The organism is Mesorhizobium sp. M0518 (assembly GCF_040321125.1).
Taxonomy (GTDB): Bacteria; Pseudomonadota; Alphaproteobacteria; order Rhizobiales; family Rhizobiaceae; genus Mesorhizobium.
In genome coordinates this window covers 1-223,661 of record NZ_JAMYQY010000008.1, presented here as the reverse complement: position 1 = coordinate 223,661, position 223,661 = coordinate 1, and the positions used below count along the sequence as shown (strand labels likewise).

The window sequence follows — 223,661 nt, the reverse complement described above, 5'->3', positions numbered from 1 at the left end:
GAACCTCAATCAGCAATCCTCGGGCCACACCTGGGAGACGCACAAGCAGTTGATGCAGACGACGTCGCCGATCGTCGACTGCGGCGTGCACTATCTCGACGTCATGCTGCAGATCACCGATGCCAAACCGATCGAGGTGCGTGGCATGGGCGTGCGGCTGACCGAGGAGGTGGCACCCTCGATGTACAATTACGGCCATCTGCAGGTGCTGTTCGATGACGGGTCGGTCGGCTGGTATGAGGCCGGCTGGGGGCCGATGATTTCGGAAACGGCGTTCTTCGTGAAAGACGTGATCTCGCCCAAGGGCTGCGTATCGATCGTGATGAAGGAAGGCGTCAAGTCCGACGACATCGACACCCACACCAAGACCTCGACCATTCGCCTGCACAGCGCCGCGACCGGCGCGGACGGCAAGTTTCTCAAGGCCGACGAAATGCTGTCGATGGCAGGCGAACCCGGCCATCAGGACCTCTGCGACCTCGAACAGGCCTTCGTGCTGAAGGCGATCCGCGAGGATCTGGATCTCACCAAACATATGGACGACGCGGTCAAATCGCTCGCCGTCTGCCTTGCCGCAGACGAGAGCGTGCGCAGTGGAAAGGCGGTGCGATTGTGACCGCAGAATTGTCGTCACGGGTTGCATTCGCGCCCACATTCCAATCCGGAGGATCGCCGTGGGCTCGCTGAACATTGAGAACGTGAAAAAGGCCTTCGGGCCGGTCGAGGTGCTGAAGGGCATCAACCTCGAAGTGAACGACGGCGAATTCGTCGTCTTCGTCGGCCCGTCTGGCTGCGGCAAGTCGACCTTGCTCCGAGTCATTGCCGGACTGGAGGATTCGACCTCGGGCCGCGTCGTCATCGACGGCGCGGACGTCTCGGCCACGCCGCCGGCCAAGCGTGGCATCGCCATGGTGTTCCAGACCTATGCGCTCTACCCGCATCTGACGGTGAAGAACAATATGGGCCTTGGCCTCAAGCAGGCAGGAACGCCGGCGGCCGAAATCGAGCGCCGCATCGGCATCGCGTCATCGATGCTGTCGCTGGAGCCCTATCTCGAAAGACGGCCGGCCGAACTCTCCGGCGGCCAGCGCCAGCGCGTCGCCATCGGCCGCGCCGTGGTGCGCGAGCCAAAGCTTTTTCTCTTCGACGAGCCGCTTTCGAACCTCGATGCGGCACTGCGCGTCAACACGCGGCTGGAGATCGCGCAGCTGCATCGCCGGCTGAAGGCAACGATGATCTACGTCACCCACGACCAGGTCGAGGCGATGACGCTGGCCGACAAGATCGTCGTGCTCAATGCCGGCAGGATTGAGCAGATCGGCGGCCCGATGGAGCTCTACAATTCGCCGGCAAATGAGTTCGTCGCCGGCTTCATCGGCTCACCGAAGATGAATTTCGTCGACGGCGCCCGCCTCGGCGAAACCGCCAAGACCATCGGCGTGCGGCCGGAACATTTGACCGTCGATCCGAAATCCGGCGCCTGGAAGGGAACGGTGGTGCACGCCGAGCATCTCGGCGCCGACACCAACCTGTATCTCGACTGCGAGAAGGCCGGTCTGATCACCGTGCGGATCTTTGGTGTTTATGATGCCGAGCCGGGTGCCACGCTGTATGCGACGCCGGATCCGGCGAAGACGTATCGGTTTGGCGCTGATGGGAAGGTGTTGAAGTAGCTTGACACCCTCTTCCTTTCCTCTCCCTCCGGAGGGGGGAGAGGGTGGCGCCGCGAAGCGGCGACGGAGTGGGGGAAGACCTGGACCCAAGCCAAAACCGCCATAGGATAGGGACTGACGTGTCAGTACAGTCGCTTCGACAGACGAGCGGATCGAGCCCCCACTCCTCGAGCTTCGCTCGCCACCTCTCCCCCGATCGACGGGGTAGAGGAAAGGCGCGAAACCGCCCCTTCCTCTTCTCATTCCAGAGACACAAGGAGAGAACAGAGAAGCCTACACGTCAGCCTTGAACGTCTGCTTCTGCTGCCCCAAGCCTTCAATGCCGAGCTCCACCACATCGCCTGCCTTCAAAAACACCGGCGGCTTCATGCCGAGGCCAACGCCGGGCGGGGTGCCGGTGGAGATAATGTCGCCGGGGTGCAGCGACATGAACTGGCTGAGATAGGACACCAGATACTTTACGCCGTAGACCATGGTCTTGGTCGAGCCGTTCTGCATCGTCTTGCCGTTGACGGTCAGCCACATTTTGAGGTTCTGCGGATCGGCTACCTCGTCCTTGGTCACCAACCACGGGCCGGTCGGGCCGAACGTGTCGCAGGACTTGCCCTTGGTCCACTGGCCCTGGCGCTCGGCCTGGAAGGCGCGTTCGGAGACATCGTGGGCAACGCTATAGCCGGCAACATAGTCGAGCGCATCGGCCTCGCTGACATATTTGGCGGTTTTGCCGATGATCACGGCCAGTTCGACTTCCCAGTCGGTCTTCTCCGAGCCGCGGGGGATCAGCACGTCGTCATCCGGCCCGACAATGGCCGAGCTTGCCTTCATGAAAATGATCGGCTCCGGCGGCACGGTGGCGCCGGTTTCGGCGGCATGGTCGGAATAGTTGAGGCCGATGCAGATGAACTTGCCGGTGCCGGCAACGCAGGCGCCGAGGCGCGGGCTGCCGGAAACCGCTGGCAGCGACTTCGGATCGAGGTTGGCGAGTGCCGCCAGCGATGCCGGATCGAGCGTCTTGCCGCCGATATCGGTAACGTGAGCGGAGAGATCACGGATCGTTCCATCCGCATCGAGCAGGCCGGGACGTTCGCTTCCCACCTCGCCATAGCGCAGCAGTTTCATCTAAATTCTTCTCCTGATTGCGGCCTCGTGGCCTTTTGCAAACTTTCCGCCAAGGCGATTGCGCCTTCGCGGAACCGGCGGACCGTACCCATCGACCTGACTACGGACAAGCGCGATCGCCATGCAAGATAGCGGCGCGCGGGATTTTCAGACTCTTCGATCCCCTGTCAAACGCCGGGAAAGGGCCAGATCGTCTGGCTCGCGCAAGATTTCCGCAGTCAGATCGACCAGCCGCCGTCGATATTGTACGCCTGCCCTGACGTATAGGTGGCGCCGGCCAGATAGACGGCGAGATCCGCGATCTCCTCCGGCGTGCCGAGCCGGCCCATCGGCTGGCGGGCGATGAAGGCGGCGCGGGCGGCATCGTAGTCGCCTTGCGCGTGCATGCGGTCCTGCAGCGACGGGCTCTCGACCGTGCCGGGGCAGATGGCGTTGCAGCGTATGCCCTTGCCGACATAGTCGGCGGCGATCGCCTTGGTCAGGCCGATGACCGCGGCCTTGGTCAGACCATAGACGAAGCGGTTGGGCACGCCCTTGGTGGAACTGGCCAGCGAGGCCATGTTGATGATCGATCCGTCGCCGCGTTCCAGCATGCCGGGCAGCACGGCCCGGCTGGTGCGGATCATGGCGCGAACATTGAGATTCAGCGCGAAATCGAGATCGGCTTCCTTCATCTCGAGGATCGAGCCGGAATGGACGAAACCGGCGCAATTGAACAGCACGTCGACGACGCCGATCTCGGCAAAGGCGGCGTTGACGGCTTCGTCGTTGAGTACGTCCAGCTTGCGGGTCTTGATCCCTGGCGTCCTGGCGAGTTCCGCCAGCAGTGCCTCGTTGATGTCGGTGGCGTGGACGATGGCGCCAGCTTTTGCGAACGCCAGTGCGCTCGCCTTGCCGATGCCTTGCGCCGCTGCCGTGACGACAACGATCTTGCCTGCCAGATCCGCCATGCTGTTCTCCTCGTCCGCTGGGATAGTCCGGGTCTACCTGCGGCTGGCCAAGGCGTCATGTGCCAGTCACGCGCGATCATGCGGCCTGCGCCGTTGGCCGTTCACTGATAAAGATGTTTTTTCTGGTTAAAGAACATCTGCCCGTGCGTCAACCCCGAACACGGTCTCTACAGCGCCGGCGGGAGCTCAAAGCGCGCGACGCGCTTTGGCTCTTTGCCTTTATATATGTCGTTGCCCCAAAACCGCTGCGCACTTTTGGGCGACATACATTAATCGCCGTAAGGCACCCAGACATTCTTGACCTCGACGGCGCGGCGCAGGAAGGCGTCGCCGGCGGCTTCGTCGGATGCCCAGTCGAGGCCGCGGCCATTTCCGCTCCAGATGCGCTTGAGGTTGCCGATGGACTCGGCTTCCGCCTGGGCGCAGGTCTCAGCATCGGCGAACACCCAGAGCCCGTCGACATCGTCATGCTTGGCCAGCACGCCGGCAAGTTCGGCGCTGCGACCGGTGACGATGTTGATGGCGCCTGAGGGAACGTCGGAATATTCGATGACCTGGTAGAGATCGGTGGCCAGCAGCGGATAGCGCTCCGAAGGCACCGCGACCACGGTGTTGCCCATGGCCAGCGCCGGTGCGACCAGCGAGATCAGGCCGAGCAGCGGCGAGCTGTCGGGGGCGACGATGCCGACGACGCCGACCGGTTCATGAAGCGCCAGCGTCACGGCACGCGCCGGCGGCTGGTGCACGCGGCCCTCGAACTTGTCGGCCAGACCGGCATAGAGGAAGAGGCGCTCTATGGACTGTTCTACTTCTTCCCGCGCGGCCTTGGCGCTGGCGCCGGTCAGCTCGGTGAGGCGGGCGGCAAACTCGGCGGCGCGGCCGGAGAGATTTTCGGCCAGATAGTAAAGCACCTGACTGCGGTTATAGGCGGTCGCCTCGGGCCAGCCCCTACAGGCGCGGGCTGCGGAGACAGCATCGCGGATATCCTTGCGGCTGCCGAGACCAACCTCACCGGCCAGCTTGCCCTTGGCGGTGGCGACAGCCAGCGAATAATTGCCGTCCGGCCGTACCTGCTTGCCGCCGATGAATAGCTTTGCCGTGCGGTCGATTGCCGAGCCGTCGGCCTGCTCGACTGGCTGTGCGGAGGTCGTCGCCGGCTTGATGATCTGGCCGAGCGGCAGTTTCGCCGCGAGATATTCGAACATGCCCTCGCGCCCGCCTTCGCGACCGAAACCGCTCTCGCGGTAGCCGCCGAAGCCGCAGGCGGCGTCGAACATGTTGGTGCCGTTGACCCAGACCACGCCGGCCTTCAATTGCGGCGCGACGTGCAGGGCAAGGTTGACGTTCTCGCTCCACACCGAGGCGGCGAGGCCATAGCGCGTGTTGTTGGCGAGCTCGATCGCTTCCTCGGTATTGCGGAAGGTCATGGTCGCCAGAACAGGGCCGAACACCTCTTCTTGCGCCAATATGTTAGCCGGCGAAACACCTGTGGCGAGCGTCGGCAGATGGTAGTAGCCGGAAGACGGCAGCGCCGCATCCGGCTGCCAGCAGACGGCGCCCTGCCTGGCACCTTCGGCGACCAGGCCCTTGACGCGCTCGAGCTGTGTGGCGTCGACCAGCGGGCCGATATCGGTGTTCTTGTCGAGCGGGCTGCCGACGCGCAGCCGGCTCATCCGCGTCTTGACCTTGGCGATCAGGGCGTCGGCGATGCCTTCCTGGACCAGCAGTCGCGAACCGGCGCAGCATACCTGGCCCTGGTTGAACCAGATACCGTCGACCAGGCCTTCGACGGCGCTGTCGAGATCGGCATCCTCGAAGACGATGAAGGCCGACTTGCCGCCAAGTTCCAGCGACAGTTTCTTGCCCGAGCCGGCGGTGGCTTTCCGGATGATCTTGCCGACTTCGGAAGAACCGGTAAAGGCGATCTTCTGGATGCCGGGATGGTTGACGATGGCCCCGCCGGCCTCAGGACCGCCCTGCACGATGTTGACGACACCTTTCGGCACGCCGGCGCGCTCGCAGATCTCAGCAAACAGGATTGATGTCAGCGGCGTGAACTCGGCCGGCTTCAGCACCACGGTGCAGCCGGCGGCGAGGGCCGGCGCGATCTTCCAGGCCAGCATCAGCAGCGGAAAGTTCCACGGGATGATCTGGCCGACCACGCCGACACCCTTGTGGCCGGGGAAATCCTTGTCCAGCGCCTGCGCCCAACCGGCATGGTGTATGAAATGGCGGATCGCCAGCGGCACGTCGATGTCGCGGCTTTCGCGGATCGGCTTGCCGTTGTCGATGGTCTCAAGCACTGCGAACAGGCGCTGGTGGCGCTGCATGGCGCGGCCGATGGCATAAAGCACCTTGGCGCGCTGATAGCCCGAGGCTGCCGACCACTTCGGCAGCGCCTTGGTGGCCGCCGCAACCGCCGCGTCGATGTCGACGGCATTGGCGTCGGATATCTTGGCCAGCAGCTTGCCGGAAGACGGCTCGCTGGTTTCGAAAGTCTTGCCGCCGGACGCGGCTTTCCAGTCGCCGCCGATGAACAGCGCCTTGCCGAAATCGCGCGCGGCAAGCCATGCATCGGCCTCGTTGCGGGCTTCCGGCGCCGGGCCGTATTCCATGGCGTGGTAGCGGTCGAGAATGTTCATTGGGCGCCTCCTTCACCCCTCCCACTTGTGGGAGGGTCGATCGGCTTGCCGATCGGGGTGGGGGTAAATCTCTCAAGCCATCGCGTGGCGATGATTGGCCGAATAGTGTCCGGTCAGATGGTGCTCGAGCTGGCGCTCGATGTCGGTCAAGAGGCTCGACGCACCGAAGCGGAACAGGTCCGGCTCCAGCCATGGGCGGCCGAGTTCTTCCTTCATCAGCACCAGCCAGTCGAGTGAGGCCTTGGCCGTGGAAATGCCGCCGGCCGGCTTGAAGCCGATGAGATAGCCGGTTTCCTCGAAATAGGCCCTGATGGCGCGCACCATGGCGAGGCCGACGGGCAGCGTCGCATTGACGCTTTCCTTGCCGGTCGAGGTCTTGATGAAGTCGGCGCCTGCCATCATCGCTACCATCGAGGCCAGCATGACATTGCGCAGCGTGGCGAGGTCGCCGGTGCCGAGGATGACCTTCAGATGCGCGTCACCGCAAGCGGCGCGCATCGAGACGATCTCATTGTATAGCTCGCGCCATTTGGCGCCGAACACCAGCCCGCGTGGAATGACCACGTCGATCTCGTCGGCGCCGTCGCGGACCGAGGCTTCGATTTCCTGCAGGCGGGTCGACAGGGGTGCCAGACCATGCGGGAAGGCGGTGGAGACGGCGGCGACATGGATGCCGGCGCCGCGCACGGCATCGACGGCGGTGGTGACGAAGGGATGGTAGACGCAGACGGCGGCCGGGCGGATGGTTTCACCTGATATGCCCAGGCCCTCGACGATGTCGCGGCGGAACGGATTGATCGCCTTGGCGCAGAGCCGGCGCACACGCTCCTCGGTGTCGTTGGAATTCAGCGTCGTCAAATCCATGCAGGCGACAGCGCGCAGCAGCCAGGCCGCCTGGTTGTCGGCCTTGATCGAGCGCCGCTTGGTCAGGCTGGCGACGCGCCGTTCCAGCGCCGAGCGGTTGACGCTGCGCACCGATTCCATGAAGCCGAGATCGAGCTTCATGCCGGGATTGCGCGCAATGCGATGGTCCGGTGGAACGGCTGTGTTGGCGGCGGCACGCGCCGGCAGCGGCGTCACCTTGGACGAGCCGATATCGGCTTCTCGGATTGTGCTGCTCATCTCCTGCCCTTTCATTCAGCGACGTGTGCCGAAGATAGCCCGTGAAGCCGTACTTCACGAGTCCTGCGGGCGGTCATAACCGAAAAAGGCGGCGAAAGCAGCAATTTTGACCGTGCGGTCAAAAGCATAGACTTCGAGATGTTGGTGCGGCTCAGCCGACGAAGGCGCGCTCGACGACAAAAGTCGCTGGATGGCTCAGCGAGCCTTCCTCGAAGCCGAGGCTTTCGGCCAGGTCCTTGACGTCCTTCAGCATATGCATCGAGCCGCAGATCATGATGCGGTCGGTTTCCGGGCTGAGCTTGTCGATGCCGAGATCGCTGTAGAACTTGCCGGAGCCGATCAGCGCGGTGATGCGGCCCATGCGTGCCGACTCTTCGCGGGTCGTCGAATTGTAGAGCGTGACGCGCCCAGTGGTCAGTTCACCGATCAGCGGGTCGCTTTCCAACGCCGCGACCAGCTCCTGGCCGTAGGTGAGTTCCGCATTGTCGCGGCAGGTATGGGTCAGGACCAGCTGATCGAATTTGTCGTAGGTGTCAGGGTCGCGCAGCAGGCTGGCGAAAGGCGCGATGCCGGTGCCGGTCGAGATCATGAACAGCCGCTTGGCCGGGGTCAGCGCGTCGACCACCAGCGTGCCGGTCGACTTCTGGCGCATGATGACGGTGTCGCCGACCTGGATCTTCTGCAGCTCCGAGGTCAGCGGGCCGTCCGGCACCTTGATCGAGAAGAATTCCAGCTCTTCGTCCCAGGCCGGACTTGCCACCGAATAGGCGCGGTACACCGGCTTCTCGGCATTGGGCAGGCCGATCATGACGAACTCGCCGGAGCGGAAGCGCAACGACTGCGGACGGGTGATGCGGAACGAGAACAGCCGGTCGGTGTAGTGCTTCACCGAGACGACGGTTTCGGCATAGACGTTGGCCGGAATCGGGAACTGCAGCGGTCGGGCGCCGACGGTGTTGAGAGCGGATGTGGTGTTCATCAAATCCAACCTTCTGGCCCAACCGTGGACGCGGGCGCCAAACTTTCACCTGCACGCCCGGACCATTCAGATCCCGGCGGGCTGTTCGCACACTGCAAAGCGGCAAGCTCTTGTGTCCGGAATTTATTAGTATACAAACGATATTTGCGTCAAGATGCTCCCTTAAAACAGCTTTCCAAACTGGCGCATATCCGTAGTCCGCGCATTTCGGGTTTCGACGATGGAAGAGAATATTTCGGCGCAAGCGCGCAATTCCCGGGGAAATGTCGTCGCCGGTATCGATGTCGGCGGCACCTTCACCGACCTGCTCCTGATCGACGGAAGCGACGGCGGCCGGGTGTATCTGGCCAAGACGCCGACCACGGTGGACAACCAGGCTTTCGGTGTCGTTTCGGCACTCGGCGCCACCGGATTTGCCATCGATAGCATCGACCTCATCGTGCATGGCACGACCACCACCACCAATGCGGTGCTGGAACGCCGGCTGGCGAAAACCGGCATGATCACCACGCGCGGTTTTCGCGACGTGATCGAACTGGGTCGGCGCACGCGGCCGCAGGCCTATGGCATGACCGGCAGCTTCGTGCCGATCATTCCGCGCAATCTCAGGCTCGAAGTCTCGGAGCGCGTCGAAGCATCGGGCGCGGTGCGCACGCCGCTCGACGAGACCGAGATGCGCGACGCCGTGCAGACGCTGATCGCGGCCGGTTGCGAATCCCTCGTCATCCATTTCCTGCATTCCTACGCCAACCCGGCACATGAGCGGCGCGCCGCCGAAATCGCCGCCGAGCTCTGGCCGAACGGCTACATCACGGCAGGCCACGCGCTGCTGTCGGAGGCGCGCGAGTTCGAGCGCGGCGTCACCGCGTCGGTCAACGCCTCCGTGCAGCCGATCCTCGAGCGCTATGTCGAGCGGCTGCGCAAGGAATTGGGCGCAAAAGGCTATGCCCGCGACTTCCTGATCATGAACGGCAATGGCGGCATGATCTCGGCCCGCTTCGTCACACGTGAATCGGCCAAGACGGTCATGTCCGGCCCGGCCTCCGGCGTCATCGCCGCCGCCTATACCGGAAAACGCGCCGGCTTCGAAAACCTCGTCACCTATGACATGGGCGGCACCTCGACCGACGTGGCGCTGATCCGCAATGCCGAGCCGGCAGTCTCGAACGAGATCGAGATCGAATATGCGATGCCGATCCATGTGCCGATGGTGGCGGTGCACACGGTCGGCGCCGGCGGCGGCTCGATCGCCCGCGTCGATGCGGCCGGCCTGATCCAGATCGGTCCGGAAAGTGCCGGCGCCAATCCCGGCCCGATCTGCTACGGACGTGGCGGCCTCGAGCCAACCATTACCGACGCCAATCTGGTGCTCGGCCGGCTGGCGCCGAAGAAGCTGCTGGCGGTCCAAAATCCCGTCACATCAGAGCGCGTCACCAGCATTTTCGAGGACAAGATCGGCAAGGCGACCGGCCTGTCCGGCGTCGAGGCGGCGGGCGCGGTGCTGCGGCTCGGCAACATGAAGATGGCCGGCGCCATCCGCATGGTCTCGGTGTCGCGCGGCCATGACCCTCGTGATTTCGCGCTGTTCGCCTTTGGCGGCGCCGGCCCGCTGCATGCGACCGCCCTGGCGCGCGAACTCGGCCTGCCCAAGGTGCTGGTGCCGGCGCGTCCGGGCATCACCAACGCACTCGGCTGCGTCGTCGCCGACCTGCGCCATGACTTCGTCAACACCATCAACCAGCCGGTGGCGGTGCTCGACGAAAAACAGCTTCATACTGTATTGGAACGCCACCGAAACGAAGGTGAAGAGCTGATCGGCAAGGAAGCGGTGAAGCCGGAGACGATCCGCGTTACCCACTCCGCCGACATGCAGTTCGTCGGCCAGACCCACATCATCAACGTGCCGCTGCCGTCCTCATCGGTGACGCGGGCAACACTGCAGCAGCTTTTCGAAAAGGCGTATTTCGCCCGCTTCAAGGTCGAACTGCCGGAAATCCGCGCCAACCTCGTCAATCTCAACACGTCGGTGACCGGCGTGCGTCCGGCGATCGATCTGTCGCGGCTGATCGATCCGGCGGGGCGCGCAACAACGCTGGATGAGGCAAGGCGCGAAATCCGGCCGGTCTGGTATGGCGGGCGTTGGCACGATACGCCGGTATATGCACGCGAAAAACTGCCGCTTGACGCTGAAATCGAAGGGCCGGCGATCCTCGAACAGATGGACGCCACCACCGTGCTCGAGCCCGGCGACCGCGCACGCTGCGACGCCGACGGCAACATCATCATCGACATCGGCGAGGCCTGAGATGCCTGACATTGATATGGCAAAACTCGACGCCATCACCCTTTCGGTCCTCCAGGCGGCCCTGCAACAGGTCTGCGACGAGATGGACCTTACGTTCTCTCGCGCCGCTTTCTCGCCTGTCATCGCCGAAGCCAACGACCGCTCCGACGGCATCTATTCGGCTGTCGATGGTTCGCTGATCGCGCAGGGAAGCCAAGGCCTGCCGGTGTTCGTCGGCGTCATGCAATATTCGACCAGGACGGTGATCGAGATGATCGCCGACGGCCGCTGCCTAGCCCCGGAGCCGGGTGACATCTACATCGTCAACGACCCCTATCTCGGCGGCACCCATCTGATGGATGTACGCTTCGCCATGCCGGTCTACCGGGCCGGAAAAATCTTCTGCTGGCTGTCCAACACCGGCCACTGGCCAGACATTGGCGGCTCGGTGCCGGGTGGTTTTTCGGCCTCCGCGACCGCGGTCGAGCAGGAAGGCCTGCGACTGCCGCCCGTAAAACTGTTCAAGAAGGGCGTGCTCGATCCGGAAATCTACGCCATCATCTGCTCCAACATCCGTGTCGCCGACCAGCGCATCGGCGACATCAGGGCCCAGGCCGCCGCACTGCTGATCGGCCAGGACCGGCTTAACGGAATCCTGGATCGTTACGGTGACGAAACCGTTGTCGAGGCGATCGCCGAACTGCGCCGCCGCGCGGCCGAGCAGATGCGCGCCAACATCTCAGCCATTCCCGACGGCACTTACCATTCCAAGGCGTTTGTCGATTCCGACGGGGTGGTCAACGAGCCGCTGACCATCGCGCTCGCCGTCGAGAAACAGGGCGACACGCTGACCTTCGACTTCACCGGCTCGTCAAAACCCTGCGCCGGACCGATGAACAGCGTGCTGGCGACCACTTTGTCGTCCGTCTATCTCGCCATGCGCCATATTTTCCCGGATGTGCCGATCAGCGCTGGCGCGTTTGAGCCGCTTGAAGTCAAGCGGCCGGAAGGCACTTTCCTCGACGCGAAATACCCGCGCCCCGTCTCGGGCTGCGCCGCCGAAGTGTCGCAGCGCATCGCCGAGGCGGTGTTCGCCGCGATGGTGCAGGCGTTGCCGGAGAAGGTGACGGCCGCCCCCGCCGGCTCCAGTGGCAATTTCGCGCTTGGCGGCAACGACCCGGCACGAGGCCGCGACTACGTCATGTACCAGATCTCCGGCGGCGGCTATGGCGGCAATTCAGGCCATGACGGGCTGACCAATGGCTGCTCGACCATCGGCATTTCTAAATCGCCGCCGGTCGAGATCATGGAACAGGCATTCCCGGTGCTCTACCGTCATTATGCCCTGCGCGAAGGCTCAGGCGGCGCCGGCAAGCATCGCGGCGGTTTCGGCCTCGCCTATGAGGTTGAAATCCTGCGCGGCGACGCCCGTGCTTCTTTCGTCATGGATCACGGCCGTTTCGGCCCCCAAGGCGCACTCGGCGGCAAGGACGGCGCGGTCAACATGGTGACCGTCTTCCGCAATGGCGAGGAACATGTGCCGCTGCACCTTTCGAAGGAGCAGGACATTGCGCTCAAGGCCGGCGACCGCGTGCGCGTCGGCACGCCGGGCGGCGGCGGCTACGGCGATCCGCTGCAGCGCGATCCGGATCTGGTGCTGCGCGACGTGGCGCTGGGGTACTACACATCAGAGGAAGCCACCGAAAAGTTTGGCGTTGTCCTCTCGGCCGGGGAGTTGGCCATCGACCGGGCGGCGACCAACAAGCAGCGCGCCGGGTAACGCACCACCGATCGCCTGGCCTGGATCGCCCGCCGCGCCGCGATCGCCGCAGCGCATGTCGTTTCCGTCTCCGTCACACGCCTGGAAGGCCGTAGACTTCCCGCTTTCAACGGGGAACTCGAACATGCGTCTTTCCGGTCGTTTCGTGCTTGCCGCTTCCGTCGCTCTCACCCTTGCCACGGGCGCCGCCTCCGCCCAGGACAAAAAACTCAGGATCGGTACCGAGGGCGCCTACCCGCCCTTCAATTACGCCAGTGCCGACGGCACGCTGGGCGGCTTCGACATCGATCTCGGCAAGGCGCTGTGCGCCGAGATGAAGGCCGAGTGTGAGTTCAGCGTGCAGGATTTCGATGGTTCCATACCGGCGCTGCAGGCCGGCAAGTTCAACGCCATCATCAACATCACCATCACGCCCGAGCGGGCCGAGAAGGTCGAGTTCACCCACAAATACTACCAGACGCCGCCGGCCATCGCCGTGCCGAAGGATTCGACCCTATCAGGCACCTCGCCGAACGATTTGAAAGGCAAGGCGCTTGGCGTGCAGACCGCGACCATCCACCAGAAATTCGCCGAGCAGAAATACGCGGGCTCGACGGTCAAGGCCTACCCGACCGGCGACGACGCCCGCACCGACATGGCCAATGGCCGGCTCGATGCGATGATGGACGGCTCGATCATCCTGACCGAATGGCTGAAGAAGCCCGACGGCGCCTGCTGCAAGCTGCTTGGCACGCTGACCGCCGACCCGACCATTCACGGGCCCGGCGTCGGCATCGCGCTGCAGAAGGGCAACAAGGAACTGGCCGACAAGCTCAATGCGGCCATCGACGCGCTGCGCGCCAACGGAAAATACAAGGAAATCAACGACAAATATTTCTCGTTCGACGTCTACGGCGGCTGATCCTGACGCAATCACCTTCGGCAGCGCCGCCTGGCGCTGCCGTTTTTCTTGGATGATGGAGACTTCCTTGGCTGAGCGGCGTTCCCCTTTCTACAGCAGCATCGTCGGGCTGGGCGCGACCATGGGTCGTGTCGGCGGCGATTTCATCTCGGCCAAAACTTATTCCGGCATTGCCGACGAGCACCTGAACACCCGCAAAAACGTCGGCGTGCAGGATCTCAGCACGATGGGCAAGATGGACGTCAAGGGGCCGGGCGCCGAGGCGCTGGTCAACCATGTCATCGTCAATAATGCCGCCGCCATGAAGCCGGGCCAGGTCCGCTATTCCACGGTCTGCCGCGACGATGGCGGCATCATGGACGACCTCACCGTGTTTCGGTTGGGCCCGGAGCACTTCATGCTGGTGACCGGCTCGGTCAACCGCCTGAAGATGCTGCCCTGGCTGCATCATCACGCCCAGGGCCGCAAGGCCTATGTCACCGACATCACGGCGGCCATCGCCTTCCCGACCATCCAGGGTCCGCGCTCGCGCGAACTGCTGAAAGCGTTGATTGCGGATGCCGATCTGGATGGACTGAAGCGCTGGTCGTTCACGTCGGGCCATATCAACGGCACGCGGGTGCTGATCTCGCGCACCGGCGTGACCGGCGAACTCGGCTTCGAATTGTTCGTGCCGGCCGACGAGGCGGCCTCGCTCTGGGACGCGCTGATGCGCACCGGCCGTGGCTTTGGCCTGAAACCCTATGGCGTGCTGGCGATGTTCACGCTGGGCCTGGAAAAGGCCTACCCGGCGCACGGCATCGACATGGACGAGAGCCGCACCCCGTTCCATGTCGGCCTCGACCGCTGGATCAAGTTCGACAAGGGCGATTTCGTCGGCCGCGAGGCGCTTCTCAAGGTCCGCGACACCGGCCTCGACGAGCAATGGGTCGGACTGATCCTCGACGGCGACAAGCCGGCCGCGACCGATGCCAAGGTTCTGGCCGATGGCGAGGACGCCGGCATCGTCACCTACAGCGACCACGGCTATTCCCTCGGCAAGGTGCTGGCCACCGCGCATCTGCGGCTGCCCTTCACGGCTGTCGGCACCGAATTGAACATTGATATCGGTGGTCAGCCGACGCGTGCGGTCGTGGCGCCGATACCGTTCTTCGATCCGGAAGGGATGAGGTTGCGAGGTTAGCTGACCCCCATCGGGCGTTTCGGCCTTTCCAAGGTATGCGGTCCGTCAACCCGAGCGACCGTCGAAACTTCTGCGGTAGCCGGAACGATCAGCTTTCGCCATCGATCAGCGTCTCCAGCAAATCGAGCAACTGCTCGAGCTTTTCGTGGCCGAAGCGCTGTTCGATGTCGTCATAAATGACGCGACGCTCGGGCGACAGGGCGTCGATCAAGGCGGAACCCGCGGGCGCAATGGTTAGAACGACGCGGCGGCCGTCGCCTTCGGCCTTGTTGCGGGTGATGAATTTGCGTCCCTCGAGCGCCTTGATGATGCGCGTCAGGCTGGGCGGCAAAACCGAGGCGCGGTCGGCGAGTTCCGTCGCCTCGACCGGGCCGGCTTCGCTCAGCACGCGCAGCACGCGCCATTGCTGTTCGGTCACGTCATGCGCGGCAAGCATCGGCCGAAACCGCGCCATCACCGCTTCGCGGGCATGAAGCAGCGCCATCGGCAGAGAACGACGGGTATTTTCCGGCAGCAAGAAAAGAGCCTCCCACGCTTGCGATCGAAACAGGCCCTCCCTCGGCCGAATCCGCCTGCCAGGGCCCGTTCCCGCCTTCCCGTATCGTTGCGCCAAGGCCGATGCAAGGCTTGACTTCGCGCATGCTGCATGTAATTAACGCGTTAACTACAACAAGGCAATAACCCAGGGAACGAAACGCCGTGCCTCACTTCTCCATCGAGTATTCGGCCAATCTCGATGCCAAGGTCGATATGGGCGAATTGTGCGCTCTGGTGTTGCGCACAGTGCTGGACACCGGGCTGTTCGAAACCGGCGCCGTGCGGGTGCGGGCGTTTCGCGCCGAGGCCTACGCGATGGCCGACAGGCTGCCGGAAAACGCCTTTCTCGACATGTCGTTTCGCATCGGCACCGGCCGCAGCGCCGACGACAAGAAGCGGACTGGCGAGGCTGTCTTCGCGGCGGTGAGCGAATACCTTGGCACGCTGTTCGAGACCCCGCATTTCGCCCTGTCGCTCGAAATCCGGGAAATCGACCCGGTGCTCAGCTGGAAGAGAAACGCAATCCACCCGCGACTGCGCGGCAAGTGACGGAACCCGACATGTCCGACCTGCAAGGCAATCTGAATAAGGCCGAGGCCTATCTGGCCCGCTTCAAGCACGATGGCGTGTTGAACCAGATCGGCGGCGAGGCGGTGCCGGCGCTCGACGGCACGACGTTCGAAACGCTGTCGCCGGTCAACCTGAAGCCGCTGGCAAGCGTCGCGCGCGGCGGGGCTGCCGACATCGACCGCGCCGCCAGGGCGGCGAAGGCGGCTTTCCCGGCCTGGGCCGCCATGCCTGGCGAGGCACGCAAGAAGCTGCTGCACAGAATCGCCGACGCGATCGAGGCGCGTGCCGAGGAGATCGCCTTCGTCGAATGCATGGATACCGGCCAGGCGCTGAAATTTATGGCCAAGGCGGCGTTGCGGGGTGCCGAGAATTTCCGCTTCTTCGCCGACCGTGCGCCCGAAGCGCGCGACGGCGAGACGCTGCGGACCACGGGCCAGGTCAACCTCACCACGCGGGTGCCAATCGGCCCGGTAGGCATCATCACGCCGTGGAACACGCCGTTCATGCTGTCGACCTGGAAGATCGCGCCAGCGCTGGCGGCCGGTTGCACCGTGGTTCATAAGCCGGCTGAATTTTCGCCGCTGACCGCCCGCCTGCTCGTCGAGATCGCCGAGGAGGCTGGCCTGCCGAAGGGTGTCTGGAACCTGGTCAACGGCCTGGGTGAAGATGCCGGCAAGGCGTTGACCGAGCATCCCGACATCAAGGCGATCGGCTTTGTCGGCGAAAGCCGTACCGGCTCGATGATCATGAAACAAGGCGCCGACACGCTGAAGCGCGTGCATTTCGAGCTTGGCGGCAAGAACCCGGTGATCGTCTTTGCCGACGCCGATCTCGAACGCGCCGCCGACGCCGTCGTATTCATGATCTATTCGCTGAATGGCGAACGCTGCACCTCGTCGTCGCGGCTGCTGGTTGAAGCCTCGGTCTATGAGAGCTTCACCGCCAAAGTCGCGGAGAGGGCGAAGCGCATCGTCGTCGGCCACCCGCTCGATCCGAAAACGGTGGTCGGGCCGCTGATCCATCCGGTGCATGAAAAGAAGGTGCTGTCCTATATCGAGATCGGCAGGTCGGAGGGGGCCACGCTCGCCGTCGGCGGCGGCAAGGTCGATGGGCCGGGCGGCGGCTGTTATGTCGGCCCGACCCTGTTCACCAACGTCTCCAACGGCATGCGCATCGCGCAGGAGGAGATTTTCGGGCCGGTGCTGAGCGCTATTCCCTTCAAGGACGAGGCTGAAGCGCTCGCGCTGGCCAACGACACCCAATACGGTCTGACCGGTTATCTCTGGACGTCCGACGTCACCCGCGCCTTCCGCTTCACCGATGCGTTGGATGCCGGCATGATCTGGGTCAATTCCGAGAATGTGCGCCATTTGCCGACACCGTTCGGCGGCGTCAAGAGTTCCGGCATCGGCCGCGACGGCGGGGACCATTCCTTCGACTTCTACATGGAGACGAAGAACGTAGCCTTCGCGACGACCGCGCACGCGATCCAGAAACTCGGCGGCTGACCGGAGGAAATCAGATGTCCTTGCCCAAGCCCAATCTCTATCCCGCCTTCAACATTCTGCGCCTCAGCCATGTCGAGCTGGCCGTCACCGACCTCGCCAAATCCCGTGCGTTCTATGTCGATACGCTCGGCCTCCAAGTCACCGACGAGACTTCGGACACCATCTATCTCAGGGCGCTGGAGGAGCGCGGGCACCATTGTATCGTGCTGAAGAAGGGGGCCACGGCCGAAGCCCGCGACCTCGGCTTCAAGGTCTTCTCGGACGAGGATCTCGACAAAGCGGTGCATTTCTTCAAGGGAAAAGGCCTGCCGGTGGAATGGGTCGAGCGACCTTACCAGTCGCGAACCTTCCGCACCCGCGATCCGCACGGCATTCCGCTCGAATTCTACGCTGAGATGGAGCGGCTGCCGCCGATCCACCAGAAATACGTGCTCTATCACGGCGTGAAGCCGCTGCGCATCGACCACTTCAACTGCTTCTCGCCCAATGTCGACGAATCCGTCGCCTTCTACAACGAGCTCGGCTTCCGCGTCACCGAATACACCGAGGACGCCAGCAGCGGAAGACTGTGGGCGGCGTGGACGCACCGCAAGGGCGGCGTGCACGACATCGCCTTCACCAACGGCATCGGCCCGCGCCTGCACCACGTCGCATTCTGGGTGCCGACGCCGCTCAACATCATCGACCTGCTCGACCTGATGGCGACGACGGGCTATCTGCCGAACATCGAACGCGGCCCTGGGCGGCACGGCATCTCCAACGCCTTCTTTCTCTATGTCCGCGATCCCGACAACCACCGCATCGAGATCTACTGTTCGGACTACCAGACGGTCGATCCGGACCTCGAGCCGATAAAATGGGACCTCAAGGACCCGCAGCGCCAGACGCTGTGGGGCGCGCCGGCGCCGAAAAGCTGGTTTGAGGAGGGTAGTGTGTTTGCCGGGGCGAAGGCACGCCAGCCGGATCTGACGGCGTCGCCGATCATTGCGCCGTGACGATGGACGAGGAGACCCGGATGACTGGACATGGGCGGCTCGCCACCTTCACCGTCGGCGGCAAGGCGCGCTATGGCGCGATCACGGGCAAGGGCGTCGTCGACCTGTCGGCGCGCCACAGAGAATGGCCGACGCTGCGCGAAGTGATCGAGGCCGGCGCCTTGCGCCGGCTGGCGGAAGGGGCTGAGGCCTTCGCCGCCGATTTCCCGCTCGGCGCCATCGCCTACGAAATCCCGATCCCGTCGCCGGAAAAGATCATCTGCGTCGGCGTCAACTATCCGGACCGCAACGAGGAGTACAAGGACGGCCAGGCGGCGCCCTCCAACCCGTCGCTGTTCATCCGCTTTCCCCGTTCATTCGTCGGCCATGGCGCGCCGCTGGTGCGGCCGCCGGAATCACCCCAGCTCGACTATGAGGGCGAAATCGTCATCGTCATCGGCAAGGCAGGCCGGCGCATCGCGGAAGCCGACGCGCTCGGCCATATTGCGGCGCTGTCGCTGTGCAACGAGGGCACCATCCGCGACTGGGTGCGCCATGCCAAGTTCAACGTGACGCAAGGTAAGAATTTCGACCGCACGGGTTCGATCGGCCCCTGGCTGGTGCCGTTCACCGACGAGGCGCAGATTGCCGACATTGCGCTGACCACCCGCGTCAATGGCGAGCTGCGCCAGCAGGACCGCACCAGCCGGATGATCTTCTCGTTTCGCAAGATCATCAACTACGTCTCGACCTTCACCACGCTGGTGCCGGGCGATATCATCGTCACCGGCACGCCGACGGGCGCCGGCGCCCGCTTCGAGCCGCCGATCTGGCTGAAGCCCGGCGACGTGATCGAGGTGGAGGCCGAAGGCATCGGCGTGCTCAGAAACGGTGTCGTTGACGAGGCAGCGCAATGACCCCGGAGCAAGTGGAAGACGCCGCGGCACGGCTGTTCGAGGCCGAGCGGTCGCGCCGTCAGATCCGTCTGCTCAGCCTCGATTTTCCCGAGGCAACGATGGAGGACGCCTATCGCGTGCAGGCGGCGCTGGTGACGCGCAAGATCGATGCCGGGCTGAAGCCGAAGGGCTGGAAGATCGGGCTGACCTCGAAGGCGATGCAATATGCGCTCGCCATCGACACGCCGGATTCGGGCATGCTGTTCGACGACATGTTCTTCCATGACGGCGCGACGGTGCCGGCCGACCGCTTCATCCAGCCGCGCGTCGAGGCCGAGATCGCCTTCGTCATGAAGGCGCCGCTGAAAGGTCCCGGCGTGACCATCTCCGACGTGCTCAACGCCACCGACTACATCACGCCGGCGCTGGAAATCCTCGACACCCGCATCGAACGCATCAATGCCGAGACGAAGAAGGCACGCACCTTCTTCGACACGATTTCCGACAATGCCGCCAATGCCGGCATCGTCATCGGCGGCCGGCCGCAGCGGCCTGATGAGGCCGACATGCGCTGGATCGGCGCCATCGTTTCGCGCAATGCCGAGGTCGAGGAAACCGGGCTCGGCGCCGGCGTGCTCAACCATCCGGCGATGGGCATTGCCTGGCTGGCCGACAGGCTCGCCCGCTACGGCATGTCGATCGCGGCCGGCGAGGTGGTGCTGTCAGGCTCTTTCGTGCGCCCGGTCGAGGCGCGGCCCGGCGACACAATCGTCGCCGATTTCGGCAGTTCGGGCACGGTCAGCATTCACTTCGCGAAGGGCTGACGGTTCCGCCGCCAACCCGCACGGCAGCCTCTATTCGCCACGCAGATAGGCAACCACCACATCGGCTGCGATGGCCGACATGCGCATGCCGACATCCCTGGTGATGTCGCCTTCGACGCGGCTCTGCACCCAGCCAAGAAAGGCGAAGGCGCGCAGAGCCGAAAACAGCGGCAGCGCGGCGATGTCGCGCGCCGTCAGCTCCCGCTCCTGCCGATAGCCGTCGAGCAGAGCGGCCTCGATCAGCGGATAGATCGCCTCCTCGCGGTTCTGGTACAGCGCGACGGCAAGGTCGTACATGTGCCAGCCATGGCCGCAATCGTCGAAGTCGATGATGCGGATCGCGCCGTCATGGACGAGCACATTCTCGCGCACCAGGTCGGCGTGGATGATGCCGAAATTGCGGGCGCTGCGTTCATGCTCCGACAGCGCCTCCACGGCCTTTTCCCGCGCCTGGAAAATCAGCTCGCGACGAGGGCCGTCGAGGAAGGGCGAGGTCTCGAAACGGCCCCAAATCGGGTTCGCACCGAAGAAGCCGTCGAAATCCCAGGCATGGCGGGCAAAGCCGGCGGGCGGCGTCCAGGCAGACGTGACATTGTGCATGTGGGCGATGGTTCGCCCCATCGCGGTAAAGACCTGTCTTGCCTGCTCGGGTGTAAAATCCAGCGGCACGCCTCGCGCGCCGACGGCGCGGCCTTCCAGCCAGCTCAAGCAATCGACTTGACGGGGTTGCACTGAGGCGTTGGCGCTGACAAGCACGAACAGATCGCCGGCCGGCGTGGCGACCGGCGAGGGTGTGGCGATGCCGGCCGATTGCAGAAAGCCCATCCATTGCAGTTCCGAGCGCAGGGCGGCGTCCGTGTGATAGCCAAGCCGATGAATGCGCATGGCGGCCGGCTGGCCTGTTGGCAAGATGACGCGAAACACCGCGTTCTCGCGGAATTTCAGCAGCTCCGGCTCACCCTCATCAATGCCCCAATGGGTGAGCGCGCGCCTGGCAAGCGCCGTGACATCGGCTGCCGTCTCGGGCTCGGACTGCGTGGAAACAGCGTTCACGCCTTCACTCCGCCGACTTCACCCAGCACCTGGTCGAGGACGCCGATCAGGACGTCGGCATTGTCGCGCGAGAACGGCATTGGCGGGCGGATCTTCAGCACATTGCCGTGGATGCCGGTCTTGCCCATCAGCACGCCGCGGTGGCGCATGCGGTTGGCGACCTGCTCGGCAATGTCGGGCGCCGGCTCGCGCGTCTCGCGGTCGTGAACCAGTTCGGCGCCGAAGAACAGGCCGGCGCCCCTGACCTCGCCGATGCATTCATGGCGCTCGGCCAGCGGGCGCAGCAGACCGAGCGCATAGGCGCCGACATCGCGTGCGTTGGCGACGAGATCTTCCTGCTCGATGACGTCGAGGACGGCATTGGCCACCGCGCAGGAAACCGGATTGCCGCCAAAGGTGTTGAAGTAACGGAAAGCGTTGCGGAAGGTCGCCAGGATCTCCCCAGTGGTGACCACGGCGGCGACCGGATGGCCGTTGCCCATCGGCTTGCCCATGGTGACGATGTCGGGAACGAAGCCGGCGCGCTGGTGGCCCCAGAAATGGCTGCCGGTTCGGCCGAAACCGGGCTGCACCTCGTCGGCGACGACCAGCCCTCCGGCGTCGCGCACCGCGCGCATGGCATCGTCGAAGAAGCCGCTGGGTAGCGTTGGAAAGCCTTCATTGGCGAGCAGCGGGCAGAGGATGATGCCGGACAGGCCGATGCCGTCCTCTTCCAGCGAGGCGATGGCTTCGCGCACCGCGTCGCCAAAGGCTTTGCCGTTGGCCATCGCATCCGGATGGCGATAGCTGTCGGGCGCCGGCACCAGCCTGACGTTGCGGGCGCGGTCGCCGACCGGCGGCATGCGGGTGCTGAGCTGCGAAACCGCCGTGGTGTTGCCATGGTAGGTGGCGTCGGTGGCGATGATGCCCATGCGGCCGGTGGCGGCCTGCGCCATGCGCAGCGCGATGTCGTTGGCCTCACTGCCGGTGCAGGTCAGGATGGCTGTGGACAGGCTGGCATCGAAGGTCGCGGTCAGCCGCTCGACATAATCGAGGATGGCGGTGTGCAGATAGCGTGTGTGGGTGTTGAGCAGGCTTGCCTGCCGGCACAAGGCCTCGACCACATGCGGGTGGCAGTGGCCGACATGCGCGACATTGTTGTAGGCGTCCAGATATTTGCGGCCGTCGGCATCGTAGAGCCAGACGCCTTCGCCGCGCACCAGATGCACGGGCTCGTCATAGAACAATTGCGATTTCGCGCCGAGCAGGCGGGAACGCCGGCTAACCAGTGCTTCTTGCGATTGACTCATTGCGTCTTGAAACTCCGTTGTGGCCAGCTAACCCGTCAGGCCTTCGACAGGCCTGCATCCAGCGCTTCGCCGATCTTCGTCACATCGGCGGCGGTGATGATGAGCGGCGGCGACAGGATGATGGTGTTGCCCGACACACGCAGCATGACGCCGGCCTCATAGGCGGCCTCCGAAACCACGGCCATGGTCTTCTTGTCGGCCGGCTTTTTCGTCGTGCGGTCCGAGACCAACTCCAGCGCCGCCATCAAGCCCTTGTACCTGACATCGCCGACGATCGCATGCCTGGCCTTCAGCCCCTCCAGCGCGGCCGCGAGTTCGACGCCCCGTGCCGCCGCGTTCTCGTTCAGGCGAAGCCGTTTGGTCTCGGCAAGCGCCGCCAGACCCGCCGCGCAGCCGACCGGGTGGCCGGAATAGGTATAGCCGTGGCCGATCGCACCAAAACTGGTCTTGTCGGCCTCGAAGACATCGGCGACTTTTCCGCCGATCAAGGTCGCGCCGAGCGGGAAATAACCTGACGTGATCGCCTTGGCGATGGTCATGAAATCCGGCTTCACGCCGGACAGACGCGAGCCCGACCATGCGCCGGTGCGGCCGAAGCCCGTCACCACCTCGTCGGCGATCAGCAGGATCTCGTGGCGGTCGCAGATCTCACGCACCAGTGGCATGAAGCTCTCATGCGGAACGATGACGCCGCCGGCGCCGAGAACCGGCTCCATGATGAAAGCGGCGATGGTGTCGCCGCCCTGGAAGGCGATCTCGTCCTCCAGCGCCCTGGCGCAGAGTTTTGCCAGCCGCACTGGGTCGGTCTCATCGAACGGGTTGCGGAAGGTCCAAGGCGCGGGAATGTGGAAGACGCCGGGCAGCAGCGGCTCGTAGTTGCGGCGGAAATTGGCGTTGCCGTTAACCGACGCGCCGCCGAAATGGGTGCCGTGGTAGCCCTTCTTCAGCGCCAGGAACTTGGTGCGGTCGGCCTGGCCGCGGATCTTCCAATATTGCCTGGCCAGTCGCAGTGCCGTTTCGACCGAATCCGAGCCGCCCGAGGTGAAGAAGGTCCGCACCATGCCTTCAGGCTCGAACCATTCGCAGAGTTCGTAGGCGAGTTCGATCGACGGTCCAGTCGAGGTGCCGCGAAAACCGGAATAATAGGGCAGCGCGCCAAGCTGGTCGGCGATCGCCTTCTTGATCGGGGCGCAGCTGTAGCCGAGATTGACGTTCCACAGGCCGCCGACGGCATCGAGCACGGTGTTGCCGGCGATGTCGGTGACCATCACGCCCTCGCCCTTCATGATCACCTTTGGCGGGTTGGCCCGCATCTCGGCCGGATGCGCCATTGGGTGCCAGATCGGCTTGGCGTTGGTCTCGGTGAGGAAATTGATGTCGCGCATGAAAGGGCTCCGCAAAATCTCAGGCAGCTGAAACGAGGTCGAAATGGCCGAGTGCTTCGGCATAGGATTGGGCCGGGTGAGCAACGTCGAAATGAACCGTGCGCATGCCGGCAGCACAGCCGCCATCGACATTGCGCTGCTGGTCGTCGACGAAGACGCAAGCACCGGCCGGCAGGCCGAGCGCTTCGGTGACCAAGGCATAGGCGCGCGGATCGGGCTTGAGTATGCCGGTGTAAGTGGCGTCGACGATCGTGTCGAACAGGCCGAGCAGCGGCAGCCGCCGGCGGAAATCGGCGCCGTAGAACAGGTCGAGTTCATTGGACAGGATTGCCAGCCGAAATCCGGCCGCATGCACCGTGCGGATGGCGCTGTCGGCTTCGGGCCGCACCACCTTTTCCGGCTCCGCGCCACGCGCGCGCCGGACGAAGGTTTCCATCGCCTGCCAGTCCTCGCCGACGAGACGGCCAACCTCGCTTGTGCGGGTGCGCCAATAGTCGCGCTCGCTGATCTCGTCGGCTTGCATGGCGCGCCACAGCGGATCGCTGTGCGGATCGAACGGCCCGCGCCATTGCAGCGTCCCCGGCGTGAGGCCGAGCGCCTGTTCGGTCAAGGCGTGGGTCTCGAACAGTGTGCGGGTGACGACGCCGCCGAAATCAAGGACAAGCGCCTGGGCGGGAACAGCACTCACGCTGCCACTCCCTTGGCCGGCTTGCCGCGCGGGACGATGCCTTCCTCGACCCAGCGGTCGAAGATCTCGAGCGCCTTGCCGACGAAGTCGTCGCTGTTGATGTGAGCGTCGATCTCGTGGAACTCGACCCCGGCGGGAATAGCCCGACGCATTTCGTCAGTGAAGGCCGCGAGAGCCTCGGGTTCATAGAGCGGCTCACCCTGCACGTCCCATTCCTGGATGCCTCCGGTTGGCAGGATGAAGGCGGAGCGGCCTTTCGCGGCACCGAGCTTGGCGGCGATGGTCCTGGCGACCTGGCGGCGATCGTCGGCATCGACGGTGACCGAAGCGATCAGCCTGTTGTGGGCATGAAACGGCCGCGTCGAGAATTTAGCCGGCAAATCCTGCCAGGTCGGCAGATCGACCATGTCGACCGCCCCGGGGGCGGCGATCTGCGGAGTGCCGCGAGCGCCGGCATTCTCCAGCCGGTCGGTGCCGGAACTGACGACGGATCCCGCGAGATGATTGGTGATTTCCTGCAGGCTGAAGTCGAAGACCGCGCAGAAATGATCTTGGCCGGCGATCGATTCGAAGGCGCGGCCGCCCATTCCGGTGGTGTGGAAGACGGCAACGTCATAGCCGCGCCGTTCCAGGGCCGGCTTCAGCGTCTTCATGTAGCGCAGGCAGCTGCTGCCGAGCGAGGTCATGCCGATGGTCGGCCCCGGTGCCTGCGCCGACGCGCGAGACGCCAGTACGATTTTAGCCGCGCCGACGACCGCACCGCAGGCCTGCGACAGGACCAGCCTGCAGATCGAGTTGAGGCCGTACAGTCCGCCCGCCCAGAGGATCATCATCAGGTCGGGGGCGACGCGCTCGGGCGGGATGAGATGCGAATAGGCGATGGTCGAGACGACGAATTTCGGCACGCCGAGCGGCAGGCAAAGCGCCACGTCGAGCGCCAGATCGGTTCCCATGGAGCCGCCTATGGCAATGAAGGCGTCGATCTCGCCACTTTGATGGAGCTTGCGCACCAGCTGCACGGCGCCGCCGGCCATCAGCGTCATGGCGGTGTTCTCATCACCACTCGAAACGATCTCGGCGATCGTCACATCTACAGCCCGGGCCACGGCGTGCTTGTCGTGGTCCGGGCTGTAGGGCGGGTCGCCCAGCACGCTGACATCCATCATCACGGCGCTGCCGCCCGACGCCTCGATGCACTGTTTCATGAACAGCAGCTCTTCGGCCTTTGTGTCGCCGGTGCCGATGACCAGGATGCGGGGCGCTGTCTCCGAGGGCATCAGGCCTGCCTCCTCAAGATTTGCAGGTTTTCGCCGTTGAGGCGCATGGAAATCTCCCGTGCCGCCTCCCTCACGGCAAGTCCCCGTTCGGCGATCGCGGCTGCCGTCGTTCTGGCCTTTGGCGCCGCCACCGCGATGGTGCCGAGCGCAAAGCCATCCGGCCCGCGGATTGCCGCCGCGACGCTGATCACACCTTCCTCATAGCCCTGGTCGCAGATCGAATAGCCGCGCTCGCGCGCCTCGCTCATGGATCTTGAGATTGCGGCCGGCTCGATCAGCGTATGGGCCGTGAAAGCGTCGAGCGAACCCGTCAGGCACGCCTTGACGGTCTCGTCGCGTGCAAAGGCCAGATAGGCGATGCCCGACGCGGTCGAATGCAGGGGCAGCAACTGACCGATGTCGATGTTGACCCGGTTCGCCCATGCCGGATGCTCGACATGGACGGTGACCAGCCTGTCGACGCCGAATTCCGACAAATGCACGGTCTCGGCCGTCGATGCCGCCAGATCCCGCACCAGCGGAACAGCCGTCTGCAGGAAGGGAAAGCGCGCCTCGCGGATGCGAGCCAGCCGCGACAGGCCGGCGCCGAGGCGATAGTGCCGCGTGCCCGCATCCTGCTCGACAAAACCATGGCCGGCCAGCGCAACCAGCAGCCGCCTTGTCGTCGCCTTGTCGAAGCCCGAGCGGCGCGCCAGATCGGACAGGCCGAGCTCGGGCTCGTCGACGCTGAACAGCTCCAGAAGCGAGATCGCTTTTCCGACCGTACTCAAATTTGCCTCCCGGTTCGGGACAATCATTTAACGTGTGAATTAACTTGACAGGCATCGGCATTGTTTGCAAGTCTATATTCAAAATAACGGTTCGAATAATGAACCGACCACCAGAGTGCATGGGACAGGCCATTCGGCCGGCGAGCCTGAGGGTTTGCAAACAGGAGGGATCAATGACGGCAGTTGCAGAACAGGCGCCGGCCAACAGGCTGCGCAAGAACAGTCTTGGCGTCGGCGCCATCACCTTCATGGTGATTTCGGCGGCCGCCCCGCTCACGGCCGTCGCCGGCGGCACGCCGCTCGGCATGCTGATGGGCAATGGCGCCGGCTTTGCCGGCACCTATCTGATCGTGACGGTGCTGCTGCTTTTGTTCGCGGTTGGCTATGTCGCCATGTCACGCCATGTCGGCAATGCCGGCGCCTTCTATGCCTATGCCGCGCGCGGCCTCGGCAGCATGGCCGGCGGCGCCACGGCGCTGATCGCCATCCTGTCCTACAATGCCATGCAGATCGGGGTCATGGGCCTGCTCGGTGCCGCGACATCAGGCCTGTTCGCCGGCTGGGGCATCAATTTGCCCTGGTGGGTGTGGAGCTTCATCGCCATCGCGCTGGTGGCCGTGCTCGGCTACCGGCAGGTCGACCTCTCCGCCAAGATCCTGACGGTGCTGGTGCTGTGCGAATATCTTGTGGTGCTGGTCCTCGACATCGCCATCCTCAAGACCGGCGGCGACAGCGGCCTGTCGGCGGCGCCATTCAGCTGGAGCCAGATCGTCAGCGGCTCGCCGGCCATCGCCATCCTGTTCTGCTTTGCCGCCTTCATCGGTTTCGAGGCGACGACGATCTATGCCGAGGAGGCACGCGATCCAAAGATCACCATTCCGCGCGCCACCTACTTTTCGGTCGTGCTGATCGGTGTCTTCTACATGCTCACGGCATGGCTGATGGCGGTCGGCGCCGGTGTCGACAAGCTGCTGCCGACGCTGCAAGGGCTGCAGGATCCGACGACCTTCCTGTTCGGCCTGTCGGATCGTTACGCCGGCACGATGCTGTCGCAGGCGATGAGCATCCTGTTCGTGTCGAGCCTGTTTGCCGGCGTGCTGGCGTTCCACAATGCGGTTGCGCGCTATATCTATGTCTCGGGCCGCGAAAAACTGTTGCCGCAGACGGTCGGCGTGACGCATGCGGTGCACCAGAGCCCGCATGTCGCTTCCATCATCCAGAGCGTGCTCGCCGCGGTCGTCGTCGGCCTCTTCGCCGTGCTCGGCCTCGATCCGGTGCTGGCGCTGTTCTCCTGGCTGACCAACGTCGCGACACTCGGCGTCATCGTCATGATGGCGGTGGCCTCGCTTGCCGTGGTGATGTTCTTCCGCGCCAATCCATCGACGCAGGAGAACGCGATGAAGACCACCATCCTGCCCGGGCTGACCTTCATCGCCTTCGTCATCATCATCTACCTGATCGTCATCAATTTCGGCAGCCTGTCCGGGGCCGGCGGTTTCCTTGGCGTGTTCCTGCCGGGGCTGGTGCTGATCGCCGCGATCGTCGGCCTGCTGCTGGCCAGCGCGCTGAAGAGCCGCGATCCTGTCGCGTTCAAAAACCTCGGCCAGCCGCTGAAAGATTGAGGAAAGCAAAGGGGCGGCGTGCCGCGCCGCCCCTTACACCACAAAGGGGAGTGGCGGATTTGAGCTTTGCCGAAAATATCACCGTCGAGGCATTGGAAGCCGATCCCTACCCGATCTATGCAGAGCTCAGGCGCAGTGCACCTGTCGCTTTCGTGCCGGCGGTCAATCTGTGGTTCGTCACCCGCTGGAAGGATGTCGAGAGCGTCGCCAAGTCGCCCGACATCTTCTCCGCCGTTGTCGGCTCGTCGCCGGTCGAGCGCTCCTTCGGCAAGCCCACCATCCTGACCACCGATGGCGAGACGCACAAGCAACTGCGCCAAGGCGTCGACCCGAAATACCGGCCGCGCACAGTCGCCGCCTATGCCGGCGACCTCGTGCGGTCGATTGCCGAACCTTTTCTCGATCGGATCGCCAACCAGGGTTCCGCCGAGCTGATGGCCGACTATTTCGAGCCGGTGTCGACGCTCAGCCTGGCGCGCTCGCTCGGCCTTGCCGACATCGACATGCCGACGCTGCGCCGCTGGTTCTATGGCCTTGCCCAGGGCGCCATCAATTTCGAGAACGACCCGAAGCGGCAGGAGATCGCCGACGCGATCAGCGCCGAGGTCGGCGACGCCATCTTGCCGACGCTGGAAAGGCTTGTCCACGCACCGGATGATTCCGCGCTGTCGCATATGCTGCATGACGGCATGCCGGAGGGCACGACGCGGCCAATCGACTTCCTGATGCCGAGCATCAAGGTCATCCTGCTTGGCGGCATGCAGGAGCCCGGACATGGCGCCGGCTCGATCGTCGCCGGCCTGCTGGCCCATCCCGAACAATTGCGGCAGGTGCTCGCCGATCCCGAGACCTTTGTGCCGAAGGCTGTCGATGAAGGTTTGCGCTGGGTGGCGCCGATCGGCACGCAGACGCGGCAGACGACGCGGGCGGTCGAGCTTGGCGGCGTGACGATCCCCGCCGGCGCCGCGGTAGCCGCCCTCGTCTCTTCGGCAAGCCGCGACGAGAGCCGCTTTGCCGATCCCGACCGCTTCGACATCAACCGCGACGAAGGCAACCATGCCGCTTTCGGCTTCGGCCATCATTTCTGCTCGGGCCGGTTCTTCGCACGCGAGCAGATGTGCCTTGCGGTAAGGCTGTTGCTCCAACGCTTCCCCGATCTCAGCCTTGTGCAGGGCAGGGAACCGGTGTTTCGCGGCTGGGAATTCCGCGCGCCCACCACATTGCATGTGTCCCTTGGAGTCCGTCATCCATGATCAGTCAGGTTGCCATCGACACGCTGCGCAAGACGGAGATCGGCGCGCGGGGCCTGTTCATCGATGGCGCACAGACCGAGGCTACAAGCGGCGAAACCCTGCCGGTGACGTCGCCGGTTGATGGCCGCCCGTTTGCCAGTATCGCCGATGGCAATGCCGCCGACATCGACCGCGCGGTCAAGTCGGCGCGCAAGGCGTTCGAGAAGGGCTCGTGGTCGCGATCAGCGCCGGCCTTTCGCAAGAAGGTGCTGACGAAATTCGCCGAGCTGGTCGAAAAGCATGCCGACGAGCTCGCCGTGCTCGGCGTGCGCGACAATGGCACCGAGATCGGCATGGCCTACAAGGCCGAACCGCTCTCGGCGGCAGGCACCATCCGCTACTACGCCGAGGCCATCGACAAGGTCTATGGCGAGATCGCGCCGACGGCCGACAATGTTCTGGGACTGATCCACAAGGAGCCGCTCGGCGTCGTCGGCGTCATCGTGCCGTGGAATTTTCCGCTGATGATCGGCGCCTGGAAGATTGCGCCGGCGCTTGCCGCCGGCAATTGCGTGGTGGTCAAGCCGCCGGAAATCGCTTCGCTGACGCTGCTGCGGCTGGCCGAACTGGCAAGCGAGGCCGGCTTGCCCCCCGGTGTGCTCAACGTCGTCACCGGCCGTGGTTCGGTTACCGGCGAGGCGCTCGGCCTGCATATGGATGTCGACGCCATCGCCTTCACCGGTTCCGGCCCGGTCGGCCGACGGCTGCTCGAATATTCCGCTCGCTCCAACCTGAAACGCGCCTTCCTCGAACTAGGCGGCAAGTCGCCCAACATCGTCTTTGCCGATGCTCCCGACCTGAAACAGGCGGCGGTCGTCTCGGCCAACGGCATTTTTCGCAATTCCGGCCAGGTCTGCGTCGCTGGCTCGCGCCTGCTCGTCCAGGCGTCGGTCTATGACCGTTTCATGGACGAGCTTCTCTTGGCAACGACCCGGCTGAAAGTCGGCGACCCGCTCGATCTCTCCAGCGACATCGGCGCGGTATCGAGCGCCGAACAGCTGGACAAGAACCTCGGTTTCGTCACCAGGGCCACGGAAGAAGGTGCCCGTCTCGTCACCGGCGGCGAACGGATCCTGACAGAGACCGGCGGCAGCTACATGGCGCCGACGATCTTCGAGAACGTCACGCAAGACATGCAGCTTGCGCGTGAGGAGGTGTTCGGGCCCGTACTCGGCGTCATGCGCTTCGAAACCGAGGAGGAGGCGGTTCGGCTTGCCAATTCGACCGTCTACGGGCTTGCCTCCGCGGTGTGGACCGCCAACCTCTCCACCGCGCATCGCATGGTGCGCGCCATCAATGCCGGCGTCGTCCACGTCAACACCTATGGCGGCGCCGACATCACCGTGCCGCTCGGCGGCGTCAAGCAGTCGGGCTTCGGCCGCGACAAGTCGCTGCACGCGCTGGAGAAATATTTGGAACTCAAGACCGCCTGGATCGCGCTTTGAGACCAACCGTGGCGCTGGTCTCCTTCCGAATCTGACCTTCCCACGGAGATGCCCGGGATCGCCTTAGATCCGGCGGCGGTCGGCCGAGCGCCGTCTTGTTCTCTCTTCGTTGGAATTTTTGAGAGAATATTCCCGGCTTTGGCGAGAACGGCGAAACGCGTTCTTTGATTAAATCAATAGAATTTCTGACGATGTGATCAAGGCTGGGCAGTCCGCTTGGCCGCATGACTTCACAACCGCAGAGATCAATCATGTCCGACTTCAAAAACACTTTGCCATCTTCCTCAGGGTCAACCATCAGCCGGCGCAGCGGCTTGGCTCTGCTGTTCGCATCGGCCGTCGCGGTCGGCAGCTTGATGGCGCCGCATGCTTCGTTCGCCGAGGACAAGAAGGCGATCAAGGTCGGCATCATCAGCGGCGAGGACGAGGATGTCTGGCGCGTCGTCGTCGCGCAAGCCGCCGAAAAGGGCCTCGCCATCGAGACCGTGGTGTTCAACGACTACACCCAGCCCAACGAGGCGCTGGAGCGCGGCGAAATCGACGCCAACGCCTTCCAGCACCAGCCCTATCTCGACAACCAGATCAAGACACAGGGCTATCACATCGTGCGTGTCGGCTATACCGGCGTCTGGCCGATCGGCCTCTACTCGAAGAAGTACAAAGCAGTCGCCGACCTGCCCGAGGGCGCGGTCGTCGGCGTGCCGAACGACCCATCCAACGAAGGCCGGGCGCTGCGCGTGCTGCAGAACGAGGGCGTGATCAAGCTGAAAGACGGCACCGGCATTCTGGCCACCACCGCCGACATCGCCGAGAATGCGAAGAAGGTGGTGATCAAGGAACTCGACGCCGGCATCGTCGGCCGCTCGGTCGAGGATCTCGACGCGGCCGTGGTCAATACCGACTGGGCGCTGAAAAGCGGCCTGACGCCGGAAAACCGCATCGCGCAGGAGCCCATCGCCGACAATCCCTACCGCAATTTCATCGCGGTGAAGGCCGGCAACGAGAACGAGGCCTGGGTGAAGACGCTGGTCGCCTCCTATCAGAACGAGGCGGTGAAGGCCGAGTTCGATAAGGTCTACAAGGGCACCGGCCTCAGCGCCTATTGACCCGATCGTCGACCGGAAACCCGGTTCGAGAGCAATAGCGGTCCGCGCTCAGGCGCGGGCCGCGATTGCGTTTTCGGAGAACAGGAACATTCATGAACCAGCATATCACGGCATCCGGAGAAACCGCCGATCCGACGCATGCCCGGCCCGACGCGTCTCAGGACGTCGTGCGCCTCGTCGACCTGAAGCGCCGCTTCGGTGTGACAGCGGCGCTCGACGGCATCTCGCTGACCGTGCGCAAGGGCGAGATCCTCGGTATCATCGGTCGCAGCGGCGCCGGCAAATCGACGTTGATCCGCTGCCTGAACGGGTTGGAACGGCCTGACTCCGGCGAGGTGTTCATCGAAGGCCGCGAGATCAGCCGGCTAGGCGAGCGCGACCTGCAGCCGTTGCGGCGACGCATCGGCATGATCTTCCAGCATTTCAACCTGCTGTCGGCCAAGACCGTCGAGGACAATGTGGCGCTACCGCTCAAGATCGAGGGGCGCCCGAAAGCCGAGAGGCTGAAGCGCGCCGCCGAACTGCTCGATCTCGTCGGCCTGTCGGAGAAAGCAAAAGCCTATCCGGCGTCGCTGTCGGGTGGCCAGAAGCAGCGCGTCGGCATCGCCAGGGCGCTGGCAGCACGGCCGGCGCTGCTTTTGTCGGATGAAGCCACTTCGGCGCTCGATCCGGAGACGACGCGCTCCATCCTCGCACTGCTGAAAGACATCAACCGGCAGCTCGGCCTGACCATCCTGCTGATCACCCACGAGATGGAGGTGATCCGCTCGATCGCCGACCGCGTGGCGGTGATCGATGCCGGGCGCATCGTCGAGGAAGGCCCGGTCTGGTCGGTGTTTGCCGACCCGCGCTCGGACATCACCAGAAGCCTGCTCGGCGCCATCCGGCCGCAGCTGCCAGCCGAACTGGCGGCCCGGCTGCTGCCGGGGGCCAGCGCGGAGACGATCCTGCGCGTGGATGTGGCCGGCGAAGCGGCAAGCGGGCCATTGCTGTCCGACCTTGCCACGGCTGTTCCAGGCACCTTCCGCCTCGTCCATGGCGGCATCGACCATATCCAGCAGCAGCCGGTCGGCACGCTGTTCCTTTCGGTTCCCGGCAGCGATGCAAATCATCTCGCTGACATCATCACATTCCTGAAGGCCCGCCAGGCGCGGGTGGAGGTGCTTGGCCATGTCGCCGATCCTGTTTGAACTTCTGCTGCGTTCGATCTGGGAGACGGTGCTGATGACGGCCGCCTCCGGCCTCATCTCGCTGGTCTTCGGCCTGCCGCTCGGCCTGGCCTTGATCGCCACCGAACGCGGCGGGATTGCCGAAAGCCTGTGGGTGAACCGGTCGCTTGGCGCCGTCATCAACGGCTTCCGTTCGGTGCCCTTCATCATTCTTCTGGTCGCGCTCATCCCGGTGACGCGGCTGATCGTCGGCACCTCGATCGGCACATGGGCGGCCATCGTGCCGCTGTCGATCGCCGCCACGCCCTACTATGCGCGCATCGCCGAAGTGTCGCTGCGCGAAGTCGATCGCGGGCTGATCGAGGCGGCGCGCGCCATGGGCGGCAACCGCTGGACGATCATCCGCGAGGTGCTGGTGCCGGAAGCCCTGCCCGGCATTGTCGCCGGCTTCACGGTGACGCTGGTGACGCTGATCGGTGCCTCGGCCATGGCCGGCGCCATCGGTGCCGGCGGCCTCGGCGACCTCGCCATCCGCTACGGCTATCAACGATTTGAGACGTCCATCATGATCGCCGTGGTCATCGTGCTGATCATCCTGGTCTGCGGCATCCAGTGGGCGGGGGACCGGCTGGTGGCGAGGCTGGATCGGCGGGGGTGAAAGACTGGCTGATGGCACGGCCGGGGACGGGATAGGCGGAGGCCTTCCCGCCACCAAACCGTCTGACGCCCGGCTTCACCCGCCAAAGCTGCCCAGCCGCGTCGGCTGCGTATAGCTGCGGTCGACATAGAGCAGGGCCGAGCCGCCGCTGCCGTGCCGGACATCGATGACGCGGCCGATCATGACATTGTGCGTGCCGACGATATGCACAGTCTCGATCTCGCAATCGAAATTGACGATCGCATCCGACAGCGCCGGCGTACCGGAGGTCAGCGTCTGCCAGCGTGCGGCGGAGTAGCGCGCTTCCATGTCCCTGGTCGCGCCGGCGAACTTTCCCGCCAGATGCATGTGGTCATGCGTCAGCACGTTGACGCAGAAGCGCTGGTTGGACAGGAACATGGCGGCCTGCGTCGAGCGCCCGTTCATGCACACCAGCAGCGTCGGCGGCTCGTCGGAGACGCTGCACATGGCGGTGGCGGTGAAGCCGCCGCGCCCTGCCGGGCCATCGGTGGTGACGATGTTGACCGGCGCGCAGACCCTCGCCATGGCGTCGCGGAAATCGGTTTTCGAAATCTGCGTGGCCATCTGGTTTCACTCGGCCGTTGAGACAAGCGGATTGAACCAGGTATCGCCCGTCCAGCCATTCTCGTCATAGTCGGCCATGCAGGTGTCGACGAGCTCTTCCATCGCCTTCAGCCGCCCGCCGCGTTCAGCTCCTTTCAGCACCTGCAGCCGCACCTCTTCCGGCGCGCCGGCATAGTTGAGCTCGTAGAGCGCGTGACGGCCGCCGAACTCGGTGCCGGTCGCGTCCCACAAAAGCTTCATGATCTTGATGCGCTCGATGTGGCCCATGTCGTTGGAGCCGCGCACATATTGCGCCAGATACTTGTCGATCTCGGGGTTGTTGAAGTCGCGCACCGACGACGGCAGGTAGATCAGCCCGGACGCGATCACCCGGCGCACGGTGTCGATGACGCGCGGATAGGCTTCCGACATGAAGGTGCGGTAGGCGAGCGCGGCTTCCAGATTGGGCAGCACCGCACCATTCGCCCACGGGATCGGGTTGTAGGCCATGGCGTTGGAAAAGCTCCAGAACATGTGCCGCAGTGCAATGACCTCGCCCAGTGCCGCCTGGTTGCCGCGGAAAGCATCGCCGCCCGTGGCGCGCAGCGCCTTGGCCAGCAGGCCGGCGAGGAAATCGAGCTTGACGGCGAAACGCGTGCAGCCCTGGAAGCAGTAGCCATGCATGAAGCCGGACGCCGGGTGGAAGGACAGGATCTTCTGCGCATCGCGCAGCACCAGCACGTCCTCCCAGGGGATGAAGACATTGTCGAGCACCAGGATCGCGTCGTTCTCGTCGAAGCGTGACGACAGCGGATAGTCGAACGGCGCCGCCACCGTGTTGGCCGTCTGCTCGTAGGAGACGCGGCAGAACATCTTTATCCCCGGCGCATTCATCGGCACGATGAACATCACCGACAGCGACGGATCCTCGGTGACCGTCGCCGATCCCTGCGCCAGGAAGTTATAGTGCGTCAGCGCCGAGGACGTCGCCACCACCTTGGCGCCGGAGACGTAGATGCCGGCATCCGTCTCCTTGGTGATGTGGACGAAGATGTCCTTCACCTGTTCGGCCGGCTTGTGGCGGTCAATCGGCGGGTTGACGATGGCATGGTTCATGAACAGCACGGCTTCCTGGGCACGCCTGTGCCAGGACAGGGCATTGTCCCTGAACGGCCCGTACCAGTCTGCGTTGGCGCCGAGCGTATTCATCAGCGCCGCCTTGTAGTCGGGCGTGCGCCCCATCCAGCCATAGGACATGCGTGACCACTCGGCGATCGCCGTCTGCTGGGCGGCGAGTTCGCCAGAGGATTTGGCGACGCGGAAATATTTGTGGGTGTAGCCGCCCGAGCCGGTGTCGGTCGGCGAAGTCAGCGTGTCCCGTCGCAGGGGATCATGCAGCGCATCGTAGAGGCGCGCCAGCGACCGCGCCGAATTGCGCATCGACGGGTGCGTGGTGACATCGGCAATGCGTTCGCCATTGATATAGACCTCGCGGCCGTCGCGCAGGCTCTCCAGATACTCGGCCCCGGTGAACGGCCGTGCCTTGTCGGCGCGGAAGTCTTCTGATCGCATGATGGTCCTCCTCTTGAGTCGCAACACTAGCGCCTTGGGCATGCATCGGTTATGGACGGAACGGCAAAACCGATTGGACTTTTTCAGGCGCCATGAGCCAGAATTCCATCCCCGACTTCTTCGTCTATGGCGAGCCTGTGCGGCCGCTCGATGTCGGTTTCCTGCATGTCGAGACGGTGCTTGCGCGCAGCAATATCCATCTTGGTCAGGTTGCGGCGCACAAGCATCCGCAGATGGGCCAGATCACCTACTGGACCAGCGGCTCCGGCACCTACCGTATCGAAGACCGATCCTGGGACTTTTCGGCGCCTGCCGTCAGCTTCGTGCCGAGCGCTGTCGTGCATGGCTTCTCGATCGGACCCGGCACCGATGCCATCGTCGTCTCGGTCGCCGACGGCGCGCTCGCGGCCATCGCCGCTCACAGCCTGCTGCCGCTGGACAGGCCGGTCTTTGCCGACGGTCTGCCACGACACGCAGCGTGGGCGAGACTGGCGGCGGTGCTGGAGATGATCGCCGCCGAATATGCCGAGGCGCAAGCCGGCAATGACAGGGTCCTGCCGGCGCTGATCGCCGTCGCACTCTCCCACATTGCGCGCCTCAGCCCCGGCGTGACCGCCTCCGCCGCCTCTTCCGATGCTTCGCTGGCGCGGGGCCTGCGTCGGCTCGCCGACACGCATTTCCGCGACAACTGGCCGGTCGATCGCTACGTCGAGGCGCTGGCCACCACGCCGCATCTTCTCGACAAGGCTGCCCATGCGGTTCTGGGCGCCGGCGTCAAGCGGGTCGTCAGCGAAAGGCGGCTGCTGGAGGCCAAGCGCCTGCTGCTGTTCACCGTACGCACGGTGGAGGACATCGCCTACGAGATCGGCTTCGACGACCCGGCGTATTTTTCACGGTTCTTTCGCGCGCGAGTCGGCGAAGCGCCCGCCGCCTGGCGCCGGAAGCACTTGCAGGGCCATTGATCCTGCGTGAAATGCAGACCCCGTGACGCGCAATCCTCGATGTTGCAGCCACAGCCACTTTTTCGTGAAGCTGAACGGGTTGATCCCTTCGCCTGCCTGCCTAGGTAGAAAGGAGCGGCGGGTGCCACGCAAATCTGACATCGGACCAATCTGACGGTCGGCATGATATTTTCCTGCATTCAAAAGCTTGCCCTTCCTATTCTCTTCGTTGGCATCCAGTCTTCCTGCGTCGTTCCCGACGATACGTCGCGCGTGGCCAAGGTTGACCCCACCGCGGCGGCGGCTCGCAAGGAGATGGTCGGCCTCAGCGAAGCCGACGTCCGCATGTGCGCGGGGTTTCCGACCGCCACCGCGGACGCCGGCCGATCGGGCCAGATCTGGTCCTATAAGCGCGTCGTTCAGCGCGGCAATCTCAGCATCGTCGTCCCAACCATGGCATTGGGCGCGATCCCGGCGGTCGGTGGCTCCGTCAATGTCGCTCCCGGCGGTTATTGCGATACGCAAATTCGCATGGTCGACGGTCGCGTCGCCGAAGTTGCCTACGCCGGCGACAACAATATGCCGAACAGGCGCGACGCGCTTTGTGTCAGCACGGTGGACGCCTGCGTGACCTATGCGCGTCAACACGGTCAGAGGCCAGTGGCAGCGAAACGGCGATGACGGTCACGCAAATATCGTTGAGGGCTTGACTGACCCGCCGGACAGAATACGCTAGCGCAAAATACCGGCTCTGATCGCCGGGCGGCAAGAATGCCTCGTATGCCTCGCCCTCCCGGCGCTGGCTGCGAGGCATTGTCATTTTGGGGATCTGTTTGAAACGGCGTATCGAGATCGGCATCCTATATTCCCGCTCGGGGAGCTATCAGCTCGTCTCCGATGCGTGCCGCATCGGCGCCATGCGCGCCATCGCCGACATCAACGCCGATCGCAGCTCAGGTATCGAACTGGTGCCGGTCGAGCGCGATCCGCAAAGCAATGCCGACCGCTACGCAACGCTGTGCGAGGATATTTTCAGGACCAGCAGCGCGCGCCATGTCGTCGGGTGCGTCACCTCGTGGAGCCGCAAGGAAACCATTCCGGTGCTCGAGAAGGCGGGCGGCATGCTGTGGTACGCCTGCCCCTATGAGGGCTTCGAGGCCAACGAGCACGTCGTCTACATGCACGCCTGCCCCAACCAGCATCTGGTGCCGTTGATGGCGCATGTCGTGCCGCGTTTCGGCGCCAACGGTTTCCTGCTTGGCTCGAACTATATCTGGGGCTGGGAGATGAACCGCGTCGCCCGCGACCTGATCGCCGATGCCGGCGGCAAGGTTCTGGGCGAACGCTATCTGCGCATCGGCGAGACCGACGTGTCGCGTCTGATCGCGGAAATCCGCGCCACGCGGCCGAACTTCATCCTCAACAACCTGATCGGCACCTCGTCCTACGCCTTCCTCGCGGCCTATCGCGACCTAGGTCACGAGGATGCCGCCTTCAGTCCCGAGACTTGTCCCGTCATCTCCTGCAACCTCACCGAAGGTGAGCTGCCGGCGATCGGTGAATCCGGCAAGGGACATCTATCGGTCGGGCCGTACTTCGCGCCGCGGCCGGCCGCCTTCGCCTCGTCTTTCGAGGCCTCCGCCTATGCCTCCGTGCAGGTGATGGCCGACGTGCTCTCCAGCAATCCCGAAGCCGGTCCGGCGGAATTTTCCAGAGCCTTCGCAGAACGCCGCTTCTCCACCCGGCTCGGGCCGATCGCCATCGACGCGCACTCGCAGCACGCCACATTGCCGGTGATCATCGGGCGGATCGCGGACGGCTTCTTCGAGGTCGTCAGCCGCGAAGACGAAGTCGCGCCGGATCCCTATCTGTCGCGCTACGACCCGGCAAAAACATTCGGCCGCCCACGCCTGAGGGTGGTGTCGTGACGAGAGCCCCACGCATCCCCAATCTCGGCGGCGCCAAGGCGTTTATCCTGCATCGCCCGCATCCGACGGTGCAGGCGATCACCAGGCAATTGTCGGCCATCGGCCTGATCACGCTGGACTGCTGGCCGGAACTGCCGCCCGAGGCGCTGGCGGCCGATTTCGTGTTCTTCGACGCCGATCTCGGTTTCGACGAGCAGTTCCCCTGGAAGCCGGGCGAGGCGCCGATGCCGCTGGTGGCGCTGATCGGCTCCGAGGCGCCGGGCCGCATCGAATGGGCGCTGTCGCACAAGGCCGATGCCCAGCTCCTGAAGCCGGTCGGCAATGCCGGCGTCTACAGCGCGCTGCTGATCGCGCGCCAGAGTTTCGAGGCGCGAAAACACCTGGCCAGTGAGATTGCCTCGCTTCGCCAGCGCGTCGCCGAGCGCCAGACCATCGTGCGCGCGGTCACCGCACTGGCGAAAGGCACCGATGACGGCCGCGCCTATGCGCAGCTTCGCTCGCTGGCTATGAGCTGGCAGATCAGCGTCGAGGATGCCGCGCGGCGGATCGTGGCAATGACAAGTGAAGAAGCAACAGGGGAAGAAGGCGGCGATGACCAGTCCCATCGCGCCTGATCTCACCGCGCCAGGGCGCATGCCGGTCAAACCACGCGCCGGCGTCTGGCGCCGGCTGGTCAGGCGCCGTCTCGCACTGCTTGGGCTGATGATCGTCGCCATTGTCGTTGCCGGCGCCGTGCTGGCGCCATGGCTGACTGGCTATGATCCCAACGAGCAGATGTTCGACGGCCTGACCATCGAGGGCTCGCCCTTGCCGCCGGATGCAAAATTCTGGCTGGGCACCGACCTGCTCGGCCGTGACCTGTTGACCCGCATCCTCTACGGCGCCCGCACCTCGCTGATCATCGGCATCGTCGCCAATGGCGTGGCGCTGTTCATCGGCACGCTGGTCGGTGTTGTCGCCGGCTATTTCCGTGGCTGGATCGGCAGCGCGCTGATGCGCTTCACCGATTTGATGATGGCGTTTCCGGCACTGCTGCTCGCCATTTGCCTGGCGGCGGTGTTCGAGCCCAGCCTGTGGATCGTCGCCATGGTCATCGCGCTGGTCAACTGGGTGCAGACCGCCCGCGTCATCTACACCGAAACCTCTTCGCTGGCCGAGCGCGAATTCATCGACGCCGAACGCACCATTGGGGCGAGTGCACCGCGCATCCTGTTTCGCCATATCCTGCCGCATCTGCTGCCGACCATCATCGTCTGGGGCACGCTCGGCATCTCGACCACGGTGCTGCTCGAGGCGACACTCTCCTTCCTCGGCATCGGCGTGCAGCCGCCGACGGCGTCGTGGGGCAACATCATCTTCGAGAACCAGACCTATTTCCAGGCCGCACCCTGGCTGGTGTTCTTCCCCGGTGCCGCGATCCTGGCGCTGGCGCTGGCCTTCAACCTGATCGGCGACGCACTGCGCGACATCCTCGATCCGACGCAGAGGGGCCGGGCATGATCGCCTATCTCGGCCGCCGCCTGATCCAGTCGCTGCTGATCCTGCTCGGCGTCTCGCTGATCACTTTCGCGCTGCTCTATCTCCTGCCCGCCGATCCGGTGCGCCAGATCGCCGGTCGCAGCGCCACGCCGCAGACGGTCGAGAACATCCGCCAGCAGCTCGGCCTCGACCAGCCCTTCATCGTCCAGTACTGGCGCTATCTCACGAAGCTCATCAGCGGCGATCTCGGCCGCTCCTACATCCAGCGCTCCGAAGTCACCGAGCTGATCGTCTCACGGCTGCCGGCCAGCTTGTTGCTGATGGTCGGCGCCATCCTGTGCGAGCTGCTGCTCGGCCTGAGCATGGGCCTGATCGCTGCCGTCAAGCGCGGTACCGCCACCGACCAGACGCTGATGGTCGCCTCCTTCGTCGGCGTTTCGGCGCCGCAATTCGTCGTCGGCCTGCTGCTGCTCTACGTCTTTGCCGTGCGGCTCAGCTGGTTCCCGATCGGCGGCTATGGCACCTGGCGTCATCTCGTGCTGCCGTCGCTGACCATGGGCATACTCGGCGCCGGCTGGTACGCCCGCATGATGCGCTCGTCGATGATCGATGTTCTGCGCCAGGATTATGTCCGCACCGCCCGCGCCAAGGGCCTGGCGCGGCGAGCCATCCTGTTCCGCCATGCACTGCCCAACGCCATCCTGCCGGTCATCGCCATGATCGGCATCGACATCGGCATCTTCATGGGTGGCATTGTCGTCGTCGAAAGCGTGTTCGGCTGGCCTGGCATTGGCCAGCTGGCGTGGCAGGCCATCCAGCGCGTGGACATCCCGATCGTCATGGGCGTCACCCTGATCTCGGCCTTCGCCATCGTGCTCGGTAATCTGCTGGCCGACGTCATCGCGCCCTTCATCGACCCCCGCATCAAGCTCAGATGAAAATGAAAACCAGACAGAGAAAGGGAACATAAAAATGAAAAAGTTTCTCGCATCCACGGTAGCGGTATCGGCGCTGGCGCTGATGCTCGGCATGACAAGTGTTCGCGCCGAAGACGCCGTCGACCCGAACGCCAAGCAGGGCGGCGCCATCACCATCACCTACAAGGACGATGTCGCCACGCTCGATCCGGCGATCGGTTATGACTGGCAGAACTGGTCGATGATCAAGAGCCTGTTCGACGGGCTGATGGACTACGAGCCGGGCACCACCAATTTGAAACCCGACCTCGCCGAAAGCTACGAGATCTCGCCCGACGGCAAGACCTTCACCTTCAAGCTGCGCCATGGCGTGAAATTTCACAATGGCCGCGAAATGACCGCCGACGACGTGAAATATTCGCTCGACCGCGTCACCAATCCAAAGACCCAGAGCCCCGGCGCCGGCTTTTTCGGCTCGATCAAGGGCTATGACGATGTCGCCGCCGGCAAGGCCGAGAGCCTCTCCGGCGTCACCGTCGTCGACCCCTACACGGTCAAGTTCGAACTGACCCGCCCCGACGCAACCTTCCTGCATGTCATGGCCATCAACTTCTCGCATGTCGTGCCGAAGGAAGAGGTCGAGAAATACGGCGCCGATTTCGGCAAGCATCCGGTCGGCACCGGCGCCTTCAAGCTCGCCGAGTGGACACTCGGCCAGCGCATCGTCTTCGAGCGCAATGCGGACTATTGGCACAAGGGCCTGCCGCATCTGGACAAGATCACCTTCGAGATCGGCCAGGAGCCGATCGTTGCGCTGCTGCGCCTGCAGAAGGGCGAGATCGACGTGCCCGGCGACGGCATTCCGCCGGCAAAATTCCAGGAGGTGATGGCTGATCCCGAGCAGAAGGCGCGCGTCGTCGAAGGCGGCCAGCTGCACACCGGCTATGTCACCATGAACACCACCATGGCGCCGTTCGATAATGTGAAGGTGCGCCAGGCGGTCAACATGGCGATCAACAAGGCGCGCGTGATCCAGATCATCAACGGCCGCGCCGTGCCGGCCAATCAGCCGCTGCCGCCGTCGATGCCGGGCTACGACAAGGAATACAAGGGCTATCCCTATGACGTCGCCAAGGCCAAGGCCCTGCTTGCCGAGGCCGGCCATCCCGATGGTTTCGAGACGCAATTGTTCGCCATGAACACCGATCCCAACCCGCGCATCGCCCAGGCGATCCAGCAGGACCTGGCGGCCATCGGCATCAAGGCCAGCATCCAGTCGCTCGCCCAGGCAAACGTCATTGCCGCCGGCGGCGACAAGGCCGGCGCACCGATGATCTGGTCCGGCGGCATGGCCTGGATCGCCGATTTCCCCGATCCGTCGAACTTCTACGGCCCGATCCTCGGCTGCGCCGGTGCGGTGCCGGGCGGCTGGAACTGGTCGTGGTATTGCAACAAGGATCTCGACGCCAAGGCGGCCGAGGCCGACTCGGTGGTCGATCCCGCCAAGGCTGGCGAACGCGACAAGATGTGGAGCGCCATCTACGACAAGGTGATGGAGGACGCGCCTTGGGCGCCGGTCTTCAACGAGCAGCGCTTCACCATGAAATCGGCGCGCATGGGCGGCGCCGACAACCTCTATGTCGACCCGGTCCATATCCCGATCAACTACGACAATGTGTACGTAAAAGATGTGCAATAACTGCGACTACACCATCCACGGGCGCCAACATCATTTCGGCTGGGACAATTCGTTTGCCCCGGCCGAGCGGGTGGCGCCCGGCTCGACCATCGAGTTCCAGTGCCTCGATTCCTCCGGTGGCCAGTTGCAGGCCGACAGCACGGTCGCCGACGTCGCCAAGCTCGACTTCGCCACCGTCAATCCGGTGACCGGGCCGATCTTCGTCGAGGGCGCCGAGCCGGGTGACGCACTGAAGGTGACGATCGAGATGTTCAAACCGTCCGGCTTCGGCTGGACGGCCAACATTCCGGGCTTCGGGCTGCTCGCCGACGACTTCAAGGAGCCGGCGCTGAACATCTGGAAGTACGACGCTGCCTCGCTCGAGCCGGCGCTGTTCGGCAAAAATGCGAGGGTGCCGCTGAAACCCTTCGCCGGCACCATCGGCAACGCCCTGGCGGAAAAGGGTCACCACTCGGTGGTCCCGCCAAGACGCGTCGGCGGCAATCTCGACATCCGCGATCTCGCCGCCGGCACCACGCTGTACCTGCCGGTGGAAGTGGCGGGCGCGCTGTTTTCGGTCGGCGACACCCATGCCGCGCAAGGCGACGGCGAGGTCTGCGGCACGGCGATCGAAAGTCCGATGGACGTCGTGCTCAAGCTCGACCTGGTCAAGGATGCCAGGCTGAAGACGCCGCGCTTCACCACGCCAGGCCCGGTGACGCGCCATCTCGACGCCAAGGGCTATGAGGTGACGACGGGAGTTGGGCCGGACCTGATGACGGGTGCAAAGGAGGCGGTTGCCCAGATGGTCGATCTGCTTTCCACCCGCTACAGAATAGACCCCGTCGAGGCCTACATGCTGGCCTCGGTCTGCGGCGATCTCCGCATCAGCGAGATCGTCGACATGCCGAACTGGGTGGTGTCGTTCTACTTCCCGCGCTGCGTGTTTGAATGAGGTTGGGCCGGCGCTGCACCCCCCTCTGTCCTGCCGGACATCTCCCCCGCAAGGGGGGAGATCGGATGTCACGACGGGCTTCGCCACTTTTCCACGGTGACGAATGGACGCCGCGGCAAAGCCGCCAATCTCCCCCCTTGCGGGGGAGATGTCCGGCAGGACAGAGGGGGGTGTGCCGGAGTAAATCCCCCTCCGGGTCACACGCGCAATGATCGCCGCCAGCAAACCCATCCTCCACATCGCCAACCTCTGCGTCAGCGTGCGCGGCGAAGATGGCGAGCGCGAGGTCGTCTCCGACCTGTCGCTGACTTTGGCGCGTGGCGAGACGCTCTGCATTGCCGGTGAATCCGGCTCCGGCAAATCGATGACCGCACTGGCCATCATGCAATTGCTGCCGCAGCCCTCGGCACGCATATCGTCTGGGAAAATCCATCTCGGCGATACAGATCTGACAACTCTGGACGAGCGCCGGATGCGGCGCATCCGCGGCGACCGCATCGCCATGATCTTCCAGGAGCCGATGACCTCGCTCAACCCCGTGCTGTCGATCGGCCGGCAGCTCACCGAATCCATTGAGGCACACACCAGCCTGTCGCAGGGCGAAGTCCGCCGGCGCGCCATCGAGGCTCTGAAAGCGGTGCGCATTTCGGAAGCCGAAAGCCGGCTAAAGCAGTTTCCGCACGAACTGTCCGGCGGCATGCGCCAGCGGGTGATGATCGCCATGGCGCTGGCGCTCGAGCCGGACGTGCTGATCGCCGACGAGCCGACGACGGCACTTGACGTCACCGTGCAAGGCGAGGTGCTGGAGCTGCTGCGCGACCTGCAGCGCCAGCACGGCACCAGCGTCATCCTGATCACCCACGACATGGGCGTGGTCGCAGAGATGGCCGACCGCGTCATCATCATGCGGCATGGCCGCATGGTCGAAGAGGGGAAAACCGCCGACATTTTTTCCAGGCCACAAGCCGACTACACGCGCGAACTGCTTGCCGCCGTACCGCGCATCGGCAGCGGCGTCGGCCGACAGACATCCAGGGAGGCCGAGACGACGACGGCATCGGCCAATGTCGCCGAGGTCAAGGACCTGCATGTCCGCTTCGACCTGCATGGCGGTTTCTTCGGTCGGGTCAACCGGCGCGTTCACGCCGTCGAAGGCGTCAGCTTCTCGATCGCGCCCAACGAGACGCTGGCGTTGGTCGGCGAGTCCGGTTGCGGCAAGTCGACCACCGCCAAGGCGCTGGCCGGACTGGTGCCCTACAGCGGAGGCGTCGTCATCGGCGGCCGCAATTTGTCTGGCCTTGGCCGCGACGAGCGTAAGGCGGTGCGTCGCGACGTGCAGATGATTTTTCAGGATCCCTACGCCTCGCTCGACCCGCGCATGCGCGTCGGCGAACTCGTCGCCGAGCCGCTGCTGATCCATGGCATCGCCTCGAAGCAAGAGCGCAGCGACCGTGTGGCCGCGCTGTTCGAGCGCGTCGGCCTGTCGGCCGATCAGATGGAACTCTATCCGCATGAATTCTCCGGCGGCCAGCGCCAGCGCGTCTGTATTGCGCGTGCTCTTGCGCTGCGGCCGAAGCTGATCATCGCCGACGAAAGCGTCTCGGCGCTTGACGTCTCGGTGCAGGCGCGCGTGCTCGATCTGTTGAAGGAATTGCAGCGCGAATTCGGCGTCGCTTATCTCTTCATCTCGCATGACATGGCGGTGGTCGAGAACATCTCCGACCGCGTCGCCGTCATGTATCTCGGCCAGATCGTCGAGATGGGCACGCGCGACCAGGTCTTTTCCAACCCGCGTCATCCCTACACCAGGCGGCTGATCGAAGCCGTGCCCGTGCCCGATCCGGCTAAGCGACGAAGCCGCTTCGCCCGCCTCGACCAAGAGATCCCGAGCGCCACCCGCAGGATCGGCGAGACGCCGTTGAAACTGGCGCTGAGGGATGTCGGCAACGGCCACCTCGTCGCCGCCGAGGGCTGAGGCAAGTACCGCCGCGGGTCGCGGTTCACGTGTTTGTGTTTCTATCTCGGGCTCAAGGTGGCGTTCCGCCGCCAAAGCGCATCGCTTCGATCACGAAATCCGGGACGGCCTCTTGCCCTCTGTCCCTATCTTCCTCATGTTCAATACCATTGCGATGATCGATCGTAGGAGGGTCGGTCGGATTCATCGCTTTGGGAGGAAGTCAACCATGAAGGTAAGCCTTTTCGTTTCCGCGGCACTTCTCGCCGCATCCGCGATCCCCGCCTCGGCCGCCGACATTTCCGACGGCAAGGTCAAGATCGGCATCCTCAACGACCAGTCGGGCGTCTATGCCGATTTCGGCGGCAAGTGGTCGGTCGAGGCGGCCAAGATGGCGGTCGAGGATTTCGGCGGCAAGGTGCAGGGAGCGCCGATAGAAATCATCAGCGCCGACCACCAGAACAAACCGGATATCGCCTCCAACATCGCGCGGCAGTGGTACGACACCGAGCAGGTCGATGCCATCATGGAACTGACGACCTCTTCGGTGGCGCTCGCCGTCCAGGGGATTTCCAAGGAAAAGAAGAAGATCGACATCGTCACCGGCGCGGCGACCACGGAGCTGACCGGCAAACAATGCTCGCCCTATGGCTTCCACTGGGCCTATGACACACATTCGCAAGCGGTGGGCACCGGCGGCTCTCTCGTGCAGCAGGGCGGCGACAGCTGGTTCTTCGTCACCGTCGACTATGCATTCGGCTATTCGCTGAAGGATCAGACCACCAAGTTCGTCGAGAGCCATGGCGGCAAGGTGCTGGGCGAGGTGCGTTATCCCCTGGGATCGACCGATTATTCGTCCTTCCTGCTGCAGGCGCAATCGTCGGGCGCCAAGGTCATCGGCCTGGCCAATGCCGGCCTCGATACCTCCAACTCGATCAAGCAGGCGGCCGAATTCGGCATCGTGCAGGGCGGTCAGCGTCTTGCCGCACTCCTGTTCACGCTGGCCGAGGTGCATGGGCTTGGCCTTCAAGCGGCGCAGGGCGTTGTGCTGACCGAAGGCTATTATTGGGATCGCGACGACAAGAGCCGCGAATTCGGGCAGCGCTTTTTCAAGCGCACCAACCGCATGCCGAACATGATCCAGGCCTCGACCTATTCGGCGGTGACGCAGTACCTGAAAGCGATCGACAAGGCCGGCACGGACGAGACCGAAGCGGTCGCCAAGCAACTGCATTCGATGCCCGTGGACGACGCCGCGATAACCAACGGCAAAGTGCAGGCGGACGGCAACATGGTCCATGACATGTACCTCTATCAGGTCAAGTCGCCAGCCGAGAGCACCAAGGAGTGGGACTACTACAAATATCTCGCCACCATTCCTGGCAACGAGGCCTTCCTTAGCGAAAAGGAAAGCGGCTGTCCGACGGCCGGCCAGTGATCGGCGCGGCCGATGGCGCCGACTGACCTGAGCGCGAACGAGCCGCCTGTGGTGCTTTCCGCCCGCGGGTTGCGGCGCGACTTTGCCGGCTTCATCGCCGTCAAAAACGTCGATCTCGATGTCCGCCATGGCAACATCCATGCCCTGATCGGACCCAACGGCGCCGGCAAGACGACCGTCTTCAACCTGCTCACCAAGTTCCTGGCGCCGACCAGCGGCAGGATCGAGCTGCTTGGCCACGACATCACCCGCACCTCGCCGGCCAGGGTTGCGCGGATGGGTCTGGTGCGCTCGTTCCAGATATCGGCGATTTTTCCGCACCTCAGCGTGCTCGACAATGTCCGCGTCGCCCTGCAGCGGCCGGGCGGGCTCAGCGTTCAGTTCTGGCGCTCGCTGGCGGCGCTCGACCGGCTGACGCCGCGCGCCGAGGAATTGCTGCGCTCGGTCGGTCTCGACGACGCCAGGAACAGGCTCGCCGGCGACCTTTCCTATGGCAGGAAACGCGTGCTCGAGATCGCCACGACCCTGGCGCTCGACCCGAAAGTGCTGCTGCTGGACGAGCCGATGGCCGGCATGGGGCATGAGGACGTGGCCACCGTTTCCAACCTGATCCGTTCGGTGGCCAGGGATCGCGCCGTTCTGATGGTCGAGCACAATCTGACCGTCGTGGCCGACCTTTGCGACTGGATAACGGTCATGCAGCGCGGCGAGGTGCTGGCCGCCGGCGACTACGCCACCGTCAGCCGCGACGAGCGCGTCAAGATCGCCTATATGGGCACCGCCGATGACTAGTGCCGCACCTCTGCTTGCAGTCAGCGGCCTCAACGCCTGGTATGGCGAGGGCCATGCGTTGCACGGCGTCGATCTGGAGGTGTTTGCCGGCGAGACGGTCACGCTGCTCGGCCGCAACGGCGTCGGCAAGACGACGACGCTGCGCGCCATCATGGGGCTGATCCGCAAGCGAACCGGCCGGATCGCTTTCGACGGCCAGGATCTGATGCGGCTGCCGCTGCACCGGACCGCGCATCAAGGCATCGGCTTCGTGCCGGAGGAGCGCGGTATCTTCGCGACGCTGACCGTCGACGAGAACCTGGTTCTGCCGCCGGTCGTCGCGCAGGGCGGCATGAGCGTCGAGGAGATTTTCGACCTGTTCCCCAATCTGAAGGAGCGGCGCAACAGTCCAGGCACGAGGCTGTCGGGCGGCGAACAGCAGATGCTGGCGATCGCGCGCATGTTGAGAACCGGTGTGAAAATGCTGCTTCTCGACGAGCCGACGGAGGGTTTGGCCCCCGTCATCGTGCAGCGCATTGGCGCGTTGCTGGCGACGTTGAAAAAGCGCGGCATGACGATCCTACTGGTGGAGCAGAACTTCCGCTTCGCCAGCCGTGTCGCCGATCGTTTCTATCTGATGGAGCACGGCAAGGTGGTGGCGGGGTTTCCGGTCGGCGAGCTGCCGGACCGCATGACGCAGCTCCACGAAGTCCTGGGTGTATGATGGCGCCATGACGATGATCTTCGGCATCCCCGTTCAGGCTTTCCTCGGCCAGTTGCTGGTCGGCCTGATCAACGGCTCGTTCTACGCCATGCTGAGCCTGGGCCTGGCTGTCATATTCGGCCTGCTGCGGGTCATCAATTTCGCCCATGGCGCCCAATATATGCTCGGCGCCTTCGTCGGTTATCTGCTTCTCACCTATCTCGGCATCGGCTACTGGCCCGCCTTGATCCTTGCGCCGCTGATCGTCGGTGCCTTCGGCATCGTGGTCGAGCGCCTTGCGCTGTCGAGACTGTACGATCTCGATCCGCTCTACGGCCTGCTCTTCACCTTCGGCCTCGCGCTCGTGCTCGAAGGCATCTTCCGCTACTATTACGGCGTCTCGGGAAACCCCTACGCCGTGCCGCCGCTGCTTTCGGGAGGCACCAATCTCGGCTTCATGTTCCTGCCCAACTATCGCGGCTGGGTCGTCGTCGCCTCGCTGATCGTCTGCTTCGGAACCTGGGCGCTGATCGAGAAGACCAGGCTCGGTTCCTACCTGCGCGCCGCGACGGAGAATCCCCGCCTCGTCCAGGCTTTCGGCGTCAACGTGCCCTTGCTGCTGACCCTGACCTACGGCCTCGGCTCCGCGCTGGCCGGGCTTGCCGGGATTCTGGCAGCGCCGATCTATCAGGTGAGCCCGCTTATGGGGTCGGATCTCATCATCGTCGTCTTCGCCGTCGTCGTGGTCGGCGGCATGGGATCGATCCTTGGCGCCATCGTCACCGGCTACATGCTTGGCCTTGCCGAAGGCCTGACCAAGGTCTTCTACCCCGAGGCCTCCAACCTCGTGGTCTTCGTCATCATGGCGATTGTGCTTCTGGTCCGGCCGGCCGGCCTGTTCGGAAGGGACGCCTGACATGTCGGAACTGACGCTTCGCGAGACATCGGCCAAAACCTCGGCACGGCTTGAATGGACGCTGGTCGGGCTCGGCATCCTGGCGCTGCTGGTGGCGCCTTTCCTGGTCTATCCGATCTTCCTGATGAAGATGCTGTGCTTCGCGCTGTTTGCCTGCGGGTTCAATCTTCTGCTTGGTTACACCGGGCTGCTGTCATTCGGCCACGCAACCTTCTTTGGCGGCGCCGCCTACTTCACCGCGCATGCCGTCAAGGTTTGGGGCTGGCCGCCGGAAGCCGGCATTCTGCTCGGCATGGCGGGTGCGGCCTTGCTCGGCCTCGTCATGGGCTTCTTCGCCATTCGCCGGCAAGGCATCTATTTCGCCATGATCACGCTGGCACTGTCGCAGATGTTCTTCTTCTTCTGCGTGCAAGCGCCGTTCACGCAAGGCGAGGACGGCATTCAGGGCATACCGCGCGGCATGCTGCTAGGCGTCCTCGACCTGAACGTCTCGCTGAACATGTATTATTTCGTGCTGGCGGTGTTCCTGATCGGCGTCTTCGCCATCTGGCGCATCGTCAATTCGCCATTCGGCATGATCCTGCGCTCGATCCGGGAAAACGAGAATCGCGCCATTTCGCTGGGCTATTCCGTCGCCAACTACAAGCTCGGCGCCTTCGTCATGTCGGCGGCGCTGGCCGGGCTGGCCGGCTCGCTCAAGGCGATCGTCTTCCAGTTCGCCACGCTCACCGACGTCACCTGGCAGATGTCGGGCGAGGTGATCCTGATGACGCTTCTCGGCGGCATCGGTACGATGGTCGGGCCGATCATCGGCGCCAGCCTTGTCATCGGCCTGGAAAACACGCTTGCCACTTCCGGCTTTCCGGTGACCATCGCCACCGGCCTGATCTTCATGGTGTGCGTGCTGATCTTCCGGCGCGGCATCGTCGGCGAATTTTACGCGCGGATTTTCGGGCGGGCGGGAAAGGACTGATCAGCTGCAGGTTGGTGGGACGCGGTTTGCGCGTGGTGACATGCGTCACCACAATGAGCACCTGTCCGGATTCTTCAGAAAACTATAGACCTCGATCAATCGAGGCGACTGCTTGCGACCTGGGGCAATCGCGACCCCATCGGAACGGGTGAGCACTGCTGTGGACAAATCGTGATGCGCGCATTCTTTCGATTGGTTGCGGTTATGACCGTGGTGTCCGGCGTGACCGGCTGCACCAGCATTTCCTACTACGCGCAATCCATGAAGGGTCATCTGCAGATCATGACCGCACGCCAGGATGTCGGAAAACTGATCGAGGATCCTTCGACGCCGAAGGCGTTGCGCGCCCGAATGGCATCGGCGAGCGCCATACGACAGTTTGCGACAGATGAACTGGCGTTGCCCGACAACAACAGCTACCGCAGCTATGTCGACATTGGTCGGGACTCGGTGACATGGGCTGTCTTCGCCGCGCCGGCATTTTCGCTGACGCCGCGAACATGGTGTTTTCCTGTTTTCGGCTGTGTTCCCTACCGGGGGTATTTCTCCAGGAAGTCCGCGACTGAAACCGCTGTCGAACTTCAAGGACAGGGCATGGACGTCTATGTGACGGGCATCACGGCATATTCCACGCTTGGCTGGTCGAGCGACCCGCTGCTCAGCACGATGTTCGGCCAGGATGAAACCTATCTTGCAGCGCTGGTGTTCCATGAGCTGGCCCACCAGCGCGTCTATGTGCACGACGATTCCGCTTTCAACGAGGCGTTCGCTGTCGCCGTCGAAACAACCGGCGTGAAAAAATGGCTGCGCGCGACTGGCGATACCGCCGCATTGCGCCGTTACGAAGCCGCCCGGGGACGCAAGGCTGAATTTCTTTCGCTGGTGTCGCGGACCCGGGACGAGTTGGCGCAAGTCTATTCCAACTCCGGCACCTCGGAGCAAAAGCTGGCCGCAAAGACGGCCGCGATTGAACGGCTGCGGATGCGCTACCGACACATGCGCGACAGGCGCTGGGACCGATACCGGGGATACGATGCCTGGTTCGCTTCCCCGATCAACAATGCAAAGCTCGCCGCGACTTCCGTCTATAGCGATCGGGTGACCGCGTTTCTCCGCCTGTTCGACTTGTGTTCGGGCGACTATGTCAGGTTCTATGCATCGGTCCGGCGGATTGGCGCACTGGACGAAGCTCACCGCGTCGAAGCACTTGCGGCGGCAGATCGCTGTTATTGAGTCAGCCCGAGAGTCGCGCACGAAACAACGTGCAGCCGTCCGTCAGGCGCGACCTGGAGATATCGCGGAATCCAGCCTCGGTCATCCACGCGCGATACTGACCCTCAGTGTACGATTGGCCGTTGCGATAGAGGTTCAGGAAGGTGAGATTGAGAAAGACACCCTCAGGCGGGCCGAGGCGGTCGTCATCGACGACACCCCACCCCGCAATTGCGATCTCGCCGCCACGTGTAAGGCAACGCGCGGCGTTCAGGATCGAACTGCGCGCCTTGTCCGGCGGAAGCACCTGGACGACGGCCTTCAGGATCGCCAGATCGTGCCGACCTATCGATGGCGCGGCGGTTATATCTCCCTCTTCGACAACCACGTCGTCGGCACCGTATTCCGACAGGATAGCTGGCGCGACCGCTGCGACCGTTGGCAGTTCCATCAGCGTCGCCGCAATGTGCGGCCACCGCTCGCGAAGCCCGACCAGTATGGTCCCGGCGCCTCCGCCGATGTCGATCACCGAACCGACCGCCGAGAGGTCCATCTCCTGCGCCAGATGTCGGCCGAAAATCACCCCGCCCGGCGCGAGCATGCGGCTGAAGGCGGCCGCGGCCTCAGGTCCCGCTTCGGAAAAGTCGTGCAGCGCGGCCGGCCGGTTCTGTCGCAGCGAGTCCGCGGTCAGCAAGTCGGCTCCCCAGAGCTCGCGCAGGAGCGCATGATCGCCGCCGCGATAGCTTGGCTTGGACGCATCGAGGAAGGCCGACGCTTCGGCTCCGTTGCGAAATTCACCATCCTTGACTTCAAGGAGGCCGATGCTGGCGAGCGCGTAGAGGAGCCGCGACAGACGATCGGGTTCGACTTTGAGCGTGGCCCCGAGGCTGTCAGCAGTCAGCGCGCTTTCACCGAGCCGGGTGAAGATGCCAAGGTCCAATCCGGCGCGAAGCGCCAAGGCGGGGGGCACCGCTGCGATCAGCTTGTCGATCCGGTCAGAATCCACCATGTCACATCCCCTCCGCGATCCAGGATCGGCCTTGAAACAACTCCCATGGACTAGAACTTACAGTCCCGACGTCCGGATGGCGACGGACCGGCCGAGAACTCCCAGTGGTGCGGTTGGAGCGCGCGCGGCTCTAGTCTGAGAACTTCACGCTCACGCCGCGCTGCCGAAAATAAGCCTGCATCAACTTGCGGCCCGAGCGGTTGTTCTGCGCCAGTTTGGTAGGATCGAACACCGCCTGTTTTATCCCCTCCCGCGTCAGCGCCGCCTTAAGCGTCGCGATATGTGCGTCGATGTCGGCATTGTCCGCCCGGAGCGAGGCATAGATGCTCTCGGTCGCCTCGGCCACGGTCAGTTCGCTCATTGGTGTCGTCCTTTGGTTGGTTGGGCGGCGCTTAGCACAGATTCGCGGTCCGCCGATACCGAGACCGTCAGTACACAGCGCCCGCCGCGAAAGCGAACCGTTCCTTATGAGGCTTCGTAAAGTTCCAGCGGCAATCCATCCGGATCTCTGAAAAAAGTAAACCGTTGGTCTGTGTATGGGTCGATCCGGATTGGCTCAACGGCAACGCCTGCGGCTTCCAGGCGGATAATTGCGGGCTCAAGATTAGCCACAGCAAATGCCAGATGTCTCAGGCCTGTAGCCTCTGGGTGGGATGGCCGCATCGCCGGTGCAGGGAAGGAGAACAATTCCAGTTGGGCCGACCGATCCGCAGATCCGCCTTCCATGACTGCCGCTCCTCCCGATAAACCTCCCGGATCAGATCGAGGCCGAGGAGTTCGACGTAGAACCGTCGCGACCGGTCGTAGTCGGTGCAGATGAGCGCGACGTGGTGAATAGCGTTCAGCATGCTGCTAACCCTGGTCAAGCTGGGACATGAGGCCGAGGTACTTCAGGGCCTGGATCGTCGCGCGCCACGGCTCTGATTTGCCCTGTCCTTTCACCTCACCCATAACACCCGCGTTCCACCGCCAGCCGGCGCACCAGCGCCAGCACGGCATCGATGGTCGGGGTCGGCTTGTCCGTTAGCCGGCCAAGTTCCTGCACCGCGCTCACCAGCGCGTCGATCTCCATCGGCCGGCCGCGCTCCAGGTCCTGCAGCATCGAGGTCTTGTGTTCGCCGACATCGCCGGCGCCCTTGATGCGCCGGTCGACCGCTATGGGAAAACGCACGCCGAGGCTTTCGCCGATCGCCTGCGCCTCCAGCATCATGGTGCGGGCGAGCGCGCGGGTGCCATCGTCGGCGACAATCGCGGCCAGCGTGCTGCCGGTCAGCGCCGAGATCGGGTTGAAGGAGAGATTGCCCCACAGTTTTACCCAGATTTCGCTGCGGATGTCCTCGCGTACCGGCGCTTGCAAGCCGGCCTTGACCATCTCCTCGGCCAGAAGCGTGACCCGTTCGCGGCGCTCGCCGGAGGGTTCGCCGAGCGAGAAACGTTTGCCCTCGACATGGCGGATGAGGCCCGGCGCATCGACCTCGACGGCGGGATAGACGACCGAGCCGATGACGCGGTCCGGTCCGATCCGCTGCCAGATCGCGCCGCCGGGGTCGACCGCGTTCAGCCTGGTGCCTTCCAGCGGCCCGCCGACGCCGTGGAAATACCACCAGGGCACGCCGTTCTGCATGGTGACGACTGATGTGTGGTCCCCGAGCAGTGGCGCGATCTGGTCAAGGGCTGGGGAGAGCGAATGGGCCTTCAGCGCCAGCACGACGTAATCCTGGGCGCCAAGCTCCTCGGCCTTGGCGGCGGCCCGGACGGGGACCGAAATCTCCTGGCCATCCTCGATCAGGCGAAGGCCATCCGTCTTGATCGCTTCCAGATGGGCGCCGCGCGCGACGATCGAAAGATCGGTCCGCCCAGTGATGGCGAGCTTGGCCGCGAGATAGCCGCCAATCGCACCGGCGCCGAAGATGGTGATCTTCATCGTCAAAGCCCGAGTTTGGCAGCAAGGCCGATGCGCTGCAATTTGCCGGTCGCACCCTTGGGGATCTCGTCCAGGATCAGGATCTTGCGCGGCACCTTGAAATCGGCAAGCCGCGTCGCGGCATAGGTGCGGATGTCACCCTCGGTGGCGCTGATGCCTTCGCGCAGCACAACCGCCGCGGCCACCTCCTCGCCAAGCTTGTCATGCGGCATGGCGAAGGTGACGACCTGCGCCACCGCCGGATGGTCCATCAGCACGTCGTCGACCTCGAGCGGCGAGATCTTTTCGCCACCGCGGTTGATGATCTCCTTGAGCCGACCGGTGACGCGCAAATAGCCGTCCTCGTCGAGCACGCCCTGGTCGCCGGTGTGGAACCAGCCATGCGCGAAAGCCGTGGCGTTGGCATCCGGGTTCTTTTCGTAGCCCGCCGTGACATTGGGTCCGCGAATGACGATCTCGCCGGTCTCGCCGGGTTCGAGCAGCCGCCCGTCGGGCGCCATGACAGCCACGTCCGGACCGGCGGAGGCACCGACGCTGCCGGGCTTGCGCTGGCCCGGCGGCAGCCGGTTCGAGGCCATCTGGTGGGCGGCCTCGGTCATCCCGTAGGATTCGATCACCGGGCAGCCGAAGGTCGCCTCCAGTTCAGCCATCACCTGTGCCGGCAGCGACGCCGAGGACGAGCGGATGAAGCGCAGACGCGCCGCCGCCAGCGCCTCGGTGTTGCGTGCCGCGCGGGGCAGGATCGCCTGATGCATGGTCGGCACCGCCGTGTACCAGGTCGGCCGCGCGTCGCTCAGCCACTGGAAGAAGCGCAGCGCGTTGAAGCCGGGCGTGCAGTAGATGCTGCCGCCCGATGCCAGCGACGACAGCACCGCCGCGATCAGGCCGTGAATGTGGAACAGCGGCATGATGTTGAGGCAGCGGTCATCGGCCGTCAGGCCAAGCGTGCCGCCGATATGGGCAGCCGAGGCTGCGATGTTGGCATGGCTGAGCGGCACCAGTTTTGGCCGCGACGTCGTGCCCGAAGTGTGCAGCAACAGCGCGATGTCACCGTCCTGCGCCATGTCGGGCGCGGCCTGCGGTCCGATCGCTGCGCCCTCGATCGTGAAGCTGCCGGCGGGTGTGCCGGGCTGCACGACAAGCCGCAGCACGCCGATGCCGAGGCGTTCGGCCACCGTCACCGCCGGTCCGGTCTCGCCCTCCGCAACGAGGATCGCCTTGGCGCCGATGTCGGTGAGGTAGAAATCGAGCTCGTCGGCCCGGTAGGCGGGATTGAGCGGCGCCGTCGAAGCGGCGGCCGCCACGGCGATAAAGGCGGTGGCCATCTCGGGCCCGTTCGGCAGCACGATCGCCACCCTGTCGCCCCGGCCGATGCCGCGCGCATGCAGCTGTTTTGCCGTGTCGGCGATCAGGCTGCGCAATCCGCCATGGCTGAGCGTCGCCCTGTCGGGTGCCAGGATGGCGGGTGCATCGTCCGCCCCCGCTGCGAGACGGCGGGAGAGATCTGCGTGGGTTTCAGTTTGGGTCATGATCACCGGCTGGATTTCGAACGACTATTGGCGGCAGCCCCGCTGACGGGCTTGCCTCGATATGGATACGCCATTGGACAACGGATTGCGTCAGTAGCCAAGCGCCAAACCATCCTTGCGCGGATCGGAAGCGCCGGTCAGCGTCCCCTTCTCCCAGTCGATCAGCACTACCTGCCCGCCGCCCAGCGGATGATGCGGCTCGGCTATGCGGTGGCCACGCCGGCGCAGGCCCTCGATCGCATCAGTGGGAATGCCACGCTCGGCCTCCGCGGTGTCGTCATTGTAGAACACCCTCGGCGCATCCAGCGCCTGCTGCGGGTCCATGCCGAAGTCGATCATGTTGGTCAGCAGATGGACATGGCCGAACGGCTGGTAGCCGCCGCCCATGACGCCGAACGGCATCACCACGCGGCCGTTCTTCGTCGCCATGCCGGGCATGATCGTGTGCATCGGCCGCTTGCCGGGCGCGATCGCGTTCGGGTGCGCAGGCTCAAGGCGGAAGCTGGAACCACGGTTCTGCAGCACGACACCGGTCTTGGGGCCGACGACGCCGCTGCCGAACGAGTAATAGGTCGAGTTGATGAAGGAGACCGCGTTGCGGTCGCGGTCGACGATGGAGATGTAGACCGTGTCGCTGCCGGGCAGCTCCACGCGCGGCAGATGCGTCATGGCGCGGTCGCGGTCGATCTCGGCGCGCAGCCGGTCGGCATAGGCGCCGGACAGGAGCTGCTTCACGGGCACTGGGACATGGTCCTGGTCGCCGACATAGCGGTCGCGGTCGCGATAGGCCAGGCGCCCGGCCTCGATCTCCAGATGCAGGCGCTCGGCGCCATTCGGGTCGAGCCCGCCAAGCTCGAAGCCCGAGAGCAAATTGAGCATCAAAAGCGCCGTCAGCCCCTGATTGTTTGGTGGCATCTGGTGGATCTCATGGCCGCCATAGGAGGTGCTGACCGGCGCCACATAATCGCCTCTGGTCGCGGCGAAATCCTCCGCCGAATGAAGTCCGCCCAATTCGTTGAGCCGGCCCACCATATCGTTGGCGACCGCGCCTTCGTAGAAACCGGACCGGCCGTGTTTGGCGATGATGCGCAAGGTCGCCGCCAGTTCCGGCTGCCGGTGGACGTCACCCGCCTTCGGCGCCTTGCCGCCGGGCAGGAAGATGCGCGCGGCATGCTCGTCGGCTGACAGGTCGGTTTCCGGCTCGGCCCAGTCGAAGGCGACGCGGTCGTGCACGACATAGCCGTTTTCGGCATAATGGATGGCCGGCGCCAGCGCCTCGGCAAGGCCCTTGCGGCCATGGTCCTCGAGCAGGCGGCTCCAGGCATCGACGGCGCCCGGCACGGTGACCGCATGCGCACCCTGTTTCGGAAGCTCGCTAAAACCCTTGTCCAGATACCAGTCGACCGTCGCCTTGGCCGGCGCCCGCCCCGAGCCGTTGAAGGCCAGTACATTGCCTTGTCCACCGGGAGAATAGAGCACGAAGCAGTCGCCGCCGATGCCCGTCGATTGCGGCTCGACGACGCCCTGCACGGCGGCGGCGCAGACGGCGGCATCCATGGCATTGCCGCCGGAGCGCAGCATGTCGATGGCCGCAAGGGTTGCAAGCGGATGCGAGGTCGCGGCAACCGCCTCGGTGGCACGAACCGGCGAGCGGCCGGGAAACTGGAAATCACGCATTCTGTCTGGATATCCCCTGGTCACGTCTGCAAGTTGGTCACTTCTGCGAATTGGTCTGGTGAAATCAATGCCGCCGGCCGAAGATCTGCGCAACCGACAACAGCACGACCGAGAGCACGATCAGGCAGGTCGAGATGGCGGCGATCGTCGGGTCGATTTGGTCGCGCAGCGCATTGAACATGCGGCGCGTCAATGTCGTGGTCTCGCCGCCCGATATGAACAGCGAAACCACCACTTCGTCGAAGGAGGTGATGAAGGCAAACAGCGCGCCCGAGACGATCGAGAAGCGGATCTGCGGCATGGTCACCTGCCAGAACGCGGCGACACGTCCGGCGCCGAGGCTGCGCGCCACGCGCTCCTGGTTCATGTCGTAGGAGCGCAAGCCCGACAGCACCGTCAGCACCACCAGCGGCAAGGCCTGCACCGTGTGCGCGATGACCAGCCCGGTCAGCGTGTTGTTGAGCCCGATGCGGGCATAGAGGAAGAAGGTGCCGATGCCGATCAGAATCACCGGGACGATCAGCGATGCGGTCAGCAGCGCGTTGATGGTGCCGTTGAAGCGCAGCGTGCCCCGGTTGATGGCATATGCGGCAGCAGTGCCGAGCGGCGTCGCCACCAGCACGGTCATAACAGCCACCTTGACCGAGACGATCGTGGCGTCGCGCCATTCCAGTGAGCCAAAATAGGTCTGGTACCAGCGCAGCGACCATTGCTGCGGCGGGAATTGCAGCAGCGTCGAATCCGAAAACGACATGATGACGATGATGATCGACGGCGCGATCAGGAACAGCAGCACGAGGCCGCCGAGGCAGTAGAGCCACAGACGTTGCCGGTGCGAGATCGGCAGGCCGACATCCTCGCTCATCGCGAACTCCAGACACCTGTGGCGCGCGCGCCGAGCAGCCATTGGAACAGGCCGAGAAGCGCCAGCGTGACCACCAGCAGCACCACGCCGAGTGCGGCACCCGCGCCCCAGTTGGAATAGAGGCTGGTGGTCTGTTCCATGCGCATCGCCCACATGATGACCTTGCCGCCGCCCATCAGCGCAGGCGTGACGAAGAAGCCCAGGCACAGCACGAAGACGATGACCACGCCCGAGGCGAGGCCGGGCAGCGACAGCGGAAAGAAGATCTGCCGGAAGGTGGCGGCCGGGCCGGCGCCGAGGTTCATGCCGGCGCGCAGGCAGTCGGTGTCGATGGTCTTCATCGAGGCGTAAAGCGGCAGCACCAGGAACGGCAGCAGGATATGCGTCATGCCGATGACGACGCCCGAAAAATTGTTGGCGAGCGACAGCGGCTGGCTGATCACGCCGAGGTCGATCAGCCAGCTGTTGATCAGGCCCTTGCGCTGCAGGATCACCAGCCAGGCATAGGTGCGCACCAGAACCGATGTCCAGAACGGCAGGATGACGAAGATCAGGCAGATCGACGCCGCCCGGCGCGGCAGCTGCGACAGCATATAAGCCAGGGGATAGCCGAGCAGCACACAGGCGCCGGTGACGATGAAGGCGACCTTGAAGGTGGTGATGAAGGTCTTGATGTAGGAGGCCTGTTCGAAGAAGCGCGCATAATTGGCGGGACTGAAGGCGCCGGCTTCGTCGAACAGCGACAGCCAGAACAGCCAGCCGATGGGCACGATGATGATGGCGAAGACCAGCAACAGGCTTGGCGACAGCAGCGCCAGCAGCCGCAACGACTCGCGCCGCGCGTCCGTGCGCAGCGCCTGCGTGTTCAAATCCGGGCCCGCGCGGCCGGCTTTCTCCTGCATGAGGGCGGTCTGCGCGCTCATCAGTCTGCCGCCACCAGGATCGTGTCCTGCGCATCGAGACCGAATGAGACTGGATGGCCGGGTGCGGGCATTTTCGCCAGCACATCGCTGCGGCAATAGTCGCGCAAAGTCAGCTGCCGGCCGTCGCGCAGCACGGCATAGCAGACGAAGCTGTCGCCCTGGTAGATGATGTCGCTGAGCGTCGCGTTGAGCACGTTGACGCCGCTTGCCGGTTCGGCATCGGTGAGCAGCCGCAGCTTTTCCGGCCGCACCACCATCAGGTACTGGCCTGCCGCCGGCGTCGCCGCCGCCGTATGGATTCTTCGCTCCTCGTACCAGACGGAGCCGTTGCGGCACTCGACCGGAATGAAATTCGATTCGCCGATGAAGCCGGCTACAAATTGCGTTTGCGGCCTGGCGTAGAGGCTTTCGGGCTTGTCGAGCTGTTCGATGCGCCCGGCGTTCATCACCGCGATGCGGTCCGACATGGTGATGGCTTCACGCTGGTCGTGCGTGACATAGACCGTGGTCATGCCAAGCCGCCGGTGCAGGCTGCGCAGCTCGATCTGCATGTGCTCGCGCAAGCCCTTGTCGAGCGCCGACAGGGGCTCGTCCATCAAAACGATGCGCGGCTCGAAGACGATGGCGCGCGCCAGCGCCACGCGCTGGCGCTGGCCGCCGGAGAGCTGGTCGACCCGGCGCTCGCCCAGCCCCTGCAATTTCACCAGATCGAGCGCCTTCTCGACACGCTCGGCCGTCTCGGCGGCGGCGACGCCGCGCTGCTTCAGCGGAAAGGCGATGTTGTGAAAGACGTTCATATGCGGAAACAGCGCGTAGTTCTGAAACACCATGCCGATGTTGCGCTTGTGCGGCGGCGTGGTGATGATCTCGTCGCCGCCGACCCTGATCGAGCCGGCATTGGCCCGCACGAAACCGGCCAGGATCATCAGCAGCGTCGTCTTGCCGGAACCGGAAGGCCCCAGCAGCGTCAGGAATTCACCAGCCTCAACGTCGAGGTTGAGGTCGCGCAGCACAGGCACGCTGCCAAATCGTTTCTCGATCCCGCGCATGCCGATCGGCAACGCGGATGGCGCAATGGACAAGATTTTTCTCTCCCAGGGGCTGAGGCGGCGAAAGCAGGGCGAGGCGTCGCCCTGCCGTGGTTTGGATTGCGGCCGCAGCCTATTGCTGGATCAGATTGTTGAACTTTTCCGTCGCCTCGACCAAATTGTCGCGCCAGAATTCTGCATCCTGCAACACCTGCTTCTTGACGTTTTCGGGCGCCGAATTGATATCCTTGATCCTGTCCTGCGGGATCTTGCCGGTCTCGAAAGCCTTCTCATTGACCGGGCCATTGTCGACATAGAGCGGCAGATTGGCCTGCAATTGCGGGCTGACGAACATCGCCAGCGCCTTCATCGCGGCTTCCTTGTTCTTGGAGCCCTTGGGGATGACCATGCAGTCGGCGGTCAGCACGCCCTGGTCGAAGGAGAAGCTGACCGGCGCGCCTTCCTTCTTCAAGGTGCCGGCACGGCCGTTCCAGATGCTCGCCATGTCGACTTCACCGTCCTTCACCAGCTGCATGGCCTGCGCGCCGGAGGTCCACCAGGCGTCGATATGGCCACGGATCTTGTCGACGGATTTCAACGCGCCGTCGATATTGACCGGATAGACCTTGTCGATCGGAATGCCTTCGGCCAGTGCCGCGACGCTCAGCGTTTCGGTCGCCTGGCTGCCGCTCAGCGCGCGCCGTCCCGGAAACTTTTCCGCGTTCCAGAAGTCGGCCCAGGTCTTCGGGCCTTTGTCGCCGAACACGTCGGTCCGGTAGATCAGCACGACGGATGTGTAGGAAATGCCGACCCAGTCGTCGTGGACCAGCTTCGGGTTAATGCCGCTCTTGTCGATGATGCCGTAGTCGAGCTTCTCGAACAGCCCTTCCTTCGAGCCGCGCGCACATTCGTCGGCGCCAAGTTCGGTGATGTCCCACTTCACCGCATTGCCGGTCACCTGCAGCCGGACGTCGTCGAGGCCGTTGGTGGTGTCTTCCTTGATGGTGATGCCGAGCGCGTCGGCGGTAGGCTTGAAAAACGCCTTGGTCTGCGCCTCCTGGTAGGTGCCGCCCCATGAGGCGACGGTGATGGTGTCGCCCGCCATGGCGGGGGCCGCGAGCGAAGCCATGAGGCCCGCCATCGCAACGATACTAACGCTTCTGGTCCTGTTCATTTTTTCGGCTCTCCAACCGGTGTTCCCATTGTTTTTGATTTGGCATGCTATTTTGTATACAATTTTGAGTGTAGCCTAGCGATCGATGTTGTCAACACCGCCGGCTCGATCGAATTCACGGGTTTCGAGCCGGACAAGGTGGCGAGGAACGGCGTCGCCGGGGGCGTGGCAAATTATGCCGACTGCGGCTACAGCTATGCGTGTTCCGGCTGAAAGGCCGGAGAAGTGGGAAGGGAAGCTTGGCCAAGAAAACCAAAAATACGTTGCGTGACTCGGTCTACTCCGCGCTCAAGGCGATGATCGTGACCGGCCAGATTCCGCCGGGCTCGCGCGTCACCGAAAACGACATCGCGGCGAAGCTGACTGTCAGCCGCACCCCGGTGCGCGAGGCCTTCAACCGTCTCGAGCGCGACGGGCTGGTCACCGGCCGGCCGCGCCAGGGCTATGTCGTCACCGAGTTCGACATCAACATGTTCCGCGAGGCCTTCGAGATCCGCGAGCTGCTCGACGGCCACGCGACGGAACTGGCGGCAGCGGCGGCGACGGACCAGGACAAGGCACGGCTGCGCGCCATGCTGGCCGAATGCGAGCGGCTGGCCGCCATTCCGGAGCGCACCAACAGGGAAAAATTCCAGGAGCTTGAGGTCGGCATTGACCTGCACCGCGTCATCGCCGAAATCAGCGGCAATGTGATGCTGCACGGCATGCTGTGCGGCATCCTCGACAAGTGCCAGCACTATGTCTGGACCGAACTTTTGTGGCTGGACGAATGGAAGATCGCCCGCGACGAGCATGCCGAAATCGTCGATGCCATCTGCGCTGGCGACGCCGCCAAAGCCGGCACGCTGGCGCGCGCCCATGTGCGCGGGTCGCGCGACAATGTGCTGCGCCTGCTGCAGGCCAAGTCGGATTATCGGAACTTTCTGGCCAAGGCGTCTTAAGGGGTGAGGAACTTGGGCGAGGCCTGCCCGCCGACCGACCCTGACGACAAGCGCCTTTGAGCTTAGCCCTTGCGCTCCTGAAGGCGGTTGCCGCCGTCGACCACCAGCAGGGCGCCATTGACATAGCTGGCACCTTCCGAGGCCAGGAACACCACCGCTGCGGCCACCTCATCCGGCCGCCCGGCCCGCGCCGGCGGCGTGTGCAGGGCGGCTTGCCGCTCCATCTCGCTCGACGAACCCGTTTCGATCCAGCCGGGCGCCACGGCATTGACTGTTACGCCGCTTTTCGCCACTTCCAGCGCCAGCGTGCGCGTCAGGCCGACCATGCCGGCCTTGGCGGCGGAATAGGCTGATGTGCCTTCGAAGGATACCAGCGGTCCGGTGACGGACGCCACATTGACGATGCGCCCGTAGCCCGCTTCGACCATCGCCGGCAGAAAGGCCTTCGTGACGAGGAATGCGGTCTTCAGGCTGACGTCGATCCCCTGGTCCCAGTCGGCCTCGGTCATGGCGAGAAACGCCTTGTCGACCGAGGGCGATGCCAGCGAGCCCATGCCGGCATTGTTGACCAGGATACCGACCGCCCCGACATCGGCCCGCAGCCGCGCGACATCGGCAGCGATGGTGAGATCGGCGACCACGGCTTTGGCATCGATGCCTTCGCGGCAAAGCTCGGCGGCGCGATCGAGCACGCGCGTACTGGCTCCCGTGAGGAAGACCGCATGGCCGGCACGGCCGAGCTGCCGGGCAATGGCAAAGCCGATCCCGTCGGCCGCACCGGCCCCGGTGATAAGTGCGCGCTTGGTGTTGGTAGAGGAGATGGTCAAATCAGGCTCCGCTGGTTTCCGCGCAGTTGGACAGTATCGATCACAAGGTGCAGCCGAAGCGGGCGCAAAACGTCTTCGAGATTGCTCCGCAGGCGTGATAAATTGCACAGCTCCGAAGGATAAGAGGGCAGTAATGACTTACAGTGCCAAAATCTCAAAGGACATAGTCCGCAAGGAGCGGGTTGTTCTGGCTGACCTGCTGGGGCCGTTCGACTCTCGCGAGGCCGCAGTAGAAGCTGCAAAAGACGAAATGGCGAGACTTCGACTGCCAAGCGATACAATCCATGCTGACATCTTTGAAGATGGGGCGTTGAGCGGGAATTGCGGGCCTCGCCGAGACCACACCGCGCTTTTTTGCGATGAACAAGCCGCTGTAGCGGCAGCTGAAGATGCTTTGCGAAAGGCTTTCCAGGTAACTCGCTGGCGACTACATGAACTCGGAAACAGCAATGACGCTGTCATCCTGGTTCGACGCGAATCGAACATAAAACAAATCGTCAGCGATCCTGTGTGTCAGCAAATTGGCGCGCTGGGGTTTTTGAGCATGCACGGCAAACGAATATTTCGCGCTGGGCCTGCGACATAAGATTGACTTCGTCAATTAGACCATGCCTGCTAGCAGCAAGGAGGCGATGTATCGCCCAGGGGGGATCATGAAATTCGATGTCTTGGGAAGAATCGGCAATATGCGATTGCCCGATGGACGCACAGCGTTGCTATTTTCAATTTACGAAGCGGTGAGCAACGCAATCCAAGCGATCGAGGAGCGATTTGGCCGCGCCGAATTTTCGAAACGCGGTGTAATTGGCATCCTAGTGCAAACAAACGCGGACAAAACACTTAAGTATCTAGCTATCTCAGACAACGGAATTGGGCTGAACGATACCCACCTTAGGTCTTTCGAGACCTGCGACACCCGACAGAAATATGCTATCGGTGGCAAAGGCGTTGGCCGTCTCATCTGGGATAAGGTGTTCCGGATTATCAACGTCAGAAGCACCTACGAAACTGGTCTCCACGGCTATGAGCAGGTTTCGTTTAGATTCGATCCATCGATCGATGATTCCCTCATTGGCCTGGTTAAGGGCAAGGGCGTGGCGGATCAAACCGGCACGCAGATCATGTTGTCAGACTTAAAGGGGGAACAAAACGCGGCCATCGGCCCCTCATCACTATCCAAATACATCTGTCATCACTTCTTCCCGTATTTCATTGCGGGCAGCATGCCTCAGCTAAACGTCGCATTCGGTCGGCGTGATTTGGATATCGGAGCTTACCTTTCTTCGAAGGTAGAGAAGAAGGCCGAGGAAGAGATTGATGTTCAGGTCGCAAGCGTCGGCAAGATCCGCATCTCGCACGTCTACGTCGATAAAGCGATCTCTCAGGAATTGTCGAACTCGATACTCCTCACAGCACAAGGCCGCGTTGTCCAGAGCATTGAGATCGAGAAGAAATTTGCGTTGAGAAGCCTAGAAAACGGAAGGGCTTACGTCTGTGTCGTCAATGGCGGGTTTTTGGACGCCAAAGTTGACCAGGAGCGAACCGGTTTCAAGGCGCTAGAAAGCGAGATCGAAGCTATCAAAGAATGCGCTCTCGACGCAGCAGAGCGTTTTCTCGAGACCCACATAAAAAGCATTAGAAGAACTCAGAAGCGACATGTGATCGAGATATTGGAGGAACATCCCCAGCTGGCAGTTTCCGTCAAAGACGTCGATTCCTACGTCGTCGGATTGTCGCCCAGCATGTCAGAGGAAGACATCGGGAAAACTCTTTTCACGCTGCTGTACAGACATGAGCGCAAATTGAGACATCAGATTGAGGCCATTTCAAATGATGGTGCAGAGTCTGACGAAAAGGCACGCCGTGATAGAATCGAGGATTTGGTTGCCAAAGTAAGTGATGACGCCAAGCGGCGGCTAGCTGAGTACACTATAAAACGCCATCAGATAGTCCAGCTTGCCAGATCGCTTCTCAGATACAGCGATGAGGACAAGAAGACTTATCACTGGGAGCGAACGCTACACGAACTGATTTGCCCCATGGGTAAGATGTTGGGCGCCAAACAGTACGATGAGCACAATCTCTGGCTCATTGATGATTTGCTCTCGTATTACAGCTTCTTCGCATCTGACAAATCAATGGCGGCGTTAGGTGTACAAGGGGAACGCAAGGAGCCCGATCTGCTGTTTTTTAACCCGTACGGGTTCCGTCGCGAAGGGACGAATGATCCCGTCGTAATTATAGAATTCAAGCGCCCCGGGGATGAGATACTCTCTAGCGATCCTGTTGATCAGGTTCTCGAATACATCGAGCGACTGAGGAGCAGAACTATAAGAGACATTGAAGGCGAGATAGTTTCGGAAATTGATAGTCAGACACCTTTCGAATGCATCGTTGTATGCGATCTGAGTGCCGGTGCAAGGAAGAGATTTGAACGTAGCGTCGCCCAAACACCAACTCCCGACGGCATGGGGTATTATGGTTTCTCGCCAAACCATCGCGCTTCGATCAGAGTTTTGAGCTACCAGAAGGTCTTCAGGGACGCTGAGCTAAGAAATCGAAGCTTCTTTTCGAAACTTGGACTGGTTCCGGAAGAGGTTCGGCAAGCGCTTTCTAATGCCGCCCTAGCGGCTGAATGACCTAACGATGAGTCGACCTTCTTGCTAAAGCCCCCAGCTCTGATCTCCTGCGACGAAGCCGGCTTTACCGGACCAAAATTGCTGGATGAAGACCAGACCATTTTCGCATATGCGTCGATCGACCTTACAGCCGACGAAGGCAAGATAATTGTCGAAGAGATGCGGGCAAAATACAAAGTCCAGTCACCTGAGCTAAAGGCTGGGCTTTTGCGCAAACGAAAGAATTGGACTGAAATTGCTCAGGATTTAGCAACGCGACTTCAAGGGCGTGCCATGGTGATGATCTGCGACAAGCGGCTCAATCTTGGCGGAAAGGCTTACGAATATATATTCGAGCCGGTTCTCGCGGAAAACAGCGCCCTTTTTTACCGCTACAATCTTCACCGGTTCGTCATGAACGCACTCCACCGGATAATGTACGCAAACGGGCAGCCGGTGCATCAAATTGCGATCGAGCTCCAAACCTTCATGCGCAGCTTCAAACCGGAAGACGCACCTGCGCTTTTCGACGGTAGTCACCAAGGAAATCATGCGCACATCGTCGTGAACTGTGTGCTGCGGTTTGCGAAGGGTTTTGCTGCGAAAATTGCGGAGGAGTCTACCCACCTTCAGGAGGATGAGAACCCTGTTGGTAAGTGGACTCTCGACCTCACGACCACAGCTTTGTGGAGTTTGTTATTAACAGGCTGGGGACATCGCCACGCTAGGCTGGACGTCCTGTGCGACGAGTCAAAGCCTCTTGGAGCTATGGCTGACGCATTCAATGGCTTTGTCGGCAAAACAGAAGCAATTCCGATCAACGATGGTCAAAGTCCAAGGACACTAAAGGCCAATCTCGCACGGCCGATCCGATTCGGCGCTTCGATCGACAATCCCACGCTTCAGATCGCCGATGTAATTGCTGGTCTCAGCGTTGACGCCATTCGTTATGCAAACAATCCTGATTTCGCCGGCTTAAAACGTTGGTTGGACCGTCACATGCATATCGATTACACGTTGCCAGATGACGATTGGATCGACACCCGAAAGATTCAACCGTGTGTCAACCTCGCCGTTCTCCAGGAGTTGGCGTCACGAGCCGACCGCGGGGCCGACCCGCTTAATGGTATGGGTGCAGTTTATGCTGCGGCATTCAAGAGGTTCAAAAGCCCTGCCTCGCGTGTCCGCCATCCGTTGAAAACGCTTCTTGGAAGGATTTAGTGCAATTGCTGAAATAGGGCTCATTGCAGCGTAGCCATCTTAGCATCGTGCTGTAACGCTTGATCCTTGCGGGGCGGCGTTCACGCGCAACTTGGGTTAAGTGCGACAGGCCTACTTTTCGCCGGAAGCGAGAACTCGAACAGAAGCCTGAGAAACGGTTTCGAGACAGTCGTCCAGAATACGTGGAAATTATTGGCGCGCCCGAAGAGATTCGAACTCCTGACCCCCAGATTCGTAGTCTGGTGCTCTATCCAGCTGAGCTACGGGCGCGCAACAGGCCATGCTTTCCATGACCCCGCAATCCGATCGTGAACGACCGGTCGCGACGAGACGTGTTCCCTAGCGACTGAATTTCCGAAAAGCAAGCCGATCCGGCAAAAGTTTTGTCACAAGTGCCTTGGCTGACGATGACGGCCCGGATCCCGGCGCTTGGAAACGGCCACTAAGCCGGGTTCGAACTCGATCCTTCAAGGATGAGCATCCATCTCGAAGGAACGAGCATCGGCCGGCAGGGAAGAGCGCCGGACCCGGAGGCACGAGCATCGGAGCAAAACGCGCCCGAAACATCATGCCGGGCGGCGCAGGCCGTTGCGGGCCTGGTCGAGCCGGACCGGCTGGTCGGGAATGGTGACCGCGAATGTGGTGCGTCCGCCGATGCTCTCGACCAGCTCCACCGTGCCGCCATGGGCGCGGATCAATTCATGCGCGATCGCCAGGCCAAGGCCGGTGCCGCCGCTGCGGGCCGAGCCGCGGAACGCCGCGAACAGGTTTTCCCGCGCCTTCGGCGGCAGGCCGGGGCCGGTGTCGCTGACGGCAATGCGGCTGACGCTGCCCAGGCGCACGGCCGACACCGCCAGGCGGCGCACCAGGGCGTTTTCGCTGTCGGCCGCCATCGCCTGCACGGAATTCCGGCACAGATTGGTGAGCACCCTGAACAACTGGTCGGAATCGGCATCGACCTCGAAGGTCGGCTCGACCGAATTGACGAACTCGATGCCTTGCTCGATGTCGAGCAAGCCTTGCACGTCCTCGACCAGCTGCCGCAGCCGGAGCCGGCGCCGCGCGGGCGGCGGCTCCTGCGTGCGGCCGTAGTGAAGCACGCCTTCGGAATAAGACACGGCGCGGTCGAGTGCGCGCAGCAGTTTCGGCGCGAAGGCCTGCACGGTCGGATCCTTGACCTGGCGCAGGCGGTCAGACATCAGCTGCGCCGAGGCCAGGATGTTGCGCATGTCATGGTTGATCTTGGAGACCGCGAGGCCGAGGTCGGCAAGATGCTTCTGCTCGGAGAGCATTTTTTGCAGCCGCTCCTGCATCTGCGACAGCTCGCGCTCGGCAACGCCGATCTCGTCGGCGCGGGCAGCCGGATGGATGATCCGTCCGGGATCGTCGGGCGCTTCGGAGAAGGACAGCATCGAGCGCGTCATGGTCCGGATCGGCCCGATCATGATCAGGTCGATGGCGGCGTAGACCAGCATGGCGGTGAACAGCGAGATCAGCAGCGAGACGAAGGCGACGTTGCGCGAATAGCGCAGCATCGCATTGCGCAGGCTGTTGTCCGGCATGATCAGCTCGAACTCCTTGTCGGACTCGCCGACCGGGCCGAAGACGCGCAGCATCCGGTCGCCGCCGAAAAACAGCGTGTCGAGCGCGCCGGTCATGCCCTTGATCATGCCGATCGAAGCGATATCGATGTGTTCGTCGACCTTCGGCGGCATTTCGGCCACCACCAGCAGCCGCGAGACGCCGCCGTCGCGCACCGCGATCGCCTTGGCGCCGATCGCCATCAGCACGTCGTTCTGGGCCGTGCGCGACAGCGAGGTGGATTCGCCTTGCACCAGCACGATCGACACCGCCGCCGCCGTGCTCAGCCGCTCCTTCAGCCAGTTCAGCCGGTAGCTGGCGATCCAGGGCAGGAAGATCAGCACTTCGGCCAACAGCACGAAGACGATGGTCAGCAGCAGCAGCTTGGTCGACAGGCCGCGCGACAGCGGAACCGTGCGCACGGTGGCTGGCGCCTCGGTGGGCCCCGCCGTGCCGATCCCTTCCTGTGCCTGTATGGTTTCGCTCATGCGGCTAATGTCTTCACGATCACTTGATCAACGCAGATTAGGCGATTACGGCTTTCTTGCCAATTTCATCCTTGGTCGCAAACATAAACCGGCCTGAACGGAGCCGGATTGCGCCCGACGACTCCGGATTGACTTCCAAAAGCCTTCTTTCTATAAGCCCGCACACGCTCGGGCCATTCGTCCCGGCGCGGTTTCGATCGCGCCAAAGCCGGCCCGGCAAAGCTCCTGTTACACAGTGACAGAATCAAGAAGGGCCGCACCCCGCGGTATTAAAACAAATGAAGCGTACCTACCAACCGTCTAAACTCGTCCGCAAACGTCGGCACGGCTTCCGTGCCCGCATGGCCACCAAGGGTGGTCGCGGCGTCGTCGCAGCTCGCCGCAACCGCGGTCGCAAGCGGCTCAGCGCCTGAACGGAAGACGAGATCGTTGCCCGCATCCGGCAAGCCAGTGGGACCAAATCCCAAGCGGCTTCTGAAGCGCGCGGAATTCCTGGCCGTCCGTCGTGGTGAAAAGCGACGCGGGCGGCTTTTTCTCGTTGAAGTCCTCGACCGCGGCGACGGCCTGTCGCCGCGCGTCGGCTACACCGTCACCAAGAAGGTCGGCAATGCGGTTGTCCGCAACCGTGTCCGGCGGCGGCTGCGAGAAGCCGTCCGCACGCATGCTGCAAGTGACATGGCGCCTGGCAATGACTATGTCATCGTCGGGCGCGAAGACGTGCTTACCACTCCGTTCGGCCAGTTGAAGGCCGAACTCTCCCGCCGACTGCGCGGAACACGATAGGCCAAGGGCTTTCGATGGAAAACAACCGGAACTTCTTCATCACCATCGCGCTGTCGGTGCTGATCCTGGCGGTATGGCAATATTTTTACGTGTTGCCGCGCAGCGAAGCGCAGCGCGAGGCAGCCCGCGTCGAACAGCAGCGCGTCGAGGAGCAGAAGAAGGCCGCCGGCACAAATCCCGGTACCGACACCGGAACGCCCGTCGCCCCTGGCGCCATTCCCAACGCACCGGGAACAGACGCCGTGACGCCGGCCGGCCGCGAACAGGCACTCGCCACGACCACCCGCGCCAGGATCGACACGCCGAGCCTCGAGGGTTCAATCAACCTGACCGGCGCCCGTCTCGACGACCTCAAGCTCAAGCACTACACTGAGACGGTCGACAAGAACTCGCCCGAGATCAGCCTGCTCAACCCGGCGGCACTGCCCAATGGCTACTATGCCGAGATCGGCTTCGTCGGCAACGACAAGACCGGCGCGGTGCCTGGTCCCGAGACTGTGTGGGCCGTCGACGGCAATGCGACGCTGACGCCGACGACCCCGGTCACGCTGACCTATTCGAACGACAAGGGCCTGACCTTCAAGCGCACCTTTTCCGTCGACACCAACTACATGTTCACGGTGTCCGACACGGTGCAGAATGCGGGCACGGCCGCTGTCTCGCTGTCCAATTACGGCCGCGTCACCCGCTTCGACAAGCCGCTGGTTGCCAGCACCTATGTGCTGCATGAGGGCCTGATCGGCTTCACCGGCACCGAAGGCCTGCAGGAGCACAAATACGCGTCCATCGAGAAGGACAAGCAGTTCACGCCGGGCAAGTCGACCGACGGGTGGCTCGGCATCACCGACAAATACTGGGCGGTGACGCTGGTGCCGACGGAGAAGCAGCCGTTCCAGCCGCGCTACGCCTATTTCGAGGACGGCCGCCATCGCTACCAGTCCGACTTCCTCACCGACCCGATCACCGTCGATGCCGGCCAGTCGGCGACGGTGGAGAGCGAAATCTTCGCCGGCGCCAAGGAAGTCGGCAAGATCAACGCCTATGCGGAAGACCGTCATATCAAGCGGTTCGATCTCCTGATCGACTGGGGCTGGTTCCACTTCATCACCAAGCCGATGTTCTGGCTGATCGACACGCTCTACAAATTCTTCGGCAATTTCGGCCTGGCCATCCTCGCCACCACCGTCATCGTCAAGGCCATCTTCTATCCGCTCGCCAACAAGTCCTACGCGTCGATGGCGAACATGAAGAAGGTGCAGCCGAAAATGCTCGAGATCCGCGAGAAATACGCGGACGACAAGATGAAGCAGCAGCAGGCGATGATGGAGCTGTACAAGACCGAGAAGATCAACCCGCTTGCCGGCTGCTGGCCGGTGGCGCTGCAGATCCCGGTCTTCTTCTCGCTCTACAAGGTGCTCTACATCACCATCGAGATGCGGCACGCGCCGTTCTTCGGCTGGATCCAGGATCTGGCGGCGCCCGATCCGACGTCGCTTTTCAACCTCTTCGGCCTGATCCCGGTCACCCTGCCGCACATGCTGATGATCGGCGTCTGGCCGCTGATCATGGGCGTCACCATGTTCCTGCAGATGCGCATGAACCCGACGCCGCCGGATCCGACGCAGGCGGCGATCTTCACCTGGATGCCTGTCATCTTCACCTTCATGATGGCGGGTTTCCCGGCCGGCCTCGTCATCTACTGGGCCTGGAACAACACGCTGTCGATCCTCCAGCAGGGCATCATCATGAAGCGCCAGGGTGCCAAGATCGAGCTGTGGGACAATCTGGTCGCGCTGTTCCGAAAGAAACCATCGCCGGCCGAATAGAAGCGCAGCGCTTTCTCCAGCCTCAAAGCCCCGCTCGCGCGGGGCTTTTTCCGTTTAAGCAACTCCGGGATCACGTTCCCGTGATCGGCGAAACTTGCGCCTCGCCGGGGGCGTGACTGCCTGTGCGTTTCCAAAGGCTATCAATTCCGATCAGCCCTCACCCGGAGGAAGACCACATGCGCTTGCCGTCATTCAGGACCATCGCCCTTTCCGCGCTCATCGCCGGCGTGGCGATTGCCGCGCCCGCCTATGCCAAAAACCCGAATGTCGGCGGCGCGCCGATGTACACCACCAAGAACATCGTCGAGAACGCCGTCAATTCGAAGGATCACACGACGCTGGTCGCCGCGGTCAAGGCCGCCGGCCTGGTCGACACGCTGCAGGGCGCCGGCCCTTTCACAGTCTTTGCCCCGACCAATGCAGCGTTTGCGAAATTGCCCAAGGGCACCGTCGACACGCTGCTGAAGCCGGAGAACAAGGACAAGCTCACCAAGGCGCTGACCGCGCATGTCGTGGCCGGCAAGATTTCGGGCGCCGAGATGATGAAGAAGGCCAGGGCGATGGGCGGCAAGTACGAGATGAAGACCGTCTCCGGTGACACGCTGACCGCCGAAGTCAAGAAGGGCAAGCTCTACATCATGGATGAGTCGGGCGGCGAGGCGCGGGTGACGATCGCCGACGTCAACCAGTCGAACGGCGTCATCCATGTCGTCAACAAGGTGCTGTTGCCGAAGTAACGGCTTTCGGCAAAGGGGATCAAGGCAGGTTCGTTGGGGCTTTCTCGGCCTGCCGTCCCGCCTCATGACGAGGTGCCATGTTTCCTGGAAGTCGTATCGGCATCGGCCGGGGTCCTGTAGTCCCTCACAGGACCCCGGTTTCTTTTTGACTGTTACTTGTCCAGCCGGATGAGCCTCGACCGTCATCACTCCATCACGGCGCTGTGGTCGATCTTGGCCGGAGTCGCCGGCTTGCGCAGCAACAGAACCAGCGGAATGGCGGCAAGCGACAGGATCATCATCAGCTTGAAGTCGTTCATGTAGCTGATGATGGTCGCCTGCAGCGTCACCACGCCGTCGAGCGCGGCACGGCCGGCGGCGCTGTAAGGGTTCATCGCCTGGAAGATCGCCGGATTGCCGAACGCCTGGTTGTAGGGCGTCACATAGGTGGCGATGTTGGCGTGGTTGATCTGCACGTTCTGCGTCAACAGCGCGGTGACCACCGAGATGCCGACGCTGGAGCCGATGTTGCGCGACAGATTGTAAAGACCTGTGCCTTCCGCGCGCCGCTCCGGCGCCAGTGTGGCGAAGGTGATGGTGGTCAGCGGCACGAACAGGAAGCCGAGCCCAGCTCCCTGGATGAAGCCGGTGCTGATGATCGTCCACTGCGAAACATCAGGCGTCCAGCCGGTCATGTCGTACATCGCCCAGGCGGTGACCAGCAGGCCGGTCAGCAGCAGCCAGCGCGTGTCCACCTTGCCGATCAGCCTGCCGACCAGGAACATGCAAGCCATGGTCCCAAGCCCGCGCGGCCCCATGACGATGCCGGCCGTCACCACCGGATAGCCCATCAGCGTCTGCAGATAGGGCGTCATCAGGGCCAGCGAGGCCAGATAGGTAATGCCGATGATGAAGATGAAGACCATGCCGACGGCGAAATTCCTGTCGAGGAACAGCCGGGGGTTCACGAAGGTGTTTTTCGCGGTGAAGGTGTGGACGAGGAAGATGTAGAAGGCCGACGCGCAGATCAGTGCCTCGACGATGATTTCGGACGACGAGAACCAGTTGAGCTGCTCGCCGCGATCGAGGAACATCTGCAGCGATGCGATGGTGACGCTGAGCATGCCGAAGCCCAGCCAGTCCAGCCTCGCCTTGAGGTCCGTCTTGGTTTCCTGGACGAACATCGACACGCCGGCGAAAGCCAGCGCGCCGATCGGGACGTTGATGTAGAACACCCAGCGCCAGCTGACATTCTCGGTCAGCCAGCCGCCGATGACCGGTCCGAGCACCGGCCCGACCATCACCGAAACGCCGAACAGCGCCATCGCCGAGCCGCGCTCCTCGACGCTGTAGATGTCGAGCAGGATGCTCTGCGCCAGCGGCACCAGGGCCGCGCCGAACAGGCCTTGCAGCAGGCGGAAGCCGACGATCTGGGGCAGCGACTGCGCGAACCCGCACAGCACCGATGCGACGACGAAGCCGGTGATGGATATCAAAAGGATGCGCTTGCGGCCGAAACGATTGGCAAGATAGCCCGAAGGCGGCGTCATGACGGCGGCCGCCACGATGTAGGACGTCAGCACCCAGTTTATCTGGTCGGCGCTCGCCGAAACGCTGCCCTGGATATAGGGCAGCGCCACATTGGCGATGGTCGTGTCCAGCGCCTGCATGATGACGGCGAGGATCACGCAGGCGGTGATGGCGCCGCGATTGGCGACCACGCCACCTGTCGCGGACGCGCCGGTCATGACTTTTGTCCGAACCGGCCGAGGAGGTCCGTCACGAAGTCCGGCAGGCCGCGCGCATGGCCGGTATCGATGCCGACCACGACGCTCATCCCGCCACGCAACGGCGGCTTGCCCTGGAGATCGTCCAACGTCACGCGCATCGGAATGCGTTGTACGACCTTGACCCAGTTGCCGGTGGTGTTCTGCGCCGGAAGCAAGGAGAAGCTCGACGACGACGCCGGGCTGATCGAGGCGACCGTACCGTGCCAGACGGCACCCGGGTAGCTGTCGACGCTGATCGTCGCCGTCTGTCCCGGCCGCACATAGGTCAGTTCGGTTTCCTTCGGCTCCGCCGCGATCCACAGATCGGTCGCCGAAATCAGGCTGAAGGCCGGCTGCGAAGCCGGCAGGTACTTGCCGACCTGAAGCGCGTCGACATTGGTGACGATGCCGTCGAACGGCGCCTTGACGACGGAATCGGCGAGATTGCGCTGGGCGTCGTCGACCGCCGATTGCGCCTGAAGGTAGAACGGATTCTTCTCCACCGGCTGGCTGGCGTCGCCGCCAAGCTGGGCAAGCGTCGCCTGTGCCTGCGCTTGGGCAACGGACACTTTCTGGCGGGCGGCGACGAGGTCGTGTTGGGCGCTGTCGAAGGTCGCCTTGGAGGAGGTGGAGGTCTTGAGCAGATCCTGCTGGCGCTGGAAAGCGGCCTCGTAGTAGGGGATGTCGGCCTGCGCCTGCTCGATCAGCGCCTGCGACTGCAGGTAACTCGCCTGCAGGGTCAGCACCTGGTTGCGCACCGTGCCGAGCTGCGCCTGGGCGGCGGCAAGAGCGGTTTCGAAAGAGGCCGGCCGCAGCCGGAAAAGCACCTGGTCCTTCTTCACCGCCTCGTTCTCGTGCACGTCGATCTCGGACACAGTGCCGGAGACATCGGTGGAAACGCCGAGCGACTGCGCCTGGATGTAGGCATTGTCGGTCGTCATGACCTGGCCGCCGATGACGTAGTAATAGCCGCCGACGACCAGCGCGACCGGAAGCAGGGCAAACAGGATCGGCCGTGCTCGGCCGCGCTTGGGCTTGACCGGCGCCGGAGGCGCCACCGCAACCCCGGCCTGGCGTGGCTCCTTGGACGGAGCCTCGAGCGCCGCCGGCTCCAGGGCGACCGGTGCTTCGAGCTCGTCATTGTCGATGACGGTGCCGGCTCGCCTTTGCTCGCGTTCGCTGTCCAGTCGGATGACCTGGTCGCGCGCCCGGTCGGCGGCGGATCCGTCTTCTTCGACAGGCTTCTTTGGTGAGGTTGATTCAGCCATGTGTTTTCTCCCGGTCGGCGGCAGGCTGGGCGCAAGCCGCGAGCAGATTGGATTTGATGAGGGATAGGGTTTGCAGCAGATGCAGTTGCGCATCCGCGGAAAGGCCGACGAAGGCCTCGTCACGCGTCTTCTGCCCATTGCTGCGCATGATTTCGATAAGCGGATGGGCTTGCGGCTTCAGGTAAAGCAGCCATGCCAGGCGGTCGGCGGGATTGGGCCGGCGCTCGATGAAGCCACGTGCCTCCATCTTGTCGAGCAGCCGGGCGAGCGTGATCGGCGTGATCTCGATAAGATCGGCCAGTTTGTTCTGGTGCATGCCTTCATGCAGGCAGAGATAGGCGAGCACCTGCCACTGGGCGCGGGTCAGCCTCGATGCCCGCGACCTCTGCTCGAACCGCTTTCGAAGCAGGCGCGCGACATCGTGCAGCACGAAGCTGATGTTGGGTGACGATGGCATGGGAGGTACTGGAGTTTTTCGGCGCGACTTTTAGTGAGCATGCTTATTATCATCATGCACATAATCCCGCTGGACGCGGTGCGCAAGACGGACTAAGCCCGCCTGGAAAAAATGACGCATGGGCTGCGACGCCACAAAAAGGCTCCGGTAGCAGGCTGTTGCCGCGCAGGGATGAGACGATGAAGTGGCTGAAGATATTGACCGTATCGGCCATCGCGGGATGGCCGGGCATTGCGTTCGCAAAGGACGCCGTCAGCTGCGGTGGCGCCGCCATGCTGGGTGGCGCGCAATTGAACTGCAGCCACGTCGAACCCCAGGCGCCGCCTCAGTTTTGCACCTATAGCTGGGCTCTCCACATGCCGGCCGGAGACCAGAAAATCGTCGAAGGCAGCTTCATGCTGCCGCCCGGCGCGGCGAACGTCACCGTCTATCAGGGCAGCGGTTTCGACAGCGCGCTGTCCGATCCGATCGTGATCTGCCGCGGCAGCAAATGAGCAAGACCGTCAAGGAAAGCTCGCTCGTCGCCCGATTGGTGCTATAGGGCGGATCACGCTATTTTGAACGGGCGCATTCGAGTTTCGGATGCGCCTGGCGGCCATTTCTCTGACGGATTTCGACATGGACGGACCCAACCCAGACATCAAGCACCCGATCCCGATGCATACCCGCGTCGGCTTCCTCAAGGGGCTGGTGAACGCGCCGAACATCGAGGTCGGCGACTTCACCTATTATGACGACCCCGACGGTCCGGACAAATTCGCCGAAAAATGCGTCCTGCACCATTATCCGTTCATTGGCGACAAGCTGATCATCGGCAGGTTCTGCGCCATCGCCGAGGGCGCGCGCTTCATCATGAACGGCGCCAACCACGCTATGTCCGGCTTTTCGACCTATCCGTTCAATATTTTCGGCCATGGCTGGGAAAAGGGTTTTGACCCGGCGACCTGGTCCAGGGAAGTGCGCGGCGACACCATCGTCGGCAGCGACGTCTGGATCGGCATGGAAGCGGTGATCTTGCCCGGGGTGGAAATCGGCCACGGCGCCATCGTTGCCGCGAAATCGGTGGTGACGCACGACGTGCCGCCCTATGCGATCGTCGCCGGCAACGCGGCCAAGGTGGTAAAGATGCGTTTCGACGACCGGACAATCAGGCGGCTGCTGGCGGTGGCGTGGTGGGACTGGCCGGTGGACAAGGTCAGCCGCAACCTCGATGCTATCCGGGGTGCCAATATTTCTCTTCTGGAGGCAGCAGCTTGAACGCTCTGAACAGCAGCATAATCGGCACCGAACTGTTCACGCGAGGATGGATCTTCATCCGCGGCGTGCCGGCCATGAAATTCTTGCCGCCGGAAGGGCCGCCGGAAATCGCCTTTGCCGGCCGCTCGAATGTCGGCAAGTCGTCGCTGATCAACGCGCTGGTCAACCAGAAGGGGCTGGCGCGCACTTCCAACACGCCGGGGCGCACCCAGGAGCTCAACTATTTCGTGCCAGATGGATTTTCGGGTGAGGGCGCCGACCTGCCGCCCTTGGCGCTGGTCGACATGCCCGGCTACGGCTACGCCACCGCGCCGAAGGAGAAAGTCGACGAGTGGACCAAGCTGGTCTTCGACTATCTCAAGGGCCGCGTCACGCTGAAGCGCGTCTATGTGCTGATCGACGCCCGTCATGGCATCAAGGCCAAGGACGATGAAGTGCTGTCGCTGCTCGACAAGGCGGCGGTGTCCTACCAGATCGTCCTGACCAAGACCGACAAGATCAAGACTGCCGGCGTGCCGAGGCTGATCGAGGAGACGCTGGCAAAGATCAAGAAGCGGCCGGCGGCGTTCCCGTTCGTGCTGGCGACGTCTTCGGAAAAAGGCGAGGGCCTTCAGGAATTGCAGGCGGCCATCGTGCTTGCCGCCAATGGCGGCTAAGCTATGTCGATATTCAGGTGATGCCGGCCTGCAAACGACGGCTTTCTGCGCTTCCGGTGCTCACGGACCCGAATGTCCGCTCCGCTCCGGTTCTCGAAAGCCACCGTTTTCGGCTCGGCCTGACCTGAATCTCAACACACCTTAGAACTGGGTTAAGGCTTGGCCTCGATAGCAATCGTCTGATGGCCTTCTTCCGCCACAAGCCTTTCGGTGCCGTATGCCCTGAGGAACATGCTGACGCCTGACCTGACGATGTGATCGATCTCGTCCGGGGTCGGGGCTTTCGTGCGGTAGGCGAAGATGCACTGGCGGAACAGACCGGCAAGGCACAGTTCGGTGAACTGATAGGCGGCAAGATCGACATCGTCGATGCGCAGCAGGTCGCGCTCGATGGCGGCATTGAGAAAGGCCGCGACCTTGTCGTGGCCACGCTTGGGACCGCGCTCGTAAAAACGCGCGCCCATGTCGGGTATCCGGTCGGATGCCCCGATCACCGTGCGCTGCGCCTGGATGACCTTGGCCGACGTGATCTTGAGGGCCAGCACCTTGCCGAACTTCACCAGCGTCTCGCGCAGGTTGTCGGCGTTGTCCAGCACGTCATACATGTTCTTGAAGATGGTGCCGCGCTCTTCCTCGATCAGCGCCTCGAACAGCTCCTCCTTGTTGGCGAAGTAAACGTAGATCGTACCCTTGGAGACACCGGCCTCGCGGGTGATGTCGTTCATCGAGGCGGCTTCGAAGCCCTTGTCGATGAAGACACGACGGGCGCCATCGATGATCTGGCTGCGCTTGACCGGATCCTGCCCCGCGGCCGGGCGGCCACGGCGCAAGCTTTCCAACAGGTCGTCGCACGACTCGTTTTCGACATTGGGCGGGGTCTCGGCCATGAAAGTCACACCTCGAAAATAATTCGAACCAAGCGGTTCGATTGCCCTTGATATGGTCCTCTTTACGCGCTATGTCAACGGCCGGATCGAACCGAACGGTTCAGTATCATATTATAACTTTAGAGAGATGTCATGTCCTCGAACGCGCCGACCACAGCCGAAGTCCGTCCCTTCCCCAACGCCAAGGTTGCGCCGGCGACGGAAGCACCGGATATGCCTGTCCAGCCCGTCTCGTCGCCGCCGGCAGAGGCCCCGGCCAAGAAGAAGCGCTCGGTGCGTTCCTTTCTGCTGCCGATCATCGGCGTTGCCTTGCTCGGCGCCGGCGCCTGGTACGGTTACGATTACTGGACAACGGGCCGCTTCATGATCTCGACGGACGACGCCTATGTCCAGGCGGACATGGCGTTCATCTCGCCCAAGATTTCCGGCTATGTCGATCAGGTCAAGGTCAGCGAGAACCAGTCGGTCAAGGCCGGCGATCCGCTGCTGGTCGTCGATGACGGCGATTACAAGATTGCCGTCGCCCAGGCCGAGGCGCAGATCGCCACCTTGAGCAAGACGCTCGACCGTATCGACGCCCAGACCGACGCGGCCCGCGCCTCGCTGCAGCAGGCGCAGGCGCAGAAGGTCGCCGACCAGGCCGCGGCCGACAATGCAGCCAAGGTCGCGGCGCGCGCCTTGCAGCTGCTCAAGACGCATGTCGGCACGCAGGCGCAGCTGGACGACGCCCAAACGGCGGTCCAGCAGGCCGATGCCGCCCTTGTCGGCGCCGACGCACAGATCGCCGCCGCGCAGGCCAATATCGGCGTGCTGCAGGCGCAACGCGCGGAATCGGCGAGCACGCTGGCGTCCCTGCAGCTCAGCCATGACAAGGCGCTGCGCGATCTTTCCTTCACCGTGCTCAAGGCGCCTTATGACGGCATCGTCGGCAACCGCTCGGTCGAACAGGGCGACCTTGTCAGCCCCGGCCAGAAGCTCGCCGTCATCGTGCCGATGGACAAGCTCTACATCGTCGCCAACTTCAAGGAGACGCAGCTTGCCCGGCTGGTGCCCGGCGAGAAGGTCAAGATCTCGGTCGATGCGACCGACGGCCAGGACTTCGAGGGAACCGTCTCGTCGCTGGCGCCGGCTTCGGGTGCCGTGTTCTCGCTGCTGCCGCCCGAAAACGCCACCGGCAACTTCACCAAGGTCGTGCAGCGCGTTCCGGTCCGCATCGATGTGCCCGCCGATGCGCTGAAGAGCGGCAAGCTGCGCGCCGGCCTGAGCGTCGTCGTCGCCGTCGACAGCCGTACCGCCCCATCTGGTTCGGCATCAGCGGCAGCGTCGAACTGAGCGGCCGCCGGGGAGCAATGCCATGGCAACCGCAACCCTGACAGCAGGAGCGCCGCCGGCGAGGCCGGCTGTGCCTGACACCATTTCGACGCGGCGCGTCATCGCCTTCCTGGCGATGGTGTTCGGCATGTTCATGGCCATCCTCGACATCCAGATTGTCTCCGCCTCTCTGTCGGAAATCCAGGCCGGCCTGAGCGCCAGCTCCGACGAAATCCCGTGGGTGCAGACCGCCTATCTGATCGCCGAAGTGGTGATGATCCCGCTGTCGGGCTTCCTCAGCCGGATGCTGTCGACGCGCGTGCTGTTCACGATCTCGGCGGCGGGCTTCACCGCGGCCAGTGCGCTGGCGGCGACCGCCACCAACATCGACCAGATGATTGTCTACCGCGCCGTCCAGGGCTTCATCGGCGGCGGCATGATCCCGAGCGTCTTCGCCGCTGCCTTCACCATCTTCCCGCCCTCGCGCCGCGCCTTCGTCTCGCCGATGATCGGCCTGGTGGCGACGTTGGCGCCGACCATCGGCCCGACTGTCGGCGGCTACATCAGCCATGCCATGTCCTGGCACTGGCTGTTCCTGGTCAATGTCGTGCCCGGCATCCTGGTCACAGCGGCGGCCTGGACGCTGATCGACTTCGACAAACCCAACCTCAAGCTGTTCAGCAAGTTCGACTGGTGGGGCCTCGCCGGCATGGCGGCTCTCCTGGGCTGCATGGAATATGTGCTCGAGGAGGGTCCCAACAATGACTGGATGCAGGATCAGGGCGTCTTCATCTGCGCCATTGTCATGACCATCGGCGCGGTGCTGTTCTTCTGGCGGGCGTTCACCGCCGAGGAGCCGATCGTCGACCTGAAGGCCTTCACCAACATCAACTTCGCCTTCGGCTCGCTGTTCTCCTTCGTCATAGGCATCGGCCTTTACGGCCTGACCTATCTCTACCCGGTGTATCTCGGGCGCATCCGTGGCTACGATTCGATGATGATCGGCGAGGCGCTGTTCGTCAGCGGCCTGGCCATGTTCTTCACCGCGCCGATCTCGGGCATCCTGTCGAACAAGATGGACCCGCGGCTGATGATGATGATCGGCTTCTTCGGCTTCGCCACCGGCACCTGGTGGATGACGCATCTGACCGCCGACTGGGATTTCTATGAGCTGCTCATCCCGCAAATCCTGCGCGGCTGTTCGATGATGCTGTGCATGGTGCCGATCAACAACATCGCGCTCGGCACCTTGCCGCCCGAGCGGCTGAAGAACGCTTCAGGCCTGTTCAACCTCACCCGCAACCTTGGCGGTGCGGTTGGCCTCGCCCTGATCAATACCGTGCTGATCGACCGCAATGCCTTCCACTACGCAAGGCTCTCCGAACATGTGCAATGGGGCAGTGAAGCCGCGCAGACCAAGCTGCAGAACATGACGCTCAATTTCGAGCAAACCCCCGGCCTCGACGCGACAAGTGCCGCGATCTCCAAGCTGTCTGGCATGGTCCAGCAGCAGGCGGCGCTGCTGTCCTTCATGGATGTGTTCTTCATGCTGACGGTGCTGTTTGCGACGCTTGGCATGTTCACCATGCTGATCCGCAAGCCGGCCGCGGCGGGCGGAGGTGGCGGCGGCGGCCACTGACGTGGGCAGCTGTTTCGGGAAGCTCCTCCAGTCCACGCCTGAAAAAGCTCTGACCGCGCAAAAAACTCCGGGCCCGCAAGCCCGGAGTTTTTCATATCCAGTTGGAATTTGTCAGGCTGTGGCGGGCTTGAAGGTCAGCGCGACGCCGTTGATGCAGTGGCGCAGCCCGGTCGGCGCCGGACCGTCGTCGAAGACATGGCCGAGATGGCCGCCGCAACGGCGGCAATGCGCCTCGGTGCGCGTCATGCCGAGCGAGCGGTCCACGGTCGTGCCGATAGCCTTGGGGATCTCTTGCCAGAAGCTCGGCCAGCCGGTGCCGGAATCGAATTTCGTCTCCGACGAATAGAGCGGCAGGTCGCAGCCGGCACAGGCGAAGATGCCCTTGCGGTGTTCGTTGAGCAGCGGGCTGGTGCCGGGATACTCCGTGCCTTCCTTGCGCAGCACGTTGAAGGCGGCAGGCGACAGGATGGCTTTCCACTCGGCGTCGGTCTTGGTGACTTCGAATTTTTCGGCGGCCTGTGCTGCCTGCGGATCGCCCATGCGCAGCATCGTTGCCGCGATCCCGACGACGCCGATGGCGGCGGCACCGCTCAAAAGAAAGTCGCGACGGTTCATGACCAGTTCCTCCTGATGTCCTTTTGCCAAACTATACCGTCGCGCGGAAATCAAAAGCCGGTGACGGAAGCCCCTCGAACGAACACTCCGCGCCCGCCCACATCCGAATGTGGGAGGCGCGGAGTGCGCGGGTCAATTGCGGAGCACAGAGCGGGATCGTGCAATCGACGGAGGGCCCTTGCTGCCAGTTCGCCGGCAGCAAGCCCCTTGTTACATCTTCGGCAAAAGAACCTTGTCGATGACGTGGATGACGCCATTGGACTGTTCGACATCGGCGATCGTCACATTGGCGACATTGCCGTTCTCGTCTGTGACGGTGACCTTGCCGCCGTCAGCCTTGAGCGACAGCTCGCAGCCGCCGGCCGTCTTGACCTTGTGGGTGCCGCCGTCAGCCTTGGCCATCGAGGCCACGTCCGCCCCCATCGCCTTGGCACCGATGACATGGCAGGTCAGGATCTTGGTGAGCTTGTCCTTGTTTTCAGGCTTGAGCAGCGTCTCGACCGTCCCGGCCGGAAGGGCTGCGAAGGCCTCGTTGGTCGGAGCGAACACGGTGAACGGACCGGCGCCCTGTAGCGTCTCGACAAGGCCGGCGGCCTTCACGGCGGCGACCAGCGTGGTGTGGTCCTTCGAGTTCACGGCGTTCTCGACGATGTTCTTGTCGGCAAACATCGCGGCGCCGCCAACCATCGGGTTTTCGGCATAGGCGGCGGTGGCAAGGGCCGAAACGGCGATCGTACCGGCGAGCAAAAGGGTGACGTATCTACGCATGATGTCGAACTCCTCGGGTTTTTCTCTTCCCATTTTTGGGGACGCGAGGAGATACGGGACAAAATCGCCCGAGTTTCAGAAATATCGTGATTTTTTATTTTATCTAACGCGCCCGGCGGATTTCCCAAGCAATCGGTCGCGGCCGACATGCTGTCTATGGGCATGTTCAGTGAGGGATAGACTTATGATAGTCTTTTGTGATTTTTCAAGCGCGCGGAGCCGGTCAGATGCTCTTCAGGTCGCCGGCGGCGACTACCGGTCCGGTCGGCTGTCCGGTCGGCGAACCGCCTGACGGCTCGAGGCTGACGGCAAGCACCGCGCCTTGGGCAAGCTTCTGCTGGGCCGCCGGCGAGACGACAATATGTGCCGTAGCACCGGCCGGAATGACGCCCATCGACACCGGCGGGTTCTTGCCCTCGATCATCCACAGCTCGAAGTCCTTGCCGGAAGCACGCTCACCGGAGACATGCGACAGGCCGATTTCGTGATGCGCGGCATCATAGACGGCGAGATATCTGACGTCGCTGCCTTCGGCGGCCAGCGAAGCGACGAGGCGCGCCTGCGGCTGCTCGACCGGGGGGTTGAGGACTGGCACGGCGATGTAAATCGCCAGTGCCGCAGCCGCGGCCGCGGCAAGGCCGCGCCAGAAGGCCAGGCTGGACCACAGGCCGCCGCGCGATTCGGCGGGCGTGGTCACGGCGGCAGCGTTGGCGAACAGGCGGCGGTCGACAGCGGTCTTCACCGAAACCGACGGCTCGACTTCCCGATAGGCGGCGGCAAGCGGTGAGAGACTGACCTCCCAACTCTCGACAAGACGAGCGAAAACCGTATCCGCATCGATGCGGCGGGAGACGATCTGGCGTTCGTCGGCATCGAGCACGCCGAGAACGTATTCGGCGGCGAGCAGGTCGTCGCCTCCACGTTCCGGTCCTGTGTCTTCTGCCAGCGTCATCTTTCCAGACATTCTCTGAGTTTCAACAGGCTGCGGCGCAGCCATGTCCGCATCGTGTTCAGCGGCACGCCATGGCGCTCCGCCAGTTCGGCATAGCTCTCGCCCTTGAGATAGGCGCCCCGGACGGCGGCTGCCCGGTCCTTCTCCAACTCATCGAGACAATGGTGGATACGTTCGGATTCGTCGCCCGCCACCGCCATCGCTTCAGGCCCCGGCGCCGGATCGGCCACGTCGAGCGCGGCATCGATGTCGGCGGCGGGCTTGCGTCGCGCTCGTATGCGATCGATCGCATGGTTGCGCGCGATTGCCACCAGCCAGGAGATCGGGCTTAGATCGGAGACCGCAAAACGATCCGCCTTCGTCCATATCTTGACGAAGACTTCCTGTAGCGCTTCTTCCGCATCTCCCCGGTCGTTCAATACACGAAGGCAGACGCCAAAAAGTTTCGCGCTGGTCTGCCGGTAAAGCAGATCGAACGCGGCCCGATCCTTCATCGAAGTCCGAACGATCAGCTTGGTGATGTCCTGCGGCGTCATTGCAGGCAAGTTAGGCGATTGCGATGTATTTGCAACGGCGGAAATAATCTTGTGCACGCCTAAGCTTTTGTGTGTCGCCAGCCCGGATCCGTCCACCGATTGCCAATGGAATCGCCACTGGCTAGCTTGCCCTCAGTGATGGGGAGCGCGCATGTCGGTCGAACGGATCCTTTGGGAAGAAGATGCCACGGGCCTCGCCAATCTGGTCCGCAAGGGCGACGTTTCGGCCGTCGAGCTGACCGACACCGCGATTGCCCGCGCCGAGGCCACCCGTCCCGACATCAATGCCACGGCCGAACCGCTCTACGATGCCGCCCGGGCCCGCGCCAAGACCATCGACCGCTCGCTGCCGCTGGCCGGTGTTCCCTTCGCCATCAAGGATCTCGGCATCGCCATCAAGGGCGTGCCGACGCATGGCGGCAGCCGCATTCCGGCCTGGCTGGCCGATGTCAATTCGGTGCTGACCGACCGCTATCTCGCCGCCGGGCTTATTCCGATCGTCACCTCGGCATCGCCGGAGCACGGGCTTCGATTGATGACCGAATCCAGGGCCTTTGGCATCACCCGCAATCCGTGGAACACCGGCCATACCAGCGGCGGCTCTTCGGGCGGTTCGGCAGCCTTGGTCGCAGCCGGCGTCGTGCCGGTGGCGCATGCCTCCGATGGCGGCGGCTCGATCCGCGTGCCTGCCGCCTGCACCGGGCTTGTCGGCTTGAAAACATCGCGCGGCCGCACACCGCTGACGCCGCTGGTGAGCGAAAGCTGGTACGGCATGGTCGTCGACCATGCGCTCACCCGTTCGGCGCGCGATTGCGCGCTGCTGCTCGACCTCATCCACGGGCCCGATCCTCTGTCGCCCTATGCCGCGCCGCCGCCGAAAGGCACGTTCGCGGCTGCCGCCGCGCGCGATCCCGGCAAGCTCAGCCTGGCCGTGTACCGCAAATCCCCGCTTGGCCTGCCGATCTCGGACGAGACGCTCAAGGCGCTCGACAAGGCGGTGGCGCTTGCCCGCGAGGGCGGCCACACGGTCGAAGAGATCGACCTGCCCTTTATCGGCCGCGATTTCTTCGCCGATTTCTGCAGGACGGTTGCCTCCGCCGTTGCCGGCACGATGCGGGCCGAAGCGCTGCGTGTCGGGCGCTCCGTTACCGGCGACATCGAGCGGGCGACGCGCGTGCTCGCCCGCTTCGGCGAACTGGTGTCGGCGGGCGAGACCTATGCCGACCTGCAGCGGCTGCATGCCGCCTCGCGACGGCTGATTTCGGAGACTGCGCGGTATGACGCCGTGCTGATGCCGGTCATTGCCCACCCGCCGCTCGCCTGCGGCGCCATGGATCCGAAAGGCGCCGACGAACTCATCGAGAACCTGCTCGACAAGCTTCATCTGACGCCCTTGCTGAAGCTGAAGCCGTTCTTCGGCCAGCTGATGGACAAGAGCCTCTGGTTCACCCATTGGCCGGCGATCCAGAATGTCAGCGGCCAGCCGTCGATCGCGCTGCCGGTCCATGTCACTGACGCCGGCCTGCCGCTCGGCGTCCAGGCGGCCGGCCGTCCGGGCGACGAGGAGACGCTTTTGTCGCTCGCCGCGCAGATGGAGAAGATCTCGGGTTGGCTGGGCCGCAGGGCGCCGCTGTTGGTGCCGACACGATGACGAGGTCGTGAAGCGCTCGAATATGACAGCAAAGCCATTTGCGGGCGGCGCCAATTCCCGCTAAGACGCCGCCGTCCTTACCTGATGCATGTCGCCCAAAAGTGTCCAGCGGTTTTTGGGACAACGACATGCTTAAAATAAAAAGCCGGGAACCAAGCCGATGACGGAAATAACCGCCACCGCCGAAATGCAGGCAGCCCTGTTGTCACGGGCTCTGCCCTACATGCAGCGTTACGAGCACAAGACGGTCGTGGTGAAATATGGCGGCCATGCCATGGGCGACATCGAGCTTGGCAAGGCCTTCGCGCGCGACATCGCGCTGCTCAAGCAGTCCGGCGTCAACCCGATCGTCGTCCACGGCGGCGGCCCGCAGATCGGCGCCATGCTGGCCAAGATGGGCATCGAATCGAAGTTCGAGGGCGGCCTGCGCGTCACCGACCAGAAGACGGTCGAGATCGTCGAAATGGTGCTGGCCGGTTCGATCAACAAGGAGATCGTCGCGCTGATCAACGCCGAGGGCGAATGGGCGATCGGCCTGTGCGGCAAGGACGGCAACATGGTGTTCGCCGAAAAGGCCCGCAAGACCATGATCGACCCGGACTCCAACATCGAGCGCGTGCTCGATCTCGGCTTCGTCGGCGAGCCGGTCGAGGTCGACCGCACCTTGCTCGATCTTCTGGCACGCTCCGAGATGATTCCGGTGCTGGCGCCGGTGGCGCCAGGACGCGACGGCCACACCTACAACATCAATGCCGACACCTTCGCCGGCGCCATTGCCGGCGCCTGCCAGGCGACGCGCCTGCTGTTCCTCACCGACGTGCCGGGTGTGCTCGACAAGAACAAGAAGCTGATCGACGAACTGACCGTGGCCGAGGCCAAGGCGCTGATCAAGGACGGCACGGTCTCGGGCGGCATGATCCCCAAGGTCGAGACCTGCATCGAAGCGATCGAACGCGGTGTCGAAGGCGTCGTCATCCTCAACGGCAAGACGCCGCATGCGGTGCTGCTGGAACTGTTCACCGAGCATGGTGCCGGCACGCTGATCGTGCCCTGAGGGGCTCTTCAGCCGGCTAACTTTTTCGCCTCGGAATCTTCAATATTGCCGATGATGGGAATGGCAGGCTTTCTGGCCGGGCGTCGAACGGACATCGATTCCTCTTCGGCGTCCTGCGGCGCGCCCCAGAATTCGGCCAGCGTCGGGCCGTCTTTCACCCTGATGTCGCGGACCAGAAAGCCCCAGACCTCGCGGAACCAGACGCGGCGGCCCATTTGCGTGTACCAGCGCATCGAATGGCGCTGCTCGGGATCCTTGTGGAACAGGATGCGCGCCAGCGCCTTCGGCCGCGACTGCACAGCCAGCTCGATCAGCTTGACGCTGAAGAACAGCATCCACGGTTTCAGCCGCGTCATCTGCAGCACCTGGTGCTTGTAGTCCCACAGGCGCGCGTCCTGCTGGATCACCTTGCGATCCCGCGCGATGCGGAAGAACGGCGTCCAGCGATGCGGCGTCACATACAGTGCCTGGATCTGGTCCGGGTCGTAGGCGATGAGCTGCCGGAAGCCGCGCCACAGGTCGCGAAACCCTTCGTCCTCGAAGCCGGCCACCCAGGTCGCCATAGACAGGATGCCGTTGAGGCGCAGCAGCCTTATCGCCTCGCGGTCGGATGAGATGCTGCCGCCCTTGCGGATCAATTGCAGCGTCTGCTCGTCGGTGTTTTCCATGCCGAGCAGCCAGCGGATGACACCGGCCTTGCGGTAGAGATGCAGGATGTCGGCATCGCGCACGATGTCGTCGGCGCGGGTCGAACCGACGATCAGCACCGGCACGTTCTCGGCGATCAGGGCGTCGAGGAAGGCCCGCCAGGCCTTCTTCGAGACCGTCGGATTCTCGTCGGCGAGATTGATCAGCTCGACGCCGTGCTCGCGGTGCAGCCAGGCGATCTCCCTGGCGAACTTCACTGGGTCGCGATGCCGCCATCGGGTCCAGAAGCCGCGCTGGCCGCAATAGTTGCACAGATGCGGACAGCCGCGCGAAAACTGCATGACCACGGCCCGCTTGCCGCCCCAGTAACTGTACCGCGAGTGCTCAATCAGCTCCCAGCCGACGCGGTAGGCGTCGAGGTCGGCAATGGTCATGGCCGGTTGCGTGGCGACGGGACGGCTGAGATCGTCGCGATAGGCGATGCCGGCCACGCTCGCCGGTGGCTGGCGCATTTCCAGCGCCTCGACCAGCGCCACGACGGTCGCTTCGCCCTCGCCGCGCACGATGAAGTCGAATGTATCCGTTGCGGACAGGATGTCGCGCCAATGATAGGTGGGGAAAACGCCGCCATAGATGATGATGGTCGCCGGCTCCCGCTGCTTGATCTGCTCAGCGATCAGCAAGGCGGTCGGATGCGCCGAGGTCGAGCCGGAATGGCCGATCAGGACGAAGTCGGGGTGGTCCTCCAGTGCGTTGCGCACGACGTCATCGAGCGGCATCGGCCCGAACTCGGCGTCGACGAGCCGTACTTCGTGCCCGGCATCGATCAGCGGCCCGCCGATCGCCAGCAGGCCGAGCGGCGGCAAATGATCGTCGGGCACGCGGCTGCCGATGGCGGTGTGCGGCGGATTGATCAGGACGATTTTCATGGCGGACCTCTTGGGCATTTGGTCCGCGCAAGCTGGCCGGCGATGTGGACACGCGCTTGGCCCGTTTCAGCAGTTTGCGTGCAGTTTTTCCCCAAGGAGTGCGAAGGCAGGCATTGTCACCGCCGGAGGTGGGCGAGCGGCACGTGGCCGGGTCCCTTGATGTTCTGCAGCACGAGCTGGGTGTGGACGTCGCGCACGCCGTCGAGCCGCATCAGCCGATGCATGACGAAGGCGTTGAGCTCGTCGACCGACGGCACCATGACATGCAGCAGGAAATCATGGTCGCCGGTCATCGTCCAGCACGACGACACCTCGTCCATGCGCTGCACGGCGGCGATGAAGCTTTCGGGAGAGCCGTCGCTGTGGCTCACCAGGCGCACCTGGATGAACACCTCGACCATCAGGCCGACCGCGCGGCGGCTGATCACCGCGGCAAAACCCTTGATGATGCCGGCATCCTGCAGCGCCTCGAAACGCCGCGCGCACGGCGTCGTCGACAGGCCGATCTCTTGCGCCAGTTCGGAAACCGGCTTGCGCCCGTCGCGCTGCAGGACATCGAGCATCTTGATCTCGAAATCGTCGAACTGAGGCATTTTCACTCCGAGAGAGGGTTTTGTGAGTGGATATTATCTCGAATATTCCGTTCGAGCCATCATCAAAACCGATTTCCCTCGGCAAATCCGGGTAGCCTTTCGGCACGTCTGCCATTCATGATTTGCGAGGAGAAAACCATGACGACGATGAGCGTTGCCGAATACGCCCGCGACTGCGCGGCGCAAGGATTGCGCGGTGACTATTCGGTCTGCCGTGCCGATTTCACCGTGTCGCAGGGTTACGATTACAGCGAAGAAGAGCAGGCGGTCTGGCGCACGCTGTGCGACCGCCAGACCAAGTTGACGCGCAAGCTCGCCCACCATTCCTATCTCGACGGCGTCGAAAAACTCGGCCTGCTCGACCGTATTCCCGATTTCGACGAGGTCAGCGCCAAGCTGCGCAAACTGACCGGTTGGCAGATCGTCGCGGTGCCGGGGCTCATTCCCGCGGCCCCGTTTTTCGATCATCTCGCCGATCGCCGCTTCCCGGTCACCAACTGGCTGCGGACCAGGCAGGAGCTCGACTACATTGTCGAGCCCGACATGTTCCATGATTTCTTCGGCCACGTGCCGGCGCTGTCGCAACCGGTGTTCGCCGATTTCATGCAGATGTATGGCGAGAAGGCCGGCGACATCATCGCGCTGGGTGGCGACGAGATGATTTCCCGGCTCTACTGGTACACGGCCGAATATGGCCTGATGCAGGAGGCCGGCCAGCCGCTAAAGGCCTTTGGCGCCGGCCTGATGTCGTCGTTTACCGAGCTGCAGTTCGCGGTCGAAGGCAAGGACGCCCACCACGTGCCCTTCGACCTGGAAACGGTGATGCGCACCGGCTACGAGATCGACAAGTTCCAGCGCGCCTATTTCGTGCTGCCGTCCTTCGACGCCTTGCGCGATGCCTTCCAGACCGCCGATTTCGCGGCGATCGTCGCCCGGCGTAAGGACCAGCCGGCGCTCGACCCGGCGACGTTATAGCGAGCACGTTGCCGCAGACGTCAGGCGGTGACCACCTTGCTCAGATGATCGCCCAGCCGGCAGGCCAGCGCGGTGATTGTCGTCGTCGGGTTGCATTGACCTGACGTGCAGAACACCGAGGAGCCGCCGACATAGAGATTGTCCATGCCGTGCATCTTGCAGTTGGCGTCGACAACACTTTTGGTGACGTCGGTGCCCATGCGCGTGCCGCCCATGTGATGATGGCCCGCCGTCTCGTCGTTGGTGGGATAGTCCTGGCCGTTGCTGATCCAATCGGCAATGCGCACGCGGCCGAGATTCTTCTCGATCAGTGTCTTGCCGAACAATCTGAGCCCTTCGAGCAGTGTGCGGCGCTCCATTTCCGATTTCTTCCAGTGTAGCTCGATGCGCGGCACGCCGGCGTGGTCGACATCGGTCTTCGACAACTCGATCTGGTTGGATGCCAGCGGCGCCTGTTCCCAGGCGACGTAGAGCTGGGCGGCGCAACGCAGCCTCTGGCTGAGCTTGGAGGACATCCACTCGGCCATGTCGGGCGCCGTGCAGGCGAGGTCGGCGATAAGGCTCTTGACGCCGGGATACGGCGTCTCGATCAGCCGGATGCCAAAATTCATGATCTGCAGCCGCTCCATGGCGGCAAGTGTCGGCGAGAAGAAGGCCTCGTTGACGGCATCGACCTCGAACGCGTTGTAGTCGGTCAGGATGGCATTGCCGCCCTCGAAGGTCGGATGCTCCATCCAGTAGCGGCCAAGCGCCGTCGCATTCGGCACGACGCCGCCGTTCGAGCGCTGGTTGGACCACAGAAGCAGCCGCGAATTCTCCAGCCCACCGGTGCAGACGATGAAATAGTCGGCGCTGAAGGAGCCGGCATCCTGCCCGTTCGACCACAGTCTGGCGCCAGTCACGCGTCTGCCGTCGCCGGCAAGTTCGGTGGCACAAGTGTTGAGCACCACCGCGATGTTCGTGGCCTTGTCGAGTTCATCGCCGAATTTCTCGGCGAAGCGCACGGCCGGGCTCTTGATCAGCTGCACCCAGCGAATGTCGTCCGAGATCGGCATATCGGGCCGGAGGGCCGGAAGGTCGAGAATGTCGCGCACTTCCGGCAGATAGGGTTCGATGTCGGTGCGGCGGATCGGCCAGCCCGTGTCGGGTACCCAGGCCTTCGGCTCGAAATCCTGCTTGTCGAGGACGCGGCACCAGCCTGCCCAGTGGTTGGAACTGCCCCCCATGAACCGCAGCCGGGTTATGTCGAGATCGAAATAGAAATCCCCGACCGTGCTGCCCCGGTAGAAATCCTGCGAGTCGTCGCTGAATTCGCGCGGACCGGCTTCCATCACCACCACCGGAATGCCGGCGGCGCCCAGCTTGCGGGCAATGGTGGTACCGGCCGGGCCGGAGCCGAGGATGCAGACTTTTGGAGTGAAGTTCGCGGCGCGATACGCCTCGTAGCTGTCAAAGATCATGCCAAGTCGCTCCGCTTCAGGATCCAGCCATTGACCTCGACGATCTCGTTCGGGTCGGGCTCTGGATCGGCGGCATCGGCATCAGGCAGCTTGCGGAACAAAGACAGGGCAGGCAATGCGATCAACGCCTGCACGAGCGCGCGGCGTGACATTCTTTTGATGATGAAACTCATGGCTGGTTTCTCGTCTGGGCTTCGGCACTGCATGGGCGTTCCCAGAACGGCAATTCCCGGAACGACACATGCATCACCGTGGAAGCCAGTATCGTGCCAAGTCTGGCCGTGAAGCAGTGAAAACCCGGCTAAGCGGTACAACCGAGTGCAAACAGGGTTAGAGTTTGCTTAACGGGCCGGTTGCGGCAGATCGGATCACGCCGCCTCGGAAATGCCGGTATCGATGATCGTCAGATTGCGGCCCTGGTGCTTGGCCTGGTAGAGGCGCCGGTCGGCGGCGCGCATCAGCTCCGACACACTGGCTTCCTCGCCGCAGATGGTGCCGCCGATGCTGACCGTGAGCGGGATGGTCCGCTCGTCGACGGGCCGGAAGCGGATCAGCTCGACTTCGCGGCGAATGCGCTCGGCGACGCGCTTGGCCTCCTGCTCGGTGGCGCCGATCAGAAAGGCGCCGAACTCCTCGCCGCCGATGCGGCCGAGCACATCGCCGCTGCGCACGCCGCGCTGGATCGCGCTGGCGATCAAAAGCAGCGCGTCATCGCCGGTCAGGTGGCCAAAATTGTCATTGATGGTCTTGAAGTGGTCGGCGTCGATGATCAGCAGCGCGCCGCGATCGGACTTGCGGCGCGAACCGTCAAGCGCGGCAAAGAAACTTTCCCGGTTGAGCATGCCGGTCATGTCGTCGCGGCTCGCCTTTTCCGCCAGTCGGCGATGCGCGGCGGCGAGCTGGGCATGAGCGCGGGCGAGATCGCGATGCGCGTTTTTCAGCCTGTCGCTTTGCCAGAAAGTGCTTGCGCTGGCGGCCCACGCCAGCACCAGCGGACAGAGGGTGGAGGTCAGCCAGATCGTACGATTGACCGGAAATCCCATGGCCGGAACGATGATCAGGGTCAGCAGGAGAGAGGCCGCGACTGAGGCGAAAGCAACGGCGGCGGATCTCAGAATTATGCTGTTCATCGCTTGCTCCCACAAGACTGCCTCTCTGCCAGCAAGCCCTGAAGGCCACCTTTCCCAGATGCCTAAAATTTGAATCGTGAGGCGATTTACGCAACCTCAACGAGCAGAAGTTGTGGATAAAGTCGCTTTCGGAATGCGCGTTTCATGCCATAAGGAGCCTATGACCACGCTCCCTGACCCCGCCCGCTTCGCCCATGTCACCGACTGGGTCTTCGATCTCGACAACACGCTCTATCCGCATCATTCGAATCTGTTCTCGCAGATCGACGTCAAGATGACCGCCTATGTCGGCGAACTGTTGGCATTGCCGCGCGACGATGCGCGCAAGTTGCAGAAGGAACTCTACCGCGAATATGGCACGACGCTGAACGGCCTGATGACACGTCATGGCATCGACCCCGACGATTTCCTCGAGAAGGTCCACGACATCGACTATTCATGGCTGGTGCCCGATCCCGTTCTCGGCACCGCCATCCGCCAGCTTCCGGGCCGCAAGTTCATCTTCACCAATGGCGACCGCAGGCACGCCGAGCGCACCGCGCGCCAACTCGGCATCCTCGACCATTTCGACGACATCTTCGACATCGTCGCCGCCGGGCTCAATCCCAAGCCGGCGCGCCAGACCTACGAGAAGTTCGCCGAACTGCACGCCGTCACCGGCCACAATGCGGTGATGTTCGAAGACCTTGCCCGTAACCTGTCGGTGCCGAAGTCGCTCGGCATGACCACGGTGCTTATCGTGCCGCGCAATTTCGAGCCGACCTTTGCCGAGATCTGGGAGCGCGACCCGGCCAACGAGGATGATGTCGATTTCGTAACCGACGATCTGGCGGGGTTTCTGACGGCGATTGTGGAGGGGGAAGGAAGAGGGGAATTGAAGAATTGAAGAATTGAAGAATGAAGGACGGTCTCCACGGATCAAGTTCCCCAGTTCTTCAATTCACCAGCTCTTCAATTCCCCACTGCCCTACTCCCCCAGCTTGTAGAACCGGCTGATGATCCCCCAGGCTTCGTCGGCGGTGTCGACGAAGTCGATGATGTCCTGATCGCCGGGGCTGATCGTGCCCTGCTCGGCGAGAAAATCGAGATTGATCGCCCGCTTCCAGAAGGATTTGCCGAACAGGATCACCGGCACGCGCTCCATGCGCCCTGTCTGGATCAGGGTCAGCGTCTCGAAGAATTCGTCCATCGTGCCGAAGCCGCCCGGAAACACCGCGACCGCCTTGGCGCGCATGACGAAATGCATCTTGCGGATAGCGAAATAATGGAAGTTGAAGCAGAGCTCCGGCGTCACATAGATGTTCGGCGCCTGCTCGTGCGGCAGGACGATGTTGAGGCCGATCGACGGCGCGCCGACATCGTCGGCGCCGCGGTTTCCCGCTTCCATCACGCCGGGCCCGCCACCGGTCACCACGACATATTCGCGGTAATAGGAGGTAGCCGACTGCTGCGAGCAGAGGCGGGCGAATTTGCGCGCTTCCTCGTAGTATTTGCTGTTTTCCTCGAGGTTCTTCTTCTGCGTCTCGTTCTTGGCCGCCCAGGCCTCGCCGCCGGGTTCCGGCAGGCGCGCGCCGCCGAACAGGATCACCGTCGAACGGATGCCGCGTTCGGCCAGGATCATCTCCGGTTTCAGGAGTTCGAGTTGCAGCCGGACCGCGCGCAACTCGCGCCGCGTCATGAAGTCGGGATCGTTCCAGGCGAGCCGGTAGGTTTCGGCACGCGTCTGCGGCGTGTCCGGCACACTCTTCGACCGCTCCAGATCCTCGTCCGAATGCGGCAGTGGCGTCCAGCCCGCCTTTTCCATAGGTGTCATATGCTCTACCCGTCCAAATTCTTAACTTGCGCCGCCCCATGACGCAGCCGCGATTGACCCTCACCAAGGCTTCACATAAGCAGGTTCCGCAAAAGTGTCCCGCGGTTTTGTGACAAGAACCTGCTACATGCAAAGACGCAAGCATGCGAAGCATGCATGGGGTCCGCGCGACTTTCAAAACAGGTTAAGGCGCAGCCCCTTAACAGCTTGGTAATGGAGCGAATTCATGTCGAAGCCCGATCTGGCGAGCCTCGAAAAGACCATCGAGAAGGCCTTCGAGGAACGCGACGCGATTTCGACTGCGACGCGCGGCGAAACGCGCGATGCCATCCAGTCGGCGCTCGACCTGCTCGACCGCGGCGCCGTCCGCGTCGCCGAGCGGCAGGCCGACGGCAAGTGGCATGTCAACCAGTGGCTGAAGAAGGCCGTGCTGTTGTCCTTCCGGCTCAATCCGATGGAGATCATCAAGGGTGGTCCCGGCGAAGCGATGTGGTGGGACAAGGTGCCGTCGAAGTTCGATGGCTGGGGCGCTGTCGATTTCGAAAAGTCGGGCTTTCGTGCCGTGCCGGGGTCGATCGTGCGTCGCTCGGCCTATATCGCGCCGGGCGCCGTGCTGATGCCGTCCTTCGTCAATGTCGGCGCCTATGTCGATACCGGCACCATGATCGACACCTGGGTCGGGGTAGGCTCCTGTGCCCAGATCGGCAAGAACGTGCATCTTTCCGGCGGCGTCGGCATCGGCGGCGTGCTGGAGCCGATGCAGGCCGGTCCGACCATCATCGAGGACAATTGCTTCATCGGCGCGCGTTCGGAAGTGGTCGAAGGTTGCATCGTGCGCGAAGGCTCGGTGCTCGGCATGGGCGTCTTCATCGGCCAGTCGACCAAGATCGTCGACCGCGCCACCGGCGAGATCTTCTATGGCGAAGTGCCGCCGAATTCCGTCGTCGTCGCCGGAACGATGCCGGGCAAGTCCTTTCCTAACGGCGAGCCAGGTCCGAGCCTCTACTGCGCCGTCATCGTCAAGCGTGTCGACGCCAAGACCCGCTCCAAGACCTCGATCAACGAATTGCTGCGCGATTGATCTTTGCGCAAAGCGAGCGCACCTTCCGCCGGCGCGACAATCGGTCGCGCTGGTTCAACATGGAGGGGTGACATGGACTGGAAGGATCTGCTCACAAGTTTTGATGGTCGCATAACCCGTGGCAAGTTCTGGGCCGCGATTGGCGTTTTCATCGTCATTGGCATCGTTGCCTTTATTCTCGATGCGATTCTCGGTACACGCATCACCACCGCCAGTGGCGCCCAGATCGGCATCATCGGCATTCTCATCGCTCTGGCCTCGATCTATTTCGCACTCGCAGTCTACGCCAAGCGCTGGCATGATCGCGGCAAGTCGGGCTGGTGGAGCCTGATCATGCTGGTGCCGCTCATCGGCCCGATCTGGTTTCTGGTGGAATGCGGCATTCTCGAAGGCGCCAGGGGCGCCAATCAATATGGACCGGACCCGCTTGCCTGACAGATCAGATCTCACCTGGCTTTTCTTCAAAACCTCGGGCCGCGTCAGTCGCGCGGCCTATTTTCTTGGCGGGTTGCTCGTCGCCATCATCCAGGCCTTCCCGCTCTACCGCTTCACGCTAGTGCCGGAAGGTTCGGCCGAGAGCAACATGTGGTCGTTCATCTTCTTCGTCGCCTTCATCGCCTCGCTGTGGTCGAACATCGCCCTGGCGGTGAAGCGGCTGCACGATTTGGACAAGCCGGGCATTGCCGCGCTGATCCTGTTCGTGCCGGTAGTGTCGATCGTCGCCTTCCTTGTGTTGTGCCTGTTTCCGGGGCAGCCTGGACCCAACCGCTATGGCCGGCGCACCAACGAGCCGGAACAATCCTGAGGGCCGATCGGACATGCGCTACCGCACGCTTGATCCGAAGCTGATCATCGAGACCGCGGAACGGCTGGAGACGCGTGTTGCGGAGCGTTTCCCCAAGGCCGGCCTGCGCGGCGTTGCCGCCGAACTGGTCTCGCTGTCGCGCGATCTGGCACAGGGCGCCAAGGCCCTGGAAGCGCCGATCTGGTGGCTGCGCGGCCTCATCGTCGCCGCTGTCGTTGCCGGCGCATTGATGTTCATCTTCGTCGGCACCGTCCTGCCATTCGACCGCATTTCCAAACCCGGTGATGCCGTCCAGTCGGTGCAAGGCATCGAAGCTTCGCTCAACATGTTCATCCTCGCCATTGTCGGATTTCTCGCCTTGATCCGCTCCGAGGAGCGCATCAAGCGCAAGCAGGTCTTTCGCCAGCTGCATGGCCTGCGCTCGCTGATCCACGTCATCGACATGCATCAGCTGACCAAGGATCCGGCGGCGCTGTCGGCCGATTTCAAGCCGACGTCGCATTCGCCCGCCCGCATCACCAATGCCGCCGACCTGGCCCGTTACCTCGATTATTGCTCCGAAATGCTGTCGATCACGGGCAAGATCGCCGCATTGTTCGCACAGTCGGTCAATGACGACGTGGTCATCGACGGCGTCAACGACATCGAGAACCTGGCGTCAAACCTGTCGCGGAAAATCTGGCAGAAGATCACGTTGATCGACGGCCGGCCGGTGCAACAACCTGCTCCGGCGGCAGGCCCGGCGAGCCAAGCCGCTCCGCTTCCGCCGCGCGCACCAAGGCGGTGATCCGCTGAACCGTCGGCACGGGCGTGCCGACCTTCCCCGCCAGCTGCAAGATGGCGCCTTGCAAGTCGTCGATCTCCGTCGGCCGGCCGCGCTGAAGATCGTCCCACATCGACGAGCGCGCCTGCGCGTCGATCGCCAGCATGCGCCGCGCCAGAAGCTTGAACAGCCAGTCAGGCAGCCTGAGCACCTTCGGCAGCAGCGCCGGCCGCAGGCCGGCGATCCGCGCCGGCTCGATGCCGGTCGCTTTCATCGCCGTGAGCGCCTCGTCGATCTGGCTGGCCAGGATCAGCCGCCAGCGCCGATCGGCCAGTTCGGCCGTCAGCGGCAGGCCGGAAAGCGCCACCAGTGCGTTGTTCAAATTCATCAGCAGCTTGCCCCACAGCACAGCCTTCATGTCGCCACGGGTTTCGACCGCAAACCCTTCGACTCCAAGCAGGTCGGCCAAGCCGGCGTCGCCATCCTCGACCATTACCGTGCCGTCGCTGGCGCGGTGAACGCGCAGCGGCAGTTCGCTGTCCGGCGACTGCACCACATTGAACGGCACCATGCCGGCCAGCACCGTACGTCCGGCAAGTTCAGCGCGCAGCCTGTCGGCATTGCCGACACCGTTCTGCAGGCTGATCACCACGGCATCGGGGCGGGCATGGGCCTTGATGAGGTCCGCCATATCCTGGGTGGCGCCGCTCTTGACCGTGACCAGGATCACGTCCGCCGGCGGCAGGGCGACGGCCGGATCGGCGGTGACGACAAGCGCCTCGGGCTTGATCGAGCGATCGGGGCCCTGGAGGTCGCTGACCCGCAATCCACCCTGCCGCAACGCTGCCTCGATGCGAGGCCGAGCCAGCAGAATGACCTCTCGGTTGGCCAGCGCCAGGCAGCCGCCGGCATAGCAGCCGATGCTGCCGGCACCGGCTATGACGATCCGTTTGTGCTTGTCTGCCATCCTGCCGCCCGCGCCGGGTCGCAACTATAAGACATGAAAACCATAATATCGGCGGTATCGCCAGCCATGACGCTGGCCCCTATGTCTGGCCGTGACAGGCCCTGCGCTTTCGACTATCGCTTTTGCCATGACGCTGCCGACCGATCCCGCCGAAAACCTCGCCGCCCTTATCCGTTGCGCTTCGGTGACGCCCGCTGAGGGCGGCGCGCTGACCGCGCTGGAGACGATGCTCAAACCGCTCGGCTTCCTGGTCGATCGGCCGGTGTTTTCCGAAGACGGCACGCCCGATATCGAAAACCTCTATGCAAGGCGCTCCGGCAATGGCCCGCATCTGATGTTCGCCGGACACACCGACGTGGTGCCTGTCGGCGACGAAGCCGCTTGGACGCATCCGCCTTTCGCCGCCGAGATCGCCAATGGCGAGATGTATGGCCGCGGCGCCGTCGACATGAAGGGCGGCATTGCCTGTTTCATCGCCGCCGTGGCGCGCCATGTCGAGGCCAATGGCGGTCCGAAAGGGTCGGTCTCGCTGCTGATCACCGGCGACGAGGAAGGCCCCGCGATCAACGGCACGGTGAAGCTGCTCGAATGGGCGGCTTCGCGGGGCGAGAAATGGGATGCCTCTGTCGTCGGCGAGCCGACCAATCCGGACGCTCTCGGCGACATGATCAAGATCGGCCGCCGCGGCTCGATGTCCGGCGCGGTCACCGTCAATGGCCGCCAGGGCCATGTCGCCTATCCCTTGCTTGCCGACAATCCGGTGCGCGGGCTGATGAGCCTGGTCGACGCCTTGCTGCATCCGGTTTTCGACAAGGGAACCAGGGATTTCCAGCCGACCAATCTGGAGATCACTTCCATCGACGTCGGCAACCCGGCCACCAATGTCATCCCGGCCAAAGCGACCGCGACCTTCAACATCCGCTTCAACGACACCTGGACTGATGAGACCTTGCAGGCCGAGATCCACAACCGGCTCGACCAGGCGGCTAGGCGCAAGAAGTACCGGCAGGGCAAGAAGACGCCGGTCGACTACGAACTCGTCTGGCGCGACCGGCCGAGCCATGTCTTCCTGACACGTGACGACAGGCTGATCGACACGCTGCGCGGCTCGATCAAGTCGGCGGTCGGCAAGGAGCCGACGCTGTCCACCTCCGGTGGAACGTCCGACGCGCGTTTCATCAAGGACTATTGTCCGGTGGTCGAGTTCGGGCTGGTCGGCAAGACAATGCACATGGTCGACGAGCGCGTCGCCATTGCCGATCTCGAAACGCTGACGCAAATTTACCAGCGCTTCATAGAAGACTGGTTCGGACAGGGCTGAACGGCATGCTTTCGGCGGACGAAACCCAAGCTTCGCTGACGGGCGCCTGGCGATTGATGCTCGGCAAGGCCGACGGCCTGCGCCTGCTCGACCTATCGGCCGACGGCTTCTGGAATTCCTTCTTCGCCATTGTCGTTGCAGCACCGGCGCTGATCGTCGGCTGGGTCGGCATCGCCAACGAAATCGGCGATCCCGACGCCTTCGCGGGGCGCTTCAGCATGCTGGTGCGCCTGGCGACGGTCGACATCGGCTCCTGGGTGCTGCCGCTGGTTGCGCTCGCTTTGATCGCGCCGCGCGCCGGCATCGGCGGCCGCTTCGTCCACTACGTCGTCGCCAGCAACTGGGCTTCGGCCATCACCGCCTGGCTGATGCTGCCCTCGGCGCTGATCCGGCTTTTCCTGTCGTCCGCAAGCCAGGCTGCGAGCCTTGTGTCGCTGTTCCTGTTTGCCCTGTCGATGGTGCTGACCTGGCGCATGACCAACGCCACGATCGGCAGGGGCGCATCGGTCGGCACCGCCGTTTTCGTCGGCATGTTCATCGCCTCGCTGCTGGTGCTGTTCGGCCTGCAGACGCTGCTCGGCATCACCGTGCCGGACGATGTCGGAGTTCAGAGCCTGTCCGGGCTCGTCTCGACTGGATAATCGACACCGGTGAGAAACAGCCCGTCGGGCGGCGCCACCTGGCCGCAGGCGGCGCGGTCGTGCGCCTCGAGCGCCGTTTTCAGGTCGGCCGCGCTCCAGCCGCCGTCGCCGACGCGCTTCAGTGAGCCGACCATCGAACGCACCTGGTTGTGCAGGAACGAGCGCGCCGAAGCCCTGACCTCGACTATGTCGCCCTGTCGGCTCACATCGAGCCGTTCCAGCGTCCTGATCGGGCTGTTGGCCTGGCACTGGGTCGAGCGGAAGGTGGTGAAGTCATGCCGTCCGAGCAGGACTTTCGCCGCTTCGTGCATGGCGCCGGCGTCGAGCCGCTTCGGCACCCACCACACCTTGCCCTTGTCGAGCGCGGCCGGGGCACGGCGGTTTAGGATGCGGTAGAGATAGTGGCGGCCGATGGCCGAGAAGCGGGCGTCGAAGCTGTCGGAAACGACCGTCGCTTTCAAGATGGCGATGCGCGCCCCGGCCGCCTGCAGATGGGCGTTGACGGCATCGCGCACCTTGTCGCCCGGCCACGCCTTGACGAGATCGACATGCGCCACCTGCGCTGTCGCATGCACGCCGGCATCGGTGCGGCCGGCGGCGCGCAGCCTGATCGCTTCGCCGCAGAATTTTTCGATCGCCCGCTCGATCGCCTGTTGCACCGAAGGCTGATCCGCCTGGTGCTGCCAGCCGGCAAACAGGCTGCCATCATATTCGATGTCGAGGCGAAAACGCGGCATTTGCGACTAGAGCTCTCGCCTCGGGCAATTCCAGGAAAAGTGTGAAACGGTTTTCCGTTCGGAATTGCGTTCAAACAAAGAGGTAGAGCAGTTCGCCGTTTCCATGAAACGGTGGACTGTTCTAGGCGGCGAGAGCGGTGAAGGCGGAGGCGTATACCAGCCTGCCGGCGTCAGGCGCGTCGCCCCAAGCCAGCGCCTGCAGCGCTTCGCCCTGGTATTCGCTCTCGAAGTTCTCGGCACGCGTGTGGCTATATCCGAAACGCCCGTAATAGGTGGGGTCGCCGAGCACCACGGCCAGCGTTTCGCCGGCATCCCTGAGGCGGATATGCGCCTCGCGGATCAGCGCGCCGCCGATGCCGCTGCCATGGAACGAGGGCTCCACCGCCAGCGGCGCGAGCGCCACGGCGGCGAAGGTCTTGCCGCCATTCTGGACGAACAGCCGCGAAAACAGGATGTGGCCGACCACCTGGCCGTCCTCTTCCGCCACCAGTTCGGCAACAGCGTTGCCGCCAGTCACCAGCGCGTCGACCAGACCGGCCTCCGCCTGCTGGCCGAAAGCGTGTTCCTCGACGAGGCGGATGGCCTCGCGATCCCGCGGCGTTGCCGCGCGTATCGACATCATGCTCATGAGAATTTCAGTCCTTTTTCGATCTTGGCCCCGCGCAGGAATTCCGACGCGGCAGCGGGCTTTCCGCCCGCCCGTTGAACTTCGACCAGCCTGATCGCGCCTGCCCCGCAGGCGACCGTCAGCCGGTCATCGAGAATTCCTCCCGACTCGCCCAACTCTTCCCAAAGCGACAGGCCTTGCGACAGCGTCGAGCGAAGCAGTTTCAGCCGCTCCCGGCGGCCGCCAATTCCTATCTCCGACCAGGCGCCGGGAAAGGGCGACAGGCCGCGAATATGATTGTGGACCTCACTTGCTGAGCGAGTCCAGTCCACGCGAGTCTCGGATTTATCGATTTTCTTGGCGTAGGTCACCCCCTCCACAGCTTGTGTGGTGAATGTCAGGGTGTTCCCTTCCAACCGCGCCAGCGCTTCCACCATCAAGGCAGCACCGACGCTCATCAACCGATCATGCAAATCGCCGGCTGTCATATCGGGTTCGATGGCGCATTTTTCAATCAGCCCGACCGGGCCGGTGTCCAGCCCCTCTTCCATGCGCATCACCATCATGCCGCTTTCCAGGTCGCCGGCCATGATGGCGCGCTGGATAGGCGCGGCACCGCGCCAGCGCGGCAGAAGCGAGGCATGGCCGTTGATGCAGCCGAGCCGGGTCGCCTCCAAAACCGCCTTCGGCAGCAGCAAGCCATAGGCGACGACCACAGCGACGTCGGCCCGCAAGGCACGGAAGGCGGTCTGCTCGGCCTCGCCTTTGAGCGAAACCGGCGCTCGCACCTCGATGCCCAGTCGCTCCGCCTCGCGCTGCACCGGCGACGGTGTCAGCTCCAGCCCGCGCCGTCCGGCAGCGCGCGGCGGCTGGGTATAGACGACTGATATCTCATGGCCAGCCTCGGCGATCGCGCGCAAAGTCGGCACCGAAAACTCCGGCGTGCCCATGAAGATGACGCGAAGGGGCATTTTTCTTCCGAGACCTTCTCTCTACCTGCGCCGGGAAGTCAGCTCAGGCTTCAAACGGGTTTACCAGCTTCAGGTCAAGTCCGTCGAAGTCTCGAACGTTGCGGGTGGCAAGCGTGGCGTCGTGCACCTGGCAGATCGCAGCTATCATCGCGTCCTTGGTTTCGACAGGTCTGCCAGCGAGTCGTCTTGCCGCGGCAATGCGGCCATAGTGTTCTGCGGGCAGATCCCCAAAAACCAGGATCCGACCCGAAAATTCGCCCCGGATCCTCGAAATGCTTTGGAGAAGACCATCCCGCCGGATGGCCTCCTGAACGAGGTAGGCTCCGAAATAGAGCTCTGCAAAAACAATGGTGGAGAGGAAAAGGGTCGCAGGCTCTTGGCCATTCAACCAGTTGAGAACGTTTTTGCTCCGTTGCCGCGATAGCACGTCCGATATGACGTTGGTGTCCAGTATAATCATTTCGGTCAACGGAAATCAGGCGGCCCACGATCGGCCTCACTTCGCGACCTCGCTATTTCCTGAATCTCGTCGCTTGTGAAACGATCATCGCCGACGAGCGAATAGAGGCGATCGCCGACTTTTTCGGCGCCAGCAAATTGTGTTGCAAAACCCTTCTGTATCAAGACGACCGCTTCCTCCGAAAGGCTGCGCCTGTTCAGCCGCGCACTTTCCTCGAGACGCCGTTTCAATTCCGGATTGATCCCACGGATCAGCATGTCACCCATAGACACCTCCTACGTGATATCACTGATATCACAGCAAGTCGGTATTTTCAATCGAAGGTTCGTGAAGCTGAACCGCCGAGGCTGATCGGAGGGGCCGTGCTCCGACAGAGCATGCCCTATCCCACCAGCTTGCCCGGCGCTTTGTCCTTGGCGAGCTTCTTGAATTTCTTCACCACCATGTCGCGCTTCAGCTTCGAGATGTGGTCGATGAACAGGACGCCATTGAGGTGGTCGATCTCATGCTGCAGGCAGGTGGCCATCAGGCCCTCGGCCTCCATCTCCTGCAGCTTGCCGTCGCGGTCGAGATACTTGACCCGTACGGCGGCCGGGCGTTCGACCTCGGCGTAATAATCCGGGATCGACAGGCAGCCTTCCTCGTAGACGGAGCGCGCATCGGCGCTCTCCAGGATTTCCGGATTGATGAAGACATGCGGCGCCGGCGTCTCGTCTTCCTTGGCGAGATCGATCACCAGCAAGCGCAGCGGCTCGCCGATCTGGATTGCCGCCAGACCGATGCCCGGTGCGTCATACATGGTCGCCAGCATGTCGTCGGCTAATTTGCGCAGGGGCGCGTCGACACGCTCCACCGGTTGGGAAACCTGGCGCAGGATGGGGTCGGGAAGGATGATGAGCGGCTTGATCGGCATGGCGTTCCACGTAAGACCTCCAGCGAAAAGCGTCAACCGGTTGGCATGAGGCTCGTTCACGTTTTGATCTGTGCTATCGCGGCGAATCGTCTATGCTGTCCACATGAATGATTTGAGCACCATCCTTTCGGAGCCTGTCGCCCGGCTTGGCGCCACAACCATCACGCTCGGCCATGCGCTGGCCTTCGGCGCTTTGCTGTTTCTGGCCCTGTTCGTGGCGCTGGTCATTGCGCTGTGGCGGTCGGCGAAGGCGCGCGCCGTGGCGGCTGCGGAAGCCGCCGATCATGCCCGCGATGCCGAGGCGCGGATGGCCGGAATTCTGCAAAGCCAGGCCGAAATGCAGGGTCGCATGGGCGCCATTGCGGAAGTGTTCGGCGCACGGCAGGCGGAGCTGACGCAATCGATCGGCCAGCGCCTGGACGCCATGACCGGCCGGCTCGGCCAGACCATGACCGAGCAGACGAAATCCACGCATGAGAGCCTGGCCAAGTTGCAGGAGCGGCTGGCTATCATCGATGTCGCGCAGGGCAACATCCAATCGCTCGCCGGCCAGGTCGTGCAGCTGCAGGCGATCCTCTCCAACAAGCAGACGCGCGGTGCTTTCGGCCAGTCGCGCATGGAGGCGATCGTTGCCGACGGCCTGCCGCATGGCGCCTATGAATTCCAGGCGACGCTGTCGAACGGCAGCCGTCCCGACTGCCTGGTGAAGATGCCGAACGGCGCGCCGTCGCTGGCCATCGACGCCAAGTTTCCGCTCGAGGCCTGGAATGCCATCCGCGCCGCCGACGGCGCCGACCTGCAGAAGGCCGCCTCGCAGGCCTTCCGCCGCGACATCGAGATCCATGTCCGCGATATCTCGGAAAAATACCTGATCCAGGGCGAGACGCAGGACACGGCCTTCATGTTCGTGCCGTCGGAATCGGTGTTCGCCGAGATCCACGAGAATTTCGAGGCGATCGTCCATAAGGCGCACCGTGCCCGAATCGTCATCGTCTCGCCGTCGCTGCTGATGCTGTCGATCCAGGTCATCCAGGCGATCCTCAAGGATGCCCGCATGCGCGAACAGGCGCATCTGATCCAGGGCGAGGTCATTCGGCTGATGGAGGATGTCGCGCGTGTCGATGAGCGGGTGCGCAAGCTGCAGGTCCATTTCGGCCAGTCGGCCAAGGACATCGACGACATCCTGGTTTCGACGTCGAAGGTCACCAAGCGCGGCCAGAAGATCGAAGCGCTGGAGTTCGGCGCGCAGCCCGACGGCGATGCCGCCGCGGACGCAGCGTCACGGGCTCCCGCCGCGAAAGTCGATACTGGCGCGCGCGTTGCCGATTCGAAAACCGGGCAGCTCAGGCTGAGGGTCGTCGAAGGCGACGACTGAGCAGCAGCGCCGGATCCGCCCTACTGCTCTTCCTTGGTCGTCATACCTGGGAATTCCGGCAACCAGGGCAGCGCCGAGCGGTGCCAGCTTTGCCGTCTCGGGACCAGCTGTTCACGTTGCCGCGCCGTGCCGACCCGGATGCCATAAACCTTCGGCCCGTCGCCAACCGATGTCGCGTAGAGATGCGAGCCGCACTCGCCGCAAAAGCCCTGCGCGCGCTTGTCGCCGCTCGATCCTGTCTTGATATAGACCTTTGGCGCACCCTTGGTGATCCGGTAGTGGCCTTCCGGCGCGCCCACGGTCACGCGAAAAGCCGTTCCGGTCAGTTGTTGGCAATCGGTGCAGTGGCAGATTCCGGTGTTCTCCGGGTCGACCTCCGCCTCGTAGGTGATGGCGCCACAATGGCAGCCGCCGTCGATTTTCATCTTCGCTCCTCCAAAGTCCCTTTAATCCTAGCGGGGGAAGACCGTGAGGCAATGGCGCAGCGCTAGTCCAGAGCCGGATCGGATGCGTTCTCGATCAGCCTGCGCCGCTGCTCCCAGGTGCCTGACGTCTGCGGCTTGACGAACAGCCGTGTGATCTCCGGCATCTCCTTCTTCAGCTGCGCCTCCAGGCGCTCGACGCAAGCTTCGATCTCGGGCGCCGTCAAATGGTCCTCGAACTCGATGCTCAGGCCGGCGACGATCTCTGCCGGCCCCATATGGACGGTCAGGACGCCGTTCGCCCGCTGCACCGCCGGATCCTGCTGGGCGATCGCCAGCACCTTCATCTGCACCTCGAGCGAGGCCGGCTCGCCGATCAGCAGGCCCTTGCTTTCGCGGGCCAGGAAGATTGCCGTCGCGCCCAGGATCAGCCCAATGCCGATGGAGGCGGCGCCGTCGAGTTCCGGCATCTCCAGAACTTCCGCCGCCAGGATGCCGGCGAACGCGACGATCAGGCCGAGAAGTGCTGCGCTGTCCTCGAACAGCACGGTGTAGACGCTCGGGTCCTTGCTCGACTGCACCGCCCGCAGCCAGCCCTGCTTGCCCTTCTGCTGGCGGAACTCTTTCAGCGCCACCCACCACGAACTGCCTTCGAACAGGAAGGAAAGGCCGAGCACGATGTAGGTCACCTCGGCGTTGGCGACCGGCTCCGGCGCCATCATATGGATCACGCCTTCGTAGAACGACACGCCGGCGCCCAGCGCGAAGACGAGGAGCGCGACGATGAAGCTCCAGAAGTAGAGTTCCCGGCCGTGACCGAGAGGATGCGTCCGGTCGGCCGGGCGGGCGGCACGGTGCATGCCGTAGAGCAGCAGGCCGCCATTGCCGGTATCGACCAGCGAATGCACGCCCTCCGACAGCATCGCCGAACTGCCGGTAAAGGCGGCGGCGGCGAACTTGGTCAGCGCGATGGCGAAATTGCCGGCGAGCGCCGCGTAGATCACCTTTTTTGAGCCGCCGTGCCCGGCCATGGTGCTGTCCCCATTCGATGCACACCCAGTCTAATGGTCAGATGGAAGAAGCTCCACAGCCACCACAACGTGTGAACCGCTGGCTCGTTCAAAAACGGCGGTCGTTAAAGAGGTTTGTCGTTAGAGACTGGTAGGCAGAACGACTACTCGATGATCTCGCTGGTCCACACCTTGAAGCCGGCAAGCGTTCCCGGCCCGAATATATGGGTCAACGGAACGTCGGCGGCGTCGCGGCCGGAGGCGATCAGGATGCGGCCGATGCGCGGTGCATTGTTGCGCGGGTCGAAGACATGCCAGCGGCCGCCGAGATAGACTTCCATCCAGGCGCAGAAATCCATGCTCGCCCATGGTTTCGGCATACCGATGTCGCTGATGTAGCCGGTGCAATAGCGCGTCGGGATGTTGAGTGCCCGGCAGAAGGTGACCGCGAGATGCGCATAGTCGCGGCACACGCCGCTCTGTTCGCGATAGGCTTCCGCGGCGGTGCGTGTCGGCCGAGCATTGCCGTAGTTGAAGACGATGTGATTGTGGACGAAGTCGCAGACCGCCTGCACGCGCGGAATGCCCAGCGGCGTGTTGCCGAACAGCCGCCACGCTTCATCAGCCAGAAGGTCGCTTTCGCAAAAACGGCTGGGCAGCAGAAACAGCAGCGTGTCCGCCGGCAGATCGCGCACCTCGTGCTGCCAGGCCATCAGGTCGCCCATCTCGAAAGTGCCGGGATCGCGGATCACCGCGTCGGTGCCGAAGGTGAAACGCCCGGGCGGCGCAACGAACCGGTTGCACCAGTTGCCGAAACTGTCGCGATAGCTTTCGATCGGCACCGGCGGGTTGGAGATCAGGAAATCCGGCCGCTCGAGATCGGAGGCACGCGAATAGTGGACATTCAGCATTGCGATGAGCGGCGTTTCCTGCGGAAAGTCGAAGCTCATCTCGCAGCCGATGTGAATTCGCATTGTCGTCCTGACGGCCTGCCTGACGATCACCGGGCGGAGGCACGGGTTGATGCTGCAGTGCGAAGACAACCATGGCATGGACCGCCATGGTTTACGAGCAAATTAGAAACCGGTTGAAAGCGAGCCGCTGACGGCGGCAGCAGTCGCTAACCCCTTGCAGTCCGGCGGTTCTCTTGTTTCACTTCGCTTCCCACATCAGGAGGAACGAATCATGGCTAAAGGTGCGATGAAGGCAGGCAAGGAAGCCCGCAAGCCGAAGAAGGACGCCAAGAAGCCCGCCCCGGCTCCGGCCCTGAAGGCGCCGCCGGTGAAGGCGATGAAGCTCAAGGACAAGTAAGTCCGGCCGATTTGCTTCGAAATGGGATTGCGACCGGCAGCGCTGTTGCCGGTCGTTGTTGATCGAGCGCCCGAAATTCCTATATTGGCATGGCGGGGACGACCTCGCGCTTCCCCAAAATCCGGATGGGACGACCCGCCATTGTTTGACTGATCGTCGGACGCCGAAAATCACTTTTCGGTCCGATGCTCTGATGGAGCGTTGTCGATGTCTTGGATTCTTCTCTTTTTTGCCGGCCTGTTCGAGATCGGCTGGGCAATCGGCCTCAAATACACCGATGGCTTCTCGAAGCTGGTGCCGACCGTGCTGACCGTTGCCTCGATGGTCGTCAGCCTCACTCTGCTCGGCCTGGCGCTGAAGGCGCTGCCCGTCGGCACCGCCTATGCGGTGTGGACCGGCATCGGCACCGTCGGTACGGCACTGCTCGGCATCTGGCTGCTCGGCGAACCAGCCACCGCGATCAGGCTGGCCTGCATTGCGCTCATTGTCTGCGGCATCATGGGATTGAAGTTCGCCGCCTGACCGATAGCGCTTCTTGTTTTATGCATGTCGTCCTCCCAAAACCGGGACCACTTATGGGCGACATGCATGGGACAAACACAATCAGGGCCGCTGCGAGGCGACCCTGATTCTCGAAGCCGATTGCTTCGTAGCCTGGAGGCTAGCGGGCCGAGAAGCCCGGCGGCGTCCTGCCGGTGCGCTGCTTGCGTGCCGCATAACGCGCGTCACGCTTGGCCTTGCGCTCGGCTTCATCGGCCAGAAAACGGGCGATGCGCTCGTTCTCTTCGGATTCCCGAATCTTGGCCTCAGCCTGTGCAGCTTCCTCGGCGGCGATACGTGCCGCTTCGGCTGCTGCCTCGCGCTCGGCCTTCTCGACCGCTTCGCGTGCCAGCTTCTCCTGCTTCAGCCGGGCCTTTTCGGCCTCGCGGATTTCGCGAGCCGCAAGGATAGCCTTGCGTTCAGCCTGCCGCGCCAGCACTGCGGGATCATCCGCCGCCGGCTTTGCCTTGAAGCGCTCGAGGAGCGCCTTCTTTGCCTCGTTTGCGGCGTTGCGCCGCTCGAAAACGTCTTTTTCCCTGTAGATAGCCAAGTCCACTTCCCTGAAGTCAATTCGCGACGCTTACATACGCGCGAAAACCGAGAGTTCAAGCGCCAAAACGGCATGGCAGCCATGAAATTGTCGGCTGTTGCAGCCGGGAGACGCCTTTGGAGCAATTCCAGGAGAAGTGTGAAGCGGTTTTCCCGGGAAAAGCGCGCAGCGCTTTCCCTTGGGAATTGCGACGAAGAGATAGAGTCGAAAACGACATGCACTGTTCACCGTCGCCCCTCTGGCAGCGAGGTTGGCGGATGGCTACGTCTAGCGGCAAATTCCAACATCAGGATGACATTAGATGGAACTCGGTCTCTACACCTTCGCCGACGTCAGCCCGCAGCCGGGCCCCGGCGCAATCGGCCCGCATGAGCGGCTGCGCAACCTGATCGAGGAGGTCGAACTGGCCGACCAGGTCGGCCTCGACGTCTTCGGCCTCGGCGAGCATCACCGGCCCGACTATGCCGCCTCCGCACCGGTCGTGGCCTTGGCCGCGGCGGCCGAGCGTTCGAAGCGCATCAAGCTGACCAGCGCGGTCACCGTTCTGTCCTCCGACGACCCGGTGCGCGTTTTCCAGCAATTCGCCACGCTCGATCTTCTGTCGGGCGGCCGCGCCGAGATCATGGCCGGGCGCGGCTCGTTCATCGAATCCTTCCCGCTGTTCGGTTACAACCTCGAGGACTATGACGAGCTGTTCGCCGAAAAGCTCGATCTGCTGCTTGCCATCCGCGACAGCGTGAAGGTCACCTGGTCCGGCAATCTGCGCGCGCCGATCAACGATCGCGGCGTTTATCCCCGGCCCTTCCAGGACAGGCTGCCGGTCTGGATCGCCATTGGCGGCACGCCGCAGTCTGCCGCCCGCGCTGGCGCGCTCGGCCTGCCGCTGGCGCTCGCCATCATTGGCGGCGAGCCGGCGCGTTTCGCGCCGCTGTTCGATCTCTACCGCGAAGCCGCCAAGCGCGCCGGTAGTGATCTGGCGGGCCTCGCCACCAGCATCAACGTGCACGGCTTCATCGCCGAGACGACCGAGCAGGCGGCCGACGATTTTTACGGCCCGCAGGCGGAGGTGATGAACCGCATCGGCCGCGAGCGCGGCTGGGGTCCGACATCCCAAGCGCATTTCGACCAGTCGCGTGGCCCGAACGGGGCCTTGTTCGTCGGCGGCCCCGAGCAGGTGGCTGAGAAGATCGTCGCCCAGCACAGGATCTTCAAAAACGACCGCTTCCTGCTGCAAATGGCGATCGGCACCATGCCGCATGCCAAGATCATGAAGGCGATCGAACTCTACGGCACCAGGGTGGCGCCAATCGTACGCAAGGAAACAGCCAAGGCTGAGCCGGCACCGGCAGCGCCGGTCGCCTGACCCGGAGTCCGGTGCGAGCGGCCTCATTCCGGAAGCCGGCTCATGGAACCTGCGCCCATAACTCTGCGTTCATGCAGGCAATAGCCGATCGCCGAGGGCGCCGGCTCGAGGGTGAGCATGAAAACCGAACCCGCTGCCTTGGCTCACGCCGTCGCCGACGAATCGGATTCGCGCGTTGCGGCCCGCGCCGACACGCATCTGATGCGTTCGCTGCTCGTCGGCATTTTCCTGTTCATGGCCATCTATGCGCTCTACTTCGCTCGCGCTTTCTTCATGCCGGTCATTCTGGCTTTCCTGCTGGCGCTGACGCTGACGCCGATCGTTAGGCTCCTGCGCAGGCACGGCATCTCCGAAGTGATTTCGGCGACCCTTCTGGTGCTGGTGTCGATCTGCATCTTTGCCAGCGTAGGCTACCTGCTCAGCGGACCGATCATCGACCTCATCAACAACACCTCTTCGATAGGCCAGCAACTTGCCGAACGGCTGGCGCAATTGCGCCGCCCGCTCGAGAAGATCATGCAGATTTCGCATCAGATCGAACAGCTGACCCAGACTTCGCAGGAGCCGGGCATTCAGAGGGTGGCGGTGGCGCAGTCCGGCATCCTGTCGGCGGCCGCCAGCAACATCCTGTCGGCGGGAACAGGCCTGACCATCATCTTCGTGCTGTCGCTGTTCCTGCTCGCCTCCGGCACGATGTTTTATGAAAAGATCATCCAGTCCTTCGCCCGCCTCAGCGAAAAGAAACGGGCGCTGCGCGTCGTCTATGACGTCGAGCGCGAAATCTCGCACTATCTGCTCACCGTCACCATCATCAATGCCGGCCTTGGCACAGTCATCGCTCTCGGTCTGTGGGCGCTTGGCATGCCCAATCCGCTGGTCTGGGGAGCCGCCGCGGCGTTGCTCAACTTCTTGCCCTATGTCGGAGCGCTGATCACCATTGCGCTTGTCACGGTCATGGCGTTGATCAGCTTCGATACCATCTTCTACGCGCTTCTGGCGCCGGCCTTCGTGATCTTGTGCGACATCGTCGAAGGCCAGTTCGTGACGCCGATGGTGGTCGGCCGGCGCCTGGAGATCAACGCCGTGGCGATCTTGATCGCCATCGCCTTCTGGTCATGGCTGTGGGGCTTCGTCGGCGCCCTGATGGCGGTGCCGCTGCTGGTCGTCATCAAGGTATTCTGCGATCATTTCGACGGGCTTAGCCATGTCGGCAATTTTCTCTCCGCGCAGCACGCGGTTGTCGTCGAGGAGGACGACATCGCCGACCCCGAAGCTGTCAAAGGCTGATCAATATTTTTGAATTTGCGGCGCCGCCGGATGCTTCCTACATGCGGTCCTGACACAGGATCCCACCCATGACCGCTCTTTCCGTTCTCGACCTGTCGCCGATCGTCGAAGGCAGCGATGCCTCGCAGTCGCTGGCCAACTCGCTCGATCTTGCCCGCCATGCCGAGCGCCTGGGCTACAAGCGTTTCTGGCTGGCCGAGCATCACAACATGCCGGGTATCGCCAGCGCGGCCACAGCCGTCGTCATTGCCCATGTCGCCGGCGGCACCAAGACCATTCGCGTCGGCGCCGGCGGTATCATGCTGCCCAACCATTCGCCGCTGGTGATTGCCGAGCAGTTCGGCACGCTGGCCGCCTTGCATCCGGGCCGCATCGATCTCGGCATCGGCCGGGCGCCCGGCACCGACATGGGCACCGCCCGTGCCTTGCGCCGCAATCTCGAGGCCGGGGTCGACAATTTCCCTCAGGATGTCGTCGAGCTGATGGGCTATTTCCAGCCGGCCGAGGAGGGCCAGCGCATCCGAGCCGTGCCCGGCGAAGGCCAGGACGTGCCGGTCTGGATCCTTGGCTCCAGCCTCTACGGCGCGCAGCTCGCCGCCATGCTCGGCCTGCCCTACGCCTTCGCTTCGCATTTCGCGCCGGCGGAGCTGGATCACGCGCTGGATGTCTACCGCTCGCGCTTCCAGCCGTCCGAGCAGCTCGACAAGCCGCATGTCATGCTTGGCCTCAATGTCTTCGCCGCGCCCACCGATGCGGAGGCCCGTTTGTTGTTCACCTCGCTGCAACAGGCTTTCGTCAATCTGCGCACCGGTCGGGCCGGCCGGCTGCCGCCACCTGTCGAGAACTATGACCGCGATCTCGATCCGATGGCAAAGACAATGCTCGGCCAGGCATTGTCCTGCGCCGTCGTAGGCTCCCCGGAAACGGTGCGGCAAGGCATCGATGCCTTCGTGCGCCGCACCGGCGCCGACGAACTGATGGTCACCGCGCAGATTTTTGATCATGCGGCGCGGGTGCGATCGTTCGAGATCCTGGCCGAGGCGCACAAATCCCTGTCGCAGGCGGCCTGACAACTCCTGGTACGAATATACGCTGGCGAAAGACTACGCGCTCACGCTCTGCGCAATCGCGCCGAGCGGACGGCATGAATTGCGGATCATCAGCCGGCCCTTGAGCAAAAGCTTGCGCGGCGGCGCGTCCCTGTTGCCGGCGAGACGGTCGAGAAGCAGATTGGCCGCCTGTTCTCCGATCGCCTGCACCGGCTGGGCCACCGTGGTCAACTGCGGCTGGAACACGTCGGACCATGGAAAGTCGTCGAAGCAGGCGACCGAAATGTCTTCCGGGCAGGACAGGCCGATGTCGCGGATCGCCTTCATGGTGCCGATCACCATCGGGTTGTTGGCCGAGAAGATAGCACTTGGCCGATCATGCGAGGAAAGCATCTGCATGGTTTCGTTATAGCCGTCGATCTCATGGAAATTGCCGAAGCGGATCAGTTCTTCGGCGATCGGCAGGCCGGCGGCGTGAAGCGCCTCGCGATATCCCGCCATGCGGTCATGCATCGGCGAGATGTCCGAGGTGCCGGTGATGTAACCGATGCGCCGGTGGCCGAGATTGATCAGATAGGTGATGGCGTCGAACACCGCGCGCTGGTTGTCCAGTACCACGGCATCGGTGTCGACGCCTTTGCAGATACGATCGAGCAGCACGACCGGCACGTTGGCGTCGTCGACGATCCGCTTGAGGATCGCGCCGTCGCCGACGCGCGCCACGATCAGCCCGTCGACCATGCGGTCGAGCAGCAGCCTGATCTGGTCGTCCTGGGTGTTCAAATCCTCGTCCGTGCAGCACAGCATGACGGCATAGCCGGCCCGGTCGAAGGCCTGCTGGATGACCGAGACGACATCGGTGAAGAACGGGTTGGTGATGTGCGGCACGGTCAGTCCGATGGTGCGGGTCGTGCCCATCTTCAGGCTGCGGGCGATCGCGTTGCGCTTGTAGCCGATATCGCGGATCGCCTGCTCGATGCGCTGGCTAAGCTCCGGGCTGACCGTCGCCGTGCCATTGATCAGCGCCGAAACGGTGGCGACAGAAACCCGCGCCGCTTCAGCCACATGGAGCATGGTGGGCGCGGTGGATTTGCGGTGTCTTTTTTGCCCTGACGCTGTCATTTTCGAAACGTTTCGCCACCCCTTGCTGGCCAATACGTACGGAATCCTGTCCTTTTAAGCAAGAATCGAATTGCATCAAACGCCCGGCACCTTATATCGGCTTGACATGATCGAAACGTTTAGATTAGCGTTTGCGGGAAATTGACGACGACGGAAGGGAGGCCGCCATTGTCATGCAAGAGAGCAATTCCCTTTCCCCGCAGCACGATGCGACTGATCGGTCGGACACCGTTCTGAGTGCCGAGCGCATTTCCAAGAGCTTCGGCGGCATCGCCGCGCTTGTCGATGTCAGCTTTGAGCTGCGGCGCGGCGAGGTTCATGCCTTGATGGGCGAGAACGGCGCCGGCAAGTCGACGCTGATGAAAATCCTCTCCGGCGTCTATACCGGCTATGAAGGCACGGTCAGCGTCGATGGCCGCCCCGTCAGCTTCGCCGGAGTGCGCGACGCCGAGGATGCCGGCATCGCCATCATTCATCAGGAGCTCAACCTGGTGCCCGAGCTCAGCGTCGCCGACAACATTTTCCTCGGCCGCGAGAAGCTGATCGCCGGGCTGATCGTCGACCGCAAGGCAAGCAGCCGCGCGGCGGGTGCTTTGTTGCAGCGGCTCGGCATCGAACTCGATCCGCAAGCCCGCGTCGGCGCCTTGCGTGTCGGCGAGCAGCAACTGGTCGAGATCGCCAAGGCGCTGTCGATGTCGGCGCGCATCCTGATCATGGACGAGCCGACCTCGGCGCTGTCGCCGGCCGAATGCCAGCGGCTGTTCCGCATCATCCGCCAGCTTGCCGACAGCGGAGTCGCCATCGTCTACATCTCGCACCGCATCGACGAGGTCATGCATCTGGCCGGCCGCGTCACCGTGTTTCGCGACGGACGCCATGTGCTGACCGAGCCGATGGCCAGGCTCGACGAAGATGCGATCATTTCGGCGATGGTCGGCCGCAACCTGCTTGCTTCCTCCCAGGAAGAGCGCAACACCACTGGCATGACCGTGCTTTCGGTCGAAAACCTGTCGCTGTCGAAGCCCGATGCGCATGGCTGGCGCACCGTGATCGACGGCGTCGGCTTCGATCTTGCCGCTGGAGAAATCCTTGGCATTGGCGGGCTGCTGGGTTCGGGCCGCACCGAGATCCTGGAAGCGATCTTCGGTTCGAGCGATGGCCGCACCGGCGGCGAAATCCGTATCGACGGCCAGCGCATGGATATCCGTTCGCCGCGCGATGCAAGGCGGCTGGGCATCGCGCTGGTGACCGAGGATCGCAAGACGCAAGGGTTGCATCTGCAGGCTTCGATCGCGGACAATGTCGCGCTGCCGCTGGTCGGCTCGCTGGCCCGCTTCGGCATCCGCTCGCTGGCCGGCGAGCAGGGGCTGGCGCGGCAGGCGGTCGAGGCCCTCGGCATCCGCTGCCGGGACATCGATCAGCCCGCCGGTACGTTGTCGGGCGGCAACCAGCAGAAGGTCGTCATCGGCAAGTGGCTGGCAACCAGGCCAAGGGTGCTGCTGCTCGACGAGCCGACGCGCGGCATCGATGTCGGCGCCAAGCGCGAGATCTACGACCTGATCTTCAGGCTGGCGCGCGACGGCCTCGCCATCGCCGTCATCAGCTCCGAACTGCCGGAGCTGCTGCACCTCTCCGACCGCATCCTGGTGATGGCCGATGGCCGCCAGACAGGCATTCTTTCCCGCGACGCGGCCAGTGAGGAGGCCATCATGCGCCTCGCCGCCCCGCGTCGGACCATATCGAGACCAGCCGCATGACTGCCCTGAAACTCCTGTCCCGAACCAAGCTCTATTGGGGCCTGATCGCCATCTTCCTGATCGGCGTGCTCGGCTCGCCGATGAGCTCGAAGGGCAACAACATCTTCCTCTCCTACGGCAATCTGCTCGATGTGCTGCGCCAGGTGTCGACCACCGGCCTGATCGCCACCGGCATGACGGCTGTCATCATCACCGGCGGCATCGATCTCTCCGTCGGCTCGCTGATGGCTATCTGCTCGGTGGTCTGCGCCATGCTGCTGACGGTTCCAGGCGTGACGCCGGGCGTCGTGCTGGGCGTGCCGACCGTCGCGCTGGTGGCGCTTTGCCTCGGTTTCGTCGTCACCCGTTTCATTTTCCAGAACCTGGCAAAATCCCGCGCCGGCGCCGATCTCCTCCGCGAGATCAGGCTGGACGGGATTCGTGGGGTGGTCACGCCCGCCGTCGTCGGCGTGGTCCTGTGCTGCCTGTCGCTTTGGTACCTGCTGCCGCAGATCGATCCGAAATTCGGCGTGTTCGGCGTGCTGCTGGTGGCGCCATGCGTCGGCCTGCTGTGCGGCGCGCTCAACGGCTTCATCATCGTTGCCGGGCGCCTGCAGCCCTTCATCGTCACCTTGGCGATGATGGTGACGGCGCTCGGCATCGCCCGGCTGACCGCCGGCCAGAACAATGCGGTGCTGCCGGTCTATACCGGCTCCAACGCGACCGCCGATTTCGAGATCCTGCGCTCGCTGGTGTTCGGCATCATCCCGATGCCGGGCCTGTTCTTCCTCGGCGCCATCCTGATCTATGGCGCGGTGCTGCGCTTCACGCCGTTCGGCCGCTATGTCTACGCCATCGGCGGCAACGAGGAGGCGGCGCGCCTCTCCGGCATCGCCGCCGGCCGCGTCAAGATCGCTACCTATGCTGTCTCCGGGCTGCTCGCCGGCATCGCCGCCGTGCTCTATGTCGCGCAGTACCGGCAAGGCAAGCCGGATGCCGGCGCCGGGCTGGAGCTCGATGCCATCGCCGCCGTGGTCATCGGCGGCACCAGCCTGATGGGCGGCCGCGGCAGTCTCACCGGCACGTTCTGCGGCGTGCTGATCTTCGGCCTGCTCTCCAACATCCTGCAGCTCCACAACATCAATTCGAACCTTCAGCTGGTGCTGAAGGGGATGATCATCATCGGCACCGTGCTCGTGCAGGAGCGCAATGCCGGTGATCTCCTGGCCTATCTGCGCCTGCCCGGCGGGCAATCGGCGCACAAGGAAACGGCCGCGGCAAAGCGGCCGTCGCAAGAGACACCGTCTCTCAATCTCGGAGGAAACAAAAAATGAAACGACGTGACATGCTGAAGCTTGCCGCCCTGACCGCGGCGCTGCTGACCACCACCGCGCTTCTGACCACCGGCAATGCCTTCGCCCAGGACAAGAAGTGGAAGATCGGCTTCTCGCAGGTGACGACCATCGAGCCCTGGCGCGCGCAGTTCAACAAGGACATCCTGGCCGAAGCCGCCAAGCATCCCGAGGTCGAACTGATCATCACCGACGGCGAGGACAAGACCGAAAAGCAGGTCGCCGATGTCGAGAACCTGATCCGCCAGGAGGTCGATGCGCTGTTGGTGTCACCGAAGGAATCTGCCGGCTTGACCGGCGTCGTGCAGCAGGCGATCGACGCCAAGATCCCGGTCTTCGTGCTCGACCGCAATGTCGACACCAAGGACTACACGCAGTTCGTCGGCGGCGACAACGCGCTGATCGGTCGCGCGGCCGGCGAATATGCCGTCGAACTGCTTGGCGGCAAGGGCAAGGCTGCAGGCAACGTCGTCGAGATCTGGGGCGGCATGGGCACCCAGCCGGCGCATGACCGCCATGACGGTTTCCATGAATTCACCGACAAGGAACCGGGCATCAAATATCTGCTCGACCAGCAATCGGGCGACTGGAAGCAGGACCAGGCCTACAATCTGATGGCCAACGCGCTGAAGAGCAACGAGAAGATCGATCTCGTTTACGGCCACAACGACCCGATGGCCTATGGCGCCTATCTCGCCGCCAAGGATGTCGGCCGCGAGAAGGACATCAAGTTCATCGGCATCGACGGCCTGCCCAATGAAGGCGTGCAGATGGTGAACAAGGGCGAGCTGACGGCGACCTTCACCTATGTCACTCCCGGCGCCGAAGGCCTGCGCCAGGCGATCAAGTTCCTCAACGGCGAGAAGGTCGAAAAGACCATCACTCTGCCGACCGAGAAGATCACCAAGGAAAACGCTGCCCAGGTGCTGAAGGACAACGGCCTCTGAATGCTATTGCCGGAGAAGGTAGCTCCGGTGTTTAGAATTCGGCCATAGCTCTCCCGCTCTTTGGTGGGCTATGGCCGGAACCTCTTCAGCCGTCGAACTCGATAACGGAAGCTTCATCACCTTGAATTAACCATCAACGTGAAGGAGAATCTTCCTATGGCTGAGACTTCGATCGAATGGACCGACGCGACGTGGAACCCGGTGGCCGGCTGCACGATCCTGACCGCCGGTTGTACGAACTGCTACGCGATGCGCATGGCGGCACGACTAGATGCCATGGGCATGAACAAGTACCAGGGCTTAACACGGAAGACGGGTGGCCGGGCGAAGTGGACCGGCAAAGTCATCACCGATCCGAAATCGCTGTCGATCCCCGCAACTTGGTCAAAACCACGCCGCGTCTTCGTGAACTCGATGTCCGATCTCTTTCATGTCGATGTGCCAGCCGATTTCATTCGGCAGGTATGGGCTGTGATGGAAGAGACGCCACGGCATACTTATCAGATTCTAACGAAGCGCCCGGAAGTCATGGCCAAGGTTCTGACGCGTGGCGACTTTCCCGTTCTGCCGAATGTCTGGCTCGGGACCAGCGTTGAAGACCATCGAGTGCTGGGCAGACTCGATGACCTTCGCCGAGTGCCAGCAGCAATCCGGTTCGTTTCTCTAGAGCCGTTGATTGGATCTGTGGCCGGTGCCAATCTCACCGGTATTCAATGGGCAATCGTTGGCGGTGAAAGCGGGCCAGGGGCACGGGATATGAATCCTCACTGGGTCGACGAGATCGAAACGATGTGCCGACGCGCGGGCACGGCATTCTTCTTCAAGCAGTGGGGAGGCAATAATAAGAAAGCCGCCGGTCGTATGCTCAATGGTCGTATCTACGATGAGATGCCGTCAGCTACCGCCTAGAAAAGGTTGCCCTGTCTTTGGTTGTTGGCAGCGACCTTCCAAAACGCCAGAGCGAGTTCATGCTTGGCGGCTAGCAGAAGCCAATATAGCGGCTGGTTGCCGGGTCCGGTTACTAGCTTGGGTTCGGGGGAGGGCCATACGCCGAGTCGTCCAACAAGTTCCGACCAATAACGCAAAATTGCCTGGCGTGTTGCCTTGGCGTTTCCCGCTTTGATGGCGTCACGCCAGCCAGGAATGAAGGCATCGAACACCGTCGAGTCGCCCGACGAGTATTTGTCGAGGTTCCGCTGCAGGTCCATTTGGCTGACATGTACAAGCATGTCGACGTACCGAAGGTCTGACAGCGTGCTGATCATCTCGAAGTTGAGCGTCTCCAGGTTGTAAGGATCCAGGTATGCGAAATTCAAGCTATGAGGGTTCACAACGCCGACGACCGTCTTGATGGTGGCAACAGCATTACCCGTGAAAGCCACGACCGGAGCGTTCAGCGCTTGTAGCCGTTTCTTGCAAGCCTCAACCCGCCCGGGTTCGATATCTCCGATATATACCGCAGAGAATGGCGTTCTGCTGTCCGCACTCTTCTTCCAGGCAGCAACCACACCGCCATCAATGAACTCATTGGTGCCGCGAATCCTGCATCTGCCCGGTCCACAGAACGGATCAATCAGAGTTGCTCCAGCCTTTCCGTGATCGAGCCATTTTGATCGGACGCCACGGCTGATGTCGACATAACGACATAGATACTCGTGCTTAGTTTTGGCCCAGGCGCCGACCTCCTCTACGGGCGATCCGTCGTCGCCTTGAACAAGCTGCCCCACAAACGCCCCCGTTTTGATCGATCCAATCATCTTTGGTGTCAATCGACAAGCGACGAGCTAACCGCATTCGCCTGAGGCGAACTCTTCTCCGACAGCTATATTACATAAGGCCTTGCTAGTCGGCCCATTCTCGCGGCAGCGCCGCTCTAAGCCAGCTTCACCAGCAGCTTCATGAAGGTGGCGATCTCCTTGGCGGAGAGCGGCGCCAGCGTCTCCTGGGTGATCTCGCGCGCCAGCGGGATCAGGCGCTCGATCGCATCGCGGCCTGCCGCGGTCAGATTGACCAGAAGCCGTCTTTTGTCGACCTCGTGCCTGGAAAGCTCGACAAGGCCGCGCGCCTTCAGCCGGTCGATGACGCCCTTCACCGTCGCCGCATCCATCGCGATCAGCGTGCCGAGCTGGTTCTGCGAGGTCTCGCCGACGTCACGCAGCTTGGCCAACGCCGCGAATTGCGGCGGCGTCAGGTCGCCGATATGCGCGGCAAAGATCGCGACATGGCGCTGATGCGCCTTGCGCAGGATGAAGCCGACCTGCTCCTGCAGGAGGTAATCCTGGTCGTCCGGCGCCTCGACCTCGACCAGCTTGAGCAGATTGTCCTCGCCGCTCACCGCAAGCCATCCCAGGCTTTGATGTCATCGGCCGCGAGACCACCCATGCGATCGTGGATGCGCGGGCCGCAGGTCATGGCGAGGCAGAACAGGATCTCGTCGGGGCGCGGACCATCGGACATGCCGACTTCCATGGCGTCGAAATGGCTGCGCACATAGGCGGCGTTGATGTGGCCGAGCGGCACGTCGAGCTTCGAACCGAAAGCGCCGACCTTCTTGGCCGAGGGCACGATCGCCTTGGCGTCGCCGAGCCGCTCGCGCATGGCGTAGCCGCCGGGCACATGCCAGAGCGCGCCGTGCTCGAGTTCGCCTGCTGTGCCGACAATGGCGCCCTTGCCATAGCCGTCGATCTGTTTCACATCGCCGCCGAGGGCCGTGATCAGCCGGTCGGCGAGCAGCAGGCCGAGCGGCTTTAGATCATCCATGGCGCTCTGCAGCTCCTCGACATAGCGCCCGGCGAACGGATTCTTCACCACGGCAAGAGCGGCGGCGCGGCGGCGCGGCACCCTGGCCACCGGCCCGCCCTCGTGAAAAATCTCTTCGGTCAGCACCGCGATCTTGCGGATCGGAAACTCAGGCATGGGCAACCTCCTCCCTCGAACTTTTGTTGGGCGCGGCAAGCGCAACCGAGCCACTGATGCGGGCCTCACCGCCAAGAAACAACGCCGATCCGGCAATGAGGCCGCGCCGGCGAAAATCTTCGGCGACGGCAAGGCCATTGTCCAGCGCCTGCGCCACTTCGCCAGGTGCAAGCGTGCCGACGTCTTGGGTCACCAGCCGCGAGCCAAGATCGCTGTCGGGCGACAGTTCATGTGCGGAAATGCGTCTGATGGCGGGATTGCTGGGCAGGTCCACTGCGTTGGCAATGAGGGTCGCCGCCGCATCGGCCTCGGCGCCAGTCCGCGCGAGCACGGTGACGGCGTCGGCAATGCCAAGCGAGAAGGAGCGGCCGCGCCAGCCGCTGGTGGCAACGCCACGAACGCCATCTTCCGCGCGGATCGTGATCCGGTCGGCCATGCCGTTGCCGGTGCCGGCGACCGCCAATCCCATCGACTGTCCCCTGCCGATATGGATTGCGCAGTCGCCGCCATTGTTGACATAGGCGCGATCGAGCTTGCGACCCTCAAGCAATGCAGCGAGCATTTCGTCGGCTACCGATCCCGCGACGGCGGCCATCGGTGTTATGAAGCATTCCGCCAGGGGCATGACGGCTGCCTCCATGCGGCGCGCCGTCGGGCCGGCGAAGGTGCGCGGCGCCAGGAAAAACGCCGGCAGCCGCAATTCGGGGAGTTCCTCGACCAGTTCCATCAGGATCGTCTGGAACCGCGCTACGGCTTGTTCATAGGCTCGGCGGCATTCATCCGCCTCACCAAAAACCTCGACGATCAGGTCGATCGGCCCGTGGTTGAGATGCAGCCGCTTGCCGTCCTGCAGCCAATGGGCTTGCGGACCTTGCATCACCCGGCCCCGTTCGGGCCAGCACGACGTAGCTGCGCGAGTGGCGGCCATGGATTGTTGGCTTCGGCGCCTGTGCCGCGGCGCGGATTCAGGTACTCACCGCCTTTTGCGACAATGTCCTCGACGCTGCGTATCTCGGCCTCGTAGCCGCCGAGCCTGACATAGTCGTCGCGGCGCAGCGTGAACTCGATCGGGGCCACCAGCGCCGGTGTCGGCACATAGCCGAAGGCGCCTTCCGGCACTCGTGTGACATCGACCATCAGCGTGATGCCGCCGCCCGGCCAGACATAGACCGGCGCGCCGCCGACCGTCACATAGGTGGTCAGGCCTTGCACCGAACGGGTCAGATTGACCGGGTTTTCGGTGACGCCGGCACGCAGCGAACCGCCGGCGCCGCCGATGAACAGCACGGTGCACAAAGCCGGTTCGCAATTGTCCTCGATCAACTCGACGGACTTTTGCAGCCTTTCGGGAAAACGCTTTTGCACCGGCTTCAGATCGTCATCGAGTTCGTAATAGGCGAACTGCTCGCCGGTGGTCGACACCATCAGCAGCGACAGGCCCGGCCGCGCGCCCTTCTTGACGTTCCACTCGCCGAGGATCGACAGTGGGTCGGAAATGCTGGTGCCGCCCCAGCCTAGGCCGGGTTCGGAGACCTTGAAATAGCGGCCCGGCGTCGAACGACGGCCGATTATTTTTATACCCGTTTCCTGCCAGTCCAGCACCTTGCCAGCCTGGTGCTCGGAAACGACGCCGGTGATGTGGTCGTCGACCACCACCACCTCGTCGACCAGACCGCGCCATTGCGTGGCGAACATGCCGATGGTGGCCGAGCCGCAGCCGACGCGCATGCGGTGTTCCTGCTTGCCGTCGATGACAGGCGCCTTGCCGGCTTCGACTGTTATGGTGGCGCCGCCGTCGATGGCCAATTCCACCGGCTTGCGGTTGCACAGATTGAGCAGAGCGTCGCAGGTGGCGCGGCCCTCGGCCTTGGAGCCGCCGGTCAGGTGATGCACACCGCCCAGCGACAGCATCTGCGAGCCATATTCTCCCGTCGTGACATGGCCGATCGCTTCGCCTTGCGATCGCACGACAGCCATTTCGGGTCCGATATGACGGTCGGTGTCGATCTTCACCTTGACGCCGCAATACGAAAAAATGCCTTCGGTGACCACGGTGACGAGATCGACGCCTTCGACTTCCTGGCTGACGATGAACGGCGCCGGCTTGTAGTCGGGATAGGTGGTGCCGGCGCCTATTGCCGTGACGAAGCGGCGGCCGGTGTTAACCAGTTCGCCGTCCCATGCCTCGCCTTCGGCAATGAACGGCACGATTGCCGCGCCGGTCTCGGCCGCATGATCGAGGATCGTCAGCGGGTCCATCCGCACGATCCTGCCGCCGACATTGCCGTAGCGGTCGCAGGCGCCGGTGCGCCCATCCGATATGTAGCACATCACCGGACAGGCATCGCAGCGGATCTTCTCCGCCACCTGCTTCTCGCCGGGATCATGGGTTTCGAAGCGCTCGGCAAGCTCGCTCATCGGCGTGCCTCCTTTTCGCGGATACCATCTTTTTCGCGGATGCCAGCGCGGATACGCGTCGGCGTCGCCGGTATCTTGGTGACCAGCACGCCGGTGGCGTGGCGGATGGCATTGAGGATTGCCGGCGCCGTCGGGATCAGCACATGCTCGCCCAGCCCCTTGGCGCCGAAGGGTCCTTCCGGATCCGGAACTTCTATCAGGATGGTCTCGATCGGCGGCACGTCGCCAATGGTCGGGATCAGGTAATCGTGCAGATTCTCGGTGCGGCCGGGGATATACTCTTCCATCAGCGCCATGCCGATGCCTTGCGCGATGCCGCCTTCGATCTGGCCCTCGGCCAGCAGCGGGTTGATCGCCTTGCCGACATCGTGCGCGGCGGTGATTTTCAGCAGCTTCACCGTGCCGAGCTTGAGGTCGACCTCCAGTTCGGCGATCTGCGCGCCATAGCCGTAAACGGCGTATGGGTTGCCCTGGCCCTTGGCGTCGAGGGGCAGCGTCGGCGGATCGTAGGTCTCCTCGGCGCGGAAGACGAAGCCTTCGGCGTCCACGTCGAGCGAGGCGAGGTCCATGCGGCGGACAGCTTCGCCTTCGCGGATGACGATCGCCGGGCCGTCGAGTTGCAGGGCTGCGTTTTCGGAAACATTGGCAAAGCGCAGGATCTTTTCACGCAAGGCGCGGCCGGCCTTTTCGGCCGCCTTGCCGGTGACGAAGGTCTGGCGCGAGGCCGAGGTCTTGCCGGCATCGGGGCTGATCGCCGTATCGGCGCTTTTCAGCCGGAATCTCTCAAGCGGCAGGCCGAGCGCGTCGGCGCAGATCTGGGTGATAACGGTGTTCGAACCCTGGCCGATATCGACGGCGCCCTGATGCAAGATGACCGTGCCGTCAGCCGCGATGCCGACCCGGATTGTCGACGGGTTGGGCAGCGAGGTGTTGCCGCAGCCATACCAGCAGGACGCGACGCCAGCGCCGCGCTTTCTATCCCTGTTGGCACGGTTGAATGCATCCGCATCAGCCGTCGCGCGCACCCAATGCGGCTGTAGCGATTCCAGGCATTCGGCAATGCCGACGCCGGACTCCAGAAGCTGCCCGGTAACCGTTTCGGAGCCGTTTCGAAGGCAGTTCCTCAAGCGAAAGTCGAGCCGGTCGATGCCGAGCTTGCCGGCCAGCTCGTCATAGAGCGTCTCCTGCATGATCGTCGCTTGCGGCACGCCGAAGCCTCGGAAGGCGCCGGAGATCGGTCCATGGGTATGGATGGCGCGGCCTTCGGCCCGGTAATTCGGCGTCGCATAGGGTCCGGAGGCGTGCACCGGCACGCGGTTGGCCACCGTCGGCCCCCAGCTTGCATACGCGCCGGTGTTGAAGTCACCTTCGAAGATCATGCCGGTGACAAGGCCGTCGGCATCGGCGCCGATGGTCGCTTTCATCTCGGCCGGATGGCGCTTGGTGGTCGAGATCATCGATTCGGTGCGGGTGTAGGCAAGTGCCGCCGGCCGCCCCGTCTTCATCGCCACCAGGCCGATCAGCGGCTGCAACGAAACGTCGAGTTTGGAACCGAAACCGCCGCCGGTCGCGGTCGGCACGATGCGCACCTTGTCGACGGCAAGGCCGAGCACCTTCGCCGTCTCGTCGCGGTCCATATAGGGCGCCTGGGTGCAGGCGACGACGACCAGCGTGTCGCCGTCCAGATAGGCATAGCCGGCTTCCGGTTCGATATAGGCGTGCTCGACATAGGAGGTGTCGATGGCGCCGGACACGGTGAACGCAGCGCCGGCAAGCGCCGTCTCGGGGTCGCCGCGTTCGACCAGGCCGGAGGTGAGCAGGTTCGCCGGCCGACTTTCATGGATCAGCGCCGCACCTTCGGCCTGCGCTTCGGCGGGTTGCAGAAAATGCGGCAGTTCGCTCCAGCGGATAGGAAAATCCGACAAATCGAGATCGAGGATCGCCTCGCGCTCGCCGGCGACCAGCGCCACCGCCTCGCCGCGAAGACGAGTAAAACCTTCGGCCAGCGCCGGCTGGTCGGCGAATGGGCCGATAGCGCCGAAACAGTTCTTTCCCGGAATGTCGGCGGCGGTGAAGACCCCGGCGATGCCAGGATGCTGTTTCGCCCAGCCGTCGAGGTCGCCGAAGGCGAAAGCGGCGTGATAATGCGGCGAGCGGACCACCAGCACGGCCAGCGCATCGGCGGGGAAGGAATCGCCGCCGAATTTCTCAGCCCCGGTGACCTTCGGCACGCCGTCGAGTCGGATCGGCGAGGAGCCGATCGCGTGGCCGGATGGAGGCAAGCGGAAATCCAGGCTTACTGCCTGCACGGAGGCATCCATCACTGCGGCAATGATCTTCCGGTAGCCGGTGCAGCGGCACAGAATTCCGCCGAGCGCGTCCTGTACCTCGACCTCGGTGGGGCTCGCCTTCTTCTCCAGCAACGCCGTCGCCGCAACCAACAGGGCGGGCGTGCAGATCCCGCACTGCGCGGCGCCGTAGGCGAGGAAAGAGGCCTGCAACGCCGACAGCCGGCCGTTGGAAAGCCCTTCGACTGTCGTCACCGATGCGCCGGCAGCGGAAGCCGCCGGCATCAGGCAGGCGCAGACGGGATCGCCGTCGACCAGCACCGTACAGGCGCCGCAATCGCCGGCATCGCAGCCGACCTTGGTGCCGGTCAGCCCCAGTTCGTCGCGCAGCACCAGAGACAGCCGGCGCAGCGGCGGCACATTGACCGAGACGGCGGCGCCGTTGACCTCGAAGACGATATCGGCGCGCGCAGCGCCGAAGCCTGGCTGGGCACTGCTCGGATCGGGCAAGGCTTCACGCGCGTCAGGCTGAATTTGGCTCATGCCGCCACCTCTTCGCCAGTCGTCCGGCCCACAGCCGCGAGCACGGCGCGGGCAACAATCTCGCGCACCGCATCGAGCCGGTATTCGGCGCTGCCGCGCACATCGGCGATCGGCGACAGTTCGCTCATCGGCGCGGACAGGACCGCAAAGGCAAGTCCGCCATCCGCCGGCAGCCCGCACAACGCGGCTTCGACGCCGGCCAGCCGCCTGGCCACCACCGAGCAGGAGCCGGCGGCGACCGCCGCTTGCCGGACAAGGCCGTTTTCGACGACCAGACGTGCCGCCACCATGGCAATGGAAATGACGAGATAACGGCGCGCGCCGAGCTTGACGAAAGCCGACATGCCCGTAGCAGCGGGTCTCGGCACGCGGATGGCCGTGACCATCTCACCGGGCAGCAGAGCCGTTCGGCGGTTGCCGAGAATGAAGTCCTGCAGCGGCAGGTGCCGCGTGGCTGCCACCGAGCGCAGCTCGACCTCGGCGTCGAGGACCAGCAGGGCCGGCACGCCGTCGGCGGCAGGCGAGGCGTTGCAGAGATTGCCCGCCACCGAGGCGACGTTCTGGATCTGCGCCGAGCCGACCTCCCGCGCCGCCTGCTTCAGGGCGTCGAAGGCCGGCTGCAAGGGATGGCGGGCGATATCGGTCCAGGTCGTGCGCGCGCCGATGACGAAATGATCGCTCGTCTCGGCAATGCCGCGCAGCGAACCCAGGCCGTTAATGTCGAGAACATTGTCGCGGAACGGTTTGCTGCCTTGTGCCGGATAGAAATCGGTGCCGCCGGCAAGGATGCGCCAGGCGCCCTCGCCAAGCAAAGCGAGCGCTTCGTCGACCGAGGTGGGTTTCGCGTAACGGATCACGCTTTGCCTTCCAGAAAAGAGGTCTTCCAGAAACCGGTGTTTCGAAAGGCCTGCCGGCATCGACGCCGGGAAAATTCATTCGTATGCAAATGATATCAAGACGGCAGGATTTGTCAAAGCCCGAGTTTGCAGCCGCTTGACCGGCACGCATTTGTTATGTCCCGAGAGGTTGACGCAGCCGGCCATCTGGTCAAGTTTCTGCCTCCGGTCGCGTCAGCGGCATTTTCCACTGGAGCCTGCATACGGAAGAGGAAAGCCCATGGCCGACGAAGCGCTTGTCGTCATCGACCTGCAGAACGACTTTTGTCCCGGCGGCGCGCTGGCGGTTGCCGGCGGCGACGAGATCGTGCCGCTGGTCAACGACCTGATCCGACGAACCGACCATGTCGTGCTGACGCAGGACTGGCATCCCGCCGGTCACTCCAGCTTCGCTTCGAGCCATCCGGGCGCGCATCCCTTCACCATGATCGAGATGCCGTACGGCCAGCAGACGCTGTGGCCGGACCACTGCATCCAGGGCAGCTTGGGCTCCGATTTCCATTCCGGCCTCGCCTGGACCAAGGCCGAACTCGTCATCCGCAAGGGATTCCGGCCTGATATCGACAGCTACTCGGCCTTCTTCGAAAACGATCGCACGACACAGACCGGCCTTGCCGGCTACCTCCGGGAGCGCGGCATCGACACGCTGACCCTGGTCGGGCTGGCGACCGATTTCTGCGTTGCCTTCTCGGCGCTGGACGCCGTTAGCCAGGGCTTTAAAACCATAGTGCGGCTCGATGCCTGCCGCGGCATCGATCTCAACGGCTCGCTCCATGCCATGCTGCAGCGCATGCGCGACGCCGGCGTGACGCTCGAAGACCCTTTGTCGGATTGAACGGATCGTGGGGCAACAGGTAGAGATCCGATGTTTAAAGGCAGGATTGTCGCCTTCGGTGAAGGTCCCCCTCACCCGGATTGCCAGCCGAATTGCGAAGGGCAATTCGGGGCGATCCGACCTCTCCCCTAGGGGAGAGGAGGCTGCCGGCGCCGAAGCTCGTCTCTTCTCCCCAACGGGGAGAAGGTGGCCGCGTAGCGGCCGGATGAGGGGGCCTTTTTCATATCCGATTCCCCTGTTGGCTGCATGCGCTGCGATAATTGCCGCTACGCTGTTTCCGGCACAAGCTTTCGCGGCGGAGGAACACGGCCTGCCCGGCGCTTCGATGTCGCTGTGGTGGGCGCTGCCCTTTGCCGGGCTGTTGTTGTCGATCGCCACCGGTCCGCTGCTGTTTCCTCATGCCTGGGAGCATCACTACGGCAAGATCGCGGCCCTTTGGGGCGCTCTGGTGGTCCTGCCGCTGGCGGTTGCCTTCGGTGTCCCCACAGCGACCGAAGCGGTACTGCATGCGTTGCTCACCGAATACATGTCGTTCATCATCCTGCTGTTTGCGCTGTTCACCATTTCGGGCGGCATTCTCATTGCCGGCAACATTCACGGCACGCCGCTGGTGAATGCAGGCCTGCTGCTGGTCGGCGCGCTGCTGGCATCGGTGATCGGCACGACCGGTGCCTCGATGATCCTGATCCGGCCGATCATCCGCGCCAACGACAACCGTCCGTTCAACGCCCATGTCGTGATCTTCTTCATCTTCCTCGTTTCCAACATCGGTGGCTCGCTGACGCCCTTGGGCGATCCACCGCTGTTCGTCGGCTTCCTCAGAGGCGTCGATTTCTTCTGGACGACCGCCAACCTCTGGCGCGAGACGCTGTTCGTCGGCGGTGCCGTGCTGACCGTCTTCCTGGGCATCGACATCATCCTGCACCGGCGCGAGGCTGGCGCGCCGAAGATCAAGGATCCGACACCGGATACCAAGGTGCGTCTGCGCGGCCTGGCCAACCTTCCGCTGCTGGCGGGCGTGATCGGCGCCATCCTGCTGTCGGCAACCTGGAAGCCGGGCGTCAGCTTCTCCGTGTGCGGGGTCAGCCTGGAACTGCAGAACCTGGTGCGCGACGCTCTCATCCTGGCGCTTGCCCTCTTTTCACTTGCCATTTCGCGCAAGGAATACCGCGAAGCCAACGGCTTCAACTGGGGTCCGATATCGGAGGTGGCGAAATTGTTTGCCGGCATCTTCATCTGCATCGTGCCGGTCGTCGCTATCCTGAGGGCCGGCCATGAGGGCGCGCTGGCGCCGCTGGTCGCCCTCGTCACTTCGCCTTCGGGCGGGCCCAATGACCTCGCCTATTTCTGGCTGACTGGGGCGCTGTCATCCTTCCTCGACAATGCGCCGACCTATCTGGTGTTCTTCGAGCTTGCCGGCGGCGACCCCCGGCACCTGATGACGGAATTCGCCTCGACTTTGGCGGCGATCTCCGCAGGCGCGGTGTTCATGGGTGCCAACACCTATATCGGCAATGCGCCGAACTTCATGGTCTACGCCATCGCCAGGCATCGCGGCGTCAAGATGCCGGGCTTTTTCGGCTATATGGCATGGTCGGGCCTGGTGCTGATCCCGACATTTTTGGTAACGGGTTTTCTGTTCTTCGGCTGATCAGCCCACGCCGACATAACGGCGCACCGCCGACGGGTCGGCACGCAATTCCTCGACATCGACCGTCTCGCGATTGCGGCCGTTCTCGATGAAGGCAACGCGGTCGGCGACCGAAAGCACCGCATCGACGCGCTGTTCGACCAGGATCGTCGAGACCCCCATGTCGCGCAGCTTCGACACCGTCTCGCGGATCTTGGCGATCATCGACGGCATCAGGCCCTCCGTCGGCTCGTCGAGCAGCAGCACTTGCGGTTCGAGGCAGAGTGCGCGTGCCATCGCCAGCATCTGCTGTTCGCCGCCGGACAGTGTGCCTGAACGTTGCCGCAGCCGCTGGCGCAGCAGCGGAAAGAGGTCGAGCACATTTTCACGCGTCGCCTTGCCCTTGCCGCGCGCCATCAGGCCGATCTCGATGTTTTCCGCCACCGTCATCTCGGCGAACAGCCGCCTTCCCTGCGGCACATAGGCGACGCCGGCCTTGGGCACTTCATGTGCCGGTAGCCGAGTCAATTCCTGACCGTCGAGCCTGATCGAGCCGGCGCTCGAGGGAACCAGCCCCATGATGGCTTTGAGCGTCGTCGTCTTGCCGGCGCCGTTGCGGCCGAACAGGCACAGCACCTCGCCCTTGTTCAGCACCAGGTCGAGGCCATAGAGCACCTGGACCTCGCCATAGAAGCAGTCGAGCCCCGAGATGGTGAGTGCTTGAGACGTCGCCTCGGCCTTGTTTGTCTCGGTCATGGGGCGGTCCCCAGATAGGCTTCCTGCACCGCCACGTTCCCGCGGATTGCTTCGGGCGTGCCTTCGGCGAGGATCTTGCCGGCGTTGAAGACGGTGATGCGGTCGGCCAGTTGCATGACCGCGGGCATGTTGTGCTCGATCAGAAGCACGGTGGCATTTTTGGCGATCTCGCGCACCAACGTGATGAAATTGTCGATCTCAGAGTCGGCCAGGCCTTGCGTCGGTTCGTCGAGGATCAGCAGGCGCGGCTTCAGCGCCAGGCCCATCGCCACTTCCAGCAGGCGCTGATGGCCGTAGGACAATTGGCCGGCCGGCATGTGGGCACGATCGGCCAGGCCGGTGCGTTCGAGCGCGGTCATGACAGCGGCCTGTATCGCGCTCTTGGAATGGCCATGCCGCAGCGTCAGCTGCACGGGCAACGCGACGTTGGCGTAAACGGACAGGTTGGCATAGACGCTGGTGAGCTGGAAGGTGTAGGCGATACCCCTGCGGACCCTGACATAGGCAGGCAGATTGGTGATGTCGGCGCCGTCGAAGACGATCATGCCGGCAGACGGCTGGATGCGGCCGCTGACCAGGCTGACGAAGGTGGTTTTCCCCGCCCCGTTGGGGCCGATCACGGCGCGGATTTCGCCGGGCATCAGCGCGAAATCGACATTGTCGACGGCGCGCAGGCCGCCGAAGTTGCGCGACAGGCCCTTGGTGGTCAAAAGCGGCATCATGGCAGCCACCCGAGCCAGCGCTGGCGGATGCTGCCCAGAATTCCTTTGGGGAAGAACAGCACCAAAAGGATGAGCGCAATGCCGACGATCAGCAAATAGGCGGAGGTGTAGCCGCTGGTGATATCAATGACATAGTACATGAACAACGTGCCGATCAGCGGCCCGAGCGTTGTTGCAGCACCGCCCAGCAGCACCCACAGCAGCGGCAGGATCGAATACTGCACCGAGGCGAAGCTCGATCCGACATAGCCGAACAGCAGTGCATAGGCGGCACCCGACGCCGCGCAGATGGTGCCGGAGATGACGACGGCGGCGAGCTTGTTGGAGAAAGTGTCGTATCCCAGCATCTTCGTCCGCTCCTCGTTCTCGCGGATGGCGACCAGCACGCGGCCATAGCGGGAGCGGACCATGGCCAACTTGACGAGAAGCACGATCGAAAACAGCCCGAGCGCTGTCAAGTAGCGCACCGTTGGATTGGTGAGCTCGAGCGATGTCGTGCCGAAGCTAAGCACCCGCGCCGGCTGCGGGACGACCATGCCCTGGTCACCGCCAGTCCACGTCGCGAAATAAAGAATGAGGAGATAAAAAACCTGGGCGAACATCATGGTGACGATCATGAAGGCGACACCCGTGGTGCGCAGCGCCAGCAGGCCGATCACCAGCGCCAGGAGCGCACCGCAGGCAATCCCAGCGGCAAATGCCGCTGGTACGCCCCAGCCAAGCTGGATGACGGCAAGGCCGGCGCCATAGAGACCGGCGGCAAAGAACATGGCATGGCCAAGGCTGAGCAGGCCGACATAGCCGAACAGCATGTTGTAGCCCATGGCGAACACCGCCAGCACCATGATGCGGGCGAGCAGGCCGTGATAATACTCCGGCAAAAGGAAGCTCAGCACGAAGAGCAGCGCGATGACGCCGAGATGCAGGGCATAGGCTTTTGCCGGCGAAGCTTCGCTCATCGCGATGCCGTCCCGAACAGGCCTTGCGGGCGGAACACCAGCACCATCGCGACCAGCAGCGTGGCGATGATCTTGGCCAAAGTCGGGGAGAAGAACATCGAGATGATGCCGTCGGAGAGGCCGATCAGCACGGCGGCGACGACCGTGCCGCGCAGCGAGCCGAGGCCGCCGATGATGACGACGATGAAGGAGAGCAGCAGCGGATCCTGTCCCATCAGATAATGCGCCTGGCTGATCGGCACGATCAGCACCGCGGCAATGGCCGCCAGCATGGCGCCGAGCGCGAAGACGCAGCCATAGACACGGCCGACAGGGATGCCGAAGGCTTGCGCCGTCTCGCTGTCATACTGCGTGGCGCGCATGACGAGGCCGATCTTGGTGCGCGTCAGCACCAGCCATGTCGCGGTGAGCAGCAGCGCGGAAGCGGCGATAACAGACAGTTTGTAGCCGGAGTAACCGAACCAAGGCAAAAGGATGCGGTAGCTGAACGGCGGCTCCACCGGCCGCGCCTCCGGGCCGTAAAAAGTCAGCGCCAATTGCTGGATGATGTAGAGCATGCCGATGGTGGCGACGATGGTGGCTTCCGGATTGTAATTGAGCCGGCGCAGCACCAGCCGTTCGGCGACCAGCGCAATGGCGCCGACGATCAGCGGCGCAATCACCAGCGCCGCCAGGAAGCCGAGCACAGGGTGACCGCCGATGGCCGTGGTGATCGCCCAGGCGAGCACCGCGCCCAGCATGAAGAACTCGCCATGCGCGACATTGACCACCCGCATGACGCCGAACACCAGGGACAGCCCGAGCGCGGTCAGCGCCAGCACCGCGGATGTGACGAGGCCTTCGAGGGCGGCGAGGAGAAGGTGGGGACCGAAGTGCATCGGCTACGCACCGGCGGATGCGCGAGGCACCCCCCTCTGTCCTGCCGGACATCTCCCCCGCAAGGGGGGAGATTGGATGTCCTCACTGGTTTCGCCAACCATCAACGCTCGCAGATGGGCGCCGCCGCACGAACTGCCGATCTCCCCCCATGCGGGGGAGATGTCCGGCAGGACAGAGGGGGGTGCCTTGGCGCTCACGCTGCTGAAGCTAAGCCTCACAGCGCCTGCGTCGTATAATCCCCCTCGGCCTCGTAAAGCCCGTCCTCGATCTTGGTCTTGTGCACGACCTTGAGCTTGCCGCCCTCGACCTTGGAGATGTTCTGGATGCCAAAGCACTGGTGGATCTTGCCGTTGAAGGTTTTCGGCCCCTGCGGATGCTCGGCACCTTCGGCGAATTCGGTCAGGGCTTCGGTCGCCTCGACCAGCTTGGCGCGGTCTTCCGGTCCCTTGTAGCCGGCATCTTCCATCGCCTTCTTGACGACGTAGAGCGTCTCCCAGCAGCCGAACATGTGCGCGGCAGTGGAGACGTCCTTGGGGTCGCCGACGGCCGCACCATCGTCGTCGATGCCGACAGCAGCGCGATAGGCCTTCTGCGCTTCGGAATCATCGGCCTGGGCATAGCGCGGCGAGCCTTCCCAGAAATGGCTGCCGTCGAGGAATTCGAGGCCGGGGCTGTTGATGTCGGTGGCCTCGAGCGAATCGATGAAGCCGAACAGTTGCGGCCGGTTGGAGCCGTAGAACTCGCCGAGCTCCTTGACGAAGGTGAGCACGGCCGGGCCGACCATGACGTGGTAGATCACCTCGGTCTCGGCCGGGATCTGCGGGAAGTATTTGGTGAAGGACGATTCCGTCGGCGGGATGGCTATCTGCGCGATGACCTCGGCGCCTTGCGCCTTCAGTGCCGGCGGCAGGTAGTCGCGATGGTCGTAGCCGAAGGCGAAATCGGGGAAGATCTGCGTCACCTTCTTGCCGGCATTGGCCGCGATCCACGGCGCCATCGACTGGATCTGGCTCTTCACGTCGGTGATGCCGGGCTGGAAGACATAGCGGTTCAGCTTTGTCGAGGCGACGTGATGGCCTTCGCTGACGACGAAATAGGGCATCTTGTTTTCGCCGGCGGCGGGCGCCGAGCCGATGACGACATGCGAGAACAGCGTGCCGAAGACGATGTCGGTCTTGTGCTGAGTGGCGAACTTGCCGACCACCTCGGCGCCACGGCCGGGATCGGTGCCGTCGTCCTCGATGATCACCTCGACCTGGCGGCCGTTGATGCCGCCGGCGGCATTGATCGCCTTGACCGCGGCAGCCGTGGTCTTCTCGTACCAGCGGCCGTAGGCAGCGCCGATGCCGGTGCGGTGCGACTGGAAGCCGATCTTGATCGGCGCCGAGCTCTGCGCCTGGGAATAGCGGACGAAGCCGGGGGCCAGGCCGAGGCCGGCGCCCGCGGCCAGACCCTTCAGCGCCGTGCGGCGGGTGAGCGTGGATCTGGAGAGATCGAAAAACCCATTCTTGTCAGTCACGGCAGTTCCCCTGTTCTTGAGTTTTGACTGGCTGTAACGAGGCAAAAAATCGCATGTATACAAACTAAATCACCAAAGCCCCGACGTGGCAAGCGGGCTTTCCCCGAAGGTATGTTGGTCGCCTTTTCTCACCCTGTGGTCGGCGTGGCAAGCAACCAGAGGCCGAAGACGGTGTAGGCGATCATCAGCAAGGTGAGCGGGAGCTGGCTGAGTGCCGCGCGGGAGGGCTGTGGGTGCAGGCGCCAGGCGAAGCCGTGAGCGACGAGGACGGCGAGCACATGGCCCAGGATGATGGCGCCGGCCTGGATATTCCACAGCCACCACGCAGAGTCCGCCCCCGCAACGATGCCGGTCTCGATCTGCATGTCGGCGGTGTCGAACAGGTTCCAGCCCATCGCGAACGGATCGGAAAGTGCCGCGAGCGCATATTGGCCGTCGACGAGCAGCGCCGTCAGATAATGCGCAACGTGATAGGCGAGCGCGATCGGCACGATCGACCACACCAGCAGGCCTGCGGCCTGGCCGAGAGTGTGATCGCTGCCGGCAAGACGCTGGCCGAGCCGGACGGCAAGCAGGAACACCGCGGCCAGCAGCGCGAATGTCAGGATCAGCCCGAAAGTGCCGCTGCCGATCAGCGCGGTGCGGCCGGGAAATTCGAGTGGGTTGATACCGAACAGGCCGAGCCAGAAGAAGGTCTTCGACAGGCCGTCGAAGGATACCGACGACAGGGCTAGTAGCAGGAAAGCTATGCCGCTGGCCGGCAAGGGCTCCGCGGCCAGCAGCTTGGCGCCGGGCCAGCACAGGCCAAGCCGGCCATCTTGGCTGCGTTCGACCATGGCAAAGCGCGCCACCATCGAGAAGAAGACCGTCAGGAATTCACCGCTGCGGCTCCAGCCGCGATAGCCGAACGCCAGCATGGCGAGGAAAGAGAACAGCCAATATAGGCCGGCGGCAAAAGCCAGCCGTGCCGGATCGTCGGGCGCCGGATCGATGAGTTCGAACCAGGCGAAGGCGAAGAACAGGATGGCAGCCGGCCAGCAGCCGACCCATCGGGGCAGGCGCCATGCTCCGTGATCCCCGGTCCCGAACAGGCGCGAGGTGAGACGCCATGGTCCATACCAGGGGTTCAGCCATGACCAGAGATCGCCGAAGAGGCCTTGCAACAGCGTGAGGCCAGCCCAGAGCAAGGTCCAGATCACCAGGGGCAGCGGGTTGGAAAGCGGGTCGCGGCTGCCGAAAAGGCCGGCGGCGATGAGAATTGCAAAGCCGGCGAAGGATAGCAGGCTGATGGCGGCGCGGGTGGCGTCTCTGAGGGCAAACAACGGCAGGCGCCGGCGCCAGAAACGGTCGAGCAAATCCGCAGGCAGCAGCGCCAGCACGAGGAAGCTGATGGCCACGCCGAAGGCGCCGCCGACCAGATAGTAGCCGGTCGGCAGGAGCAGGACGTGGCCACGGTCGGAGGCGTGCGCGGAGGCGGGGGTGGGGAGGGATACGAATAAGCAGATGAAGCTTGTGATCAAGAGGCGATAACCTTCGCCGCCACGATCCTTCACACCCCCCTCTGCCCTGCCGGCCATCTCCCCCGCAAAGGGGGAGATCGGATGTCGCTCAGGCTTTCGCCAATCTTCAACTTCGGAGAAAAAGGCGGACTGGTCGAAGCGGCCAATCTCCCCCCTTGCGGGGGAGATGTCCGGCAGGACAGAGGGGGGTGTGCGGGAACTCAAGCTATCCGAGATTCCATCTTTGCAGGCGATGCCAGGAGCCCCATCACCCCTCACACCTTGACCAATTGCTCCACGCGGTCCTTCTCGCCAAAGATCCTGAGATACCGCTCGATCTCTTTCACATCGCCGGTCGCCTTGGCCGGATTGTCGGAAAGCTTGACCGCTGGCCTGCCATTGGCCTCGGTGACCTTGCAAACCAGCGATATGGCGTCGAGGCTGTTGGTTTCCGTCGGCGCGCAGCCTTCGAAATCATTGGTCAGATTGGTGCCCCAGCCGAAGGACATACGCACCTTGCCCTTGAAGTGGCGATAGGTCTCCTCGATCGTCTCGACCTCGAGCCCGTCCGAGAAGATCAACAGCTTCTGCTTGGGATCCTTGCCCTTGTCGCGCCACCAGGACAGGATTTTTTCGCCGCCTTCGATCGGCGGCGCGCTGTCGGGGCGAAAGCCCGTCCAGTCGGCCACCCAGTCCGGCGCGTCGCGCAGGAATGAGGCGGTGCCGAAGGCGTCGGGCAGCACGATCAGCAGATTGCCGCCATAGTAGCGCTGCCAGTCCTGCAGCACCTTGTAGGGCGACTGTCTCAGTTCTTTTTCCGAGTCGGCAAGCGCGGCGAACACCATAGGCAGCTCATGTGCATTGGTGCCGAGCGCTTCGAGGTCGTTGTCCATGGCCAGCAGCACGTTGGAAGTGCCGGTGAACGCCTCGCCGATGCCTTCCTTCAGCGCCTCGACGCACCAGCGCTGCCACAGGAAGGAATGGCGCCGGCGCGTGCCGAAGTCCGAGATGCGGATGCCGGGCAGCGCCTTCAGCCGCTCGGTCTTGGCCCACATCTTGGACTTGGCGCGGGCATAGAGCACGTCGAGCGCGAAAGGCCCGAACGCCCGCATCGCCGCGCGAGATCGGAGTTCATTGATGATGGCGAGCGCCGGGATTTCCCACAGCGTGGTGTACATCCACGGCCCGCTGAAGGTCAGCTCATACTGCCCGTCGCGCTTCGACAGCTCATATTCGGGCAGCCGGAACCCTTCCAGCCAGGCGAGGAACTCCGGTTCGAAGATCTGCTTGCGGCCGTAGAAATTGTTACCGCCGAGCCAGATCATCTCCTTCTTGGAGAAGCGCAAGGTGCGGGCATGGTCGAGCTGTTCGCGCAGTTCGCCCTCGTCGATCTCGTCGGCAAGGCGCACCGAGGTCGAGCGGTTGATCAGCGAGAAGGTGGTGTCGACCTTGGGATACATGCCCCAGATCATCTGCAGCATCAAAAGCTTGTAGAAATCCGTGTCGAGCAGACTACGCACGATCGGATCGAGCTTCCAGGTGTGATTGTAGACGCGCCGCGCAATATCGGTCTTAGCCATGTTTCAACACCGCCTTCGCTGCCTGCCATCCACAATCGCGACAGGCCTCATAGCATCGAATCGGCCGGAACGCTGCCCGCTTTCAGGCTGGCCCGACAAAAAGAGCTGCCTGCATGCGGCGGCGCGCAGCCTGGCATCAGCTTGCGGATTTGCCGCCCATCACCCTGAGCGCCGGACGCTTGCGGCGGCTGGCGATGCGACCGGCAACCGGGGCGTCGGCGCGCCCGTCATCCCCGGCCTTCTCGGCGAACAGCCAGTCGATGAACACCTGCACGATCGGTGTCGCCCGCATCTCGTTGCGGCAGACGACATAGAAATCGTCGACCGCCGGCACCGACAGGCTGAACGGCGCGACCAGCATGCCCCTGGCCAGCAGCGCGCTTGCCGTCACCGAGTCGCCCAGCGCCACGCCATGGCCGTGCACCGCCGCCTCGGTCGCCATGCGCGCATCGCCGAGGTGATGGCGGCGACCCCGCTCCAGGTCCAGCGCATCGGCCGCCGCCAGCCAGGTGTGCCATTCGCGGCCGTCGTCGCCATGCAGGAAGACATGGTCAGCGAGATCCCTGACGCTGCGGATCGGGCGGTTGTTGATCAAGGTAGGGCTGACCACGGGGAACAGTTCGAGGCCCGACCATTTGCGCATCCAGCAATCGGTCCAGCTGCCGTCGCCATAGTGCACGCAGACATCGATGTTGGGCGCCCGCAGATCCCTGGGGTCGTTCGAGGGGATAAGCGTCAGCCTTATGTCGGGATATTGCGCCATGAAACTGCCGAGCCGCGGTGTCATCCACAGCAACAGCAGCGCCGGCACGCAGGAGACTGAAAGTGTGCCGCTGCTCGCCGGCCTTGTCATGCGCTGCGTGGCGGCAGCGATGCTGTCGAAGGCGGCCGATACCGCCGGCAGCAGTTCAGCGCCATGCGGTGTCGGTTTGACCCGCTGGCCGACCCGCTCGAACAGCTTGACGCCGAGCGACTGCTCGAGCGCCTTGATCTGGTGGCTGATGGCGCCATGCGTGACGTTCAGCTCACTCGCCGCCTTGGTCAGCGAGCCATGCCGGGCCGTTGCCTCGAAGGCGCGCAGCGGATTGAGGGGCGGCAGGCGTTTGGCCATGGGCATCCATCGAAGCACGATCCCGAAAAGTGGAGGCCGGTTTTCGGATGAGATCGTGCTCAGGGTTGATTGTGAGATTTTCTCACAGAAAACACCTTAACAATATCAATTGATTTTTCAATGCCGCTGCCAGACACTTGAGCCCGGAACAGCTTCAAGACGTAAAATCTGCAGGCAGCCAGCGGGACGGCGACCCGGCCGGAAGACGGTCGGTCCGCCGGGTATCCCCAACGGTGGCACTGCATCAGCCCGGCAGGAGGAGCGGACATGGGATACGATCGCGGCAAGCTCGACGCGCTGCGTCGCAAATATGGCGAGAGCCATGGCGGCGAAATGTTCGACCCGAAGTTCCGCAAGGTCGCCGACAAGATCTTTTCCAAGAGCGGTACAAGGCTGGCGCCCTATTCCGGCATCCCGACCTTCCTCGCCGCGCCCTACCGCGAAATATCGGCCGACAATCCGGATTTCGGCGATTTGCAGGTGGCGATGATCGGCGTGCCGATGGATCTCGGCGTCACCAACCGGCCAGGCTCGCGCTTTGGGCCAAGGGCGCTGCGCGCCATCGAGCGCATCGGCCCCTACAATCACGTGCTGGAATGCGCCCCGACTCATGAACTTCGTGTCGCCGACATCGGCGACACGCCGTTCCGCAGCCGCTACCGGCTGGAGATCAGCCATGAGGATATCGAGCGCCGCACCAACCAGATCGTCGACGCCGGGGTCATTCCGCTGTCGATCGGCGGCGACCATTCGATCAGCCATCCGATCCTGAAGGCCGTCGGCAAGAAAGCTCCGGTCGGCCTGATCCATATCGACGCCCATTGCGACACCAGTGGCCTGTTCGACATGACCAAGTTCCACCATGGTGGACCGTTCCGCAACGCGGTGCTCGACGGCGTGCTCGATCCGACGCGCACCATCCAGATCGGCATCCGCGGCTCCGCCGAATATCTGTGGGAGTTCACCTACGAGTCCGGCATGACCGTGGTGCATGCCGAAGAGGTGACCGGTCTCGGCATTCCGGACATCCTCGAGAAGGCGCGCAGAATAGTCGGCGACGGTCCGACCTATGTCTCATTCGACATCGACAGCGTCGATCCGGCATTCGCGCCCGGCACCGGCACGCCTGAGGTCGGCGGGCTGACGATGCGCGAAGTGCTCGAACTGCTGCGCGGCCTCAAGGGCCTCAACATCGTCGGCGGCGACGTCGTCGAGGTGGCGCCGCAATACGACGCCACCACCAACACGGCGCATGCCGCCGCACAGGTGCTGTTCGAGATATTGAGCCTGATGGTGTTCAGCCCGGCAATCACGGGCAAGGGAGCCTGACGTTCAGAAAGCAAAGGCGGCCGCCGCGCTGGAGCCGGCGGTCGACTCCCAACAAACAAAGCTTCCAGACAGGGGAATGACATGACGATCCGCAAGACGTTTGCCTCCATCGCCGCCGTGCTGATGCTCGGCACGGCCGGCTTCGGCCTCTCGATTCAGGCCGCCAGCGCCGATGCGCTGGCTGATATCACCAAGGCCGGCGCCATCAATGTCGGCGTCTTCGCCGATTTCCCGCCCTTCTCCTCGGCCAGCGCCGACATGAGCCTCAAGGGCTATGACATGGACGTCGCGCAATACATTGCCGACACGCTCAAGGTGAAGCTCAATCCCGTCGCCGTCACCGGCCAGAACCGCATCCCGTATCTGAACGACCACCGCGTCGATATTCTGATGAGCGTAGGCTATTCGAAGGAACGCGAGCAGGTGATCGACTTCGCCGTTGCCTACGCGCCTTACTACATCGCCGTGATCGGTCCGGCGGCACTTTCGGTCAAGGGCAAGGAAGACCTCGCCGACAAGTCGATCGCCGTCAACCGCGGCACGCTGGAAGACACCTCGCTCACCGAGGCAGCCCCCGCCTCGGCCGACATCAAGCGCTTCGACAACTACAATTCGGTGATCCAGGCCTTCATCTCCGGCCAGACCCAGCTGATGGTCGTCGGCAACGATGTCGGCGCACAGGTGCTGGCCAAGCAGGACGCGCTGAAGCCGGAGCAGAAATTCCAGCTCCTGACCTCGCCTTCGCATATCGGCCTCAACAAGAACGAAGACAGCCTGAAGAAGGCGGTCAACGATGCCGTCGCCAAGATGCTGGCCGACGGCAAGCTGGACGAAAGCTCGAAAACCTGGCTGAAGACGCCGCTCAATCCCGACAACCTCAAGGACTGAGTTTCCGTGGCCTTTGCCTGGCTTCCGGGTGCTGTCGGCGATATCGCGCGCGGCGCGGCCACGACGATCCTGTTGATCGCCGTGACCACGCTCGCTGGAACGTTCATCAGCATCCTGGGTGCCGCGGGACGCCGCAACGGTCCCGTGCTGCTCAAGCGGGCGATCGCCTGGTATGTTGAAATCATCCGCAACACGCCGTTCCTGGTGCAGCTGTTCTTCATTTTCTTTGGACTGCCTAGCCTCGGCATCCGGCTCGACCCGATCCTGGCCGCCATGCTGGCGATGACGCTCAACATGGCGGCCTACACCATCGAGATCGTCGGCGCCGGGCTTGACGCCGTGCCTGGCGGGCAGACGGAAGCAGCGCTCGCATTGGGCTTGCGGCCACGCCAGGTCTTCATCAAGATCGTGCTGCCGCAGGCACTCAAGATCATCTATCCCGCCCTGACCAGCCAGATCGTCATCATGATGCTGGAGTCGGCCGTGGTGTCGCAGATCGCCGTGCGTGAACTGACCTACGAGGCCGATATGCTGCAGGCGCGCACCTTCCGCTCTTTCGAGACCTATTTCGTCGTGACGCTGGTCTATCTTGCTCTGTCGATGGCCTTGCGCCGGCTGCTGGTGTCAGGCGGACGCCGTGCGCTCGGAGCCGGCGTGTCATGATCGAGTTCACCTTCTGGGACATCGTACGCAACCTGCTGCTCGCCGCCCGCTGGACGGTGCTGCTATCGCTGGCCGCCTTCATCGGCGGCGGCATCGTCGGCCTGGTCGTGCTGTTCTTCAGGATCGCCAAGAACAAGTGGAGCAGGCGTGTTGCTTCCGGCTACATCGCCCTGTTCCAGGGAACGCCGCTCTTGATGCAGCTGTTCCTGATGTTCTTCGGCCTGCCGATGCTCGGCCTGCGCATCGAACCGTGGACGGCGGCGGCGCTCGGCCTCACCTTCTTCGCCAGCGCCTATCTCGCCGAGATCTGGCGCTCGGGCGTCGCGGCGCTACCCCTCGGCCAATGGGACGCCGGCGCCAGCCTTGGCCTGCACTATCTGCAGGAGCTGAGGCTGATCATCCTGCCGCAGGCCTTTTCGATCACCCGCGCACCCACCGTCGGCTTCCTGGTTCAGCTGATCAAATCGACCGCGCTGACCTCGATCATCGGCTTCGAGGAACTGGTGCGGACCTCCAACGCCATCAACAATGCGACCTTCGAACCGTTCAAGGTCTACGGGCTGGTGGCGCTGATCTTCTTCGTCATGTGCTTTCCGCTGACGCAATACGCCCGCAGGCTCGAGAAACAGGCGGCTGCTCGCTGACGCGCCAAGGCAGCGCTCGACTTCAGGCCGGCAGCCCAAGCTGCTTGCGCAGGCTCTTGTCGAATGCGGACGCGGGGACGAAACGGCGCAGGAAACTGACCTGGCGCGCCATTTTTCCCGCCGCATAGCGCTTCTTCGGCGCGGGATCTGTCGCCGCGGCCAAAACGGTGTTGGCGACCACTTCGGGCGCATCGCCTTTCTCCATCGATTTCCGCACGGATACAGTCATCCCGGCGCGCGCGGCGTCGTAGATTTCGAGCGACCGGTCGGGGGCGGCAAGATTGTCCTCGAATGCCGTTCGGGTATAGGCGGGCTCCACCAGCGAAACGCGGATGCCGAACGGGCGCAATTCGTGATCGAGCGACTCGGAATACCCCTCGATGGCATGTTTGGTCGCTGAGTAAAGCGCGAAATAGGGAGCGGGGATGAACCCCTGCACCGAACTCAAATTCACGATTCTGCCCTTCCCTTGGCTTCGCATTGCCGGCAGCACCGCGTTGGTCACGCGCAAGACGCCGAAGACGTTCACGTCGAACAGCGCCTTGGCCTGGGCGGTCGAGGACTCCTCCGCGCCGCCAAACAGGCCCATACCGGCATTGTTGACAAGCAGGTCGATGCGTCCGGCCTTGGCCAGAACGTCATCGACCATTGTCGCAACGGACGCGTCGTCGGTCACGTCGCAGGTCAGCATGGTCACGCCGGCGGATTGCTGGGAGGCCGTGCGACGGCTGGTTCCGAAGACGCGAAAGCCGGCGCCCAGCAAGGCGTCGGCGGTAGCGCGCCCGATGCCGGAAGATGCCCCTGTCACCAGAGCGACGCCAGGATTGGTCTTGTTCATGGAAATCATATCCTTCTTTGCGTTGGATTGGATTGGGAAAAGCATGAGGGGCCGGGGCAAAGGGCGTTGGTCATGACTGCGTCTGGCGCTCGCGTCTGGCCACAGGTTAGTTCCAGCGTCTGAACAGGGCGCTGGCATTCACGCCGCCAAAGCCGAAGCCATTGGAGATCGCGTACTCCATCTCCATCGGCCGGGGCGCGTTTGCGACGAAGTCGATTCCGTCGCCGGCCGGATCGGCCTCGCCCAGGTTGAGGGTTGGCGGAGCGACCTGATCCCTGAGCGCCAGGATTGCGAAGATCGCACCAAGCCCGCCGGCCGCTCCGAGCAAATGTCCGGTCGCCGATTTCGTCGCACTGACAGCTATCGCGAAATCGCGCCCGAACACGCTCTTGATCGCTTCGATCTCACCCAGGTCGCCGACTGACGTGGAGGTCGCATGCGCATTGAGATGACGAACCTCGCGTGGCGAAATCCCTGCCTGGGCAATCGCGATCTGCATGGCCCGGCGCGCGCCGTCGCCGTCCTCCGGCCCGGAGGTGACGTGGTGGGCATCCGCGGTCGTGCCGTAGCCGACGAACTCAGCCAGCGGCTTTGCGCCGCGCGCCAACGCGTGGTCCAACGCCTCGATGACCAGCACGCCGGCCCCTTCGCCCATGACGAAGCCGTCCCGCGATGTGTCGAAAGGGCGCGAGGCTTGAGCCGGCGCCCAATTAAAGCCGGTTGAAAGAGAGCGAGCCGCGGCGAACCCGCCGAGACTGACGGTGTTGATGCACGCTTCCGTTCCGCCGCACACGGCGATGTCGGCTTCGTTGGCGCGGATCAGGCGGGCGGCGTCGCCGATCGCCTGGATGCCCGCCGCGCATGCCGTCACCGGTGCGCCGAGTGGACCTTTGAAACCATGACGGATCGAGATGTGGCCCGCCGCGAGGTTCACCAGGAAGGACGGCACCGTAAAGGGAGACAGGCGGCGGGCGCCACGCAGGTCCACCGTGCGCACCGCCTCGGTGATGGCGGGGAACCCGCCGACTCCTGAAGCGATGATCGTGGCCGTGCGCAGGCGCTCCGTTTCCAGGGCAGGCTTCCATTGCGCCTGCGCAAGCGCCTCTTCCGCCGCCGCCAACGCAAACAGAATGAACCGGTCCACCTTGCGCTGATCCTTCGCGGACAGGACGGCATCGGCATCGAAACCAGCCTCCGGATCTTCGCCCAGGGAGGGAACCACGCCGCCAATCTTAACCGGCAGCTCTCCCACCACATCGTCCGGAAGCCTGCGAACGCCGGACCGGCCGGCAAGCAGGCGTGACCAGGACGCTTCGACATTGGCGGCCAGGGGCGTGACCGCTCCCATGCCCGTGACGACAATCCGTTGCATCTGCTCTCCTGTCCTTGGTGTGCCGGCGGCGCTGCTCGCGCCGTTCAAGTGGCGACTGCTTCGCGAACCTGATCGGCCGCCGCATCCAGAAAAGCCCGCGCAAGGTCGGGATCGTTGACGACCCGCGAGAGCACGACCGCGCCGACCATCGTCGAGAGAACGGCCATCGCCTTTTTTCCGGTCTTTTCGCTGTCGCCCTCGCCAACCCAACCGCCGAGCATCTCAAGGTACGCCTTGATGCCGTCTTCGAATGACGCCTTCACCTCGGCACCCTGCCTGGCTGCATCCGAACCGAGCGCAACGACCGGGCAGCCGTCCATCTTTTCCTCGCGATGGTCCATGCTGAGGTAGAATGAGATCACCCCGTAGAGCGGGTTCCCAGGATGTGCCGCGGTCGCGGCTGACCATTTGTGGGTGGCGCTTTCCATCGCCCGCCTGGACGCCAGCGCCGCCAAATCGTCCTTCGACTCGAATTGCTTGTAAAAGGCGCCCTGGGTCAGCCCGGCACCCTTCATCAGATCCTTGAGGCCGATGCCGTCAAAGCCGCGCTCCCGAAAAAGCCGGCTTGCCACATTGATCACGGTCTCGCGGTTTTCCGCGGCCTGAGTGCGACTCACACGCATCGTCATCTCCTTTTTTAGATTGCATTCGTAATCTATACCCTATATAGAGGGTGAACGCAATCTAAAAAAAGGACCAATGAGATGATCCGCAAAACGCTGAGCGCCTCGCTCCTGGCGGCGCTGTTTCTTGCAACCCCGGCTCTCGCCGAGGAAGCCACCATCGGACGCCCGATCGAAGGCGGCAGCCTGCACCAGGGACACCTGGACATGGTGGCCTACTACGTTCCGCGCGGCGACCTGCTTGAGGTCACCGCCACTTTCGCACCGAAGACCGGGGGTGATCCGCTGCGGTTCGTCATGGGCCTCGCCAACAGTGACGCCGTGGCGTTTTCCATACCGGGCCACCCGGGCTCGCTCTACGCCTTCTCAAGGTTCGGCAGCGAGGTGACGGTCTCGACCGAGACGGACATATCCCTGCGAGCCGATGCGACAACGCCCTGACCTGACGCAAGCCGCGGCCGCGATGCTGGCCGGGGCTCTCGCGTCCGGTCACGCCATCCCAATGAGCCTGGAGAGGTCACATGCTTTACAGCTATATTGTCGAGAAATCGATCCGGCAGAGCTTCGACGACGTCAACAACCATCGCTGGGACGCGGCGGTGAAGGCCATCGCGCCGCATGTCCATCACCGGGTTGGTGGCGCCCACGCGCTTGGTGGGGAGCGCCACGACAAGCAAGCCCTGCGCCGGTGGTTCGAGCGCCTCGGCCGTGTTCTGCCCACTCTCCATCTCACGGTCAACCACGTCTGGGTGAAGGGCTGGCCGTGGCAGACCACCGTGTTTGCCCAGTGGGATGGCACCGCAACCCTGCTCAACGGTGATACGTCCTACATCAACCGTGGTCTTCACGTGTTCACGCTACGGTGGGGCAGGGTTCATGCGCTCGAGGAGTTTTACGATTCACAGGCGGCGGCGCGCGGTCTCGCCGCCCAGGCCGCAGCCGGCCTCGAAGAAGCTGTCGCCGAACAGATAACAAGCTAGCTGAAGCGCGGTCCGAGGACGGCCAAGGTTTAAGGGCCGGTCGCGCTGATCTTTTTCGTCGCGTGCCTTCCGCCTGCGCAGTATGCGCGGAGGGTCGGGAAGCGAGCGCCGGCGCTGGACTGCAAGCCAGGAAACCCAGTGCGGGAGCGCAGCGCTGCATCGATGCCGGTGCTGTCGCGGCAACGGTCGAGCCGAGGCAGGCATATAGCTTTCCTGCTAGGAATAGGCCTTGACATCTTGCCGTTCGAATTGTCCATTTGATGCTTGACCGGGCCGAACGGGGCGGCGAGGGCGGACAGGGGCAAACCGGCGCGTGGATAGACAGTCGAGTCGAGTGCTGTTGAAGACGGTTGGGCTGACAAAAGCCTTTCGAGGGCTGGTTGCCCTGCGGGATCATTCCATCGAGCTGCACGAAGGTGAAATCGTTGGGGTAATCGGGCCGAATGGCTCGGGCAAGAGCACGCTTTTCAACCTGATCACCGGCTTCTCCCAGCCGAATTCCGGTAGCATCGAGATGGAGGGCCGTTCGATCGTCGGCCTGCGCACATCGCAGATCGTCGCGATGGGCATCGCCCGCACCTTCCAGGGTTCTCGCCTATTCGGCAGCCTCAGTGTCGCACAGAACGTGCTGACGGCGGCGCAGCTGCGCCATCCTGTCGGGCCCGCCGATACCGTGCTGCGCGGTCGGCGCTATCGCGAGCGGGTGGCCGCGACGCGGCAGCAGGCCGACGAACTCCTCGACCTCATGGGCCTGACAGATCAGGCCGGCAGGGTCGCCGCGGATCTTCCCTACGGCGATCAGCGGCGGCTGGAGATTGCGCGTGCGTTGGCGACCAGCCCGCAGCTGCTGCTGCTCGATGAGCCCGCAGCCGGGCTTGATTCCAACGAGACCAAGGTGTTGGCGGCGCTGATTCGGACGATCCGTGACCGCTACGGCGTAACGGTGGTCGTTGTCGAGCACGACATGGACCTGATCATGGCGCTGTGCGAACGCATCCAGGTGCTGGCGACCGGCGAGGTGATCTGCGTCGGAACACCGGAGCAGGTACGCGAACACCCGAAAGTGCGGGAGGCGTATCTTGGCCACGCCTAGCCCCGTTCTGCTCAGCGTCGAGAACCTCGAGGTCAATTTCGGCGCGGTGCGTGCGCTGAAGGGCATTTCGCTCGACGTCCATGCCGGCGAGGTGGTGGCGTTGGTGGGGGCCAACGGCGCCGGCAAGAGCACGACCTTGCGCACCATTTCCGGCCTGTCGCGGCCGCGCGGCGGCAAGATCATCTTCGATGGCAAGCCGATCGGAGGTATCGCTCCGTCGCGTATCGTAACTCTGGGCATCGCGCAGAGCCCGGAGGGCAGGCGCCTGTTCGGCGGCCTGACGGTGGCCGACAATCTGCGGCTCGGCGCCTGCACCCGCACCGACAAGGAGGCCATCGTCAGAGATAGCGAGCGCATGTTCATGCTGTTCCCGATTCTCAAGCAGCGGCTGAAGCAACTGGCCGGCACGCTGTCGGGCGGCGAACAGCAGCAGCTTGCTCTGGCGCGCGCGCTGATGGCGGCGCCGCGCCTGCTGCTGCTCGACGAGCCTTCGCTCGGCGTTGCGCCGCTGCTGGTGCGCCACATCTTCAGCGCGCTTGCCGAACTGAAGCGCCAGGGCATGACGATGCTGCTGGTGGAACAGAACATCACGCTGGCGCTGGACCTCGCCGACCGTGCCTATGTGCTGCGCACGGGTCAGGTGGCGCTGTCGGGCCGGTCCGCGGAACTGCGCGACAGCGAACGCGTGGCGCAGGCATATCTCGGGGCGGCAACATGACCCAGCTGGACTATATCCTGCAGCAGATCGTCAACGCGGTGAGCCTCGGCAGCCTCTACGCGCTGGTGGCGGTCGGCCTGTCGATCGTCTTCGGCGTCCTCAAGCTTACCAATTTCGCGCATGGCGACGTAATGATGGTGGGCGCCTTCGGGGTAGCTCTGCTGGTCGGGATCGGCGTTCCGTTCGCTGTCGCGGTGATCTGCGGCATCGCCGCGGCGGCCGTCGCGGGCTTCCTCATCGAACGCATCGCCTATCGTCCGATCCGCGACGCGCCCGACGTTGCGCGACTGCTCACCAGCCTCGCCGTCACCTACATCATCGAGAACGTCGGAATCCTGGTGTTCACCTCCTCGCCGCGCAATTTTCCACTCCCCGATATTCTCAACACCTCCTGGGAAATGTCGAACGGCGCCATCACCTTCACTAGCATCAATCTCCTGACCATCGCGCTGACCTTCGTGTCGCTGCTGCTCCTCGGCTGGTTCATCACGCGCACCACGACCGGGCTCGGCATGCGCGCCGCAGCCGAGGACATGTCGGCGGCACACCTTGTCGGACTCAACGTCAACCGGCTGATCATCGTCGCCTTCATCGTCGCATCCGCCTATGCCGGCCTTGCCGGCATTTTGTGGGCGGCACAGGCCGGCGTGGTGCAGCCGCAGATGGGCTTCACGCCGCTCCTGAAGGCTTTCGTGGCGGCGATCATCGGCGGCTTCGGGTCGATCGCGGGCGCCCTGGTGGGCGGCTACATATTGGGCGCGCTGGAGATCTTCATCGTCGCATTCCTGCCGAGCAGCGTCTCGTCCTATCGCGACGCAATCGTCTTTGCCGTGCTGATCGCCTTTCTCCTGGTGCGCCCGGGCGGGCTGCTCCAGCCAAACCGGGAGATAAAGCTGTGAGCCGGGAAGCGCGGATCACACTCCTCGTCCTCGTCGCCCTGGTGGCGGGAGCAGCTGTCGCTTTCGGTGCGCCGCACGTGCTGAGCGACTATTTCGTCCGGATTATCCTGCTGATCGCGCTGAATGCAATCCTGGTGCTGGCGCTGTCGCTGAGCAACGGTTTTACGGGCGTGTTTTCGCTCGGTCATGTCGGCTTCATCGGCGCCGGCGCGTATATATCGGGGATACTGTCGATTCCCGTACAGCAGAAGATGGCACTGCTGCCGCATCTGCCGGCGTTTCTGCATGCTTTCAGCCTCCCCTTCCTGCCGGCGACGCTGGTGGCAGGTCTTCTGACGGCGCTGCTTGCCGTGGTCGTCGGTTATCCCTTGATGCGCCTGTCGGGCTATTTCGTTTCGGTGGCGACGATGGGATTCTTGATTATCGTCAACGTGGTGCTGATCAATGCGTCGGATTTCACCCGAGGCGCCCGCACTTTCACCGGTGTGCCGCTGGAGACGACGTTGCCCTGGGTGATGGGTTGGCTCGCCATCACGGTGTTCGTTCTGGCGCGCCTGGTCTATTCGCCTTTCGGGCGCGCCATGAAGGCGGTGCGCGACGACACAATCGCGGCCAGCGCTGTCGGCATCGGCGTGTTGCGGACCAGACTGATCGCCTTCGTCATCGGCGCGTTCTTCTCAGGCGTCGGCGGGTCGCTCTACGCACATTATCTCGGCTCGTTTTCGCCGAACACCTTTTACTTCGCGCTGACCATGAGCCTGATCACAATGCTGGTGCTAGGCGGCATGGGCTCCCTGACCGGCGCGGTGGTTGGCGTCATCTGCGTTTCGCTGTTGTCGGAGGTCCTGCGCTCGGTCGAACGCGGCTTCACGATCGGCGATTTCGCGGTGCCGGCCCTGTTTGGCGCCAGCCAGATCGTGCTTGGCTTCATCTTCATTCTAGTCATGATCTTCCGGCCGAAGGGGATCATGGGGGACCGGGAACTTACGTTCGGATTAACCCAAAGATCGGCAACGGTGAACCAGACAGAGGAACGAAAACGATGATCAAACTCACTCGACGCGACACCATCGGCCTAGGACTGGGCGCATTCTTCGCGCTTGCCTCGGCCAGCACGGCACTTGCTGCCGACACGATCAAGATCGGCTATCCGGCAAACCTGACCGGCATTCAGGCCTCGCTCGACGGTCCGATGCTGAATGGCGCCAAGCTGGCGGCAAGCGAAATCAACGCCGCCGGCGGCGTGCTCGGCCAACAGATAGAACTGGTGATCTACGACTCCAAGAGCGATTCGACGACGATCTCGACCGTCGCCAGCCAGTTGATCGACAGCGACAAGGTCGTCGGCATCATCGGCTTCGCCGATTCCGATTCGGTGCTGGCCATCGGACCGCAGGTCCAGAAGGCGCAGATCCCGTTCATCACGCCCGGCGCGACCTCGCCGAAATTGCCGAGCCAGCTCGGCAACGAGATCTTCCTCGCCGCCTTCGGCGACAACGTTCAGGCTGCGGTTGGCGCGGAATTTGCGCTGAACAAGCTGAACGGCAAGACCGCCTACCTGCTGACCGACATCGGCACCGAATACACAACGCTGCTGTCGGACTACTTCGTCACCGCCTACGAGCATGGCGGGGGCAAGATCTTGGAGCGCGACACCTACAAGATCGGCGACAAGACCTTTACCGCGCAGATCGCCAAACTGAAGGCGCTGTCACCGCAGCCCGACTTCGTCTATGCCTCGTCTAATGCCGAGGAAATCGGCCTGATCTTGAAGCAGATGCGCCAGGCCGGCATCAACCTGCCGGTGGTCGGCGGCGACGGTTACGACACGCCCTTGCTGATCCAGGTCGGCGGCGACGCGGCCAAGGACACCTACTTCACCACCCATGCCTATATCGGTGAGGGCGCCACCCCGAAGGTGCAGGCCTTCATCGACGCCTACACCAAGTCGGCCGGCAATGCCCCGGAGAACGCGTTCGCTGCGCTCGGCTACGATTCGGTCAAGCTGATGGCCGACGCGATCAAGCGTGCCGGTGCGCCGGATCCGGCCAAGATCCGTGACGCGCTGGCCGCTACGTCCGGGCTCGACGGCGTGACCGGAACGATCACCTACCGCCCGGGCATTTCGGTGCCGGACAAATCGGTCTCGGTCATCGGTGTCAAGGACGGCAAGCTTGTCCTTGCAAGTGAAGCGGCACCGACCTTCGTCGCGGAGCCGTGATCTTGTCGACTCCGGGTTCGCTTTGGGACATCTACAGGTCGCGGCTCTCCGCCGCGACCTTCACCGACCTGACGCATGCGTTTCATCCGGGCCAGCCGCACTTCCCGGCCTTCCCGGACGAGGAGCGCCGTGCGTTGCTCGATTTTTCGAAGGGCGACGCCTTCCAGGTCCACCACTACGCCTTCGTCGGACAGTGGGGCACCCATGTCGATCCGCCGGTGCACTTCATCGACGGCGGCCGCTCGATCGACCAACTGTCGGTGGCGGAGATGCTTCTGCCGTTGGTCATCCTCGACATCAGCGACAGGGTCGCCGCCGATCCCGACGCGACGCCGACGCTCGACGACATTTCCGCCTGGGAGACACGGAACGGCCGTATCCCGGAAAAGTGTTTTGTCGCGCTTCGCACCGGGTGGTGGCCGCGCTGGCCAGACCCCGTGGCGTTTCAGAACAAGTCGGCCGACGGTATCTCGCATGCGCCGGGCTGGTCGAAGCCGGTGCTGGAGGAACTTTTGGAACGCCGCGGTGTCGCTGCCATCGGGCACGAGGGCATGGACACCGATCCCGGCCGCGCCACTTCCGCGGGTGACGCAAGCCTGGAATACTATGTGCTGTCCCGCGACTGCTGGCAGATCGAGCTCCTGGCCAATCTCGACAAGGTGCCTGACGCCGGCGCGTTGATAATGGCAAGCTGGCCAAAGCCAAAGGCCGGATCCGGCTTCCCGGCTCGCGCTGTCGCCATCCATGAAGCGGCCGGCTGAACGCGTGAAACCGCAGCTGGCGGCGTCTAGGGGCCGCCACACAACGATCACCAGACACACGGAATTCAGACATGGATATAGACACAGTCCGCGATGCTTTTCCGGCGATGGCGAGAGGTGCCGAGCCGAAGAAGCGGATTTTCTTCGACAATCCCGCGGGAACCCAGATGGCGAGCCGTTCGATCGAGCGCATGACGCGTGCCATGATCGAGACCAACGCCAATCTTGGTGGCTATTTCGAAACCTCACTCGCGGCCCAGGCGATGGTCGACGACGCGCATCAGGCGATGGCCGATTTCTTCAATGCCGCGGACCGGCGTGAGGTGGTGTTCGGCCAGAACATGACGACGCTGACTTTCGCCGTCTCGCGCGCCATCGGCCGCGATCTGAACGCCGGCGACGCCATCGTGTTGACGCGCATGGATCATGACGCCAACGTCGCACCCTGGCTGATGCTGGCGGAGGATCGCGGGCTTGAGGTACGCTGGATCGACCTCGATCCAAAAACGTTCGAACTCGACCTGTCGACGCTGGAGGCCACTATCGACGAGGAGGTCAAGCTGGTCGCCGTCGGCTATGCCAGCAACGTTACCGGCACGATCAACGACGTGAAGCGGATCGCGCAGCGCGCACGCGCGGTCGGGGCGCTGAGCTATATCGACGCGGTGCAGTTCGCGCCGCATGGAGTGATCGACGTCCAGGAGATTGGCTGTGATTTCCTGGTTTGCTCGGCCTACAAATTTTTCGGACCGCATCACGGGGTGTTGTGGGGCCGGTTCGATCTGCTGCAGGCGCTGACCGCCTACAAGGTGCGCGCGGCTTCGAACACGCCACCTGGAAAATTCGAGACGGGGACGACAAGCCGCGAGGCGCTTGCCGGGGTGCTTGGCGCCGTCGAGCACTATGCCTGGCTCGGACAGTCCTTCGGCAACGGCCACCCGCAGGCGACGCGGCGCGAGCGCATCGTCGCCGGCATTGAAGTCGCCGACCGTTATGAGCGTGTCCTGACAGCACGGCTGATTGCCGGATTGTCCAGAATTGATGGCGTCTTGGTCCAGGGTATAACCGATGTGGCGGCGCTGGCGCGCCGGGTGCCTACCGTGTCGATCACCGTTGACGGAACCGATCCCGCCGATATCGCCAAGGCGATGGCAAAGGAAGGCATCTATCTCTGGCATGGCCACAATTACGGTTTGGAGCCAATCAAGCGGCTGGGGCTTGCGGACCGCAACGGCGTCGTCCGCATCGGGCTGGCCCATTATAACACCGAGGCGGAAGTCGATTTTCTGTTGGCGAAGCTGGCGGACTGGATGAAGACGCGGACCTGACATGCGCGACAGAAACGGAACCCCGAGGATCGGCGTCAAGCTGCGCCATGCCAGACAGGTGCTTGGCCTCAGCCTGGAAGAGCTCGGCGCCCGCATCGGGCTGACAGAGGGTTATCTCTCGAAGATCGAAAACGACCGCGCGACGCCCTCGATGGCGGCTCTGCACCGGCTGGTGCAGGCGCTGGGCATCAACATGAACGCTATGTTCGGCACGCTGCAGCACAATGCCTCGGAAGTGTTCGTGTTGCGGCAAAACGAGCGTCCGCACATGGAGACGGGACATCGGCGCTCGGGCAACCATGTCGTGCTCGAGCAATTGGTGCCATCCGGTCCGGAATATCTGCTGCAGATCAATGTCCACGTGATCGAGGCCGGCGGCGGCAGCCTCGAGTTGATCAGCCACAAGGGACAGGAATTCGGCTACGTGCTCGAAGGTTCCGTCGAGTTGCTGGTCGAGACGAACGTGGTGGCGCTCGAGGCAGGCGACGCGTTTTATTTCAACTCCGAACTCGGCCACGGCTACCGCAATATCGGTTCGACCACGGTCCGTATCCTCTGGGTCAACACGCCGCCGACATTCTGACCGCCTCTATCGCGGAGTTGTGAAGGCGTTGTTCAATGAGCCAACGCCCACAGGACAACAGCCGCCGGGCCATCGGCCGTTCTGTTTCAATGCCCGAACGCGAGCGGCGGCGCCAACCGGTCGCGCCGCAGCCAGCGCGCCAGCAGCAGCGCGGCCACCACGGCCAGCCCCGTCGACAGGCCGATCCAGATGCCGACGCCATGCAGGCCGAAATGGAAGGCGAGCAGCACGCCGAGCGGCAGGCCGACGCCCCAATAGCCGATCGCGGCATAGATCATCGGCACCTTGGTGTCATGCAGGCCGCGCAGCATGCCGGCGGCCACCGCCTGGGCGCCGTCGAAGACCTGGAACAGCGCCGCGAAGACCAGGAACGACACGGCAAGTTCGATCACCCTGGCATTGGCCGGATTGCCCAGATCGATGAAGGCGCTGATCAGCGGATGCGGCCACAGGATCATCACCAGCCCCATCAGCGCCATGAACGAGACGCCGATGACAAAGGCGGTCCAGCCGGCGCGCGAGACGCCTTCCGGATTGCCGGCGCCGTGCGCAAGGCCGACGCGCACCGTCACCGCCTGGTTGAGGCCGAGCGGCACCATGAAGGAGATCGAGGCGATCTGGATGGCGATCGCGTGCGCGGCCAGGGAATCCGCGTCGATCAGGCCCATCAGCAGGGCCGCCGCATTGAAGATCGTCACCTCGAAGGCGAGGATGCCGGCAATCGGCAGGCCGAGCCGCAACAGGCCCTTGAAGCGCGGCCAGTCGGCGCGCCAGAAACGGCCGAACAGACGGTAGCGGCGGAACTTCTTCTCCAGCATCACCACGGCAGCCATGCCGATGAACATCAGCGCTGAGGACAGCGAGGTGGCAAGGCCCGACCCGGCAATGCCCATTGCCGGCACGCCGAGATTGCCGAACATGAACACCCAGTTGAAGAAGACGTTGCAGGCGACGGCGACGAAGACGATGACCAGCGCCCAGCCCGGCCGTTCCAGCGCCGAGATGAACGAGCGCAGCACGATATAGAAGTAGAAGGGCAGCACCGCCCATTCGAGCCAGCGCAGATAGATGCCGGCCTGATGGGCCAGAACCGGGTCCTGGCCCATGGCCAATAGAATGCCCTCGCCGTGCCAAAGCACGAGCCAGATCGGGATCGAGATCAGGATCGCCAGCCACAGGCCCTGGCGCACGGTGCGGCGCAGGTCGCGCACCGAATAGCGGCGGCGGCCGAGCTCGGTAGCGATCATCGGCGAGGTCGCCAGCATCAGGCCGAGGCCGAAGATCAGCGGCATGAAATAAAGGTTGGCGCCAAGCGCGCCGCTGGCCAGCGTATCCGGGCCCAGACGACCCATCATCATTACGTCGGTGGCCGTCATCGCGGTCTGGCCGAGATTGGTCAGCACCATCGGCCAGGCGAGCGCCAGCGTCGCCCTGATTTCCTGACGCCAAAGATTTTCCGGCGCGCGAGCGCCGGCTTCGATCGCAGACATTGTTCCGCTCTTTCCAGCTACGGCACGTCGGCCAGAGCCGGAAGCCGCATGTCAAACGGCAAAACCTTCGGTTTCGCCGCGTTTGCGTCAGCTTCTGGACGAAACGCGACATGAAGGCAAGAGAGGAGGGACGGGAACGGATTGAGCCAGCGACCGGCCCGATGCTCTAGCGGATCGCGTCCAGCATCCGGCGCTGGCGGTGCATCTCGAGGAAAACCTTGTAGTCGCGCTCGAAACGCCCTGATGATTTCGGGTTCGACGGGCGCGTCCTGCCGCCTTGCTGCATGGCAAGACAGGCGGCGTTGAGGTCGGGAAACAGCCCGGCAGCGGTGGCGGCGATCATGCCGGTGCCGAGCAGCACCGCCTCGTCGGCCAGCGGCTCGATCACCGTGCAGCCGGTGGCGTCGGCGTAGAGTTCCATCAGCAGCGGGTTCTTGGTGTGGCCGCCGGTGACGTGCAGCGTGTCGATCAGATAGCCGTTCTCGTTCAGTGCCTCCAGCACGTGGCGCACGCCGAGCGCGATGCCGACGGCGGTGCGCCAATAGAGCTTGCACAGGCTGTCGAAGGAGGAATCCAGCGTCAGCCCGCTGACGACGCCGACGGCATGCGGATCGGCGAGCGGTGAGCGGTTGCCATGAAAGTCGGGCAGCACATGCAGCCTTGCGGCGAGGCTGTCGCCCTCGATGGCGCGCAGCTCGGCGACACGCCTGGCGATCTTCGCATGCATGGCGGCATCCGGCTCGCCGCCGGCGCCGTGCCAGCGGATGATGTGGTCGAGCAGGGCGCCGGTCGCCGACTGGCCGCCTTCCGACAGCCACAGCCTGGGCAGCGCCGCGCCGTAATACGGCCCCCAGACGCCGGCGAAAGGCTGCGGATCCGGTGACATCGCCATGACGCAGCTCGACGTGCCGGCGATCAGCGCCAAATGCCGGCCGATGTCCTGTTCGTCGCCGGCAAAGCCGCCGAGCACGCCAAGCGCGCCGGCATAGGCATCGATGACGCCGGAGCCCACCCGGCATTTCTCGCTCAGCCCAAGCTCGGCCGCCGCTTGCGCCGTCAATCGACCGATATCGGCGCCGACGGGACTGGCCTTTTCCGGCAGGCTGCCGTGCTCGAAAAGATCGCCGAGGCCGACGAGCTCGAAGAAGTCGCGCCGCCAGCCTGTCTCCTCATGCGCCAGATAGGTCCATTTGGCGGTCAGCGTGCATTGCGAGCGGGCCAGCGAACCCGTCGCTTGCCAGGTCAGGAAATCGGTCAGGTCGAATAAATAGCCGGCTTCATTCCACGTGCCCGGCAAATTGCGCTTCAGCCACATCAGTTTCGGCGTCGCCATTTCCGGCGACATGACGCCGCCGATGTAATTCAGCACGGCGTGGCCGCTTGCCGTGCATTCGTCGGCCTCGGCGATGGCGCGGTGGTCGAGCCAGACGACGGTGTCCCAGCGCTTGTCGCCCGTGACCGAGACACTGAGCTGGCTGCCTTGCCGGTCGCGCACCACCAGCGAACAGGTGGCATCGAAGGAGATGCCGACAATGTCCTCAGGCTCGACACCGGCTTTTTCGCGGGCAGCGCGCACGGCGGTGCAGACGGCCGACCAGATATCGCGCGAATCATGCTCGGCGTGATCGGGCTTCGGCTGGTTCATGGCGATCGGCCGCTCGGCGCGGCCGAGCAAGGTGCCACTGGTGTCGAGAATGCCCGCGCGAGCGCTCCCGGTGCCGACATCGACCGCGCAAACGAACTGTTTCGTCAAGATGCTCTGTCTCTCGCTCCCAAGCCTGCAATCAGATCGGGCAATTGCAGCATGTCAGCGAATATAAAGTCCGGTTCACTCGACGCAAGCCGCGCTTTCAAGGCGGGATTGCCGGCATGCGATCCGCCGGTGAAGGCGAGCACGCGCATCCCTGCCGCCCGCGCAGCAGCGATGCCGGCCGGGCTGTCCTCGATGACGAGGCATTTGCGCGGATGAGCCCGCATGCTGGCGGCGGCATGCAGGAACAGATCCGGCGCCGGCTTTCCCTTGGCCACCATGGTGGCACTGAACAGATGCGGCTCCATCAGCCCAAGCAATCCGGTGACGTCGAGCGCGTAGCGGATGCGGTCGAGCGTGCCTGAGGACGCGACACAGTACGGCAGCCCAAGCTTGGGCAGCATCTTCCTGACGCCGGCGATCGGCTTCAGCTCCTCGCGGAATTTGCGCATCAATTCGACGCGCATCTCGGTCAGGTGCAGGTCGGTGATATCGAGCCCGAAGTCGCGGCCGAGGATCTCGCGCACGCTTTTCATGCTCTTGCCGAGGAAATGCTCGTAGGCGGCGTCCTCACTGACGCTGCCGCCGGCAAGTTTGACCATGCCAAGCAGCGCCGAGACGGAGAGCGCCTCGCTGTCGACCAGCACGCCATCACAGTCGAAGATGACCAGCTCAGGCGTCATGATGGAGAATGGCTCTCAGAGCTTGCCGGCGAGGTAGCGCGTCAGCGTCGCGCGCGCGCCATTCGCCCACAGCACGTTGAGCGCATGGGCAAAGGCCTCGACAAACGCCGTCGCGCGGCCGACATCGCCATAGATGTCCTCCATGGCGAGCCAGGCGGCGGGAGCGTCCTTTGCCGCCTTTGCCGTCGCTTGCAGCCGGTCCCAGCTCGGATCGTTGGGCTCGATGACGGCACCGCTGTCGGTCGTACCGAAGCAATAGCGGCACCAGAGCGCTGATTCCAGCGCCAGGCCGACGACGCTTTTCCCGGCCTTCAGCCGGTCGGCGATGGTCGGGATGATGAATTTCGGCTGGCGGTTGGAGCCGTCGAGGCAGAGCCGGCGCACCGTGTCGCCGATCTTGGGATTGGAGAAGCGGCTCTCGATGAGCTGGTAATAGTCTTCCAGGACCGTGTCCGGCACCGGCGGCACGGTCGGGATGATTTCGTCCCGTTCGAGCTTGGCCAGAAACCCGCTCACCAGCGGCTCCTGCATCGCCTCATGGACGAAATGGATGTCCATCAGCCCGGCCGGATAAGCGATGGTGGCGTGGCCGCCATTGAGGATGCGGATCTTCATCAATTCGTAGGGCGCAACGTCTTTGACGAACTGCACGCCGACCTTTTCCAGTGGCGGCCGGCCGCCGGTGAAATGGTCCTCCAGCACCCACTGCCGGAACGGCTCGCAGAACACCGGCCAGTTGTCCTCAAGGCCAAAATCCTTGGCGAGAATGCCGCGTTCGCGATCGGTGGTCGCCGGCGTGATGCGATCGACCATGCCGTTCGGAAAGGCGACATGCTCGCTGGCCCAGTTCGCCAGATCCTCGTCGATCAAACGGGCCAGGCCGATGACCCCGTCCGAGGTGACATGGCCGTTGTGGGGGATGTTGTCGCACGACATCACCGTGAACGGCACGGTACCCTCGTCGCGGCGGCGCACCAGCCCGGCAAGGATGATGCCGAACACCGTCTTCGGCGTCGCGCCGGGCTGCGCATCGGCGACGATGTCGGGATGGGTCGGGTTGAACACGCCGGAGGCCGGATCGATGAAATAGCCGCCTTCGGTGATGGTCAGCGAAACGATCTTGATGGCCGGGTCGGCAAGCCGTTCGACGATGCCGGCCGCATCGCCGGGCATCAGGAAGTCGATCATGGCGCCGGTGACGCGTGCGCTCATATGGCCGCTGTCCTGCTCGACCACGGTGGTCAGCCAATCCTGCTCTTCCAGTTTGCCGCGACCGATCTTTTCACCGTCGAACACGCCGGCGCCGATCAGCGCCCAGTCATGGCCGATGCCCGCATTGAACAAATCGTCGAGATAGACGGCCTGATGCGAGCGGTGAAAATTGCCAACGCCGAAATGCACGATGCCGGCCTTCAATGTTGCGCGGTCATACTTCGGACCGGCGACCTCAGTGGGCAGCTTGGAGAGGTTTGAGGACGAGAGTTTCACGGTCATCTGTTTTACCCTTTGGCCGGATTTCGGCCTTCGTTACGCTCCTCTCCCGGTCGGGGAGAGGATAAGGGGTGGCACTTGCTACGCGCCCGCTGATGTCGGCCTCTGCTCCTCGCGGAGGTACGAGGAGCAGAGGCCGTCCCCCGCCCTCAACTCATCCACTGGCCGCCGTCGACATTGTAGGTCTGGGCGACGACGTATTCGGCGTCGGCGCTGGCGAGAAAAACCGCCATGCCGGTAAGGTCCTGCGCCGTGCCCATGCGGCCATAGGGCACCGCCTCGCCGACCAGTTTCTTCTTCTCGCCCCTCGGCCGGTTTTCATATTTGGCGAACAGCGAATCGACGTGATCCCAGTGCTCGCCGTCGACCACGCCAGGGGCAATCGCGTTGACGTTGATGCGGTGCTTGATGAGGTCGAGCCCCGCCGACTGGGTCAGCGAGATGACGGCGGCCTTGGTGGCGCAGTAGACGCCGACCAGCGCCTCGCCGCGGCGTCCGGCCTGGCTCGCCATGTTGATGATCCTGCCGCCCCGGCCAGCGGCGATCATCGAGCGGGCGGCAGCCTGCAGCATGAACAGCGTGCCGGCGACATTGACGGAAAACAATTTGTCGTAGCTTGCCTTGGTGATCTCGACGATCGGCGCCAGGTCGAACAGGGCGGCGTTGTTGATCAGGATATCCAGGCCACCGGTCTTCGTCTCGACGGCTTTCACCGCCGCTTCGATCGAGGCGAGGTCGGTGACGTCGAGCTTGACCGCATAGGCCTTGCCGCCGATCTCGGCGGCTGTCTTCTGCGCCGCCTCGAGATTGATGTCGGCGATGGCGACGGTTGCGCCTTCGCCGGCATAGGCTTCGGCGAAGGCTCTGCCGATGCCGCGGGCCGAACCCGTGATCAGCGCGGATTTGCCGGCCAGTCTCATGCTCACATCGCCTTTCCGTCGGCGCCGAAGCGGTGCAGCTTGGCCTTGTCCGCTGTCAGATAGATGGTGTCGCCGTGACGGACGGCGAGTTCGCCGTCGGCGCGCACTGTCAGCGGACCGACGCCATCGGACTGGACGTGCAGGAAGGTGTCGGAGCCGAGATGTTCGGCGACGCCGACAGTGGCTTTCCATTCGCCCGCCGTGGTCGAGATCTCCAGATGCTCGGGACGGATGCCGATGGTCTTGGCGCCGTTTTTGGCAGCCGGCGCGCCTTCTATCAGGTTCATCTTCGGCGAGCCGATGAAGCCGGCGACGAACAGGTTCTTCGGCGTCTTGTAGAGCTCCATCGGCGAGCCGACCTGCTCGATGTTGCCGGCGTTCAGCACGACGATCTTGTCGGCCATGGTCATGGCTTCGACCTGATCGTGGGTGACGTAGATCATGGTGGTCTTGAGCTGATGGTGCAACTCGCTGATCTCCAGCCGCATGGTGCCGCGCAGTGCCGCATCGAGGTTGGACAGCGGTTCGTCGAACAGGAAGGCGGTCGGCTGACGCACGATGGCGCGGCCGATGGCGACGCGTTGGCGCTGGCCGCCGGAAAGCTGGCCGGGCCGGCGTTCGAGATAGTTGGTCAAGTTGAGCACGCGCGCCGCGTCTCCCACCTTCTTGTCGATGGTCGCCTTGTCCTCACCGGCCATCTTCAGCGGAAAGCCGATGTTCTTGGCCACCGTCATGTGCGGATAGAGCGCGTAGGACTGGAACACCATGGCCAGCTTGCGCTTGGCCGGTGCCTCGCCGGTGACGTCGCGGCCGTCGATGTTGATGGAGCCGCCGCTGGTGTCCTCGAGCCCGGCGATCAGGCGCAGCAGCGTTGACTTGCCGCAACCCGACGGGCCGACGAAGACGACGAACTCGCCATTCTCGATCACCAGGTCGAGACCGGGGATGATGGACGTCGCTCCGAAGGATTTGGAGACGTTCTTGAGCGTGATGTTTCCCATGATTTCCTCCCCGAGGGGTTATTTCTGCCGATTGCTTCGAACAATTCCGTTATTTCACCGCACCACCAATTATTTGACCGCACCAAATGTCAGGCCGCGCACCAACTGCTTCTGGCTGAACCAGCCCATGATCAGGATCGGCGCGATGGCCAGCGTCGAGGCGGCCGAAAGCTTGGCCCAGAACAGGCCTTGCGGGCTGGAGAACGAGCTGATGAAGGCGGTCAGCGGTGCGGCTTCCGTCGTCGTCAGCCGGATTGTCCAGAACGCCTCGTTCCAGGCCAGGATGATGTTGAGCAGCATCGTCGAGGCGATGCCCGGCACCGCCATCGGCGTCAGCACATAGACGATCTCGTTCCACAGCGAGGCGCCGTCCATGCGTGCCGCTTCCAGGATCTCTCCCGGTATTTCGCGGAAATAAGTGTAGAGCATCCACACCACGATCGGCAGGTTGATCAGCATCAGCATGATCATCAGGCCGATGCGGCTGTCGAGCAGTCCTGTGTCGCGGAAGATCAGGTAGATCGGGAACAGCACCGCGACCGCGGGCATCATCTTGGTGGACAGCATCCACATCAGGATGTCCTTGGTCCGCTTGGTCGGCGAGAAGGCCATCGACCATGCCGCCGGTATGGCGACCAGCAGGGCCAAGATGGTCGAGCCGACCGAGAGCAGCACCGAGTTGAAGAAGAACTTGAAGTAGCCGCTTTGCGCCTGAACCTCGGCATAGCTCTCGAACGTTCCCGACGGGATGATGCTGAAACCCTGGATGGCTTCCTGCTCCGACTTGAACGAGGTGATGATCGTGTAGAGGATCGGGAAGAAGATCAGCAGGGCGACAATCCAGGCGGCAACTGTCGCAATCGTCTTGTGCTGGGTGGTGACTGAGCGTGCCATCGTAGCCTCCCTTACTTGTCCAGGTTCTTGCCGACCGCGCGCATGGCGAAGAAGGCAACGATGTTGGCGAGAATGACGGCGATCACACCGCCGGCGGATGCCTGGCCGATTTTGAACTCCAGCAACGCCTTCTGGTAGACGAGGAAGGGCAGGTTGGTGGAGGCGTATCCCGGGCCGCCATTGGTGGTGACGAGGATCTCGGCATAGACGGAGAGGAGGAAGATCGTCTGGATCAGGATGACGACCGTGATGGCGCGCGACATGTGCGGCAGCGTCAGATAGATGAAACGGCTGATGAAGCCGGCGCCGTCCATCTCGGCAGCTTCCTTCTGCTCACCGTCGAGCGACTGCAACGCGGTCAAGAGAATGAGCGTCGCGAAAGGCAGCCATTGCCAGGCGACGATGATGATGATCGCCAGCATCGGATGCTGCCCGAACCAGTCGATCGGCTGGGCCCCGAAGAAGCGGGCTATATCGGCGAACACCCCGTATTGCGGGTGCATGATCATGTTCTTCCAGACCAGTGCGGCCACCGGCGGCATGACGAAGAACGGTGAGATGACGAGAATGCGCACGATGCCCTGGCCCCACATCGGCTGGTCGATCAGCAGCGCCAGAAGGATGCCGCCGATCACCGTGATCAGGAGCACGCTGACCACCAAGGTGAGCGTGTTGAGGATCGATTGCAGGAAGGCCGGGTTGGAATAGAACAGCGCGTAGTTCGAGAAGCCGACGAAGCCGTCGCGGATCGGATTGAGCGGGTTGTACTGCTGGAAGGAGAACCAGATGGTGATGACCAGCGGCACAATCATCCAGACGAACAGCAGCACCACGGATGGCGCCATCATGAAACGGGCAAGCGAACGGGTCTGCTGAGTAGCCATGACGGTCACCCTTCACTGGTCAGACGGAATTTTCAAAAGGCGTTAAAGGCGGCCGCCCGAACTGGGAATTCGGGCGGCCGTTGCCGGTCAGGAGGCGACCGGCATTCGGCGCCGGGAGGAGCCTTACTTGATGTATCCGCCTTCGGTCATTGCCGCGGTGGCAGCGTCCTGGGCCTGCCTCAGGGCATCGTCGACGCTCGACTGGCCGGCAAGAGCCGCCGAGAAGAGCTGGCCGACAGTGGTGCCAAGACCCTGGAACTCAGGGATGGCGACGAACTGCACGCCGACATAGGGCACCGGCTTGACGGTCGGATGCGTCGGATCGGCGGCGTTGATGGAGTCCAGCGTCATCTTGGCGAACGGAGCCGCCTTCTGGTATTCGGCATTGGCGTAGAGCGAGGAGCGCGTGCCCGGAGGAACGTTGGCCCAGCCTTCCTTCGAAGCGACGAGTTCCGCATAATGCTTGCTGGTCGCCCAGGAGACGAATTTCTGGGCGGCATCGGCCTTCTGCGTGCCGGCGGGGATCGCCAGCGACCATGCCCACAGCCAATTGCCGCGCTTGCCCAGGCCATTGTCGGGTGCCAGCGCATATCCAACCTTGTCAGCGACCTGCGATGCCTTGGGATCGGAGACGAAGGACGCAGCGACGGTGGCGTCGATCCACATGCCGCATTTGCCCTGCTGGAACAGCGCCAGGTTTTCGTTGAAGCCGTTGGAGGACGCACCCTCAGGGCCGTCGGCCTTCATCAGGTCGACATAGAACTGCAGCGTGTTCTTCCATTCCGGCTGATCGAACTGCGGCTTCCAGTTCTCGTCGAACCAGCGCGCCCCGAAGGAGTTCGACATGGCGGTCAGGAAAGCCATGTTCTCGCCCCAGCCGGCCTTGCCGCGCAGGCACACGCCGTTCACGCCATTGGCGCGATCGGTCATCTTGTCGGCGGCCTGCCTGATGAAGTCCCAGGTGGGCGCGTCGGGCATCTTCAGTCCGGCCTTCTCGATCAGGTCCTTGCGGTACATGACGAAGGAGCTTTCGCCGTAGAAGGGCGCGGCATAGAGCTTGCCGTCGACCGAAAGGCCGCCGGCGATGGCCGGGATGATATCCTTGGCGTCGTAGTCGTCGCCGAGCTTGTCGAGCGGCAGCAGCCAGCTCTGCTTGGCCCAGATCGGAACCTCATAGGTGCCGATGGTCATCACGTCGTACTGGCCGCCCTTGGTGGCGATGTCGGTGGTGACGCGCTCGCGCAGCACGTTTTCTTCGAGCGTAACCCAGTTGAGCTGGATGTCGGGGTTCGCCTTGGTGAAGTCCTCGGTCAGCTTTTGCATGCGGACCATATCGCCATTGTTGACGGTGGCGATGGTGATGGATTCGGCATGTGCGGCGAACGCAAGCGTGCTGGCCGTCAACAAGCCCAGGGTGAGCGTGCGAAGTTTCATCAAATTCCTCCCTTGAACCAAGATGAGCATTTGCCTTGGCTTTGGGCAATTACTCACTTGGCGTGAATTATGTCAAGCCGGATTCGATGCTGCAGCGCAGCACTTGGGCGACACCGCAGGCCGGGACGAGCGAAATTGCCAGGGCGCGGATCGTCCCGGCCGCATACAGTGAGGCAACGGCGGATACATCTGCGAGAACCAGGTGCAGCCCGGAAGCTTGCCGGTCAGCAGGCGATCTCGGCCAGCAGCCAGTCGCGGAAGGCACGGATCTTCGGCACGTTGCGGCGCGCCTCGGGATAGACCAGCCAATAGGCATGGCCGTCGTCGCCAACCAGATCGAAAGGTTGGATCAGACGCCCGTCCGCGAGTTCCGCCTTGAACAGCGCCCTGGTCAGGATCGCGACGCCATGACCGGCGATCGCCGCATTGGCCTCATAGGCCTGCGCGCCCATGCTGCTGCCGGGCCGCTTGGCAAGATCGTGCGAGTGCACGCCAGCAGCCGAGAACCATTCCGTCCACCAGATGTCGCCGGGATCGAGGATAGGCAGCCGCAAGAGGTCGGCCGGTTCCCTGACGCCGCCGATGGTCGCCGCGAGTTTCGGGCTCAGCATCGGCGTGAAGTCGGCATCGAGCAGCTTGTGCGCTTCCAGGCCCGGCCATTTGCCGCCGCCCGAGCGGATGGCAATATCGGTATCCTCGCGGGCAAAGTCGGTCAGGCGGCTCGACGTTTCGAGCCGCACCGCCAGCGACGGATGGGCGATCTGGAACGACCCCAGCCGGTGCGCGAGCCAGTTCGAGGCGAATGTCAGCACCGTCGTGACGCACAGCAAGCCGTCGGCCCCGCCACGCACCGCGGCATAGGCCTGGCCAAGGATGGCGAAGGCCTCGCTGACCGCAGGTGCCAGGCGCTGCGCGGCCTCGGTTAACACGATCTGCCGCGGCCGGCGTAGGAACAGCGGCGCGCCGACACGCTCCTCCAGCACCTTGATCTGATAGCTGACCGCCGCTTGCGTCATGGCGAGTTCGCCGGCGGCCTTGGTGAAGGAAAGATGCCGCGCCACCGCGTCGAACACCCGGATCGCCTGCAGCGGCGGGAGTGGCGAAACCTGTCGCGAGCCGAGGTCCGGCATAAGGCCTCCTTATGGATCATGATCGATGTTCGATTGGCAAAGACCGCCGGCAAGACCGACATTCCCAGTCAACCCGTCATTCGGGTCCAGGATAGCGAAGGTTGACGATCATGACCATGGCGCAGCAAAAATGCACTCCCGCACCGGATCACCGCTGGTTTTCGTGGCTGACGGATGGATTCGGCTGGTTCGCGACCAAAAAACGGGCACATCTCGATATCAGGGACCTGTCGCCGCATCTGCAGCGCGATCTCGGGTTTCTCGATGGCAACGACCCTTTCGGGCGGCACGGCTAGTGCGGTTGGCCTTATCGCAAACCGGTTGTGGGTCCGGTCAGATGCCAGCCAGCAGGGCGGCGGCGGTCCGTTCATCGGTGATGAGGCCGTTGATCAGCCGCCGGTTCGCGGCCGCTAGGATGCCTGGCAGCTTTCGTTCGCCCATGGCCAGTGCGATGACCAGCGATTTCTCGCGTGACGGTAGCGAAGCCGACGACACCCGGTCGTTGGTGATGCCCTCGATCATGCGGCCCTCCCTATCGAACACCCAGCCGACGATCTCCGCGATGCCGCCGGCCTTCTGCAGCGCCTTCAATTCGCTCTCCGAAATGAAGCCGTCTTCGTAGAGCGGCGCCTTGGGGCCGAGATCGCCGATGCCGATGAAGGTGACGTCGGCTTCCGCCGCCAGCGCCAGCGTCGGCTGGATCATCGGCTGGTTGAGCAGCATCTCGCGCTCCTCCGGCGACGAGGCGATGACCGGCAGGGGCATCGGGAAGGAGCGCGCCTTGACCCTGTCGGCCATGGTGAAGATGACGTTGTAGAAGGCGGCCGAGCCGTCCGGCGAGATGTTGCCGGTCAACGACACCACCTTGTGCTGCGGGCATTCCATTGGCGGCAGCTGCTCGATCGCCGCCTTTAGCGTGCGACCGGTGCCGATCGCCATGACGATCGGGGTCGGAGACCGCAACCGCCGCTCGATCTCGGCGGCAGCCGCCTCGGCGATGCCGATCGTGGTCGAGGACGAATTGGGGTCGCTCGGCACCACCTCGACCAGATCGAGCGCAAAGCGCGATCTCAGCCGTGCCGCCAGATCGAGGCAGTTGGCGATCGGATGGTCGACGCGAACCTTGATCAAGCCCTCCGACACCGCCAGCGATACCAGCCGCTGCGCCGTCTGCCGCGAAATGCCGAGCGTCGAAGCGATCTGGTCCTGTGTGTTGCCGGCAACATAATAAAGCCAGCCGGCGCGCGCCGCATCGTCCAGCCTGTTGCTGCCACCATCCTGCCGGCTATTCAAAGTCCTGCCTCCCGAGACCGCCGGTTGTGAGAGCGGCCCATGCCCCACTTTCGCAGGGAACGGCCAACTGCGCAATTGTCAATCTCCGGAGCAATTGCTTGCTGTTCATCGACGTAAGCACGGCCCAGTTTTTCTTCTCCCACGAAGTCTCTGTCGCCAAAGAGACTTGGCCGCGGTCCCGGCAGGCGGCAGGTTCTTGCGCTCCGAAGGTTTATCTCCCGGCTCAAACCCTTTAAGGGATGGCAAAAAGGAGCCTCACATGATGCCGAAAGCGGTTTTCTGGGACATGGACGGCACGCTGGTCGACAGCGAACCGCTGCACGAAGCAGCCCTGATGGCGGCGATGCGCAATGTCGGCCTTGTCCCGCCGGACGATCTGCATAAGCGCGTGCTCGGCGTTGCCGCCTGGCCGGTCTACGAGATGATGCGCGACGAGTTCGGCCTGGACCTGCCTTTCGACGACTGGATCGTGCGCAAATACGAACACTACCTGCCGCTGGTGGAGAGCTTGAAGCCGCGCCCCGGCGCGATCGAGATATTCAACGAGCTGCGTGCAAGAGGCATCCAGCAGGCCGTGGTCTCGAATTCGGACCGGATGATCGTCGACGCCAATCTGAGCATGGTCGGCCTGATCTACCCCGGCATGAAGACGATCAGCCGCAACGACGTGCGCGAAGGCAAGCCGCATGCCGAGCCGTTCCTGCGCGCCGCGTATTTGGCCGGTGTCGACCCCGCGCACGCCGTGGCGATCGACGACAGCTGGCCGGGCGCCATGGCGGGACTGGCGGCGGGCATGAAGACGATCTTCTGGCCGGAAAAGCCGATGGAGGGCCCGCCCGGCGCTGTCGTCATCAACAGCGCCGATCAGCTCCGGGCAGAACTAGGCCTGTAAGGCAATCAGTTTCGGTAGACCGGTTCCTGCTCGTCGAGGATCGCCTTCAACTCGCTGAGATGGCGTTCGGCCTGGCCGGGATAGTCGTCCATCTCGCTCGCCGCCTTTTCGGCGGTCGCATCTGACAGCGTGCGCAGCGGGCGGCCGGTCCACAGCGCCTTGATGTAGGTCTCGGCGGCGCGCTCGAAATAGAACATGCGGTTGAAGGCATCGGCGACCGTGTCGCCGATGACCAGCACGCCGTGATTGCCCATCACCATCACCTTGACCTTGGGATCGACGAGAAGCTGCGAGCAGCGCTCGCCCTCCTCCTCGAAGGCCAGCCCGCCATAATGCGCGTCCACGACGTGGCGATTGAAGAACATCGCCGAATTCTGGTCGATCGGCGGCAGTGTCGAGTCAGCGAGCGATGCCAGCACCGTGGCGTGGATCGAGTGCACATGCATGACGCAGCGCGCGTGGCGCACATTGCGATGGATGGCGCCATGCAGCCCCCACGCCGTCGGGTCGGGCGCATTGGGGCCGGAGAGCGTTTCTGGATCGTTGGCATCGATCATCAGAAGGTCGCTCGCCTTGATGCGCGAGAAATGCACCTGGTTGGGGTTCATCAGGAATTGTGTGCCGCCATCATTGACGGCCAGCGAGAAATGATTGGCCACAGCCTCGTGCATGTTGAGCCGCGCCGTCCAGCGGAAGGCGCAGGCGAGATCGACGCGCTCCTCATAGTAGGGCAGGTTGGTCAGCGTTTCCTTTTGCAGACGGGCAAGGCTCATCGAAAAATCCTCCGGTTTCGGCAAGAATGCCGTGGCCAGTCGATCCCCGCAACCGGTTTTGGTTGGTGCAGGGATAGCTGTCTCACGCCGCCGTGCTGGCAGCGGCAGCGCCGGCTCGCAGGCCGCCATGCTCGATGATGAAATCGATCACCTCCTGCAGCCCCTTGCCGCGCGAAAGGTCGGTGAAGCCGAACGGCCGCTTGCCGCGCATGCGGCCGGCGTCGCTCTCCATGACATCGAGGTTGACGTTCACGTAAGGAGCCAGATCACTCTTGTTGATCACCAGGAAATCGGAGCGGGTGATCGCCGGCCCGCCCTTGCGCGGGATTTCTTCGCCCTGGCAGACAGAGATGACGTAGAGCGTCAGGTCGGCGAGATCCGGCGAGAAGGTGGCGGCGAGGTTGTCGCCGCCGGATTCGATGAAGACGATGTCGAGATCCGGAAACTTTCGGTTCATCTCGGCGATCGCCTGCAGATTGATCGACGCATCCTCGCGGATGGCGGTGTGCGGGCAGCCGCCGGTCTCGACGCCCATGATGCGATCCTCGGGCAGCGCCTGCAGCCGCGCCAGCATCATGGCGTCTTCCTTGGTGTAGATGTCGTTGGTGACGACGGCGATGGAAAACTCGTCGCGCAGCGCCTTGCACAGCTTTTCGGTCAGCGTCGTCTTGCCCGAACCGACCGGGCCGCCAATGCCGACGCGCAGCGGGCCATTTGTCTGTGTCATGTCGGAAACTCCGTGATGGCGAGGATGGCAAAGCCGAGCCCGATCAACAGGCACAGCGGCGAATAATAGCGGACATCGAGCCGCGCGAAAGGCTGTTCCGGCGTCAGCCGCCGCCACCATGGCGTGAAGCCGGCAATGCCGCGGCCCAGGAACACCAGACCGATGAGCAGCGATGTGGCGGCCAGGCCTTCCCTTGGGAAGGGCGAGGCAAAGACGCCTATGAGCGCCAGCGGCCACAGCGTCGCCAGGCACAGGCACGCGGCAACGGCGAAACTGGCAAACGGCGTCGGCATCTCATCGACGCCGCGAAAGCCGACAACGGCGCGGGCGCAGGAGGCTGCATCCTTGCCCGGCCAGATGCCGCCAAGGCCCCAATAAGCATGCAGCGCGGTGATCAGCAGCAGCACAAGGGAGAGCGCGAAGGCGAGAAGGATCATGAGCGGAACAATCGCGAATACTGGGTTTCATGCTTCATCGCCATGACATCGGAAACGAAGGCGCAGCCGCCGAGATCGTCCAACGTCGAGCGCATGGCACGGTTTGCGGTCGCCAGCGCCAGCGGTTCGAAGCCGGCTAACAACGCGGTCGCACCGCTCTGGCCAACGACGCCAAGCCGGATTGCGGCCTGGACGAGATTGGAGAAGAAGGCCTGCAGGAAGGCGGACAGCGCATCGGGAAGTGCAATTGAATTGCCGCCGGCAATGGCGCCGACGGCGACGCAATAGGCGCATTCAGCCGGCAAGCGCTCCAGCACCGGATTTGGCCAGGCCGCCGCCGCTTTGAGGAAGGCAGCACCTAGCAGCATGGTCTCCGTATGGCGTTCGCGCGAGCCGGCCAGCGCCTCGGCAAGTGCCGCTACTTCGTCGAGATCACAGGCGTGGCGTGCGCGGCGCCAACTCTCGGCGAACAGCACGGCATCGTTCCAGCCGGAGCCCATCTCGACCAGCGTTTCCAGCCAGCAGGCGAGGCTGTCGGCATCGGCAATCAGCCCGTCATGCACCGCGCGCTCGAGACCATGGCTGTAGGAAAAGCCGCCGACCGGAAAGGCAGGCGACAGCCACGCCATCAGCCGCAGCAGGGCGATGTTCGAAGGCTGGTCAGTCATGATCGTGGCGATGGCCGGCATGACTGTGCGAATGGGAATGCGCTTCGCCATGAGAATGGCTGTGCGCTTCCGCGTGGCTGTGCGCATGCGCATGGCCGTGATCGTGGCTTTGCCCACCATGGCCGGAATAGGCACCGCGCACCGGTTTGAACGGTTCGGACACGTCGGTCACGGTGGCGCCCAGCCCCTCCAGCATCGCCTTGATGACATGGTCGCGCAGGATGAGGATGCGCCCGGCCTCGATGCTCGCCGCGAGATGGCGATTGCCGATGTGCCAGGCGAGCTCGGCCAGATGCACGCCGTCGCGGGCGCGGATGTCGTAGACCTCTTCCGGCGCCGCGATGATCTCGATATGGCCGCCATCCTCCAGCACCAGACGGTCGCCATCGTTCAAGGCGACGGGCTCGGGCAGGTCGACCAGCACCTTGCTGCCGTCGGCAAGCTCCATAGCGCGGCGGCGCAGATGGCGTTCGTCATGGGCGAGAATGGCCCGGCCGGACGGTAGGGTGATTCCGGCATGGCCGGCGGACAGTACTGAGACGGCGCGCGGGAATTTGGTGAAGTCGGTGTTGAGGTTGAGCTTCATTTCATGGATCCTCCATTTGCTTGTGCCCGCACACGCGCAGGCCGCGCCAGCACGCGGTCGAAATAGGCGTTGACGCGTTCGGACTCGATCTCAAACCGGCCGGCACGCGCCCACCCACCCATGTCGCCGAGCAGCACGTCGACGGCTGAAAACCGGTCGCCGAGAGCAAACCGCTTGTCGCCCAGCCGCCGCTCCAGCGCCTTCAATTCCGAGGCAAAATCGTAAGCCGCCGCAGGACCGACATCGACGCGTACGTCCTTCGGCAGCAGAAAGCGATGGCGCAATTTGTTCCACAGCGGCGCTTCAAGCTCGCTCTGCGCAAAATGCATCCAGGAATCCATTTCGGCGCGACCGGCTGGGCTTGGGTTGGCGCCCATGCCCATGTCCGCGTGCTTGTCGGCGAGATAGACGCAAATCGCCGCCGAATCCGTCACCGTCAGCTCGCCGTCGATGAGGATCGGCACCTTGCCGGAGGGATTGAGCGCATAGGCTTCCGGTGAGCGCAGATGAACCTCGACGAATTCATAAGGCTGCCGGAGCTCCTCGAGCATCCAGAGAACGCGGCTGACCCGGGATCCGCGCGATCCAACGGCCTTGTACATGTCGAACCCTGCCTTTCCCCAACAAGCTAGACCATCGCGTTCGTTCAGACGATGGTGTCGAAGAGCCGCAGGATGAACGATATCTGATAGATGAGCGCCGCCGTGACGAAGGCGATATGAAAACGGCGGTCGCGCACCAGGATCGCGATGATGCAAAGCGCGACGAAGACCGGCGTGCGGAACAGGTACTCGCTGCCGAAGCGGGCGAAATGCTCCGGCCCCTTCAGCAGCGTGTCGACCACGTCGAGCATATAGGTCGCCGCCAGCAGGCCGAAGAACCACGCCCGGCGCGAATAGAAGAAATCCTCGTAGCTGGTGTAGTCCAGCATCGAATCCGGAAACAAAAGCGCGCACAGCAGGAACAGCGTGATCGCGTAGAAGATGATGAACAGGTACTTGCCGAAGGTCCAGGTTTCGATGGCGTAGAGGCCGAACTCCCACCACCAGAAATGCACCAGCATCAGGAGCACCGAGACGACCCAGGCCAGATGCACGGGATAGAGCTTGTATTGGCCGGGATGCTGGACGATCCGCGCCACCCCCGACAGCAGGCGGGCGACGCCAAGCCCGATCACCATGCCCATGACGATGCGGATATGCGGGAAGATGTCGTGGGCGGAAGCGATTTCGGTGGCCATGCTCGATCACAATGCAACTGGTGGTCGGCCGCATATTGCTGCCTCCCACCAAGGGCTGCAACGGGTAATGCTCGCCCGGTCGAATCGCCGCTTCAAAACAGAAAATACCTCTGCGCCATCGGCAGCACCGTCGCCGGTTCGCAGGTGAGCAATTCACCGTCGGCACGGACCTCGTAGGTTTCCGGGTCGACTTCGACATGCGGCGTGGCGTCGTTGAGCACCATCGAATGCTTGCCGATGCCGCCGCGGGTGTTTTCAACGGCGACGAACTGCTTGTCGACGCCAAGCCTGCCGTGCAGGCCTGATTCGAGCGCGGCTTTCGAAACAAAGGTCACCGACGAGTTGGTCCTTGCCTTGCCATAGGCGCCGAACATGGGCCGGTAGTGCATCGGCTGCGGCGTCGGGATCGAGGCGTTGGGGTCGCCCATCGGGGCGGCGGCGATCATGCCGCCGATCAGCACCATGTCCGGCTTGACGCCGAAGAAGGCCGGGTTCCACAGCACCAGGTCGGCGCGTTTGCCCGCCGCGATCGAGCCGATGTCTTTCGACAGTCCATGCGCGATGGCCGGGTTGATCGTGTATTTGGCGATGTAGCGGCGGACGCGGAAATTGTCGTTGTTGCCGGTCTCCTGCGGCAGCGAGCCGCGCTGGCGCTTCATCTTGTCGGCGGTCTGCCAGGTACGGATCGCCACTTCGCCGACGCGGCCCATGGCTTGGCTGTCCGATGAGATGATCGAGAAGGCACCGATGTCGTGCAAAATGTCTTCCGCCGCGATGGTTTCCTTGCGGATGCGGCTTTCGGCAAAGGCGATGTCTTCGGGGATCGACGGCGACAAATGATGGCAGACCATCAGCATGTCGAGATGCTCGGCCAGCGTGTTGACCGTGTAGGGCCGCGTCGGGTTGGTCGAGGACGGGATGACGTTGGGCAGGCCGCAGACCTTGATGATGTCGGGCGCGTGGCCGCCGCCGGCGCCCTCGGTGTGGAAGGCGTGGATGGTGCGGCCCTTGATAGCCGCGACGGTGTTCTCGACAAAGCCGGATTCGTTCAGCGTGTCGGTGTGGATCATCACCTGCACGTCATAGTCGTCGGCGACCGACAGGCAGCAGTCTATCGCCGCCGGCGTCGTGCCCCAGTCCTCGTGCAGCTTCAGCGAGCAGGCGCCGCCCAGCACCATTTCCTCGAGGGCTGCGGGCAGCGAGGCATTGCCCTTGCCCGACAGGCCGATGTTCATCGGGAAGGCATCGAAGGACTGGATCATGCGGGCCATGTGCCATGGCCCCGGCGTACAGGTGGTGGCCAGCGTGCCGTGCGCCGGACCGGTGCCGCCGCCGAGCATAGTGGTGATGCCTGACATCAGCGCCTCTTCGATCTGCTGCGGGCAGATGAAGTGGATATGCGCATCGAAGCCGCCCGCGGTCAGGATCTTGCCCTCGCCGGCGATGATCTCGGTGCCGGGACCAATGATGATGGTGACGCCATCCTGCGTGTCCGGATTGCCGGCCTTGCCGATGGCCGTGATGCGCCCGTCCCTGAGGCCGACGTCGGCCTTGAAGATGCCTGCGCTAGCATCGATCACCAGCGCGTTGGTGATGACGGTATCGACGGCGCCTTGCGCCCTGGAAACCTGGCTCTGGCCCATGCCGTCGCGGATCACCTTGCCGCCGCCGAATTTCACCTCTTCGCCATGGATGGTGAGATCCTTCTCGACCTCGATGAACAGTTCGGTGTCGGCAAGGCGCACTCTGTCGCCGACCGTCGGGCCATACATCTGCGCATAGGCGGCGCGGGTAATTCTGGCCATCAGCGATTGCTCCTGAAATGCGGTTTGCCGAAATGCGGTGGGATTGAAGCGCGGCTGCACATTGCTGCCATCCTATGGTCACGCAATGACCCGCTGGGCGACACCTTCTGATCCCATTTGGCGGTTGAGGTTAGGGGGTCACCCCAGACCGACCGTTTGCCAATCGATGGAAAGGAAAATCCATGCGCAAAACAATAATTCTTGCCGCTGCTGCCAGCCTGATGCTGGCGGGCGCCGCGGGTGCCCAGCAGCAACCCGCGCCACAGCCCGCTCCGGCGCCGGCAACGCCTGCTCCAGCCACGCCCCAGGCTCAGCCTGCGGTGCCGACGATCCAGAGCGTCAACATCGTCGACATCACCGAGCTGCCGAAGGACACCCAGACGCAGGTCAACCAGGTGATCGCCCAGCGTGGCGATGACGGCCTGAAGAAACTGCGCAGCTCGATCGACGCCACGCCCAAGGTGAAGTCGGCGCTGGAAGCCAAGGGGCTCAGTTCGGCGCAAGTCGTCGCCGCCAGCATGGAACCCAATGGCGCACTGACCCTGATCACCAAGAAGGCGAGCTGACGAGACGGCACGGCGGGCCGGCATCCGGCCTGCCGGCCGCATCGGGAAAGGAACCTTCGCCGGGCGGGATTCGTTTTGTTCTTTTCGCGCTAACCCGCGCCCCGAAACGACTTCTCTCAGGAGCGAGCGATGGCGATCACTTCTTTCTTGACCAGAATGCAGGCAGTCGCCGCCACGGCGTTCTTGGCGGCGGCAGGGTCTGTTGCCGGATTGAAAGCGCAAGGGCTGGAAAGCACGGAGACCGTCAACCGCATCGTCGGCTCGCAGGTCAAGCAGGAAGAGGCCAAGGCCACCGCCGAAGCCCGCAGCGTCAACACGGCGATCGACCGCACGCGTGAAAACATCGGTACGGTGCGCAAGACGTCCAAGCTCGACAAGGTCGACATCGTGTTCCTCACCGACGCCGCGCGCAGCGAAGGCGGCCCGCCGCCGGAGATCGAAAGCAAGGTCAAGCAGCATCAGGACGACATCACGGAGCTGCGCAAGGAGATCGAGGCCAACGCGCTGCTGTTCAACGCCATCGAATCGCGGCGCGTGCAGGCGCAGGATGTCCTCGCCGTCGAATTCGACAATCCCGGAAAGATCGTCATCTACGCCGCGGCCAAGCCATCGAACTGAGCTGAGCGCGCCGGGAGATCTCACAGCTTGCCCATCACCTTCTGCTGAAATCCGTAGACCTCGCGCTTGCCGCCGAGCGGCACCAGCGTGACGTCGCGCTCCTGGCCCGGCTCGAAACGCATGGCCGTGCCCGCGGCAATGTCGAGACGCATGCCCCTGGCACGCTCGCGGTCGAATTTCAGCCCCTCATTGGTCTCGAAGAAATGGTAGTGGCTGCCGACCTGGATCGGCCGGTCGCCGCTGTTGGCGACTTTCAGGGTGACGGTCGGCAGGCCCTTGTTGAGCTCGATGTCGCCGTCCACCGTGATGATCTCACCGGGGATCATGGTCACCCTCACACGATGCCGAAGGCGAGGCCGATGCCGATCGCCGCGCAGGCGGCACCGGCAGTACGGGCCAAGCCGCGGAACCGGATGCCGAGACCGAGACCGGCGGCGATGCCGGTGGCATGCAGCAACAGCGTGGCGATGGCAAAGCCGGCCATGTATTCAAGCCCGCCGGCATTCTCCGGCACCTCGGTGCCATGCGCGTGGCCGTGGAACAGCGCGAACAGGCCGATGATGGCGACGCCGGCCGAGACCGGCAGATCGACCGCCAGCGCCACCAGCAGCCCGAGCGCCACGATTGAGGCCAGTATGCCGGGTTCGACGAAGGGCAGCGGCATATGCAAAATGCCCAGCGCGCCGCCGACCAGCATGACACCGACAAAGGCCGCCGGCCAGGCAAGAACCGCCTTGCCGCCCTTGATCGCTGCCCACAGTCCGACCGCGATCATCACCGTCATGTGATCGAGCCCGGAAAGCGGGTGCATGAAGCCGGCCGTGAAGGAGGAGGCCGTGCCGATGCCGACATGGGCATAGGCCGGCATGGCAGCGGCCAGAAGCAGAATTGCGGAAAGCGAAGCGCGTTTCATCGGAGCGGGGATCATCGAAATGCCTTCTGGTTAAGGGTCGCGGTGTTCACGCAGCCTTGCGAGGGCCGCAGCCTTCGGCCTTGAGAACGCGTTTACTCGACGCCGGGTATTTCTTCAGCATCGCTGCCGGGCGGATCGGCCGCGCCGAAAAACCACCGCCGCAATTGGGGCAGATGCCGCCCAACACCTGTTCCACGCATCCGGCGCAAAAGGTGCACTCGAAGGTGCAGATCAGCGCATCCGTCGCCTCGGGCGGCAGGTCCTTGTCGCAGCATTCGCAGTTGGGACGCAGCTCCAGCATCCTGTCCTCCTCAACGGATCGGTTCGTGCACGGTCACCAGCTTGGTGCCGTCGGGAAAAGTCGCCTCGACCTGCACGTCATGGATCATCTCGGCGATGCCTTCCATGACTTGCGCGCGGCTGACGACATGAGCGCCGGCTTCCATCAGTTCGGCGACCGGGCGGCCGTCGCGGGCGCCTTCGACGACGAAGTCGGTGATCAGCGCGATCGCTTCCGGATGGTTGAGCTTGACGCCGCGTTCGAGCCGCTTGCGCGCCACGATCGCCGCCATGGCGATCAGCAGCTTGTCCTTTTCCCTCGGCGTCAGGTTCATGCGTTTCCCTGGATTGGTAGAGACAGGCCTATAGTGACCATAATTTGGGCAACCCCGCCCTTCCGTTGAGCAATTCGACGAGTGGAACCAGCCGCTGGCGCAGCCGGTAGCCATCCCCGGCGTAGAGCCTCGCAAGAAGCTTGCCAGATTTCTTCACGCACCAGGCGCTGGCGCTGCCGTGGTCGCCGACGATCTCCAGAACCTGGTCGAGCAGGGCCTCGGCGCGCGGCGACACCAGAAGCAGCGTCGCCACCGCGATCGCGCCGCCGGCAACGGCCGGGCGGTCGAGCCTGGCGGCGATATCGGGTCTGATGCGGAAATCCTCGGCATGAATGAGGGCGCCATCCTGGCGCACACGCCAGCGGTCATGGAAGTTGCCCTGCGTGGCGCGCTCGCCCATCGCCAGGCGACCGAAGACGGCGGCTTCCAGCACCAGCGCCTCGGCGCCGACGGCAAGCTCGACGTCGAGCGTGCGGGCAAAGGCCGCCCGGTCGAAGACGATGGTTTCCTGCGGCAGCCAGGCGATGCGCCCGTTTTCGCCGACCGACAAATTGACCCGCACTTCGGCACGGTCGGATGCCGCCCGGTAGATCTTCTCGCAGGCCTGGGTCGTGATCGAAGCCGAAGCGGCCGCGCCGACATCCACGTCCCAGGCGATACGATCGCCGCCGGTCATCCCGCCGGCGGTGTTGATCAGCACCGCTTCGAGCGGATCGGTCGAGACGGCCGGCATTCTTATCTTGCCGGCGCCGTCCTGATAGAGGCGCCGCAGGCGCGTGCGGCCCTCACTGAGCGCGCAGGAAAGCCGCGCGACGCCCGCAACGCGCTGCGTCGAAATCCCGTCATGTTCGCCGCTAGGTTCGCCCATATCCATGCCTGCACGTTAAGCACTCCGTCGGCTTTGTCGATATGGAGTTCGATATAGCTTGTTGCTTGACAACGTTTCGGTTTCTATAGAGGGAACCACCTTGGTACGGTCATGCTGCGCTTGGCGGGGGTATTAAACGACGACGGCGGCTTGATACCAGGAGAAAAAGGGGCGCTGCTCAGTTGGCGTCGGGAAACGTCGAGATAGTGGGGAAGGAACCGAATGGCCGACCAGCTGGCAACGGATATCATCGCGAAGATCAAGGCTCATGCCGAGCCGGGCGGCGAAGAAATCACCACCACCACCGAATTGACCTCGCTTGGCATCCATTCGCTCGAGCTGACGGAGATTATCTTCGATCTTGAGGAAGAGTATGGCATCGAGATCGAGATGAACACGGTCGACGCGTGGAGCAATCTGAAGAATGTCGGCGACATGGTCGAAGCTGTGCGCGCGCTGATCGCGAAAAAAGCCTGAACTGAATGCGGCAGCGCGTTGTCATCACCGGCATGGGCGGCATTTGCGGGCTCGGCACAAGCGCGTCCGCGATCTGGAACGAGATGCGCGCCGGCCGCTCGGCCATCGGCCAGATCACAAGTCCCCAACTGCATGATTTGAAGGTCAAGGTCGGCTGCGAAATCAAGACGCTTCCAGATCACGGCATCGACCGCAAGCAGACCGTGTCGATGGACCGCTTCAGCCTGCTGGCGACGATCGCAGCCAGGGAAGCCATGCAGCAGGCCGGCCTGGTTTCGAGTGAAGCCACCACCTATCGGATGGGCACTGTCGTCGGTGTCGGCGTCTGCGGCTGGGAGGCGATCGAAGAGAGCTATCGTGCCATCCTGGTCGAGGGCAAGAACCGCGCCGGTATCTTCACCGTGCCAAAGGTCATGCCAAGCGCGGCCTCCGGCCATGTCAGCATGAATCTGGGCCTGCGCGGCCCGGTCTTCGGTGTCACCTCGGCCTGCTCCTCATCCAACCACGCCATCGCCTCGGCCGTCGACCAGATCAGGCTTGGCCGCGCCGACGTGATGGTCGCCGGCGGCACCGATGCGCCGCTGGTCTGGGGCATCCTGAAGGGCTGGGAAGCATTGCGCGTGCTGGCGCCCGACACCTGCCGGCCATTCTCGGCCGACCGCCAGGGACTGTCGCTCGGCGAGGGCGCCGGCATGGCGGTCCTGGAGACGTATGAGCATGCCATGGCGCGCGGCGCCACCATCCTTGCCGAGGTCGCCGGCGCCGGCCTCTCCGCCGACGCCTCCGACATTGTCGCTCCGACCGTCGAAGGGCCGACGGCGGCCATGCGCGCCTGCCTGGCCGATGCCGGCTTCAATCCCGAGGATGTCGACTACCTCAATGCCCATGGCACCGGCACCAAGGCCAACGACCAGATCGAGACGGCAGCGATCAAGCGCGTCTTCGGCGACCATGCCTACAAGCTTTCGGTGTCGTCGACCAAGTCGATGCACGCCCATTGCCTGGGCGCATCGGGTGCGCTGGAGATGATCGCCTGCGTGATGGCGATCCGCGAAGGCATCGTGCCGCCGACGGCCAATTTTCGTGAGGCCGATCCCGATTGCGACCTCGACGTCACGCCGAATGTGCCGCGCGAGCGCAAGGTGCGCGCCGCGATCAGCAACGGCTTCGCGTTCGGCGGCACCAATGCCGTGCTGGCCTTCAAGGCCGTCTGAACGCAAAGGCCGGGCGCGCGATCTGCCCCAAGCAGGCCGTTCCGTTGACTGTTCGCGCGCAACGAAACCCTTGCACGCCATTGATCGTGCCGTGCGCCGCGTCTAATCCTTGGCCGACCCGCCAAAACCGCGCCGCTTGGCGCGAATCCTCATTCAGGAGTTTCCATGGCCGACCTGTCCGCCTTTCCGATCGCAACGCGTTGGCCGGCCAAGCGTCCGGATCAGCTCCAGCTCTATTCGGCGACAACGCCGAACGGCGTGAAGATTTCGATCGCCCTGGAGGAACTCGGCCTGCCTTACGAGCCGCATTGGGTCAACATCGGCCAGAACGAAAGCTGGACACCGGAATTCCTGTCGCTCAACCCCAACGGCAAGATACCGGCGATCATCGATCCGAACGGTCCGGACGGCAAGCCGATCGGCCTGTTCGAATCCGGCGCCATCCTGCTCTACCTCGCTGAAAAGACCGGCCTGCTCATGCCCATCGATGCTGCGCGCCGCTACGAGACCATCCAGTGGGTGTTCTTCCAGATGGCCTCGGTCGGGCCGATGTTCGGCCAGGTCGGCTTCTTCCACAAATTCGCCGGTCGCGAGATCGCCGACAAACGCCCTCTGGAGCGCTATCGTGACGAGTCAAAGCGACTGCTCGGCGTGCTCGACGGCCGGCTGAAGGGGCGCAAGTGGATCATGGGCAATGACTACACCATCGCCGACATCTCGCTGCTCGGCTGGGTGCGCAACCTGATCGGCTTCTACGAAGCCCGCGAACTCGTCGGCTTTGACGATTTCGTCAATGTCTCGACATGGCTGGAGCGCGGCCTGGCGCGGCCGGCGGTGCAGAAAGGCCTGACCATCCCCGCCAAGGGATAGCCGAACCAGCCTCCGAAGCGCGGCTATTTTGCCTTCGCTTTGGCTTTCGAACCGCCTTTGCCCATGACGGAAGCAGCGAGCGACGCAGCACCTCGGGCGGCGACCATGACCGCGCCGGCAGCGACGTTGGCCGTCGCCTTGGCCGTGCGCATCGCGCTGCCGCTCACGGAGTCGCTGGAGCTTGCGGGCTTCTTCGGCTTTGCGGCTTTCGGCGCGGCTTTCGCTGCGGTCGGCACCACTTTCTTCGGCGCTGCCTTGCCGAAGGCCGGCTTGGCGTCCTTCGAACGGGCTGTCATCGCCGGGCCGGCGCCGGCCTTGGATTGGGTCGCCTTGCCCTTGGCGGGCGCGGGCTTTCTTGCCTTGATTGCCATTGGACCGAATCCCTCTTTTGGCATAATTGCCGTGTCGGGATAACGGCCTGAAAGTCTTAAGGTTCCCCTTGCGCAATCCGTCGAATCAAGCGGAAAGGCCGATCACCAGATCGGCAGCCCGGCGCCGCGCGAGCACGCGTTCGATGTTGGGCAGGTCGTTGGACGCGATCCAGGCGCGCGCATCTTCGTCGGAGCGGCCATGTCCGTGCCAGCGCTCCATCAGGCGGCGCTCGAGTTCGTTGCGCGGCACGTCGACGAAGATCGAGAAATCGAACAGCGGCGCCAGCCGCGACCACGGCTCTTCGTCGAGCAGCAGGTAATTGCCCTCGACCAGGATGAACTTGGTTTCCGTGGCGACGATCGAGGCGGCGGCGCGCGACAGCTCCATGCTGCGGTCGAAGACCGGGATGGCGATATCGGCTTCGCCGGCCCGGATACGCTTCAGCAAGGTTTCGAAACCGGCAAAGTCAAAGGTTTCCGGCGCACCCTTTCGGGTGCGCAAGCCGCGCCGCTCGAGCACGGCGTCGTCATAGTGGAAGCCATCCATCGGCACGACTTCCGAAGCACCTTCGGGCAGCAGTTCATGCAGCCGCGCCGACAGCGTCGACTTGCCGGAGCCTGGTGGCCCGGCAATGGCCACGATGAAGCGGTTTGCCTTGCCGGCACGCTTGAAGATGGTGGCGGCGAGATGGGCGATTTCGGACATGAGAGCCTCTCTGGCAGGAGCTTCAAATCCACCATGTTCCGCATGATGATTTCGGCCACATCTTGGCGGCAGTTCACGGAAATTTCAAACCCTGCGGCCGCGCAATCCCATCAAGCGGGCGCAGGCTGGCCAATGCGCAGGAAATCGCTGTCGAAGGGAACCTCCCGCGTCGCGCCACCCGTCACCAGTCGTATGCGGCCATCCGCCGTCGTGATCGCCTGTGGCGGCTCGCCGCCGGCCAGCGGAATGGCGCCGATGACATGGCGAAAGGACACGCTTTGGCCTTCGCCCAGTGCAAAGGCGGTCGCGACCCCTTCGCGCTTCAGCCAGTTGTCGCCGATCGAGGCGGCATGGCCGACGGCGGCGCGGCCATCCTCGATGCCGAGCACGCCCAGGTGGCGACCGCTCCAGGGCGCGTAGTCGCGCCCGCCATTACTGAGCCACAGCATGGTGATCGGCAGTTCGGCCGGGTTCTTCAGCACCAGCACCAGATCGTCTTCGGCCTCTCGTGCAAGCGCGGTCCAGCCCGGCCCGCCATGATCCGCCTCGACCAGCGTGAGGAAATCCTCGCGGCGGTCGTCCATGCGGTATTCCGTCAGGTCGAGCGTACCGCCGCCGGCGGCGGGGAATTGGCTGAGATCGGCGGATCGTGCCGGATAGGCCAGCAGGAAGCGGCCGCGCGCGGGATCCGGCTCCAGCGGGTCGTCCAGCGTCGCCGCAAACCGCTTCGGCGAAAAGGCCAGCCTGCCGCCGCCCGTCATCGCCGTCATCGGGTGATGCGCGACCGAGATGGCACCATGGCCGCCGGAAAACGCATGCTCCTGGTAGAGGAAGGGATGGCCGTCGCGCAGCGTCAGGATCTTGTCGACGCTGGCACCCATCACCTTGTGCCGCAGGCGGTAGACCGCGCGCCAGCCATCATCCGTCGCGGCACTTTCGGCGATGTCCCAGGCGCTGTTGGCCGGCCAGCCATGCAGCGGCGCTTCCTCGACATCGCTGCGCGAAAACGGCGCGCAGAGAAAATCGCCGGACAGCCGAACCGTACCTTCCGGCAAATTGTCCGGCAGCGTCTCATTCGCATCGACCCAGGGCGCGCGGTGCAGCGGCTTCAGCTGCCGCCCACCACCCTCGACGACCATGTCGGCGATGTGGCCGACCGTGAGGTCGAGCGAAACCGAAATTCCTCGGGCCTTGATGGTCTGGATGGTCATTGCGCTCTCACCGATTCTGCAGGCGCAAACTGGCCTGTTCGGCGGTGGCTGCGCAAGCACCGCAATCGGCATTTTTGCATCAGAATGAGGGTGGCGACTAATCGCCGAACGTCGGCGCTGCCCCCGCTCCGCCTCGCTACGCGAGGCACCTCTCCCCCGCTTTGCGGGGGCGAGGAACCCAAATTCTGCAAGGCTGGCCGTCGAAGTTGGCGGTTCCTCGCCCCACGAAAGTGGGGAGAGGTGGCTCGGCGAAGCCGAGACGGAGAGGGGAATGGCGCTGCCGCCTCCTACTGCCGCTTGTATTCCCGCACCGGCGACTTGGTGCCGTCGGTGTAGGTGACCTGCACCGACATCGATTTCACGCTGTCGGCGACCTTGAAATAGGGCTGGTAGTCGTAGGGGATGGCGTAAGGGTCCTTCTTGTCGCAACGCGGCATCTTGATCTCCTTGTCGAGCGCCGCGCCGTTCAGGCTGTAGTGCACCTGTTTGATGGCGCAGCGGTAGGACAGCATCTGGGTGAAATAGACCAGCCCGTGATTGCCGCTGGCATCGAAGGCGATCCACGAGGTCCAGAACTGGTCGAGGATCTGCTTGTTGCCCTGCTGGAGTGCCGCCTCCGGGTCGAAGCGGATGTCGAACGGGCCGGTCTCGCGGCCCCTGATGTCGAGATATTTGATGGCGATGATGCCGGCCACGGTGCTGTCGGGCATCTCGAAGCTCGGATTGGCCATCGGCTTGCCGGTCGTCTGGTCGTTCATGGCCAGAAAACCGGTGTCGGTGAACGGACCGCTGTTGCCCATGCGCCAGGAGATGGCGGTCGCCGGCTCGGGCAGCGAGATGGTCATCGACCAGCCCTGGTTGGAGCGCATCGGCGTCAGCGAAGGCACGAAGCGGGCGGGATCGAGCACGTCGGCAAGCGCTGCCAGCCGGCTGCGGCTGCGGTCCAGCCAGTCGGCCAGCTGCGTCTGGTCGACGAAATATGTGAGCAGCCCGCCATCCTTCTCGTAGGACGTGAACTTGGTCAGCGCCTTGGCCTCGTTGCGCTTGTCGGCCAGCGTCTGGGCGCCGAGCCGGTCTTCCGAAAACTCCTGCGCCAAAAGGAAATAGGCCGGCGCGAAATCCGCGTTGGCGGCGATGAAGGCGTTGAGCTTGTCGAGACGCTGGGCGTCGTCGAACTGCTGGATATGCACCAGCTTGATCGACAGCGCCTTGCCCTTGTCGGCAAGCGCGCCGAACACTTCGCGGGCGCCGGCCTTGCCGTCCTGCACCCGAAGCAGCGTGGCAAAGCGCGTGTAGGGATCGATGGCGTCGACATCGAAGCCGGCAAAGGCAAGGTAGGAGCGCCGCGCGTTGAGCATGTCGCCGGACAGCTCGTATACGCGGGCATTGTGGTAGAACTCGTCCGGCCGCTTCGGCTCGGCGATCGCCCCGCCTTGTACGGCCAAGGCGGCAAAGCCCTTGGCAATGGTGTCGATCGAGGCGGCGATCTGCTGCGTCGTCGCTTGCAGCTTCTCGGTCTGGGCCTGCTGCTGCGCCTGGCCGGCGGCCAGCGTCTCGTTCTGCTTCTTCACCTCGTCGGTGGTCTTTTGCACTTCCGCCGTCTGCTGCGTCTGCTGCTGCTGTGCTGAGGCGATCTCATCGGTCTTCTTCGCCACCGTGTCGGTCGACTGCTTGAGCTGTTCGACCGTCTTCTGCGTCTGCGTGACGGTCTGCTCGATCTTGGCCACTTTTTCGGACACGATTCCTATCGACTGCTGCAGCCCGGCAATGGCCGGCACCAGGCTTGCGATCACCCCGTTCTGGGCGTTGGTCTGCTGCTGCAGGCCGTAGACGCCGCCGGCGACGGCCGCCGCTGTTGTGGCGAAGATCAAGGCCGGCAGCGCTCTGGCCGCCAGCACCAGCCTGAGCACGATGGCAATGGCGATGATGATTGCGGCCACCGCGGCGATCAGCGCGATATAGGCGGCGAACGGCGCCAGCGGATTGAGGATGTCGGATACGGCACCCCCGATAAAGGCGACGCTGCCGGCCCATTTGCCGGTGCGGCTGAGCGATGCCCTGATAAGCGAGGGCGCAGCGCCCCCGGCCCCGATATTCGTCATGCCAAGCCCCCAAGCCCTGAGATACCACGCCCCTTCCCACGGGAAACGCGGCCCTGGCAAGGAAAGACACGGGAAAACCGGCGTTTTCGGGGCGGCCGGCAAGCTTGCGAGGCTCGACAATCCTGGGACTGTCGGCCATTAACCAAATGGACGCATCACTTGCGTTACGTTAGCTTCGTCTTATCTCCGCAACAGCCGACCCCAGAACAGTCCAGCCCTTGTCCAATACCCTTCCGCTCATCCAGAGAGTTTTTGCGGCACTCGCCCTGCTGGTGCTGCTTGCCGGCTGCGCCACGACGCCGCCCGACAGCGTGCTGGCCGTGCCGGCGCCGGCGCAGAAATATGCCGCTATCGTCGTCGACGCCAGGACCGGCAAGCAGCTGTTCGAAGTCAGCTCGACGGCGCAGCGCTATCCGGCCTCGCTGACCAAGATGATGACGCTCTATCTGCTGTTCGATGCTCTGGAGTCCGGCCGCGTCACCAAGCAGACGCAGATCCCGGTGTCGGACCATGCCGCCTCGCAGCCGCCGACCAAGATGCGCTTCCGGCGCGGCGAGAGCATCGACGTCGATTCGGCGATCCGCGCCATCGTCGTCAAATCGGCCAATGACGTGGCGGTGGCGGTCGGCGAATATCTCGGCGGCTCGGAGGATCAGTTCGCCGCCATGATGACATCCAGGGCGCGCCAGCTCGGCATGACCAGCACCATTTTCCGCAACGCGTCGGGCCTGCCCGACGACAGCCAGATGACGACGGCGCGCGACATGGCGGTGCTCGGCATGGCGCTGCGTCAGCGCTTTCCCCAGCAGTTCCACTATTTCTCCGAAAGCGACTTCATGTTCCGCGGCCGGCTGGTGCGCGGCCACAACGACATGCTTGGCCGCGTGCGCGGCGTCGACGGCATCAAGACCGGCTACATCAGGGCCTCGGGCTTCAACATCGTCACCTCCTACAACGCCGACGGCCGCAATCTGATCGTCGTGGTGATGGGCGCCGACTCAGCCCGCCAGCGCAACGACCATGTCGAAGCGCTGATCCAGCGGAGCCTGTCGCCGACCATGGACGGCGCCAAGACGAGGCTGATGTTCGCCGAGCAGTAGTGGCCGCGGCGCGGTTCGCGTCTGGGCGCACGGCGACGGATAGGAATTTTTTCTTGACTCGGTGAGGGCAGCTAAGCTACTGTTTTGGGTATGGTGCTGAGTCGCGCCAATTGACCACTGGAAACGTGACCCGCCCGCAAGGCGGGTTTTTTGTTGCCCGCCGCCGTGCAGAACCTTGCGCACGTTGGCGGGACGGCACCCCCCTCTGTCCTGCCGGATGTTCGTCGCTTGGAAAGCCAAGCAATTGGCTTTCCGCCCGCTGCGCGGACCGCTCCTCAACCCCCGCAAGGGGGGAGATCAGCGGCTTCGGCGCTACGCTCACTCATGTGACGGTGGAAATTGGCGAAAGCCGGGATGACAGCCAATCTCCCTCCTTGCGGGGGAGATGTCCGGCAGGACAGAGGGGGGTGATTGGCGCTAACATCGGACAAGTTCTTCACCGCAAGCGACAGCTTATGGCATGGCCCTCCGGTCTTCGCTCCCGCTCCGCCCATGGATGACGAAGTTGGGCAATCTCAACCTCGCCCTGAGCCTGCGAAGAGTGGACTGCCGGCAGCATCGAAGCCCATCGCCTCCTGCCCTCGATCAAAAACACTTGTAGTCCCACGAAAATCCGTCGCGATGCTGGCGATGTTGCGGCATACGTCGCCCAGCACCCTCAGGAGCCCGCATCATGAGCACCGTCCCCAAAACGCCCGAGCAGGCGGAAGACAACCAGCACGACAGCGGCGGCGAATATTTCGAGGCGCCGATCATCGGCGAGCTGGAGGCCGATCCGGTGTCGGACGAGCACTTCGACACGCCCGAAGTGCCGGACTCCGAACCATCAGCTCCAGGCCCCCAACGCGGCAAGCCGAAGAAGAAACCGTCGGCGATATCGGGCCGGAAATTCCGCAAGCGCGATCTCGTGCGCATCGACACGTTGCGCCCGAGCCTCGCCGACCGCATTCGATCGGATCATCCGGACCTGCCGGCCGGCGCCCGCATCACCCGTGCCGAGCTCGGCCGCTACCGCATGCGCTACATGGAGGAGCTGCTCCAGCAGGAGCACGGCGAATTCTCCGAGCTTGACCGCCAAGTGGTCGAATCGATCGCCAGGCAAGACACGATTTCCGAAAACTCGGAGGAGGAGTTCGAGGAGCACCGCACATTCGCCGACCGCGTCTCCGACAACATGGCGTCCTTCGGCGGCAGCTGGTGGTTCCTGATCTCGTTCGGCAGCGTGCTTCTGGTGTGGATCGGCATCAACCTGATCGCGGGCATGAGCAGCGCCTTCGATCCCTATCCCTTCATCCTGCTCAACCTGCTGCTCTCCTGCATTGCCGCCATCCAGGCGCCGATCATCATGATGAGCCAGAGGCGGCAGGAGTCCAAGGACCGCCTGCGCTCCTTCAACGACTACCGCGTCAACCTCAAGGCCGAGCTCGAAGTGCGCCATCTGCACGAAAAACTCGACTACCTCATCTCGCGCCAATGGACGCGCCTGGCCGAAATGCAGCAGATGCAGCTGGATGCGATGCACGAACTGACGGGGGCCAAAAAGGCGAAGCGGACGGTGCGCGGCCGGCGGACGGTGAAGAGTGAGGGTGAGTAGAGGTCCGCGCAGCGGACGAAAAGCCAATTGCTTGGCTTTTCGAACTACGAACGCCCTGAGCCTGCGAAGGGCCGACGCGGCGCGACCCTGGACGCATCGAGCCAAGTCGCTGCGCCATTCTCCAATTGCCCGTTGAAGCCCGCGCCTGCTTCCGCTAAGAAGCCGTGACTTGCCGGTTCACCGGCTGGTTCGTTTTCCGGATCACCGGGAAGCACCCGTAGCTCAGCTGGATAGAGCGCTGCCCTCCGAAGGCAGAGGTCACAGGTTCGAATCCTGTCGGGTGCGCCATTTTCTTATTTTATTTCAAAGGACTTCTTGTCTCCCTGGCGAGTCGGCTGCGCGGCGCCAGGCGCCGCGTAAGCATTCGAGGCTGGCTTGCGACCAATTAGGGTGATGCGACTTGGTGTAGTTCTCCCCTGGTTTCCGTTCATTCTCTGCGGATTGACCATCCGACGATCCAGCGGCGTTATTGAGCGTTGCCCACAAGGGCAGCACTCATGCTGTTCGATTCATAGTGAGTTTGGACAGGGAAACGGCAGAAATGGTCGCGTTGCGGGCCTTCGGAAAGTTAGGCCGGAAGCGGATTGGCAGCTTCGAGGCTCGGATGATCAGAAGGGGACCTTCAGGCTGCTTGGGCGCATCGATGGGGCCTGACACGAGCCGGGCGTTCCCGCTTACGCAACAGTGTCGTGTAAATGTGAAAGCGGAGGAGACGGCAGCCAATGTTCGGACCGTCCGCCTTGCGGCCGTCACAATGGACTACCGGCTTACAACGACGGTGGAGCACCCGCTTGCGCGGAGAATAGACGCTCGAGGTTTGCCGGGCGCTCTCGGCGCGCGTCGCCAGCCATAAGCCGTCATTCTGACTAGAGCAAAAGGTCGCGATCGCAAGGGAGCACAGCCCACAGCGTGTCATCGCCCCGTCCGTGCCATCGCGTAAGATATGCAGACCAGCGCCCAAAATGCAGGTGAAGTAGCAATAGGTACGCTATTCCACCCCCTCGACTGCGACGCTTCCATAGTGCGCCCACCTTCAGTCGGTCGCCACGAGGGTTGTTGGTGAAAAGGAGAAAGATATCCGGATTGGAACCGGCGGATTCGAGCATGGCTTCTCCTGTCACTTCCAATTCGAAAGCAGGTGTTGCGATCTTCCCCTTCAACGAATGCCCGTCGATGTTAATGTAGTTGTTGCTGGGCTTGCGCATTGCAGCTGTTCCTCAGATCACTATGCCGTTCGAGGGACAGCGATCCGCCCGAAGCGCTCGACCTCCATCCGTTTAGGAAACGAAAGACCCGGAGATGGCTGCGGGCGCGCTGCATCCGATTTCGGGGCATCTTCGCCCAATGCGTCCGCATTCCGCCGACCACGCAAGATGTTCAATCGATGGGGTGCAAAACTCTGTGGAGGAAATCCTGGGTGCGCGGGTGCTTCGGATTTGTCAGCATCTCTTTGCTCGCGCCTTCTTCGACAATGACCCCGCCATCGATGAAGAGGACCCGGTCGGCTACTTCGCGGGCGAACGCGATTTCGTGTGTGACGATCACCATTGTCAGACCGCCCTCAGCCAGATCCCTCATGACCTTAAGCACGTCGCCCACCAGCTCGGGATCGAGGGCTGAAGTGGGTTCGTCAAACAAAATTGCCCGCGGCTGCAACGCCAGGGCGCGGGCAATGGCCACACGCTGTTGCTGTCCGCCTGACAGCTGTTGCGGGTAGGCGTTTGCCTTGTCCGCCAACCCGACTTGGGTCAGGAGCTTGTGGCCGCGTTCCTCCGCGGTCGATCGAGCCTCCTTCTTCACGTAGATCGAGCCCTCCACGACATTCTGTATCACTGTCCGATGGGGGAACAGGTTGAATCGCTGGAACACCATTGCGATTGAATCGCGAACCCGTGAGAGCGACCTCGTACTCTGATCTACGGGAATGCCGTCAACGGCTATCTGGCCTTTCTGATATGTCTCCAAACCATTGATGCAACGAAGCATGGTGGATTTGCCCGATCCGGACGGGCCGATAATGCAGACGACTTCCCCCTTGCTGATCGTTGCATTGATCCCTTTGAGCACCTCATGATGCCCGTATGCTTTATGCACGTCCTGAAAGTCTATCATCGCATGACTCCCTCTAGTGCCTGCCGGTCGACATGCGATGCTCCAGCCACCGATTGAACAACATCAGTGGCCCGCACATCACGAGATACAAGAGGGCGAGCAGGGTGAAAACGGTTGTGTTCTGAAAGGTCGACGCAGCAAGCAGCTTGCCTTGAAGCGACAGTTCGCCAACGGTGATCGTGGAGGCAAGGGAGCTATCCTTCAGCATCATGACCGTGGTGTTGCCGTAGGACGGAAGAATGATTTTGATCGCCTGGGGCAGGATGACCCGCCGCATCATAAGTCCGTAGGACATGTTGAGCGACTGGGCCGCCTCGATCTGCCCTCGATCGACAGCCTGTATACCGGCGCGGAAATCCTCTGCCTGGTAGGACGAGTAGGCAATTCCGAGACCGATTATCGCCGCTTGAAGCGCGGTCAGTTCCACACCGATCTCCGGCAGGACAAAGTAGATGTAGAAGAGCTGGACGATGATCGGAATGCTTCGGAGAACATTGACGATCGTTGCGCCGCAAGCGCTTACGAACCGGCTGTGGGAAAGCCGCATGATTGCCCACAGCAGTCCCAAGGCCGTCGAGAGCAACAGAGAGCCCAGTGTGACGAGAATGGTGTTTTTGATACCGACAGCAAGGATCGGTAGGAATTCGATCGAATCCTGAAGAAAGGCGGTCATCGCAAACCCCTGAATGAACAGCTTTGCGGAGAAGCTCCGCAAAGCTGCCGGAATGAAAAGCGTTAAACGGTTCCTATTTCAGGTTCCATTTTGCGGTCAGCTCATCGAGCTTGCCGTTCGCCTTCAGCTTCACCAGAGCGTCGTCGATGCTTTTCAAAAGTTCTGGCTTGTCTTTTGGGATACCGATGCCGATCTCGCCCGGAACCACCGGCTTGTAGGTCTTCACGAGTTTGACGTTGGGAAACTGACCTTTCGCCAGAAAGTACGACATGATCGGATAGTCAGCGAAGCCGGCTTTGATCCGCCCTGCATTCACATCCTGCATCATGTTCTGGACCGTATCGTAGACTTTCACTTCGCTGAAGATGTTGGCCTGCTGAAGCGGTGCGACGTAGAGCGTGCCCAACTGGGCGCCGACGGTTTCTCCCGGCAGTTCATTAAAGGACGTATAGTCCTTGTTGTCGTCTTTGCGCACGATCATGCCTTCACCGTAGCCGAAGATGGGGTCGGAGAAGTCAATGACCTTCTGGCGCTTCGGCGTGATGTACATCGCCGCCGAAGTCAGGTCGATCTTGCCGGACGTCAGCGAGGAGATCAGTGCGGAGAATTCCATAGGCTCCACGGTCACCGCGAAACCGGCCTCTTTTCCGACGGCCTTGATGACATCAACCATGAAGCCGTCAGGCTGATTGGTTTTCGGATCGACGAAGGAGAACGGAAGACCGTTGGCTTCCGTGCCGACTTTCAGTGTGGATTGAGCCTGAGCGCTTCCCGCTCCCAGCGCGGTGAACAGCATGAAGGCGGCAGCAATTGTCGTGCGTATCATGGTTTCCCTCTTGTCATTGTTGCGGATCGTGAGACGTGGACCTGGATAGAAAGGCGGCATCGGCCCTGGGCTCGCCTTCATGGAAAATGATAGTCAGCAGCTTTGCGTGTGAACCTCCGGCGTTTGAACTTGGATGTTGCTGTGACAGCCCGTTCGCTTGGCGATGCGCTGGCAAAACTCAGGTAGTCTGCCTGCATTCGCCCGGTCGAGAAGCTATCGACTGAACCAAACCACCACCGCCAGGCCGGCAACGGCGAACAGCACATAGAGAAGTGCAGCAATCGCCTGCCCCTTGCGCGAAAACTTCGGAGGGCTCTCAAACTCAGGGGGTAGAATCCTCTGCTCCATGACCCGACCCTTCAGATGCCCCCAAAATGCAGCGTCTTCAGCTCGAGGAATTCTTCCAGTCCGTGATGCGACCCCTCTCGTCCAAGCCCGGATTCCTTGATTCCACCGAATGGGGCAGCCGTGGTTGATACGGACCCGGCATTGATGCCGACCATCCCGAACTCGAGCGCCTCGGCCACGCGGAAGGCGCGCGCGAGATCTCGCGTGTAGAGATAAGATGCGAGCCCGAACGGCGTATCGTTTGAGATATCGAGGGCTTCCTCTTCGCTTGAGAAGCGGAAAAGCGGCGCCACTGGGCCAAAGGTCTCTTCGCGCGCGATCTTCATGTCGACCGTGGCGCCTTTTAGCACCGTCGGTTCATAGAAGAGACCAGAGCGCAGTTTGCCGCCGAGGACGATCGTTGCACCTTGTGATGTAGCGTCGTCGACATGCTGCTGGATCTTGTCAATTGCGGCTTGGTTGATCATCGGGCCGATGGTCGTTCCGTCCACAAGCCCGTCGCCAACGGCAAGCTTGGAAGTTGCCGCGGCCAACTTGTCCGCGAAGGCGTCATAGACGCCGTCCTGCACCAGAATTCGGTTCGCGCACACGCAAGTCTGGCCGCCGTTGCGGAATTTGCTGATCATCACGCCGGCAACTGCCGCGTCGAGATCGGCATCGTCGAAGATCAGGAACGGCGCGTTGCCACCCAGTTCGAGCCCGACCCGCTTGACGGTCGCAGCGCACTGCTCCATCAAAATTTTGCCGACCCGCGTCGAGCCTGTGAAGGTCAGCTTCCGGACGACCGGGCTACGTGTCAGTGCCCCTCCGATCTCAGCCGGCTGGCCGGTCACGATATTGATGACGCCCTTGGGAATTCCCGCACGCTCAGCAAGCACGGCAAGTGCCAGCGCGGAAAAGGGGGTGGCTTCGGCCGGCTTGATGACGATGGTGCAGCCTGCAGCGAGGGCCGGCGCAGCCTTGCGGGTGATCATGGCATTGGGGAAATTCCAAGGCGTGATTGCCGCAATGACGCCAATTGGATGCTTTTGGACAATGATGCGCCCGTCAGCCGAAGCCGCGGGGATTGTCTCGCCGTAGATGCGGCGGGCCTCTTCCGCGAACCATTTTACGAACGAGGCTCCATAGGTGATTTCCCCGCTGGCTTCTGCAAGCGGCTTGCCCTGCTCCAACGTCATGATCCGCGCGAGATCTTCCCTGTTTTCGATCATGAGATCGAACCAGCGCTCCAAAAGAGCCGCTCGTTCGCCAGCGGTTTTCTTGCGCCAGGATTTGAATGCAGCGTCCGCTGCCGCAATTGCAACATCGGTTTCCCCAGCACCGCAGTTCGGGACGTTGCCGATTATTTCGCCAGTTGCGGGGTTGTCGACCGCAAAGGTGGCCGCGCTTTTGGCTCCCACCCAATTTCCGCCGATGTAGCAAAGTTCGGTAAAAAGCGAGGGATCTTTCAGTCGCTGCGCAATGGTCATTGGGCTCTCCAAACCTTTGCGCCAATCTTCACCCAGCCGCGCGGCACAATCTGCTGAAACAGCCCCCCAGCTTGATAGCAAAGCTCAAAGAGGTCTCCCTGTTCCGGCTGATTTAGCCGCGATGAGCATTCACAATCACGCTGAACGAACGAGGATTGCCAGCGAACGAGGATTGCCATGGAAAAAACTCAGATCGTCTATGACGATTTTGCGAAAGTTGACATCCGGATCGGTCGCGTCCTGGCAGTGTTGCCGTTCGAGCGCGCGCGGCAGCCGGCTTATAAAGTTGAAGTCGATTTCGGCCCGCTCGGCCGGAAGTGGTCAAGCGCTCAGATCACCAGCTACAAGGCTGAGGACCTGGTGGGTCAGTTGGTGGCCTGCGTCATCAACATGCCGCCGCGCAACATCGCTGGCTTTAATTCAGAGATCCTAATTCTTGGAGCTCGCAATACCTCTGGTGAAGTCAAACTGCTGACGCCGACGCACCAAATCGAAATTGGCGAAGCAGTGTTCTAGAATCTTTCGTGGGCACCCGCCCCCAACGTGAAGTAGTGGTCCGAGGAACAAAGATGAGTGCAGAAACGGCAGACTTCATTGTCATTGGTGCTGGCATTGCTGGGGCTTCGGTCGCCTACGAGCTGAGCGTGCATGGCAAAGTGATCGTTCTCGAAATGGAGTCGTCGCCGGGTTATCATTCGACTGGCCGCTCCGCAGCCGTGATGTCGGAAAACTATGGCCCGGCGCTTTGGAGCCGGCTTGTCACCGCATCCCGCGCTTTCCTCGAGACGCCCCCGGAAGGTTTTACGGATGTCGCGCTCGTCACCCCCCGCGGCGCGCTGTTCCTTGCTCGCGATGGCGAGCAGGCGAAACTCGCCGCGCAGGCGGAGGAGCTTGTGAGCAGGGGCGCGTCAATCCAGCTAACCTCTTCCGAAGACGCTTTGCGCTTCTGCCCGGTTATCAGGACAAGCGAATTTGTCTCTGCGCTTTACGAACCGGACTGCATGGACATCGACACAAACGCTCTCCTGTCCGGCTATCTGAAAGTGCTCCGGGTGCGAGGTGGGCGACTGGTCACAAACGGCAAGGTCGTGACGTTGGAACGTTCGGGTGGCGTTTGGAGGGTATCCACGCCAAGCGGCGTGTTTGAAGCGCCTGTCGTCGTCAATGCTGCTGGAGGCTGGGTGCAGGAGATCGCGTCGCTTGCGGGCCTGCCCTATCGAAATGTCGTCCCATTTCGCAGGACCGCGGTTACTTTTGACCCCCCGTCGGGCAGTTCCATTCAGACTTGGCCGATGACGTTCGACGTCGCTGAGACATTCTATTTCAAGCCGGAAGCTGGGCGGATCATGGTGTCTCCCGTCGATATGGCGATGTCCGAACCCTGCGATGCGCAGGCGGATGAACTGGAAGTGGCGATCGCCATCGATAGGATCCACACCTACACGACGATGGAGGTTCGGACCGTAGCGCACAAATGGGGCGGTCTGCGGACATTCGCTCCTGACCATGAGCCGGTTATCGGACACGATGCCGAAGAGCCCAGCTTCATCTGGCTGGCGGGGCAGGGAGGTAACGGCGTGATGGGCGGTGCAGCCGCGGCACGGTTGGCGGCCAGCTTCGCGCTGAATGCCGAAATTCCCTCGGACATCGCCGCGTTGGGCATCACGGCAGAGAATGTGTCCCCAGGCCGTTCATGCGTCCTCGATGCGAGTGGGGACAAGCCTGTGGTCGGGACGTTTGAAACGGTCGAATGATTATCAGGTCGACGTGGCCCCGTCGGCCTGTCGAAGCCGACAATGTTCTGGGACTTTGTGCGTCACGCCTGTGCCCGAACACTCTCAGGAAAGGAATATGATCCATGTCTTCTAACCAGCGTAGTCAAGACGAACTGCTGACCGCTCGTGCAAACAATATTCCCAGGGGCTTGGCGACCGCACATCCCATCATCGTGGATCGCGCCGAAGGTGCCTACATTTGGGACATTGCAGGTCGTCGGTACCTCGATTTTGTTGGAGGTATTGGCGTGCTCAACGTTGGCCACAATCACCCCCGCGTGATCGCGGCGGTCCACGAGCAACTCAAGCGCGTCACTCACACAGCCTTCCAGGTCGCAGCGTATGAGCCCTACATTGTTTTGGCGGAGCGGCTCAATAAGCTGATCGGCAAGGGTGCAGCCTACAAAAGCGTATTCCTCACGACAGGTGCGGAAGCCGTGGAAAACGCCGTAAAAATCGCGCGCAGTTACACCAACCGTCCAGGGGTGATTTCCTTTCGCGGTGGGTTCCATGGGCGCACGCTGCTTGGAATAACCCTCACCGGCTTCGCTCAGCCCTACAAGCAGAACTTCGGCCCCTTTGCCGGCGAGATCTTCCATTCGGCTTATCCTGATATCTACCGCGGCATCACGACTGAAGGCGCGGTCGCCGCCCTTGAGGAGATCTTCGCCACCGAGATCGCACCCGATCGCGTCGCCGCCATTATCATCGAACCCGTGCAAGGCGATGGTGGCTTCCTGCAGGCTCCACCTGAGTTCCTGCGCGCGCTCAGAGAGATAACGCAGCGTCACGGGATCGTCCTCATCGCTGACGAGATTCAAACCGGCTTCGGTCGCACCGGAAAACTCTTTGGCTTCGAGCACGCAGGAATTCAGCCCGATCTGGTCACGGTCGCGAAGAGCCTGGCCGGTGGCTTCCCGATCTCGGGTGTCGTCGGCAAGGCTGAGATCATGGATGCGCCTGCTCCCGGTGGGCTCGGCGGCACATACGGTGGCAATGCGATCGCGTGCGCTGCGGCGCTAGCCGTCCTCGATGCATTCGAAGAAGACGGACTCATCGAGCGAGCAGCAACGTTGGGCACAAAATTATCGACGGCCCTCGATGCATTGAAATCCGAGCACGCCGATATTGGCGTAGTGCGTGGTATCGGTTTCATGCGCGCGATCGAATTCGTATCGGACAGCGTCACGAAGAAGCCCGATGCAGATCGTGCGCAGCAAGTCATGGAGCGTGCTCGCGAGCGCGGCCTCCTCGTGATCAAGTGTGGGGTCAATCGCAACATCGTTCGGTTCCTGGCACCTGTCATCCTCTCCGACGGAGAGCTCGATGAGGCTATTCGAATCCTCGCTGACGCGTTGAATGCCGACAAGATGTCTGCCGCCGCGTAGGCCTTCAATCGATCCCGTCCCTGAGTGGCGGACCGGAGACAACTTCTAGATTTGCCGGATCTCGGCTGGGGAAGGGTGGCTGTACGCCACCTTTAGGAGAAGACGCATGGGCGCGATATTTGTCGACTGTACTGAAGAACTGGCCCGCGTAATCAGAACCCGCGAGTTGCCAGTGCCCGACACGATCAAGATCAACGAAGGAAATCCTACGGAAGCCAACCTCGTGGCAATGTGCGCGCAGGCCGACGTGCTTCTCGTCGAGCACACGGTCGTTCCGCCAGCCGTTCTCGATGCTTGTCCCTCGATCCGGGCGATCATCTTCATGGGAACAGGAGCAGGAACATACGTCGATCTGCATGACGCCGCGAAACGCGGAGTGAAGGTTTACACCACACCCGGATACGGAGACAGATCGGTCGCGGAGCATGCATTCGGTCTGATGTTCTCGGCAGCGCGCAGAATAGCCGAGATGGACCGAAAAATACGTTCCGGGATCTGGTCGCCCCAAGGCGGACTCCAGTTGATGGGACAAAAGATTGCTGTGGTCGGCCTGGGCGGCATCGGCGCCTGCATGGCCGATCTCGCCGTCGGCATAGGCATGGAGGTCGCGGCCTGGAACCGCACTCCCCGCGATCACCGCGCCTTCGTTGCTGAGCTTGATGAAGCGCTGGAGAATGCCAACGTCGTATCGCTCCACCTGTCGCTCACGCCCGAGACCGCCGAACTGCTGAACGCTCGTCGGCTTCTGCTCCCGGCAAAAGGGTTTATTCTGGTCAATACCGCGCGCGCCGGTTTGGTTGAGGAAGCCGCAATGTTCCGGATGTTGGCCGAAGGGCAAATTGGACATGCAGCCCTGGATGTATTTCCCGAAGAACCCCTTCCTCCAGGCAGTCCTTATCTTTCGCTGAAGAATATTACGTTAACCGCCCATGCGGCCTACATGACGGACTCAGCATACAAGGAGCTGTGGCTCCGAACACTGAACGCTTATGGGAAGCTCTAAGCCGATCAGTCGATCTGTTTGGATTGGTACCTATAAGTTCTTATCGGAGTGACAGGCAAATGAAGATCCTTGTGCCCGTGAAGCGGGTTGTGGATGCGAACGTCAAGGTTCGCGTCAAGGCTGATGGTTCGGCGGTGGAACTCGCCAACGTCAAGATGGCGATGAACCCGTTCGACGAAATCGCGGTGGAAGAAGCAATCCGGCTGAAGGAAGCCGGCAAGGCCGAAGAGATCATCGTCGTGTCGATCGGCCCGCAGCAGGCGCAGGAAACCCTCCGCACCGCGCTCGCCATGGGCGCCGACCGCGCTATCCTGGTCAAGACCGACGAACAGACCGAGCCGCTCGGCGTCGCCAAAGTGCTGAAGGGCGTCGTCGACGCCGAACAGCCCGGCCTCGTCATCCTCGGCAAGCAGGCGATCGATGACGACAGCAACCAGACCGGCCAGATGCTGGCCGCCCTGCTCGGCTGGGCACAGGGCACCTTCGCCTCCAAGGTCGTGCTCGACGGCGACAAGGCCAAGGTGACGCGCGAAGTCGATGGCGGCCTGCAGACGGTGGAACTGAAGATGCCGGCGATCATCACCGCCGACCTTCGCCTCAACCAGCCGCGCTACGCCTCGCTGCCCAACATCATGAAGGCCAAGAAGAAGCCGCTCGACGAAAAGAGCCCGGCCGATTACGGCGCCGACGTCAAGCCGCGCCTGAAGGTGCTCAAGACCGAGGAGCCGAGCGGCCGCAAGGCGGGCGTCAAGGTCAAGAGCGTCGCCGAACTGGTCGACAAGCTCAAGAACGAAGCCGGCGTTTTGTAAGGAAATCCGATGAGGCCGGCCTGCAAACGGCCGGTTTCTCCGCTTCCGGTGCTCACGTACAAAAGTACGCTCCGCTCCGGTTCTCGAAACCAACCGCTTTCGACTCGGCCTGATCGGATTTCAGGGAGTCTCGAAAACGAAAGTCAGGAATATCATCAATGGCTATTCTTCTGATTGCAGAACACGACAACGCCAGCCTTTCCGACCAGACCGCCAAGGCGCTCTCGGCGGCCCTGCAGATCGGTTCGGACGTGCATGTGCTGGTTGCCGGCAAGGGCGCCAAGCCGGCAGCGGACGCTGCCGCCAAGCTCAAGGGCGTCAGCAAGGTGCTGCTGGCCGAGGCCGACGAACTGGCTGAGCGCCTCGCCGAGCCGCTGGCGGCACTCGTCGTTTCGCTGGCCGGCGCTTACGACACCATCATCGCGCCGGCGACCTCGTCGGGCAAGAATGTCACGCCGCGCGTGGCAGCGCTGCTCAATGTCGCGCAGGTGTCGGAAATCATCGAGGTGGTTTCGCCCGATACCTTCAAGCGGCCGATCTATGCCGGCAACGCCATCCAGACGGTGCAGTCGAGCGACGCCACGAAGGTCATCACCGTGCGCACCGCTTCTTTCCAGGCGGCGCCCGAAGGTGGCTCGGCCGCGGTCGAGACCGTCAAGGCAGCGGCCAACCCCGGCCTGTCCACCTTCGTCGAGAACAAGCTGTCGGAGACCGACCGTCCGGAGCTGACCTCGGCCAAGACCATCATTTCGGGCGGCCGTGCACTCGGCTCGGCGGAAAAGTTCCAGGAAGTCATCCTGCCGGTCGCCGACAAGCTCGGCGCCGCCGTCGGTGCATCGCGCGCCGCCGTCGATGCCGGCTATGCGCCCAACGACTGGCAGGTTGGCCAGACCGGCAAGGTCGTCGCCCCCGACCTCTACATTGCGGTGGGCATCTCCGGCGCCATCCAGCATCTGGCCGGCATGAAGGACTCGAAGGTCATCGTCGCCATCAACAAGGACGAGGAGGCGCCAATCTTCCAGGTCGCCGATTACGGCCTGGTCGGTGACCTGTTCGTCATCCTGCCTGAGCTGCAAAAGGCGCTGTGAAACGACAATGACCGAGGTGAAAGAGCTCCCGAACGCGACGCATGGATTTCGGGTGTGATCATAAGGGTGACCAGACCAGCTGCCCAACCGGGCGCGACGTCGCGTTCGCCTGTCTTCGGTGCCCAATATTAGCGACAGGATAACGAGCGGGTGCATCTGCCTGGGGGCGACAGCGGCGTCCCCGGCGATGGCCGCTGACTTGATAGGCTAGCTTTGGTAAATTGCGAATATCGTTGCCGATCACGGCTGATGAAGGCGAGAAATCGGCAGCGCGGTCCTCGACAAAGAGCAGAGCGCCTTCAGAGCTAGGGCCTGCGGCGCTTAGAAAGAGTCTGCAATAGGTTCGACTCGTCCGTGATCCCATTCTGGAAAGCGATGACGATTTCCTCAGCGAGGACTTCCCTCTGTTCCATGTCTTTTTGGGCCAGCCGGCCCTCATTGCATAGTTGGTCGAACACCCCGCTGGAGTAAGTCCAGATCAGCGGGCTCAAATACACCGCCGTAACGTTGCATTGGCATTTGCCGCCCTCATACGGCTTTGATGTAGGATTATCTCACATGATGTTTGATGCGAAGGAATTTCAAACCCACTACCGAGAAGCGCCTCGGGGGAAGCAAAGACATCCAGGAATGGACTCGTGCGGGACTGGATGGAGATATCGCCCGGCTGAATGCTGCGCTGAAGATCGCCGTGTCTTTTTGGAGCAGCAACGAAGTCGCGATGCTCTCATCCGCTCTAGAATTCGGCTTTCTTAAACCCCCTCTTGCATCTCCTGAAGAATGGCTTCGGTCAGGTTGCGCTCGACCTTTGAAGGCGCTCCGTTGCGGCTCCGCAGGACATGGCACACCTGGGGCAAGTGCGGGAGATCCGATTTAAGTTCTTCAAGTCCGTCCACAAGGTTGCGACGGCTCAAGAGCCCGACGCCGAACCCGTTGCGGATTCCTGCCCTCACACCCTCACTGCTTGGGCACTCAAGTACGACGTTAAGCGAGCGTCCGGTGTCGACCAGGTGGCGCATCGCCGCCAACCTGTAGAAGCAGTTCTTGTCGAAAGAGACAAACGGGATCGTCCGATCGAAGGTGATCGGATGATCAGTCGCCCGTACCCAAAGAAGATCCTCCCGCCACAATTCGATGTCGTTGGGTTCCTTGTCGTCCACGAAAACCTGTAAGATCGCGAGGTCGACCTCAGATGTTGTGAGCCAGAATTGAAGGACCAGGCTCTGCGCAACGCGTGCATTGAGCGAAACGTTCGGATGGATTCTTCCGAAGCGTCCGAGCACCATCGCAAGCTTCTTGCTTGCAGCATCCTCCGTCGATCCAAGGAGGATCTTGCCCGCCAGGTCAGAAGAGCGAAAATGCTGGGCGGCTTCGTCATGAAGTGCGATGAGCCGCTCGGCATAATGCAGCAGTCCTTGACCGTCAGAGGTCGGCAGAAAACCTCCGTCGCTCTTTATCAGGATAGGGCGCCCAACACGCTCTTCGAGGCGTGCCAGCTTGTGGCTGACCGCCGATTGCGTGAGGTTCAGTGATCTGGCCGCTCGAGTGACGCCACCAAGCTCCAACACTGCTTTGAACGTTCGGAGGGATTCGATATCGAGGCGCATATCACTTCATGACAAAAATTGCATCTTTGACTTGATCACGTCTTTCCATTCATGTCCAGCAATCCTGCTCTCAAACTCTGTTGTGCGAGCCTTACGCATAAAGGAATTCTTGCAAAAAGCTAAGTGGCAAGGTGATGGTCAACCAAGGCATCGGCTGCGGTCATAACCATGTTATGACAATATGTCATTGTTTAAATGAAAACATGTCAGTTTTGATTTCGGTGGCTTCGACTATGCTCATTCGCATTCCGATCTCAGAGCAAGGGTGCCCACATGAGCCTACGTGACCGAAAAATCCTTACCTTCGACGTCGTTGGCACGTTGATCGATTTCGAAGCCGGCTTGATCAATCACTTCCGCCCGATCGTCGAACGCGTGGGCCTCACCATTGACGATGCGACCATCCTGTCCCGTTTTGCCGCGGCCGAGGACAAGCAGCACCATCTCACTCCCGGCATTCCTTTCACGAACATGTTGCCCGATATCTATCGCACCATGGCCGCAGAACTCGGGTTGCCATCGTCCGAGACCGATGTGGCGGGACTTCGTCTCTCGATGGAGTTCTGGCCAGCATTTCCCGATTCCATCGCGGCGATGAAAGAGTTGCGCAAGCATTTCCGGCTTGTGGCTATGACCAATGCGGACAACTGGGCATTGGCGCACTTCTCGCGGACGCTGGAAGAGCCCTTCGACGACAAGGTCACGGCAGAGGACGTCGAAGTCTGCAAGCCAGATCCGCAGGTCTTTTCCTATGCACGGGGACGCAACAGCGAACTCGGCTATCGCCTGAAGGACTATCTGCACGTCGCCCAAAGCCAGTTCCACGATATCGGCGTCGCAAAGCGTCTTGGTTATCAGGTCTGCTGGATCGAGCGCCGCCAGGGTCAGGAAGGCTTTGGCGGTTCGCCGTCGGTTTCGGAAAAGACCACGCCCGATTACCATTTTGCCACCCTTGCCCAGCTTGTCGAGGCAGTCGAGAGCGGCAAATAAACGAGCTTTTGCCTCGCAGCCGGGGATCGGCGAGTTGTCGATCCCGACCGCTTTCAACTCGCAGATAATCACTCGTTGTCCCTGATCGAATCCGGCGACTTGTCGCTGCTCGAACCTGGGAGGCGCTGTCCAAAGGTGTCGGACTATGAACCTACCCACACAAGCACGCACTGTCATCGTTGGCGGCGGCATCATAGGCGCGAGTATCGCCTATCACCTTACCAAGCTTGGCTGGAGCGATGTCGTTCTGCTGGAACGCGGACAGCTGACGAGTGGGACGACCTGGCATGCGGCGGGCCTCGTCAATCAGTTACGCACCACCCACACGATGACCGATCTATGCCGATACGGCGCGACCCTTTTCAGCTCCCTGAAGGACGAAACCGGTCAGGAAACAGGGTTTCGCCGTACCGGAAGCCTTCCTGTAGCGCGTACGCCCGAACGGTTGACCGAAATTGCGCGTCTGATTTCGTTGGGCAAGACGTTCGGTGTCGAAGCGCACTTGTTGTCGCCGGCAGAAATCAAGGAGCGCCACCCCCTGGTCGATATCAGCAAGGTCGTCGGCGGCGCCTTCATTCCAGGCGACGGCTCGACCAACCCAATCGACACGACGCAGGCCCTCGTTAAGGGCGCACGTAGCCGCGGCGCCAAGATCCTGGAGGGGATCACGGTCACAGGCTTTGGCGTCGAGAAAGGCGCGATAAAGTCGGTCACAACCGACCACGGCACGATTACCTGTGACGTTGCCGTTCTTTGCGCGGGCGCTTGGACTCGCGACATCGGAAAACTGGCCGGCATCAACGTCCCGCTTTATGCGGCCGAGCATATGTACGTGATGACCGAGGCTCACAAGGACATTCAGCCCAATCTCCCCGTACTTCGGGACACGGACGGCTACATCTACATCAAGGAAGATGCCGGCAAGCTGCTCGTCGGCTCGTTCGAACCGAAGGCCAAGTCGCTGCCAATGTCCAAGCTTCCGGGCAACTTTCAGTTCGGAGAGCTTGGCGAGGACTGGGACCATTTCGAGCAGCCGATGGCAAACGCCATGGAACTTGTTCCGCTGATCGAGCAACTCGGTGTCCGTCATTTCCTCAACGGCCCGGAAAGCTTCACCCCGGACAACAAGTTCATCTTGGGCGAAGCTCCGAACGTGCGGAAGCTCTATGTCGCCTCAGGCTTCAACTCGCAAGGCATCTTGAGTTCCGCAGGCGTCGGCAAGGCCATGTCGGAGTGGATCGTTGAGGGTGAGCCGACGATGGATCTCGCCGAACTGGACATTGCTCGCTTCAACAATTTCGAAATCAACGAGCGGTTCCTGCACGACCGGATCTCCGAAAGCCTCGGCCTTCTCTATGCGATGCACTGGCCGCATCGGCAGTTCGAAACGGCAAGAGGCATCCGCGAAACCCCGCTTTATTCCCGTCTGAAGGAAAGGGGGGCTGTATTCGGTACCGCCGCCGGATGGGAGCGCGCCAACTGGTATGCGCGTGATGGCGTCAAGCCGGAATACGAATATTCGTTTGAACGTCAGAATTGGTTCGAATGCGTCCGTGCCGAACACGACGCCACTCGCAATGCCGTCACGGTGTTCGACATGTCCACCTTCGGAAAGACCTTCATCGAAGGTCCGGATGCCGAAGCTGAACTGCAGCGAATTTGTGCTAACAACATGGCCGTCCCACCTGGCAAGGTCGTCTACACGCAAATGCTGAACAGCCGTGGCGGCATCGTGGGCGACGTGACCTTCACGCGCCTGTCCGAGACCCGCTACATGATGGTGACCGGCGCTGCCACGCAGCCTCAGGACCTGACCTGGGTGAAGCGAAATCTACGGCCGGATTCTCGCGTCGTTGTGACGGACGTGACATCTGGATTTGCCGTTCTCTCCATCATGGGGCCGAAGTCCCGCGAGCTTATGCAGAAGGTTTCGCCGGCCGATTTCTCCAATGAGGCTTTCCCCTTCGGCACTGCGCGAGAAATTGAAGTAGGGTATGCCACAGCACTTGCCCAACGCATGACCTTCGTTGGCGAGCTTGGCTGGGAGCTCTACATGCCGACCGAGTTTGTCGGGCAGGTATTCGATCTGCTCGTCAAGGAAGGGGAACCGCTCGGGCTTCAGCTGGCAGGCTACCACGCCCTCGACTCGCTTCGCAGCGAAAAGGGTTACCGCCATTTCGGTAATGACGTAACGCCAGGCGACACGCCTCTGGAGGCTGGTCTTCAATTCGCGGTGTCGTTCAAGAAGGATGCGGACTTCATTGGCCGCGCGGCTCTCGAGCGGCAGAAGGCTGACGGCGTTACGAAGAAAGCGGCTTTCTTTCGCTTGGACGATGCCGGTCCGATCCTTCTTCATGACGAACCGATCTGGCGCGACGGCAGCATCGTCGGCAGAACCACCTCTGGCGCCTACGGCTACACCGTGGGCGGTTCGGTCGCGATGGGCTACTTGCCCGCACCGGCGGAGAACTGGTCTGACTGGCTTGCCAATGGCAAGTTCGAAATCGAACTTGCGGGCGTCCGTCACGCGGCCCAGGCGTCGCCTCGGCCCTTCTACGATCCCGACAACAGCCGCATCAAGATCTGACGCGAACAGGCCATTCCCCGATCCCACCCGAGGGGAGCTGAACAATGATGAAACACATGATTCTCACAGTGGTCTGCAGGTCCACTCGCGGCATTGTGGCCGCGATTTCCAGCTATCTCGCAGACCTGGGCTGCAACATCATCGATAGCTCGCAGTTCACTGATCTCGAAACCGGCAAGTTCTTCGTGCGCATATCCTTCATTTCAGAGATGGGAACGTCGCAAGCGGAGATCGAACAGAATTTCGCCGAGGTCGCTGCAAAATTCGGCCTGGACTGGAAGCTCCACGACGCTGCAGAGCGCATGAAGGTGCTTTTGATGGTGTCGCGCTTCGGCCACTGTCTCAACGACCTGCTTTACCGCTGGAAGATCGGCGCCCTGCCGATCGATATCGTCGGCGTCGTCTCCAACCACTTCGACTATCAAAAAGTCGTGGTCAACCACGATATCCCGTTCCACCACATCAAGGTGACGAAGGAAAACAAACTGCAAGCCGAGGCCCGCATCATGGATATGGTGGAGCAGAGCGGCGCGGAACTGATCGTCCTTGCCCGATACATGCAGGTCCTTTCCGATGACATGTGCAGCAAAATGTCCGGCAAGATCATCAACATCCATCACTCGTTCCTGCCGAGCTTCAAGGGGGCCAACCCCTACAAGCAGGCTTATGAGCGCGGCGTGAAGCTGATCGGCGCAACAGCGCACTACGTGACGGCCGACCTCGACGAGGGTCCGATCATTGAGCAGGATACGGCGCGCGTCACCCACGCCCAAAGCGCAAGCGACTATGTCGCCATCGGCCGCGACGTCGAAAGCCAGGTTCTTGCCCGCGCCATTCACGCTCATATCCATCATCGCACCTTGATCAACGGCAACCGCGCGGTCGTTTTCCCGGCAAGTCCGGGCAGCTATGCGTCCGCGCGGATGGGTTAGCAGGGAGCATGCGCGAGGTCGTGAACGGCAAGAACCTTGCCACCTCGCCTTAGCCTTTCGACGCGAGATGGAAACGGCTTTCGCGTGTCCGACTGATTGAATATGCATCGCTCTGCACTTCGCGTCGGCACGCCGAGGAACGCAACGCGGGATCCCGTCCGGTGCGACTGTGCTCCGGCGCGCAGATTCCAGTTTTCACCAAGCAGGCCATCCTGCATATGCAAAAGTCTGCTGATATGATTTGCGCGCAGGCATATCTCAGGAGTCGGGGATGAAAAGTCGTTCTGGATTAAAGGAACGCGAGTTCTCGGATTATCTGGCGAGAAGCTATCTGCCGGCAACGGACGCGGCCGCCTTCGACGCTATTGAAAAGGCGGCAGATCGGGTTCTGGAGGAAACCGGAATCCGGTTCCAGGATGACCCTGAAACAATCGATCAGCTGAGACAAATCGGTGGCATCGTTGATGGCGACATTGTGCGTCTCGACGGAGGCGCACTTCGCCGCATCATTCGACGAAGTGCACCGTCCAGCTTTCGGTTAAGAGCGCGGAACCGAAATCGCGATACGGTCATAGGCGGTCCCAAACATGCCGGTTTCGCTCCTGTCTACGGCGCGCCGGATGTTCTCCTGGAGAGTGGGGAGCGCGTCAAAGGCGTGCTCGACATCTATCGCCAGCTTGTCTCGATCGCTCATGAAAGCCCCGGTCTCACAAATACCGGACACATGATCTGCGTCATGGATGATGTGCCCGAGGCTTCCCGCCCCCTGGAGATGTTGCTCGCTCACCTAACGTGCTCTGACAAACCATTCATGGGCAGTATCGCCTCACCCGAGGTTGGGTTGGAGTATATCCAACTGACCGCGTCCGCCATCGGGCGACCGCCAGAAATTGGAGCTTGCAATCTCATCCACCTGGTCAACTGCACCCCGCCTCTGACCTATTGGGAAAACCCTTTGAAATGCCTACGAAGCATCGCACAGGCTGGCGAGGCTGCTATGATCTCATCATACATGATGATGGGTGCGACGAGTCCAGCCACGATCGCCGGCACTCTTGTTCAAGGCTATGCCGAAGTGCTCGCGGGCCTGGCACTTACACAACTTTGGCGACCAGGGGCGCCTGTCGTCATGGGCATTCTCGGCTGGCCATTCGATATGAGGTCCATGCTGCCGAACTTCGGTGATCCCGCTTCACAACTTATACAGTTGTATTCAGCAGAACTCGCTCGACGGCTTGGCGTACCGTCTCGCGGTGATGGAGCTATTACGTCCGCGAAGTTGGACGATGCACAAGCCGGAAGCGAGGGTGCGCGCGTTTTGGCGGCGTCGGTTATGTCCGGCGCGAGTTTTATCCTGCACAGCGCTGGTTGGCTGGAACAGGGGCGCTGCGTCTCCGTTGGCAAACTTCGACGCGACGCTGCGGCAATCGCCGAGACATATCTGCGAACGTTGATCGCCTGTGAGCCGCCCGCAGCGCTGGATAGTGCCATCGAAGCGGAAATCCGCGAACGGCTGCTCCGAGCACGGTGAGCTCACGCCATGGGTTTATGCCTCAAGATATTGCCGTGACCTTCCCAGGATTCATGATGCCGTCCGGGTCCAAGGCAGCCTTGATGCCTTTTATGAGGCGCAGTTTGCCTGAAGCACCATAGCGCTCAAGCAGGTCCATCTTGAGCCGGCCAATGCCATACTCAGCACTGAACGTCCCCCCCATCTCTGCCGCGAGCCGGTAGATTTGCGGCGAGATGTCCCGCTCAAGCCCGTGCTTGAACGCCTTCTTGTCGGAAAGGACCGGCGGGATCACGTTGAAGTGGATATTGCCGTCGCCGACATGGCCATAGACCGAAAGGATGGCACCGTCCGCATCACGTTCAACAATCTTGGACGCCGCTTCTATGAAGGCCGCCAGCCGTGACGTGCGCACCGCGATGTCATGTTTGATCGAACCGCCGTGGTGAACCTCCGCCTCCGGTATGCTTTCGCGCAGGTGCCAGAACTCCGCGCGCTGCTGGCCGCTCGCGGCGATGGTCCCGTCCGTGATCAGACCGTGTTCGAAAAGCTCGCCGAGCAACCCGGTGGCGGCTTCCTCGAGGTTGAACACAGGCGAGGTCGTCGCCGCTTCCAGCAAGACGTAGTGCCGGCTCTTCTCCTGCAAGGGATGACGCAGGTCATCCTTTGCGTCCAGAAGCAGTTGCAGCGACGAGCCGGATATGTACTCGAATGACGTGATCTGCTCACCGGTCTGAACCTGCGCGGCGGCGAGGATTTTTGCCAGGCTCTCGATGTCGTCGATGGCAAGGAACGCAGTCACGGTCTGTCGCGGCTTTCGCGCGAGCTTGAGCGATACGGCAGTGATGATGCCCAGAGTGCCTTCAGCGCCGATGAACAGCTGCTTGACGTCATAGCCGGAATTGTTCTTCCGCAAGGGGCTCAGTTCGCTATAGAGGCTGCCGTCGGGAAGCACCACTTCGAGACCGAGGACGAGGTCGCGGGCCATCCCGTATCGGAGCACGGAAATTCCGCCCGCATTCGTGGAGAGATTGCCGCCGATGCGACACGACTGCTGCGAGCCCAGCGCCAGCGGCAGCAACAGGTCGACATCGGAAGCAACCTGTTGAAGATCGCTGAGGATGATGCCGGCTTCTGCCTCGACCGACAGGTTCGCCGGATCCAGGTCGCGCACAGTGTTCATTCTTTCGAGGCTGACGACAAGTTCGTCGCCCTTGTCGCTCGGGGTGGCCGCGGTGCAATAGCTGGTATTGCCGCCTTGCGGGACGAGCGGGACTTGGCGTTCGGCACAAGCGCGAACGATGTGCTGGACATCTGCCGTATTTCGGGGCCTCAGAACGGCGGTGGTGCGGCCGGTATAGTGCCGGCGGAAGTCCGTCGTGTAGGCGGATATGATATCCTGATCGCGGGTGACGATCTCTTGCGGCAATTGGGCGAGCACCTCTTCGATGCGGTCCATAGCGTGGTCTTTCATCGGCAGTGTCCAGTCGGTGCCAATGGCGTCCAACCAGAGGATGTTGTCCCTGAATCTCTGGCCAGATCTCGCTGCTTAGAGGTCTTTGAAATCCAGAGCCAAGGCGAGGGTCTTGTCGAGTCTCTCGATCAGCAGGTCGACTTCGCTCTCGGTGATGCAAAGTGGTGGAGCGAATCCGATGGTATCATCGCCGAAGGCGCGGAAGATCAGGCCGTTCTTGTAGCCCGCGTCGAACAGGCGCGGACCGACCCGCGCTTCCTTAGCGGGTTTGCGTTTCGTTTCCTTGTCGGCAACGAGTTCGATAGCGCCCAGCAGGCCGATCGAGCGCACGTCGCCGACCAGTGGGTGATCGCGAAACTCTCCCAACCGCTGCCCAAAATACGCGCCGACTCGTTGGCCATTTTCAAGCAGGCCGCCCTCCTGATAGAGGCGCATGACCTCGAGCCCGACGGCAGCACTCACCGGATGGCCGGAATAGGTCAGGCCGTGGCCGAACGCCGACCCGTCGGCCGTACCGTCCGCGATGACCTCATAGACGCGGTCGGACACGATCGCCGCGCCCATTGGTACATAGCCGGAGGTGAGACCTTTGGCGACGGTCATGAAATCCGGTTCGATGCCTTCATGTTCGCACGCGAACATCGGCCCAGTGCGCCCAAAACCGGTAATCACCTCATCGACGATGAACAGGATTCCGAGTTCGCGACACGCCGCCTGCATCGCCGTCAGATAGCCTTTGGGCGGTACGATCACGCTTCCAGAGCCCTGCACCGGTTCACAGATAAACGCTGCGGTATTCTCCTGGCCGATCTGGTGAACCTTGTCCATGAGAGCCCGCACCGATACTGTGATGATGGCTGCGGGATCTTCTCCGGCTGCGTTGCGATAGGGGTAAGGCGAGGGGATGTAGTGCTGCCAGGAGCGGGGCAGATCGAACTTGTCATGGAAGACCGGAAGCGCGGTGAGGCCGGCCCCGTTCGAACTGGAGCCGTGGTAGCCGCGTTCGAGACTGATGAAGTGCTTCTTGTTTTTCAGCCCGCGCACGTTGTTGTAGTAGCGCACCATTCGCACGACGGTGTCGACGGCGTCCGAGCCGCCAAGAGTGAAGAAGACATGATTCAGGTCGCCGGGTGTGACTTCCGCCAGCTTGGCGGCGAGCCGGATCGCCGGATCGCTTCCGAAATGGAAGTAGCCTGTCGCATAGGGCAGCCGCCGCATTTGCTCCATCGCGACCTCGACGATGCTCTCCTGCCCATAGCCCGCGTTTACGCACCAAAGACCGGCAAAGCCGTCTAGCAGCTTGTGGCCGGACGCATCGGTCACGAAACAGCCTTTGGCAGACTCCAGTATCGTGACGCCGCGCCGTTCGTGCGCTCGAAGAGAGGTTACTGGATGAATGAGATGAGCGCGATCTGCTTCTATCAGGTGGTTCGACAACATTTCCGTTACCCTGTTGGTTTGGTCGGCAGTATGTTGGCGACACCTCCGAATTGTCACTGCGGTTTTCTCACCGGAAATAAAGCTTTGTGCTGTAAGAGGCGACGCGCAAGCATAGTGTGCCGCCAGGCCGAATCCGATTAAGGGCGGCGACGTTGCGACGTCTCGCGTGATTAGCTGTTGTTCAAAAGCGACTTCAACGGGACGGACCCGCGATCGAAGACCGTTTTGATGACGATATAGCTGAAGTACTTTTCGATGCCGATATTCCGTTCGAGGATGGATTCTATGAGCTCTTGATAGCGGGCGACGTTCTTGATGACGAATTTGAGCAGATAGTCATAACCGCCGCTGACCAGGTGGCATTCCTGTAACGCTTCGTACCTGCGGATATCGGCCTCGAACTTGATGAAATCCTCCCGCCGATGGTCGTTCAAGGTCACCTCGGTGAACACCGTTATGTGCTCCACGAGTTTGGACAAGTGAAAGCGCGCATTGTAGCTGGCGATGTAACCGGCTTTTTCCAGCCGCCTCAGGCGCGACAGGCAGGGGCTTGGCGACAAGCCCACCGCTTGCGCCAGGTCGACATTCGCAAGGCGAGCGTTCTGCTGGATCTGCGCGAGAATGTTGATATCGATCCGATCCAGTTTTGGTAATCCATCCATTCTCGCGCAACCCTAAAGAGATCAGTCCCGGAGAGCTTCCTGGTGAGCTTTGGCGAGGTCTGCCATGCTGTTGAACCGGAAATCATATTTCGGCATGTCCCCAGGATTCATGGTGGCTCCGAAACCTTCCTGATCGTAGCGGCGGTAGATCCAGCATGACGCCAGCCCATGGCGGTTCGCTGGCCCGTGGTCGTGGAACATGCTCTCAGCCGTGTGCAGGATCTCATGCTTCTGGACGCCCAGGGTTTCCAGCTTATTGATCATGTAATCGAAGTTGCGATAGGAAGGCTTGTAGGAACCGACATCCTCGGCGGTGTAGATCGCGTCGAACTCGACCTGGAGCTTATCGTTGCTCGCGGCAAAACTCTCATTGTCAACGTTCGACAAGATGACGAGCTTATAATGGCGCTTGAGATATTGCAGGGCGCCCGCGGAGTCGGTGAATGCCGGCCAGTTCTTGACAAATTTGCCGTATGTCACGCATTCGGCCCAGGAAACCGGAATGCCCCATTCTTCGGCCAGACGCTTGTAGACGATCGGCAGAAGCTCGCGATAGTTCTTGGACGGTGTTTGCAACTGCTGGAACGACTCGTGACGCGCATGGGCCTCGAGCACCTGGTTGCGAGACAGCGGGGCCTTCAACTGGCTGGTCAGGGGCTTGAGGCCCGCGATCATGCCCGATTCCCAATCGATCAACGTGCCGTAGCAGTCGAAGGTCAGGGCTTTGAAGTCTGTCAGTTTCATTGACGTAGGTCCTTAGTGTCGTTGTGACAAGCTGGCGTTGACCGTCACGAGCATCAACGAGACGTACTGCCCAGGATGCACGCAACTGATTGCATTCAGATCGAAAGAGTGCGGGCGCGGCGCCATTAAGAACGTATTGTTCAAGCCGAATTCAAAGTGAGGCGTTCGTCTGCTCTGCAGATCGTGAGCCGCCCTGCCTGAATTCTAACCGGGTTTACATCCTCCGAACACTCGCATTTTGCGTTGAACCGGAAAGCAGTTGGCCTAAAACCGATGCACTCAAACCGCATGCTCTGCCGAATGTCTATTTCCGTTTGGCATATTATGCCGCACCCGGCATTAGCCAATACCGCTTGGGAACGCGATTTCTGTTACAAGTATAATAGCTTCCGCGAATCGTCGCCTGAAATTAGAGCTTGCGTGATCTTTGGAAAGGGTACTACTCAGCATTTTGTGCTGTCAGGCCGGCTGGTGTACTTCGCCGCTGGCCAGCAATTTCCGCTTTTGCACAAACCCGTCAATGCAGGAAAAATGAACGTCCTCTCAGAGGCGCAATTCCGCCCGGGACGGCAGACCAATCGGACGCACTGACGCTCCTTCTATGCGAGGCTAGGCCCCTCGATTTAGGTTGAGATTAATTCGACGTAAGCGGTGGAGGTAGTTTCTCTCGTCAATTTCATTCGAACTGACCGCGTTGAGCGCCAATTCTGCTGAAGCGGTCGTCTCAGAAAGTGGGTGAGGCAACTGGAGCGTTGCTCATGTGGGCAGCACTCCAAATTGGATCGGCGCCGTAGTACGAGCGCGGCGACGCTTTGGTTCAGGTGCCGACCAATGGAGGATGTCGAGGGTTCGCCCGAACGTATTTCTTGTGGGTTCGGACAACTCCGTACAGAAGCCAACATCAGGGGGTCGACGCTCCAAATGTCCTGGGCCGTAGCGGACATAGCGAAGAGGCGTGCATGTCCTCATCGCATCTGGAATCCGTGCGCCAGCGGATCGCGATCGTCGACGAAAATCGTGTTGTGGCCGATGACCCGCGCCCAGCCACCGACACTGGGCTTGATGCCCTTGAAGGGGCCTATGTTGACCTCCGCCTCGACACGGCCCTCGAACACCGTGCCGATCAGGCTTTCCTGGCGGAAGGTGTCGCCGACCTTCAGCCGTCCCTTGCCATGGTTGCGCCATGCGCGCCGAAGTTCCGGTGCCGCCCGGCGAACGGTCGATCGCCTTGTCGCCGTAGAACACCGCACCGCGGCCGTCGGCATCGCCGCTCAAGGGTGTGTCGCACCAGATGGCGTGGTGCACGCCGCGTATCTTCTCGTCTTCGGGATGAACCGGATCGCAGATGGGTTCGAGCGCTTCGCGGAGACCGCGGCTGAGGTCGACGATGTCGCTCGCCGACATGCCGTTGAGGCCAGGCCATGTCTCCTGCGGCTCGACGACGGCGTAGTAGTTGCCGCCATAGGCGATGTCGACGACGAGGCGACCGAGGCCGGGGACATCGACCGCGACGTCCGCGGCATGCAGATAGCTGGCGACGTTGAACATCCGGACCGAGTCCACGAACGCGCCCGGTTTGTCGTATTGAATATCAACCCTGCCGGCCGGAGTCTCGATTGACAGCTTGCCCGGCACCCGGGGCGTGGCGAGGCCTTCTTCGATTGCCGCCGTCACCAGGCCAATCGTGCCGGCACCGCACATCGGCAGGCAACCACTGACTTCGATAAAGATCACGGCGAAATCACAGTCCTCACGGTACGCGGGATAGATGATCGCGCCCGACATGATGTCGTGTCCGCGCGGCTCGAACATCAATGCCTGCCGGATCCAGTCATGGTCGCGCACGAACAGGTCGCGTCGCTCGGCGATCGGGATATGGGGCAGCAAGGGGCCGCCTCCCGCGACCAGGCGGACCGGATTGCCGCAGGTGTGGGAATCGATGCAGAAGAAACTGCGACGCATAGTGTTTTCCTTCGTAGTTCAAGCGGCCTTCGCGCCAGGCGCCTGGCTGCGTTGCAGCACGCCCCTGGAGACCCTGTCGAGGAGGATGGCGACGGCGACGATCGACAGTCCGGCACGCAGGCCCAGGCCCATTTCCATCCGCGTCAATCCCCGCGTCACCTCTGCTCCGAGACCGCCTGCTCCGACGAGGCCCGCCAGGACGACCATAGCCAGCGACAGCAGGATGCATTGGTTAAGACCGACCAGGAGCGTCGGGGTGGCCGAGGGGATCTCGATCTTGAACAGAATCGACCGCGGCGAGGCGCCGGTGGCTTGGCCGAGCTCCAGCAGGTCTTTGGGCACCTGGTTGAAGGCCAGAGTTGTCAGGCGCAGCATCGGAGGAATGCCGTAGACGATCGTCGCGATGATCGCCGGGACGCGGCCGAGGCTGAAGATCATGACGGCGGGGATGAGATAGACCCACGGTGGGACGGTCTGCATGATGTCCAGCACGGGTCGGATCGCGGCCTCGAACTTCCGGTAGCGCGATGCCAGGATGCCAAGTGGGAAGGCGATCGACACGGAAATGATCACCGCCACCGTCACCAGCGCCAGCGTCTGCATCGAAGCAGTCCAAAAGCCCGCTAGCAGGCAGAACGCGAGTGCGATGGCTGTCACCACAGAGACCCGAACGCTGACGAAGAATGCGGCGAGAAGGACCGCCACGACGATCGTCGCGTACGGCGGAGGATAGAGCAGAGTGGTTTCGATGGCGCCCAGCACCGCCTCGATCAGCTTGGTCACCGCCTCGAAGAACGGATGGAAGTTCTTGTTTAGCCAATCCACGGCAGGGGCGAGGTAAGCGCCCGGCGAAAACTGGACCAGATCAAGGTTCATCTTGCACCTCCTTCGGCACGATGCGCCGCGCTCTGTGTGAGCCTGTCGAGCATCATGGTCAGGATGACAATCGCGATCGCGGCGTTGATCGAAGTGGCGATGTCGAGCGTGCGCACTGCTGTGTAGATTGTCTCTCCCAGCCCTCCTGAGCCGACAATGCCGGCGATAACGACCATGCCGAAGGCCATCATCAGGCTCTGGTTGATCCCCGCCATCACGCTTGGGATGGCGAAAGGCAGCCTGATCTTGATGAACATTTGCCACGGTGTCAGGCCGCTTGCCTGGCCGAGTTCGATGAATTCGTGCGGCGTCATCCGGATGCCCAGCGACGTGAGCCGGATGGCGGGAGGCATGGCGACGATGACAGTAGCGACGAGCGCTGTCGCCGGCCCGTAGCCCAACAGCGCGATCGCAGGAAGCAGGTAAATGTAGGGCGGCAGCGTCTGGATCAGGTCGAGCACTGGTTCGAGAAATCGGTTGAACGACTTGACGAAACCCGCCACGATCCCGGTTGGAATGCCGACGACAAGCGCAAGGATCGTGGCCGTGGTCACCAGGGCCAATGTGCTCATGGTTTCGCTCCAGAGCCCCATGACCGCGCAGAAGACCAGGGCAAGCCCGGCGAGGACGCCGGACAAGGGGTTGATCAATCGCCATGCGAGCAGCGCCGCGATGATCGCGATCACATAGAACGGCGCCAACTGCAGCAGCCACAGGACGCCGTCGTAGGTGCCCTCAAGCACGGTCCTGAGAGAGTCAAACAACCATTCGCCGTTGTCGCTGATCCAACTGAGCGCGGCGTCCGTCCAGGTATCGAAAGTGTCGGTAATGAATGAAGTGTCCATTTCGCTCCTCCCGAATTATGCCGCGGCGAACTCTCCCGCAGGCGTCCCGGCAACCCCGCGGAGCAAGCCACGAATGGTGACGATACCGACGACGGTCCCATTCTCCACGACAGCGACCGCGTCGCGTTCGGACTGCATGGTAAGGTCGATCAGTTCGCCAATGTCCGCCTCAGGCGAAGTGCGAAGAAGCGAGTTCACGTCGCACTGCGGCTGCGAGTTGTTGAATTCGGCTACGGGTCGCATCACCGAGTGCGCCTTGACCAGGTGGATCCTGGATATGCCGGCCACGAAATCGGAGACGTAATCATCGGCCGGTTTGGTGACGATCTCCTCCGCCGTTCCGACCTGGACGATGACGCCATCCTTCATGATGGCGATGCGGTCGCCGATGCGGATGGCCTCCTCGAGATCGTGGGTGATGAAGACGGCGGACTTGCCGAGCGACTTCGTCAGCTGTCGGAATTCGTCTTGCAACTGGCGGCGGATCAGCGGGTCAAGCGCGCTGAACGGCTCGTCCATGAGAATGATTTCGGGGTCTGCCGCCAGCGCCCGGGCGAGGCCGACGCGCTGCTGCATGCCACCGGACAGTTCGGCCGGATACCGCGACGTCCAGTCGGCAAGACCAACCTTTTCAAGGGCGGCGAGGGCGGTCTTGTTGCGCTCATCTCTCGAAATGCCCTGCACCTCGAGACCGAAGCCGGCATTCTCGAGAACCGTCCTGTTAGGGAGCAGCGCCACGCTCTGAAACACCATGCCGATGTTGCGGGCGCGCATCTGGCGCAATTCCGCCGCGTTCAGCTTGGCGATTTCCTTTCCCTTCACCGTGATCTTGCCGAGGCTCGGTTCGATCAAGCGGTTAAGCAGGCGGATCAGCGTCGACTTGCCGCTTCCAGAGAGCCCCATGACGCAGAAAATCTCACCGCGGCGGACCTGGAAGCTGGCATCGGAGACACCCACCACGCAGTCGAAGTCCTGCAGCACCTGCTTTTTGGTTAGCCCACGTTCGGTAATGGCCTTGACGGCAGCCTGAGCGCGACCTCCGAAAATCTTCCATACGGACTGGCAGTCGACCAGCACTTCGCTGGGATCATTCATCGCAGTGTTCATTGCGTTCCCCATGGGCCGGCTGGGCGCTGGCCTTCGTGTTCTTCGAAGTTTTGAGGCGGGCCGCCGGTTGTCGGCGACCCGCCGGACGATTATTCGGCCTTGACGTTCTCCCAGCGCTTCAAGAGATCGGCATGGCTGTCGGTCCAGGCTTTGATGGCCTCATCCATGGTCTTGCCTTCGTTGACTGTGGAGTTGATCGAAGTGATGTCGGCGAGCGGTACGTAGACGCTGGCGATCACTTCGCGTGCATGAGGATTGTCGGCAGAGAAGCCCTTCTTGCCGATCCAGTAATAGCTCTGCGGCGGCGGGAAGACTGCCTTCGGATCCTTGAGGAACTTCACGTCATATTTCTGCATCATCCACGAGGGTTCCCAGATGGTGACAGCAATCCATTCCTTGCGATCGGTTGCCGATTTGAGCGCCGCGGTCATGGCCGCGGTGCTGCCTTCGACAAGTTGAAGTTTCAGATCGTATGCCTTTACCGAGTTTGCCGTATCACGCATCAGACCCGATCCCGGTTCGATACCGACGATCTTGCCGCCGAACTTGTCGGCGTTGTCATTGAGCTGATCCATGGAGTCGATCGTCACATATTTCGGCACCGCGACGCCCTGGAACAGGCCGTGCGACACCGGAGAGATCTTCTCGAGCTTTTTCTTGTTCTTGTCCCAGTAGTCCTGGGCGACGTAGTCGGTCTGCGAGGCGAGGATCTGGACGTCGCCCTTGCCCAGCGCGGCGTAGGCGATGCCCCACTCGGAAAAAGGCACCACCTTTACGGTGTAGCCGGAATCTTCGAGCACTTTCTTGGTGATGCCGGTGATCGGGGTGAGGTCCTCCCAGGACATCGTGCCGATGGTAATGGTCTTTTCTTCCGCGTGAGCGGACATCATGGTCATACCGACCATCGCGGCAGCGCAGAGCGCTTTCCACAACGTCTTCATCTTACTCACTCCTTTTTATCGTTCCCATTCTCTTTGAAGACTTTTGCCGGTGGCTCAGTCTTCACATTGCGCGGCGAGAGCTCATCCCTCGCGGCCTGCACGCAATTCCTGCAATCGGATCACGGTGTTGACGCCGAGCCATGCGAGCGGCTCGGGAGGGAGCCTCGCGGGCTCTGGCTGACCCGAGAATTTATCGAGCATGTCCGAGCGGGTACCGGTCGCCAGATCGGCGGCCATAACCCCCGCGAGAGTGCTTTTCACGGTCCCTAGACCGTTCTCGCAGCATGCCGAGTAGAGGCCCGCTTCGATTTCGCCAAAGGCAGGCACATGGTTGCGGCTGAGACAAAGCCGCCCGGCCCAGACGTGCTCGAACGGCACGTCCTTGAGGTCCGGAAACCGGGCGTCCAGGGACGCTCGCTGCTCGGCGGCAATCCCGGCCAAGCGCTTCTCGCCGACCTGGATGGTCCAGTCGTAGGTGAACCGGGTCCGGATCACGATACGCGAAGACCCATCGGTGGTGATCTTCCGAACCGTCGCCCCCATCGGATCGGCGGGAAGCAATGCCCACCTGTCCTTGCCCGTGGACTTCGAGGTGAACGGTGCGGTCATCGATGCATAGGTGAAGATGTGCATCAGGCGGCCGCGAAAGTGGCCGAAATCCTCGATGTGGCCATTGACGCCCAGGATGACTTTCGGCGCGGTCACGCTTCCGTTGCGCGATATGGCCTTCCACGTTCCGCCCAGGCGCTCGAGCTTGAGCACCGGCGAGTGCTCGAATATGTCAGCCTTCGATGCGAGCCCCGCGGCGAGCCCGCGGATATAGTCGGCGGGCTGGATCATCACGGCGCCGGGCGTGTAGAGACCTCCCAAATAGTAAGACGATCCGCTGATCTCCCGCATCTCTGTCGCGTCCAGGAAGCGGTGCTCTTCGCCGATGCTCCCGAGCGAACGGCCATAATTCGCGTTGAGCTTTATCCCGCGCTCCGTGGCGGCGGCATTGATCTTGCCCGACGGATCGAAAGTGCGCGCGGACATGCCGTATTCCGTTGCGGCGTCGGCGGCGAAGGCGATCGCAAACCGGTTCTGGGCGATCTCAGCCTTTGTCGCGGTCTCGTCGGCGACGGAATAATCTCCCGACGACAGATTGTGCGGGACGTCGATCATGTAGCCGGAGTTCCGGCCCGCGGGCCCCTTGGCGATTTCTCCCGCCTCCAACAGCACAATCTTGTCGCGAGGCCGCAGTTGAGACAGCCGCCGCGCCGCGGAGAGGCCGGCGAAGCCGGCACCGATGATCAGCCAGTCGGCCGACACGTCGCCGTCGAGCGTCCGCAGGAGGAAGCTGCGTGTGCTGATCGCCTCCCAGCCCGAGGTTCCGGATTCCGCCGGAAGGCGCTTGACGACGACGTCGCTCATCTGATGGTCTCGTCGACCGAACGTTCCGAGACGTCGATCCAGACCGTCTTCAATTCACAATAGTTGTCATGGGCGAAGACCGACTTGTCGCGACCTCCGAAACCGGATTCCTTATAGCCGCCGAATGGCGTTGTCGCGTCGCCTTCGCCGAAGCAGTTGACGGTCACGACGCCCGCCCTGATTTCGCGCGAAAGCTTGATCGCCTTGCGCAGGCTGCCGGTGTAGACGGACGCGGTCAGCCCGTAGTTCGTGTCGTTGGCGAGAGCTATCGCCTCGGCAAGGGAATTGAACGTCGTGACCGAAAGGATCGGTCCAAAGATCTCCTCCTGAAAGAGGCGGCTCGAAGGCTTGACGCCGTCGACGACGGTCGGCTCGATGTAGATGCCCTTATGCGTGGCGCCGCCATGGACGATGGAGAGCTTTTCGGTCTTCACGTCGCCGAGGAATGACTTCACCTTCTCGAAATGACTCTTGCTGACGAGCGCGCCGATGCGGTTTTCGGGATCGAGCGGGTCGCCGGTCTTCCACTCGCGCATATAAGCGCCGATCCGCTGGAGCAATTCGTCCTTGATCTTGGCGTCGACGATGAGCCGCGACGTGGCCGAGCAGTTTTCGCCCATGTTCCAGAACGCGCCGTTGACCACCTGCTCGGCGACGAGGTCGAGGTCTTCGGCATCATCGAGAACCACCGCCGGGTTCTTGCCGCCGCATTCCAGCACGACGCGCTTGAGGTTGGAGTCGGCTGCATAGTGCAGGAAACGGCGACCTGTCGGCGTCGATCCGGTGAACGCCACCATGTCGACGTCCATGTGCATGCCGATCGGCTCGCCGACTTCCTTGCCGCCGCCCGTGACAACGTTGAAGACGCCAGCCGGGATACCCGCCTCATAGGCCAGTTCGGCAACACGAAGCGTCGTCAGCGTCGTTTCCTGGGCTGGCTTCACGATCACCGAGCATCCCGCGGCAAGCGCCGGGCCGATTTTCCAGGCAAGCATCAGCAGTGGAAAGTTCCAGGGCAGGACACACCCGACGACGCCGACCGGTTCGCGCACGACCATGGTCAGCGCCTTCGAGCCCACGGGAGCGATGTTGTCATAAAGCTTGTCGATCAGTTCGGCATGCCAGCGGATGGTATGGATCGTGTCCGGAACATCCACGGTCTGGCATTCGCGGACCGGCTTGCCACTGTCGAGGCTCTCCATGACCGCGAGTTCGTGACGGTTATCCTCCAGAAGCTTCGCGAACTTGAGGAGGACCGCCTTGCGCTCACCGGGCGAGCGGAGATGCCAGCGGCCGTCATCAAAGGCTTGCCTGGCCTTGGCCACCGCGAAATCGACGTCGGTGGCGTCGCACGCCGCGATCTCGGCAAGCGTCTCGCCCGTCGCTGGATTGGTCGTTTTGAATGTCTTGGCCGAATTCGCCGGGCGAAATGCACCATCAATGAAGGCATTGGTCGGAAATTGAATGTCTGCGGCGATCGCCTTGTATTCGGCAGCGGTCAAAGGGTCATGCATGGTTTGCTCCCGACGTGATCTGGGCGACCGTGCGCTTCAAGGTGGCGACGACAGTCTGGAGAGTTCGCTTTTCTTCTGAATTGAGCGAGCGCAGTGGCGCCCGCACCGGGCCTGCCTTCAGGCCAATCAGCTCACAGCCATGCTTGATCGACTGGACGAATTTTCCGCACTCCAGAAAATCCATGAGCGGTAGCATCGCGGTCATGATGGCGCGGCCCTTGTCGAAGTTCTTTTCGAGGACGCAAGCCTCGTAGAGCGCAACATGCTCGCGCGGGAGGAAATTGGAGCCGGCGCAGACCCAACTCCTGGCGCCCCATGCAAAGAATTCGAGCGCCTGGTCGTCCCAGCCGCAGGAAAGCGCGATGTGCGGAAACTTCCGGGCGAGCAGGTGGACGTTGCTCGTTTCCCCCGAGCTTTCCTTGATCGCCACGACATTCCTGGATTTGCCAACGCGGGCGAAAAAGTCCTCCCGCATGGTGACGCCCATGCGGGCCGGATAGTTGTAGAGCATGATCGGCAGGTTCGCTGCGCGGTCCACCGTCAGCGCATGAACGGCGTTTTCTCTTTCGGTCGGCAAGGCGTAGGGAGGCGACGATACGAGGATGGCATCAGCGCCAATTTCCTTCGCCGCCTTGGCATATTCGACCGAGTCTTCCGTCCTGATGGCCCCCGTTCCAACGATGAGCGGGAGCCGGGTGCCAATGACCTCCTTGGCGTAGGCGGCGAGATCGAAGCGCTCCTGGGCGCTCTGCGCGTAGTATTCGCCCGTCGAACCACCGACGATGATGCCGTGCACCCCGGCATCGATCAGTGACTCAAGAACTGCCGCGAAGGCGGAGCGATCAATCTGCCCATCGGGCTCAAGCGGCGTCACCGCTGGCGTATAGATACCCTCGAATTTCAAGTCATCCTCCGTCGATGGAGTGGCCGTTTCGACGAATGCGCTTTTCGAGGCGCACGAAGCCGTCTGCGAACTTCTCACGCGAGAATTCTCAGTGCTCCGAACCCGTCGATCGCATTTGATGGCTTGGAAAATCGCACAGGGTCGTCAGGGAGTCAATGGATTGTATTATCTGTGTACACATTTTTTATATTTTGATAACACACTGCCTCCTCGCAAGCGAGTCTGAGACTGGTCAATTGGGTTCGCCTGAATATGCCGGCGACTATCCCGTTGCCGGCAAATTGCATAAGCGGGAGAGAAGAGGCGGGCTCGCGGTCGAGGGGGGACGAGCCCACAAAGCCAGAAGCAGCGAGAGCGAGCATCCCTCTCGCACGCGGCCCATTTCGAGTCCGTCCTGGAGGGACCCTTAGGCGATTTCAGCAAAAAGGGGTGTGATCCTAACCCCAGAGGTTAGGCGCTGATCCTGAAAGTTAAGGTCTTCGAATTTCGCCGGGTCGCTACGGCGATGCGGTCAAGAATCGCCAACGAGGGCATCCGCCTTCAATCCTTGGGGCGCGATAAACATCTCTATGTTTTCGCGCGACAGTTCCCAATGCTCGAACACGAGGTCGACAACGGCATCCTCTTTGTGAGCGCCGATAGCAGAGATGAAGCCGTCGTGATGTTCGACTGCTAACTGGAGCCGGTTGCGCATGTCAGCGCTGCGTGGCCGAAAGAATGTGTGACCGATACGGGCGTGGTCTATCAGCAGCCTTCCGAGACTCGGCTGAAGGTAGGCATTGCCGGACATCTCGCCGATGATCTCGTGAAATCTGTTGTTCTCAAGCACCATGGAAAGCGCGTCGCTGGACACACTTGCTTTGCGGAAACGCTCCTGTGTGTCCTTCAGATCCGAAAGCTGTGAGGGCTTGAAATTCTGGACGGCCAATCGGCCGATGGCCGCGTAGATCATAGGCGCGACCAGGAAAAAATGCCGAAGTGTCGAATGGTTCATCGGGACAACCCGGGCTCCCCTGTTCGCGCGAATTTCGATGTATCCTTCGCCCTCCAATCTGCGGAAGATTTCCCTGACTGGGGTCCGCGAGAGGCCGTAGCGCTCGCTGAGCGCGACCTCATCCAGATCCTCGTCAGGGTCAAGTTCCATAGTCAGGATGCGACGCTTCAGATCGTCGTAGAGACTGCCCTTGCTGCCCTTCATCGTGCACCTTCGGAATGATTCTGATAGTCAATGACATGTAGTACCGCATGAAGAATCGCATGCGTTGGTGAGCGAGTCAACGGATTGTATTTTCTTGGTACACAATATATAGCCCGGTCATCGATGGCACACCCGTCCGGAGGGACGCAGACGAATCCGTTCCCACCGCTGATCAAACAACGCACAGGACAGCCTAGGTAAAAGGAATGGCCAAGAGGTTTGCGTTTCTCCTGGTTCGCGACTTCACCTTGTCACCGCTCTCGCTCTTCATCGACACGTTGCGCCTGGCGGGCGATGAGGGCGACCGGAGCCGCAGGGTCGAATTCGACTGGCAGATCATTGGCGAACGCGGCCTGCCAATCAGGGCCAGCTGCGGCGTCGAACTGCTTCCGACGAAGGAGATCGGCAATCCGGAGGACTTTGACAACGTCGTCGTGGTCGGTGGCCTGCTCGACACCAACCGAGCCCTCAGTTCAGAGAAAGAGGCATTCCTTTTGCGAGCCGCCGAGAAGGGGGTGCCTCTTACCGCGCTTTGCACGGGAAGTTTCGCGCTTGCCCGTTACGGGTTGCTGGATGGCTATAGCGCCGCCGTCAGCTGGTTCCACATCAAGGATTTTCGGGCTGAGTTCCCCGATGTGAACGCACATGCCGATAGTCTGTTTTCCGTCGACCGTGGCCGCTCGACTTGTGCCGGCGGCACGGGCGCGGCTGATCTTGCCGGCTATTTCGTGTCGCAATTCATCGTCGGAAAGCGGCGGAAAAAGCCGCCAAGATTCTTGTCCTTGATCGTATTCGAAACGCCAGGGACGTGCAGCCCGTCGGAGATCTGTTTCCCGAAGCATCGAGCCGCGCGGTAAAGCGGGCCCTTTTGTTGATGGAAAGCAATATCCAGGAGAAAGTCTCGATCACCGAGATTGCGGGCCGGTTGAATTGTTCCAGGCGCCAGCTGGAGCGTCTTTTCGGTACTGAATTGAGCGTCAGTCCGATGGCGGCGTATCTCGCGCTACGGGTACACTATGCCAAGTCCCTGCTAGAGGACAGCGACTTGCAGATAGGGGAAATCGCATACCGATGCGGTTTCGAAAATGCCGGGCATTTCAGCCGGGTATTCCGTCAGCAGACCGGTATGACGCCTACCCATCTTAGGCATCCGACCCGTTCGGCCCGCAATCCCGCCAAAGAATGATCATCAAGCGCTGGGAAGGGAATGTGCTAATTCGCCAATGTCTCTGGCGCAACCGCGACCCCCAGCGTGATCGCAGGACCGTCGGGTGCTATCCAAAACGCGCCAGAAAGGGACGCTCGACAAACTTGTGGCGGCACCCGCACGTCATCAAGCCAAGAACTCGACGGCTCGCGTTCTTGGCTACGTTTGGCCAGGACGGTAAATCGCCTTGGATCAGGCGGCAGCTTGGGCCACTTCATCTGCCCCCGGTTTCGTTTGTCCCAGGAAATGTGCAAGCGCTGCCTTCCTGGAGTCCCTATCGAGCGCATAGGAGGTGTGGCTGAAGGCGACACCATCCAGCAGGCCTTGAATGTAGCCAGCGATGCTGTCAGCCGCCATGATGAGCGCGGTATCTACTGTGTGGATGTAGCGGCTGGTCACCGACCCTCGGGAATGACCGACCAAGGCGGCAATCGTCGCCTCTGTGAACCCAAGGTCATTGGCGATGCTGGCGAAGCTGTGCCGCAGAACATGGGGCGTGATGCCGACCAGGTCGGTCTTCTCAAGTAGCTTCGTCCAATGCCTGGGGAAGCTCCCGAATGGCGTATCATCCTCCCAGCCGGGAAAGACATAGTCGTCAGCATCCTGTTCCTCATCACGGCGACCCTCGAGGTATTCCAGCACCGGCAGACCGATCGGACGCACCGACGCTCCCTCCTTGCTGTCGGTCAGGCGCAGGCAACTGCCCTCAACATCGACTTCGCCACAACGCAGACCGATGACCTCGCTGCGTCGGCATCCGGTCAGGGCGATCACTCGGATGATTTCGGCGGTGGTCTCGTATTGTCCGTCTTCGATCGCCTTCCGCAAAACCTCCCCGAGCGTGCGATACTCCTGCTCGCTGAGACGGCGGGCGTTTATCCTGTCCTTCGGCTTGCGAACGCCATGCACGGGATTCTGC

The 223,661-nt window shown here is 62.9% G+C and carries 218 protein-coding genes, 2 tRNA genes and 2 pseudogenes (1 of these 222 running past the window's edge); 103 read left to right on the top strand and 119 right to left on the bottom strand.

Annotation, left to right across the window (positions count from 1 at the left end):
* Together NKI66_RS14345 and NKI66_RS14340 are read left to right on the top strand one after the other, a co-directional pair.
* A protein-coding gene (locus NKI66_RS14345; RefSeq protein ID WP_352752006.1) for a Gfo/Idh/MocA family protein crosses the window boundary here: on the top strand, nucleotides 1-616 show its 3' portion. Its footprint begins 446 nt before the window's first position; only the last 616 of its 1,062 coding nucleotides appear in the window; the start codon falls outside the window, past its left edge; it ends in the stop codon at nucleotides 614-616.
* Between the two features lie 58 nt (nucleotides 617-674).
* The gene (locus tag NKI66_RS14340; protein ID WP_023810856.1) at nucleotides 675-1,673 is read left to right on the top strand and encodes an ABC transporter ATP-binding protein; all 999 of its coding nucleotides are present in this window, start codon (nucleotides 675-677) and stop codon (nucleotides 1,671-1,673) included.
* 273 nt (nucleotides 1,674-1,946) lie between these two features.
* Here the strand turns inward: NKI66_RS14340 and NKI66_RS14335 are convergent, their stop codons facing one another.
* From NKI66_RS14335 to NKI66_RS14315, 5 genes are all read right to left on the bottom strand, one after another.
* Nucleotides 1,947-2,792, bottom strand: a complete 846-nt coding sequence (locus NKI66_RS14335) for a fumarylacetoacetate hydrolase family protein (RefSeq protein ID WP_352752004.1) — start codon at nucleotides 2,790-2,792, stop codon at nucleotides 1,947-1,949.
* 218 nt (nucleotides 2,793-3,010) lie between these two features.
* Nucleotides 3,011-3,742: an SDR family oxidoreductase gene (locus tag NKI66_RS14330; RefSeq protein WP_352752002.1), complete on the bottom strand. Its 732-nt coding sequence runs from the start codon at nucleotides 3,740-3,742 to the stop codon at nucleotides 3,011-3,013.
* Between the two features lie 269 nt (nucleotides 3,743-4,011).
* Nucleotides 4,012-6,384 (bottom strand): aldehyde dehydrogenase family protein, encoded by a 2,373-nt coding sequence (locus NKI66_RS14325; RefSeq protein WP_023810853.1) that lies wholly within the window; start codon nucleotides 6,382-6,384, stop codon nucleotides 4,012-4,014.
* A 72-nt stretch (nucleotides 6,385-6,456) separates the two neighbouring features.
* A complete protein-coding gene (deoC, locus tag NKI66_RS14320; RefSeq protein ID WP_031213095.1) occupies nucleotides 6,457-7,506 on the bottom strand; it encodes a deoxyribose-phosphate aldolase in 1,050 nt (349 codons plus the stop codon).
* 151 nt (nucleotides 7,507-7,657) lie between these two features.
* Nucleotides 7,658-8,485: a ferredoxin--NADP reductase gene (locus NKI66_RS14315; protein WP_023810851.1), complete on the bottom strand. Its 828-nt coding sequence runs from the start codon at nucleotides 8,483-8,485 to the stop codon at nucleotides 7,658-7,660.
* A 220-nt stretch (nucleotides 8,486-8,705) separates the two neighbouring features.
* Between NKI66_RS14315 and NKI66_RS14310 the strand changes: the two genes are divergently transcribed.
* The 4 genes from NKI66_RS14310 to NKI66_RS14295 all read left to right on the top strand — a co-directional run bounded on the left by NKI66_RS14310 (nucleotide 8,706) and on the right by NKI66_RS14295 (nucleotide 14,633).
* Nucleotides 8,706-10,790 (top strand): hydantoinase/oxoprolinase family protein, encoded by a 2,085-nt coding sequence (locus NKI66_RS14310; protein WP_352440645.1) that lies wholly within the window; start codon nucleotides 8,706-8,708, stop codon nucleotides 10,788-10,790.
* 16 nt (nucleotides 10,791-10,806) lie between these two features.
* Entirely contained in the window at nucleotides 10,807-12,549 is a 1,743-nt protein-coding gene (locus NKI66_RS14305) for a hydantoinase B/oxoprolinase family protein (protein WP_352752047.1), read from the top strand.
* Between the two features lie 124 nt (nucleotides 12,550-12,673).
* The gene (locus NKI66_RS14300) at nucleotides 12,674-13,450 is read left to right on the top strand and encodes an ABC transporter substrate-binding protein (RefSeq protein ID WP_352752000.1); all 777 of its coding nucleotides are present in this window, start codon (nucleotides 12,674-12,676) and stop codon (nucleotides 13,448-13,450) included.
* Between the two features lie 52 nt (nucleotides 13,451-13,502).
* Entirely contained in the window at nucleotides 13,503-14,633 is a 1,131-nt protein-coding gene (locus tag NKI66_RS14295) for an aminomethyl transferase family protein (protein ID WP_352751998.1), read from the top strand.
* An 88-nt stretch (nucleotides 14,634-14,721) separates the two neighbouring features.
* On the opposite strand, the gene hpaR is transcribed toward NKI66_RS14295, so the two are convergent.
* Entirely contained in the window at nucleotides 14,722-15,117 is a 396-nt protein-coding gene (gene hpaR / locus NKI66_RS14290) for a homoprotocatechuate degradation operon regulator HpaR (RefSeq protein ID WP_127276380.1), read from the bottom strand.
* A 215-nt stretch (nucleotides 15,118-15,332) separates the two neighbouring features.
* Between hpaR and NKI66_RS14285 the strand changes: the two genes are divergently transcribed.
* From NKI66_RS14285 to hpaH, 5 genes are read left to right on the top strand one after another with little or no spacing between them, the layout of a single operon-like run.
* Nucleotides 15,333-15,719, top strand: a complete 387-nt coding sequence (locus NKI66_RS14285; protein WP_023810846.1) for a 5-carboxymethyl-2-hydroxymuconate Delta-isomerase — start codon at nucleotides 15,333-15,335, stop codon at nucleotides 15,717-15,719.
* Between the two features lie 11 nt (nucleotides 15,720-15,730).
* Entirely contained in the window at nucleotides 15,731-17,248 is a 1,518-nt protein-coding gene (hpaE, locus tag NKI66_RS14280) for a 5-carboxymethyl-2-hydroxymuconate semialdehyde dehydrogenase (RefSeq protein WP_352751996.1), read from the top strand.
* A gap of 14 nt (nucleotides 17,249-17,262) precedes the next feature.
* Entirely contained in the window at nucleotides 17,263-18,243 is a 981-nt protein-coding gene (gene hpaD, locus NKI66_RS14275) for a 3,4-dihydroxyphenylacetate 2,3-dioxygenase (protein WP_352751994.1), read from the top strand.
* A gap of 20 nt (nucleotides 18,244-18,263) precedes the next feature.
* Nucleotides 18,264-19,139 (top strand): fumarylacetoacetate hydrolase family protein, encoded by an 876-nt coding sequence (locus tag NKI66_RS14270; RefSeq protein WP_352751992.1) that lies wholly within the window; start codon nucleotides 18,264-18,266, stop codon nucleotides 19,137-19,139.
* Complete coding sequence (gene hpaH, locus NKI66_RS14265; RefSeq protein ID WP_352751990.1) at nucleotides 19,136-19,942, top strand: 2-oxo-hept-4-ene-1,7-dioate hydratase; 807 nt, start codon at nucleotides 19,136-19,138, stop codon at nucleotides 19,940-19,942. Before NKI66_RS14270 ends, hpaH begins: the two co-directional genes overlap by 4 nt.
* A 30-nt stretch (nucleotides 19,943-19,972) precedes the next feature.
* On the opposite strand, the gene NKI66_RS14260 is transcribed toward hpaH, so the two are convergent.
* From NKI66_RS14260 to NKI66_RS14235, 6 genes are read right to left on the bottom strand one after another with little or no spacing between them, the layout of a single operon-like run.
* A complete protein-coding gene (locus NKI66_RS14260) occupies nucleotides 19,973-20,995 on the bottom strand; it encodes a phosphotransferase enzyme family protein (RefSeq protein WP_352751989.1) in 1,023 nt (340 codons plus the stop codon).
* Nucleotides 20,992-22,284 (bottom strand): aminotransferase class III-fold pyridoxal phosphate-dependent enzyme, encoded by a 1,293-nt coding sequence (locus NKI66_RS14255; protein ID WP_352751987.1) that lies wholly within the window; start codon nucleotides 22,282-22,284, stop codon nucleotides 20,992-20,994. The genes NKI66_RS14260 and NKI66_RS14255 overlap by 4 nt, the downstream gene beginning before the upstream one ends.
* 35 nt (nucleotides 22,285-22,319) lie before the next feature.
* On the bottom strand, nucleotides 22,320-23,669 hold the full coding sequence (locus tag NKI66_RS14250; protein WP_352751985.1) for an aminotransferase class III-fold pyridoxal phosphate-dependent enzyme: 1,350 nt from the start codon (nucleotides 23,667-23,669) through the stop codon (nucleotides 22,320-22,322).
* A gap of 19 nt (nucleotides 23,670-23,688) precedes the next feature.
* On the bottom strand, nucleotides 23,689-24,357 hold the full coding sequence (locus NKI66_RS14245; protein WP_352751983.1) for an HAD family hydrolase: 669 nt from the start codon (nucleotides 24,355-24,357) through the stop codon (nucleotides 23,689-23,691).
* The gene (locus tag NKI66_RS14240) at nucleotides 24,354-25,634 is read right to left on the bottom strand and encodes a Tm-1-like ATP-binding domain-containing protein (RefSeq protein ID WP_352751981.1); all 1,281 of its coding nucleotides are present in this window, start codon (nucleotides 25,632-25,634) and stop codon (nucleotides 24,354-24,356) included. The genes NKI66_RS14245 and NKI66_RS14240 overlap by 4 nt, the downstream gene beginning before the upstream one ends.
* The gene (locus NKI66_RS14235; RefSeq protein ID WP_352628951.1) at nucleotides 25,634-26,404 is read right to left on the bottom strand and encodes an IclR family transcriptional regulator; all 771 of its coding nucleotides are present in this window, start codon (nucleotides 26,402-26,404) and stop codon (nucleotides 25,634-25,636) included. Before NKI66_RS14235 ends, NKI66_RS14240 begins: the two co-directional genes overlap by 1 nt.
* A 173-nt stretch (nucleotides 26,405-26,577) precedes the next feature.
* Here NKI66_RS14235 and NKI66_RS14230 point away from each other — a divergent pair, with 173 nt between their 5' ends.
* From NKI66_RS14230 to NKI66_RS14205, 6 genes are all read left to right on the top strand, one after another.
* On the top strand, nucleotides 26,578-28,026 hold the full coding sequence (locus tag NKI66_RS14230; RefSeq protein ID WP_352751979.1) for an APC family permease: 1,449 nt from the start codon (nucleotides 26,578-26,580) through the stop codon (nucleotides 28,024-28,026).
* Between the two features lie 59 nt (nucleotides 28,027-28,085).
* A complete protein-coding gene (locus NKI66_RS14225; RefSeq protein WP_352751977.1) occupies nucleotides 28,086-29,279 on the top strand; it encodes a cytochrome P450 in 1,194 nt (397 codons plus the stop codon).
* The gene (locus NKI66_RS14220) at nucleotides 29,276-30,763 is read left to right on the top strand and encodes an aldehyde dehydrogenase (protein ID WP_352751975.1); all 1,488 of its coding nucleotides are present in this window, start codon (nucleotides 29,276-29,278) and stop codon (nucleotides 30,761-30,763) included. Before NKI66_RS14225 ends, NKI66_RS14220 begins: the two co-directional genes overlap by 4 nt.
* A gap of 251 nt (nucleotides 30,764-31,014) precedes the next feature.
* Entirely contained in the window at nucleotides 31,015-31,869 is an 855-nt protein-coding gene (locus NKI66_RS14215) for a MetQ/NlpA family lipoprotein (RefSeq protein ID WP_128305115.1), read from the top strand.
* A gap of 92 nt (nucleotides 31,870-31,961) precedes the next feature.
* Nucleotides 31,962-33,059 (top strand): methionine ABC transporter ATP-binding protein, encoded by a 1,098-nt coding sequence (locus NKI66_RS14210; protein WP_352751973.1) that lies wholly within the window; start codon nucleotides 31,962-31,964, stop codon nucleotides 33,057-33,059.
* On the top strand, nucleotides 33,040-33,696 hold the full coding sequence (locus NKI66_RS14205) for a methionine ABC transporter permease (RefSeq protein WP_023810829.1): 657 nt from the start codon (nucleotides 33,040-33,042) through the stop codon (nucleotides 33,694-33,696). The genes NKI66_RS14210 and NKI66_RS14205 overlap by 20 nt, the downstream gene beginning before the upstream one ends.
* Before the next feature lie 75 nt (nucleotides 33,697-33,771).
* On the opposite strand, the gene NKI66_RS14200 is transcribed toward NKI66_RS14205, so the two are convergent.
* Nucleotides 33,772-34,281, bottom strand: a complete 510-nt coding sequence (locus NKI66_RS14200) for a flavin reductase (protein ID WP_023810828.1) — start codon at nucleotides 34,279-34,281, stop codon at nucleotides 33,772-33,774.
* 6 nt (nucleotides 34,282-34,287) lie between these two features.
* Nucleotides 34,288-35,832: a 4-hydroxyphenylacetate 3-hydroxylase N-terminal domain-containing protein gene (locus NKI66_RS14195; protein WP_352751972.1), complete on the bottom strand. Its 1,545-nt coding sequence runs from the start codon at nucleotides 35,830-35,832 to the stop codon at nucleotides 34,288-34,290.
* A 92-nt stretch (nucleotides 35,833-35,924) separates the two neighbouring features.
* On the opposite strand from NKI66_RS14195, the gene NKI66_RS14190 reads away from it, so the two are divergent.
* From NKI66_RS14190 to NKI66_RS14120, 15 genes are all read left to right on the top strand, one after another.
* A complete protein-coding gene (locus tag NKI66_RS14190) occupies nucleotides 35,925-36,794 on the top strand; it encodes a helix-turn-helix domain-containing protein (protein WP_023810826.1) in 870 nt (289 codons plus the stop codon).
* Between the two features lie 252 nt (nucleotides 36,795-37,046).
* Nucleotides 37,047-37,454 carry a hypothetical protein gene (locus NKI66_RS14185; RefSeq protein ID WP_245273201.1) on the top strand — a complete coding sequence of 136 codons (408 nt, stop codon included), beginning with the start codon at nucleotides 37,047-37,049 and terminating at the stop codon, nucleotides 37,452-37,454.
* Nucleotides 37,455-37,606: 152 nt separating this feature from the next.
* The gene (locus tag NKI66_RS14180) at nucleotides 37,607-38,701 is read left to right on the top strand and encodes a transporter substrate-binding protein (RefSeq protein WP_023810824.1); all 1,095 of its coding nucleotides are present in this window, start codon (nucleotides 37,607-37,609) and stop codon (nucleotides 38,699-38,701) included.
* Nucleotides 38,698-39,315: an ANTAR domain-containing response regulator gene (locus NKI66_RS14175; RefSeq protein WP_023810823.1), complete on the top strand. Its 618-nt coding sequence runs from the start codon at nucleotides 38,698-38,700 to the stop codon at nucleotides 39,313-39,315. The genes NKI66_RS14180 and NKI66_RS14175 overlap by 4 nt, the downstream gene beginning before the upstream one ends.
* Before the next feature lie 19 nt (nucleotides 39,316-39,334).
* Complete coding sequence (locus tag NKI66_RS14170; RefSeq protein WP_196815320.1) at nucleotides 39,335-40,201, top strand: ABC transporter permease; 867 nt, start codon at nucleotides 39,335-39,337, stop codon at nucleotides 40,199-40,201.
* Nucleotides 40,198-41,118 (top strand): ABC transporter permease, encoded by a 921-nt coding sequence (locus NKI66_RS14165; protein ID WP_352751969.1) that lies wholly within the window; start codon nucleotides 40,198-40,200, stop codon nucleotides 41,116-41,118. Before NKI66_RS14170 ends, NKI66_RS14165 begins: the two co-directional genes overlap by 4 nt.
* A gap of 82 nt (nucleotides 41,119-41,200) precedes the next feature.
* The gene (locus tag NKI66_RS14160; RefSeq protein ID WP_502895179.1) at nucleotides 41,201-42,796 is read left to right on the top strand and encodes an ABC transporter substrate-binding protein; all 1,596 of its coding nucleotides are present in this window, start codon (nucleotides 41,201-41,203) and stop codon (nucleotides 42,794-42,796) included.
* Entirely contained in the window at nucleotides 42,786-43,730 is a 945-nt protein-coding gene (locus tag NKI66_RS14155) for an acetamidase/formamidase family protein (RefSeq protein ID WP_352751967.1), read from the top strand. The genes NKI66_RS14160 and NKI66_RS14155 overlap by 11 nt, the downstream gene beginning before the upstream one ends.
* A 208-nt stretch (nucleotides 43,731-43,938) precedes the next feature.
* Nucleotides 43,939-45,705, top strand: coding sequence for an ABC transporter ATP-binding protein (locus NKI66_RS14150; protein ID WP_352751965.1), 1,767 nt, complete (start codon nucleotides 43,939-43,941; stop codon nucleotides 45,703-45,705).
* A gap of 208 nt (nucleotides 45,706-45,913) precedes the next feature.
* Entirely contained in the window at nucleotides 45,914-47,122 is a 1,209-nt protein-coding gene (locus NKI66_RS14145) for an ABC transporter substrate-binding protein (protein ID WP_023810816.1), read from the top strand.
* A 12-nt stretch (nucleotides 47,123-47,134) separates the two neighbouring features.
* Entirely contained in the window at nucleotides 47,135-47,914 is a 780-nt protein-coding gene (locus tag NKI66_RS14140; protein ID WP_352673082.1) for an ABC transporter ATP-binding protein, read from the top strand.
* Nucleotides 47,907-48,617: an ABC transporter ATP-binding protein gene (locus NKI66_RS14135; RefSeq protein WP_023810814.1), complete on the top strand. Its 711-nt coding sequence runs from the start codon at nucleotides 47,907-47,909 to the stop codon at nucleotides 48,615-48,617. Before NKI66_RS14140 ends, NKI66_RS14135 begins: the two co-directional genes overlap by 8 nt.
* 7 nt (nucleotides 48,618-48,624) lie before the next feature.
* On the top strand, nucleotides 48,625-49,512 hold the full coding sequence (locus tag NKI66_RS14130; RefSeq protein ID WP_023810813.1) for a branched-chain amino acid ABC transporter permease: 888 nt from the start codon (nucleotides 48,625-48,627) through the stop codon (nucleotides 49,510-49,512).
* 1 nt (nucleotide 49,513) lies between these two features.
* Entirely contained in the window at nucleotides 49,514-50,485 is a 972-nt protein-coding gene (locus tag NKI66_RS14125; RefSeq protein WP_023810812.1) for a branched-chain amino acid ABC transporter permease, read from the top strand.
* Between the two features lie 174 nt (nucleotides 50,486-50,659).
* Nucleotides 50,660-51,718, top strand: coding sequence for an aminopeptidase (locus NKI66_RS14120; protein ID WP_023810811.1), 1,059 nt, complete (start codon nucleotides 50,660-50,662; stop codon nucleotides 51,716-51,718).
* Between the two features lies 1 nt (nucleotide 51,719).
* On the opposite strand, the gene NKI66_RS14115 is transcribed toward NKI66_RS14120, so the two are convergent.
* The 10 genes and pseudogenes from NKI66_RS14115 to NKI66_RS14070 all read right to left on the bottom strand — a co-directional run bounded on the left by NKI66_RS14115 (nucleotide 51,720) and on the right by NKI66_RS14070 (nucleotide 61,826).
* On the bottom strand, nucleotides 51,720-52,655 hold the full coding sequence (locus tag NKI66_RS14115) for a methyltransferase (protein ID WP_245273200.1): 936 nt from the start codon (nucleotides 52,653-52,655) through the stop codon (nucleotides 51,720-51,722).
* Between the two features lie 181 nt (nucleotides 52,656-52,836).
* On the bottom strand, nucleotides 52,837-53,067 hold the full coding sequence (locus NKI66_RS14110) for a hypothetical protein (RefSeq protein WP_023810809.1): 231 nt from the start codon (nucleotides 53,065-53,067) through the stop codon (nucleotides 52,837-52,839).
* A 104-nt stretch (nucleotides 53,068-53,171) separates the two neighbouring features.
* A pseudogene (gloA2, locus tag NKI66_RS14105) lies at nucleotides 53,172-53,554 on the bottom strand (SMU1112c/YaeR family gloxylase I-like metalloprotein).
* A gap of 95 nt (nucleotides 53,555-53,649) precedes the next feature.
* Complete coding sequence (locus NKI66_RS14100; RefSeq protein WP_352720905.1) at nucleotides 53,650-54,630, bottom strand: 2-dehydropantoate 2-reductase; 981 nt, start codon at nucleotides 54,628-54,630, stop codon at nucleotides 53,650-53,652.
* Nucleotides 54,631-54,632: 2 nt separating this feature from the next.
* Complete coding sequence (locus tag NKI66_RS14095; RefSeq protein ID WP_352720903.1) at nucleotides 54,633-56,159, bottom strand: acyl--CoA ligase; 1,527 nt, start codon at nucleotides 56,157-56,159, stop codon at nucleotides 54,633-54,635.
* 90 nt (nucleotides 56,160-56,249) lie between these two features.
* Nucleotides 56,250-57,836 carry a gamma-glutamyltransferase gene (gene ggt / locus NKI66_RS14090; RefSeq protein WP_352720901.1) on the bottom strand — a complete coding sequence of 529 codons (1,587 nt, stop codon included), beginning with the start codon at nucleotides 57,834-57,836 and terminating at the stop codon, nucleotides 56,250-56,252.
* A gap of 64 nt (nucleotides 57,837-57,900) precedes the next feature.
* A complete protein-coding gene (locus NKI66_RS14085; RefSeq protein ID WP_023810805.1) occupies nucleotides 57,901-58,701 on the bottom strand; it encodes an ABC transporter permease in 801 nt (266 codons plus the stop codon).
* Complete coding sequence (locus NKI66_RS14080) at nucleotides 58,698-59,624, bottom strand: ABC transporter permease (RefSeq protein ID WP_352720899.1); 927 nt, start codon at nucleotides 59,622-59,624, stop codon at nucleotides 58,698-58,700. The genes NKI66_RS14085 and NKI66_RS14080 overlap by 4 nt, the downstream gene beginning before the upstream one ends.
* The gene (locus NKI66_RS14075; protein ID WP_352720897.1) at nucleotides 59,624-60,706 is read right to left on the bottom strand and encodes an ABC transporter ATP-binding protein; all 1,083 of its coding nucleotides are present in this window, start codon (nucleotides 60,704-60,706) and stop codon (nucleotides 59,624-59,626) included. Before NKI66_RS14075 ends, NKI66_RS14080 begins: the two co-directional genes overlap by 1 nt.
* A gap of 79 nt (nucleotides 60,707-60,785) precedes the next feature.
* On the bottom strand, nucleotides 60,786-61,826 hold the full coding sequence (locus NKI66_RS14070; protein ID WP_352720895.1) for an ABC transporter substrate-binding protein: 1,041 nt from the start codon (nucleotides 61,824-61,826) through the stop codon (nucleotides 60,786-60,788).
* Nucleotides 61,827-62,065: 239 nt separating this feature from the next.
* Between NKI66_RS14070 and NKI66_RS14065 the strand changes: the two genes are divergently transcribed.
* Nucleotides 62,066-62,767 (top strand): GntR family transcriptional regulator, encoded by a 702-nt coding sequence (locus tag NKI66_RS14065; protein ID WP_352720893.1) that lies wholly within the window; start codon nucleotides 62,066-62,068, stop codon nucleotides 62,765-62,767.
* Between the two features lie 62 nt (nucleotides 62,768-62,829).
* Here NKI66_RS14065 and NKI66_RS14060 read toward each other — a convergent pair whose 3' ends face one another.
* A complete protein-coding gene (locus NKI66_RS14060; protein ID WP_352440617.1) occupies nucleotides 62,830-63,594 on the bottom strand; it encodes an SDR family NAD(P)-dependent oxidoreductase in 765 nt (254 codons plus the stop codon).
* 133 nt (nucleotides 63,595-63,727) lie between these two features.
* Here NKI66_RS14060 and NKI66_RS14055 point away from each other — a divergent pair, with 133 nt between their 5' ends.
* The 3 genes from NKI66_RS14055 (at nucleotide 63,728) to NKI66_RS14045 (ending at nucleotide 67,433) form a co-directional block, all read left to right on the top strand.
* Nucleotides 63,728-64,180: a hypothetical protein gene (locus tag NKI66_RS14055; RefSeq protein WP_352751961.1), complete on the top strand. Its 453-nt coding sequence runs from the start codon at nucleotides 63,728-63,730 to the stop codon at nucleotides 64,178-64,180.
* A 67-nt stretch (nucleotides 64,181-64,247) separates the two neighbouring features.
* On the top strand, nucleotides 64,248-66,233 hold the full coding sequence (locus NKI66_RS14050; RefSeq protein ID WP_352751959.1) for an ATP-binding protein: 1,986 nt from the start codon (nucleotides 64,248-64,250) through the stop codon (nucleotides 66,231-66,233).
* 21 nt (nucleotides 66,234-66,254) lie between these two features.
* Complete coding sequence (locus tag NKI66_RS14045; RefSeq protein ID WP_352751957.1) at nucleotides 66,255-67,433, top strand: DUF3800 domain-containing protein; 1,179 nt, start codon at nucleotides 66,255-66,257, stop codon at nucleotides 67,431-67,433.
* Between the two features lie 193 nt (nucleotides 67,434-67,626).
* Here NKI66_RS14045 and NKI66_RS14040 read toward each other — a convergent pair.
* Nucleotides 67,627-67,703 (bottom strand) — tRNA-Arg (locus tag NKI66_RS14040).
* A gap of 296 nt (nucleotides 67,704-67,999) precedes the next feature.
* Nucleotides 68,000-69,502, bottom strand: a complete 1,503-nt coding sequence (locus tag NKI66_RS14035) for a sensor histidine kinase (RefSeq protein WP_352751955.1) — start codon at nucleotides 69,500-69,502, stop codon at nucleotides 68,000-68,002.
* Between the two features lie 278 nt (nucleotides 69,503-69,780).
* On the opposite strand from NKI66_RS14035, the gene rpmH reads away from it, so the two are divergent.
* The 4 genes from rpmH (at nucleotide 69,781) to NKI66_RS14015 (ending at nucleotide 72,848) form a co-directional block, all read left to right on the top strand.
* On the top strand, nucleotides 69,781-69,915 hold the full coding sequence (gene rpmH / locus NKI66_RS14030; RefSeq protein ID WP_008833937.1) for a 50S ribosomal protein L34: 135 nt from the start codon (nucleotides 69,781-69,783) through the stop codon (nucleotides 69,913-69,915).
* A 16-nt stretch (nucleotides 69,916-69,931) separates the two neighbouring features.
* Nucleotides 69,932-70,285, top strand: coding sequence for a ribonuclease P protein component (gene rnpA / locus NKI66_RS14025; protein ID WP_013528505.1), 354 nt, complete (start codon nucleotides 69,932-69,934; stop codon nucleotides 70,283-70,285).
* 14 nt (nucleotides 70,286-70,299) lie between these two features.
* A complete protein-coding gene (yidC, locus tag NKI66_RS14020; protein WP_352440595.1) occupies nucleotides 70,300-72,111 on the top strand; it encodes a membrane protein insertase YidC in 1,812 nt (603 codons plus the stop codon).
* A 176-nt stretch (nucleotides 72,112-72,287) separates the two neighbouring features.
* Nucleotides 72,288-72,848: a fasciclin domain-containing protein gene (locus NKI66_RS14015; RefSeq protein WP_352751954.1), complete on the top strand. Its 561-nt coding sequence runs from the start codon at nucleotides 72,288-72,290 to the stop codon at nucleotides 72,846-72,848.
* 185 nt (nucleotides 72,849-73,033) lie between these two features.
* On the opposite strand, the gene NKI66_RS14010 is transcribed toward NKI66_RS14015, so the two are convergent.
* The 3 genes from NKI66_RS14010 to NKI66_RS14000 are packed head-to-tail and all read right to left on the bottom strand — an operon-like array spanning nucleotide 73,034 to nucleotide 76,321.
* Entirely contained in the window at nucleotides 73,034-74,575 is a 1,542-nt protein-coding gene (locus NKI66_RS14010; RefSeq protein WP_352751953.1) for a DHA2 family efflux MFS transporter permease subunit, read from the bottom strand.
* Nucleotides 74,572-75,864, bottom strand: coding sequence for an HlyD family secretion protein (locus NKI66_RS14005; protein WP_352751951.1), 1,293 nt, complete (start codon nucleotides 75,862-75,864; stop codon nucleotides 74,572-74,574). The genes NKI66_RS14010 and NKI66_RS14005 overlap by 4 nt, the downstream gene beginning before the upstream one ends.
* Nucleotides 75,857-76,321, bottom strand: coding sequence for a MarR family winged helix-turn-helix transcriptional regulator (locus NKI66_RS14000; protein WP_352751949.1), 465 nt, complete (start codon nucleotides 76,319-76,321; stop codon nucleotides 75,857-75,859). The genes NKI66_RS14005 and NKI66_RS14000 overlap by 8 nt, the downstream gene beginning before the upstream one ends.
* A 179-nt stretch (nucleotides 76,322-76,500) precedes the next feature.
* On the opposite strand from NKI66_RS14000, the gene NKI66_RS13995 reads away from it, so the two are divergent.
* From NKI66_RS13995 to yihA, 3 genes are all read left to right on the top strand, one after another.
* The gene (locus NKI66_RS13995) at nucleotides 76,501-76,815 is read left to right on the top strand and encodes a hypothetical protein (protein ID WP_352751947.1); all 315 of its coding nucleotides are present in this window, start codon (nucleotides 76,501-76,503) and stop codon (nucleotides 76,813-76,815) included.
* Nucleotides 76,816-76,939: 124 nt separating this feature from the next.
* Nucleotides 76,940-77,578: a CatB-related O-acetyltransferase gene (locus NKI66_RS13990; RefSeq protein WP_023810785.1), complete on the top strand. Its 639-nt coding sequence runs from the start codon at nucleotides 76,940-76,942 to the stop codon at nucleotides 77,576-77,578.
* Nucleotides 77,575-78,234: a ribosome biogenesis GTP-binding protein YihA/YsxC gene (gene yihA / locus NKI66_RS13985; RefSeq protein WP_128304175.1), complete on the top strand. Its 660-nt coding sequence runs from the start codon at nucleotides 77,575-77,577 to the stop codon at nucleotides 78,232-78,234. The genes NKI66_RS13990 and yihA overlap by 4 nt, the downstream gene beginning before the upstream one ends.
* Before the next feature lie 152 nt (nucleotides 78,235-78,386).
* Here the strand turns inward: yihA and NKI66_RS13980 are convergent, their stop codons facing one another.
* The gene (locus NKI66_RS13980; RefSeq protein WP_352553170.1) at nucleotides 78,387-79,121 is read right to left on the bottom strand and encodes a TetR/AcrR family transcriptional regulator; all 735 of its coding nucleotides are present in this window, start codon (nucleotides 79,119-79,121) and stop codon (nucleotides 78,387-78,389) included.
* Nucleotides 79,122-79,253: 132 nt separating this feature from the next.
* Between NKI66_RS13980 and NKI66_RS13975 the strand changes: the two genes are divergently transcribed.
* Together NKI66_RS13975 and NKI66_RS13970 are read left to right on the top strand one after the other, a co-directional pair.
* Nucleotides 79,254-80,453, top strand: coding sequence for an HlyD family secretion protein (locus NKI66_RS13975; RefSeq protein WP_352553168.1), 1,200 nt, complete (start codon nucleotides 79,254-79,256; stop codon nucleotides 80,451-80,453).
* Nucleotides 80,454-80,475: 22 nt separating this feature from the next.
* The gene (locus tag NKI66_RS13970; RefSeq protein ID WP_023810781.1) at nucleotides 80,476-82,071 is read left to right on the top strand and encodes a DHA2 family efflux MFS transporter permease subunit; all 1,596 of its coding nucleotides are present in this window, start codon (nucleotides 80,476-80,478) and stop codon (nucleotides 82,069-82,071) included.
* 111 nt (nucleotides 82,072-82,182) lie between these two features.
* Here NKI66_RS13970 and msrB read toward each other — a convergent pair whose 3' ends face one another.
* The 4 genes from msrB to NKI66_RS13950 form a co-directional block, all read right to left on the bottom strand.
* Nucleotides 82,183-82,686 (bottom strand): peptide-methionine (R)-S-oxide reductase MsrB, encoded by a 504-nt coding sequence (gene msrB / locus NKI66_RS13965; protein WP_352553164.1) that lies wholly within the window; start codon nucleotides 82,684-82,686, stop codon nucleotides 82,183-82,185.
* Between the two features lie 210 nt (nucleotides 82,687-82,896).
* A complete protein-coding gene (locus NKI66_RS13960) occupies nucleotides 82,897-83,454 on the bottom strand; it encodes a fasciclin domain-containing protein (RefSeq protein WP_352440603.1) in 558 nt (185 codons plus the stop codon).
* Between the two features lie 223 nt (nucleotides 83,455-83,677).
* On the bottom strand, nucleotides 83,678-84,406 hold the full coding sequence (locus tag NKI66_RS13955) for an anti-sigma factor (RefSeq protein ID WP_023810778.1): 729 nt from the start codon (nucleotides 84,404-84,406) through the stop codon (nucleotides 83,678-83,680).
* A complete protein-coding gene (locus NKI66_RS13950) occupies nucleotides 84,403-84,942 on the bottom strand; it encodes a sigma-70 family RNA polymerase sigma factor (protein ID WP_013528490.1) in 540 nt (179 codons plus the stop codon). The genes NKI66_RS13955 and NKI66_RS13950 overlap by 4 nt, the downstream gene beginning before the upstream one ends.
* A gap of 151 nt (nucleotides 84,943-85,093) precedes the next feature.
* Between NKI66_RS13950 and NKI66_RS13945 the strand changes: the two genes are divergently transcribed.
* Nucleotides 85,094-86,593: an amidase gene (locus NKI66_RS13945; protein WP_352751944.1), complete on the top strand. Its 1,500-nt coding sequence runs from the start codon at nucleotides 85,094-85,096 to the stop codon at nucleotides 86,591-86,593.
* A 160-nt stretch (nucleotides 86,594-86,753) separates the two neighbouring features.
* Nucleotides 86,754-87,647 (top strand): acetylglutamate kinase, encoded by an 894-nt coding sequence (gene argB / locus NKI66_RS13940; RefSeq protein WP_013528489.1) that lies wholly within the window; start codon nucleotides 86,754-86,756, stop codon nucleotides 87,645-87,647.
* 8 nt (nucleotides 87,648-87,655) lie between these two features.
* Here argB and bchE read toward each other — a convergent pair whose 3' ends face one another.
* Nucleotides 87,656-89,224 carry a magnesium-protoporphyrin IX monomethyl ester anaerobic oxidative cyclase gene (bchE, locus tag NKI66_RS13935; RefSeq protein ID WP_352751942.1) on the bottom strand — a complete coding sequence of 523 codons (1,569 nt, stop codon included), beginning with the start codon at nucleotides 89,222-89,224 and terminating at the stop codon, nucleotides 87,656-87,658.
* A 116-nt stretch (nucleotides 89,225-89,340) separates the two neighbouring features.
* The gene (locus NKI66_RS13930; protein WP_023810775.1) at nucleotides 89,341-89,817 is read right to left on the bottom strand and encodes an Lrp/AsnC family transcriptional regulator; all 477 of its coding nucleotides are present in this window, start codon (nucleotides 89,815-89,817) and stop codon (nucleotides 89,341-89,343) included.
* Nucleotides 89,818-89,955: 138 nt separating this feature from the next.
* Here NKI66_RS13930 and phhA point away from each other — a divergent pair, with 138 nt between their 5' ends.
* The gene (gene phhA, locus NKI66_RS13925; protein WP_031213067.1) at nucleotides 89,956-90,792 is read left to right on the top strand and encodes a phenylalanine 4-monooxygenase; all 837 of its coding nucleotides are present in this window, start codon (nucleotides 89,956-89,958) and stop codon (nucleotides 90,790-90,792) included.
* A 20-nt stretch (nucleotides 90,793-90,812) separates the two neighbouring features.
* Here the strand turns inward: phhA and NKI66_RS13920 are convergent, their stop codons facing one another.
* The 3 genes from NKI66_RS13920 to NKI66_RS13910 all read right to left on the bottom strand — a co-directional run bounded on the left by NKI66_RS13920 (nucleotide 90,813) and on the right by NKI66_RS13910 (nucleotide 93,382).
* Nucleotides 90,813-92,252 (bottom strand): GMC oxidoreductase, encoded by a 1,440-nt coding sequence (locus NKI66_RS13920; protein WP_023810773.1) that lies wholly within the window; start codon nucleotides 92,250-92,252, stop codon nucleotides 90,813-90,815.
* Nucleotides 92,249-92,425, bottom strand: a complete 177-nt coding sequence (locus NKI66_RS13915) for a hypothetical protein (RefSeq protein WP_023810772.1) — start codon at nucleotides 92,423-92,425, stop codon at nucleotides 92,249-92,251. The genes NKI66_RS13920 and NKI66_RS13915 overlap by 4 nt, the downstream gene beginning before the upstream one ends.
* A gap of 195 nt (nucleotides 92,426-92,620) precedes the next feature.
* A complete protein-coding gene (locus NKI66_RS13910) occupies nucleotides 92,621-93,382 on the bottom strand; it encodes a GGDEF domain-containing protein (RefSeq protein WP_023810771.1) in 762 nt (253 codons plus the stop codon).
* A gap of 160 nt (nucleotides 93,383-93,542) precedes the next feature.
* Between NKI66_RS13910 and NKI66_RS13905 the strand changes: the two genes are divergently transcribed.
* The gene (locus NKI66_RS13905) at nucleotides 93,543-94,268 is read left to right on the top strand and encodes a pyrimidine 5'-nucleotidase (protein ID WP_023810770.1); all 726 of its coding nucleotides are present in this window, start codon (nucleotides 93,543-93,545) and stop codon (nucleotides 94,266-94,268) included.
* A gap of 81 nt (nucleotides 94,269-94,349) precedes the next feature.
* Here NKI66_RS13905 and NKI66_RS13900 read toward each other — a convergent pair whose 3' ends face one another.
* The gene (locus NKI66_RS13900; RefSeq protein ID WP_023810769.1) at nucleotides 94,350-95,195 is read right to left on the bottom strand and encodes an LOG family protein; all 846 of its coding nucleotides are present in this window, start codon (nucleotides 95,193-95,195) and stop codon (nucleotides 94,350-94,352) included.
* Nucleotides 95,196-95,421: 226 nt separating this feature from the next.
* Between NKI66_RS13900 and dapD the strand changes: the two genes are divergently transcribed.
* From dapD to NKI66_RS13880, 4 genes are all read left to right on the top strand, one after another.
* A complete protein-coding gene (dapD, locus tag NKI66_RS13895; RefSeq protein WP_023810768.1) occupies nucleotides 95,422-96,276 on the top strand; it encodes a 2,3,4,5-tetrahydropyridine-2,6-dicarboxylate N-succinyltransferase in 855 nt (284 codons plus the stop codon).
* Between the two features lie 72 nt (nucleotides 96,277-96,348).
* Nucleotides 96,349-96,711 carry a DUF805 domain-containing protein gene (locus NKI66_RS13890; protein ID WP_023810767.1) on the top strand — a complete coding sequence of 121 codons (363 nt, stop codon included), beginning with the start codon at nucleotides 96,349-96,351 and terminating at the stop codon, nucleotides 96,709-96,711.
* Nucleotides 96,704-97,081, top strand: a complete 378-nt coding sequence (locus NKI66_RS13885; RefSeq protein WP_023810766.1) for a DUF805 domain-containing protein — start codon at nucleotides 96,704-96,706, stop codon at nucleotides 97,079-97,081. The genes NKI66_RS13890 and NKI66_RS13885 overlap by 8 nt, the downstream gene beginning before the upstream one ends.
* A gap of 13 nt (nucleotides 97,082-97,094) precedes the next feature.
* The gene (locus NKI66_RS13880; protein ID WP_023810765.1) at nucleotides 97,095-97,868 is read left to right on the top strand and encodes a hypothetical protein; all 774 of its coding nucleotides are present in this window, start codon (nucleotides 97,095-97,097) and stop codon (nucleotides 97,866-97,868) included.
* Here the strand turns inward: NKI66_RS13880 and NKI66_RS13875 are convergent.
* Nucleotides 97,771-98,811, bottom strand: a complete 1,041-nt coding sequence (locus NKI66_RS13875; protein ID WP_023810764.1) for a 2-dehydropantoate 2-reductase — start codon at nucleotides 98,809-98,811, stop codon at nucleotides 97,771-97,773. The two genes, NKI66_RS13880 and NKI66_RS13875, sit on opposite strands and share 98 nt — an antisense overlap.
* A gap of 127 nt (nucleotides 98,812-98,938) precedes the next feature.
* On the opposite strand from NKI66_RS13875, the gene dapE reads away from it, so the two are divergent.
* Both dapE and NKI66_RS13865 read left to right on the top strand, forming a co-directional pair.
* The gene (gene dapE, locus NKI66_RS13870) at nucleotides 98,939-100,132 is read left to right on the top strand and encodes a succinyl-diaminopimelate desuccinylase (protein ID WP_023810763.1); all 1,194 of its coding nucleotides are present in this window, start codon (nucleotides 98,939-98,941) and stop codon (nucleotides 100,130-100,132) included.
* A 5-nt stretch (nucleotides 100,133-100,137) separates the two neighbouring features.
* Nucleotides 100,138-100,773 carry a hypothetical protein gene (locus NKI66_RS13865; protein ID WP_023810762.1) on the top strand — a complete coding sequence of 212 codons (636 nt, stop codon included), beginning with the start codon at nucleotides 100,138-100,140 and terminating at the stop codon, nucleotides 100,771-100,773.
* Here NKI66_RS13865 and truA read toward each other — a convergent pair.
* From truA to def, 6 genes are all read right to left on the bottom strand, one after another.
* Nucleotides 100,740-101,510 (bottom strand): tRNA pseudouridine(38-40) synthase TruA, encoded by a 771-nt coding sequence (gene truA, locus NKI66_RS13860; protein WP_023810761.1) that lies wholly within the window; start codon nucleotides 101,508-101,510, stop codon nucleotides 100,740-100,742. The genes NKI66_RS13865 and truA overlap by 34 nt on opposite strands.
* 121 nt (nucleotides 101,511-101,631) lie before the next feature.
* Nucleotides 101,632-102,138 carry a GNAT family N-acetyltransferase gene (locus NKI66_RS13855; protein WP_023810760.1) on the bottom strand — a complete coding sequence of 169 codons (507 nt, stop codon included), beginning with the start codon at nucleotides 102,136-102,138 and terminating at the stop codon, nucleotides 101,632-101,634.
* Nucleotides 102,135-103,088, bottom strand: a complete 954-nt coding sequence (fmt, locus tag NKI66_RS13850; protein WP_023810759.1) for a methionyl-tRNA formyltransferase — start codon at nucleotides 103,086-103,088, stop codon at nucleotides 102,135-102,137. The genes NKI66_RS13855 and fmt overlap by 4 nt, the downstream gene beginning before the upstream one ends.
* 43 nt (nucleotides 103,089-103,131) lie before the next feature.
* Entirely contained in the window at nucleotides 103,132-103,548 is a 417-nt protein-coding gene (locus NKI66_RS13845; protein ID WP_023810758.1) for a type II toxin-antitoxin system VapC family toxin, read from the bottom strand.
* A 5-nt stretch (nucleotides 103,549-103,553) separates the two neighbouring features.
* A complete protein-coding gene (locus NKI66_RS13840) occupies nucleotides 103,554-103,814 on the bottom strand; it encodes a hypothetical protein (RefSeq protein WP_023810757.1) in 261 nt (86 codons plus the stop codon).
* Nucleotides 103,815-103,930: 116 nt separating this feature from the next.
* On the bottom strand, nucleotides 103,931-104,461 hold the full coding sequence (gene def / locus NKI66_RS13835) for a peptide deformylase (protein ID WP_023810756.1): 531 nt from the start codon (nucleotides 104,459-104,461) through the stop codon (nucleotides 103,931-103,933).
* 103 nt (nucleotides 104,462-104,564) lie between these two features.
* Here def and NKI66_RS13830 point away from each other — a divergent pair, with 103 nt between their 5' ends.
* Nucleotides 104,565-105,836: a DNA recombination protein RmuC gene (locus tag NKI66_RS13830; protein ID WP_023810755.1), complete on the top strand. Its 1,272-nt coding sequence runs from the start codon at nucleotides 104,565-104,567 to the stop codon at nucleotides 105,834-105,836.
* A gap of 20 nt (nucleotides 105,837-105,856) precedes the next feature.
* On the opposite strand, the gene NKI66_RS13825 is transcribed toward NKI66_RS13830, so the two are convergent.
* From NKI66_RS13825 to NKI66_RS13815, 3 genes are all read right to left on the bottom strand, one after another.
* Nucleotides 105,857-106,261 carry a GFA family protein gene (locus NKI66_RS13825; RefSeq protein WP_023810754.1) on the bottom strand — a complete coding sequence of 135 codons (405 nt, stop codon included), beginning with the start codon at nucleotides 106,259-106,261 and terminating at the stop codon, nucleotides 105,857-105,859.
* 62 nt (nucleotides 106,262-106,323) lie between these two features.
* Entirely contained in the window at nucleotides 106,324-107,289 is a 966-nt protein-coding gene (locus tag NKI66_RS13820; protein ID WP_023810753.1) for a cation diffusion facilitator family transporter, read from the bottom strand.
* A gap of 143 nt (nucleotides 107,290-107,432) precedes the next feature.
* The gene (locus NKI66_RS13815) at nucleotides 107,433-108,242 is read right to left on the bottom strand and encodes a transglutaminase-like domain-containing protein (RefSeq protein WP_023810752.1); all 810 of its coding nucleotides are present in this window, start codon (nucleotides 108,240-108,242) and stop codon (nucleotides 107,433-107,435) included.
* Nucleotides 108,243-108,453: 211 nt separating this feature from the next.
* On the opposite strand from NKI66_RS13815, the gene NKI66_RS13810 reads away from it, so the two are divergent.
* Together NKI66_RS13810 and sugE are read left to right on the top strand one after the other, a co-directional pair.
* The gene (locus NKI66_RS13810; RefSeq protein ID WP_013528464.1) at nucleotides 108,454-108,579 is read left to right on the top strand and encodes a hypothetical protein; all 126 of its coding nucleotides are present in this window, start codon (nucleotides 108,454-108,456) and stop codon (nucleotides 108,577-108,579) included.
* 207 nt (nucleotides 108,580-108,786) lie between these two features.
* Complete coding sequence (gene sugE, locus NKI66_RS13805; protein WP_013528463.1) at nucleotides 108,787-109,101, top strand: quaternary ammonium compound efflux SMR transporter SugE; 315 nt, start codon at nucleotides 108,787-108,789, stop codon at nucleotides 109,099-109,101.
* Between the two features lie 139 nt (nucleotides 109,102-109,240).
* On the opposite strand, the gene NKI66_RS13800 is transcribed toward sugE, so the two are convergent.
* Nucleotides 109,241-109,669 (bottom strand): DUF6481 family protein, encoded by a 429-nt coding sequence (locus NKI66_RS13800; protein WP_023761392.1) that lies wholly within the window; start codon nucleotides 109,667-109,669, stop codon nucleotides 109,241-109,243.
* A 301-nt stretch (nucleotides 109,670-109,970) separates the two neighbouring features.
* Here NKI66_RS13800 and NKI66_RS13795 point away from each other — a divergent pair, with 301 nt between their 5' ends.
* The 3 genes from NKI66_RS13795 to NKI66_RS13785 all read left to right on the top strand — a co-directional run bounded on the left by NKI66_RS13795 (nucleotide 109,971) and on the right by NKI66_RS13785 (nucleotide 113,389).
* The gene (locus NKI66_RS13795; protein WP_352751939.1) at nucleotides 109,971-111,032 is read left to right on the top strand and encodes an LLM class flavin-dependent oxidoreductase; all 1,062 of its coding nucleotides are present in this window, start codon (nucleotides 109,971-109,973) and stop codon (nucleotides 111,030-111,032) included.
* Between the two features lie 117 nt (nucleotides 111,033-111,149).
* Nucleotides 111,150-112,319 (top strand): AI-2E family transporter, encoded by a 1,170-nt coding sequence (locus NKI66_RS13790; RefSeq protein WP_023810749.1) that lies wholly within the window; start codon nucleotides 111,150-111,152, stop codon nucleotides 112,317-112,319.
* 68 nt (nucleotides 112,320-112,387) lie between these two features.
* Complete coding sequence (locus tag NKI66_RS13785; protein ID WP_023810748.1) at nucleotides 112,388-113,389, top strand: LLM class flavin-dependent oxidoreductase; 1,002 nt, start codon at nucleotides 112,388-112,390, stop codon at nucleotides 113,387-113,389.
* A 33-nt stretch (nucleotides 113,390-113,422) separates the two neighbouring features.
* Here the strand turns inward: NKI66_RS13785 and NKI66_RS13780 are convergent, their stop codons facing one another.
* Nucleotides 113,423-114,442, bottom strand: coding sequence for a LacI family DNA-binding transcriptional regulator (locus NKI66_RS13780; protein WP_023810747.1), 1,020 nt, complete (start codon nucleotides 114,440-114,442; stop codon nucleotides 113,423-113,425).
* A gap of 221 nt (nucleotides 114,443-114,663) precedes the next feature.
* Between NKI66_RS13780 and NKI66_RS13775 the strand changes: the two genes are divergently transcribed.
* From NKI66_RS13775 to NKI66_RS13760, 4 genes are all read left to right on the top strand, one after another.
* Nucleotides 114,664-116,247 (top strand): sugar ABC transporter ATP-binding protein, encoded by a 1,584-nt coding sequence (locus NKI66_RS13775; protein WP_023810746.1) that lies wholly within the window; start codon nucleotides 114,664-114,666, stop codon nucleotides 116,245-116,247.
* Nucleotides 116,244-117,560 carry an ABC transporter permease gene (locus NKI66_RS13770; RefSeq protein ID WP_128304196.1) on the top strand — a complete coding sequence of 439 codons (1,317 nt, stop codon included), beginning with the start codon at nucleotides 116,244-116,246 and terminating at the stop codon, nucleotides 117,558-117,560. The genes NKI66_RS13775 and NKI66_RS13770 overlap by 4 nt, the downstream gene beginning before the upstream one ends.
* The gene (locus NKI66_RS13765; protein WP_023810744.1) at nucleotides 117,557-118,525 is read left to right on the top strand and encodes a substrate-binding domain-containing protein; all 969 of its coding nucleotides are present in this window, start codon (nucleotides 117,557-117,559) and stop codon (nucleotides 118,523-118,525) included. The genes NKI66_RS13770 and NKI66_RS13765 overlap by 4 nt, the downstream gene beginning before the upstream one ends.
* 156 nt (nucleotides 118,526-118,681) lie before the next feature.
* The gene (locus NKI66_RS13760; RefSeq protein WP_023810743.1) at nucleotides 118,682-119,434 is read left to right on the top strand and encodes a DUF5131 family protein; all 753 of its coding nucleotides are present in this window, start codon (nucleotides 118,682-118,684) and stop codon (nucleotides 119,432-119,434) included.
* Here the strand turns inward: NKI66_RS13760 and NKI66_RS13755 are convergent.
* The 7 genes from NKI66_RS13755 to NKI66_RS13725 all read right to left on the bottom strand — a co-directional run bounded on the left by NKI66_RS13755 (nucleotide 119,431) and on the right by NKI66_RS13725 (nucleotide 127,547).
* On the bottom strand, nucleotides 119,431-120,282 hold the full coding sequence (locus NKI66_RS13755) for a three-Cys-motif partner protein TcmP (RefSeq protein WP_031213061.1): 852 nt from the start codon (nucleotides 120,280-120,282) through the stop codon (nucleotides 119,431-119,433). The genes NKI66_RS13760 and NKI66_RS13755 overlap by 4 nt on opposite strands.
* A gap of 116 nt (nucleotides 120,283-120,398) precedes the next feature.
* On the bottom strand, nucleotides 120,399-120,860 hold the full coding sequence (locus tag NKI66_RS13750) for a MarR family winged helix-turn-helix transcriptional regulator (protein ID WP_023810741.1): 462 nt from the start codon (nucleotides 120,858-120,860) through the stop codon (nucleotides 120,399-120,401).
* Nucleotides 120,857-121,441 carry an amino acid synthesis family protein gene (locus tag NKI66_RS13745; RefSeq protein WP_023810740.1) on the bottom strand — a complete coding sequence of 195 codons (585 nt, stop codon included), beginning with the start codon at nucleotides 121,439-121,441 and terminating at the stop codon, nucleotides 120,857-120,859. The genes NKI66_RS13750 and NKI66_RS13745 overlap by 4 nt, the downstream gene beginning before the upstream one ends.
* Nucleotides 121,434-122,318: a UPF0280 family protein gene (locus NKI66_RS13740; RefSeq protein ID WP_023810739.1), complete on the bottom strand. Its 885-nt coding sequence runs from the start codon at nucleotides 122,316-122,318 to the stop codon at nucleotides 121,434-121,436. The genes NKI66_RS13745 and NKI66_RS13740 overlap by 8 nt, the downstream gene beginning before the upstream one ends.
* Nucleotides 122,318-123,859 (bottom strand): 6-hydroxynicotinate reductase, encoded by a 1,542-nt coding sequence (locus NKI66_RS13735; RefSeq protein WP_352751934.1) that lies wholly within the window; start codon nucleotides 123,857-123,859, stop codon nucleotides 122,318-122,320. Before NKI66_RS13735 ends, NKI66_RS13740 begins: the two co-directional genes overlap by 1 nt.
* Complete coding sequence (locus tag NKI66_RS13730; protein ID WP_023810737.1) at nucleotides 123,856-126,690, bottom strand: molybdopterin-dependent oxidoreductase; 2,835 nt, start codon at nucleotides 126,688-126,690, stop codon at nucleotides 123,856-123,858. The genes NKI66_RS13735 and NKI66_RS13730 overlap by 4 nt, the downstream gene beginning before the upstream one ends.
* Entirely contained in the window at nucleotides 126,687-127,547 is an 861-nt protein-coding gene (locus NKI66_RS13725) for an FAD binding domain-containing protein (RefSeq protein ID WP_352751932.1), read from the bottom strand. The genes NKI66_RS13730 and NKI66_RS13725 overlap by 4 nt, the downstream gene beginning before the upstream one ends.
* A gap of 259 nt (nucleotides 127,548-127,806) precedes the next feature.
* Here NKI66_RS13725 and pncA point away from each other — a divergent pair, with 259 nt between their 5' ends.
* On the top strand, nucleotides 127,807-128,421 hold the full coding sequence (pncA, locus tag NKI66_RS13720; protein WP_352751930.1) for a bifunctional nicotinamidase/pyrazinamidase: 615 nt from the start codon (nucleotides 127,807-127,809) through the stop codon (nucleotides 128,419-128,421).
* Between the two features lie 205 nt (nucleotides 128,422-128,626).
* On the top strand, nucleotides 128,627-130,072 hold the full coding sequence (locus NKI66_RS13715) for a sodium:proton antiporter (RefSeq protein WP_502900938.1): 1,446 nt from the start codon (nucleotides 128,627-128,629) through the stop codon (nucleotides 130,070-130,072).
* Here the strand turns inward: NKI66_RS13715 and NKI66_RS13710 are convergent, their stop codons facing one another.
* The 8 genes from NKI66_RS13710 to gcvA (NKI66_RS13675) form a co-directional block, all read right to left on the bottom strand.
* Entirely contained in the window at nucleotides 130,073-130,807 is a 735-nt protein-coding gene (locus tag NKI66_RS13710) for an ABC transporter ATP-binding protein (protein WP_128304203.1), read from the bottom strand. It abuts the gene before it with no gap.
* Nucleotides 130,804-131,529, bottom strand: coding sequence for an ABC transporter ATP-binding protein (locus NKI66_RS13705; protein ID WP_352751926.1), 726 nt, complete (start codon nucleotides 131,527-131,529; stop codon nucleotides 130,804-130,806). The genes NKI66_RS13710 and NKI66_RS13705 overlap by 4 nt, the downstream gene beginning before the upstream one ends.
* Nucleotides 131,526-132,488 carry a branched-chain amino acid ABC transporter permease gene (locus tag NKI66_RS13700; RefSeq protein ID WP_352751924.1) on the bottom strand — a complete coding sequence of 321 codons (963 nt, stop codon included), beginning with the start codon at nucleotides 132,486-132,488 and terminating at the stop codon, nucleotides 131,526-131,528. Before NKI66_RS13700 ends, NKI66_RS13705 begins: the two co-directional genes overlap by 4 nt.
* Entirely contained in the window at nucleotides 132,485-133,366 is an 882-nt protein-coding gene (locus tag NKI66_RS13695; protein ID WP_352751922.1) for a branched-chain amino acid ABC transporter permease, read from the bottom strand. The genes NKI66_RS13700 and NKI66_RS13695 overlap by 4 nt, the downstream gene beginning before the upstream one ends.
* A 215-nt stretch (nucleotides 133,367-133,581) precedes the next feature.
* Complete coding sequence (locus NKI66_RS13690; protein WP_352751920.1) at nucleotides 133,582-134,886, bottom strand: ABC transporter substrate-binding protein; 1,305 nt, start codon at nucleotides 134,884-134,886, stop codon at nucleotides 133,582-133,584.
* Between the two features lie 128 nt (nucleotides 134,887-135,014).
* Nucleotides 135,015-136,463: a hypothetical protein gene (locus NKI66_RS13685; RefSeq protein ID WP_352751918.1), complete on the bottom strand. Its 1,449-nt coding sequence runs from the start codon at nucleotides 136,461-136,463 to the stop codon at nucleotides 135,015-135,017.
* 197 nt (nucleotides 136,464-136,660) lie between these two features.
* The gene (pncB, locus tag NKI66_RS13680; RefSeq protein WP_128304209.1) at nucleotides 136,661-137,965 is read right to left on the bottom strand and encodes a nicotinate phosphoribosyltransferase; all 1,305 of its coding nucleotides are present in this window, start codon (nucleotides 137,963-137,965) and stop codon (nucleotides 136,661-136,663) included.
* A gap of 136 nt (nucleotides 137,966-138,101) precedes the next feature.
* Nucleotides 138,102-139,076 carry a transcriptional regulator GcvA gene (gcvA, locus tag NKI66_RS13675; RefSeq protein ID WP_352751915.1) on the bottom strand — a complete coding sequence of 325 codons (975 nt, stop codon included), beginning with the start codon at nucleotides 139,074-139,076 and terminating at the stop codon, nucleotides 138,102-138,104.
* Nucleotides 139,077-139,343: 267 nt separating this feature from the next.
* Between gcvA (NKI66_RS13675) and speB the strand changes: the two genes are divergently transcribed.
* From speB to NKI66_RS13655, 4 genes are all read left to right on the top strand, one after another.
* Nucleotides 139,344-140,405, top strand: a complete 1,062-nt coding sequence (speB, locus tag NKI66_RS13670) for an agmatinase (protein WP_352751913.1) — start codon at nucleotides 139,344-139,346, stop codon at nucleotides 140,403-140,405.
* An 81-nt stretch (nucleotides 140,406-140,486) separates the two neighbouring features.
* Nucleotides 140,487-141,293 carry a transporter substrate-binding domain-containing protein gene (locus NKI66_RS13665; protein ID WP_352751911.1) on the top strand — a complete coding sequence of 269 codons (807 nt, stop codon included), beginning with the start codon at nucleotides 140,487-140,489 and terminating at the stop codon, nucleotides 141,291-141,293.
* 6 nt (nucleotides 141,294-141,299) lie between these two features.
* Complete coding sequence (locus NKI66_RS13660; RefSeq protein WP_352751909.1) at nucleotides 141,300-141,956, top strand: amino acid ABC transporter permease; 657 nt, start codon at nucleotides 141,300-141,302, stop codon at nucleotides 141,954-141,956.
* The gene (locus NKI66_RS13655) at nucleotides 141,953-142,600 is read left to right on the top strand and encodes an amino acid ABC transporter permease (protein ID WP_128304213.1); all 648 of its coding nucleotides are present in this window, start codon (nucleotides 141,953-141,955) and stop codon (nucleotides 142,598-142,600) included. The genes NKI66_RS13660 and NKI66_RS13655 overlap by 4 nt, the downstream gene beginning before the upstream one ends.
* Nucleotides 142,601-142,622: 22 nt before the next feature.
* Here the strand turns inward: NKI66_RS13655 and NKI66_RS13650 are convergent, their stop codons facing one another.
* The 3 genes from NKI66_RS13650 to NKI66_RS13640 all read right to left on the bottom strand — a co-directional run bounded on the left by NKI66_RS13650 (nucleotide 142,623) and on the right by NKI66_RS13640 (nucleotide 145,433).
* Complete coding sequence (locus NKI66_RS13650; RefSeq protein WP_352720824.1) at nucleotides 142,623-143,438, bottom strand: oxidoreductase; 816 nt, start codon at nucleotides 143,436-143,438, stop codon at nucleotides 142,623-142,625.
* 106 nt (nucleotides 143,439-143,544) lie between these two features.
* Nucleotides 143,545-144,810 (bottom strand): beta-ketoacyl-ACP synthase II, encoded by a 1,266-nt coding sequence (gene fabF / locus NKI66_RS13645; RefSeq protein WP_128304214.1) that lies wholly within the window; start codon nucleotides 144,808-144,810, stop codon nucleotides 143,545-143,547.
* Nucleotides 144,811-144,854: 44 nt separating this feature from the next.
* On the bottom strand, nucleotides 144,855-145,433 hold the full coding sequence (locus tag NKI66_RS13640) for a TetR/AcrR family transcriptional regulator (RefSeq protein ID WP_023810721.1): 579 nt from the start codon (nucleotides 145,431-145,433) through the stop codon (nucleotides 144,855-144,857).
* Nucleotides 145,434-145,514: 81 nt separating this feature from the next.
* On the opposite strand from NKI66_RS13640, the gene NKI66_RS13635 reads away from it, so the two are divergent.
* The 10 genes from NKI66_RS13635 to NKI66_RS13590 all read left to right on the top strand — a co-directional run bounded on the left by NKI66_RS13635 (nucleotide 145,515) and on the right by NKI66_RS13590 (nucleotide 154,016).
* Entirely contained in the window at nucleotides 145,515-145,874 is a 360-nt protein-coding gene (locus tag NKI66_RS13635) for a hypothetical protein (protein ID WP_352751907.1), read from the top strand.
* A gap of 80 nt (nucleotides 145,875-145,954) precedes the next feature.
* A complete protein-coding gene (locus tag NKI66_RS13630) occupies nucleotides 145,955-146,413 on the top strand; it encodes a nuclear transport factor 2 family protein (protein WP_352751905.1) in 459 nt (152 codons plus the stop codon).
* 334 nt (nucleotides 146,414-146,747) lie between these two features.
* Nucleotides 146,748-147,506 carry an ABC transporter ATP-binding protein gene (locus NKI66_RS13625; protein WP_245486190.1) on the top strand — a complete coding sequence of 253 codons (759 nt, stop codon included), beginning with the start codon at nucleotides 146,748-146,750 and terminating at the stop codon, nucleotides 147,504-147,506.
* A complete protein-coding gene (locus tag NKI66_RS13620) occupies nucleotides 147,493-148,224 on the top strand; it encodes an ABC transporter ATP-binding protein (RefSeq protein ID WP_081734824.1) in 732 nt (243 codons plus the stop codon). The genes NKI66_RS13625 and NKI66_RS13620 overlap by 14 nt, the downstream gene beginning before the upstream one ends.
* Nucleotides 148,221-149,123, top strand: coding sequence for a branched-chain amino acid ABC transporter permease (locus tag NKI66_RS13615; RefSeq protein WP_352751903.1), 903 nt, complete (start codon nucleotides 148,221-148,223; stop codon nucleotides 149,121-149,123). Before NKI66_RS13620 ends, NKI66_RS13615 begins: the two co-directional genes overlap by 4 nt.
* The gene (locus NKI66_RS13610) at nucleotides 149,120-150,169 is read left to right on the top strand and encodes a branched-chain amino acid ABC transporter permease (protein ID WP_023810716.1); all 1,050 of its coding nucleotides are present in this window, start codon (nucleotides 149,120-149,122) and stop codon (nucleotides 150,167-150,169) included. Before NKI66_RS13615 ends, NKI66_RS13610 begins: the two co-directional genes overlap by 4 nt.
* Nucleotides 150,166-151,344, top strand: a complete 1,179-nt coding sequence (locus tag NKI66_RS13605; RefSeq protein WP_352751901.1) for an ABC transporter substrate-binding protein — start codon at nucleotides 150,166-150,168, stop codon at nucleotides 151,342-151,344. Before NKI66_RS13610 ends, NKI66_RS13605 begins: the two co-directional genes overlap by 4 nt.
* 2 nt (nucleotides 151,345-151,346) lie before the next feature.
* Entirely contained in the window at nucleotides 151,347-152,105 is a 759-nt protein-coding gene (locus tag NKI66_RS13600; protein WP_023810714.1) for a cyclase family protein, read from the top strand.
* Between the two features lie 71 nt (nucleotides 152,106-152,176).
* Complete coding sequence (locus NKI66_RS13595; RefSeq protein ID WP_352751900.1) at nucleotides 152,177-153,433, top strand: cysteine desulfurase-like protein; 1,257 nt, start codon at nucleotides 152,177-152,179, stop codon at nucleotides 153,431-153,433.
* 1 nt (nucleotide 153,434) lies between these two features.
* The gene (locus tag NKI66_RS13590) at nucleotides 153,435-154,016 is read left to right on the top strand and encodes a cupin domain-containing protein (protein WP_023810712.1); all 582 of its coding nucleotides are present in this window, start codon (nucleotides 153,435-153,437) and stop codon (nucleotides 154,014-154,016) included.
* A gap of 86 nt (nucleotides 154,017-154,102) precedes the next feature.
* Here NKI66_RS13590 and NKI66_RS13585 read toward each other — a convergent pair whose 3' ends face one another.
* From NKI66_RS13585 to gcvA (NKI66_RS13540), 10 genes are all read right to left on the bottom strand, one after another.
* Nucleotides 154,103-155,506 carry an MATE family efflux transporter gene (locus tag NKI66_RS13585; RefSeq protein ID WP_023810711.1) on the bottom strand — a complete coding sequence of 468 codons (1,404 nt, stop codon included), beginning with the start codon at nucleotides 155,504-155,506 and terminating at the stop codon, nucleotides 154,103-154,105.
* Nucleotides 155,507-155,672: 166 nt separating this feature from the next.
* The gene (locus NKI66_RS13580) at nucleotides 155,673-157,259 is read right to left on the bottom strand and encodes an FGGY-family carbohydrate kinase (protein WP_352751898.1); all 1,587 of its coding nucleotides are present in this window, start codon (nucleotides 157,257-157,259) and stop codon (nucleotides 155,673-155,675) included.
* Entirely contained in the window at nucleotides 157,256-157,939 is a 684-nt protein-coding gene (locus tag NKI66_RS13575) for an HAD family hydrolase (RefSeq protein WP_023810708.1), read from the bottom strand. The genes NKI66_RS13580 and NKI66_RS13575 overlap by 4 nt, the downstream gene beginning before the upstream one ends.
* Before the next feature lie 15 nt (nucleotides 157,940-157,954).
* Nucleotides 157,955-159,433 (bottom strand): mannitol dehydrogenase family protein, encoded by a 1,479-nt coding sequence (locus tag NKI66_RS13570; RefSeq protein WP_352751896.1) that lies wholly within the window; start codon nucleotides 159,431-159,433, stop codon nucleotides 157,955-157,957.
* 146 nt (nucleotides 159,434-159,579) lie between these two features.
* Complete coding sequence (locus NKI66_RS13565; protein ID WP_128304237.1) at nucleotides 159,580-160,350, bottom strand: L-iditol 2-dehydrogenase; 771 nt, start codon at nucleotides 160,348-160,350, stop codon at nucleotides 159,580-159,582.
* Between the two features lie 2 nt (nucleotides 160,351-160,352).
* A complete protein-coding gene (locus tag NKI66_RS13560; RefSeq protein ID WP_023810706.1) occupies nucleotides 160,353-161,351 on the bottom strand; it encodes an ABC transporter ATP-binding protein in 999 nt (332 codons plus the stop codon).
* Nucleotides 161,352-161,420: 69 nt separating this feature from the next.
* Nucleotides 161,421-162,245 (bottom strand): carbohydrate ABC transporter permease, encoded by an 825-nt coding sequence (locus NKI66_RS13555; protein WP_023810705.1) that lies wholly within the window; start codon nucleotides 162,243-162,245, stop codon nucleotides 161,421-161,423.
* Nucleotides 162,246-162,256: 11 nt separating this feature from the next.
* A complete protein-coding gene (locus NKI66_RS13550; protein ID WP_013528414.1) occupies nucleotides 162,257-163,129 on the bottom strand; it encodes a carbohydrate ABC transporter permease in 873 nt (290 codons plus the stop codon).
* A gap of 123 nt (nucleotides 163,130-163,252) precedes the next feature.
* Entirely contained in the window at nucleotides 163,253-164,563 is a 1,311-nt protein-coding gene (locus tag NKI66_RS13545; RefSeq protein WP_352751894.1) for an ABC transporter substrate-binding protein, read from the bottom strand.
* Between the two features lie 224 nt (nucleotides 164,564-164,787).
* Nucleotides 164,788-165,693, bottom strand: a complete 906-nt coding sequence (gene gcvA, locus NKI66_RS13540; protein ID WP_352751892.1) for a transcriptional regulator GcvA — start codon at nucleotides 165,691-165,693, stop codon at nucleotides 164,788-164,790.
* A 110-nt stretch (nucleotides 165,694-165,803) separates the two neighbouring features.
* Here gcvA (NKI66_RS13540) and NKI66_RS13535 point away from each other — a divergent pair, with 110 nt between their 5' ends.
* Nucleotides 165,804-165,989 carry a hypothetical protein gene (locus NKI66_RS13535; protein WP_023810702.1) on the top strand — a complete coding sequence of 62 codons (186 nt, stop codon included), beginning with the start codon at nucleotides 165,804-165,806 and terminating at the stop codon, nucleotides 165,987-165,989.
* A 37-nt stretch (nucleotides 165,990-166,026) separates the two neighbouring features.
* On the opposite strand, the gene NKI66_RS13530 is transcribed toward NKI66_RS13535, so the two are convergent.
* Nucleotides 166,027-166,986 (bottom strand): sugar-binding transcriptional regulator, encoded by a 960-nt coding sequence (locus tag NKI66_RS13530; RefSeq protein ID WP_023810701.1) that lies wholly within the window; start codon nucleotides 166,984-166,986, stop codon nucleotides 166,027-166,029.
* 259 nt (nucleotides 166,987-167,245) lie between these two features.
* On the opposite strand from NKI66_RS13530, the gene NKI66_RS13525 reads away from it, so the two are divergent.
* Nucleotides 167,246-167,878 (top strand): HAD family hydrolase, encoded by a 633-nt coding sequence (locus NKI66_RS13525; protein ID WP_023810700.1) that lies wholly within the window; start codon nucleotides 167,246-167,248, stop codon nucleotides 167,876-167,878.
* Nucleotides 167,879-167,883: 5 nt separating this feature from the next.
* On the opposite strand, the gene NKI66_RS13520 is transcribed toward NKI66_RS13525, so the two are convergent.
* From NKI66_RS13520 to ureC, 8 genes are all read right to left on the bottom strand, one after another.
* Nucleotides 167,884-168,651 carry a class II aldolase and adducin N-terminal domain-containing protein gene (locus NKI66_RS13520; protein ID WP_023810699.1) on the bottom strand — a complete coding sequence of 256 codons (768 nt, stop codon included), beginning with the start codon at nucleotides 168,649-168,651 and terminating at the stop codon, nucleotides 167,884-167,886.
* Nucleotides 168,652-168,733: 82 nt separating this feature from the next.
* Nucleotides 168,734-169,378, bottom strand: coding sequence for an urease accessory protein UreG (gene ureG / locus NKI66_RS13515; RefSeq protein WP_136621099.1), 645 nt, complete (start codon nucleotides 169,376-169,378; stop codon nucleotides 168,734-168,736).
* A complete protein-coding gene (locus tag NKI66_RS13510; protein ID WP_352751889.1) occupies nucleotides 169,375-169,815 on the bottom strand; it encodes a DUF3995 domain-containing protein in 441 nt (146 codons plus the stop codon). Before NKI66_RS13510 ends, ureG begins: the two co-directional genes overlap by 4 nt.
* Nucleotides 169,812-170,483, bottom strand: a complete 672-nt coding sequence (locus tag NKI66_RS13505; RefSeq protein ID WP_352751887.1) for an urease accessory protein UreF — start codon at nucleotides 170,481-170,483, stop codon at nucleotides 169,812-169,814. Before NKI66_RS13505 ends, NKI66_RS13510 begins: the two co-directional genes overlap by 4 nt.
* On the bottom strand, nucleotides 170,476-171,069 hold the full coding sequence (gene ureE, locus NKI66_RS13500) for an urease accessory protein UreE (protein ID WP_352751885.1): 594 nt from the start codon (nucleotides 171,067-171,069) through the stop codon (nucleotides 170,476-170,478). Before ureE ends, NKI66_RS13505 begins: the two co-directional genes overlap by 8 nt.
* Nucleotides 171,066-171,671, bottom strand: coding sequence for a glutathione S-transferase family protein (locus tag NKI66_RS13495; protein ID WP_352751884.1), 606 nt, complete (start codon nucleotides 171,669-171,671; stop codon nucleotides 171,066-171,068). The genes ureE and NKI66_RS13495 overlap by 4 nt, the downstream gene beginning before the upstream one ends.
* 44 nt (nucleotides 171,672-171,715) lie before the next feature.
* Entirely contained in the window at nucleotides 171,716-172,309 is a 594-nt protein-coding gene (locus NKI66_RS13490; protein WP_023810694.1) for a hypothetical protein, read from the bottom strand.
* Between the two features lie 92 nt (nucleotides 172,310-172,401).
* The gene (ureC, locus tag NKI66_RS13485) at nucleotides 172,402-174,114 is read right to left on the bottom strand and encodes an urease subunit alpha (protein WP_502896737.1); all 1,713 of its coding nucleotides are present in this window, start codon (nucleotides 174,112-174,114) and stop codon (nucleotides 172,402-172,404) included.
* Between the two features lie 182 nt (nucleotides 174,115-174,296).
* Here ureC and NKI66_RS13480 point away from each other — a divergent pair, with 182 nt between their 5' ends.
* Both NKI66_RS13480 and NKI66_RS13475 read left to right on the top strand, forming a co-directional pair.
* Nucleotides 174,297-174,680 (top strand): hypothetical protein, encoded by a 384-nt coding sequence (locus tag NKI66_RS13480; protein ID WP_352440556.1) that lies wholly within the window; start codon nucleotides 174,297-174,299, stop codon nucleotides 174,678-174,680.
* A gap of 129 nt (nucleotides 174,681-174,809) precedes the next feature.
* Nucleotides 174,810-175,298 carry a hypothetical protein gene (locus NKI66_RS13475; RefSeq protein WP_352610984.1) on the top strand — a complete coding sequence of 163 codons (489 nt, stop codon included), beginning with the start codon at nucleotides 174,810-174,812 and terminating at the stop codon, nucleotides 175,296-175,298.
* 20 nt (nucleotides 175,299-175,318) lie between these two features.
* On the opposite strand, the gene NKI66_RS13470 is transcribed toward NKI66_RS13475, so the two are convergent.
* From NKI66_RS13470 to NKI66_RS13450, 5 genes are read right to left on the bottom strand one after another with little or no spacing between them, the layout of a single operon-like run.
* Complete coding sequence (locus NKI66_RS13470) at nucleotides 175,319-175,624, bottom strand: urease subunit beta (protein WP_352440554.1); 306 nt, start codon at nucleotides 175,622-175,624, stop codon at nucleotides 175,319-175,321.
* A gap of 8 nt (nucleotides 175,625-175,632) precedes the next feature.
* Nucleotides 175,633-176,226 (bottom strand): HupE/UreJ family protein, encoded by a 594-nt coding sequence (locus NKI66_RS13465; RefSeq protein WP_352751882.1) that lies wholly within the window; start codon nucleotides 176,224-176,226, stop codon nucleotides 175,633-175,635.
* A 31-nt stretch (nucleotides 176,227-176,257) separates the two neighbouring features.
* Nucleotides 176,258-176,512, bottom strand: a complete 255-nt coding sequence (locus NKI66_RS13460) for a DUF1272 domain-containing protein (protein WP_027161066.1) — start codon at nucleotides 176,510-176,512, stop codon at nucleotides 176,258-176,260.
* 10 nt (nucleotides 176,513-176,522) lie between these two features.
* Entirely contained in the window at nucleotides 176,523-176,825 is a 303-nt protein-coding gene (locus tag NKI66_RS13455) for an urease subunit gamma (protein WP_015314510.1), read from the bottom strand.
* A gap of 28 nt (nucleotides 176,826-176,853) precedes the next feature.
* Entirely contained in the window at nucleotides 176,854-177,693 is an 840-nt protein-coding gene (locus NKI66_RS13450) for an urease accessory protein UreD (RefSeq protein ID WP_352751880.1), read from the bottom strand.
* 222 nt (nucleotides 177,694-177,915) lie between these two features.
* On the opposite strand from NKI66_RS13450, the gene NKI66_RS13445 reads away from it, so the two are divergent.
* The 3 genes from NKI66_RS13445 to NKI66_RS13435 all read left to right on the top strand — a co-directional run bounded on the left by NKI66_RS13445 (nucleotide 177,916) and on the right by NKI66_RS13435 (nucleotide 180,254).
* Entirely contained in the window at nucleotides 177,916-178,170 is a 255-nt protein-coding gene (locus NKI66_RS13445) for an acyl carrier protein (RefSeq protein WP_013528393.1), read from the top strand.
* A gap of 5 nt (nucleotides 178,171-178,175) precedes the next feature.
* Complete coding sequence (locus tag NKI66_RS13440; RefSeq protein ID WP_352751879.1) at nucleotides 178,176-179,384, top strand: beta-ketoacyl-[acyl-carrier-protein] synthase family protein; 1,209 nt, start codon at nucleotides 178,176-178,178, stop codon at nucleotides 179,382-179,384.
* Between the two features lie 165 nt (nucleotides 179,385-179,549).
* Nucleotides 179,550-180,254: a glutathione S-transferase family protein gene (locus NKI66_RS13435; RefSeq protein ID WP_128304231.1), complete on the top strand. Its 705-nt coding sequence runs from the start codon at nucleotides 179,550-179,552 to the stop codon at nucleotides 180,252-180,254.
* 23 nt (nucleotides 180,255-180,277) lie between these two features.
* Here NKI66_RS13435 and NKI66_RS13430 read toward each other — a convergent pair whose 3' ends face one another.
* From NKI66_RS13430 to NKI66_RS13415, 4 genes are all read right to left on the bottom strand, one after another.
* On the bottom strand, nucleotides 180,278-180,625 hold the full coding sequence (locus NKI66_RS13430; protein WP_352553299.1) for a hypothetical protein: 348 nt from the start codon (nucleotides 180,623-180,625) through the stop codon (nucleotides 180,278-180,280).
* 85 nt (nucleotides 180,626-180,710) lie between these two features.
* Nucleotides 180,711-181,331, bottom strand: coding sequence for a nucleoside triphosphate hydrolase (locus NKI66_RS13425; RefSeq protein WP_352720804.1), 621 nt, complete (start codon nucleotides 181,329-181,331; stop codon nucleotides 180,711-180,713).
* 110 nt (nucleotides 181,332-181,441) lie between these two features.
* Nucleotides 181,442-182,542 carry a hypothetical protein gene (locus NKI66_RS13420; protein WP_352610987.1) on the bottom strand — a complete coding sequence of 367 codons (1,101 nt, stop codon included), beginning with the start codon at nucleotides 182,540-182,542 and terminating at the stop codon, nucleotides 181,442-181,444.
* Nucleotides 182,543-182,829: 287 nt separating this feature from the next.
* Entirely contained in the window at nucleotides 182,830-184,644 is a 1,815-nt protein-coding gene (locus tag NKI66_RS13415) for a methyl-accepting chemotaxis protein (RefSeq protein WP_352720802.1), read from the bottom strand.
* Nucleotides 184,645-184,862: 218 nt separating this feature from the next.
* Between NKI66_RS13415 and NKI66_RS13410 the strand changes: the two genes are divergently transcribed.
* The 3 genes from NKI66_RS13410 to NKI66_RS13400 all read left to right on the top strand — a co-directional run bounded on the left by NKI66_RS13410 (nucleotide 184,863) and on the right by NKI66_RS13400 (nucleotide 187,626).
* The gene (locus NKI66_RS13410; RefSeq protein ID WP_352751878.1) at nucleotides 184,863-185,744 is read left to right on the top strand and encodes a D-alanyl-D-alanine carboxypeptidase family protein; all 882 of its coding nucleotides are present in this window, start codon (nucleotides 184,863-184,865) and stop codon (nucleotides 185,742-185,744) included.
* Nucleotides 185,745-186,417: 673 nt separating this feature from the next.
* The gene (locus tag NKI66_RS13405) at nucleotides 186,418-187,338 is read left to right on the top strand and encodes a DUF1003 domain-containing protein (RefSeq protein ID WP_352751876.1); all 921 of its coding nucleotides are present in this window, start codon (nucleotides 186,418-186,420) and stop codon (nucleotides 187,336-187,338) included.
* 211 nt (nucleotides 187,339-187,549) lie between these two features.
* Nucleotides 187,550-187,626, top strand: a tRNA-Arg gene (locus NKI66_RS13400).
* A gap of 578 nt (nucleotides 187,627-188,204) precedes the next feature.
* Here the strand turns inward: NKI66_RS13400 and NKI66_RS13395 are convergent.
* From NKI66_RS13395 to NKI66_RS13375, 5 genes are all read right to left on the bottom strand, one after another.
* Complete coding sequence (locus NKI66_RS13395; protein WP_352751875.1) at nucleotides 188,205-188,543, bottom strand: hypothetical protein; 339 nt, start codon at nucleotides 188,541-188,543, stop codon at nucleotides 188,205-188,207.
* 172 nt (nucleotides 188,544-188,715) lie between these two features.
* Nucleotides 188,716-189,450 carry an amino acid ABC transporter ATP-binding protein gene (locus NKI66_RS13390; RefSeq protein ID WP_352751873.1) on the bottom strand — a complete coding sequence of 245 codons (735 nt, stop codon included), beginning with the start codon at nucleotides 189,448-189,450 and terminating at the stop codon, nucleotides 188,716-188,718.
* A 13-nt stretch (nucleotides 189,451-189,463) separates the two neighbouring features.
* Nucleotides 189,464-190,123 carry an amino acid ABC transporter permease gene (locus NKI66_RS13385; protein WP_352751872.1) on the bottom strand — a complete coding sequence of 220 codons (660 nt, stop codon included), beginning with the start codon at nucleotides 190,121-190,123 and terminating at the stop codon, nucleotides 189,464-189,466.
* A 73-nt stretch (nucleotides 190,124-190,196) separates the two neighbouring features.
* Entirely contained in the window at nucleotides 190,197-190,949 is a 753-nt protein-coding gene (locus NKI66_RS13380) for an ABC transporter substrate-binding protein (protein ID WP_352751871.1), read from the bottom strand.
* 359 nt (nucleotides 190,950-191,308) lie between these two features.
* Nucleotides 191,309-192,766: an NAD-dependent succinate-semialdehyde dehydrogenase gene (locus NKI66_RS13375; RefSeq protein WP_352751869.1), complete on the bottom strand. Its 1,458-nt coding sequence runs from the start codon at nucleotides 192,764-192,766 to the stop codon at nucleotides 191,309-191,311.
* Nucleotides 192,767-192,943: 177 nt separating this feature from the next.
* On the opposite strand from NKI66_RS13375, the gene NKI66_RS13370 reads away from it, so the two are divergent.
* The 6 genes from NKI66_RS13370 (at nucleotide 192,944) to NKI66_RS13345 (ending at nucleotide 198,829) form a co-directional block, all read left to right on the top strand.
* Complete coding sequence (locus NKI66_RS13370; protein WP_352751867.1) at nucleotides 192,944-193,282, top strand: tRNA-binding protein; 339 nt, start codon at nucleotides 192,944-192,946, stop codon at nucleotides 193,280-193,282.
* Nucleotides 193,283-193,335: 53 nt separating this feature from the next.
* Nucleotides 193,336-194,520, top strand: a complete 1,185-nt coding sequence (locus tag NKI66_RS13365) for an NAD(P)/FAD-dependent oxidoreductase (RefSeq protein WP_352751865.1) — start codon at nucleotides 193,336-193,338, stop codon at nucleotides 194,518-194,520.
* Nucleotides 194,521-194,624: 104 nt separating this feature from the next.
* The gene (gabT, locus tag NKI66_RS13360; RefSeq protein WP_352751863.1) at nucleotides 194,625-195,929 is read left to right on the top strand and encodes a 4-aminobutyrate--2-oxoglutarate transaminase; all 1,305 of its coding nucleotides are present in this window, start codon (nucleotides 194,625-194,627) and stop codon (nucleotides 195,927-195,929) included.
* A 106-nt stretch (nucleotides 195,930-196,035) separates the two neighbouring features.
* Nucleotides 196,036-196,932, top strand: coding sequence for a 2-hydroxyacid dehydrogenase (locus tag NKI66_RS13355; RefSeq protein ID WP_352751861.1), 897 nt, complete (start codon nucleotides 196,036-196,038; stop codon nucleotides 196,930-196,932).
* Nucleotides 196,933-196,991: 59 nt separating this feature from the next.
* Complete coding sequence (locus NKI66_RS13350) at nucleotides 196,992-197,741, top strand: electron transfer flavoprotein subunit beta/FixA family protein (RefSeq protein ID WP_352751859.1); 750 nt, start codon at nucleotides 196,992-196,994, stop codon at nucleotides 197,739-197,741.
* A 158-nt stretch (nucleotides 197,742-197,899) separates the two neighbouring features.
* Nucleotides 197,900-198,829 (top strand): electron transfer flavoprotein subunit alpha/FixB family protein, encoded by a 930-nt coding sequence (locus tag NKI66_RS13345; protein ID WP_352751857.1) that lies wholly within the window; start codon nucleotides 197,900-197,902, stop codon nucleotides 198,827-198,829.
* A 752-nt stretch (nucleotides 198,830-199,581) separates the two neighbouring features.
* Here NKI66_RS13345 and NKI66_RS13340 read toward each other — a convergent pair.
* Nucleotides 199,582-200,436, bottom strand: coding sequence for a LysR family transcriptional regulator (locus tag NKI66_RS13340; RefSeq protein WP_352751855.1), 855 nt, complete (start codon nucleotides 200,434-200,436; stop codon nucleotides 199,582-199,584).
* 273 nt (nucleotides 200,437-200,709) lie between these two features.
* Between NKI66_RS13340 and NKI66_RS13335 the strand changes: the two genes are divergently transcribed.
* From NKI66_RS13335 to NKI66_RS13320, 4 genes are all read left to right on the top strand, one after another.
* Nucleotides 200,710-201,426, top strand: a complete 717-nt coding sequence (locus tag NKI66_RS13335; protein ID WP_352751853.1) for an HAD-IA family hydrolase — start codon at nucleotides 200,710-200,712, stop codon at nucleotides 201,424-201,426.
* A 145-nt stretch (nucleotides 201,427-201,571) separates the two neighbouring features.
* On the top strand, nucleotides 201,572-204,013 hold the full coding sequence (locus NKI66_RS13330) for a GcvT family protein (RefSeq protein WP_352751852.1): 2,442 nt from the start codon (nucleotides 201,572-201,574) through the stop codon (nucleotides 204,011-204,013).
* Nucleotides 204,014-204,060: 47 nt separating this feature from the next.
* Nucleotides 204,061-204,945: a formyltetrahydrofolate deformylase gene (gene purU, locus NKI66_RS13325; protein ID WP_352752045.1), complete on the top strand. Its 885-nt coding sequence runs from the start codon at nucleotides 204,061-204,063 to the stop codon at nucleotides 204,943-204,945.
* A gap of 271 nt (nucleotides 204,946-205,216) precedes the next feature.
* Nucleotides 205,217-206,476, top strand: coding sequence for a trimethylamine methyltransferase family protein (locus tag NKI66_RS13320; protein WP_352751850.1), 1,260 nt, complete (start codon nucleotides 205,217-205,219; stop codon nucleotides 206,474-206,476).
* Nucleotides 206,477-206,498: 22 nt separating this feature from the next.
* Here the strand turns inward: NKI66_RS13320 and NKI66_RS13315 are convergent, their stop codons facing one another.
* The 13 genes and pseudogenes from NKI66_RS13315 to NKI66_RS13255 form a co-directional block, all read right to left on the bottom strand.
* On the bottom strand, nucleotides 206,499-207,914 hold the full coding sequence (locus tag NKI66_RS13315) for an FAD-binding oxidoreductase (RefSeq protein ID WP_352751848.1): 1,416 nt from the start codon (nucleotides 207,912-207,914) through the stop codon (nucleotides 206,499-206,501).
* 90 nt (nucleotides 207,915-208,004) lie between these two features.
* On the bottom strand, nucleotides 208,005-209,369 hold the full coding sequence (locus NKI66_RS13310) for an aminotransferase class III-fold pyridoxal phosphate-dependent enzyme (protein ID WP_352751846.1): 1,365 nt from the start codon (nucleotides 209,367-209,369) through the stop codon (nucleotides 208,005-208,007).
* A gap of 170 nt (nucleotides 209,370-209,539) precedes the next feature.
* Complete coding sequence (locus NKI66_RS13305) at nucleotides 209,540-210,031, bottom strand: Lrp/AsnC family transcriptional regulator (RefSeq protein WP_352751844.1); 492 nt, start codon at nucleotides 210,029-210,031, stop codon at nucleotides 209,540-209,542.
* A 21-nt stretch (nucleotides 210,032-210,052) separates the two neighbouring features.
* Complete coding sequence (locus NKI66_RS13300) at nucleotides 210,053-210,775, bottom strand: haloacid dehalogenase type II (protein ID WP_352751842.1); 723 nt, start codon at nucleotides 210,773-210,775, stop codon at nucleotides 210,053-210,055.
* Nucleotides 210,776-211,740: 965 nt separating this feature from the next.
* Nucleotides 211,741-212,737: pseudogene (locus NKI66_RS13295) on the bottom strand (4-hydroxyproline epimerase).
* 18 nt (nucleotides 212,738-212,755) lie between these two features.
* Nucleotides 212,756-213,613 carry an ABC transporter permease gene (locus tag NKI66_RS13290; protein WP_352751840.1) on the bottom strand — a complete coding sequence of 286 codons (858 nt, stop codon included), beginning with the start codon at nucleotides 213,611-213,613 and terminating at the stop codon, nucleotides 212,756-212,758.
* The gene (locus NKI66_RS13285; RefSeq protein ID WP_352751838.1) at nucleotides 213,610-214,458 is read right to left on the bottom strand and encodes an ABC transporter permease; all 849 of its coding nucleotides are present in this window, start codon (nucleotides 214,456-214,458) and stop codon (nucleotides 213,610-213,612) included. The genes NKI66_RS13290 and NKI66_RS13285 overlap by 4 nt, the downstream gene beginning before the upstream one ends.
* A gap of 15 nt (nucleotides 214,459-214,473) precedes the next feature.
* Nucleotides 214,474-215,565 carry a quaternary amine ABC transporter ATP-binding protein gene (locus tag NKI66_RS13280; protein ID WP_352751836.1) on the bottom strand — a complete coding sequence of 364 codons (1,092 nt, stop codon included), beginning with the start codon at nucleotides 215,563-215,565 and terminating at the stop codon, nucleotides 214,474-214,476.
* An 89-nt stretch (nucleotides 215,566-215,654) separates the two neighbouring features.
* Nucleotides 215,655-216,506, bottom strand: coding sequence for a glycine betaine ABC transporter substrate-binding protein (locus tag NKI66_RS13275; protein WP_352751834.1), 852 nt, complete (start codon nucleotides 216,504-216,506; stop codon nucleotides 215,655-215,657).
* An 81-nt stretch (nucleotides 216,507-216,587) separates the two neighbouring features.
* On the bottom strand, nucleotides 216,588-217,919 hold the full coding sequence (locus NKI66_RS13270; protein WP_352751832.1) for an NAD(P)/FAD-dependent oxidoreductase: 1,332 nt from the start codon (nucleotides 217,917-217,919) through the stop codon (nucleotides 216,588-216,590).
* Nucleotides 217,916-219,433 (bottom strand): aldehyde dehydrogenase, encoded by a 1,518-nt coding sequence (locus NKI66_RS13265; protein ID WP_352751828.1) that lies wholly within the window; start codon nucleotides 219,431-219,433, stop codon nucleotides 217,916-217,918. The genes NKI66_RS13270 and NKI66_RS13265 overlap by 4 nt, the downstream gene beginning before the upstream one ends.
* Nucleotides 219,426-220,337, bottom strand: coding sequence for a dihydrodipicolinate synthase family protein (locus tag NKI66_RS13260; protein ID WP_352751826.1), 912 nt, complete (start codon nucleotides 220,335-220,337; stop codon nucleotides 219,426-219,428). The genes NKI66_RS13265 and NKI66_RS13260 overlap by 8 nt, the downstream gene beginning before the upstream one ends.
* A gap of 511 nt (nucleotides 220,338-220,848) precedes the next feature.
* On the bottom strand, nucleotides 220,849-221,535 hold the full coding sequence (locus NKI66_RS13255) for a GntR family transcriptional regulator (protein WP_352751824.1): 687 nt from the start codon (nucleotides 221,533-221,535) through the stop codon (nucleotides 220,849-220,851).
* 206 nt (nucleotides 221,536-221,741) lie between these two features.
* On the opposite strand from NKI66_RS13255, the gene NKI66_RS13250 reads away from it, so the two are divergent.
* Nucleotides 221,742-222,392: an AraC family transcriptional regulator gene (locus tag NKI66_RS13250; protein ID WP_352751822.1), complete on the top strand. Its 651-nt coding sequence runs from the start codon at nucleotides 221,742-221,744 to the stop codon at nucleotides 222,390-222,392.
* 17 nt (nucleotides 222,393-222,409) lie between these two features.
* Nucleotides 222,410-222,721, top strand: coding sequence for a helix-turn-helix domain-containing protein (locus NKI66_RS13245; RefSeq protein ID WP_352751820.1), 312 nt, complete (start codon nucleotides 222,410-222,412; stop codon nucleotides 222,719-222,721).
* 213 nt (nucleotides 222,722-222,934) lie between these two features.
* Here NKI66_RS13245 and NKI66_RS13240 read toward each other — a convergent pair.
* A partial coding sequence (locus tag NKI66_RS13240; protein WP_352751819.1) for a tyrosine-type recombinase/integrase occupies nucleotides 222,935-223,661 on the bottom strand: 727 nt, incomplete at its 5' end.

What these genes read in the sequence shown, in the direction of transcription:
- hpaD (WP_352751994.1), top strand. Translation starts at nt 17,263, where the DNA reads ATGTCCTTGCCCAAGCCCAATCTCTATCCCGCCTTCAACATTCTGCGC.
- NKI66_RS13950 (WP_013528490.1), bottom strand. Translation starts at nt 84,942, where the DNA reads ATGACGCCGCAGGACATCACCAAGCTGATCGTTCGGACTTCGATGAAG.
- ggt (WP_352720901.1), bottom strand. Translation starts at nt 57,836, where the DNA reads ATGCGTGATTTCCAGTTTCCCGGCCGCTCGCCGGTTCGTGCCACCGAG.
- NKI66_RS13695 (WP_352751922.1), bottom strand. Translation starts at nt 133,366, where the DNA reads ATGCACTTCGGTCCCCACCTTCTCCTCGCCGCCCTCGAAGGCCTCGTC.
- NKI66_RS13510 (WP_352751889.1), bottom strand. Translation starts at nt 169,815, where the DNA reads ATGATCCTTCTCGCCTTCGCGCTCTCCCTTGTGCTGCTGCTGATCACC.
- NKI66_RS13900 (WP_023810769.1), bottom strand. Translation starts at nt 95,195, where the DNA reads ATGACACCTATGGAAAAGGCGGGCTGGACGCCACTGCCGCATTCGGAC.
- NKI66_RS13735 (WP_352751934.1), bottom strand. Translation starts at nt 123,859, where the DNA reads ATGAGCGAGCTTGCCGAGCGCTTCGAAACCCATGATCCCGGCGAGAAG.
- NKI66_RS14050 (WP_352751959.1), top strand. Translation starts at nt 64,248, where the DNA reads ATGAAATTCGATGTCTTGGGAAGAATCGGCAATATGCGATTGCCCGAT.
- NKI66_RS14010 (WP_352751953.1), bottom strand. Translation starts at nt 74,575, where the DNA reads ATGACCGGCGCGTCCGCGACAGGTGGCGTGGTCGCCAATCGCGGCGCC.
- NKI66_RS13385 (WP_352751872.1), bottom strand. Translation starts at nt 190,123, where the DNA reads ATGACCGCCTTTCTTCAGGATTCGATCGAATTCCTACCGATCCTTGCT.
- NKI66_RS13585 (WP_023810711.1), bottom strand. Translation starts at nt 155,506, where the DNA reads ATGTCTGCGATCGAAGCCGGCGCTCGCGCGCCGGAAAATCTTTGGCGT.
- NKI66_RS13270 (WP_352751832.1), bottom strand. Translation starts at nt 217,919, where the DNA reads ATGAGCGACGTCGTCGTCAAGCGCCTTCCGGCGGAATCCGGAACCTCG.
- NKI66_RS14155 (WP_352751967.1), top strand. Translation starts at nt 42,786, where the DNA reads ATGTGCAATAACTGCGACTACACCATCCACGGGCGCCAACATCATTTC.
- NKI66_RS13495 (WP_352751884.1), bottom strand. Translation starts at nt 171,671, where the DNA reads ATGTACAAGGCCGTTGGATCGCGCGGATCCCGGGTCAGCCGCGTTCTC.
- NKI66_RS13790 (WP_023810749.1), top strand. Translation starts at nt 111,150, where the DNA reads ATGAAAACCGAACCCGCTGCCTTGGCTCACGCCGTCGCCGACGAATCG.
- dapD (WP_023810768.1), top strand. Translation starts at nt 95,422, where the DNA reads ATGTCGAAGCCCGATCTGGCGAGCCTCGAAAAGACCATCGAGAAGGCC.
- NKI66_RS14110 (WP_023810809.1), bottom strand. Translation starts at nt 53,067, where the DNA reads ATGAGCGAACTGACCGTGGCCGAGGCGACCGAGAGCATCTATGCCTCG.
- NKI66_RS13975 (WP_352553168.1), top strand. Translation starts at nt 79,254, where the DNA reads ATGTCCTCGAACGCGCCGACCACAGCCGAAGTCCGTCCCTTCCCCAAC.
- NKI66_RS14095 (WP_352720903.1), bottom strand. Translation starts at nt 56,159, where the DNA reads ATGACCCAAACTGAAACCCACGCAGATCTCTCCCGCCGTCTCGCAGCG.
- NKI66_RS13305 (WP_352751844.1), bottom strand. Translation starts at nt 210,031, where the DNA reads ATGGATGGATTACCAAAACTGGATCGGATCGATATCAACATTCTCGCG.
- NKI66_RS14125 (WP_023810812.1), top strand. Translation starts at nt 49,514, where the DNA reads ATGTCGGAACTGACGCTTCGCGAGACATCGGCCAAAACCTCGGCACGG.
- hpaE (WP_352751996.1), top strand. Translation starts at nt 15,731, where the DNA reads ATGTCCGACCTGCAAGGCAATCTGAATAAGGCCGAGGCCTATCTGGCC.
- fabF (WP_128304214.1), bottom strand. Translation starts at nt 144,810, where the DNA reads ATGCAACGGATTGTCGTCACGGGCATGGGAGCGGTCACGCCCCTGGCC.
- NKI66_RS14015 (WP_352751954.1), top strand. Translation starts at nt 72,288, where the DNA reads ATGCGCTTGCCGTCATTCAGGACCATCGCCCTTTCCGCGCTCATCGCC.
- NKI66_RS14150 (WP_352751965.1), top strand. Translation starts at nt 43,939, where the DNA reads ATGATCGCCGCCAGCAAACCCATCCTCCACATCGCCAACCTCTGCGTC.
- NKI66_RS13440 (WP_352751879.1), top strand. Translation starts at nt 178,176, where the DNA reads ATGCGGCAGCGCGTTGTCATCACCGGCATGGGCGGCATTTGCGGGCTC.
- NKI66_RS13315 (WP_352751848.1), bottom strand. Translation starts at nt 207,914, where the DNA reads ATGGACCGCATCGAAGAGGTGCTCGCCCAATTGCCGCAAGAGATCGTC.
- NKI66_RS14220 (WP_352751975.1), top strand. Translation starts at nt 29,276, where the DNA reads ATGATCAGTCAGGTTGCCATCGACACGCTGCGCAAGACGGAGATCGGC.
- pncB (WP_128304209.1), bottom strand. Translation starts at nt 137,965, where the DNA reads ATGGCTAAGACCGATATTGCGCGGCGCGTCTACAATCACACCTGGAAG.
- NKI66_RS13405 (WP_352751876.1), top strand. Translation starts at nt 186,418, where the DNA reads ATGAGCACCGTCCCCAAAACGCCCGAGCAGGCGGAAGACAACCAGCAC.
- NKI66_RS13465 (WP_352751882.1), bottom strand. Translation starts at nt 176,226, where the DNA reads ATGATCCCCGCTCCGATGAAACGCGCTTCGCTTTCCGCAATTCTGCTT.
- NKI66_RS14240 (WP_352751981.1), bottom strand. Translation starts at nt 25,634, where the DNA reads ATGCCCTCGGAGACAGCGCCCCGCATCCTGGTCATCGGCACCGGCGAC.
- NKI66_RS14230 (WP_352751979.1), top strand. Translation starts at nt 26,578, where the DNA reads ATGACGGCAGTTGCAGAACAGGCGCCGGCCAACAGGCTGCGCAAGAAC.
- NKI66_RS14310 (WP_352440645.1), top strand. Translation starts at nt 8,706, where the DNA reads ATGGAAGAGAATATTTCGGCGCAAGCGCGCAATTCCCGGGGAAATGTC.
- NKI66_RS13480 (WP_352440556.1), top strand. Translation starts at nt 174,297, where the DNA reads ATGCGCAAAACAATAATTCTTGCCGCTGCTGCCAGCCTGATGCTGGCG.
- NKI66_RS14195 (WP_352751972.1), bottom strand. Translation starts at nt 35,832, where the DNA reads ATGCGATCAGAAGACTTCCGCGCCGACAAGGCACGGCCGTTCACCGGG.
- bchE (WP_352751942.1), bottom strand. Translation starts at nt 89,224, where the DNA reads ATGAAAATCGTCCTGATCAATCCGCCGCACACCGCCATCGGCAGCCGC.
- NKI66_RS13765 (WP_023810744.1), top strand. Translation starts at nt 117,557, where the DNA reads ATGAAACGACGTGACATGCTGAAGCTTGCCGCCCTGACCGCGGCGCTG.
- NKI66_RS13525 (WP_023810700.1), top strand. Translation starts at nt 167,246, where the DNA reads ATGATGCCGAAAGCGGTTTTCTGGGACATGGACGGCACGCTGGTCGAC.
- NKI66_RS13820 (WP_023810753.1), bottom strand. Translation starts at nt 107,289, where the DNA reads ATGGCCGGGCACGGCGGCTCAAAAAAGGTGATCTACGCGGCGCTCGCC.
- NKI66_RS14055 (WP_352751961.1), top strand. Translation starts at nt 63,728, where the DNA reads ATGACTTACAGTGCCAAAATCTCAAAGGACATAGTCCGCAAGGAGCGG.
- def (WP_023810756.1), bottom strand. Translation starts at nt 104,461, where the DNA reads ATGCCGATCAAGCCGCTCATCATCCTTCCCGACCCCATCCTGCGCCAG.
- NKI66_RS14140 (WP_352673082.1), top strand. Translation starts at nt 47,135, where the DNA reads ATGGCGCCGACTGACCTGAGCGCGAACGAGCCGCCTGTGGTGCTTTCC.
- NKI66_RS13595 (WP_352751900.1), top strand. Translation starts at nt 152,177, where the DNA reads ATGGATATAGACACAGTCCGCGATGCTTTTCCGGCGATGGCGAGAGGT.
- hpaR (WP_127276380.1), bottom strand. Translation starts at nt 15,117, where the DNA reads ATGGCGCTGCTTCATGCCCGCGAAGCGGTGATGGCGCGGTTTCGGCCG.
- pncA (WP_352751930.1), top strand. Translation starts at nt 127,807, where the DNA reads ATGGCCGACGAAGCGCTTGTCGTCATCGACCTGCAGAACGACTTTTGT.
- msrB (WP_352553164.1), bottom strand. Translation starts at nt 82,686, where the DNA reads ATGAACCGTCGCGACTTTCTTTTGAGCGGTGCCGCCGCCATCGGCGTC.
- NKI66_RS13455 (WP_015314510.1), bottom strand. Translation starts at nt 176,825, where the DNA reads ATGAACCTGACGCCGAGGGAAAAGGACAAGCTGCTGATCGCCATGGCG.
- NKI66_RS13890 (WP_023810767.1), top strand. Translation starts at nt 96,349, where the DNA reads ATGGACTGGAAGGATCTGCTCACAAGTTTTGATGGTCGCATAACCCGT.
- purU (WP_352752045.1), top strand. Translation starts at nt 204,061, where the DNA reads ATGAAACACATGATTCTCACAGTGGTCTGCAGGTCCACTCGCGGCATT.
- NKI66_RS13285 (WP_352751838.1), bottom strand. Translation starts at nt 214,458, where the DNA reads ATGGACACTTCATTCATTACCGACACTTTCGATACCTGGACGGACGCC.
- ureG (WP_136621099.1), bottom strand. Translation starts at nt 169,378, where the DNA reads ATGACACAGACAAATGGCCCGCTGCGCGTCGGCATTGGCGGCCCGGTC.
- NKI66_RS13255 (WP_352751824.1), bottom strand. Translation starts at nt 221,535, where the DNA reads ATGAAGGGCAGCAAGGGCAGTCTCTACGACGATCTGAAGCGTCGCATC.
- NKI66_RS13380 (WP_352751871.1), bottom strand. Translation starts at nt 190,949, where the DNA reads ATGATACGCACGACAATTGCTGCCGCCTTCATGCTGTTCACCGCGCTG.
- NKI66_RS13430 (WP_352553299.1), bottom strand. Translation starts at nt 180,625, where the DNA reads ATGGCAATCAAGGCAAGAAAGCCCGCGCCCGCCAAGGGCAAGGCGACC.
- argB (WP_013528489.1), top strand. Translation starts at nt 86,754, where the DNA reads ATGACGGAAATAACCGCCACCGCCGAAATGCAGGCAGCCCTGTTGTCA.
- NKI66_RS13280 (WP_352751836.1), bottom strand. Translation starts at nt 215,565, where the DNA reads ATGAACACTGCGATGAATGATCCCAGCGAAGTGCTGGTCGACTGCCAG.
- hpaH (WP_352751990.1), top strand. Translation starts at nt 19,136, where the DNA reads ATGACCCCGGAGCAAGTGGAAGACGCCGCGGCACGGCTGTTCGAGGCC.
- NKI66_RS14295 (WP_352751998.1), top strand. Translation starts at nt 13,503, where the DNA reads ATGATGGAGACTTCCTTGGCTGAGCGGCGTTCCCCTTTCTACAGCAGC.
- fmt (WP_023810759.1), bottom strand. Translation starts at nt 103,088, where the DNA reads ATGCCCCTTCGCGTCATCTTCATGGGCACGCCGGAGTTTTCGGTGCCG.
- NKI66_RS13905 (WP_023810770.1), top strand. Translation starts at nt 93,543, where the DNA reads ATGACCACGCTCCCTGACCCCGCCCGCTTCGCCCATGTCACCGACTGG.
- NKI66_RS13880 (WP_023810765.1), top strand. Translation starts at nt 97,095, where the DNA reads ATGCGCTACCGCACGCTTGATCCGAAGCTGATCATCGAGACCGCGGAA.
- NKI66_RS13990 (WP_023810785.1), top strand. Translation starts at nt 76,940, where the DNA reads ATGGACGGACCCAACCCAGACATCAAGCACCCGATCCCGATGCATACC.
- NKI66_RS13265 (WP_352751828.1), bottom strand. Translation starts at nt 219,433, where the DNA reads ATGCATGACCCTTTGACCGCTGCCGAATACAAGGCGATCGCCGCAGAC.
- NKI66_RS13555 (WP_023810705.1), bottom strand. Translation starts at nt 162,245, where the DNA reads ATGGCACGCTCAGTCACCACCCAGCACAAGACGATTGCGACAGTTGCC.
- NKI66_RS13665 (WP_352751911.1), top strand. Translation starts at nt 140,487, where the DNA reads ATGACGATCCGCAAGACGTTTGCCTCCATCGCCGCCGTGCTGATGCTC.
- NKI66_RS13705 (WP_352751926.1), bottom strand. Translation starts at nt 131,529, where the DNA reads ATGATGCCGCTTTTGACCACCAAGGGCCTGTCGCGCAACTTCGGCGGC.
- gcvA (WP_352751915.1), bottom strand. Translation starts at nt 139,076, where the DNA reads ATGGCCAAACGCCTGCCGCCCCTCAATCCGCTGCGCGCCTTCGAGGCA.
- NKI66_RS14035 (WP_352751955.1), bottom strand. Translation starts at nt 69,502, where the DNA reads ATGAGCGAAACCATACAGGCACAGGAAGGGATCGGCACGGCGGGGCCC.
- NKI66_RS13775 (WP_023810746.1), top strand. Translation starts at nt 114,664, where the DNA reads ATGCAAGAGAGCAATTCCCTTTCCCCGCAGCACGATGCGACTGATCGG.
- NKI66_RS14080 (WP_352720899.1), bottom strand. Translation starts at nt 59,624, where the DNA reads ATGAGCGCGCAGACCGCCCTCATGCAGGAGAAAGCCGGCCGCGCGGGC.
- NKI66_RS13945 (WP_352751944.1), top strand. Translation starts at nt 85,094, where the DNA reads ATGTCGGTCGAACGGATCCTTTGGGAAGAAGATGCCACGGGCCTCGCC.
- NKI66_RS13535 (WP_023810702.1), top strand. Translation starts at nt 165,804, where the DNA reads ATGACCATGGCGCAGCAAAAATGCACTCCCGCACCGGATCACCGCTGG.
- yidC (WP_352440595.1), top strand. Translation starts at nt 70,300, where the DNA reads ATGGAAAACAACCGGAACTTCTTCATCACCATCGCGCTGTCGGTGCTG.
- NKI66_RS14270 (WP_352751992.1), top strand. Translation starts at nt 18,264, where the DNA reads ATGACTGGACATGGGCGGCTCGCCACCTTCACCGTCGGCGGCAAGGCG.
- NKI66_RS13310 (WP_352751846.1), bottom strand. Translation starts at nt 209,369, where the DNA reads ATGTTGTCGAACCACCTGATAGAAGCAGATCGCGCTCATCTCATTCAT.
- NKI66_RS13640 (WP_023810721.1), bottom strand. Translation starts at nt 145,433, where the DNA reads ATGCGTGTGAGTCGCACTCAGGCCGCGGAAAACCGCGAGACCGTGATC.
- NKI66_RS13980 (WP_352553170.1), bottom strand. Translation starts at nt 79,121, where the DNA reads ATGGCCGAGACCCCGCCCAATGTCGAAAACGAGTCGTGCGACGACCTG.
- gabT (WP_352751863.1), top strand. Translation starts at nt 194,625, where the DNA reads ATGTCTTCTAACCAGCGTAGTCAAGACGAACTGCTGACCGCTCGTGCA.
- NKI66_RS13415 (WP_352720802.1), bottom strand. Translation starts at nt 184,644, where the DNA reads ATGACGAATATCGGGGCCGGGGGCGCTGCGCCCTCGCTTATCAGGGCA.
- NKI66_RS13770 (WP_128304196.1), top strand. Translation starts at nt 116,244, where the DNA reads ATGACTGCCCTGAAACTCCTGTCCCGAACCAAGCTCTATTGGGGCCTG.
- NKI66_RS13320 (WP_352751850.1), top strand. Translation starts at nt 205,217, where the DNA reads ATGAAAAGTCGTTCTGGATTAAAGGAACGCGAGTTCTCGGATTATCTG.
- NKI66_RS14215 (WP_128305115.1), top strand. Translation starts at nt 31,015, where the DNA reads ATGTCCGACTTCAAAAACACTTTGCCATCTTCCTCAGGGTCAACCATC.
- NKI66_RS13715 (WP_502900938.1), top strand. Translation starts at nt 128,627, where the DNA reads ATGAGGGGGCCTTTTTCATATCCGATTCCCCTGTTGGCTGCATGCGCT.
- NKI66_RS13390 (WP_352751873.1), bottom strand. Translation starts at nt 189,450, where the DNA reads ATGATAGACTTTCAGGACGTGCATAAAGCATACGGGCATCATGAGGTG.
- NKI66_RS13685 (WP_352751918.1), bottom strand. Translation starts at nt 136,463, where the DNA reads ATGGCCGGCAGGGCAGAGGGGGGTGTGAAGGATCGTGGCGGCGAAGGT.
- truA (WP_023810761.1), bottom strand. Translation starts at nt 101,510, where the DNA reads ATGCCGCGTTTTCGCCTCGACATCGAATATGATGGCAGCCTGTTTGCC.
- NKI66_RS13355 (WP_352751861.1), top strand. Translation starts at nt 196,036, where the DNA reads ATGGGCGCGATATTTGTCGACTGTACTGAAGAACTGGCCCGCGTAATC.
- NKI66_RS13450 (WP_352751880.1), bottom strand. Translation starts at nt 177,693, where the DNA reads ATGGGCGAACCTAGCGGCGAACATGACGGGATTTCGACGCAGCGCGTT.
- NKI66_RS13370 (WP_352751867.1), top strand. Translation starts at nt 192,944, where the DNA reads ATGGAAAAAACTCAGATCGTCTATGACGATTTTGCGAAAGTTGACATC.
- NKI66_RS13245 (WP_352751820.1), top strand. Translation starts at nt 222,410, where the DNA reads ATGGAAAGCAATATCCAGGAGAAAGTCTCGATCACCGAGATTGCGGGC.
- NKI66_RS13375 (WP_352751869.1), bottom strand. Translation starts at nt 192,766, where the DNA reads ATGACCATTGCGCAGCGACTGAAAGATCCCTCGCTTTTTACCGAACTT.
- NKI66_RS13335 (WP_352751853.1), top strand. Translation starts at nt 200,710, where the DNA reads ATGAGCCTACGTGACCGAAAAATCCTTACCTTCGACGTCGTTGGCACG.
- NKI66_RS13760 (WP_023810743.1), top strand. Translation starts at nt 118,682, where the DNA reads ATGGCTGAGACTTCGATCGAATGGACCGACGCGACGTGGAACCCGGTG.
- NKI66_RS14335 (WP_352752004.1), bottom strand. Translation starts at nt 2,792, where the DNA reads ATGAAACTGCTGCGCTATGGCGAGGTGGGAAGCGAACGTCCCGGCCTG.
- NKI66_RS13810 (WP_013528464.1), top strand. Translation starts at nt 108,454, where the DNA reads ATGGCTAAAGGTGCGATGAAGGCAGGCAAGGAAGCCCGCAAGCCGAAG.
- NKI66_RS14005 (WP_352751951.1), bottom strand. Translation starts at nt 75,864, where the DNA reads ATGGCTGAATCAACCTCACCAAAGAAGCCTGTCGAAGAAGACGGATCC.
- dapE (WP_023810763.1), top strand. Translation starts at nt 98,939, where the DNA reads ATGACGCTGCCGACCGATCCCGCCGAAAACCTCGCCGCCCTTATCCGT.
- NKI66_RS13920 (WP_023810773.1), bottom strand. Translation starts at nt 92,252, where the DNA reads ATGATCTTTGACAGCTACGAGGCGTATCGCGCCGCGAACTTCACTCCA.
- rpmH (WP_008833937.1), top strand. Translation starts at nt 69,781, where the DNA reads ATGAAGCGTACCTACCAACCGTCTAAACTCGTCCGCAAACGTCGGCAC.
- NKI66_RS14120 (WP_023810811.1), top strand. Translation starts at nt 50,660, where the DNA reads ATGCGCGCATTCTTTCGATTGGTTGCGGTTATGACCGTGGTGTCCGGC.
- ureE (WP_352751885.1), bottom strand. Translation starts at nt 171,069, where the DNA reads ATGAAGCTCAACCTCAACACCGACTTCACCAAATTCCCGCGCGCCGTC.
- NKI66_RS13300 (WP_352751842.1), bottom strand. Translation starts at nt 210,775, where the DNA reads ATGAAACTGACAGACTTCAAAGCCCTGACCTTCGACTGCTACGGCACG.
- NKI66_RS13505 (WP_352751887.1), bottom strand. Translation starts at nt 170,483, where the DNA reads ATGACTGACCAGCCTTCGAACATCGCCCTGCTGCGGCTGATGGCGTGG.
- NKI66_RS13650 (WP_352720824.1), bottom strand. Translation starts at nt 143,438, where the DNA reads ATGAACAAGACCAATCCTGGCGTCGCTCTGGTGACAGGGGCATCTTCC.
- NKI66_RS14300 (WP_352752000.1), top strand. Translation starts at nt 12,674, where the DNA reads ATGCGTCTTTCCGGTCGTTTCGTGCTTGCCGCTTCCGTCGCTCTCACC.
- NKI66_RS14070 (WP_352720895.1), bottom strand. Translation starts at nt 61,826, where the DNA reads ATGAACAGGACCAGAAGCGTTAGTATCGTTGCGATGGCGGGCCTCATG.
- NKI66_RS14305 (WP_352752047.1), top strand. Translation starts at nt 10,807, where the DNA reads ATGGCAAAACTCGACGCCATCACCCTTTCGGTCCTCCAGGCGGCCCTG.
- NKI66_RS14135 (WP_023810814.1), top strand. Translation starts at nt 47,907, where the DNA reads ATGACTAGTGCCGCACCTCTGCTTGCAGTCAGCGGCCTCAACGCCTGG.
- NKI66_RS13365 (WP_352751865.1), top strand. Translation starts at nt 193,336, where the DNA reads ATGAGTGCAGAAACGGCAGACTTCATTGTCATTGGTGCTGGCATTGCT.
- NKI66_RS14190 (WP_023810826.1), top strand. Translation starts at nt 35,925, where the DNA reads ATGAGCCAGAATTCCATCCCCGACTTCTTCGTCTATGGCGAGCCTGTG.
- NKI66_RS13425 (WP_352720804.1), bottom strand. Translation starts at nt 181,331, where the DNA reads ATGTCCGAAATCGCCCATCTCGCCGCCACCATCTTCAAGCGTGCCGGC.
- NKI66_RS13630 (WP_352751905.1), top strand. Translation starts at nt 145,955, where the DNA reads ATGCTTTACAGCTATATTGTCGAGAAATCGATCCGGCAGAGCTTCGAC.
- NKI66_RS13575 (WP_023810708.1), bottom strand. Translation starts at nt 157,939, where the DNA reads ATGACGCCTGAGCTGGTCATCTTCGACTGTGATGGCGTGCTGGTCGAC.
- NKI66_RS13875 (WP_023810764.1), bottom strand. Translation starts at nt 98,811, where the DNA reads ATGGCAGACAAGCACAAACGGATCGTCATAGCCGGTGCCGGCAGCATC.
- speB (WP_352751913.1), top strand. Translation starts at nt 139,344, where the DNA reads ATGGGATACGATCGCGGCAAGCTCGACGCGCTGCGTCGCAAATATGGC.
- NKI66_RS13520 (WP_023810699.1), bottom strand. Translation starts at nt 168,651, where the DNA reads ATGAGCCTTGCCCGTCTGCAAAAGGAAACGCTGACCAACCTGCCCTAC.
- NKI66_RS14145 (WP_023810816.1), top strand. Translation starts at nt 45,914, where the DNA reads ATGAAGGTAAGCCTTTTCGTTTCCGCGGCACTTCTCGCCGCATCCGCG.
- deoC (WP_031213095.1), bottom strand. Translation starts at nt 7,506, where the DNA reads ATGAGCAGCACAATCCGAGAAGCCGATATCGGCTCGTCCAAGGTGACG.
- NKI66_RS13250 (WP_352751822.1), top strand. Translation starts at nt 221,742, where the DNA reads ATGGCCAAGAGGTTTGCGTTTCTCCTGGTTCGCGACTTCACCTTGTCA.
- NKI66_RS13840 (WP_023810757.1), bottom strand. Translation starts at nt 103,814, where the DNA reads ATGGGTGACATGCTGATCCGTGGGATCAATCCGGAATTGAAACGGCGT.
- NKI66_RS14170 (WP_196815320.1), top strand. Translation starts at nt 39,335, where the DNA reads ATGCCGGTCAAACCACGCGCCGGCGTCTGGCGCCGGCTGGTCAGGCGC.
- NKI66_RS13915 (WP_023810772.1), bottom strand. Translation starts at nt 92,425, where the DNA reads ATGAGTTTCATCATCAAAAGAATGTCACGCCGCGCGCTCGTGCAGGCG.
- NKI66_RS14255 (WP_352751987.1), bottom strand. Translation starts at nt 22,284, where the DNA reads ATGAGTCAATCGCAAGAAGCACTGGTTAGCCGGCGTTCCCGCCTGCTC.
- NKI66_RS14130 (WP_023810813.1), top strand. Translation starts at nt 48,625, where the DNA reads ATGACGATGATCTTCGGCATCCCCGTTCAGGCTTTCCTCGGCCAGTTG.
- NKI66_RS13290 (WP_352751840.1), bottom strand. Translation starts at nt 213,613, where the DNA reads ATGAACCTTGATCTGGTCCAGTTTTCGCCGGGCGCTTACCTCGCCCCT.
- NKI66_RS13420 (WP_352610987.1), bottom strand. Translation starts at nt 182,542, where the DNA reads ATGACCATCCAGACCATCAAGGCCCGAGGAATTTCGGTTTCGCTCGAC.
- NKI66_RS13460 (WP_027161066.1), bottom strand. Translation starts at nt 176,512, where the DNA reads ATGCTGGAGCTGCGTCCCAACTGCGAATGCTGCGACAAGGACCTGCCG.
- NKI66_RS13795 (WP_352751939.1), top strand. Translation starts at nt 109,971, where the DNA reads ATGGAACTCGGTCTCTACACCTTCGCCGACGTCAGCCCGCAGCCGGGC.
- NKI66_RS13960 (WP_352440603.1), bottom strand. Translation starts at nt 83,454, where the DNA reads ATGCGTAGATACGTCACCCTTTTGCTCGCCGGTACGATCGCCGTTTCG.
- phhA (WP_031213067.1), top strand. Translation starts at nt 89,956, where the DNA reads ATGACGACGATGAGCGTTGCCGAATACGCCCGCGACTGCGCGGCGCAA.
- NKI66_RS13545 (WP_352751894.1), bottom strand. Translation starts at nt 164,563, where the DNA reads ATGAAACTTCGCACGCTCACCCTGGGCTTGTTGACGGCCAGCACGCTT.
- NKI66_RS13855 (WP_023810760.1), bottom strand. Translation starts at nt 102,138, where the DNA reads ATGAGCATGATGTCGATACGCGCGGCAACGCCGCGGGATCGCGAGGCC.
- NKI66_RS13345 (WP_352751857.1), top strand. Translation starts at nt 197,900, where the DNA reads ATGGCTATTCTTCTGATTGCAGAACACGACAACGCCAGCCTTTCCGAC.
- NKI66_RS13655 (WP_128304213.1), top strand. Translation starts at nt 141,953, where the DNA reads ATGATCGAGTTCACCTTCTGGGACATCGTACGCAACCTGCTGCTCGCC.
- NKI66_RS13275 (WP_352751834.1), bottom strand. Translation starts at nt 216,506, where the DNA reads ATGAAGACGTTGTGGAAAGCGCTCTGCGCTGCCGCGATGGTCGGTATG.
- NKI66_RS13730 (WP_023810737.1), bottom strand. Translation starts at nt 126,690, where the DNA reads ATGAGCCAAATTCAGCCTGACGCGCGTGAAGCCTTGCCCGATCCGAGC.
- NKI66_RS13635 (WP_352751907.1), top strand. Translation starts at nt 145,515, where the DNA reads ATGATCCGCAAAACGCTGAGCGCCTCGCTCCTGGCGGCGCTGTTTCTT.
- NKI66_RS14250 (WP_352751985.1), bottom strand. Translation starts at nt 23,669, where the DNA reads ATGCGCGACATCAATTTCCTCACCGAGACCAACGCCAAGCCGATCTGG.
- NKI66_RS13845 (WP_023810758.1), bottom strand. Translation starts at nt 103,548, where the DNA reads ATGATTATACTGGACACCAACGTCATATCGGACGTGCTATCGCGGCAA.
- NKI66_RS13395 (WP_352751875.1), bottom strand. Translation starts at nt 188,543, where the DNA reads ATGCGCAAGCCCAGCAACAACTACATTAACATCGACGGGCATTCGTTG.
- NKI66_RS14000 (WP_352751949.1), bottom strand. Translation starts at nt 76,321, where the DNA reads ATGCCATCGTCACCCAACATCAGCTTCGTGCTGCACGATGTCGCGCGC.
- NKI66_RS13470 (WP_352440554.1), bottom strand. Translation starts at nt 175,624, where the DNA reads ATGATCCCCGGTGAGATCATCACGGTGGACGGCGACATCGAGCTCAAC.
- NKI66_RS14160 (WP_502895179.1), top strand. Translation starts at nt 41,201, where the DNA reads ATGCTCGGCATGACAAGTGTTCGCGCCGAAGACGCCGTCGACCCGAAC.
- NKI66_RS13755 (WP_031213061.1), bottom strand. Translation starts at nt 120,282, where the DNA reads ATGATTGGATCGATCAAAACGGGGGCGTTTGTGGGGCAGCTTGTTCAA.
- NKI66_RS14210 (WP_352751973.1), top strand. Translation starts at nt 31,962, where the DNA reads ATGAACCAGCATATCACGGCATCCGGAGAAACCGCCGATCCGACGCAT.
- NKI66_RS13930 (WP_023810775.1), bottom strand. Translation starts at nt 89,817, where the DNA reads ATGCCTCAGTTCGACGATTTCGAGATCAAGATGCTCGATGTCCTGCAG.
- NKI66_RS13995 (WP_352751947.1), top strand. Translation starts at nt 76,501, where the DNA reads ATGAAGTGGCTGAAGATATTGACCGTATCGGCCATCGCGGGATGGCCG.
- NKI66_RS13605 (WP_352751901.1), top strand. Translation starts at nt 150,166, where the DNA reads ATGATCAAACTCACTCGACGCGACACCATCGGCCTAGGACTGGGCGCA.
- NKI66_RS13815 (WP_023810752.1), bottom strand. Translation starts at nt 108,242, where the DNA reads ATGCGAATTCACATCGGCTGCGAGATGAGCTTCGACTTTCCGCAGGAA.
- NKI66_RS14325 (WP_023810853.1), bottom strand. Translation starts at nt 6,384, where the DNA reads ATGAACATTCTCGACCGCTACCACGCCATGGAATACGGCCCGGCGCCG.
- NKI66_RS14200 (WP_023810828.1), bottom strand. Translation starts at nt 34,281, where the DNA reads ATGGCCACGCAGATTTCGAAAACCGATTTCCGCGACGCCATGGCGAGG.
- NKI66_RS14085 (WP_023810805.1), bottom strand. Translation starts at nt 58,701, where the DNA reads ATGAGCGAGGATGTCGGCCTGCCGATCTCGCACCGGCAACGTCTGTGG.
- NKI66_RS13830 (WP_023810755.1), top strand. Translation starts at nt 104,565, where the DNA reads ATGAATGATTTGAGCACCATCCTTTCGGAGCCTGTCGCCCGGCTTGGC.
- NKI66_RS13710 (WP_128304203.1), bottom strand. Translation starts at nt 130,807, where the DNA reads ATGACCGAGACAAACAAGGCCGAGGCGACGTCTCAAGCACTCACCATC.
- NKI66_RS13350 (WP_352751859.1), top strand. Translation starts at nt 196,992, where the DNA reads ATGAAGATCCTTGTGCCCGTGAAGCGGGTTGTGGATGCGAACGTCAAG.
- NKI66_RS13955 (WP_023810778.1), bottom strand. Translation starts at nt 84,406, where the DNA reads ATGACGCTGGCAGAAGACACAGGACCGGAACGTGGAGGCGACGACCTG.
- NKI66_RS13780 (WP_023810747.1), bottom strand. Translation starts at nt 114,442, where the DNA reads ATGCTCCATGTGGCTGAAGCGGCGCGGGTTTCTGTCGCCACCGTTTCG.
- NKI66_RS14330 (WP_352752002.1), bottom strand. Translation starts at nt 3,742, where the DNA reads ATGGCGGATCTGGCAGGCAAGATCGTTGTCGTCACGGCAGCGGCGCAA.
- NKI66_RS13550 (WP_013528414.1), bottom strand. Translation starts at nt 163,129, where the DNA reads ATGGCTACTCAGCAGACCCGTTCGCTTGCCCGTTTCATGATGGCGCCA.
- NKI66_RS13445 (WP_013528393.1), top strand. Translation starts at nt 177,916, where the DNA reads ATGGCCGACCAGCTGGCAACGGATATCATCGCGAAGATCAAGGCTCAT.
- NKI66_RS13700 (WP_352751924.1), bottom strand. Translation starts at nt 132,488, where the DNA reads ATGAGCGAAGCTTCGCCGGCAAAAGCCTATGCCCTGCATCTCGGCGTC.
- NKI66_RS13910 (WP_023810771.1), bottom strand. Translation starts at nt 93,382, where the DNA reads ATGAACAGCATAATTCTGAGATCCGCCGCCGTTGCTTTCGCCTCAGTC.
- NKI66_RS14165 (WP_352751969.1), top strand. Translation starts at nt 40,198, where the DNA reads ATGATCGCCTATCTCGGCCGCCGCCTGATCCAGTCGCTGCTGATCCTG.
- NKI66_RS13475 (WP_352610984.1), top strand. Translation starts at nt 174,810, where the DNA reads ATGGCGATCACTTCTTTCTTGACCAGAATGCAGGCAGTCGCCGCCACG.
- NKI66_RS13570 (WP_352751896.1), bottom strand. Translation starts at nt 159,433, where the DNA reads ATGACCGTGAAACTCTCGTCCTCAAACCTCTCCAAGCTGCCCACTGAG.
- NKI66_RS14205 (WP_023810829.1), top strand. Translation starts at nt 33,040, where the DNA reads ATGTCGCCGATCCTGTTTGAACTTCTGCTGCGTTCGATCTGGGAGACG.
- NKI66_RS13330 (WP_352751852.1), top strand. Translation starts at nt 201,572, where the DNA reads ATGAACCTACCCACACAAGCACGCACTGTCATCGTTGGCGGCGGCATC.
- NKI66_RS13970 (WP_023810781.1), top strand. Translation starts at nt 80,476, where the DNA reads ATGGCAACCGCAACCCTGACAGCAGGAGCGCCGCCGGCGAGGCCGGCT.
- gcvA (WP_352751892.1), bottom strand. Translation starts at nt 165,693, where the DNA reads ATGCCGGACCTCGGCTCGCGACAGGTTTCGCCACTCCCGCCGCTGCAG.
- NKI66_RS13745 (WP_023810740.1), bottom strand. Translation starts at nt 121,441, where the DNA reads ATGCCTGAGTTTCCGATCCGCAAGATCGCGGTGCTGACCGAAGAGATT.
- NKI66_RS13560 (WP_023810706.1), bottom strand. Translation starts at nt 161,351, where the DNA reads ATGGGAAACATCACGCTCAAGAACGTCTCCAAATCCTTCGGAGCGACG.
- NKI66_RS13615 (WP_352751903.1), top strand. Translation starts at nt 148,221, where the DNA reads ATGACCCAGCTGGACTATATCCTGCAGCAGATCGTCAACGCGGTGAGC.
- NKI66_RS13825 (WP_023810754.1), bottom strand. Translation starts at nt 106,261, where the DNA reads ATGAAAATCGACGGCGGCTGCCATTGTGGCGCCATCACCTACGAGGCG.
- NKI66_RS14315 (WP_023810851.1), bottom strand. Translation starts at nt 8,485, where the DNA reads ATGAACACCACATCCGCTCTCAACACCGTCGGCGCCCGACCGCTGCAG.
- NKI66_RS13435 (WP_128304231.1), top strand. Translation starts at nt 179,550, where the DNA reads ATGGCCGACCTGTCCGCCTTTCCGATCGCAACGCGTTGGCCGGCCAAG.
- NKI66_RS13785 (WP_023810748.1), top strand. Translation starts at nt 112,388, where the DNA reads ATGACCGCTCTTTCCGTTCTCGACCTGTCGCCGATCGTCGAAGGCAGC.
- ureC (WP_502896737.1), bottom strand. Translation starts at nt 174,114, where the DNA reads ATGGCCAGAATTACCCGCGCCGCCTATGCGCAGATGTATGGCCCGACG.
- NKI66_RS13865 (WP_023810762.1), top strand. Translation starts at nt 100,138, where the DNA reads ATGCTTTCGGCGGACGAAACCCAAGCTTCGCTGACGGGCGCCTGGCGA.
- NKI66_RS13590 (WP_023810712.1), top strand. Translation starts at nt 153,435, where the DNA reads ATGCGCGACAGAAACGGAACCCCGAGGATCGGCGTCAAGCTGCGCCAT.
- NKI66_RS13740 (WP_023810739.1), bottom strand. Translation starts at nt 122,318, where the DNA reads ATGCAAGGTCCGCAAGCCCATTGGCTGCAGGACGGCAAGCGGCTGCAT.
- sugE (WP_013528463.1), top strand. Translation starts at nt 108,787, where the DNA reads ATGTCTTGGATTCTTCTCTTTTTTGCCGGCCTGTTCGAGATCGGCTGG.
- NKI66_RS13340 (WP_352751855.1), bottom strand. Translation starts at nt 200,436, where the DNA reads ATGCGCCTCGATATCGAATCCCTCCGAACGTTCAAAGCAGTGTTGGAG.
- NKI66_RS14100 (WP_352720905.1), bottom strand. Translation starts at nt 54,630, where the DNA reads ATGAAGATCACCATCTTCGGCGCCGGTGCGATTGGCGGCTATCTCGCG.
- NKI66_RS13565 (WP_128304237.1), bottom strand. Translation starts at nt 160,350, where the DNA reads ATGAGACTGGCCGGCAAATCCGCGCTGATCACGGGTTCGGCCCGCGGC.
- NKI66_RS13490 (WP_023810694.1), bottom strand. Translation starts at nt 172,309, where the DNA reads ATGGCCACCGAAATCGCTTCCGCCCACGACATCTTCCCGCATATCCGC.